199 protein-coding genes, 1 tRNA gene and 17 pseudogenes (2 of these 217 running past the window's edge) are annotated in these 230686 nt (G+C 54.6%); 68 read left to right on the top strand and 149 right to left on the bottom strand.

Annotation, left to right across the window (positions count from 1 at the left end; translation table 11 throughout):
- A protein-coding gene (locus CBE74_RS15665; protein WP_087453540.1) for a P-loop NTPase family protein crosses the window boundary here: on the top strand, positions 1 to 293 show its 3' portion. The gene continues 181 nt to the left of window position 1, outside the view; 293 of the gene's 474 nt are visible here — the last part of the coding sequence; its start codon lies off the left edge, out of view; the stop codon is at positions 291 to 293.
- A 37-nt stretch (positions 294 to 330) separates the two neighbouring features.
- Here CBE74_RS15665 and prfB read toward each other — a convergent pair whose 3' ends face one another.
- Complete coding sequence (gene prfB / locus CBE74_RS15660; protein WP_087453539.1) at positions 331 to 1434, bottom strand: peptide chain release factor 2; 1104 nt, start codon at positions 1432 to 1434, stop codon at positions 331 to 333.
- Between the two features lie 190 nt (positions 1435 to 1624).
- Here prfB and CBE74_RS15655 point away from each other — a divergent pair, with 190 nt between their 5' ends.
- Both CBE74_RS15655 and hisN read left to right on the top strand, forming a co-directional pair.
- Positions 1625 to 2509, top strand: a complete 885-nt coding sequence (locus tag CBE74_RS15655; RefSeq protein ID WP_087453538.1) for an inositol monophosphatase family protein — start codon at positions 1625 to 1627, stop codon at positions 2507 to 2509.
- A 44-nt stretch (positions 2510 to 2553) separates the two neighbouring features.
- Positions 2554 to 3360: a histidinol-phosphatase gene (gene hisN, locus CBE74_RS15650; protein WP_087453537.1), complete on the top strand. Its 807-nt coding sequence runs from the start codon at positions 2554 to 2556 to the stop codon at positions 3358 to 3360.
- Between the two features lie 74 nt (positions 3361 to 3434).
- Here the strand turns inward: hisN and CBE74_RS15645 are convergent, their stop codons facing one another.
- The 10 genes and pseudogenes from CBE74_RS15645 to CBE74_RS15595 form a co-directional block, all read right to left on the bottom strand.
- Positions 3435 to 4619, bottom strand: coding sequence for a S1 family peptidase (locus CBE74_RS15645; protein WP_087453536.1), 1185 nt, complete (start codon positions 4617 to 4619; stop codon positions 3435 to 3437).
- Positions 4620 to 4714: 95 nt separating this feature from the next.
- Complete coding sequence (locus CBE74_RS15640; protein WP_013911000.1) at positions 4715 to 5077, bottom strand: biotin/lipoyl-containing protein; 363 nt, start codon at positions 5075 to 5077, stop codon at positions 4715 to 4717.
- Between the two features lie 24 nt (positions 5078 to 5101).
- On the bottom strand, positions 5102 to 5365 hold the full coding sequence (locus CBE74_RS15635; RefSeq protein WP_087453535.1) for a hypothetical protein: 264 nt from the start codon (positions 5363 to 5365) through the stop codon (positions 5102 to 5104).
- 9 nt (positions 5366 to 5374) lie between these two features.
- On the bottom strand, positions 5375 to 6931 hold the full coding sequence (locus tag CBE74_RS15630; RefSeq protein WP_013910998.1) for an acyl-CoA carboxylase subunit beta: 1557 nt from the start codon (positions 6929 to 6931) through the stop codon (positions 5375 to 5377).
- A gap of 15 nt (positions 6932 to 6946) precedes the next feature.
- Positions 6947 to 8428, bottom strand: coding sequence for a methylmalonyl-CoA carboxytransferase subunit 5S (locus CBE74_RS15625; RefSeq protein WP_013910997.1), 1482 nt, complete (start codon positions 8426 to 8428; stop codon positions 6947 to 6949).
- A gap of 320 nt (positions 8429 to 8748) precedes the next feature.
- A pseudogene (locus CBE74_RS15620) lies at positions 8749 to 10171 on the bottom strand (amino acid permease).
- A gap of 421 nt (positions 10172 to 10592) precedes the next feature.
- Positions 10593 to 10811 carry a hypothetical protein gene (locus tag CBE74_RS15615; protein WP_225870253.1) on the bottom strand — a complete coding sequence of 73 codons (219 nt, stop codon included), beginning with the start codon at positions 10809 to 10811 and terminating at the stop codon, positions 10593 to 10595.
- A gap of 546 nt (positions 10812 to 11357) precedes the next feature.
- A pseudogene (locus CBE74_RS24550) lies at positions 11358 to 12803 on the bottom strand (DUF5979 domain-containing protein); the annotation flags it as partial.
- Positions 12716 to 13972, bottom strand: coding sequence for a DUF5979 domain-containing protein (locus tag CBE74_RS15600; RefSeq protein WP_225871180.1), 1257 nt, complete (start codon positions 13970 to 13972; stop codon positions 12716 to 12718). The pseudogene CBE74_RS24550 and the gene CBE74_RS15600, both read right to left, overlap by 88 nt.
- Positions 13950 to 15374, bottom strand: a complete 1425-nt coding sequence (locus CBE74_RS15595) for an Ig-like domain-containing protein (protein WP_241656039.1) — start codon at positions 15372 to 15374, stop codon at positions 13950 to 13952. Before CBE74_RS15595 ends, CBE74_RS15600 begins: the two co-directional genes overlap by 23 nt.
- A gap of 693 nt (positions 15375 to 16067) precedes the next feature.
- On the opposite strand from CBE74_RS15595, the gene CBE74_RS15590 reads away from it, so the two are divergent.
- The 4 genes from CBE74_RS15590 to CBE74_RS15575 all read left to right on the top strand — a co-directional run bounded on the left by CBE74_RS15590 (position 16068) and on the right by CBE74_RS15575 (position 23374).
- Positions 16068 to 20072 carry a Pls/PosA family non-ribosomal peptide synthetase gene (locus CBE74_RS15590; RefSeq protein ID WP_087453533.1) on the top strand — a complete coding sequence of 1335 codons (4005 nt, stop codon included), beginning with the start codon at positions 16068 to 16070 and terminating at the stop codon, positions 20070 to 20072.
- 33 nt (positions 20073 to 20105) lie between these two features.
- On the top strand, positions 20106 to 21473 hold the full coding sequence (locus CBE74_RS15585; RefSeq protein WP_087453532.1) for a heparan-alpha-glucosaminide N-acetyltransferase domain-containing protein: 1368 nt from the start codon (positions 20106 to 20108) through the stop codon (positions 21471 to 21473).
- Between the two features lie 17 nt (positions 21474 to 21490).
- Positions 21491 to 22333 (top strand): hypothetical protein, encoded by an 843-nt coding sequence (locus CBE74_RS15580; protein ID WP_225870254.1) that lies wholly within the window; start codon positions 21491 to 21493, stop codon positions 22331 to 22333.
- Positions 22334 to 22861: 528 nt separating this feature from the next.
- Positions 22862 to 23374, top strand: coding sequence for a hypothetical protein (locus CBE74_RS15575; RefSeq protein WP_087453531.1), 513 nt, complete (start codon positions 22862 to 22864; stop codon positions 23372 to 23374).
- A 307-nt stretch (positions 23375 to 23681) separates the two neighbouring features.
- Here the strand turns inward: CBE74_RS15575 and CBE74_RS15570 are convergent, their stop codons facing one another.
- The 3 genes from CBE74_RS15570 to CBE74_RS15560 form a co-directional block, all read right to left on the bottom strand.
- Positions 23682 to 24053, bottom strand: a complete 372-nt coding sequence (locus CBE74_RS15570) for a PH domain-containing protein (RefSeq protein ID WP_014525451.1) — start codon at positions 24051 to 24053, stop codon at positions 23682 to 23684.
- 293 nt (positions 24054 to 24346) lie between these two features.
- A tRNA-Met gene (locus tag CBE74_RS15565) sits at positions 24347 to 24420 on the bottom strand.
- Positions 24421 to 24546: 126 nt separating this feature from the next.
- Positions 24547 to 27513: a UPF0182 family protein gene (locus CBE74_RS15560; RefSeq protein WP_087453530.1), complete on the bottom strand. Its 2967-nt coding sequence runs from the start codon at positions 27511 to 27513 to the stop codon at positions 24547 to 24549.
- Between the two features lie 141 nt (positions 27514 to 27654).
- Here CBE74_RS15560 and CBE74_RS15555 point away from each other — a divergent pair, with 141 nt between their 5' ends.
- Together CBE74_RS15555 and CBE74_RS15550 are read left to right on the top strand one after the other, a co-directional pair.
- Entirely contained in the window at positions 27655 to 28158 is a 504-nt protein-coding gene (locus CBE74_RS15555) for a PPA1309 family protein (protein WP_087453529.1), read from the top strand.
- A 44-nt stretch (positions 28159 to 28202) separates the two neighbouring features.
- Positions 28203 to 28871, top strand: a complete 669-nt coding sequence (locus CBE74_RS15550) for a hypothetical protein (RefSeq protein WP_087453528.1) — start codon at positions 28203 to 28205, stop codon at positions 28869 to 28871.
- Positions 28872 to 28881: 10 nt separating this feature from the next.
- On the opposite strand, the gene CBE74_RS15545 is transcribed toward CBE74_RS15550, so the two are convergent.
- Positions 28882 to 29937, bottom strand: a complete 1056-nt coding sequence (locus CBE74_RS15545) for a YlbL family protein (RefSeq protein WP_087453527.1) — start codon at positions 29935 to 29937, stop codon at positions 28882 to 28884.
- 81 nt (positions 29938 to 30018) lie between these two features.
- Between CBE74_RS15545 and CBE74_RS15540 the strand changes: the two genes are divergently transcribed.
- Positions 30019 to 31407 (top strand): zinc-dependent metalloprotease, encoded by a 1389-nt coding sequence (locus tag CBE74_RS15540; protein ID WP_087453526.1) that lies wholly within the window; start codon positions 30019 to 30021, stop codon positions 31405 to 31407.
- 68 nt (positions 31408 to 31475) lie between these two features.
- Here CBE74_RS15540 and CBE74_RS15535 read toward each other — a convergent pair whose 3' ends face one another.
- A complete protein-coding gene (locus CBE74_RS15535) occupies positions 31476 to 31991 on the bottom strand; it encodes a M48 metallopeptidase family protein (protein WP_087453525.1) in 516 nt (171 codons plus the stop codon).
- Between CBE74_RS15535 and CBE74_RS24545 the strand changes: the two are divergent.
- A pseudogene (locus tag CBE74_RS24545) lies at positions 31990 to 32878 on the top strand (hypothetical protein). The gene CBE74_RS15535 and the pseudogene CBE74_RS24545 overlap by 2 nt on opposite strands.
- Positions 32879 to 32883: 5 nt before the next feature.
- Here the strand turns inward: CBE74_RS24545 and CBE74_RS15525 are convergent.
- The 8 genes from CBE74_RS15525 to CBE74_RS15490 are packed head-to-tail and all read right to left on the bottom strand — an operon-like array spanning position 32884 to position 45162.
- Positions 32884 to 34935: an ATP-dependent DNA helicase UvrD2 gene (locus CBE74_RS15525; protein WP_087453524.1), complete on the bottom strand. Its 2052-nt coding sequence runs from the start codon at positions 34933 to 34935 to the stop codon at positions 32884 to 32886.
- On the bottom strand, positions 34928 to 35587 hold the full coding sequence (locus tag CBE74_RS15520; protein ID WP_087454844.1) for an NAD(+) diphosphatase: 660 nt from the start codon (positions 35585 to 35587) through the stop codon (positions 34928 to 34930). The genes CBE74_RS15525 and CBE74_RS15520 overlap by 8 nt, the downstream gene beginning before the upstream one ends.
- Positions 35588 to 35642: 55 nt before the next feature.
- Entirely contained in the window at positions 35643 to 36722 is a 1080-nt protein-coding gene (locus CBE74_RS15515; protein ID WP_013910978.1) for a potassium channel family protein, read from the bottom strand.
- 36 nt (positions 36723 to 36758) lie between these two features.
- Complete coding sequence (locus CBE74_RS15510) at positions 36759 to 39983, bottom strand: ATP-dependent helicase (RefSeq protein WP_087453523.1); 3225 nt, start codon at positions 39981 to 39983, stop codon at positions 36759 to 36761.
- The gene (locus CBE74_RS15505) at positions 39980 to 43144 is read right to left on the bottom strand and encodes an ATP-dependent helicase (protein ID WP_087453522.1); all 3165 of its coding nucleotides are present in this window, start codon (positions 43142 to 43144) and stop codon (positions 39980 to 39982) included. The genes CBE74_RS15510 and CBE74_RS15505 overlap by 4 nt, the downstream gene beginning before the upstream one ends.
- Positions 43145 to 43147: 3 nt before the next feature.
- Entirely contained in the window at positions 43148 to 43987 is an 840-nt protein-coding gene (locus tag CBE74_RS15500; protein ID WP_087453521.1) for a TIGR02569 family protein, read from the bottom strand.
- A gap of 54 nt (positions 43988 to 44041) precedes the next feature.
- The gene (locus CBE74_RS15495) at positions 44042 to 44932 is read right to left on the bottom strand and encodes a DUF3152 domain-containing protein (RefSeq protein ID WP_087453520.1); all 891 of its coding nucleotides are present in this window, start codon (positions 44930 to 44932) and stop codon (positions 44042 to 44044) included.
- Positions 44933 to 44934: 2 nt separating this feature from the next.
- Positions 44935 to 45162: a DUF3107 domain-containing protein gene (locus CBE74_RS15490; RefSeq protein WP_087453519.1), complete on the bottom strand. Its 228-nt coding sequence runs from the start codon at positions 45160 to 45162 to the stop codon at positions 44935 to 44937.
- 286 nt (positions 45163 to 45448) lie between these two features.
- Between CBE74_RS15490 and CBE74_RS15485 the strand changes: the two genes are divergently transcribed.
- The 3 genes from CBE74_RS15485 (at position 45449) to CBE74_RS15475 (ending at position 48942) form a co-directional block, all read left to right on the top strand.
- Positions 45449 to 46774, top strand: a complete 1326-nt coding sequence (locus CBE74_RS15485) for a DEAD/DEAH box helicase (RefSeq protein WP_087453518.1) — start codon at positions 45449 to 45451, stop codon at positions 46772 to 46774.
- Positions 46771 to 47976 (top strand): Rv3212 family protein, encoded by a 1206-nt coding sequence (locus CBE74_RS15480; RefSeq protein WP_087453517.1) that lies wholly within the window; start codon positions 46771 to 46773, stop codon positions 47974 to 47976. The genes CBE74_RS15485 and CBE74_RS15480 overlap by 4 nt, the downstream gene beginning before the upstream one ends.
- 105 nt (positions 47977 to 48081) lie before the next feature.
- A complete protein-coding gene (locus tag CBE74_RS15475) occupies positions 48082 to 48942 on the top strand; it encodes a GDSL-type esterase/lipase family protein (protein WP_087453516.1) in 861 nt (286 codons plus the stop codon).
- Positions 48943 to 49008: 66 nt separating this feature from the next.
- Here CBE74_RS15475 and CBE74_RS15470 read toward each other — a convergent pair whose 3' ends face one another.
- On the bottom strand, positions 49009 to 49431 hold the full coding sequence (locus CBE74_RS15470; protein ID WP_087453515.1) for a hypothetical protein: 423 nt from the start codon (positions 49429 to 49431) through the stop codon (positions 49009 to 49011).
- Positions 49432 to 50049: 618 nt separating this feature from the next.
- Between CBE74_RS15470 and CBE74_RS15465 the strand changes: the two genes are divergently transcribed.
- Both CBE74_RS15465 and CBE74_RS24740 read left to right on the top strand, forming a co-directional pair.
- Positions 50050 to 50310: a WhiB family transcriptional regulator gene (locus CBE74_RS15465; RefSeq protein WP_087453514.1), complete on the top strand. Its 261-nt coding sequence runs from the start codon at positions 50050 to 50052 to the stop codon at positions 50308 to 50310.
- Positions 50311 to 50390: 80 nt separating this feature from the next.
- Positions 50391 to 50465, top strand: coding sequence for a 50S ribosomal protein bL37 (locus tag CBE74_RS24740; RefSeq protein ID WP_014300525.1), 75 nt, complete (start codon positions 50391 to 50393; stop codon positions 50463 to 50465).
- 72 nt (positions 50466 to 50537) lie between these two features.
- On the opposite strand, the gene rsrA is transcribed toward CBE74_RS24740, so the two are convergent.
- Complete coding sequence (gene rsrA, locus CBE74_RS15460; RefSeq protein ID WP_087453513.1) at positions 50538 to 50819, bottom strand: mycothiol system anti-sigma-R factor; 282 nt, start codon at positions 50817 to 50819, stop codon at positions 50538 to 50540.
- The gene (locus CBE74_RS15455) at positions 50819 to 51487 is read right to left on the bottom strand and encodes a sigma-70 family RNA polymerase sigma factor (RefSeq protein ID WP_087453512.1); all 669 of its coding nucleotides are present in this window, start codon (positions 51485 to 51487) and stop codon (positions 50819 to 50821) included. The genes rsrA and CBE74_RS15455 overlap by 1 nt, the downstream gene beginning before the upstream one ends.
- Before the next feature lie 47 nt (positions 51488 to 51534).
- Here CBE74_RS15455 and ybaK point away from each other — a divergent pair, with 47 nt between their 5' ends.
- The gene (gene ybaK / locus CBE74_RS15450) at positions 51535 to 52038 is read left to right on the top strand and encodes a Cys-tRNA(Pro) deacylase (protein WP_087453511.1); all 504 of its coding nucleotides are present in this window, start codon (positions 51535 to 51537) and stop codon (positions 52036 to 52038) included.
- Here the strand turns inward: ybaK and CBE74_RS15445 are convergent.
- Positions 51997 to 52664: pseudogene (locus tag CBE74_RS15445) on the bottom strand (SOS response-associated peptidase). The gene ybaK and the pseudogene CBE74_RS15445 overlap by 42 nt on opposite strands.
- A 20-nt stretch (positions 52665 to 52684) precedes the next feature.
- On the opposite strand from CBE74_RS15445, the gene aroA reads away from it, so the two are divergent.
- Both aroA and rsgA read left to right on the top strand, forming a co-directional pair.
- A complete protein-coding gene (gene aroA / locus CBE74_RS15440; RefSeq protein ID WP_087453510.1) occupies positions 52685 to 53959 on the top strand; it encodes a 3-phosphoshikimate 1-carboxyvinyltransferase in 1275 nt (424 codons plus the stop codon).
- Positions 53959 to 54975 carry a ribosome small subunit-dependent GTPase A gene (gene rsgA, locus CBE74_RS15435; protein ID WP_087453509.1) on the top strand — a complete coding sequence of 339 codons (1017 nt, stop codon included), beginning with the start codon at positions 53959 to 53961 and terminating at the stop codon, positions 54973 to 54975. The genes aroA and rsgA overlap by 1 nt, the downstream gene beginning before the upstream one ends.
- 9 nt (positions 54976 to 54984) lie before the next feature.
- Here rsgA and CBE74_RS15430 read toward each other — a convergent pair whose 3' ends face one another.
- The 15 genes and pseudogenes from CBE74_RS15430 to CBE74_RS15360 form a co-directional block, all read right to left on the bottom strand.
- Positions 54985 to 56259, bottom strand: coding sequence for a fatty acid desaturase family protein (locus CBE74_RS15430; RefSeq protein WP_087453508.1), 1275 nt, complete (start codon positions 56257 to 56259; stop codon positions 54985 to 54987).
- Between the two features lie 16 nt (positions 56260 to 56275).
- On the bottom strand, positions 56276 to 57334 hold the full coding sequence (locus CBE74_RS15425; RefSeq protein WP_087453507.1) for a ferredoxin reductase: 1059 nt from the start codon (positions 57332 to 57334) through the stop codon (positions 56276 to 56278).
- Between the two features lie 190 nt (positions 57335 to 57524).
- Positions 57525 to 58031: a DUF6912 family protein gene (locus tag CBE74_RS15420; protein WP_087453506.1), complete on the bottom strand. Its 507-nt coding sequence runs from the start codon at positions 58029 to 58031 to the stop codon at positions 57525 to 57527.
- Complete coding sequence (locus tag CBE74_RS15415) at positions 58031 to 58441, bottom strand: HAD-IA family hydrolase (protein ID WP_013241381.1); 411 nt, start codon at positions 58439 to 58441, stop codon at positions 58031 to 58033. The genes CBE74_RS15420 and CBE74_RS15415 overlap by 1 nt, the downstream gene beginning before the upstream one ends.
- Positions 58442 to 58649: 208 nt before the next feature.
- The gene (locus CBE74_RS15410) at positions 58650 to 58952 is read right to left on the bottom strand and encodes a hypothetical protein (protein ID WP_171483296.1); all 303 of its coding nucleotides are present in this window, start codon (positions 58950 to 58952) and stop codon (positions 58650 to 58652) included.
- Between the two features lie 88 nt (positions 58953 to 59040).
- Entirely contained in the window at positions 59041 to 61584 is a 2544-nt protein-coding gene (gene secA, locus CBE74_RS15405; RefSeq protein ID WP_087453505.1) for a preprotein translocase subunit SecA, read from the bottom strand.
- 155 nt (positions 61585 to 61739) lie between these two features.
- Positions 61740 to 62402 carry a ribosome hibernation-promoting factor, HPF/YfiA family gene (hpf, locus tag CBE74_RS15400; RefSeq protein ID WP_087453504.1) on the bottom strand — a complete coding sequence of 221 codons (663 nt, stop codon included), beginning with the start codon at positions 62400 to 62402 and terminating at the stop codon, positions 61740 to 61742.
- Positions 62403 to 62539: 137 nt separating this feature from the next.
- Positions 62540 to 63147: pseudogene (locus CBE74_RS15395) on the bottom strand (ComF family protein).
- An 18-nt stretch (positions 63148 to 63165) separates the two neighbouring features.
- Complete coding sequence (gene lpqB, locus CBE74_RS15390) at positions 63166 to 64902, bottom strand: MtrAB system accessory lipoprotein LpqB (RefSeq protein WP_087453502.1); 1737 nt, start codon at positions 64900 to 64902, stop codon at positions 63166 to 63168.
- A gap of 1 nt (position 64903) precedes the next feature.
- Positions 64904 to 66553 (bottom strand): MtrAB system histidine kinase MtrB, encoded by a 1650-nt coding sequence (gene mtrB, locus CBE74_RS15385; protein ID WP_180316380.1) that lies wholly within the window; start codon positions 66551 to 66553, stop codon positions 64904 to 64906.
- 29 nt (positions 66554 to 66582) lie between these two features.
- Positions 66583 to 67260, bottom strand: a complete 678-nt coding sequence (gene mtrA, locus CBE74_RS15380) for an MtrAB system response regulator MtrA (protein ID WP_087453501.1) — start codon at positions 67258 to 67260, stop codon at positions 66583 to 66585.
- 136 nt (positions 67261 to 67396) lie between these two features.
- Complete coding sequence (locus CBE74_RS15375) at positions 67397 to 68020, bottom strand: dTMP kinase (RefSeq protein ID WP_087453500.1); 624 nt, start codon at positions 68018 to 68020, stop codon at positions 67397 to 67399.
- Positions 68020 to 69459, bottom strand: coding sequence for an adenosylhomocysteinase (ahcY, locus tag CBE74_RS15370; protein ID WP_087453499.1), 1440 nt, complete (start codon positions 69457 to 69459; stop codon positions 68020 to 68022). The genes CBE74_RS15375 and ahcY overlap by 1 nt, the downstream gene beginning before the upstream one ends.
- Positions 69460 to 69651: 192 nt before the next feature.
- On the bottom strand, positions 69652 to 70005 hold the full coding sequence (locus CBE74_RS15365) for a DUF4259 domain-containing protein (RefSeq protein WP_087453498.1): 354 nt from the start codon (positions 70003 to 70005) through the stop codon (positions 69652 to 69654).
- A gap of 662 nt (positions 70006 to 70667) precedes the next feature.
- On the bottom strand, positions 70668 to 70838 hold the full coding sequence (locus tag CBE74_RS15360; protein WP_233426086.1) for a hypothetical protein: 171 nt from the start codon (positions 70836 to 70838) through the stop codon (positions 70668 to 70670).
- Between the two features lie 83 nt (positions 70839 to 70921).
- Here CBE74_RS15360 and CBE74_RS15355 point away from each other — a divergent pair, with 83 nt between their 5' ends.
- Positions 70922 to 71431 carry a hypothetical protein gene (locus CBE74_RS15355; RefSeq protein WP_233426085.1) on the top strand — a complete coding sequence of 170 codons (510 nt, stop codon included), beginning with the start codon at positions 70922 to 70924 and terminating at the stop codon, positions 71429 to 71431.
- A 71-nt stretch (positions 71432 to 71502) separates the two neighbouring features.
- Here CBE74_RS15355 and manA read toward each other — a convergent pair whose 3' ends face one another.
- The 4 genes from manA to CBE74_RS15335 form a co-directional block, all read right to left on the bottom strand.
- Positions 71503 to 72660: a mannose-6-phosphate isomerase, class I gene (gene manA / locus CBE74_RS15350; RefSeq protein ID WP_087453497.1), complete on the bottom strand. Its 1158-nt coding sequence runs from the start codon at positions 72658 to 72660 to the stop codon at positions 71503 to 71505.
- Positions 72661 to 72715: 55 nt separating this feature from the next.
- Positions 72716 to 73702 carry a hypothetical protein gene (locus tag CBE74_RS15345; protein ID WP_087453496.1) on the bottom strand — a complete coding sequence of 329 codons (987 nt, stop codon included), beginning with the start codon at positions 73700 to 73702 and terminating at the stop codon, positions 72716 to 72718.
- Between the two features lie 183 nt (positions 73703 to 73885).
- Positions 73886 to 75265, bottom strand: coding sequence for a phosphomannomutase/phosphoglucomutase (locus tag CBE74_RS15340; protein ID WP_087453495.1), 1380 nt, complete (start codon positions 75263 to 75265; stop codon positions 73886 to 73888).
- A gap of 132 nt (positions 75266 to 75397) precedes the next feature.
- The gene (locus tag CBE74_RS15335) at positions 75398 to 75799 is read right to left on the bottom strand and encodes a DUF3499 domain-containing protein (RefSeq protein WP_087453494.1); all 402 of its coding nucleotides are present in this window, start codon (positions 75797 to 75799) and stop codon (positions 75398 to 75400) included.
- 93 nt (positions 75800 to 75892) lie between these two features.
- On the opposite strand from CBE74_RS15335, the gene CBE74_RS15330 reads away from it, so the two are divergent.
- Positions 75893 to 76348 carry a metallopeptidase family protein gene (locus CBE74_RS15330; protein ID WP_087453493.1) on the top strand — a complete coding sequence of 152 codons (456 nt, stop codon included), beginning with the start codon at positions 75893 to 75895 and terminating at the stop codon, positions 76346 to 76348.
- Positions 76349 to 76492: 144 nt separating this feature from the next.
- On the opposite strand, the gene CBE74_RS15325 is transcribed toward CBE74_RS15330, so the two are convergent.
- The 3 genes from CBE74_RS15325 to CBE74_RS15315 all read right to left on the bottom strand — a co-directional run bounded on the left by CBE74_RS15325 (position 76493) and on the right by CBE74_RS15315 (position 79525).
- Complete coding sequence (locus tag CBE74_RS15325) at positions 76493 to 76792, bottom strand: WhiB family transcriptional regulator (protein ID WP_014300514.1); 300 nt, start codon at positions 76790 to 76792, stop codon at positions 76493 to 76495.
- A gap of 519 nt (positions 76793 to 77311) precedes the next feature.
- Positions 77312 to 78400 (bottom strand): mannose-1-phosphate guanylyltransferase, encoded by a 1089-nt coding sequence (manB, locus tag CBE74_RS15320; RefSeq protein ID WP_087453492.1) that lies wholly within the window; start codon positions 78398 to 78400, stop codon positions 77312 to 77314.
- A 174-nt stretch (positions 78401 to 78574) separates the two neighbouring features.
- Positions 78575 to 79525, bottom strand: a complete 951-nt coding sequence (locus CBE74_RS15315) for a glycosyltransferase family 2 protein (RefSeq protein WP_087453491.1) — start codon at positions 79523 to 79525, stop codon at positions 78575 to 78577.
- A gap of 117 nt (positions 79526 to 79642) precedes the next feature.
- Here CBE74_RS15315 and CBE74_RS15310 point away from each other — a divergent pair, with 117 nt between their 5' ends.
- The 9 genes and pseudogenes from CBE74_RS15310 to CBE74_RS15270 all read left to right on the top strand — a co-directional run.
- The gene (locus CBE74_RS15310; protein ID WP_087453490.1) at positions 79643 to 81211 is read left to right on the top strand and encodes an LCP family protein; all 1569 of its coding nucleotides are present in this window, start codon (positions 79643 to 79645) and stop codon (positions 81209 to 81211) included.
- Positions 81212 to 81322: 111 nt separating this feature from the next.
- Positions 81323 to 82000, top strand: a complete 678-nt coding sequence (locus CBE74_RS15305) for a TIGR03089 family protein (protein WP_087453489.1) — start codon at positions 81323 to 81325, stop codon at positions 81998 to 82000.
- 158 nt (positions 82001 to 82158) lie between these two features.
- Positions 82159 to 83418: an ABC transporter substrate-binding protein gene (locus CBE74_RS15300; RefSeq protein ID WP_087453488.1), complete on the top strand. Its 1260-nt coding sequence runs from the start codon at positions 82159 to 82161 to the stop codon at positions 83416 to 83418.
- 177 nt (positions 83419 to 83595) lie between these two features.
- Positions 83596 to 84678: a carbohydrate ABC transporter permease gene (locus CBE74_RS15295; protein WP_166741035.1), complete on the top strand. Its 1083-nt coding sequence runs from the start codon at positions 83596 to 83598 to the stop codon at positions 84676 to 84678.
- Positions 84675 to 85511, top strand: a complete 837-nt coding sequence (locus tag CBE74_RS15290; RefSeq protein WP_013910937.1) for a carbohydrate ABC transporter permease — start codon at positions 84675 to 84677, stop codon at positions 85509 to 85511. The genes CBE74_RS15295 and CBE74_RS15290 overlap by 4 nt, the downstream gene beginning before the upstream one ends.
- Positions 85512 to 85550: 39 nt before the next feature.
- Positions 85551 to 85754, top strand: a complete 204-nt coding sequence (locus tag CBE74_RS15285) for a hypothetical protein (RefSeq protein ID WP_014525420.1) — start codon at positions 85551 to 85553, stop codon at positions 85752 to 85754.
- A gap of 261 nt (positions 85755 to 86015) precedes the next feature.
- Positions 86016 to 86834: an MFS transporter gene (locus tag CBE74_RS15280; protein ID WP_139897073.1), complete on the top strand. Its 819-nt coding sequence runs from the start codon at positions 86016 to 86018 to the stop codon at positions 86832 to 86834.
- Positions 86827 to 87510 carry a hypothetical protein gene (locus CBE74_RS15275; protein WP_087453486.1) on the top strand — a complete coding sequence of 228 codons (684 nt, stop codon included), beginning with the start codon at positions 86827 to 86829 and terminating at the stop codon, positions 87508 to 87510. Before CBE74_RS15280 ends, CBE74_RS15275 begins: the two co-directional genes overlap by 8 nt.
- 26 nt (positions 87511 to 87536) lie before the next feature.
- Positions 87537 to 87842: pseudogene (locus tag CBE74_RS15270) on the top strand (hydrogenase formation protein HypD); the annotation flags it as partial.
- Positions 87843 to 87885: 43 nt separating this feature from the next.
- On the opposite strand, the gene CBE74_RS15265 reads toward CBE74_RS15270, so the two are convergent.
- The 7 genes from CBE74_RS15265 to CBE74_RS15235 all read right to left on the bottom strand — a co-directional run bounded on the left by CBE74_RS15265 (position 87886) and on the right by CBE74_RS15235 (position 94846).
- Positions 87886 to 89646: an iron chelate uptake ABC transporter family permease subunit gene (locus CBE74_RS15265; protein ID WP_225871182.1), complete on the bottom strand. Its 1761-nt coding sequence runs from the start codon at positions 89644 to 89646 to the stop codon at positions 87886 to 87888.
- Positions 89647 to 89660: 14 nt separating this feature from the next.
- The gene (locus CBE74_RS15260) at positions 89661 to 90626 is read right to left on the bottom strand and encodes an ABC transporter substrate-binding protein (RefSeq protein ID WP_233426083.1); all 966 of its coding nucleotides are present in this window, start codon (positions 90624 to 90626) and stop codon (positions 89661 to 89663) included.
- 502 nt (positions 90627 to 91128) lie between these two features.
- Complete coding sequence (locus CBE74_RS15255; RefSeq protein ID WP_087453484.1) at positions 91129 to 91596, bottom strand: YdcF family protein; 468 nt, start codon at positions 91594 to 91596, stop codon at positions 91129 to 91131.
- A 5-nt stretch (positions 91597 to 91601) separates the two neighbouring features.
- Positions 91602 to 92102 (bottom strand): 5-(carboxyamino)imidazole ribonucleotide mutase, encoded by a 501-nt coding sequence (gene purE, locus CBE74_RS15250; protein WP_087453483.1) that lies wholly within the window; start codon positions 92100 to 92102, stop codon positions 91602 to 91604.
- A 42-nt stretch (positions 92103 to 92144) separates the two neighbouring features.
- Complete coding sequence (locus CBE74_RS15245) at positions 92145 to 93350, bottom strand: 5-(carboxyamino)imidazole ribonucleotide synthase (protein WP_087453482.1); 1206 nt, start codon at positions 93348 to 93350, stop codon at positions 92145 to 92147.
- 146 nt (positions 93351 to 93496) lie between these two features.
- A complete protein-coding gene (locus CBE74_RS15240) occupies positions 93497 to 93967 on the bottom strand; it encodes a hypothetical protein (protein ID WP_087453481.1) in 471 nt (156 codons plus the stop codon).
- Entirely contained in the window at positions 93968 to 94846 is an 879-nt protein-coding gene (locus tag CBE74_RS15235; protein WP_087454840.1) for a biotin--[acetyl-CoA-carboxylase] ligase, read from the bottom strand.
- A 241-nt stretch (positions 94847 to 95087) separates the two neighbouring features.
- On the opposite strand from CBE74_RS15235, the gene CBE74_RS15230 reads away from it, so the two are divergent.
- The 7 genes from CBE74_RS15230 to CBE74_RS15200 all read left to right on the top strand — a co-directional run bounded on the left by CBE74_RS15230 (position 95088) and on the right by CBE74_RS15200 (position 102334).
- On the top strand, positions 95088 to 96719 hold the full coding sequence (locus CBE74_RS15230) for an acyl-CoA carboxylase subunit beta (protein WP_087453480.1): 1632 nt from the start codon (positions 95088 to 95090) through the stop codon (positions 96717 to 96719).
- Between the two features lie 231 nt (positions 96720 to 96950).
- The gene (locus CBE74_RS15225) at positions 96951 to 98582 is read left to right on the top strand and encodes an acyl-CoA carboxylase subunit beta (protein WP_087453479.1); all 1632 of its coding nucleotides are present in this window, start codon (positions 96951 to 96953) and stop codon (positions 98580 to 98582) included.
- Positions 98583 to 98679: 97 nt separating this feature from the next.
- Positions 98680 to 98928, top strand: a complete 249-nt coding sequence (locus tag CBE74_RS15220) for an acyl-CoA carboxylase subunit epsilon (RefSeq protein WP_087453478.1) — start codon at positions 98680 to 98682, stop codon at positions 98926 to 98928.
- 182 nt (positions 98929 to 99110) lie between these two features.
- The gene (locus CBE74_RS15215) at positions 99111 to 100145 is read left to right on the top strand and encodes a LacI family DNA-binding transcriptional regulator (protein WP_087453477.1); all 1035 of its coding nucleotides are present in this window, start codon (positions 99111 to 99113) and stop codon (positions 100143 to 100145) included.
- Positions 100146 to 100364: 219 nt separating this feature from the next.
- On the top strand, positions 100365 to 101267 hold the full coding sequence (locus CBE74_RS15210) for a ribokinase (RefSeq protein ID WP_134316229.1): 903 nt from the start codon (positions 100365 to 100367) through the stop codon (positions 101265 to 101267).
- A 19-nt stretch (positions 101268 to 101286) separates the two neighbouring features.
- Positions 101287 to 101913, top strand: a complete 627-nt coding sequence (locus CBE74_RS15205) for a Maf family protein (protein ID WP_087453475.1) — start codon at positions 101287 to 101289, stop codon at positions 101911 to 101913.
- 4 nt (positions 101914 to 101917) lie between these two features.
- Positions 101918 to 102334: a DUF3151 domain-containing protein gene (locus CBE74_RS15200; protein WP_087453474.1), complete on the top strand. Its 417-nt coding sequence runs from the start codon at positions 101918 to 101920 to the stop codon at positions 102332 to 102334.
- A 38-nt stretch (positions 102335 to 102372) separates the two neighbouring features.
- Here the strand turns inward: CBE74_RS15200 and CBE74_RS15195 are convergent, their stop codons facing one another.
- Together CBE74_RS15195 and CBE74_RS15190 are read right to left on the bottom strand one after the other, a co-directional pair.
- Positions 102373 to 104487 carry an acyltransferase family protein gene (locus tag CBE74_RS15195; protein ID WP_087453473.1) on the bottom strand — a complete coding sequence of 705 codons (2115 nt, stop codon included), beginning with the start codon at positions 104485 to 104487 and terminating at the stop codon, positions 102373 to 102375.
- A gap of 336 nt (positions 104488 to 104823) precedes the next feature.
- Entirely contained in the window at positions 104824 to 105846 is a 1023-nt protein-coding gene (locus tag CBE74_RS15190) for a Cj0069 family protein (RefSeq protein WP_087453472.1), read from the bottom strand.
- Between the two features lie 723 nt (positions 105847 to 106569).
- On the opposite strand from CBE74_RS15190, the gene CBE74_RS15185 reads away from it, so the two are divergent.
- The 4 genes and pseudogenes from CBE74_RS15185 (at position 106570) to CBE74_RS15170 (ending at position 111568) form a co-directional block, all read left to right on the top strand.
- Positions 106570 to 107448, top strand: a complete 879-nt coding sequence (locus CBE74_RS15185; RefSeq protein ID WP_087453471.1) for a sulfurtransferase — start codon at positions 106570 to 106572, stop codon at positions 107446 to 107448.
- A gap of 245 nt (positions 107449 to 107693) precedes the next feature.
- A complete protein-coding gene (locus tag CBE74_RS15180) occupies positions 107694 to 109469 on the top strand; it encodes an acetyl/propionyl/methylcrotonyl-CoA carboxylase subunit alpha (RefSeq protein ID WP_087453470.1) in 1776 nt (591 codons plus the stop codon).
- Between the two features lie 115 nt (positions 109470 to 109584).
- Positions 109585 to 109971: a hypothetical protein gene (locus CBE74_RS15175; RefSeq protein WP_087454839.1), complete on the top strand. Its 387-nt coding sequence runs from the start codon at positions 109585 to 109587 to the stop codon at positions 109969 to 109971.
- Between the two features lie 131 nt (positions 109972 to 110102).
- Positions 110103 to 111568 (top strand): annotated as a pseudogene (locus CBE74_RS15170) (MDR family MFS transporter).
- A gap of 72 nt (positions 111569 to 111640) precedes the next feature.
- On the opposite strand, the pseudogene CBE74_RS15165 reads toward CBE74_RS15170, so the two are convergent.
- From CBE74_RS15165 to CBE74_RS15155, 3 genes and pseudogenes are all read right to left on the bottom strand, one after another.
- Positions 111641 to 115064, bottom strand: a pseudogene (locus tag CBE74_RS15165) (pyruvate carboxylase).
- A 529-nt stretch (positions 115065 to 115593) separates the two neighbouring features.
- Positions 115594 to 117015 (bottom strand): NAD(P)H-quinone dehydrogenase, encoded by a 1422-nt coding sequence (locus CBE74_RS15160; protein ID WP_166741034.1) that lies wholly within the window; start codon positions 117013 to 117015, stop codon positions 115594 to 115596.
- A gap of 125 nt (positions 117016 to 117140) precedes the next feature.
- A complete protein-coding gene (locus CBE74_RS15155) occupies positions 117141 to 118337 on the bottom strand; it encodes an amidohydrolase (RefSeq protein ID WP_087453469.1) in 1197 nt (398 codons plus the stop codon).
- A gap of 321 nt (positions 118338 to 118658) precedes the next feature.
- Here CBE74_RS15155 and CBE74_RS15150 point away from each other — a divergent pair, with 321 nt between their 5' ends.
- On the top strand, positions 118659 to 120269 hold the full coding sequence (locus CBE74_RS15150) for a phospho-sugar mutase (protein WP_087453468.1): 1611 nt from the start codon (positions 118659 to 118661) through the stop codon (positions 120267 to 120269).
- Between the two features lie 45 nt (positions 120270 to 120314).
- Here the strand turns inward: CBE74_RS15150 and CBE74_RS15145 are convergent, their stop codons facing one another.
- Together CBE74_RS15145 and upp are read right to left on the bottom strand one after the other, a co-directional pair.
- On the bottom strand, positions 120315 to 120752 hold the full coding sequence (locus CBE74_RS15145) for a helix-turn-helix domain-containing protein (RefSeq protein WP_087454837.1): 438 nt from the start codon (positions 120750 to 120752) through the stop codon (positions 120315 to 120317).
- 201 nt (positions 120753 to 120953) lie between these two features.
- A complete protein-coding gene (upp, locus tag CBE74_RS15140) occupies positions 120954 to 121589 on the bottom strand; it encodes a uracil phosphoribosyltransferase (protein ID WP_087453467.1) in 636 nt (211 codons plus the stop codon).
- Positions 121590 to 121653: 64 nt separating this feature from the next.
- On the opposite strand from upp, the gene CBE74_RS15135 reads away from it, so the two are divergent.
- The 3 genes from CBE74_RS15135 to CBE74_RS15125 are packed head-to-tail and all read left to right on the top strand — an operon-like array spanning position 121654 to position 124042.
- Positions 121654 to 121923, top strand: coding sequence for a hypothetical protein (locus CBE74_RS15135; RefSeq protein ID WP_087453466.1), 270 nt, complete (start codon positions 121654 to 121656; stop codon positions 121921 to 121923).
- Entirely contained in the window at positions 121920 to 122786 is an 867-nt protein-coding gene (locus CBE74_RS15130) for a C40 family peptidase (RefSeq protein ID WP_087453465.1), read from the top strand. The genes CBE74_RS15135 and CBE74_RS15130 overlap by 4 nt, the downstream gene beginning before the upstream one ends.
- A 20-nt stretch (positions 122787 to 122806) precedes the next feature.
- Entirely contained in the window at positions 122807 to 124042 is a 1236-nt protein-coding gene (locus tag CBE74_RS15125) for a hypothetical protein (RefSeq protein WP_087453464.1), read from the top strand.
- Positions 124043 to 124107: 65 nt separating this feature from the next.
- Here the strand turns inward: CBE74_RS15125 and CBE74_RS15120 are convergent, their stop codons facing one another.
- Positions 124108 to 125031 (bottom strand): amidohydrolase family protein, encoded by a 924-nt coding sequence (locus CBE74_RS15120; RefSeq protein WP_087453463.1) that lies wholly within the window; start codon positions 125029 to 125031, stop codon positions 124108 to 124110.
- A 35-nt stretch (positions 125032 to 125066) separates the two neighbouring features.
- Between CBE74_RS15120 and CBE74_RS15115 the strand changes: the two genes are divergently transcribed.
- The gene (locus tag CBE74_RS15115; RefSeq protein WP_134316227.1) at positions 125067 to 126278 is read left to right on the top strand and encodes a D-alanyl-D-alanine carboxypeptidase family protein; all 1212 of its coding nucleotides are present in this window, start codon (positions 125067 to 125069) and stop codon (positions 126276 to 126278) included.
- A gap of 33 nt (positions 126279 to 126311) precedes the next feature.
- Here CBE74_RS15115 and CBE74_RS15110 read toward each other — a convergent pair whose 3' ends face one another.
- The 6 genes from CBE74_RS15110 to CBE74_RS15085 all read right to left on the bottom strand — a co-directional run bounded on the left by CBE74_RS15110 (position 126312) and on the right by CBE74_RS15085 (position 131275).
- Positions 126312 to 127397 (bottom strand): YhjD/YihY/BrkB family envelope integrity protein, encoded by a 1086-nt coding sequence (locus CBE74_RS15110; RefSeq protein WP_087453462.1) that lies wholly within the window; start codon positions 127395 to 127397, stop codon positions 126312 to 126314.
- A gap of 135 nt (positions 127398 to 127532) precedes the next feature.
- Entirely contained in the window at positions 127533 to 128561 is a 1029-nt protein-coding gene (trpS, locus tag CBE74_RS15105) for a tryptophan--tRNA ligase (protein WP_087454836.1), read from the bottom strand.
- 112 nt (positions 128562 to 128673) lie between these two features.
- The gene (locus CBE74_RS15100; protein WP_233426082.1) at positions 128674 to 129270 is read right to left on the bottom strand and encodes a trypsin-like serine protease; all 597 of its coding nucleotides are present in this window, start codon (positions 129268 to 129270) and stop codon (positions 128674 to 128676) included.
- A gap of 39 nt (positions 129271 to 129309) precedes the next feature.
- Positions 129310 to 129816 (bottom strand): trypsin-like serine protease, encoded by a 507-nt coding sequence (locus CBE74_RS15095; RefSeq protein ID WP_233426081.1) that lies wholly within the window; start codon positions 129814 to 129816, stop codon positions 129310 to 129312.
- Between the two features lie 293 nt (positions 129817 to 130109).
- On the bottom strand, positions 130110 to 130289 hold the full coding sequence (locus tag CBE74_RS15090; RefSeq protein ID WP_087453461.1) for a hypothetical protein: 180 nt from the start codon (positions 130287 to 130289) through the stop codon (positions 130110 to 130112).
- An 86-nt stretch (positions 130290 to 130375) separates the two neighbouring features.
- Positions 130376 to 131275, bottom strand: a complete 900-nt coding sequence (locus CBE74_RS15085; protein WP_087454835.1) for an exodeoxyribonuclease III — start codon at positions 131273 to 131275, stop codon at positions 130376 to 130378.
- Positions 131276 to 131343: 68 nt separating this feature from the next.
- Here CBE74_RS15085 and CBE74_RS15080 point away from each other — a divergent pair, with 68 nt between their 5' ends.
- Positions 131344 to 132114 (top strand): MerR family transcriptional regulator, encoded by a 771-nt coding sequence (locus CBE74_RS15080; RefSeq protein WP_087453460.1) that lies wholly within the window; start codon positions 131344 to 131346, stop codon positions 132112 to 132114.
- On the opposite strand, the gene CBE74_RS15075 is transcribed toward CBE74_RS15080, so the two are convergent.
- Positions 132111 to 133340: an MFS transporter gene (locus CBE74_RS15075; protein WP_087453459.1), complete on the bottom strand. Its 1230-nt coding sequence runs from the start codon at positions 133338 to 133340 to the stop codon at positions 132111 to 132113. The genes CBE74_RS15080 and CBE74_RS15075 overlap by 4 nt on opposite strands.
- Positions 133341 to 133592: 252 nt before the next feature.
- Here CBE74_RS15075 and CBE74_RS15070 point away from each other — a divergent pair, with 252 nt between their 5' ends.
- Positions 133593 to 135803, top strand: a complete 2211-nt coding sequence (locus CBE74_RS15070) for an NADP-dependent isocitrate dehydrogenase (protein ID WP_087453458.1) — start codon at positions 133593 to 133595, stop codon at positions 135801 to 135803.
- Between the two features lie 184 nt (positions 135804 to 135987).
- Positions 135988 to 137301 carry an O-acetylhomoserine/O-acetylserine sulfhydrylase gene (locus tag CBE74_RS15065; protein WP_166741033.1) on the top strand — a complete coding sequence of 438 codons (1314 nt, stop codon included), beginning with the start codon at positions 135988 to 135990 and terminating at the stop codon, positions 137299 to 137301.
- A gap of 85 nt (positions 137302 to 137386) precedes the next feature.
- On the opposite strand, the gene CBE74_RS15060 is transcribed toward CBE74_RS15065, so the two are convergent.
- The 5 genes from CBE74_RS15060 to CBE74_RS15040 all read right to left on the bottom strand — a co-directional run bounded on the left by CBE74_RS15060 (position 137387) and on the right by CBE74_RS15040 (position 143343).
- Entirely contained in the window at positions 137387 to 138295 is a 909-nt protein-coding gene (locus CBE74_RS15060; RefSeq protein WP_087453456.1) for an HtaA domain-containing protein, read from the bottom strand.
- Positions 138296 to 138438: 143 nt separating this feature from the next.
- Positions 138439 to 139281, bottom strand: a complete 843-nt coding sequence (locus tag CBE74_RS15055) for a heme ABC transporter ATP-binding protein (protein ID WP_087453455.1) — start codon at positions 139279 to 139281, stop codon at positions 138439 to 138441.
- A complete protein-coding gene (locus tag CBE74_RS15050) occupies positions 139278 to 140330 on the bottom strand; it encodes a FecCD family ABC transporter permease (protein ID WP_087453454.1) in 1053 nt (350 codons plus the stop codon). Before CBE74_RS15050 ends, CBE74_RS15055 begins: the two co-directional genes overlap by 4 nt.
- Entirely contained in the window at positions 140314 to 141369 is a 1056-nt protein-coding gene (locus CBE74_RS15045; protein ID WP_087453453.1) for a heme/hemin ABC transporter substrate-binding protein, read from the bottom strand. Before CBE74_RS15045 ends, CBE74_RS15050 begins: the two co-directional genes overlap by 17 nt.
- 126 nt (positions 141370 to 141495) lie before the next feature.
- Entirely contained in the window at positions 141496 to 143343 is a 1848-nt protein-coding gene (locus tag CBE74_RS15040) for an HtaA domain-containing protein (protein WP_087453452.1), read from the bottom strand.
- A 191-nt stretch (positions 143344 to 143534) separates the two neighbouring features.
- On the opposite strand from CBE74_RS15040, the gene CBE74_RS15035 reads away from it, so the two are divergent.
- From CBE74_RS15035 to CBE74_RS15025, 3 genes and pseudogenes are all read left to right on the top strand, one after another.
- Positions 143535 to 144008 (top strand): hemin receptor, encoded by a 474-nt coding sequence (locus tag CBE74_RS15035; RefSeq protein ID WP_087453451.1) that lies wholly within the window; start codon positions 143535 to 143537, stop codon positions 144006 to 144008.
- Between the two features lie 101 nt (positions 144009 to 144109).
- On the top strand, positions 144110 to 145207 hold the full coding sequence (gene metX, locus CBE74_RS15030) for a homoserine O-acetyltransferase MetX (protein WP_259484426.1): 1098 nt from the start codon (positions 144110 to 144112) through the stop codon (positions 145205 to 145207).
- Positions 145208 to 145459: 252 nt separating this feature from the next.
- Positions 145460 to 146541, top strand: a pseudogene (locus tag CBE74_RS15025) (HNH endonuclease signature motif containing protein).
- Between the two features lie 3 nt (positions 146542 to 146544).
- Here CBE74_RS15025 and CBE74_RS15020 read toward each other — a convergent pair.
- Together CBE74_RS15020 and CBE74_RS15015 are read right to left on the bottom strand one after the other, a co-directional pair.
- Positions 146545 to 146871 (bottom strand): DUF3017 domain-containing protein, encoded by a 327-nt coding sequence (locus tag CBE74_RS15020; RefSeq protein WP_087453448.1) that lies wholly within the window; start codon positions 146869 to 146871, stop codon positions 146545 to 146547.
- Positions 146864 to 147709 (bottom strand): bifunctional methylenetetrahydrofolate dehydrogenase/methenyltetrahydrofolate cyclohydrolase, encoded by an 846-nt coding sequence (locus tag CBE74_RS15015; protein WP_087453447.1) that lies wholly within the window; start codon positions 147707 to 147709, stop codon positions 146864 to 146866. The genes CBE74_RS15020 and CBE74_RS15015 overlap by 8 nt, the downstream gene beginning before the upstream one ends.
- A gap of 68 nt (positions 147710 to 147777) precedes the next feature.
- Between CBE74_RS15015 and CBE74_RS15010 the strand changes: the two genes are divergently transcribed.
- Positions 147778 to 148251 (top strand): tRNA (cytidine(34)-2'-O)-methyltransferase, encoded by a 474-nt coding sequence (locus tag CBE74_RS15010; RefSeq protein ID WP_166741032.1) that lies wholly within the window; start codon positions 147778 to 147780, stop codon positions 148249 to 148251.
- Between the two features lie 10 nt (positions 148252 to 148261).
- On the opposite strand, the gene CBE74_RS15005 is transcribed toward CBE74_RS15010, so the two are convergent.
- The 7 genes from CBE74_RS15005 to CBE74_RS14975 all read right to left on the bottom strand — a co-directional run bounded on the left by CBE74_RS15005 (position 148262) and on the right by CBE74_RS14975 (position 154151).
- Complete coding sequence (locus CBE74_RS15005; RefSeq protein WP_087453445.1) at positions 148262 to 148936, bottom strand: metal-dependent transcriptional regulator; 675 nt, start codon at positions 148934 to 148936, stop codon at positions 148262 to 148264.
- The gene (locus CBE74_RS15000) at positions 148894 to 149703 is read right to left on the bottom strand and encodes a metal ABC transporter permease (RefSeq protein ID WP_087453444.1); all 810 of its coding nucleotides are present in this window, start codon (positions 149701 to 149703) and stop codon (positions 148894 to 148896) included. The genes CBE74_RS15005 and CBE74_RS15000 overlap by 43 nt, the downstream gene beginning before the upstream one ends.
- Entirely contained in the window at positions 149697 to 150539 is an 843-nt protein-coding gene (locus CBE74_RS14995; RefSeq protein ID WP_087453443.1) for a metal ABC transporter permease, read from the bottom strand. The genes CBE74_RS15000 and CBE74_RS14995 overlap by 7 nt, the downstream gene beginning before the upstream one ends.
- Positions 150532 to 151290, bottom strand: a complete 759-nt coding sequence (locus tag CBE74_RS14990; RefSeq protein ID WP_087454834.1) for a metal ABC transporter ATP-binding protein — start codon at positions 151288 to 151290, stop codon at positions 150532 to 150534. Before CBE74_RS14990 ends, CBE74_RS14995 begins: the two co-directional genes overlap by 8 nt.
- Before the next feature lie 85 nt (positions 151291 to 151375).
- Positions 151376 to 152332, bottom strand: a complete 957-nt coding sequence (locus tag CBE74_RS14985; RefSeq protein WP_087453442.1) for a metal ABC transporter substrate-binding protein — start codon at positions 152330 to 152332, stop codon at positions 151376 to 151378.
- Between the two features lie 59 nt (positions 152333 to 152391).
- On the bottom strand, positions 152392 to 153639 hold the full coding sequence (locus tag CBE74_RS14980) for a PH domain-containing protein (RefSeq protein ID WP_087454833.1): 1248 nt from the start codon (positions 153637 to 153639) through the stop codon (positions 152392 to 152394).
- A 53-nt stretch (positions 153640 to 153692) separates the two neighbouring features.
- The gene (locus CBE74_RS14975) at positions 153693 to 154151 is read right to left on the bottom strand and encodes a PH domain-containing protein (RefSeq protein ID WP_171483310.1); all 459 of its coding nucleotides are present in this window, start codon (positions 154149 to 154151) and stop codon (positions 153693 to 153695) included.
- A gap of 512 nt (positions 154152 to 154663) precedes the next feature.
- Here CBE74_RS14975 and CBE74_RS14970 point away from each other — a divergent pair.
- The 4 genes from CBE74_RS14970 to CBE74_RS14955 all read left to right on the top strand — a co-directional run bounded on the left by CBE74_RS14970 (position 154664) and on the right by CBE74_RS14955 (position 158343).
- A complete protein-coding gene (locus CBE74_RS14970; RefSeq protein ID WP_134316402.1) occupies positions 154664 to 155530 on the top strand; it encodes a MetQ/NlpA family ABC transporter substrate-binding protein in 867 nt (288 codons plus the stop codon).
- Between the two features lie 228 nt (positions 155531 to 155758).
- On the top strand, positions 155759 to 156601 hold the full coding sequence (locus tag CBE74_RS14965; RefSeq protein ID WP_087453440.1) for a MetQ/NlpA family ABC transporter substrate-binding protein: 843 nt from the start codon (positions 155759 to 155761) through the stop codon (positions 156599 to 156601).
- A 45-nt stretch (positions 156602 to 156646) separates the two neighbouring features.
- Entirely contained in the window at positions 156647 to 157669 is a 1023-nt protein-coding gene (locus CBE74_RS14960) for a methionine ABC transporter ATP-binding protein (protein ID WP_087453439.1), read from the top strand.
- Positions 157666 to 158343 (top strand): methionine ABC transporter permease, encoded by a 678-nt coding sequence (locus tag CBE74_RS14955; protein ID WP_087453438.1) that lies wholly within the window; start codon positions 157666 to 157668, stop codon positions 158341 to 158343. Before CBE74_RS14960 ends, CBE74_RS14955 begins: the two co-directional genes overlap by 4 nt.
- Positions 158344 to 158522: 179 nt before the next feature.
- On the opposite strand, the gene CBE74_RS14950 is transcribed toward CBE74_RS14955, so the two are convergent.
- Positions 158523 to 159389, bottom strand: coding sequence for a sucrase ferredoxin (locus tag CBE74_RS14950; protein WP_166741031.1), 867 nt, complete (start codon positions 159387 to 159389; stop codon positions 158523 to 158525).
- Between the two features lie 183 nt (positions 159390 to 159572).
- Between CBE74_RS14950 and CBE74_RS14945 the strand changes: the two genes are divergently transcribed.
- The gene (locus CBE74_RS14945) at positions 159573 to 160205 is read left to right on the top strand and encodes an AMIN-like domain-containing (lipo)protein (RefSeq protein WP_087453436.1); all 633 of its coding nucleotides are present in this window, start codon (positions 159573 to 159575) and stop codon (positions 160203 to 160205) included.
- A gap of 4 nt (positions 160206 to 160209) precedes the next feature.
- Here CBE74_RS14945 and CBE74_RS14940 read toward each other — a convergent pair.
- A pseudogene (locus tag CBE74_RS14940) lies at positions 160210 to 160900 on the bottom strand (LuxR C-terminal-related transcriptional regulator).
- Positions 160901 to 160905: 5 nt separating this feature from the next.
- Positions 160906 to 161939: pseudogene (locus CBE74_RS14935) on the bottom strand (PspC domain-containing protein).
- 105 nt (positions 161940 to 162044) lie between these two features.
- Here CBE74_RS14935 and CBE74_RS14930 point away from each other — a divergent pair.
- A complete protein-coding gene (locus CBE74_RS14930; RefSeq protein WP_087453434.1) occupies positions 162045 to 163091 on the top strand; it encodes a PspC domain-containing protein in 1047 nt (348 codons plus the stop codon).
- Here the strand turns inward: CBE74_RS14930 and CBE74_RS14925 are convergent.
- The 5 genes and pseudogenes from CBE74_RS14925 to guaB all read right to left on the bottom strand — a co-directional run bounded on the left by CBE74_RS14925 (position 163088) and on the right by guaB (position 170016).
- Positions 163088 to 163536: pseudogene (locus tag CBE74_RS14925) on the bottom strand (imm68 putative immunity domain-containing protein). The gene CBE74_RS14930 and the pseudogene CBE74_RS14925 sit on opposite strands and share 4 nt — an antisense overlap.
- Positions 163537 to 163663: 127 nt before the next feature.
- Positions 163664 to 165238, bottom strand: a complete 1575-nt coding sequence (gene guaA / locus CBE74_RS14920) for a glutamine-hydrolyzing GMP synthase (RefSeq protein ID WP_087453433.1) — start codon at positions 165236 to 165238, stop codon at positions 163664 to 163666.
- Positions 165239 to 165305: 67 nt separating this feature from the next.
- The gene (locus tag CBE74_RS14915) at positions 165306 to 167165 is read right to left on the bottom strand and encodes an APC family permease (protein ID WP_087453432.1); all 1860 of its coding nucleotides are present in this window, start codon (positions 167163 to 167165) and stop codon (positions 165306 to 165308) included.
- A gap of 161 nt (positions 167166 to 167326) precedes the next feature.
- Positions 167327 to 168469 (bottom strand): GuaB3 family IMP dehydrogenase-related protein, encoded by a 1143-nt coding sequence (locus CBE74_RS14910; RefSeq protein ID WP_087453431.1) that lies wholly within the window; start codon positions 168467 to 168469, stop codon positions 167327 to 167329.
- Between the two features lie 26 nt (positions 168470 to 168495).
- On the bottom strand, positions 168496 to 170016 hold the full coding sequence (guaB, locus tag CBE74_RS14905; protein ID WP_087453430.1) for an IMP dehydrogenase: 1521 nt from the start codon (positions 170014 to 170016) through the stop codon (positions 168496 to 168498).
- A 139-nt stretch (positions 170017 to 170155) separates the two neighbouring features.
- Between guaB and CBE74_RS14900 the strand changes: the two genes are divergently transcribed.
- The gene (locus CBE74_RS14900; RefSeq protein ID WP_087453429.1) at positions 170156 to 170566 is read left to right on the top strand and encodes a DUF5319 domain-containing protein; all 411 of its coding nucleotides are present in this window, start codon (positions 170156 to 170158) and stop codon (positions 170564 to 170566) included.
- Positions 170567 to 170578: 12 nt separating this feature from the next.
- Here the strand turns inward: CBE74_RS14900 and CBE74_RS14895 are convergent, their stop codons facing one another.
- Together CBE74_RS14895 and CBE74_RS14890 are read right to left on the bottom strand one after the other, a co-directional pair.
- Positions 170579 to 171457 carry a hypothetical protein gene (locus CBE74_RS14895; RefSeq protein WP_171483303.1) on the bottom strand — a complete coding sequence of 293 codons (879 nt, stop codon included), beginning with the start codon at positions 171455 to 171457 and terminating at the stop codon, positions 170579 to 170581.
- A 2-nt stretch (positions 171458 to 171459) separates the two neighbouring features.
- A complete protein-coding gene (locus tag CBE74_RS14890; RefSeq protein ID WP_087454831.1) occupies positions 171460 to 172041 on the bottom strand; it encodes a sigma-70 family RNA polymerase sigma factor in 582 nt (193 codons plus the stop codon).
- A gap of 321 nt (positions 172042 to 172362) precedes the next feature.
- On the opposite strand from CBE74_RS14890, the gene CBE74_RS14885 reads away from it, so the two are divergent.
- On the top strand, positions 172363 to 172644 hold the full coding sequence (locus CBE74_RS14885; protein ID WP_087453428.1) for a WhiB family transcriptional regulator: 282 nt from the start codon (positions 172363 to 172365) through the stop codon (positions 172642 to 172644).
- A gap of 84 nt (positions 172645 to 172728) precedes the next feature.
- On the opposite strand, the gene groL is transcribed toward CBE74_RS14885, so the two are convergent.
- The 9 genes from groL to alr form a co-directional block, all read right to left on the bottom strand.
- A complete protein-coding gene (gene groL / locus CBE74_RS14880; RefSeq protein WP_087453427.1) occupies positions 172729 to 174351 on the bottom strand; it encodes a chaperonin GroEL in 1623 nt (540 codons plus the stop codon).
- 11 nt (positions 174352 to 174362) lie between these two features.
- A complete protein-coding gene (groES, locus tag CBE74_RS14875; RefSeq protein WP_004566891.1) occupies positions 174363 to 174659 on the bottom strand; it encodes a co-chaperone GroES in 297 nt (98 codons plus the stop codon).
- Between the two features lie 160 nt (positions 174660 to 174819).
- Complete coding sequence (gene tsaD, locus CBE74_RS14870; protein ID WP_087453426.1) at positions 174820 to 175875, bottom strand: tRNA (adenosine(37)-N6)-threonylcarbamoyltransferase complex transferase subunit TsaD; 1056 nt, start codon at positions 175873 to 175875, stop codon at positions 174820 to 174822.
- Between the two features lies 1 nt (position 175876).
- A complete protein-coding gene (gene rimI / locus CBE74_RS14865; RefSeq protein ID WP_087453425.1) occupies positions 175877 to 176368 on the bottom strand; it encodes a ribosomal protein S18-alanine N-acetyltransferase in 492 nt (163 codons plus the stop codon).
- Positions 176369 to 177043: a tRNA (adenosine(37)-N6)-threonylcarbamoyltransferase complex dimerization subunit type 1 TsaB gene (tsaB, locus tag CBE74_RS14860; protein ID WP_087453424.1), complete on the bottom strand. Its 675-nt coding sequence runs from the start codon at positions 177041 to 177043 to the stop codon at positions 176369 to 176371. It lies immediately after the preceding gene.
- 117 nt (positions 177044 to 177160) lie between these two features.
- Complete coding sequence (locus tag CBE74_RS14855) at positions 177161 to 177637, bottom strand: hypothetical protein (RefSeq protein WP_087453423.1); 477 nt, start codon at positions 177635 to 177637, stop codon at positions 177161 to 177163.
- A gap of 186 nt (positions 177638 to 177823) precedes the next feature.
- Positions 177824 to 179431, bottom strand: a complete 1608-nt coding sequence (locus CBE74_RS14850; protein ID WP_087453422.1) for an aspartate:alanine exchanger family transporter — start codon at positions 179429 to 179431, stop codon at positions 177824 to 177826.
- Positions 179432 to 179971: 540 nt separating this feature from the next.
- Positions 179972 to 180466, bottom strand: coding sequence for a tRNA (adenosine(37)-N6)-threonylcarbamoyltransferase complex ATPase subunit type 1 TsaE (gene tsaE, locus CBE74_RS14845; protein ID WP_087453421.1), 495 nt, complete (start codon positions 180464 to 180466; stop codon positions 179972 to 179974).
- Positions 180467 to 180628: 162 nt separating this feature from the next.
- Positions 180629 to 181741, bottom strand: coding sequence for an alanine racemase (alr, locus tag CBE74_RS14840; RefSeq protein ID WP_087453420.1), 1113 nt, complete (start codon positions 181739 to 181741; stop codon positions 180629 to 180631).
- 154 nt (positions 181742 to 181895) lie between these two features.
- Here alr and CBE74_RS14835 point away from each other — a divergent pair, with 154 nt between their 5' ends.
- Entirely contained in the window at positions 181896 to 182738 is an 843-nt protein-coding gene (locus tag CBE74_RS14835) for a dienelactone hydrolase family protein (protein WP_087453419.1), read from the top strand.
- A 48-nt stretch (positions 182739 to 182786) separates the two neighbouring features.
- Here the strand turns inward: CBE74_RS14835 and CBE74_RS24540 are convergent.
- The 10 genes and pseudogenes from CBE74_RS24540 to eccCa form a co-directional block, all read right to left on the bottom strand.
- A pseudogene (locus tag CBE74_RS24540) lies at positions 182787 to 183093 on the bottom strand (hypothetical protein).
- Positions 183087 to 184247, bottom strand: a pseudogene (locus tag CBE74_RS24535) (hypothetical protein). The pseudogenes CBE74_RS24540 and CBE74_RS24535 overlap by 7 nt, the downstream one beginning before the upstream one ends.
- A gap of 34 nt (positions 184248 to 184281) precedes the next feature.
- Entirely contained in the window at positions 184282 to 184584 is a 303-nt protein-coding gene (locus CBE74_RS14825) for a hypothetical protein (protein WP_087453418.1), read from the bottom strand.
- Between the two features lie 71 nt (positions 184585 to 184655).
- Positions 184656 to 185999 (bottom strand): phosphoglucosamine mutase, encoded by a 1344-nt coding sequence (gene glmM / locus CBE74_RS14820; RefSeq protein ID WP_087453417.1) that lies wholly within the window; start codon positions 185997 to 185999, stop codon positions 184656 to 184658.
- Positions 186000 to 186208: 209 nt separating this feature from the next.
- A complete protein-coding gene (gene rpsI, locus CBE74_RS14815; protein WP_087453416.1) occupies positions 186209 to 186742 on the bottom strand; it encodes a 30S ribosomal protein S9 in 534 nt (177 codons plus the stop codon).
- Positions 186739 to 187182, bottom strand: a complete 444-nt coding sequence (rplM, locus tag CBE74_RS14810; protein ID WP_013910839.1) for a 50S ribosomal protein L13 — start codon at positions 187180 to 187182, stop codon at positions 186739 to 186741. The genes rpsI and rplM overlap by 4 nt, the downstream gene beginning before the upstream one ends.
- A gap of 350 nt (positions 187183 to 187532) precedes the next feature.
- Positions 187533 to 187814, bottom strand: coding sequence for a WXG100 family type VII secretion target (locus tag CBE74_RS14805; protein ID WP_087453415.1), 282 nt, complete (start codon positions 187812 to 187814; stop codon positions 187533 to 187535).
- 46 nt (positions 187815 to 187860) lie between these two features.
- Complete coding sequence (locus CBE74_RS14800; protein WP_087453414.1) at positions 187861 to 188178, bottom strand: WXG100 family type VII secretion target; 318 nt, start codon at positions 188176 to 188178, stop codon at positions 187861 to 187863.
- A 157-nt stretch (positions 188179 to 188335) separates the two neighbouring features.
- Positions 188336 to 189379 carry a type VII secretion-associated protein gene (locus CBE74_RS14795; RefSeq protein WP_087453413.1) on the bottom strand — a complete coding sequence of 348 codons (1044 nt, stop codon included), beginning with the start codon at positions 189377 to 189379 and terminating at the stop codon, positions 188336 to 188338.
- A pseudogene (gene eccCa, locus CBE74_RS14790) lies at positions 189372 to 193222 on the bottom strand (type VII secretion protein EccCa). The gene CBE74_RS14795 and the pseudogene eccCa overlap by 8 nt, the downstream one beginning before the upstream one ends.
- Before the next feature lie 261 nt (positions 193223 to 193483).
- On the opposite strand from eccCa, the gene CBE74_RS14785 reads away from it, so the two are divergent.
- The 3 genes from CBE74_RS14785 to mycP are packed head-to-tail and all read left to right on the top strand — an operon-like array spanning position 193484 to position 195997.
- Complete coding sequence (locus CBE74_RS14785; protein WP_225870288.1) at positions 193484 to 194200, top strand: ubiquitin family protein; 717 nt, start codon at positions 193484 to 193486, stop codon at positions 194198 to 194200.
- Positions 194100 to 194798 carry a type VII secretion integral membrane protein EccD gene (gene eccD, locus CBE74_RS14780; protein ID WP_225870290.1) on the top strand — a complete coding sequence of 233 codons (699 nt, stop codon included), beginning with the start codon at positions 194100 to 194102 and terminating at the stop codon, positions 194796 to 194798. Before CBE74_RS14785 ends, eccD begins: the two co-directional genes overlap by 101 nt.
- Positions 194799 to 194800: 2 nt before the next feature.
- Positions 194801 to 195997: a type VII secretion-associated serine protease mycosin gene (gene mycP / locus CBE74_RS14775; RefSeq protein ID WP_087453412.1), complete on the top strand. Its 1197-nt coding sequence runs from the start codon at positions 194801 to 194803 to the stop codon at positions 195995 to 195997.
- Here the strand turns inward: mycP and CBE74_RS14770 are convergent.
- The 8 genes from CBE74_RS14770 to rpsM form a co-directional block, all read right to left on the bottom strand.
- Entirely contained in the window at positions 195994 to 196416 is a 423-nt protein-coding gene (locus tag CBE74_RS14770; protein ID WP_087453411.1) for a TIGR02611 family protein, read from the bottom strand. The two genes, mycP and CBE74_RS14770, sit on opposite strands and share 4 nt — an antisense overlap.
- A gap of 101 nt (positions 196417 to 196517) precedes the next feature.
- A complete protein-coding gene (gene eccB / locus CBE74_RS14765; protein WP_375167312.1) occupies positions 196518 to 197876 on the bottom strand; it encodes a type VII secretion protein EccB in 1359 nt (452 codons plus the stop codon).
- 59 nt (positions 197877 to 197935) lie between these two features.
- On the bottom strand, positions 197936 to 198811 hold the full coding sequence (truA, locus tag CBE74_RS14760) for a tRNA pseudouridine(38-40) synthase TruA (protein ID WP_087453409.1): 876 nt from the start codon (positions 198809 to 198811) through the stop codon (positions 197936 to 197938).
- Between the two features lie 203 nt (positions 198812 to 199014).
- Complete coding sequence (gene rplQ, locus CBE74_RS14755; RefSeq protein WP_013910828.1) at positions 199015 to 199500, bottom strand: 50S ribosomal protein L17; 486 nt, start codon at positions 199498 to 199500, stop codon at positions 199015 to 199017.
- A 75-nt stretch (positions 199501 to 199575) separates the two neighbouring features.
- Positions 199576 to 200592 carry a DNA-directed RNA polymerase subunit alpha gene (locus tag CBE74_RS14750; RefSeq protein ID WP_013910827.1) on the bottom strand — a complete coding sequence of 339 codons (1017 nt, stop codon included), beginning with the start codon at positions 200590 to 200592 and terminating at the stop codon, positions 199576 to 199578.
- A 145-nt stretch (positions 200593 to 200737) separates the two neighbouring features.
- Positions 200738 to 201343: a 30S ribosomal protein S4 gene (rpsD, locus tag CBE74_RS14745; protein WP_087453408.1), complete on the bottom strand. Its 606-nt coding sequence runs from the start codon at positions 201341 to 201343 to the stop codon at positions 200738 to 200740.
- A gap of 23 nt (positions 201344 to 201366) precedes the next feature.
- On the bottom strand, positions 201367 to 201771 hold the full coding sequence (rpsK, locus tag CBE74_RS14740) for a 30S ribosomal protein S11 (protein WP_013241247.1): 405 nt from the start codon (positions 201769 to 201771) through the stop codon (positions 201367 to 201369).
- Between the two features lie 3 nt (positions 201772 to 201774).
- Complete coding sequence (rpsM, locus tag CBE74_RS14735; protein ID WP_013910826.1) at positions 201775 to 202143, bottom strand: 30S ribosomal protein S13; 369 nt, start codon at positions 202141 to 202143, stop codon at positions 201775 to 201777.
- A gap of 39 nt (positions 202144 to 202182) precedes the next feature.
- On the opposite strand from rpsM, the gene CBE74_RS14730 reads away from it, so the two are divergent.
- A complete protein-coding gene (locus CBE74_RS14730) occupies positions 202183 to 202329 on the top strand; it encodes a hypothetical protein (protein WP_166741069.1) in 147 nt (48 codons plus the stop codon).
- Between the two features lie 6 nt (positions 202330 to 202335).
- On the opposite strand, the gene infA is transcribed toward CBE74_RS14730, so the two are convergent.
- From infA to secY, 6 genes are all read right to left on the bottom strand, one after another.
- A complete protein-coding gene (gene infA, locus CBE74_RS14725; RefSeq protein ID WP_013241245.1) occupies positions 202336 to 202554 on the bottom strand; it encodes a translation initiation factor IF-1 in 219 nt (72 codons plus the stop codon).
- 335 nt (positions 202555 to 202889) lie between these two features.
- Positions 202890 to 203612, bottom strand: a complete 723-nt coding sequence (locus CBE74_RS14720) for a L,D-transpeptidase (protein ID WP_087453407.1) — start codon at positions 203610 to 203612, stop codon at positions 202890 to 202892.
- Positions 203613 to 203781: 169 nt separating this feature from the next.
- Positions 203782 to 205848, bottom strand: coding sequence for a sialidase family protein (locus tag CBE74_RS14715; protein WP_087453406.1), 2067 nt, complete (start codon positions 205846 to 205848; stop codon positions 203782 to 203784).
- A gap of 388 nt (positions 205849 to 206236) precedes the next feature.
- Positions 206237 to 207031 carry a type I methionyl aminopeptidase gene (gene map, locus CBE74_RS14710; RefSeq protein ID WP_087454830.1) on the bottom strand — a complete coding sequence of 265 codons (795 nt, stop codon included), beginning with the start codon at positions 207029 to 207031 and terminating at the stop codon, positions 206237 to 206239.
- A gap of 163 nt (positions 207032 to 207194) precedes the next feature.
- Positions 207195 to 207740 (bottom strand): adenylate kinase, encoded by a 546-nt coding sequence (locus CBE74_RS14705; RefSeq protein ID WP_087453405.1) that lies wholly within the window; start codon positions 207738 to 207740, stop codon positions 207195 to 207197.
- Positions 207740 to 209062: a preprotein translocase subunit SecY gene (gene secY, locus CBE74_RS14700; protein ID WP_087453404.1), complete on the bottom strand. Its 1323-nt coding sequence runs from the start codon at positions 209060 to 209062 to the stop codon at positions 207740 to 207742. The genes CBE74_RS14705 and secY overlap by 1 nt, the downstream gene beginning before the upstream one ends.
- A 642-nt stretch (positions 209063 to 209704) precedes the next feature.
- On the opposite strand from secY, the gene CBE74_RS14695 reads away from it, so the two are divergent.
- A complete protein-coding gene (locus CBE74_RS14695; protein WP_087453403.1) occupies positions 209705 to 210841 on the top strand; it encodes an ABC transporter ATP-binding protein in 1137 nt (378 codons plus the stop codon).
- A gap of 46 nt (positions 210842 to 210887) precedes the next feature.
- Positions 210888 to 212205, top strand: a pseudogene (locus CBE74_RS14690) (DUF4032 domain-containing protein).
- A 27-nt stretch (positions 212206 to 212232) separates the two neighbouring features.
- On the opposite strand, the gene CBE74_RS14685 reads toward CBE74_RS14690, so the two are convergent.
- From CBE74_RS14685 to rplX, 20 genes and pseudogenes are all read right to left on the bottom strand, one after another.
- On the bottom strand, positions 212233 to 213030 hold the full coding sequence (locus CBE74_RS14685) for a formate/nitrite transporter family protein (protein WP_087453402.1): 798 nt from the start codon (positions 213028 to 213030) through the stop codon (positions 212233 to 212235).
- A gap of 212 nt (positions 213031 to 213242) precedes the next feature.
- Positions 213243 to 213986 carry a TraX family protein gene (locus CBE74_RS14680; RefSeq protein WP_087453401.1) on the bottom strand — a complete coding sequence of 248 codons (744 nt, stop codon included), beginning with the start codon at positions 213984 to 213986 and terminating at the stop codon, positions 213243 to 213245.
- Between the two features lie 167 nt (positions 213987 to 214153).
- Positions 214154 to 215032 (bottom strand): sugar ABC transporter permease, encoded by an 879-nt coding sequence (locus CBE74_RS14675; protein WP_087453400.1) that lies wholly within the window; start codon positions 215030 to 215032, stop codon positions 214154 to 214156.
- On the bottom strand, positions 215032 to 216438 hold the full coding sequence (locus CBE74_RS14670) for a carbohydrate ABC transporter permease (protein ID WP_087453399.1): 1407 nt from the start codon (positions 216436 to 216438) through the stop codon (positions 215032 to 215034). The genes CBE74_RS14675 and CBE74_RS14670 overlap by 1 nt, the downstream gene beginning before the upstream one ends.
- Positions 216439 to 216554: 116 nt before the next feature.
- Positions 216555 to 217802 carry an extracellular solute-binding protein gene (locus CBE74_RS14665; protein ID WP_087453398.1) on the bottom strand — a complete coding sequence of 416 codons (1248 nt, stop codon included), beginning with the start codon at positions 217800 to 217802 and terminating at the stop codon, positions 216555 to 216557.
- Between the two features lie 557 nt (positions 217803 to 218359).
- Complete coding sequence (locus tag CBE74_RS14660) at positions 218360 to 218818, bottom strand: hypothetical protein (RefSeq protein WP_087453397.1); 459 nt, start codon at positions 218816 to 218818, stop codon at positions 218360 to 218362.
- Between the two features lie 228 nt (positions 218819 to 219046).
- Positions 219047 to 219493, bottom strand: a complete 447-nt coding sequence (gene rplO / locus CBE74_RS14655) for a 50S ribosomal protein L15 (RefSeq protein WP_087453396.1) — start codon at positions 219491 to 219493, stop codon at positions 219047 to 219049.
- Positions 219494 to 219496: 3 nt separating this feature from the next.
- Positions 219497 to 219682 carry a 50S ribosomal protein L30 gene (gene rpmD / locus CBE74_RS14650; protein ID WP_013241229.1) on the bottom strand — a complete coding sequence of 62 codons (186 nt, stop codon included), beginning with the start codon at positions 219680 to 219682 and terminating at the stop codon, positions 219497 to 219499.
- Between the two features lie 2 nt (positions 219683 to 219684).
- Positions 219685 to 220311 (bottom strand): 30S ribosomal protein S5, encoded by a 627-nt coding sequence (rpsE, locus tag CBE74_RS14645; protein WP_013241228.1) that lies wholly within the window; start codon positions 220309 to 220311, stop codon positions 219685 to 219687.
- Positions 220312 to 220351: 40 nt separating this feature from the next.
- Entirely contained in the window at positions 220352 to 220759 is a 408-nt protein-coding gene (gene rplR / locus CBE74_RS14640; protein ID WP_013910812.1) for a 50S ribosomal protein L18, read from the bottom strand.
- A 3-nt stretch (positions 220760 to 220762) separates the two neighbouring features.
- Positions 220763 to 221299, bottom strand: coding sequence for a 50S ribosomal protein L6 (gene rplF, locus CBE74_RS14635; protein WP_087453395.1), 537 nt, complete (start codon positions 221297 to 221299; stop codon positions 220763 to 220765).
- 15 nt (positions 221300 to 221314) lie between these two features.
- Positions 221315 to 221713 carry a 30S ribosomal protein S8 gene (gene rpsH / locus CBE74_RS14630; RefSeq protein ID WP_013910810.1) on the bottom strand — a complete coding sequence of 133 codons (399 nt, stop codon included), beginning with the start codon at positions 221711 to 221713 and terminating at the stop codon, positions 221315 to 221317.
- A 291-nt stretch (positions 221714 to 222004) separates the two neighbouring features.
- Positions 222005 to 223228: pseudogene (locus CBE74_RS14625) on the bottom strand (acid phosphatase).
- A gap of 845 nt (positions 223229 to 224073) precedes the next feature.
- Positions 224074 to 224199, bottom strand: a complete 126-nt coding sequence (locus CBE74_RS14620) for a hypothetical protein (RefSeq protein ID WP_263059978.1) — start codon at positions 224197 to 224199, stop codon at positions 224074 to 224076.
- 182 nt (positions 224200 to 224381) lie between these two features.
- A complete protein-coding gene (locus tag CBE74_RS14615) occupies positions 224382 to 224633 on the bottom strand; it encodes a hypothetical protein (RefSeq protein ID WP_087453394.1) in 252 nt (83 codons plus the stop codon).
- A gap of 535 nt (positions 224634 to 225168) precedes the next feature.
- Positions 225169 to 226248 carry an asparaginase gene (locus CBE74_RS14610; protein ID WP_087453392.1) on the bottom strand — a complete coding sequence of 360 codons (1080 nt, stop codon included), beginning with the start codon at positions 226246 to 226248 and terminating at the stop codon, positions 225169 to 225171.
- Between the two features lie 210 nt (positions 226249 to 226458).
- The gene (locus CBE74_RS14605; RefSeq protein WP_087453391.1) at positions 226459 to 227835 is read right to left on the bottom strand and encodes an L-serine ammonia-lyase; all 1377 of its coding nucleotides are present in this window, start codon (positions 227833 to 227835) and stop codon (positions 226459 to 226461) included.
- A 51-nt stretch (positions 227836 to 227886) separates the two neighbouring features.
- Positions 227887 to 229230, bottom strand: a complete 1344-nt coding sequence (locus CBE74_RS14600) for a serine/threonine transporter (RefSeq protein WP_087453390.1) — start codon at positions 229228 to 229230, stop codon at positions 227887 to 227889.
- Positions 229231 to 229930: 700 nt separating this feature from the next.
- A complete protein-coding gene (gene rplE / locus CBE74_RS14595; RefSeq protein WP_013910805.1) occupies positions 229931 to 230494 on the bottom strand; it encodes a 50S ribosomal protein L5 in 564 nt (187 codons plus the stop codon).
- Positions 230495 to 230496: 2 nt separating this feature from the next.
- A protein-coding gene (rplX, locus tag CBE74_RS14590) for a 50S ribosomal protein L24 (protein WP_087453389.1) crosses the window boundary here: on the bottom strand, positions 230497 to 230686 show its 3' portion. 125 nt of this gene lie beyond the right edge of the window; the window shows 190 of its 315 coding nt (coding positions 126-315); its start codon lies beyond the right edge, outside the window — the gene reads right to left on this strand; its stop codon occupies positions 230497 to 230499.

Raw genomic sequence — 230686 nt, 5'->3', positions numbered from 1 at the left:
ATTGGATCATCGACGGCAATTACTCGCTTTTATCTGGGGAGCGTCGATTAGCTGAGGCTGATCGCATCATCGTGATTCTCGTGCCGCGCATGATCAGATTGTGGCGAATCATGCGTCGTTTAGCCTGCTATTACGGCACAACGCGACCAGACATGGCGGCGGGATGCCCAGAGAAAGTTGATTTTGCTTTCCTTAAATGGGTGCTGTGGGACTCGTGCACAAGGGCAAAACGCAAGTACTACCTGGAGATCGCGAAGAAATATCCGAGAAAAACTGAGATTCGCCGTCGATAACATAGCTTATCGACGCCCCTCTCCAAAGCTTCCCCCGTTATTGTTCCTGCTGCTGTGCCATACGCCAGCGGATGCCAGCTTCTAGCAAACCATCAATGTCTCCATCGAGCACCTTTTGCGGATCATTGATTTCATAATTAGTACGCAGATCTTTCACCATCTGATACGGGTGCAACACATAGGAACGCATTTGGTTTCCCCACGAGGCATTGCCACCAGCACCAAGGGCATCGAGTTCAGCTCGCTCTTCTTGGCGCTTTTTCTCCAGGAGTTTAGCTTGGAGAACTCGCAGAGCAGAGGCCTTGTTTTGGATCTGAGACTTCTCGTTTTGGCAGGTGACCACGATCCCGGTAGGAATATGCGTCAAACGCACAGCCGAGTCAGTGGTATTCACGGACTGCCCGCCGGGCCCGGAGGAACGATAGACGTCCACGCGTATTTCAGAATCTGGAATGTCGATGTGGTCCGTCTGCTCAACCACGGGGAGAACCTCTACCTCAGCGAATGAGGTCTGGCGGCGTCCTTGGTTATCAAACGGAGAAATTCTTACTAGCCGGTGTGCACCTTGCTCCACAGAAAGCTGTCCATACATGTATTCACCGTGGACAACGAACGTCGCTGATTTGATACCCGCTTCTTCTGCATAAGAGATGTCATAAATGTCGACCTTGCGGTCGTTCTTTTCCGCCCAGCGGACATACATGCGCATCAGCATCTCCGCCCAATCTGCAGCGTCAACGCCACCTGCTCCAGAGCGAATGTTGATCACAGCCTCACGGGAATCATACTCGCCAGATAACATGGTTTTCACTTCTAGAGATTCAATCTCTGCGGTGAGCTCGGCCAGCTCTTCGTCGGCAAGCTCGGTGCCGTCGCCCTCTTCTTCGGCGAGTTCGTACATCACCGGGATGTCGTCGATACGCTGCCGCAGGCCAGTAAGTTTCTTCAGCTGCGCTTGTACTGAAGACAGCTCCGTGGTCACCTTCTGAGCATGGTCAGGGTTATCCCACAACGTGGGGTCGGAGGCTTGTTGCTCCAGCTCACGGACGCGCGATGCTAATTCCTCGGGGTCCATGATCTTTTCGATCGTGGTCAAGGTTGCATCAAGTTCATTGAGAGCAGCGAGAATTTCCGGGCGCATGAAGAACTAGTTTAGCGGGATACATATCCATCTTCTGCTTTGCACCCGCTGTTCCGGCTACTTTTTAGCATACAAGCAGGCACTTTGCTGCGATGAACAGCGAGGAAGCCAGATCCAAGAACCTATTCCCCATGTTTTTGTGGGGCTGTTACTCCGCCATGGTTGGCAACTCTCCTGGGAAAAGGTGACAATGGTGGATATGGATCAACCTCGGGATACTGCATTACATTCCTCGTTAGCTGACATGATCGCAACGATCACCAAGACTTTTGTTATCGCCCACGATCAAGATTCTGATGAGCACCTAGCGCAAGCGCTGGTGTTCAATGCGGGCCGCTTGGCGTGGCGAATGCGCGAGCAGGGAGTATCTACGGACTTTAAGACATCCCTCTCCGACGTAGTCACGGATGCCGACCGTGCAGCCGAGCAATTTGTCACGGGCGTGATTAGTGCGCTTCGGCCGGAAGACGGCGTCCTCGGTGAAGAAGGCACCCACAAACCTGGAACCTCCGGGCGTACATGGGTCATCGACCCAGTTGATGGAACCTACAACTTTATTAGCGGTTCAGACTACTGGTGTTCCGCCCTTGCACTGGTAGAAGGCGATCCCGCGGATCCGGATAAGGTCTGTTTCGGCGCTGTACACAGGCCTGCGATGGGATACACCTGGTTTGGCGGCAAAGACATCCCTACGACCCGCGACGGCAAAGCCCTGCCGACGTTGGAAAATACATCCACTGAGCTCATCAGCATGGCCACGTATCTCAACCCTCCTTTCATCGCTGAACCGGCGCTGCTTAACGCATGGCTCTCCCTTGCGCAGGGCTTCCTCAGCTGGAGAATGATCGGGGCAGGTTCGGTGGACCTGGGCGGAGTCGCTGACGGCACTTTAGGCGCTTACGTCCAACACACTGTCCAGGACTGGGATTGGCTCCCCGGCCGTGCCCTCGTCGAAGGCGTAGGCGGCACCTGCATCAAAGTTGAAGCCGCGGGTGTGACCTGGTGTATTGCCGCAAACCCGCAGGCCGCTGATGAAATCGCAACGATTCTCCGCAACTTACCTCCTGCGAATTAATCCGACCCTAGTTTTTGCAACGCATCTCAGGAAAGCTGGTGTGTATGACTTCTTATAATTCTGATCTTGAATTCGCTCTATCACTTGCCGACGCCGCCGATGCAATAACTTTCGAGCGCTTCGACTCAAGCGACCTGGTTGTAAATTCCAAACCGGACATGACTCCCGTAAGCGATGCCGACCTCGCCTGCGAAAAGGCCCTCCGAGCGCTCATCACCGAACGCTATCCCGACGATGCCATCCTCGGGGAAGAATTCGGCGGTGACGTGGAGCTGAAGGGACGGCAGTGGATCATTGACCCCATTGACGCCACAAAGAACTTTGTGCGAGGGGTTCCTGCCTGGGCAACGCTTATCGCTTTGCTTGTCGACGGCACTCCGGTAGTCGGCGTGGTCACCGCGCCGGCTCTAGCGCGCCGTTGGTGGGCGGCTTCCGGTCAAGGCGCATGGCGCACCTTCAACGGCGGAACCCCCACAAAGATGTCGGTCTCTCGCGTTGCAGATCTAGACCATGCTTCCCTCTCGTTTTCTTCCTTTAGCGGTTGGCAAACCCTAGGTTTGGACCAGCGCTTTATTGATTTAACCGAGCGCACGTGGCGACTGCGCGGTTTTGGAGATTTTTGGTCTTATTGTCTCGTCGCAGAAGGCGCGGTAGACATCGCTGCAGAACCGGAGGTCTCACTATGGGACCTAGCTCCCTTAACCGTATTGGTAGAAGAGGCCGGTGGTACCTTCACCTCTCTCGCGGGTGAACGGGGACCGCACGGCGGCAGTGCGATTGCGTCCAACGGCTTACTCCACACCCCGGCACTAGACGTTTTGGGCACAAAGGCGCAAGAGCCACACACGTAATCCCCCGGGATTAAATCTTAAAAAGGCAGGTGCCCGCTGATTTTCTAGCGGACACCTGCCTTATGTTTTGGCTTCTATTTTACTAGTTTGAAACCAGCACCCACGCCATTCTTTGCGTTTATGTCTGCGAGAACCGCATCCATATTGGTGGAAATCGTCGGCATGAACATCGGGCCCTGCCATGGGGTATGGCAGGCAAGAGCTTGGTTGTTGATAGCCCCTCTCTTGATAATTCCCACGACGCGATCTCCCACGATCACTGGTGCGCCAGAGTCGCCCTGTCGAGCACAGATCTGCGACATTGAGGTTCGCGCGTCTTTAGTCCAGATATGGCCACAGGAGTGTCCGGTGGCTACGCCCTGCTTACAGGCTGTTTCTCCAGTGTTAGGGTTGTGGCCCCCCACCGAATTAACGCGAATCCCGTTGTACTCATTGGTTACCTGCGCATTAGAACCAAGCTCAATAACCGAATAGTCCAAATGTTCACCTCGAACGGCAACCGTTCCGCTTGGACCGATGCACCAAGAATCAGCAGATTCCACGCTTTGTCCCACTGCCCCACAGTGCCCCGCGGTAATAGCGACCGCGCGCCCCGCGGCATCGTGTCCCGTCGCAGCGACAGTGCACAGAGAATGCTTTCCCACATACACAGGGGTTCCTGGGCCATACAGGGACATTCCGCGTTGTTCTGCTGCTAAGGATTCAGCTGGGATATCCGGCGAGTTGAACCAGCTACCGGCTACCCGATTGAGAACTTTCCCGGGGTGCTGTGCCATGAACTGCGAAAGAAGATCCGTGCGCCAGTGATAGTTAGGGCCATCGATAATGGGTTCAAAGGTCTTTTCCCGTTGCACGACCTCAGGAATCGTCCGGCCCTGTGCATCTTTGTGCACTGGCTGGGTATCTGCACGCGGGGTCGGTGTCTGATGAATAGCTTGTGGCTTATGAGGCTGTAACGCTTGGCCTAGAGCCGCTTGCGCTTGCGCCCCTGCTGCTTGAACATTCGCGTTAAAAGCGTCCATGTCAGATTGCATACGAGCGACCGCTGCGTCTGCAGAGGCGACCGCTGCGGGATCTACTGGAGGGGCAACGATGCCCGCTCCGCGCAGCTGCTCAGCCACCTGATTCACCCACGTGGAAACCGGAGCCTGCTGCGGCATAATGTCAGAAGCCCCGGCACCTGGCGAACCGAAGACCGCCATCCCTGTGATTGCTGCTGTGATAAACAAACGGCGGGTATGGTGGTTGCGGTTTCGCATGTACCGAGGCTTCCTTTTCGCTATTCAGACGAGCATTTCCCACTCATATAACCATGTATTTGAGCGTACGCATAGCCCGCCACACCGACGCGAATTTAATCGATGGTAATCAGCGCCTGACCTCCCTGAACGGAATCACCGACGGCAACGCGAACGCTGCTGATGGTGCCCGCATTAGGAGCCGTAATCTCGGTCTCCATCTTCATTGCTTCGAGGATCAGGAGCACCTGGCCGGCCTCAATCTCTTCGCCTTCTTCAACCAAGATCTTGAAGACCGATCCGGCGAGCGGAGCGACGACAGCGTTTGCCGATACGCCGGAGACGCTCGCGTTGGCTGGTTCAGAGTGAGTTGCGCCTGAGCCGCCACCAAAGTAGATGGGAGCGATCTGACGCTTCTCCTCTTCCACCTCGACCTCGACAGAATAGGCGATCCCGTTGACTGTCACGTTAAGTTTCATGTTTTACCTTCTACCTTCGGATGCCTACAGCTGACCCGGAATGTGATGCTGGACCTTCTGACGTCCCTGCGCTGCCCACGTTCTCTCGCGGGAGTAGTGGACTGCCTTAATCGTGCCGCGATTACCCATAAAGGCTGACACCGCTGCAGAGATAGCAATGATGACGTCCTCTGGGATGGAAGCATCGGAACGCTTGCGCAGCTCCTTAAGCTCAGCTTCCGCCGCATCAAGCCGCGCTGAGAGTTTCGCGACTAATTGAGCAAGTTGCTCGCTGTTTAATTCGCTCACCGTTGCTCCTTATACCGGGCCTAGGCCGTGCTTCTTGGCAGGGCGAACGACTCGCTTGTTGGTCAAGACCTCAAGCGCGTCTGCAATATGCAGGCGGGTTTCTGCAGGATCGATGATGTCATCGACCAAGCCACGGGAGGCAGCCATATATGGAGTGGAGAAGGTCTCCTTGTACAAGCGGATGAGCTCATCGCGCTTGGCTTCCTTATCCTCTGCGGCCTCGATCTCCTTTCGGAAGACCACATTAACTGCACCTTCTGCGCCCATCACTGCGATTTCTGCAGTGGGCCATGCGAAGACGCGGTCGGCTCCCAGATCCTTTGAGCACATAGCTAGGTGCGCTCCGCCGTAAGATTTACGCAGCTCCACCGTGATCTTTGGCACGCTGGCTGCCGAGTATGCGTACAGCATCTTGGCGCCATGTCGAATGATGCCACCATGCTCCTGAGCAACACCCGGCATAAAGCCTGGAACGTCCACGAAAGTCACCAGCGGGATGTTAAAGGCGTTGCAGAAGCGGATGAACTGGCTTCCCTTATCCGAGGAGTTGATGTCCAGCACACCAGACATAACGTTTGGCTGGTTAGCCACAATGCCCACGGTACGGCCTACGATGCGGGCAAATCCCACGACGAGGTTTTGTGCATACCCAGCCTGTACTTCAAGGAAGTCGCCACGGTCCACAACACGCGAAATAATGTCGCGAACGTCATAACCACGTTTCCCGTCGACCGGAACGATCTCCCGCAACTCCTCATCGGGAGTAACGATTGGATCTGGTTCAACAACCGGAGGTTCTTCCGTATTGTTCTGCGGCAAGAAACTCAGGAGCTTCTGGGCGATGAGGATCGCCTGCTCATCATCATCAGCAATGAAGTGGATGTTTCCGGCCTTGGACATATGAGCGTCCGCGCCGCCTAGAGCGTCTGCGGTGACTTCTTCACCGGTGACCGACTTAATCACGCCAGGGCCAGTGATGAACATGTTGGCCTTGCGAGTCTGAATGATGAAGTCAGTCAAAGCAGGCGAATATGCAGCGCCTCCAGCGCATGGTCCCGAGATAATCGAAACCTGTGGGACGAGTCCTGAAAGGAGAACGTTCTGGTAGAACACCTTGCCGTAGCCCGAAAGGGAATCGATTCCCTCTTGTACGCGCGCTCCACCGGAGTCGTTGATGAAGATGAAAGGAGTTCCAGTGGTAGCAGAAGCTTCCATCATCGCTGCGACCTTGTTGGACTGCGTCTCGCCAGCTGATCCACCCATCACGGTGAAGTCCTGCGATGCTACGTGGACGGCACGACCAAAAATCGCTCCTGAGCCAGTGACAACGCCGTCTGCCGGCGCGACTGCTTTATCCATGCCGAAGTGAGTGGTGCGATGCTTGGCAAACATGCCGATTTCGCGGAATGTGCCTTCGTCGAGAAGCGCTGCGACGCGCTCACGAGCCGTTAGCTTGCCCTTTTCATGCTGCTTTTCGATTTTGGCTTCGCCGCCGCCTAGCTCGATCTCATGACGAGCCTTAGCGAGCTGGTCTAGGCGCTCAGACATAGTAGGTTCTTGAGACATGTCTTCGGTTCTCCTTTACTCGGCGGGCTCGACCTTGACGGTCTGGCTGCGACCGCCCACGGTGACCTTGTAGGTAATCGGTTCGAGAACGGCCTCATTCTCGCGGGTCTTGATCTTTGATGGGTCCTTGCCCACATTCTTTGGCCCTTCGGGGCGGTTCTTAAAGAACCCTGGAGCAACGCCTGGGAACAGAGCATTGGTAAGCACGTCTTCGTCTGTGCCATCGCAGCCTTCAAGCTTGTTAGCTTCTTCCACGAGGTGATCCCACTCTGGTTCAAGGAGATCAGCCGGACGCTCAGTAATGGCTTCCTTCTTGGTCTGAGCCTTTGCCTGTTCAACGATCTCAGGGTTACGCTCACCAATGCATTCGCCGTAGTAGCCAAGCATGAGGTCCGCAAACTCTGCAGTCATGACCTTGTAGCGTCCCATAAGGACGTTGAAGACAGCCTGGGTTCCCACGATCTGGGAAGACGGCGTGACCAACGGCGGATATCCGGCATCCTTACGGACGATTGGGACTTCACGCATCACTTCATCAATACGATCTCCGGCGCCTTGGGCGGTGAGCTGGCTTTCCATGTTAGAAAGCATGCCGCCAGGAATCTGGGAGAGGAAGATGTTAGTATCCACCAGCGTCTTGGACTCAAATTCCTTGTACTTCGGGCGAATTGCCTTGAAGTGATCGCGCACGTTGATCAGGCGATCCATGTCTAGGTCGGTGGTGTAGTCAGTGCCCTCAAGCATCTCTACGAGGGACTCGGTGGGGTTGTGGCCTGGGCCGAGGGAGAGCGAAGAAATGGCGGTATCCACGACGTCTGCGCCGGCTTCAATGGCCTTCATCAAGGTCACGAGTGTGACACCGGTTGTGGAGTGGCAGTGGACGTTAATCTGAGTCTCTTCGCCATAGGTTTCTTTAATCGCTCGGATAACGTCGTACGCCGGCTGAGGCTTCAAAAGCGCTGCCATGTCCTTCAGCGCGATGGAATCTGCCCCCATGTCTAGAAGCCGACCTGCAAGCTCAACATAGCCTTCGACAGTGTGCAGTGGTGAAACGGTGTAGCAGATGGTTCCCTGAGCGTGCCCATCGACCTTCTTCACCGCACGCATAGCGTGTTCTAGGTTGCGTGGGTCATTGAGGGCGTCAAAGACACGGAATACATCCATGCCGTTTTCCTTTGACTTCTCAACAAACTTGTCCACCACCAGGTCTTCATAGTGGCGGTATCCCAGAAGGTTCTGCCCACGGAGCAGCATCTGGAGCTTGGAATTTGGCATTAATTTACGGAAAGTGCGAAGTCTCTCCCAGGGATCCTCGTTAAGGAATCTGATGCACGCATCAAACGTTGCACCACCCCAGCACTCGACGCTCCAGAATCCTGCTTTATCTATGTCCTCGCATGCGTCGACCATGTCCTCCATGGCCATACGAGTTGCAAACAAACTCTGATGCGCATCGCGTAAAGCGACCTCAGTCACTCCAATTTTTCTTGGGCTCATAGTTCACAATCTATGCGGATTTGAGCTCGGTTGCACGGCAGATTCGCACGGAATAGATCACAAAACCAACAAAACCCAAATAAAAAACAGAAGGATTCCGTTGTTATCTCAGGTAAAACGGCTTTTTGCGCTCGAGAATGTCCGATCAAATATCCCGAAAATCACCTGTGAAGTTTTTCACTAAATTGAAAAAATCATAAACTTGTCACAATATTTCACTGAAGTGACTATGCTTATACAGATTGGGTCGCACAGCAGCATGGTGCTCCCGCGCGACCCGGTGGGCGTCGACAAGCTTAAACTTCTACGACGCTCTCTCGTCATGCCGCAATTTCCTGTGCATGCTCCGCGCGGCGCTTTTCTACCTGGCCGCGGGTCGCATACCACCCCACTATAAACAGCGGGACCATGCACACAGATGCTACAACAGTGAGGAATCCATCCCAGGAACCAGCAGCAATCAAGATAACAATCAACGCCAAGAAGCCCAAGGTTATCCAGTTGGTCACGGGAGCCCACGGCATCCGGAAAGCAGGGCGCTCCTCCACCGTTTTAATCATCCGCATATGGCAGACGATGGTGAAGGCCCAGTTAATGACCACGCAGATTGCCGTCATATTGAGGGCGATATCAAATGCCTTGCCCGGCACAAGGTAATTGATGACCACACCCACTAGTACCACTGCAGAGTTCAACGCGATGCCGCCAAAAGGCACGCCTCGCTTATTAAAGGCACCCAGCACTTCCGGAGCTGTTCCAGCGCGCGCCATGGTGCGCATAGTACGACCAGTGGAGTACAGACCAGCATTTAATGAAGACAAAGCCGCAGTAATAACGACCAGATTCATAATCGTGCCAGCAGAAGGAACGCCTATCGAGTCAAAGAAGGTCACAAATGGCGAGACGCCTGCAGAATATGCGGTATACGGGAGCACCAAAGCCAGCAGCATGACCGAGCCACAGTAGAACACAATGATGCGCCAAATAACGCTGTTTACAGCCTTAGGCATCTCTTTCTCAGCGTCCTTGGTCTCCCCTGCCGCAGTACCAATCAGCTCAATGCCAAAGTAAGCAAAGACCACACCGCTGATAACCACGATCAAAGGCAAAAATCCCATGGGGAAGACTCCACCATGTTCCAGAATATTGGCAAAGCCCGCCGGCTGATCCACCACGATGCGACCCGTTGCCACAAAAAAGATTGCAACGGCCATGAACAAGCAGATCGCCGCAATTTTGATCATGGCGAACCAAAAACCAAAACTCCATCTCACCGAACACCCGAACAGAGATGAGATTAAGAAGCAAAACAATAACCAACGCAGCTAACGCAAGCACCCATTGCGGGATATCCGAGAAAAGGTTCCAGAACTTCAGATAGATCGCGATATCCGTTGTATCCGCAATTCCGGTCAAAGCCCACATCATGAAGTAGACCCATCCCACTACAAATCCTGCTCGCTCCCCCATAAATTCGCGGGTCCACGACACCACAGCACCGGAAGAGGCGCGGTACAAAACAAGCTCACCGACGGCACGCAGAATAAAGAAAGCAAAAAAACCACAGATAAGATACGCCAAAACCAATGATGGCCCAGCAGTGGCCAAACGCCCCCCGGCCCCCATAAAGAGTCCCGTACCAATCGCGGAACCAAGCGCCATCATCTGGATATGACGTGAACTCAGTGTTGTTTTGTATCCCTCCTGATCCGCTGTAAGAAATGAGGAGTCTGTATGAGTCATAAAATCTGACCGACCTTTTCGGACAAAGCCCAGCACATTGTGCACTAAGCGATAAAGAGAAACTACACGGTGAAAGCTATCAAGTAATAGTTATCGGTAAAGCTTTTCGACGCCCTCACGCAACCCCGCACCACATTGCGCAGCTAAAGGCCACTTTCACCAAAACCCCATAGCAGCAACGCTGCAATGAAGATCACAATCGAACTAAAATTTTTATCGGCCCAATAAAAGCCAGTAAAGAAACCAAAATACGCCACTTTTTCGCAGTCTCACAATACGATCGCAGCAGAGCTTGCAGATGTCGCTCTTTGGCCTCCCGCGACGGCAAAACCCTTACGGCTCTTCCAGTTGGCGGTGAAAGAACCGTAAGGGTGTTGATGACAAGTAACGAAACAATAGCCAAAGCTACGAAAGTATGGTCTTAGCTACCCTTTTTCTGCTCAGCATAAAGAAGACGGCTAAGCGCCTTGGCAGCCTGACTCTCATAGGCCTCAGCATCCGCAATCTCCCCGCTCTTCCTCAGCTCGTGAGCGGCGTCCTTAGCCCAGTTGTAGTAGTTACAAAGGTCATGCTGACCATCACCAAAGGTTGTATGACACCACGCATGCGGGTGCCGTTCTGGCGAATGAGTACTTGCCACTTGCCTGTGCCGAAGTGATCGCCGCTGCTGCGCCTGCCAGCATGGTAGCGCCCGCAATAGTGAGGGTGATCTTACGAATCTTCAAGATAAAACTCTCCTTAGATAGAAGTGGAAATTAAAATGAATGCATCCGATCAGTGTACTTAGGAACTTAACACTTTTTCTAGCAAAACTAAAATAAAACTAAGAAAGACTCTGTAAAAACCTGAGTTTTTTGTCACCTTTTAGACCGTTCCTTTGAAACGTCATGGGTATTAAATTTTAAAAAAGGGGAATATCCACGCAGTTAGATCTATATTTTCGACACGCATTCCACCCGTTCACCATTTCGTACGAAATGGGGGTCATTTAATTAAGTGTGAAATACCACAGTTCATTATTTTTATAGTTTTCTACCCAAAAATAGTTATTTTTTGGCCACGTTTAACCCTGCTAATCGCTCTATATTTGAGCTTCTTTTCCCACAAGGTGACGCAGCATAAAATAACTGAAGCATGCCATTATGAGTGGCATGCTTCAGTTATTTCCGACTACTAGAAAGGTGGATTAATTTCCAGCCTCCTCGGTTCGTTCTTGTGACGTTATTGAGCTTCTCCGGTTACGGCGCACCAACAACAGCCCTATTCCGACTAGCAACACCGCAGCAAAAGCGATTCCCAACGTATTTGCGCCCGTCCTTGCCAACGAAGGCTTGTCACGCTTAGGAGCGGTCTTTTGCTCACGAGGTTTCTCGTTTGGAGGGTTCTTTATTATCGGCGCAACAGGCGTAATCACTGGCGGCTGCGGCGGCCCGACAATAAAAGGTATCAACGGGATGAGCGGTATCAATGGGAGAATCGAAAGGAAATTGGGTGATTCATAACCATTGACCACCGTTATCTGGTAGATCACGTTCGTACTAGAAATCTTGAACTTTCCATGCTCAGAGATAGTGTGCTTCCAACGCGTTCCACTGATCTTGGCATCTTGCTCCTCTATGCGACATTCGGCGCCCACAGGTAGGGCGTCGATAAGCTCGGAGCTTCCTTCACCTTTAATCTGCGTGGATGCTTTTCTTATTTCTTTGCCGTCCTTGGTACAGACGTAATTGAATGTAAACGTCTTATCGAGTGCTTTATCCCTAGCACCACCGATAATTTGTTTCTCGATGAGGAATGCGCCGGTCTCATGCTTATAGATGTTCTTCGCAGAGACCTGAACAATTTCTGACTGCTTTCCAATCGTGAAGCGTTGGTTCTTCCACTCAGTCACTAGCTCTGTTCCAGCAACCTTAGCGTCTTTTTCCGCCACTACACATGAAGTACCAACAGGGATCTCTTCAGAAACATCCACGGATCCCTTGCCATTTTTAACGGGTACTTTAACCTCACCGTTCACATTGCCGCATGTCCATGTGAAGTCAAACTCTTGCGGAGTCTTGATCCCCTCTTCCGCCGCGACGGTCTTCTCAATAGAGAATCCGCCCTTATATTGGGTGAAAGTGTTCTTTGCTTTCAGATTGACTGAGGGCTTATTGTGATCCGCAATCTTAAACCTTGCCTTGTTTCCCTCGGCTTCCACGCCTTCACCCGAAAGTTCAACCAACCAGTCGACGTTCGGGTAGACAGACTGAGTCTCCGTTACCTCACACTTGGAACCAACGAGTATGTCTTTAACAACAACGCTCTTTCCAGGAGTTGCGCTAATAGTGCCTTTAGCTTGCTGACCATTTGGTTGCTCACAAACATAGGTGAACTCGTACTGTTTCGATTTAAACGTACTCAGATCAGCAGCATCGCCGCCTACGGTCTTGAGGATTGAGAACCCGCCCTTTGAATACTCAAAAGTATTCTTGGCGTGGATATCAATAGTCTCGGATTCTTTAATGGTGAACTTTCCACCGTTAGGAAGCTTACCTACCCATGTCACACCGGCTGGGGCATCAACTTCCGATTCCGTAATAGTGCACTCCGTGTTAATAGGAATGTCGGTGGGACCATCAACGGTCTGGCCTTCCTTGACCTTGAGCGAGCCTGTTTTCTCGCCGCAGACATAATCGAACTTGTACTCAAGTCTTTTGCTAGCGAAGCCGCGGGGCCATCAACAAACTTGATGAGCTTAAAACCACCAACTTTCTGGGTGTACTTATTGATCAGGTCAACCTGAATGTTTACATTGTTGTCATTTGCCCCTGACCACGTGAAACCAGAAATTTCCGTACTGTTGGTGTGCTCTTCTATGTGACATGAAGTTTCTTCTGGGTATTCAGGAGAAACGAAAGGTTCCTTCACGGAAAACTCGAACTGAGTCCAGTCTTGAGTACCGCAGCGACACTGTCCCTTGAATTTACGATTCTGCACAGCCTCATCTGCAAGCAAAGCAGCTGGTCCCTCAAGCTTCTTGTTCACAGTGAATCGGCCTTTAGGAACCGGGGTGTACGTATTCGAGGCCACTACCTTTGCGGTGTGTTCCGCACCGATCTTGATCTTTCCGTCAGCAGGGGTAAGCGTATGAGTCCACTTTTGCCCTTTAACCTCAGTACCTGTAGCTTCTTCCTTCACCGTGCATTCGGTACCCAGGGGATACTGCTTTTGTGATTCAAACGGCTTATTCTTAGAGACCTTTGCCGTAGCTTCAGCATCGTTACCACACGTGTATTTGAAGGTAAATTCACGGTCTTCTAGCTGCTTAACGACATCATCCGCACCCACCAGCTGCTTCTCAATCCGGAAAGTTCCTGCAGTCTTTTCGTACTGGTTAACAGCTTCAAAACCGACCGCTTTATCGCCCTCAGAGTCTGTGATAGTCACTTCTGCCGGAGTGACCATCGTCTTTAACGAGTACCCCTCGATCTGCGCGCTGTCAGATTGTTCAGTGACTTTGCACTTTGCGCCAACAGGAATCTGCTGTGAGACGGACGTCTTTTGACCATTGCCTTTTACCTGGATTTCTCCCTTAATTTCGGCCTGTCCAGCAGCTTCACATTGGTAGTTAAACGTGAACTCTTTGCCTTTCGCTTTTTCCTCATCCCAGCCAGAAACTTTCTTGGTGATAGTGAAAGTTCCAGTTTTAGGAGTTGCATCATAGTTGTTAATTGCGATGAGGTCGATGGATTTCTCTTCCGGAGAGCGCGCTTCAAATTCAGCTTTGTCTGCGAGTTTACCATCTATTTCCCATGTCAAGCGTGGCTTCGGTGCTGCATCTTCTGGGGGAAACTTCCGTTACCTCACAGCGCATACCTTTTTCGATGTCTTTGACGTGGACAAAATCTCCGTTTGCAGGAACATCCGTCGTTCCGCTTTTTGTAATGGTCCCACTCGTACACCTATAGCTAAAGGTGAAAGAGGGCGGAGTTTGAACGCTTTCGCTTGCTTTAACAAGCTTGCGGATAGCGAATCCACCGAATTTTCCTGAACCGCTCCCCTCAGCACCAGGAATTTGTACTTCGCCAACATACGGTTTTCCATTGATATAAACAGTATTTTGCTGTCTACTAAATGGGATTGGAGGCACTTCTGTGTATGTATAAAAGCTCACAGCTGGACCAGACTGGGGTGAAATTCCATAAGGAAAAGTAACTATCAACTTTTCCGGAGTGCAAAATACTTCAAAATTGTATCCCCGTAATCCAGAGGTAGGCTGGTTCACTCCGTTGTACTGTCCTTGCCCATATCTCCCATATGCATCGTAAATAGCCCCCGGATATCGTTGACCTCTGTAGTAACTAAAGAGATCAACAACATCATAGCCACCATTATATTTCGAATCGCAGGCGAATTTATGCCCGGCCGGTGCAGTATCTTCTATCCGGAACCCGCCATCTGTGGTCTCAGTTCCTTTAGTATCGCTACCAATATAAGCTGCCCAGTGAGTTATATATACAAAGGTTCCATCAACGATGGTCTTTCCTATGTAGCTTCCGACTTTACTGGACTCGTGAGTACTACCAGCCGGGCCGTCTGCTGGATATTTCCCATCAAGGTCTCCTGTGCCGCATCCCCTAAATTGAAGCTTGCCGTCACGAGAACTATCGTAACCGTTCTGGATGTTTATGCTGCTACGATCCCATTCAAGCGAGATCTTGGCTTCACCCGAAACTTCATAATGGCGAGAAACATACTCGGACAATACAATGTTAAGAGTTTTTCCTGACCATGTTGCTACAGCCACTTCCTGATTTTGTGGATCATAGAGTTTGAACGAATGCTGAGTTCCAGAAGCAGGTTTAAGTTCTTTTGGAAGCGTAAAGCTAATAGTTTCGCCCGGCTGAGCACTATCAGGAATCGACCATGTGAACTCAGCTGTAGCAAACGTACTTGCGTTATCGTAACTGCCATTCTTTACACCATTGCCATCAACCCACTTCAGGTTTTCCCAAGTCCCTGCGCACTCATCATTCTGTGCATGAGCAGTTGGTGTTTCAGCTACAACGCTTACAACAGAAAACACCAGGGCAACAATTGCAGCTACACATATCCCCTGTGATATGTGTGCAGCTTTTATTAAACGCTTCAAAAGTGCTCGCCAGCTACGCGAGGCTTCCTTACACATTCTTATTCTCATTTCGCTAAAAAACCAGGTCACTAGCAATAAGCTGAGATCTTTCTCAATTTATTTTCTAAAATGACAAACAAGTAACTTTAACTTGACTGTGTGAAAGTATTCAAAAACTGGCCCTGAAACTTATTTATTTAAAAGTTCTAATATTTTCGCGCAGGGTTATTGATCCCCATAAGCCAAAAGCGCCCCTAACCCCTTAGCTCAAGCGCGGGTTCCTTTCAGAAAACGGCGACCCGAAAATAATCCCCCACACTGAATCTATAGCCCCAGAAATAATTCATTAGTGCCCCAAACCAACACCACCGCTTTCCTCACGGAAATTGCAAGAATCCGACAGAGCCGGATGCCCGCCGTACCTGAAATACGAGTATCCCTTTCAAAGTCGCAACGGCACTTTTCGCAGGACCCCCGCAAATGTGTCCAAACTCACATTATAGAATCTCGCAAAGCTCATATGTCCCAATAAATAAAAGTCCCTGCACAGCCCACATAAATAAGAAATTAATTATAGCAACCAATAAAAAGACCCAATTTTTACTAATTTGCACCTAAGCTGAAGATGTTATTAGATTGAGACCCGATCATTCTTATCACCCCATTGAGCACCAGTAATCATGCAAAGCATACAGATTACAACTGGGGTGAAAACGCACTGACATAAGGGTCTCCATAACGTTTTTGGAGGCATTCTCACACTATTTGAAAGGAACTCTTTCGGTGGGAAATCCATCCCCATCCGACGACCGCACCTACGCAATCTACGGCGTCGAGACAGTCCCCGAACCACGCACACTCGTTGACGTTTTCCGTGAGACTGTAACCAGCTATCCCCATGCCACAGCTCTCGTCGGCACAAACGAATCTCTGACTTATAGCCAGCTAGAGGGACGTGTCAACAATCAAGTAGAGCGCTTGGCTAAGCTCGGAGTCGGCCACGGAGCGCGTATCGGTATTCGGGTGCCCTCAGGTACCACCGATCTGTACATAGCGATCCTCGCGACGCTCTGTGCGGGGGCAGCGTATGTGCCTGTTGATTGGGATGACCCGGACTCTCGTGCAAACACAGTCTGGGAAGAAGCCAACGTCACCGCAGTCTATGGAGCGGAGCTTTCCCTCGATCTCCGAGGCAACGATCTTGCACCGGTCGAACCTTGCGAGCCAACGGTCGCAAGCGATGCATGGATCATCTTCACCTCCGGTTCCACCGGCAAACCCAAAGGCGTGGCAGTGAGCCACCGCTCTGCAGCAGCGCTTGTCGACGCAGAAGCACGCATGTACTTAGTCAACGACCCACTTGGTCCTCAAGATCGCGTCATGGCCGGTCTCTCCGTAGCTTTCGACGCTTCTTGTGAAGAAATGTGGCTGGCCTGGCGTTACGGAGCCGCCCTAGTTCCTGCGCCTCGCGATATTGTCCGTTCTGCGGATGCGCTCGGCGAATGGATTACAAAAAACAAAATCTCCGCCGTCTCCACGGTACCGACCCTCGCTTCGTTCTGGCCTACCGAATCTTTGGCCGCAGTGCGCCTATTGATCTTTGGTGGAGAGGCTCTTCCCGTAGAGCTTGTCAACCGACTCGCAGCCCCAGGGCGCGAGCTATGGAACACCTACGGTCCAACAGAAGCAACCATCATCTGCTCAGGCCATCTCATGGAACCAATGACGGATAAGGAACCCGTCCGAATCGGCCGACCAGTTCCCGGCTGGGAGTTAGCCATCGTAGATCCAGAAACCGGTGAACCCGTGCGTTGGGGAGAAACTGGCGAACTTCTTGTAACAGGTGTTGGCCTGGGGCGATACCTCGACCAAGAAAAAGATGCAGAGGCCTACGCACCTCTAGAGTCTTTAGGCTGGGAACGCGCCTACCGAACCGGCGACCTTGTTGTGGCAGATCAGGAGGGAATCATCTTCGCTGGCCGTGCCGACGATCAAATCAAATTCGGTGGTCGTCGCATGGAGCTCGGTGAAATCGATCGAGCCCTTGCATCCGTGCCTGGAGTGGCGGCTGCAGCAGCTGCTAAGCAAACAACGACAGCGGGGTCAGATGTGATTGTTGGCTATGTTGTCCCCGAAGAAGACAACGGCAAGCCCGGCACTATCGATCTGCACAAAGCCCGCACCCATCTGTCCACTGTTCTACCTGGTGGAATCGCACCCACGTTGTGCATTGTCGACGAGCTCCCCATGAAGACCTCCGGCAAAGTTGATCGCAAAGCTCTTCCTTGGCCGTTACCGGATTCCCGCGACTCTGTTGAAGCACTGCCTCAACACCTGCGTTGGCTTGCCGATAAATGGATCGATCAGCTTGGTCCTGTTCCAATCGAAGCGGACTCCAGCTTCTTCGACCTTGGCGGTTCATCCGTTGCTATCGCAAAATTAGCCATCGCGTTAAGGGAATCCCATCCCGCGCTGGATATCGGAGCCCTATACGATAATCCCACCTTATCCACTATGGCTGCCTATGTAGATACGCTCTATAACGACACCGAACAGCGACCGTTACCCCAGAAAATCCCGTGGTGGTCCGGTATCGTCCAGTTCCTGGTCGTCTGCAGTATCTACACCGTCAACGTTGCTCGTTATGTCGTCGGAACGATTTTCGTTGTCTGGGCACTCGGATTCTTCTTCTCTGCAGCATGGGTACCCACCGTTCCGTTCTGGCCGGTTTTCATCGGTATGATCGTGATCTTTTCCACTCCCGGAAAAATTCTGCAGGCTGCGCTTGTGGCTCGCGTCGCTACTTTCCGTATCCGGCCTGGCGACTATCCTCGTGGCGGGTGGACTCACCTGCGAATCTGGTCGGCCGAACGCTTCTTGGCCTATCTGCGTCTAGAACCACTCCTCGATACTCCATCAGCTCCGCTCTTGTTCCGTCTCTTTGGCTGCACAGTAGGTAAAGGAACCACGCTGGCAACGTTCCCGCCAGTCACCGGACTGGCAACAATCGGCGAGGGTTCAGTTTTAGAAAACGAAGTCGATATCAACGGACACTGGATCGATGGCGACACCTTTTATCTCAGGCCTATCACTATCGGTGACCGGGTGCGCGTTGGTATGCGAACATTCGTTTCCCCGGGATCAACTGTTGGCGACGACGTAGAAATCATCCCTGGATCCTGCGTCACCGGAGCAGTCGTCGAAGGCCGGTGCTACAGCGGAAATCCGCTCAGCGACAATGGGCCAAGCAGAACCAGTTGGCCGAGCCAAACACCCAAGGAAGCTATCACCGACGGCATGGTCACCGGGTTGGGATTCTTCTCCCACCATCTGCTGTATATCCTCGGATTGTCATTGTTGAACGTACTGCCTGTTCTCGCAGTGCTACCGGCGACCTTCCTCATCTTGCCCACGGTAATCAATAACTTCCAGTACCAAGAGGTCTTCCTGATCTTGGCGGCATGGACGCCAGTTTTCGCGATTCTCACCATCGTTTGTTGGCTAGCGTTGGTCATCATCTTGGTTCGTCTGTGTTCACTGTTAATCCGGCCAGGTTATTTCCCGATTCACTCCAGCACTGGCTGGGCTCTGTGGATGACGCACACTCTGCTACAGAAAACGCTCACTTCCACGTATTTCGTGTATGCCGGTTGGCTCACCCCTGCTTTCCTTAGGCTTTTAGGAGCTCGCGTTGGCAAGGACACTGAGATCTCTACAGTCGAGACGATTCCGCACTTGACGGCCATCGGCGACCGTTGCTTCCTTGCAGATCATTCCATGTGTACATCGGCACGCTATAACAACGGCTGGGTCCACGTCGGTACGACTGTCCTTGGCGATGGTTCATTCGTGGGCAATTCCGGGATCGTCGGTCCTGACCACGATCTCCCCGCTGAGTCTTTGGTTGCAGTCCTTTCTTCGACCCCCGAACGCCCTGGCAAAGGCACATCATGGCTTGGCAGGTCGACGAGACAAATCCCGCGCGCGCATATCGACGCCGACGTCGCACGCACCTTTAATCCATCTACCCGTCTCAAAGTAGCCCGGGCGTTCGTCGAATTATTCCGGCTGCTGCCGGTCATCGTCACTGCTTATCTGGATCTTCTCATCGTCTGGCTAGGCACACTGGCATACATGTCGGGCGGACGTGGGTGGGGAGGAATCCAAGCAGTTGTGCTTTGGGCTTTCCCCATCGTTCTCGGAGCCGGGATTATCGCCAGTGTTGTACCAATCGTGTTGAAATGGCTGCTCATAGGTCGTTTTACCGCAGGACATCGAACGCTGTTTTCCACCTTTGTTTGGCGCGGCGAGCTGATCGATAATATCGCTGAGCTTCTAGCTGTGCCTTCGCTAATCAGAATGTCGCTCGGCTCGCCACTCTATAACTGGTGGCTGCGCCTCATGGGTACACGCATTGGCCGCGACGTATGGTGCGAAACCTGGTGGCTTCCGGAATTCGATCTGATCACCCTTTCAGATAGGTCCACGGTTAACCGAGGCACTGTCCTTCAGACCCATTTGTTCCATGACCGCGTTATGGCTCTGGAGACAGTATCTCTGGGTACAGGTGCCACGCTTGGCCCCAACAGCTTCATTCTTCCTGGCTCGTCGATCGGCGATCGCGCCACCATCGGCCCGGGATCTTTGATCTTGCGCCAAGATGCCATTCCCAATGACAGCGTCTGGTCGGGAAACCCTGTTTCCTACGTCGAGGACCCCAAAACTATCACCGATTTTGATAACACCACTCCACGCACTCTCCCTAAAGAAGCCGTTCTCACCAGCTAGTGGATTGATTTCACCACATCCAAGGAATCGACAATGACATCACAGATCTCTACGCAGCCTCAAACATCGGATGCTGCAACCAGGCCACAACCAGGCCCAGCACGTGTCCGCCCCATCTGGGATGGCGAAGCCGAGGTAGTACCTCAGCCGTATAGCCCGCCACCAGAACCAGAGATTCGACCATCACGATGGAACAAAGAACTTGCCTTTGGTCCGTCGGCCGATCCACGTCGAATCACTGGTATCGATGCAGCCCGTGGATTCGCTTTAGTAGGAATGATCGCAATCCATGTGCTGCCGGCCTACAACAAATACACCGACCAGCCTACCTTGATCTGGCAGTTATTCGGTGGGCATTCTTCTGCTTTGTTTGCGCTACTCGCAGGAGTGACTATCGCACTTCTTACCGGTGGAAATATGCCCCACGTTGGTAGGGCGATTCAACGTGATCGGGTGTCGCTAGCGGTCCGCGCAGTTATCGTCTTTGTCCTGGGGCTAGCCCTCGACGAACTCAATCTGCCTGTATCCAACATTTTGCCTTACTACGGTCTGCTGTTTCTGTTGGCTGTCGGGCTTGTTTCCCTGCGGATTCGTACTCTGCTCATCCTCGCAGCGGGGTTCATCGTGGCCGGTCCCCTAGCGATTTTCGCGGTCAATTCCTGGGGCGGATATACCACCACGCTTAATCCCAGTTTCTCTTCATTGATCAGCCTGCCTGTTGACACCATCATCACGCTGTTTGTCGGTGGAACCTACCCGGTAGTCACCTGGATGGCGTACATCTGTGTGGGTATAGCTCTGGGGCGTATGAATCTGCAGTGGTTAATTACCCAAACTAGGCTCATCGCGCTCGGTGCGGTTGCCGCTATCACGGGGTTCCTTAGCTCGACTTTCCTTATTGATTACGCAGGTGGGTTCACCCAGCTGTACTACCACACCGATAATTACGATGTAGAGGATATTCTCCGGGTTATCGACTTCGGCCCGGAGATTCATATCCCCACGGATACATGGTGGTGGCTGGCAATTAATGGTCCCCACGTCAACACACCATTCTCTTTGCTTACATCTCTCGGGGCAGCGACCCTGGCGCTTGGTTCTTTCCTAGTAATCACCCGGATGCTTAAGAACCTCTTCATTCCGCTGATTTCCACCGGAGCAATGACGCTGACGCTGTATATCTCTCACATGCTCCTGATGGCGGCGCTCAAAGAATCTACTGAGGCGCTACCCACGCTGTGGTTCATTCTTCATGTCCTAGGCGCGTTGCTCTTTGGCACGGCATGGCGGCTTGCTAGAGGCCGCGGGCCTCTAGAGGAGATCGTGTCAAAAATCTCCAAACGGGTGAGCAAGATTCTCATCCCGGTTCGTCCCAAAACCGTCAGTGCTGCAGAAAACTAACTGAGAAAGAGAACAACATGTCAAAGTCTCACTGGGCTAGAACACACCGCTCGTTCGGAGCATCAGCTCTTAAGCTCTCTGCTGTCGCCACGCTTACCATGCTGATCGCAGCATGCGGAGCAGACGAGCGAGCCGGATTCCATCCCCATCCGTCCAACAAAGATAAGCCAAAGTTGGAGAAAAAGGTCACCGCCCACAGCCATAACGATATGGTAAGCAAGAAGGACCTTCCAGAACCTAACAAGGCAAACACTGAGCAGCCTTCCGAAGAGCTTTCTGAGCAAACGGTATTGCTCTACCCCAACGGTAAAGAAGTCAAAATGACTCCTTTGGGGGCCAAACTCAAATTCGGTGAACCCGCACATGTAGTCACTGAAGACACCGAAGGCCGCTATCTTGTCTGGGCTGTCACTGCTCACGACGGCGTTCGCCTACCATCAGAGCGGGTCAGCCTCCTCAACGCCAGTGAGACCGACGAGGTTTCACATTTCATGTGCTATGCCTACGACGTTGAATTCCTAGGAGCAATCCCCAAAGGTTCCGACGATCCTCTCGCACTCTCCGGGCTTGCCGACGCCGAGCACACGGCCGTCACCGCCCCTACCCTGATGCCAGCAACTGGATCGGGTGACAATGCCCTCCATCTCAACGGTGGTGCAGACAACGCTTGCGGCATCCCCGCGTCCAACCGCATACCGACATCGGAGTCACAGCTGAAGGTCAACCATGTCTATGCACGCGGAAGCATCGGAGTATTCCCTAAAAATCAAGACTCGGAGGACAACAAGCAAGCGCAGTCTGTCCGCTTTGACTGGGATCAGTCTGGCGAGAAATCTCGTGAATCGCTCTATTGGAGTTGATTGTCCCCGTGAACTGTCCCTCGGCCGCCGCTCCCGTCGGACAGTATGGAGACCAGGACATCGGCTTAGTGGTCCACCATCGTTACGGACGTCTGATGAGACACCTGGCTCGGATGAATACACTGCCGGTGAATACGAGTAGGACCGAGTCCTGACGCCCCTGCATGTACTCGCGCACGGTCGACTCTCGAAACACTCAGATTGTGGGATGCCTGTCGTTCTCCACCATGGTCTCTCCTATTGGTGGTTCAAGACGCTAATGCCTGTGTCTGTTATATTTCAGTATCAAACCTGCTAGCGTCATGGTCATCTGAGGGTAGAAAATCGCCTGAAATCGTTGAGGGGGAAGGCCGACCTCGTGACGATGAGTCGTCATTCCGTGCTAACTTGTTCATACCCGAAGCGGCAGTATCACTGCAGAGAGTGTGAGGATCAGATGGATCAGATCGATGCCACCGAGCCGCTGGTATTCCCCAACAATTCTGCAGGCACGGAGGGCTTCCGAGCCCTCCGGAGCGGTGACCTTACATGGTCGCTCTGCTACTAACGGTCGCCGCCATCCAGGGCCTCGTCATCGTGGCCGATGCGACTGGCGCTGACTCTGCAGGCTTCGTCATCACGGTAACTCTCATGGGGTTTGGCCTTGCTCTCTTCGTCGGCGAATCACTGGAGCGCCATATCCCATGCTCCCAGTGGGATCGTATTTCCCTCTCTCGTGAGTCCAGTCATCGATGGGGAGTGGACCTATTCAACGCCGTCCTCTCATGGATCGGGTGGAACAGACTCATCGTCGCCATGCGGGGAGATCGAGCATCCGGGACAGGTAAAGACTGGGACTCACGGCCTATGAGGGCAGCGGCAGCAGGTCATGCGTGGGCGTTCCTACTTCATACCGCCACTGCGTTCTGGGCAGGTGTGGCCAGAGGGTGGATGCTCCCTATAATTCTCTTGGTGGTCGGGGTCGTCGGCCACCTTTATCCGGTCCTACTGCAGATTCGTATACTGACCAGATTGAGAGAAGTGCAGGGCCGTCATCAGTAGCCCTCCATTGAATGAAGACGCCGGAGGCACTGGGCTGGATCAAACGTCCACAATGGCGTGTTCGTCGATTCGCGTGAGGCAAACCTGAGGGGAAGCTGTACTGGCACGTTCTCATTCCCAACAGGCGATTCATGTAACTACGCGATGTATTCTTCTCACACCACCTGCCCACATTGCTCAGGGCGCGGAATCAGTGTTGTGGGAGCAGCGGGTCGTTTTAACCCGAGGTGCTCGCAAGAAAGGGCGATTGGGGCTGCAAGGTACCGAGACAGTATCCCGTGATCCGGGGTCATCGTGAGCTCCAAAGTTAATTGGAGGCGAGCAAACACGTCGCTATGAGATGGTCAAGGCGCCGCACGTCAATCTTTTTATCAAGCTTAATTTTGAGATTTCCAGCTCTTGTCCATAGTTCAACCTCCGCGTTGAAGTCGAAGCGCCCCGCGTCCTCAGTCGACCACATCATGATCGAGGAATACGGGATCGAATAGATTTCCACTTTCTTGCCGGTAATTCCCTGAGCATCGCGAACGATCAGACGTTTGGACGTGAAAATCGCCGAGTCTCGCAGAGTTTTGTACGCCGCATAGGCCTGTTCCCCTTGTACAAGAACTCCGACAACGTCCTCGGGAATTGGGATTTCTTCGAAGAAGATCCACTCTGTGATCTTAGAAGTTTCCATAACAAGCCCCTTCACCTTTTATAACAACTGATAGCCCCATCATGTTCTCATGTGGTTGGTGCTCAAAGATGCAGACACGCTATGGCTGATGTCTATGCTGAAGCGAGGCTCACCTTTGAAGAGGAAACGGATTCATCGTACACTATCGCCGGCGTTAGCCGTGAGAAAAGTAGCTATTAGATTAGGCTAGCGACTCAGTACGGGATAGTTCTTTTGCGGGTCCACTTAGTCCAGACATTGGGCAAAAGAAAAACCTCCTGTTCTTTATTTCTAAAGAACAGGAGGGATACTAGTAGCGGGGGCAGGATTTGAACCTACGACCTCTGGGTTATGAGCCCAGCGAGCTACCGAGCTGCTCCACCCCGCGACGATTGCTTTAGAACAAGCTGTCCTGTGCAACGAGGAGTAACTATACATAGAACTGACCAAACAGGCAAATCCCCAGTACAGCGGCCATATAACCGAGTACTGGGGATCTTGTTAACTTCCCGGACTATCCGCCTGTGGTGTGGCGATAATCCTGGACAGCTTTATCCAACTGGTCGAGAGCACGACCGTACTCCTCATTGGACTTGCCCTTAGCGGCCTCCAGGCCCTTAAGTGCATCATTGATCTTCTGGATCGCATCTCCTGTTGCGCCGGCGCCAGAGGCGGGCGCTGATGGCTTAGGCGATTCCTTCTGATTCGATTGATCCTTGTTGGCGTCGTCCGCCTTTGGCACCTTGCCTAGGTTCCGGGCCTCGCCAAGATCCTGCGCAGCTTTGGGGTCAATTCCTACCTGCGATAGTGCCTCAGAAATGGTTGGGGCGTAGCCGACCTTTCCTTGGTAAGAAACAAGCACACGGAGGAGCTTGGGGAACGCCGAGGCTTGGTCTTTACGCTGGGAGTACAAAGGCTCCACGTAGAGGATCTCGCCGTCACCGACCGGAAGCGTCAGGAGGTTGCCGTTGAAGAGATCATTTGTATCCCGCCACAGTGTGCGGTCAGAGGCGATCTGATCTGAAGACATCATCGTGTCCTGAGCCTGCTTGGGGCCTTGGGTCAGGGTATCCGTGGGCAGGACGCGCACGGTGATCTTGCCGTAGTTGTCAGGGTCTGAGCTCACAGACATGTGTGCAGCTAGATACTCACGCTGAAGACCACGGAACGGGGTAATCAGCTGGAAGCTTGGCTTCTTGGTGTGCGGGTCTGCGGCCACCACGTAATACGGAGGCTGCGCTATGTTCTGCTGACCTTCGGACGCAGAAGGATCACTTGGCACTGACCAGAAGCGGTCGTTGGTAAAGAAGTCGCGAGCGTCATCGACGTGATAGCGAGCCAGCATCTTACGCTGCACCTTGAAGATGTCCTCCGGGTAGCGCAGGTGGTTCATCAGGGCTTCGGAGATCTCCGACTTTGGTTTCACGGAGTCTGGGAATACTCCTTTCCATGCCTTGAGCACGGGATCTTGCTCATCGAATTCGTAGAGATCCACGCTGCCGTCGTAAGCATCTACGACGGCTTTCACAGAGTTCCTGATGTATCCCACGTTGTCGGTGACAAGGCGTTGTGCGCTGTTGCCAACCTGTGCGGTGGTATCGGTGGTCGCCTCTGACATAGAGGTTCGCTCCGAATACGGCAGAGAGGAAAGCGTGGTGTATCCGTCCACGATCCACTTGATGCGTCCGTCGATTACTGCAGGATATGTCGCGGAGTCCGTCGTCAGCCACGGGGCCACGTTATGTACGCGCTCGCGGGGATCACGGTTGAAGAGGAGCTTCGAGTTTTTATTAACGCGATCCGACAGAACGAGGTTGAGTTCCTGGTAGCGGACAGCAAATGCCAAGCGGTTAAAGAGATTACCGATGTTAACTCCACCTTCACCCTTATACGTGTAGGTAGAAGAGTCGGTGTCATATTCCACAGGGTTGCCCTGGTCAGAACCCACCACTGCGTAATCTGCGCCGTCGCGAGCAGACGCGATCACCGGCCCGTAGTACGTGCGAGGTTCTTTGACCACAATGCCGAGTTCTTTTGCTTCAGCATCTGTAGACTGCAAATCTGACACTGTGTACACAGGATAGCCACCACGTGCGGATCCAACGTCGCGAGCTACCTCGTCCACCTGGTTAGCCTGGGCCGCAACGATGCCGTTTCCGTGGGTGTACACCGTGTGCCGGTTGATCCAGTCCTTCTGGTTTTCTTGAAGCGCATTCGGATCAAGTTCCCTGGCTGCGACAACAAAGTCGCGTAGTTCCCCGTCGATAACGTAGCGGTCCATCGCAAGTGACTTAGGGAAGCCATAGAAGTTTCGCAACTGCTGCTGCTGGGTAAAAGTCGGGGAAATAATCTCTGGATCCAGCAGTCGGATGTTGCTCACTGTCGCGGAATCCGACGCTACCTTCTCCGAGTTAGGTCCTTGGACACCCCAGTTATTCAAGTAACTTACCTGGTCATCAGTGATGCCATAGGCAAATCGAGTCGCCTGAATATTGCGGGAGATATATTCCGACTCTTTCTCCGCGCGGTTCGGGGACACGGAAAAACGCTCCACCATGAGCGGCCAGATACTTCCGATAGAAACCGCACTGACCACCATGAGAACGGTGGCCGCAGCCGGGATTCGGAGATCTTTAAGCACAACAACCAAAAAGAAGCAGAGCGCTACCACTGCAGCAATAACCAGCAGCACGATCTTGGCAGGGAGAACGGCGTTGATGTCCGTGTAGCTACCGCCGGTAAAGGTCTCATGGCGGTTATTGAGCAAGTCATAACGGTCCAACCAGTAAGAGGCCACCTTGAGAAGCATCCACAACCCTGCGGTCACGGAAAGCTGAACGCGAGCATAGGAGGAAATGTTTCCTCGGATCCCAGCCGCTTGGTTACCTACTCGGATGCTCCCCAGAAGGTAATGTCCAATCAAAGAGAGAAGGAACGCTACTGCAATAAGGATCGATAGTGTGCCCAATCCCAGACGCAGCGCCGGAAGCATGAAGGCGTAGAAGCCATAGTCCATTCCGAACTGGGGATCCGACACACCAAAACTTTGGCGGTTAAGGAACAGCTGAACAGTTTGCCAGCTCTGTTGCCCCAGGAAGCCTGCAACAAGAGCAATGACTATAGGAATAATGGTCAAGAAGCGTTTAACACTGCGTTCGACCACCGCGCGATACTGCGGGATGGGTCCCTCTAGGTCAAGAACATCGAGTTCGTCGGGGCGCCCACGGTAAGTGAGCCATCCGGCAATCCATGTAATGATTCCCGCAAACAGCGCAAACACCACGAACAGCACAATTCGAGTCAGTATGACCTTGTTAAACACCCCCCTAAAATTAACTTCACCAAACCACAGCCAATTGGTATACAGACCAATTGCTGTGGGGACCAGCGCACCCAAAATCACCAGAAGGACCACAATCCGGGTGAACAACTTAGGTGGACGACCGATCGAGGGGGACGGAGGCGTAAGGCCGTTCGCCAACTCGAACTCCTTTATTTCATTCTTTGTAGGGACACATTCGCGGAAATCAACGGGGATCCCATGCAAAAGTTTTCTACGATGGACAAGGTAATGTCCTAGTCTACGGCAGTTTCTTCACAGGTGAATGTAAAGGATTTTTTAATGAGCACTCCTGACTACCCCATCCAAGCGTTAAATAAGGCAATGCTTGAGGCAGTCGACTTCATTCACGCCGAAGGATGGGACGCCTCACCTACGCTATTTGCTCTGGTCCCAGCGGAATTAGTGGGTTCAGCAATCCCAGAAGACGACGACTCTCCCCTCGCCCTCGTGGTCCAAGACAATCTCCCGGAACATATACAACCGGGTTCAGAAGAACTTGGAGATTATATCTCCCGCATATCTTGGCCAAGCCAAGTGATAGGCGCTGTTTTGGCTCAAGAGATCATGTTTAGAGATTCCTCTGATCCCACCGCAGGCCCCCGCCCGGCGCGCCTTTTCTCCGGCGTTCTCCAGGGCGATCATGAGTTGACGCTTTTGCAGATGCGCCCCTTGGAAGAAGAGTTGGAAGCGCGCGGTCCTTTCGCCGCCGATGAGATCGAGCTTAGAGGCGGGCCGGGGGTCGCACCTGGCGTTATCGCCGCTCTTCGCATGACATTGGATTAGAATCGAGTTGTTTCCGCCCGACTTATGCCTCAGGAGCTGATTCTGTGCTTTCCTCCACTCTTCTCCGCATGCCGCTGAGTATTCGTGCTTTTCGACGCCCAGCATGTGCCCTCGCGCTGTGCGGTCTTCTAGGGGTGACGGCGTGTGGCAGCGATCAGGAGGCTCCGGCTCCTGGGGCATCAGAAGCGTCCTCGCAGTCTGCGACAGAGACTACGAGGACTGCTCTGCCTAGTGAGCACGAGACCAGCGGGGTGGCGTCGACAAGCTCGGAAAAGGCCAATAAGAATCCCAATCTGAAGAAGGCCCGCAAGCAATTTGGTGCACTAGCGCCTAAGGAGTTTTTTGATCAGTTTGACTCTTGCGATGCAAACGGGGTTCAAAATTCGATGGCTTGTTCTGGGGAAAAAATTGGCCAATTCCAATTTTTTAAGTCCGATTCCAAAGCCGCATCGACAACACAGCTGCTCACGGAGCTTAGGAGCTCACGGGTGGTAGAAGATACCGGGCGTCGCGTTGTGGGCTGGTCTACGCTGGGTAGCACCGCAGTTATCACGGTGGTAGACAACAATGAGGGCCTGGTTATGCAGCAAATGGTCTCTACCGATGACAAGGACCCAGCGGAACAGATCTATGCGCTGGGCTTAGCGCAGCGCCCTCAGACAGAGAGCTCCACTATGGAGACTCCGGCCGCTACAGAGCCTGCGAAAAGCTAAGCCCTAGCTGCTACTTTTTACACGCCGTGTACTCGCCGCCGGTATTATAGGCGTCCATTTGCTTGATGGCATCATCCAGAGAATCAACGCTCAAGACGGTCATGCCGTCGTGATCTCTGCTTACGGCCTCCGAGCAGTTCTTGGCAGGAGCAAGGAATAGCTCTGCGCCAGCATCTTTAGCCGCTTGAACTTTATGCGCGATTCCGCCGATAGGGCCCACGGTGCCGTCGTCGTCGATGGTTCCAGTACCGGCCACAAACTTTCCGCCGTTGAGATCACCCCCACTGAGTTTATCCACCACGGCCAGGGAAAACATGAGTCCAGCCGAGGGGCCACCAATGTCTTTAAGGTGATAATCGACCGTGATTCCGCCAGCAGGTTTAGCCGCCATGCTCACCCCTAAGAACGGAATTGTGGAGTCACTGGGATTCTTGCCCAGTTTCCCCGTGGCATCGTGTTTTTGTCCGTCGCGTTGATACGTGATGGTGACGCTATCGTCGACCTTTTTCTTCCGAACCGTCTCGCGGACTTGTTTGGGGCCACCAACAGCCGTGCCGTCGATGGCTACTATCACGTCGCCTTCTTGAAGAATCCCATGCGCCGCAGACTCCTCGACGATCCCCGCGACCTCCGTTTCCACCGGGCGACCTAGATGATTCATCGCAGCGATGGTCGCAGAGGCTTCCGAGGATGAGAAAGCAATCTGGTTTTCTTGATTAACCTGATCCGGAGTTTTGTTCTTGGGATAGATGCGTTCCAAAGGAATAAGCGTGTCATCCGTGAAGAGCCATCGGCTAAGCGCCTGAGCCAGGGTCATCCCGCTGCGGATAGATACCGTTGTCATGTTGAGGTTGCCGCGAGTCTTATCAACGTCTGCACCACCAATCTCCACAACATCTTGCCCATCGATCTGCCCGAGCGTGTTGAACGTAGGACCTGGGCCTTCCGCCGCATATGGCACGGTTAAATCAATATCAGTCCCGGGAACGTGATCGATGGTGACAAGAGTTCCCAAGACGACGATGGGAAGGGCTCCCAGTGTAAGAGTGCTTAGACGACGTTTCACGAGTCCTTAGGGTACATGTTCGCTCACAGCGTTGCCTCCAACATGGCACAAATAGCACAAGAATCGGTACGGTTATGAAGCATGAATACCAATGGATTCGGTTTTTCTTTCAACTTCGGCGGCAATGGCGATGATGATAACAACGGCCGCAACAACAACCCCTTTGGCGCCGGTGGTTTGGGAGACATGCTGAACCAATTCGGGCAAATGCTCTCTGGAATGGGTTCCACGATGAACTCTCCCGAGGGACAGGGCGCGGTGAACTATGCGCTCGCCGAGCGGATTGCACAGCAGCAGATCGGTTCCTCTACCGCTGTGTCGGCCAACGACACCACTGCGGTAGAAGAAGCCGTGCGCCTGGTGGAAATATGGCTTGACGACGCCACCATTTTGCCCGCATCCGGCAATACCGTGGCTGCATGGGATGCTTCTTTGTGGCTAGAGAAGACTCTTCCTATGTGGAAACGACTCGTCACCCCGGTAGCCGAGAACATGGCTCAGGCTCAGGTGGACTCGCTGCCCGAAGAGGCTCGCGAGATGGTGGGACCCATGATGCAGATCATGAATCAGATGTCCGGCATGAATTTTGGCATGCAGCTAGGCCACGCCCTAGGTGATCTTGCCACTCAGACTATTGCTGGCACAGATTTCGGCCTCCCGATCGCCCCGACAGGTGTCACCGCCGTACTACCCGCTAACCTGCGCAAAGAAACCTCTGGTCTAAAAATTGAGGACCGCGAGATCATGGTCTATCTCAGCGCACGTGAGGCTGTTCGTCAACGGTTGTTCAAGCACGTGCCGTGGCTGCGGGAGCGACTCGTCTCTTCCGTTGAGGAATACGCAGCAGGCCTCGTCATCGACACGTCTCATATCGAAGAAGCCATGCGTGATTTGAACCTAGAGTCCGGCGACCCCACCGCGATTCAAAACGCTATGGAGCAGCTCCAGGGACTGGATATGAGCCCTCGCATTACCTCGCGTAACTCCCACGCAGCGTCTCGGCTAGAGACTCTCCTCGCGCTGATCGAGGGCTGGGTGGAGATAGTGGTGACTGAGGCCATGGGAGACCGCATCCCGTCGACAGCCGCCCTGAACGAGGCATGGCGTCGTCGTCGCGCCACCGGTGGTTCTGCGGAGCAGGCATTCGCCAAAGTCGTAGGGATTGAGTTCGCTGCCCCCAAGGTCGCCGAGGCCCAAGAGCTGTGGCGCCGAGTGGGAGTCGCCGTGGGCACTGAGCGCCGCGACCACGTGTGGGATCACCCAGACTTCTTACCCACCGCCGAGGACCTTGAATCTTCCGCTGAGTTCATCGACGCGCTTCTCGACGACTCCGCTGGCACCGACTTTGATCCCATCGCAGAGATCACCAAGTTGGAGGAAATGCTCGCTTCTGAGGGCGAAAACCCCGAGAGCAAGGAAAACCCCAAGCCGGAAGACGATTCCGACGATCAAGATCCCAAGAAGCCTTAAACCACCACCACTAAACCCCCGAGCTAGCCTCCTAGACTGCCACGCTAGCTCGGGGGTTTCTTGTAGTTTTAACCGCTCACCCGCTGCATGGCCTCCAGGAATCCCTTGGCCCGCTCCGCATAGGGCGCGCGGTCTGCCCATTCCCAAAACTCTTTGCTGTGACCGTTGTGGATGAACGTGTGCACGAGCTCATGGATAATCACAGAATCTACAACGTAGTCGGGGACTTCTCGCAAGCGATGAGAAATTCGTATTTCTCCCGTGCTTTGTGAGCACGACCCCCAGCGCCGCCGTTGATTGGTAACCCATTTGATGGAGCTTAGGTTGGCTTTCCCATCCAGGTAGCGTCGGTTCAGATACTGAGCGCGCTGGAAGAGCGCATCATTCGATTCTGCGGTGGATTGGGTTTTTCGTTTCACTTTTGCAGACATCTCAGCGATAACGCGCTGCTCATCGCTTTTGCTCATTGACTCCGGGATTCGGATTTGCACGCGCCCGTCGATAAGCCGAGCAGAAACGGTGCGTACCCGACGCTTCGAGCGGATCACTTCCACAGGAAGCTCAGGGGTGTTTTTACGGGGCATGACAAAAATGGCTCTCTGTGCTGAAATTACCGTCATGAACACGGGGGGGGGGGGAAACGTAGTTCTCAGTCCCAGTCATCAAGTATTGGTGCGGGCTCAGGGGATTCAGTTTGGGCTCGACTCAACGCGTGCAGGAATTTTCCCAGCACCACGCGAGCTTATCGATGCACTAGTTCCGATACTTCGCAGCTTACGCGAGCCGCGGGCAAAAGGTCAGATAATTTTTGAACTTACGTCCGCAGGGCTTCATCCTGTCGCCGCGCGAGGACTCATGGAAGACCTCCTCGCCCACGGCGTCATCAGGGCACAGAGCAAACCCCGCACTAGTGCGGTTATCGGCGACGACCCACTGGCAGACGCTGTCTCCGACCTCCTAGAAAAAAGTGGGATGCGCGTAGTGCGGTCAACCAATTTTCCTAGCACAGAGGAGTTTATGGATCATATCCAACGCCGAACCCTCATCATCGTGTGCAATCCTCGCGGAATAGACTCCTGCGTCGAGGATCACGTGAGCACGCACGGGTTTTCTCCTCCCTGTGAGGCTTATCGACGCCCACGGGATCGTCGGCCCAGTCCGTTTAGAAGAAAGCGGTCCTTGTCTCGCCTGCGGCGATCTCTACCGCACTGATTCCGATCCAGAGTGGCCGGCGCTTCACACCCAATCGATGCTTTCTGGTCGCCCTTTTCCCGCACCCCCGCACCTCATCGCAGCCACCGCTGCGCACACCAGCTTTGTGGTTCAAAGCCTTCTCGCACAGCATGACAACGCCTACGCCGTTATCTCGCCATCACTTATGCCCGGCGACAGCCTCCAAGTTTCTGCTTATGCCACAGAAAAACTCCCTCGTCTTTCCGCTCGCCCTCAGTGCCCGTTCTGCTGGGAGTAAGAGAATCAGCGAAATTGAGCCAAAGTTTCCAGCAAGCTACTGCCGTACTTCTCCGCTTTCATCTGACCAATACCGGAAATTTTTAGTAGGTCATCTGTGGTCGTTGGGCAGGCCTCGGCAATGGCGTGCAGGGTCGCGTCTGTGAAGACTATGTAGGCAGGCACACCGTCTTCTTTGGCCATGTCCAGACGCCACGCTTTCAGAGTCTCAAACACCTCCTCGTCAACGCCCGACGGGCAATCGGCGCATCTTCTCATCACAATTTCTGAGGGGGAACCCAGGGGCGAACCGCACACGCGACAGCGCTGTGAGTGCTTGGCACGTGGCGGGACGGCGACGTCGATAGGCTCTGCCACGATGCCGTCAAAGAATCGGCTTCTCTTCCGAGTCGCACGGCCTCCTTCCTGCCGAGCTCTTGACCACGAGCACACAAGGTGCTCCCGGGCGCGGGTGACGCCGACGTAGAAAAGCCTGCGTTCCTCTTCAATGTGAGAGTCTCCCCCTTTGATGGCGTGGGTGATCGGGAGGGTGCCGTCGACAAGCCCTACAAGGAACACCGCATCCCACTCCAAGCCCTTAGCCGCATGTAAAGACGCTAATGTCACTCCTTGCATCGTCGGAGGATGCTTTGCGCTGGCACGCTGATTGAGTTGTTCCAGGAGCCCCTGGATGTCCAGATCCGGCGTAGCGTGCGTCAATTCCACGGTGAGCTCCGCAAGCGCTTCTAGGGACTGCCACCGTTCGCGAGCCTGAGTACCTTCCGGCTCTTCCGGGGTTAATCCCACAGGGGCTAGCGCCGAGCGCACCAAGGTCTCCAGGGCAGAACCGTGGATCGACTCCGTTCCTGCGCGCTGTGCGACACGAACCAGCTGAGACATTGCTTGACGAATCTCCGCGCGCTGGAAGAACTCACCGCCACCGCGCACCTGGTAAACAATCCCGGCATCCGCAAGAGCTTGTTCAAAAGCCGCCGACTGCGCGTTAATTCGATAAAGCACCGCGATTTCCGAGGCTGCGACTCCCTTGCTCAGGAGCTCTTTAATCCTGCTCGCTACGGCGCGTGCCTCAGCGGGTTCATCGTCGAAAGTGCAAAATTCTGGCTCCGGGCCAGGCGGGCGCATTCCCTCCAACGTTAATCGAGTACCAGCCACTCGGCCCCGTGCTTTCCCAATCACCGTATTGGCGAGGTCTGTTACCTGGGGGGTCGACCTATAATCTCGCTGTAGCTTGACCACCGTTGCGTGAGGGTACTTACGCGAAAACCCCAAAAGATAATTAGGAGTCGCTCCCGTAAAAGAGTAAATGGTCTGGTTAGCGTCTCCCACCACGGTGATGTCATCGCGCTCCCCCAGCCAAGCATCAAGCACTCGTTGCTGCAGCGGCGTAACGTCCTGGTATTCATCGACTACAAAAGTGCGATATTGCTCCCGAAATTCCTCTGCAATCGCAGTCGAGTTCTCAATGGCTCCCGCCGTGTGCAATAACAGGTCATCGAAGTCTAGGAGCATGCCCTCACTTGTTGTTTTAGCCTGCTCATATCTGCGGTATACCTCAGCGATTTTATCTGCGGCTGCAGGAATCTTACGATCCTTCACATGCGCCACATAACGATCAGGCGTTATCAACGTAGCCTTTGCCCACTCGATCTCGCCTAGAAGATCTCTCACGTTTTCCGTAGTCGTTTCTATTCCCACCGAGCGCGCAGCCTTGCCGACAAGCGGAAACTTGTTATCCAGCAATTTCCACGGCAGATTCCCTGCCACTTGCGGCCAAAAATACGACAACTGACGCATCGCAGCTGAGTGAAACGTCTGCGCCTGCACTCCCCCCACTCCCATGACTCCTAGCCGGTGCCGCATTTCCCCGGCAGCGCGACGTGTAAACGTCACCGCAAGCACGCGGTTAGGACTAGCCATGCCGCGATCAATGAGGTTGGCGATCCGATAGGTAATCGTTCGAGTCTTACCCGTTCCAGCACCCGCAAGAATGGCTACTGGCCCGCGAGGAGCACTAGCGGCGGCCCTTTGATCGCTGTCCAGATCGTTGAGATCAATCATCGTTTTTCTTTACCCAATCCCACATCATGTCATGCGCAATACTGCCCGGAGCTGGAAGCTGGATGGTGCCTCGAACAATATCTTTACGTGTTACCCAGCGAATTTCTGTGAGCTCACCATCGGGTTGTACCACAGCATCCATATCCGTTGTCCGTGCTGTCATCCCCACCATAATGGCCCCACTATAAGGCCACGATTGGCTCTTTACATAGGAAATATGAGAGATACGTCTTCCAGTTTCTTCCCACGCTTCTCGGGTCAGCGCTTGTTCAAACGTCTCCCCCATTCCCAGGTATCCGGCGATCAAGGAGAAATACCCGCGGCGGTGAGCGTTCTCCCCTACAAGCACATACTCATCAGACTCTGACGTAATCAGGCCAATCACCGCCGGATCAATGCGGGGAAATACCTCTTTTCCATCGGGCGTCCGGCCAATGGTGGGCGTGCTATATTCCAGTCGTTTCCCAGACGCTGGGTCATACACCATTAATTCGCGGTTGCGTAGAACAGCGAGAGCCGTTGCTACCCATGGGATATGAAGCCGCGCTGCTGTGCCTGTTATCGAGTCCACCACGTCAGGGGCGACTCGTTGCACTAGCAGCTGATCCGTCACGTGAAAGGCAGGTGTATCCGGACGAGGAGAAGACAGCACTGGATTACCCTTATGGACAGGAACCCGTCCAGCGAGATCAACCAGCAGGCACTTCTTAATCTGAAACATCCTCACTAAAAACTCGTCGGATATAGAGCAGACGATCGCCAGGTTCCACGGTCTCCGCCTCTGGAGAATCGATCCGATAGAGCTCACCAGAGCGCACAACGCCAAGGACAATATCTGCCAAGTGCCGAGGATTAGCGCCCACCTCATCTTCTCCCACCGGGCGTTCCGCAACGGAAAAACCCTCATCTGGGGACAACAGATCTTCCATCATCTCCACCACCGAAGGCGTCACCGTGGCCAAACCAAGCATGCGGCCTGCGGTCTCAGAAGAAATCACCACTGAGTCTGCGCCGGATTGCTCTAAGAGGTGCTGATTCTCGGATTCCCGCACACTAGCCACAACCCATGCGCTTGGTGCCAGCTCTCGCACAGAAAGCGTCACGAGCACCGCGGTATCGTCGATATTGGGTGCTACCACGACGGCCTTCGCCTTGGGCACACCGGCAAGTTTGAGCACCTCTGATTTAGTGGCAGAACCATTAACCGTCACAAGCCCCGCGGTATTCGCAGTCTCCAGCGCTACCGGATCGGTATCCACCACAACGATCTCTTTAGGAGACACACCGTCCGCCAGCAGTGCAGAAACTGCCGAACGTCCTTTAGTTCCATATCCAATGACCACGGTGTGGTTTCGCATGCGTTTCCTCCAGCGCTGGATTTTCCATGCTCGGCGCGATTCCTCTGTGAGCACCGACAACGTCGTGCCGACCAAGAGGATAACGAATGTCAACCGAAGCGGAGTGATAATGATGATGTTGAGAAGACGAGCCCCCTGAGTCACCGGCGTGATGTCGCCATAACCGGTGGTGGACAAGGAAACCGCCGAATAATAAAGAGCGTCAATGAAAGTCAGATGCTCGCTGTAGCCGCCTTTGTCAAAGTAAACAATCAAGGCCACAAGGAGAATCAGCACCAACGCATAGCCAAAACGCCGAGCAATCAACCGCACTGGGCTGATCAACGGGTTTCCGGGGATACGAATAACGTTGAGCAGGGTATGCTCTGGCAACTCGGTGAGTTCCTCATCCCCGAGGTATCGACCCGCATCGCGGTTGGTCAACGGCATTATGCTCCTAGGTTCTTCTCAAAGTGCTCATCAAGATTACATGTTCAACGTAAGCATGTGAGCTAACGACGCCTCATCCGGAAGCTCACTGGGTTGATAGCTAAAATTGCGCCCCACATAATGGAACAGCGCTTGTACCTCTGACGGATCAACGCCCTGCAATCGAGCCCACGCTAATCGATACACTGCCAGCTGCAGCGATACAGAACGACGCTCCGCGGCTTCTGTCGGAGGCTGTCCTGTCTTCCAGTCAACAACAATCCATTGTCCATCCGTGTTCTTAAACACAGCATCCATCCGACCTCGGACTATGTGCTCACCGATAGACACTTCAAACGGATGCTCCACATATTCAGGAGTTCGGTCCGCCCACTCGCTGTCCAAAAATCGGTTTTTCAGGGTCTCCAATTCTGTTCCATCCAGGGCATCATCGATACCAGGAAGTTCATCGGCATCCAACAGAGCCGTGGAACCAAAACGGTCTTCAAGCCACTGGTGGAAAGCGGTTCCACGCTTGGCATAGCTATTGGGTTTGAAAGGAACTGGCCGCCGGCGTCGTCTAGCAAAAGCTTGGGGATCCTGCGAAAGATTCACAATGTCTGAGGCCGTAAGCTCAAGCCCTAATTCCACAGGCACAATCGGAGTGCTCAGCTGCTGATGTTCCTCGATAAGCGCGGTGACCTCTTGTTCCCATCGCTCAAAAAGATCGCCGTCTTTTATCAACTCAGGAAGCTCCACCATGGCTTTCTTAACCGCATCTGCACCCTCGGGCCGCAGCTCTTGCGGGAAAACCCCGGTTTCTGGAAGAGGCGGCTCGAGGGCATCATCGGTATCACCGTCAAACCACTCCACAACGGAGTCCGGCACTTTAGTGCGCAACATATCAAGATGTGTGTAAGGCCCCGGAGGTGAAGCTTTGGTGGTATCAGTCGACGCAGTAACCAGAACGCGCTGCTCCGCGCGGGTCAAAGCCACGTAGAATAAGCGCGCATTCTCTTCCTCCTCCATAGCTCGAAATTCTGCTATGTGGGCGTCTCCCTGCTTTTTCAGGTCAGCTGGGGATTCTGGGGAATCGATATACCAAACGGGAGCTCCCACCAAAGAGTCGTCTTCTCGTGCATCCCCGCGAAGCGCCGATGGCACGGCGGACTCGTTACTCAGCCACGTCGACGTTCTTGTCTTATAGGTGCTGGAGTCTGCATGCGCAACGCTCACGATCTGCCACTCCAGGCCTTTCGCTTTATGCACAGTAAGAATCTGAACACGGTCAGAACGAACCTGCACCTCTCCTGGTTCTAAGCCATCCTCATGGCTTCTACTGAGCTCAAGGTAATCCAAAAACTGGCTCAGCGTGGCATGGGGAACCCGAGCAAAATCCGAGACAACCTCAGCAAAGCGATCAAGATGCGCAGTCCCAGGGGCCCCGTCGGCATATGGATCTTCTCGTTGTAGCACCTCGGTGCGAATTCCGAATACTCGCTCGATGTCTGCAAAAAGATCCGGCAACGAATGCCCCAAACTGTGGGTACGCAGATACCTCAGCTCGGATGCCAGCAAGCGCAGCCTCCGCAGTCCCTCATCGCTATAACGAGTTGAGCCGCCTTCTTCCCGAGGCGCGTCAAGGTCAGCGACGGCCTCTGCCAGTCCCACAACTGCTTCCGGTGCCTTAGGAAGGGTTTCGGCGATTATCTGTTCCAGACGCTCAAGTGGATCAGTCTTTTTCTCTTCTCTATCGTCTTTTCCGCGTCCCGCGAGGTTAGCCGCACGATTAGCCAGAGCCAGAATATCTGCTGCTCCCAGACCCACGTGCGGACCGGCTAAAATGCGCAGCGCAGATTGTGTGTCTTGGGGCCGGATGAGCATCGCCGCAACTGCGATCATGTCGGCCACCTCGGGGACGTCGATAAGCCCAGCTAAACCAACAATTTCCACGGGAACACCCCGCGATTGCAGCTCTAACGCTATGGGGGCAGAGTGCCGTTTTTTTCGGACCAATACAGCGGCGGTAAAGTTCTCGCCCCGGTTCTTATAAGCCTCCGCCAACTCGTCGGCTATAAATTCTCGCTCTCTTTCCGCACTAGGGAAAAATCCCAGGGTCACCTCCCCGTGCGGAGCCCCTTCACGGGAAGAGAGCGGCTGTACCGTTCGACGAGGATTATCCGGGGCACCAAGGACTTCCCTGGATACCTCATTGGCCAACTGAAGAACCTCGGGAGGATTACGGAAGCTCACTGTTAGCTCGCGCTTTTGAGCGAGGTCATCGCCTAAAGCAAAGTCCTCCCTGAAGCGCTCAAGATTGGCAGAAGTAGCTCCACGCCACCCGTAGATCGACTGCATCGGGTCACCCACTGCGGTGACTGCAGCGCCGCTGAAGAGACTGCGCAACAATACCCGCTGTGCGTGTCCGGTGTCCTGGTATTCATCCAGCATCACCACGGAATACCGATCTCGTTGGGAAGCTCCCACCTGCGGGTTTTCCTCAGCGAGCCTAGCCGCAAGCGACATCTGCTCCCCGAAGGTCATGAGATTATTCTGGGCTAGGTGTTGCTTGAGCATCGCAACCATGGGCAACATTTGCTTGCGGATTATCTGCCGTTGTTTCCATCCGACAAGGGTCTGGTTCAACCCGCGTTTCGACGCCGCCTCCACGTCATCCAGCACCGATAAAAATGCGTCCGTCTCTTCCACAATGTCCTGCGGCGAAACGATATGGTTGTCCATGTCAGACACCAAGGACAAGAGCTTTTCCGTCGCGCTCACCGGTTGGGTCTGCGCGTCTAGGGCTCCTGAATAGTTGATAACGATGTCATAGGCGATCTGGAAAAGCTCAGTCTCTGTGATTAACCGTGAGGAGGGCTCCACGGGCAAGAGCAAACCATATTCGCTGATCAAACTGCCGGCATAGGAATCGTATGTGGAGACCGTTGGGGCGATAGCCTCTAACTTATGAGACAGCTCCCCGCTTGGATCAATGTCTTTCAGCGCATCCATACCTGCAAGTTGTTCAAGCCTGCCTCGGATACGTTGAGAGAGTTGCTGGGCAGCTTTCCTGGTAAAGGTCAGCCCCAGAATGCGATCGGGGTCCACCATGTTATTGGCCACCAGCCATACCACGCGAGCAGCCATGGTTTCCGTCTTACCAGCACCCGCACCAGCTACCACCAACATAGGTCCGAGTTCAGCACCGATGACTGCCGCTTGCTGAGGCGTAGGAGGGAATTTCTGCTTGAGTAACCGCGATAGTTCAATCGGATCTATCATGCCGGGGTCATCCTTCCTTCGGGCTGCGCTGGGCATATATTTTTTATCGAGCACTGTGAGCACCCATCGTTAACAATTGCTACAAGGCTGGGGCCAGTCAGGCTCTGGACCAGCGGCGGCAACAAGTCTGCAAATTCCTGCAGTTCCTCTGCGGTTTTTGTCGCCTGCTCGCGGGTGCTGATCGTCTTTGTTTTCGAGCCTGGGTACACCAGTACCGCTTGATCGACTTTCAGCGATTCTTCACCGCTTCCGCTGATCACATCGCCATTATCGCTAAGCTTTCCGTTGCTCAATGCGAGCTGGTATGCCGTCAATTGCTTGTGATTTGAGACGTCCTTTGCGCTTGGGACGTTGGATCCCGTCTTATAGTCGATGATTCGATAAGCGCCGTCGCTCGTACGCTCTAATCTGTCTATGCGGCCTCTGATAGTGATGCCTTCTGCAATCCGCGTATTCACTAAGGTTTCCACCCCCACCAGCTCATACTTGGCTGCAGATTCCGTTATCCATTTTTCTAGCCGCTCAATTATGTGTGTCCACGCGGTCTCTTCCGATTCTTGCCGCCACGCAGGGGCATTAAGCAGCTGGAGGAAGGCCTCAGTGGTGAGTTTCTTCGCTGTCTCCGAGTCCACTCCCCGGGCTAGTGCTTCCGCGTATGCATGCGCCAAAGAACCTTTGAGCATCTGGAATGGCGTCTCTTCTTCCTCGACAACAGCATCGAGTCGGGCACGCAAAGGGCACGCCAGGCCCTTCTCTATCAGGGAAGGAGAAATAGACCGTTGGTCTAATGGTTGCTCCGTAGAGGGGCCTCCTTCACCCCACCATTCTTCAGGATGGGCCCCCGGAACTCCTGCCGCTGCCAGCCGTGCTAGCTGACGAGCAGCTTGGTCTCGACGCCGCTGCGGCGAGTCACTGTTGCGGACTTCTCGACGCAACTCCGCCACCATTGCCGGAACGCTCAAGAGCCGAATATAGTCTTCCAAGCCTGTGTCTTCAGGTGCCAAAGGTACAGAAAGATCAGCGTACGACGCTTCACTCTCCTGCACGTGTTGCTGGAAGCAAGAAGGATCAAGCTCGTTCATAAAACGCGATGGCTCGGCTACGTCGTTAGCTTCAGGTGCTTCTACAGCGGTGATATAAAGACGCTGCGTGGCCCGACTCTTAGCCACGTGAAAGAGGCGGCGTTCCTCGTCCAGACGCTCTTTAGAACGCATGACGATGGTATTAGGGTCGATGCCTGAATCAACGAGATCCGTCAGCTCTTCCTGACCAAAGAGCGTCCCGGTTTCACCAAGAGAAGGCCAACTCCCCTCTTGCACTCCCGCGACTATCACCGTATGCCATTGCTGCCCGAGCGCCGCATGAGCTGTAAGAAGCTGTACCGCCTGTGTGCGGACTTGCCGGCGGTCGCGCACACCTGTGGGCAACTCTTGTTCCGCTATGTGGCGCATAAAGGACACGATGCCTGCCGTGGGGCGTCGTTCCACCCAGTCACCCGCAGCGTCAAAAAGTGCCATCGCAGCATCAAGATCACGATCCGCCTGCGAACCTGCGGCACCGCCTCTTAGACTTACTGCTTGAAGGTGATTGGCCAAACCGGTCTCATGCCAGATCGCCCACAGGATTTCTTCGACGCTACCGGGTTGAGCACCCCGCGACAGCACGTTTCTGATTCTTTCCAGAATCTGCAGTTCTCTTTCAGAAAGAACCGCCTCAGCTTCCCCGGCTAGGGCAGCCTGTTCTTCTGAAGGGCGGGGGCTTATGAGGATTTTTAACAGTTCTATGGCACGCCGGCTACCGCCGCGTCTCATCTCGACTTTACGCAGTCCACGATAAAGCCGACGCAGAGTCACAGAGTCTGCGCCACCAATGGGTCCTAGAAGGAGGTCTTCCATGTCACGGTTGTTGAGCTCCCCGTATATCGCTCTCACGGCAAGAATCATTGAGGAAACAATGCGCTGCTCGCTCAAGATGATGTCCGTTGGATCAACCTGCACGGGAACCCCTGCGGCCAGAAGCGCCCGCCGAACAGGCGCGACCAGCCCCGTAGAACGCACGATCACTGCAATCTCATCCCACGGAACCTCATCAATCAGATGAGCCCTACGGATTGTGTCTGCAATGTATTCAAAGTGTTGCCCTTGGTTTTCAACAATCCGCGCCGTAGTCTCAGGTAGCCGCCGCGTCGTTTCCAAGACCAGCTGATGATCTGCAGGATACGTAGTCAGAAACTCTGGGGTTGCACCACGAAAATGAAACACCGATTGCTCTGGGTCTCCACCGATGATGCCAAATTCTGCGTAGCGTAACAGCTCGCTCATAAGTTGCGCGGATTTAGGGTCAAGGTGCTGGGCATCATCAACGATGATTGTCTTCCACCCTTGATCCGGGATCTGATACTCAAGCACAGTGCTCACGAGTTCAGAAGCACTCAGACTCTTCGCTCCGCCAAGGGCCATCGTTTGTTCATATTCCCGCAGGAAAGACCCGGCGGCGCTCCACATCGGCCGACGATATGTCTTCCCTAGTCTTTCCAGGTCTTCTGGGCTCAGTCCTCGTTCGACTGCGCGTAAGAGAAAATCTCGGAGACCACGAGCAAAGCCAACAAGGCCTAGCGCATCACGCGTCTCTTGTGGCCAGATGTGGGCTGCTTCTGGGTCCTCGCTGTGTCCTTGTAATAGCTCCCGAATCACCGCGTCTTGCTCGGCACCTGTAATAAGCCTCAGTTCTTCTCCACTTAGGCTTCGGAGCAAGGCAAAAGCAAGCGAGTGCACAGAGCGCACCATCGTGGTAGCCGCTGTATAGGACTCTCCCGAAAGACGCGCGGCAATCCCGGCGCGCAACCGAGTAGCGCTTTCCTTTGATGCTGCAATGACAAGAATGCTTGAGGGATCTACTCCGCGGCGCAGACGCTCTGCGACAGTATCCATGATCAGCGTAGACACGCCCGAACCGGCAGGACCTAGTAAGCGCCATATACCGGTTTGGTTCTTAAAGAGATCATTGTCCCAGTCGTGTGTCTCTACATGATGCTGCGCAGAAACGATGCGTACCTGCGGCGCAGGTGGCTGCCTAAAAGCTGCTCGTTGAGAATTCGGATAACCCGAGGTAGCCGCCGCTTCCGGTGCCAAAGGTGTTTCCGAGGTCGCTGAGAGGTTCATGCCTCATAGTGTGACAGATACCCTTGACATCACGGCCTTGGCTACCCACTCTAAGTTCGTTCCTGTATTCGATGTGGCATCTGGATGAAGCGCATGTACTGCTGTGCGATACGCCAACGCGCGTAAGAGTAGCTGGTCAAGGTGGGGAACATGGGAAAAGCGTCCAATAATGCCCTCGTCTACTGCGCCGACGCTGAGGGCGTCGATAATGCTGAGTGCAGCCGTATAACCATAGGGACGAGCTACCCCCATCACGTCTGTCACGGTGGGTGCCTGCACGCCGGCGTACAGCGTCGTGGCAAACATGTCAGCATGAACAACCTGGTTCGGAGCGTCTATGTCGCGTAACAACAGTTCGACTTTGGGCATGATGTTGATGGCCGTTAGGTGGCGCGGGATTGAATCTTTCAGATCAATCGCCGACGTCGGAGAGGCATGCCACGCTATATGGTCTGCAATGGAAAAAATGTCTGTGGCATCCACGTCTTTGAAGGAAGCAGGCACATCCACGGTGCTCAGTGCCAGGTCTAGGCGTAATGCGGCTGCCACGGTTTCGTCGACACGTCGGGTCAGTATCCCCGGCGCAAAACTCGATGCCCGCCATCCTGCGTTGATGAATCTACCGTCGGTAGATTTGATCGGGCGAACAATCCGCACGCCCTCTGGCTGCAGTTTTTCTCTAATCCGAGAGGACCAGGCCGCGCGCACGGGGTGTGCGACCTGTGAAAAAACCACTGATCCGACTTTCCAACCGTAATCCCACGCTGCGCCTATGGCGCGAGCGGGTTCATCCGGCGCGTGAAACACATTGCGGACGTGAGGGGGAAGAGCCGTGAAATCCATGAGTTGTAGCCTAATAGAATGCCGGGCCGACGAGGGCGTTATAGGGAATAACTCTTAACCAAAGGGGTAAGGCCAAGGGTTTGCGGCACACACTGCGCCGTCGTCTTTGTACACTTCCGTAGCGTCTATCTTGGATAGTTCTGTGTTGGACAGGCTTAATGTCTGCTGCATCATAATGGGGGCCAGTTGGCCGTTTCCCCCGCATGGTTCATGCGAGGCGTACCCGATGCCATGACCCACCTCATGGTTGATGAGGTACTGCCGGTATGCGCCTAGGTCTCCCTGGAAAGGAGTTGCACCCCGGATCCACCGAGACTCATTAATCACTACGCGGTTGCCGTCGGAATAAAAACAGCTGGTTTCCATAGCAATATTGTGTCCACACAGCCCATGAGTGGTGTCCACCGACGAGAGCTGGATTCTGAGATCCGGATGGGCATCCGGGGTATTCGCTATGTGCTCAAACGCGAATTTTTCATCGTGCGCCCAGCTCTTAGGATTGGTCAGCGTCGCGTCAACCATCGCGGCAAAGGCATCGTCACCGCCAAAGGTCTCCGATTTAATGCCGTTTTCGACCTCAACAACGTAGGTGAACTTTTTTTCTTTTCCTTGCCCAGCTTTCGCGCCTGGGGTGCCGACTACTCGATACGTTCCCTCGCCCTTTTGCGTGAACTCGGCTCCTGGAGGCAACTCAACTGCAGCAATCTTAGGCTGCTCTTGATCTGCTGGATTGGGGCCTTTGAGAGGTGGCTGTCCTGTTTCCGATGTCTGGGTGGTGGCCTCGGAAACTGGGTTTTCGAATGTTTTTTCGTCGCTGGGGTGCACTACGAAAACGTCGACAAGTACCCACACGGTGATTACGGCGAGTACGGGAATGGCATATGCTCTCCATCCGTAATCGCGAGCGAATCGGACAAAAAAGCTTTCCTCGTGTGGGGTGCTCAACTCTAGGCTCCAGAGAAACCTACGGTGCGGGTGTTTGAGGTCCCGACCTCTACATAGGAGATTCGAGAGTTACGTACCAAATAACGGTTGCCGTTCTCGTCGGTAAGCGTCAAAAGACCGGCGTCGTTAGCTAATGCCTCAGATACGCGTGCCACAACCTCGTCTTGGGTCTCACGGCTAGAGACGACGAGCTCGCGTGGCGAATCAGAGAACCCGATTTTAATGTCCATCTTCGCTCCTAAAAATTATTGTTCTGATGGTCCTGCCGTTTTTACGTTGGCTCTTGTGCCTGGAACACGAATTTCCGTGCTTCCTTGCACTAGTAAATACCAAAATCTCAACGGTGCCTAAATAGCTCCCCAAGCATACCTGTTGAGTGTTGCTTCACGGTGAATGTGGAGGCAATCGCTGTATCCTGCCGGTTTAGTCTCTTGCAGAACGTTCTTCTCCTCACACTTCACCCAGTATGAGGACCTCCTTGGCCTCTTTCTGCGCATTCCCGTTAGTATCGGAGGGGTGTCAGTTTCTACTCATAAACCCACGTTCGCCGAATTAGGTGTCGCTGCTGAGATCGTCGACGCGCTTTCTGAACAAGGAATCACACAGACGTTTGCAATTCAGGAGCTTACGCTTCCTATAGCTCTCGACGGCCGAGACATCATCGGCCAGGCACGCACCGGAATGGGCAAAACACTCGGTTTTGGTGTTCCACTTTTGGACAGAGTCTTCGACGCAGCGGACGTCGCTGAGCTCGACGGGACCCCACGTGCGCTCGTCGTCGTGCCTACTAGGGAACTGGCGCAACAGGTAGGCGAAGACTTAGAACGGGCAGCACGCCACACCCCAGTGAGGGTGGCCACGGTATACGGCGGACGACCCTATGAAGAGCAAATTCATGCTCTAGATAATGGCGTTGACGTTGTAGTGGGAACCCCCGGCCGGCTTATTGATCTACACCAGCAAGGCCCCCTAATCCTCGATCACGTGGCCGTCCTTGTGCTTGATGAGGCCGACGAGATGCTGGACTTAGGGTTTTTCCCTGATATTGAGAAGCTGCTGGGAGCACTGACGCACCAGCATCAGACTCTCTTATTTTCTGCGACAATGCCGGGACCCGTGCTTACTCTCGCCAGGACTTTTATGTCACGCCCACTCCATATTCGGGCGGAGGAAGTCAACGCATCCCAAACTCATGCGTCCATCGAGCAGGTGGTTTTCCAGGCCCACAGGATGGATAAGAGCGCGATTACCGCGCGTGCGCTCCAGGCAAAAGACCGCGGGAAAACCATTATTTTCACACGTACCAAGCGCACTGCGGCAGAACTTGCAGAGGACCTTGCTGGTCGAGGTTTCCGAGTGGCAGGTGTGCACGGCGACTTAGGCCAGGCGGCACGCGAATTATCGTTGGGTATGTTCCGCGATGGCCGCGTAGACATCTTGGTTGCCACCGATGTTGCTGCGCGCGGTCTTGACATCGACGATGTCACCCACGTGATCAATTATCAGACCCCTGATGACCCCATGACGTATGTACACCGCATTGGTAGGACAGGGCGCGCTGGACATACCGGCACAGCAATTACCCTCGTGGGATACGACGAGCTCACCAAGTGGAAGCTCATTAGCGATGAATTGGGGCTGGACAACCCCACCCCGCCACAATGGTTCTCCACTTCCCCAGAGCTTTTCGACGCCCTCTCGATCCCCGAAACCGCCGGGGAAACAGTCGGTCAGCCGCTTAAGGTCGCAGGAAGTAGCCGAAGCACCGCACCTAGCAGGCGCTCGGGCAGCCAGCGCTCCAACGATGCCGCATCAGCAACCCAAAGGCACCGCCGACGATGACTAAAAGTTTGCGCAAGACGCGGAAGGACCTGATCGCTGCCACGATTATTGCGGGGATCAGTATTACCGGTGTGAGTGTTGTCTGGGCTACTGCCCCGATTAACAATGTCACGTATTCCCCTGCTGAACAGCCCCTAAGGACTCCAGCGGTTCCGCCAGTTCCTGTGCATTCATTAACCCAGCAATGGGAAACGTCCGCCGATCAATTAACCACCAAACCCATTATCGCGGCAGGCTTAGCCATGTCTTACGACGGGCACAGTGTCAACGCCATCGATCCCACGACGGGCACTCCAGTATGGTCATACGCTCGCACAGAGCCGTTATGTTCATTAGGTCAAGCCTGGTCCAGTGTCGTTTTGACTTTCCATACCGGGCGAGGCTGCGGCGATGTTGTCTCTCTCGACGCAGCGTCTGGAACGTATAAAGCAACGAGAAGCGCCAGCGCTAGCGATGCTGTGGTTCCGATTTCCTCCAATGACAACGTGGGCACCGTGTCTTCTGAGCGGGTGGAGCTTTGGCGTTCCGACCTTGTGCGTACTGTGGAATACGGTGACGTCCCCATCAAACAAGAGGCGAACCAACAACCGCATGAGGACTGCGAAATCTCCTCAGCGCTTTCCCGAAAATCTTTGTTGGGAGTAACCGAAAAATGTGAGAAATCCTGGTGGCTGCGGTTTCAGAAAACAGTTCCGGAAGACTCTCGTGTCCCGGAGATTACCCACGATATTCGTATTTCTGGTGAAGATGCACGCATCATTGCCATCAGCCAAGAGTCCGCAGCTGTTTTTGTAGGTTCGCCGCACCCCCGCATCGATTCCTTTAACAACAGCGGAGAGCGCACTGCCTCTATCGAGGTTCCGCCAGTCGGTGACTCTGCGTGGGACCACGGGCCTTCCGTGGCAGATCTCCCGCATCACATCACCTGGTTTGATGGTGAACGCCTTTATCTGTTCAACCCATCATCCCTGCATGTTGAGCATGTCATCGATAATGTTCTTGGTACGGGCGTTGCCATTAACAACAAGCTTTACGTACCCGTGTTCAATGGAATCGCAGTAATTAACTGGGATACCGGGGAGACCGAATCTGTCTTTGACGTTGATCGAGGGACACACATCGGTACGGTTTCCCTCGGGCTCGCGGGCAGCCATATCGTGGAAAAGCGAGGCGATCACCTCGTCGGATTAGCGTTAAGCTAAGGCGATTTTATAGAGATTTCCCTCTTCTCGCATCCCTCACATCCAAAACCAGAAAACCTCTTTTATCCTAAAAGGATACTGATAGAAATTTTGTATACTGGTGAAATGAGACACAGACTGTTCAAAGCCGGGGCGGCGATTCTTTCACTCATCGCGACACTTCCCGCCGCCATCGCTCCAGCGTATGCACGTGCCCCCATCCACAACGCAGTCATTTTTGGGGATTCCGTTGTAGCCAACCCGGATCTTATCCGCTACGGCGCCACATGGTTAAAAATCCCCACAACACCGCCCGCTACCGAGCGAGGAGAGTGCCCCACGTCTCCCCATAGCTTTGGAATTATGGCCGCCGAACGGCTCAATCTTCGGGCAGATAATTACTCCTGCCCCGGTGCCGTAGCACTTGGCAATAAGTCACTTTTCTCCGCTAGCCGGCGTTCAGTATCACTCCAGATCGACCAGGCTGAGGCCCAACAAACACTCAACAAAAATACTAAGCGAGTATTCATCTCACTAGGGTTTAACGATACTTATTCACAACTCGTGCGCGGTCGCACCGATGAACACATCCGCCATGAGTTTGCCGCAAAGATCAGGCATGATGTTGCACGAATCCGCAAGCTAGCGCCTCATGCCCGCATTCAGCTCATCGGCTACCCGCAAATTACAGATAACAGCGCCGTATGTTTATTCCACGTTGGCAACAATCTTCATGACCGCACATTCGCACCAGAGATTGCCCATCTTGAGCAGCTCGCCCAGGACATGGGCCGAGACGCAGCGGCAGCCTCCGGAGCCGAGTTTGTCGATCTCAAAGGACCAACCAAGCACAACCACATGTGCGCTCCCGATAATCAACGCATGTGGTCAGGCATTATCGACGCCACCGCAGGCCACACGAATCTCCCCTTCCATCTCAACGACCGCGGGCACAAGTACGTAGCAAACATCCTCGCACAGCAGTAGCAGGTCTCATATAAGTGTGGTGCCGGCAAGTTTTCCGCTTGCCGGCACCACACTTATCTTTATTTTTTAATAATTACGTGCAGCCCAATCTACTGCGCGCGGGCTAAAGAGCATGACCAAAGCCACAATCGCGGTCAAACCTGTTACCCCGGAGAAGATAAACGCGCCACCGTTGAACATGTAATACGCAATGGGCAGCAGTAAAATTTGGAGCATAATCACAGGACCCCGCCCCCATCGTTTACCCCGGTTCATCATGATCGCCCCGACCAAAACAGCCCCAAAGACGATGATAAAGAACACCGCAGTCCCATACCCTGCCCATGTACGCGCATTGTCAGACTCATAGACGATCGACGCATCGTTGTAGCCTGCAGCTTCCCGTACAATAAGAAGGATCGCGTAGGCAATTCCGATGAGGGACTGAATGGCGGCAACCCAACCAGCGTAGAGAACTAGACGTGGAGGGAAATGGGTGTTCATGTTCACGGCGATTGAGTGTAGCCCAACACCGTGTTCAAATCATCAGTTTCTCCCCAGGGACCCCGATCCCCCGCACCGATAGGAAGCCTGCACTACTTCACTCTTTTAGCAAAGGAGCACTTTGCTAAATTAACAAATCACTCCTGGCACACAGAAAACATTCCCGCGCAAAGCATTGCACTTAGCCTTCGTTCAGATTTAGCCAGTCAACACCCAATAACTGTCAACCACCCCAATTTGACGCGGACCATTCCCCCACACTCCCACAAAAAACATAAAAACTGCAGGCAGAAGACACGTCAGACGTCTGCAAAGTTGCAAGAATCCAGAAATGAGACACGTCCACAATTGAAATTAAAGTGTGATCCTGTGCACATTTTGCCCTTAACCCCTAGCCAAGCGTGAGCGGACATGTCATTATTTGCAGGTACCTCAGGCGAGCGAGCAACGCATTCGCCAATACTTCGGGTTACCGCGAAGGAACCACACGTCCCCATTGAGGCTTGAGCAGCCACGCCCCCATGGCTTGCATAAAAGACGTGTCCCTATTTTTACCGCCAGCTTTATAGTGGGTTTTCTTTGCGCCCCGTTGTTCTTACACTTGTAGCACGTTAGGAGATCACCATGGATTGGCGCCACGAAGCCATTTGTCGCGACGAAGACCCCGAGCTCTTCTTCCCCGTAGGCAATTCCGGCCCAGCGCTAGCTCAGGTAGCAGCAGCTAAGGTTGTGTGCAACCGTTGTCCTGTCACATCTCAGTGCCTCGCATGGGCGTTAGACACCGGCCAGGACGCCGGTGTCTGGGGCGGCATGAGCGAAGACGAGCGTCGTGCACTCAAGCGTCGGAAAAACCGCGGACGTGGACGCGCTCGTATCTCTCTCTAATCCATCGATTTCCTGAGACCTACGGCCACCTACTAAAGTGGTCTTCTGTTATTCACAATTAGCTAGCGAAGGAGCACCACATGAGCAAGCGTGGACGTAAGCGCAAGGATCGCCGTAAGAACAAAGCAAACCACGGTAAACGACCCAACTCTTAAAGTTACGGTCTCTTACTAGTCAAGGGCGCTCACCTTAAGGTGAGCGCCCTTTGCTCTTGATCAAAACAGTAACTACTGCTCGCGTTGAGTAATAATGGTAGTCCGCTCGATCTGGATGGAATAGGAAATTCTTTCCCGCAAACTCGCGGGCGCTGGTCCGCAGCAGCACTTCTTGAGCAGCCGCCTTAAGCTTTCCTCCGCCGCAATCATTTCCGCGCATTCCGGACATTGAGCGATATGTGCATTAAGCCGCGCGCATTCAACCTCGGTGAGTTCCCGGTCTAAAAGCGCATACATGTGTACGTGCAGATCCTCACAGTTACAGCCGCAATCGAGCGAGTCCTTTTCCGACATTATGCCTTCGCCTTTCCAACTTTATGATTCCCAGCGGCTCTATCCATGGTTCCAGAACTGTCAGAAGCCGCCGAGGCTTCATTCGCAGACGCAGTTTCGCTCATGCCAATTCCGTGGTCACGTGCCACGTCTTTCAACGCTTCTCTGAGTTGTTTTCTTCCCCGATGCAATCGGCTCATGACGGTGCCGAGGGGAGTCTCCATAATGTCGGCGATCTCTTTATAAGCAAGGCCTTCCACGTCTGCGTAATAGACCACCATCCGGTAGTCTTCGCTCAATTCATTCATCGCTTGCGCAATGCGCTGGTTAGGAAGGTTTTTCAGCGCCTCCACCTCAGCGGATTCCAATCCTGTGGAGTCATGCGAAGCAGTAGCTAGGAGCTGATAGTCAGTCACATCTTCCGCAGAGGATTGCACCGGCTGGCGTTTCTTTTTGCGGTAGGAGTTGATATAGGTGTTCGTCATGATTCGATAGAGCCATGCCTTGAGATTGGTTCCCTCTTTAAAAGAAGCAAACGCTTGAAAGGCCTTGATATAGGTCTCTTGCACCAAATCTTCGGCGTCTGCGGGATTCCGTGTCATCCGCAGCGCACCGCCATAGAGCTGATCGAGGAGCGGAAGGGCCTCGGTTTCAAAGCGCTTCTCTAGCTCAGTTGTTTTCGTTGCCACTGATCTCCTTAGAATTGGACACTATCAAGTCTAGTAGGAGGTACCCCGTGAGTAAGAAGAAGCATTCGGCAGCAACCCCCGCGCTGGCGGTGCTGGCTTCATCCGGCGTGGACTATAAGGTCTCCAGTTTTGAAGGCGGGACCGAACATTTTGGGGATCATGCAGCAGCGGCTCTGGGGGTGGAGCCCGAGCGCATCTTTAAGACACTGGTCGTTGATCTCACCGCCGGGAAAGGACCCAAGCGCCAGTTGGCGGTGGCGTGTGTGCCCGTTACCTCCCACTTAAGTCTGAAGAAGGTCGCTGCAGCTCTGGATGCATCCAAGGCAACAATGGCAGATCCTCGTGACGCCTCAAAGTCGTCCGGGTATATCCCCGGAGGTATCTCCCCCATCGGACAAAAAACTGCGTTGCCTACCGTTATCGATGAAACCGCAATCCTCTTTGACACGATCTTTGTGTCCGCGGGACGACGCGGTATGGACGTAGAACTTAGCGCGGAATCGCTCGTGTCACTCGTCGATGGGCAGCTTGTCGACGTCCAAGCCGATTAGCTCCGGATAATCGTTTCTAATGTTGCCCACCGCTTTATCCGCGGGGCTAAGAGAAAACGCGCTGACCTCTCCCGGGGACAGCAAGCTAGCAGCTTGGTCTGGACTGCCCTGCAACCACACCATGAGTTCATCTGCAGCCAAGAAACGCGGCATTCGATGGTGTACGCGGTCTAACGGTGGGAGCGAGTCCGTAGTAATCATCGTGGCCATAGTTGTTGCGCCCCGGTGTCCCAGAGACCAGCTGCCCACACTACAGATCCGGTGGTAATCCAATAGGGTTGTTTGTTGCGCCACTCGTAGTAGCCGTCCAGGGGGATGAGGCAGCGTCGAGAAGCAAAAGCAGCGCGAAAACTCGGTTTTTCTGTCACTGTTTCTGCGCGCGCGTTAAAGAGTGGGGTCCCAGAATCGTCCTGCTTCCAGCCCGGAAGCAACCCCCATCGCGCGGGCTCTATCACGGCCTCCCCCGGCGCGTTCCCAGTTCTTATGATCGCGATCTTGTGAGTCGGGGCAGTGTTGTATCTGGGTGCTGGCAACCCCATGGGAGCATGCACCACGGCAAAGCCAGGCACCTGCAAAAGCTGTTCATCGGTGGTACACAATACGAATCGACCGCACATATACCTCATTATGGCCTTATGATGGTGGAATGTGTGTTTTGTGGGATGCTCCGACTGTTACGGGGCCGGTATCGGCAGTGGTAACAGTCCCAGGTTCTAAGTCGATGACCAACCGTGCCCTCGTGTTGGCAGCCCTAGCGGACTCATCCTCGCAGATAAAAGGCGCATTACGCAGCCGGGACACTGATTTAATGGCCCGCGCGCTGCAAGCTTTGGGTACGGATGTGCGTATCGACGCCCCCGACGCGTTCATTGTCGCCCCAGTTCCCCTTCACGGCGGCGCTATCGACTGCGGCCTCGCCGGGACCGTCATGCGCTTTGTTCCTCCCCTAGCTGCGCTTGCTCAAGGCACAGTGGAATTCGACGGCGATCCTCAAGCACGCACCCGTCCCATGAACCAAATACTGGATGCACTGCGCGGAATCGGTGTGGATGTCCATGGAGACTCGCTCCCCTTTAGCGTCTCTTCCACGGGTGTGCCCAGTGGTGGTGTCGTTGAGATCGACGCCTCTAGTTCTTCGCAGTTTGTCTCAGGGCTGCTCCTTGCCGCGCCTTGTTACCGTGACGGCCTCACCGTCCGGCACATAGGCGAAACACTTCCCAGCGCCCCGCACATCGAGATGACCGTGGACATGCTCAGAAGCGCAGGTGTGCAGGTCGACGACTCCGTGGATAGTCAGTGGACGGTTCATCCGGGACGTATCGCTGGCCGTACCTGGTATATCGAGCCAGATCTCTCCAACGCCACTCCATTCCTCGCCGCGGCAGCAGTCACAGGCGGCACTGTCACCATTCCAGGATGGCCTCAGCAGACCACCCAGGCGGGAGATGCAATCCGCTCTATCCTGAGCCGCATGGGCTGCGACATAGCCTTTACTTCCTATGAAGGTGCACCGGCTCTTCAGGTCACAGGTCCTTCCGGAGCACTTCACGGGCTCTGCCTCGATATGGCGGACATCGGCGAGCTAACCCCCACGGTCGCAGCACTTGCCGCTTTAGCTGCGACTCCTTCCGAGCTCAGGGGCATCGCGCACCTTCGCGGCCATGAAACTGACCGGCTCAAAGCACTATCCGATGAAATCAACCGAATCGGTGGACAGTGCGAGGAGCTTGCCGACGGCCTCCGCATCACTCCCCGTCCTCTCCATGGTGGAACCTGGCACTCATATGCTGACCACCGCATGGCCACAGCAGGAGCGATTATCGGGCTCGCAGTACCGGGCATACACGTAGAAGACATCGCAACGACGGCAAAAACACTGCCGGATTTTGACACTATGTGGTCTGAGATGGTGAGCAGCTAATGGCACGAAGGTCGTCAGCTCATCGCTGGGATGAATCCGACGTACGAGTCAGGCCAAGTAAAGGTTCTCGCCCCAGGACTAAAGACCGCCCGAGTCATGACGATGCCCTTTTTGGCATGGTTGTGACCAAAGACCGCGGCAGATGGGGTGTGGTGTTGGATTCCGCCGACCCCACGGCAGAACCCATTGTCTGCATGCGAGCCCGAGAAATGGGCCGTACTGCTGTGGAGGTGGGCGACCGCGTAGGAGTAGTGGGCGATACTTCTGGCAGGGCAGGTTCACTCGCACGGATTGTTAAGTTGGAAGAACGCACCAGCGTTCTGAGGCGCACGGCAGACGATACTGATCCTTATGAGCGCATCGTCGTCGCTAATGCGCATCGCTTGCTTATAGTGTGCGCCGTTGCCGACCCGCCACCGCGCGCCGGTTTTGTTGAGCGGGCGCTCGTCGCTGCTTTTGTGGGCAATCTTCAGCCGATTCTCTGTTTGACCAAGTCTGATCTTGCAGACCCCACCGAGTTCGCGGAAGAATTCAGCTACTTGAATGTTCCCGTGGTCATCTGCGGTATCGACGATCCGATCGCGCCAGTTCACGAGCTTGTTACCCAGTCGGTCACCGCAACCATCGGGCACTCTGGTGTGGGCAAATCCACGCTAGTCAATCGACTCGTCCCCGATGCTTTCCGCGAAACGGGCAGCGTATCAGGGGTTGGGAAAGGCCGCCACACATCAACCCAGGCAGTAGCTTTGCGGCTTCCCGACGGCGGCTGGATCGTAGACACCCCAGGTATCCGGTCCTTCGGCCTCGCGCATGTCGACGCAGACGCAGTGGTCAGGGTTTTTGAGGATCTTTCCGCAGCCACTGAACACTGCCCGCGCGGATGCACCCACGCAGGTCCTCCTGCCGACCCGGAATGTGCGCTCGACCAATTTGACGCAGATTCCCCCACGGGTCGGCGCGTGATCGCGGTGCGCAAGCTGTTAGCCTCGCTGCGCACCAACACCGAATGGGATTAGCGGTTTCTTCTACTTCCTTGCGGAACGGCCAGAATATGCCCGTATGATATCGCGGATGCCTGGACGAATCTGTTTGAGCAGCTTCAGACCAGTTTTCAGTCCCACTCGCTTGCCCGAACTGTCCACGCCTAGTTGTCTCTGGATATTAGGATTTTCCGTAAAGGCCCTGTTTGACCTCACTTCTGGGGCGTTGTCGGGGCTGGCCACCAGATATTTATTGGGGAGGGCCAGCTTGAGCAGAGTCTTTTGGACTTTGAACAATTGCACGGGGAAAGAGTCGATGTTGTAAGGAAGATCGTATTCTTCGCAGATCGCACGAACTTTCTTCCCCACCTCCGCGAGCCGGTTCGACGGCATATCCGGGAAGAGATGGTGCTCAATCTGATAGTTCAGGTTGCCTGACATGAGGGTCAATAGCTTCCCACCATGGAAGTTGGCCGACCCTAGCATCTGGCGTAGATACCACTGATTGCGGTCTTCGTTTTTGAATTGTTCCTTGGTAAACGTTTCAGTCTCATCGGGAAAATGTCCGCAGAAAATCACGGCATACGCCCACACTGACCTGGTGAAGTTGGCCAGGGCATTTGCAGCCACGGCGCGTGGGTAATTCCGACCTGCCAGTGCGGGGTAAAGGAGGTAGTCTCGCGATAGTTGTCGGGCAGCTTTAGAGGTGGTCTCCCAGAACTTTCCTTTGGTTTCATCCCAGTCGGCCCGCTTGGAAAAGAACTTTCCAAGCTCAACATCGTAGTACCCCACGGCCCACTGGAACATCGTGGCAAGCACCGGGTTGATCACGGGCTGGAAGGCGTGCAACGGTGTCCATTTTCGGTCACGGGTAACGCGAAGAACGCCGTATCCCACGTCATGGTCCATCCCTAGTACGTTGGTGTAGGTGTGATGGACATAGTTGTGCGAGTGCATCCACTGCGAGGAAGGACACACAATGTCCCATTCCCACGTCATAGAGTGGATCTCTGGATCATTCATCCAGTCCCACTGTCCGTGCAAGACATTGTGGCCTATCTCTAGGTTTTCCAAAATCTTTGCGGTGCTAAGAAAAGCGGTTCCGGCCCACCAACACTTCTTATTGCCGGCAAAGATAAGGCTTACGCGTCCGGCGACTTCCAGCGCTCGCTGTACCCGAATAAGCCTTCTAATGTAGGCGACGTCGCGTTCGCCTAAAGATTCGGTGACCTCTAGTTTGATCGCGTCGAGACGCTTTCCGATTTCCTCGATGTCTTCGTCGCTGAGATGCGAGTATGCCTGAATGTTATCAATCGCCACTGTGTCAAGACTCCTTTTATACGCCTATGGTGAGATCGCCAGCCGCTACGCATACGCATGTTCGTACGCGGCTGCCCGGCTCATGGGTTTCCCCTGTGACTAAGTTGTGAGCATGCCCCTCAATCAACGGTCTGACGCAGGTATGGCACACCCCCATGCGGCAGCCGAACGGAAGGTTAACCCCTGATTTTTCGCCAGCCTCCAAAAGGGTTGTCGCGCCATCTGCGTGAGTATTTCCTCGATCACCAAAAGTGATCACCCCGCCCTGTGCGTCACTGGCGCGGTCGATAGTAAACCTCTCCGAGGTGATGGTGACGCCGCGTTCTTCTGCCCACGCGTGGGCGTCGTCAAGCATGCGCGAAGGACCACAAGCAAAGATCGCGCGTGACGTGATGTCGGGTATAACGTGTTCATAATCCTGCGGGGTGAGGCGTCCCTCGCGAGCCGTAATCCGGCGAATGACCTGAAGCTGTGGATTTTCTTGTTCCAGTCGTGTGAGCTCCTGGTCAAAGAGAAGCTGGTCGGTGTCGTGGACGCAATACACCAAGACTGCATGGCACCGCTCTAGCTGTTTGCGCTCAGCCATCGTGCGCACCATAGAAATAATCGGGGTGATTCCAGTCCCGGCGGCCAAGAAAGCAATCTTGCTGGGAACCGGCTCACTCAGATGAAAGTCCCCTGCTGGAGCAAGCAGCCGAATCGTGGTGCCGGGGCGCACAGAACCCACCAAATGGTTGGAAAGCTTTCCCTTTTCTACAGCGCGAACAGTGATTTTCAGCGTGTGCGCATGAGGGCCTGGCGCGTTGGTCAAAGAGTAGCTGCGCCACACAAAGCGCCCATCAATTTCCACCCCGATCCCGATGTACTGGCCTGCGTGGAAATCTGTTTCCACTCCCCATCCCGGAATGATGGAGAGGTGAACAACATCGCGATCGCGGTGCACTTCCTGGATTTGTCCGCGTAGTTCGCGGGTACTCCACAAAGGATTGACCAGGACAGAGTAGTCATCGGGCAAAAGCGGTGTGGTGAATCTTTTGAGCACTCCCCGAAGAGATGCTAGGCGGTCACGTGCCATGGATAAACCTCAGATTGTTTCCCTAGAAAAAGTTACTTTGCAGTAGCTTACGTATCCGTAGGTTCATTGTCCACTGATCCATAAAAAAATAAAGAAAAACCGTTGTGTACAGCTCTTTTAAGGACCAACACAACGGTTGAAAAAACTAAAACCCGCTATATTCTCCGATATAACACGGTTTTCTCAGAAGTTAGAGCAGCTCAACCAGAGCACCCAACTCACTGGGGTCATACCACGCAAGGAAATTATCCAGCGCGTCCCCCACGATCAATTCAGCATCCTCTACGCCTAAATCAGCCTCATCGATGGCCTCGATAGCCTTAGCCGTAGCCTCCTCAGACGATTCAACGTCTACGTGGATCGCAGCTACCGAATCCAAAGACACAGCGGACGGAGACAGCTTGACCACGGACTCCCCTAGCTCTGGCTCTAAGGAGACGTTTTTATCCGCAATATCTGCAGAAATCACGACACGACGGTGCGGGAATTTTTCCTCATCCCCGACCGCGAGCAACCTGATGGAAGCCAAGGCCGCATCCTCGAACGCCGAATGAGCTATCTCGTCTTCATCGCCCGACGTATAAAATTCCCGAAGCGCAGGAGTCACCGCAAATCCGTACCCCGAGCGTGCAGAAATTTCCCCTTGCTCACTCAGTTCTTTGAGCAGAGAGAAAGTCGCAGGAACATAGACGCGCATCAGAAGTCACCGCTTAGGCCAAACAGCCCTGAAAGCTCAACGACGGTACGGTCAAATTGCTGGTAGAAGACTCCCACAAGGCCGCACTCTACTGCTGCACGGACGTTCAGAATCGAATCATCAACCATCACGCAGTCGCGCATAGGCAAACCAATTGCATCAGCAGCGGCCTGGAACGCAGCCTCTTCAGGCTTCTCTGCGCCGATCTCACCGCTGAGGATGACGGCATCGACGATTCCTTGCGTCTGAAGAACACGAATAGGGTCTGCACCAGGGCCGCCCGGATCATTCGACAGCACCGCAGTGCCGATCCCATTCGCCCGCGCAGCGGATAAGAGATTGCGCCAGCGTCGCTGGTCTTCTACCGGCCCATCAAGGACACCTACATAATCGACGATTAAGCCGCGCACAGCTTGCCTACACCTCACGTAATTATTTCTGGAAAAAAGAATTGACCTTGGCTATTGTTTCACATTAGTCAAAGGAAACGCACGCCCACGCGTCTTTTTTTGGCCGCAAAACACACAGAGCCTGCCTTGGAATCGTGTTCTCTTAAGGAAAGACTACATGCTTGTCCCGATTCCTGGACTCAGCTATCTCAAAACTTTCACAGTGGATTCATCGCAACATTCCAGCGAGTCTTCCTACGCGCCAACGGATTGTCAACGCCTGCAGCTGCCCGATTACGTGCACAAAGAATCCAAGTCCCTGCTTTTTATGGCCTTGAACGCCGCCTTTGGCATCCGCTCGATCACCCCACTGTGCCACGAGCAATTCGACGATCAAGTGCACCGGCTCATTGCCGCTCGTCGACGCTCGATGCCAGCCGTACGCGGGCGCCTCGTCATGGAAGCACTCCATCTGCGCCCGCGCGGGCAGCTTATCGACGCCCTCGGTTCCGCCAACATAGACAACAAGCACTCGGCTACCTCGCCCAGTTTTTGCCTCTCGACGCAACAACCCGCAGGCTGCGAATGCGAAGCCTGCGGGTTATCTAGAGTGTGGCTCGTTAAGCCTCTACGGTCTCATCTACGGCTGGCGCCTGGAACTGCTTGCGCAGCAAGAAGAGCTGGCGCACAGTCTCCTCTTTGATTCCGTCCTTCATGGCGTTGAACATATCGCCACCTTCTTTTTGGTATTCCACCAGAGGATCGCGCTGCGCCATGGCGCGCAAGCCGATACCTTCTTTGAGGTAGTCCATCTCATAAAGGTGCTCGCGCCACTTCTGGTCAATGACCGGGAGAATCACCATGCGCTCGATATTGCGCATCTGGGCCTCTCCACCGATGGCAGAAACGTTTTCTTCCAGCTCGGCATACTGCTTGTGTGCGTCCTCAAGGACAGCAGCGCGCAAGTCCGCCTCAGACAGCTCGCCCGCTGCACCGTACTCGGTGCCGTCGATAAGCTCCTGTGCCTGCATGGAAGGCCCATACAGCGACTCAAGTGCGTTCCAGAGTGCGTCAAGATCCCAGTCTTCAACGTAGCCCTGCGCGGTTGCGCCATCGACGTAAGCACCAATGGTGTCATCGATCATCTTTTGGATGTTGTCAGCGATGTCTGCGGACTCAAGGATCTCACGACGCTCGCTGTAGATAACCTTGCGCTGCTCGTTCATGACCTCGTCGTACTTCAAGACGTTCTTACGCATCTCAAAGTTCTGGTTCTCCACGGAAGCCTGGGCACCCTTGATGGAGTTGGTGACCATTTTTGCCTCAATGGGCACATCGTCTGGAACGCTGAGACGATTCATCATGTTTTCCATGGACTGCCCGACAAAGCGAACCATCAGTTCATCACGCATCGACAGGTAGAAACGGGTGGTGCCGGGGTCGCCCTGACGGCCCGCGCGTCCGCGCAACTGGTTGTCGATACGACGAGATTCATGGCGCTCAGTGCCTAGGACATACAGGCCACCAGCGTCGCGCACCTCTTCAGCCAATTTCTCGCCGCGGTTTTTCACCTTGGCCAGTTCTTCATCCCACGCAGCCTCGTACTCTTCCGGGGTCTCCACGGGGTCGAGCCCACGCTCACGCAGGTTAATATCCGCGATGATGTCTGGGTTACCACCCAGCACGATGTCCGTTCCACGTCCGGCCATGTTGGTAGCAACCGTGACAGCGCCCGGCAAGCCGGCTTGCGCCACAATCTGAGCTTCCTGCTCATGGAACTTGGCGTTGAGCACGCTGTGTCGCACGCCACGGCGCTGCAGCAGCTTGGAGAGGTATTCCGAGCGCTCAACAGACGTGGTACCTACGAGCACCGGCTGTCCCTTGGCAACGCGCTCTGCGATGTCATCCACAACGGCAGCAAACTTAGCTTCCTGGGTCTTATAGACCAGGTCTGTCATGTCTTCGCGCTGATTGTCGCGGTTAGTCGGGATCGGGATGACGTCCAGCTTATAAATCTGGTGCAGCTCAGAGGCTTCTGTCTCCGCAGTACCCGTCATTCCAGCGAGCTTTTCATACAGACGGAAGTAATTCTGCAGGGTGATCGTAGCAAGGGTCTGGTTCTCGTTTTTGATCTCCACGTTTTCTTTGGCCTCAATGGCCTGGTGCATGCCCTCGTTATAGCGGCGACCATCCAAGACGCGGCCGGTGAAGTCGTCCACGATAAGAACCTCGCCATTGCGAACGATGTAGTCCTTGTCGCGGGTAAACAACTCCTGCGCCTTGATAGCGTTGTTGAGGTAGCTCACCAGCTGCGAGTGCTCAGGCGCGTAAAGGTTGTCGATTCCCAGCTGATCCTCGACATACGCTACGCCTTCTTCTTTAATACCCACGGTGCGCTTACGCTCATCCACCTCAAAGTGAATGTCACGAGTCAAACGCGGGGTGATCTGAGCAAAGACGCTGTACCACTGCGAAGAACCATCGACCGGGCCGGAAATAATGAGGGGGGTACGAGCCTCATCGATAAGAATGGAGTCAACCTCATCCACGATCGCGTAATGATGTCCACGCTGCACCAACTCGTCAAGCGAGCGCACCATGTTGTCGCGAAGGTAATCAAAACCCAGCTCGTTGTTCGTGCCATACGTAATGTCTGCGTTATAAGCCGCACGACGCTCAGTAGGCTGCATATTCGCCAGGATGACGCCGACCTCAAGGCCTAGCCACCGGTGCACACGACCCATCCACTCAGCATCGCGCTTGGCCAAGTAATCGTTCACGGTAACAACGTGAACGCCCTTGCCTTCCAGGGCATTAAGGTACGCGGGGAGCACACAGGTAAGCGTCTTGCCCTCACCAGTGCGCATCTCGGCGACATTGCCAAAGTGCAGTGCCGCTCCACCCATAACCTGAACTAAATAGTGCTTCTGTCCCAGGACACGCCACGATGCCTCGCGCGCAACAGCGAACGCCTCGAGCAGGAGGTCGTCGACAGTTTCGCCCGCCGCGATTCGGTCCTGGAACTCTTTAGTCTTTGCCTTGAGCTCGTCGTCGGAAAGCTCAGAAAACTGAGGCTCGAGATCGATAACATCTTCAGCGATTTTCTTCAGCCGCTTAACAGCGCGCCCCTCGCCAACGCGGAGCATCTTGGAAAGTCCAAACACGTGCACTAAGTCCTTAGAAATGTTTTAAATATGTGGTTTATAGCTGTAACTTCGCCATTGTAATCACAGGCGAAACAAATTAAAGAACCCGGATCACCTTTATTAGAGGGAATCCGGGTTCTGCATTATCTCGTTTCCACAGGAAAAGCTAAGGTTTAGCTCTCTTTTGCCAAGGAGATAAGGCCGTAGTCAAAAGCGTGACGACGATAGACAACCGATGGGCGACCCGTCTCCTCATTAACAAACATGTAGAAGTCGTGGCCCACAAGTTCCATCTCGGAAAGAGCATCGTCGACGCTCATCGGGGTGGATGGGTGCTCCTTGTGACGAACAACTCGTCCTGGCAGTACTTCCTCTACTGAATCCGCATAAGGATCGTGGTCATATTGGGAATCAGCGCGAGCTGTCTCTGCTTCCTGCACCAATTCAGCAGCGACCTCTCCGGCTCCCTTAGGCGCACGGTGCCCCGACAGGGAGATGGAACGGCGAGCCTTCACCTTACGCAGGGAACGCTCCATCCGAGCCAGCGCTGTCTCCAGCGCGGCGTAGAAGCTATCTTCCTTAGCCTCAGCCCGAGCAATGTGCCCCTTGCCGGTAGCCGTGATCTGAATACGGTCAGACTGCTCAGAGCGACGTGGGTTGGGCTCGTGCTGCAGCTCGACGTGGAAGAAGGTGAGTGTTGGATCAAGACGAGCTATCTTAGCGAGTTTGGCATTAACACGTTCCGCAAAGTGCTCCGGAACTTCAACGTTGCGGCCAGTGATCGAAACCTGGACGTCAGGGCTCAGAGTCTCGTTGTTTCCAGCAGGCGTGGTCATAATCACGTACCTTCCTGTATCAGCCGCCCGGTTTTTGATGAGTGGGATTACTCAGCTTTCCCTTATATCGGCGGGTTTCAACTTCCAAGAACCAGAGTACATCTGGTCATAACCATTTTGCCACCGGTTTTGTCCTACTACACATTTGATAGCCCCAAGGCTCCCCTAATTTTTACGTTCGCACTGGTCAAAACCGCTACCGACTCCGCAAGGGTAGCACCCGTTGTGATCACATCGTCAACGATGAGTACCGCAGACGAGGGGACCCCGGTCAGAAAAACGTTTCCAGAAAGGTTGCTCCTACGCTGAGAAACATCTAATCCGACCGAATCTGACACAGCTGGCCGATGCCATAAGACACGCTCAGTGCGCAAGCCACTGGCGCGGCATATTAATTCAACTGGGTCGCCGCCGCGCTGTTGTGCGGAGCGCATACGAGTCGGGGCAGGAAGCAGCACAAAGTCTTCCTCCACTTCCCCTAAAGCCGCAAGATACTCAACCGCTACAGCCACCACCGGCCCAAGGTAACGCACCGCGTCTGTACGACCGCGCTCCTTGAGGTTAATGATCGTTCTACGCCGTACTCCGCCAAACTCGCCCAGAGACCACACAGGAACGTGCGGATCAGCCAGAGTGGTGACCCGCTGGGGAGCCCGTGACCACTCAGTTTTACACTCCCCACACATCCGTATCCCAGGTTTCCCGCACCCCACACAAGCCTGCGGAAAAGAAATTCCCACACCATATCCCCCTGCTTTAGTTTTTAACGCGGCACCACGATAACAGAACGCCCTCCCTCAAGGCCCTGAACCTCGCGCCAATACACCGTAGCTGAATCAGAGTTAGGGAGTTCTAGGGCCACGCGGGCATCAGTGATGTATCGAGTAGAGGAATTTGAGACGACCGAGACCACAGGCGCAACAATATTTCCAGCAGAAAGTTTGGTTGCGATAGAACCATCTTGTGCAATTACCCACACCGGGGCTTCAGAACTAGACGTCCCCACGATCAAAGAGCCATTGCTCTCCCAGTCAAGAGACACTGCCGTATCTTGGATCGCCGGCATGACTTCATGGATATTGGTGATCTTGCGTTCTCCAGCGTTGGGACGCGACACAATGCCGATATACACGCGCCCGCCGATAATCATCGCAGCGCGTACGCCACTGCGCGAGAGCTGCAACATTGATATGCCACTCGACGCCTCCGCAAGCCCGTCCATAGACACCTCGGTTTCCACGATGTCTCCACCTGAGGAAGAACGCGCAAGACGAATAATCTTGCGACCATCTTGTACCGTCCACAGCGACGATGCACCTGGCTCAAATGTCGGTTTGGTCATTGTCTTAGCCGACAAAACTTCGGAATAATTTCCACCCACAGTGCCCAGCAACAAACTAGATTTTTTCGTGTCTCCACTCCCCACGGCTCGCACCGCAGCAGTCACCTTGTCTTTGCTTGAGATCGCCACTGACTCAATATCGTGCACCGCCCCATAAGGACCGGCCACGGGCGCTGCTTGACCGCCCACGACGCTGCGCAAGCTGCCGTTAGTCAAAGCATAGGTTTCTGTGGACACCGACGCACCTGCTTGCGGGTTGTACTCTGCAAAGTCATCCACAGTGAGCTCTTCACTATCACGACGCTCAGATTTGATCGGAACCCCATCAAAGGCAAATTTGAACGGCCCTGCCGAACCCGAAAGCGCAAGCGTCCACACGAATTGTGCAGAAAGCCTCCGTATCTCGTCTTGACCCAAGCCGGACATGCCGGTGAATTGATAAAAGCCATTACTCAAACCCGCAAAAGCTGCCCCAGAAGGCACCTCATTAACCACGCCAGGGGTGAGATTGCGTGAAGGCCCGCCGATCATCAAGGTAAGTAGCGCGCTCTCTACGCTGTTGCGCGATGCACTCGAATCCTTGAATACCCAGCGCCGATCCGATACCAGCGTTGATCCGCTGGTATCAAAGAAATACAGCTGCTTTGGGTCATAGTGATTCCACAGCTCATTGCGCTGCACCACAATCTGGTCAGGAAGCTCAGCTATCCGCCACTCAGAATTAACCCTTTCCAAAGTGATGGTGGTGCTATAACTCTCATTTTTAGAAACGTACGATCCGCCTTCTTCAAGCGAACCCACAATGTTGCCACGCACATCAAATACCCGGCGCGACGCTGAGCTACTCGCAGAGGAATTAATATCGATCCCGTCCAGCACCAATACGCTTGTACTGGGAGACCACCGCTCAGAAGCAGCACCTGTGAGATAGCCTCTTGCGCGTTTATAGCGTTGGGAAGGGTTCGTGCTTGCCTCGTAGAAATCGCGCAACAACAAGTCCGGCTCTTGTCCCGCAACTGGCGCTTGCTGCTCAGTGGAGGTACTCACGTCAAAACCTCGGATAGCCTGGGGATCCGAACCGCTGGGCAGAGTTGTACAAGCGCTCACCAGAACACCGACGAGCCCGACCGATAGCCCTAAGCGAGCCACTCTAGCCATACTATTTCCCTAGCCTTTCCTCGGTGTCTTCGCCTTGCTGCACATTCTGGCTCAGAGGTTCTTCCGCTATCTCTTCTACTGCGGGTGCTTCAACGTCACCGGACGTTTCCGGTTCTTCGGACGTCAAAGAGCCCGGGGCTGCAAGTTCGATGGGGGCAGTCGTGATATCGGAGCGTGGGGTGAGCGGCAGCGTAAGCAAAAACATGGTGCCCTGCCCTGGCACACCCGCTGCTGCCAAAGTTCCGCCATGCAAGACCGCATCTTCACGGGAAATCGCCAGCCCTAGCCCCGTACCGCCGGAATGACGGACCCGGGATGGATCGGCGCGCCAGAACCGGTTAAACACCAGCTCTTCCTGACCAGATTTCAGCCCCACGCCATGGTCTACAACGGCCACTGCTACAGCGTCTTCGGTGACGGCGCAGTGAACGTCGACAGGCTTTCCATCCGCATGGTCAACGGCATTGGCCAGAAGATTACGCAGCACTCTTTCTATCCTGCGTGAATCGCCCACCAGGTTTACAGACTCGGCGGGGACGTCAAAACGCACGTCGATGCCCAACTCTTGTGCAAGGTGCTCGACCTGCTGCCACGCTGCGTTAATGCACGCGCGAATATCAAGGTTGCTCTCTGCGAGGTCTGCAACGCCTGCATCGTGGCGAGAAATCTCCAGCAGGTCTGCCAACAGCGCTTCAAAGCGATCGAGCTCTCGCACCATGAGTTCGGAGGCGCGCTTCGCACCGGGCGAGAGGTCGTCGGAACCGTCTGCGATCATGTCTGCGGCCATGCGGACCGTGGTAAGCGGGGTCCTTAGCTCGTGGGACACATCCGAGGTGAACTGGCGTTGTAGATTGCCGTACTCTTCCAGCTGCGCGATTTGTTTGGACAGGGACTCAGCCATGGAGTTAAAACTCATTGCCAGACGCGCCATCTCGTCTTCCCCATCAACTACCATGCGCTCGCGTAAATGGCCTGAGCTAAAGCGCTCCGCGATACGGCTGGCAGAACGCACCGGCGTGATCACCTGCTGTGTGAGCAGCCAGGTGATCCCCACAAGCAGCACTACCAAGACAATGGCCGCACCCGAGAACAAACCGCGCAAGAGCGCCAGGGTTGCCTCGTCGGATTCCATGGACATCACTAGATAGACTTGTGTGTTAGGAATATCGGAATTGGTGGGGGTTCCGATGATGAGGGCCTTGTAGGTTGTGCCGTTGGCGCGATCGATGGTGGCAAATTGATAGGAAACCTGCCGTTGATCCACAAAGCTCCGAAGCCGCTCTGGGATGCGGTATCCCTCCGGAGAGGCGATGACAGAACCATCGGGGTTGTTGACCAGGATGACTGGCTCATAGACCGCCTGGTCCTCTGCGGATGCCACCTTGTTGGCCAGCGCAGCCCGGGCAGAATTGAGACGAACCTGCACGCTACTGGAGGCACCAGTGGCCTTGATTTGTTGCTCCACGGACACGCATGCACGATCGATCTCCGAGTTTGCGATGTCTAACTTGGTGTTGATTAACCGCTGGGTGACAAAGCTGACCAATACAAAGGCCAAGATCATCATGACTACCAGCGATGCCGCGAAGATAGATCCGAGAACCTTGAATTGGAGCGAGGTGCGCCACAGCTCAACAAAGCGATGTCGCAACCGTTTCAGGCCATACGCAGAAATAGAACTTACTCCTGCCCAGTCTTATATCCGACGCCTCGGACGGTGAGCACAATCTGGGGATTTTCCGGATCCTTCTCAATTTTTGCGCGCAATCGCTGCACGTGGACGTTGACCAAGCGCGTATCCGACGCGTTCCGGTATCCCCACACTTTTTGCAGTAGTTCTTCACGGGTAAACACTTGGCCAGGCTTACTTGCCAGCTCAAGAAGCAAATCAAACTCCAGAGGAGTGAGCTGGATAATTTCCCGCCCGCGGCTTACCACGTGGCCGGGGACGTCGATAGCAAGGTCGCTGATCTCGATAACATCCGCGGGTGCGTCATCCGTACGGCGTAACCGTGCCCGCAGACGAGCAATAAGTTCCTTGGGTTTAAAAGGCTTGGTGATGTAATCATCAGCGCCGGTTTCCAGCCCCAACACCACATCAACTGTGTCCGTTTTGGCCGTGAGCATCACTATGGGCACCGTCGAGTTCTGGCGGATCAAGCGGCAAATATCGATGCCGTTCATCCCTGGAAGCATGAGATCCAGAAGAACGAGATCGGGTTCTTCCCTGTTAAAGGTGTCTACTGCTAGGGCACCATCGGTGACAGCCACGGTATTAAAATCTTCAGCTTCCAGCACGATCGTAAGCATCTCAGAGATCGCTGGATCGTCATCAACGACGAGAATCTTCTGGGGCATCTGCCTGAAGTCCTTCCTCAAACAAGCGCGGAATACCCACCGCCGTCGCCCCTATGTGCGAGCTTTGCTCACACAGGAGCGCCAGAAGAAGGTCACATCTTGCCTAGCGGGTTTCCATAATGATTTTAAAACTAACTCATTTCATCGTACCCAGGGTTTGGATAATCCTGAGTGCGACATCATCGACAGAGTCTCCCAACTGCGCCACAATCCAAAGAGAAAAACGCTCTTCCTCTGCTAATCTGGCGTACGCATCTGAGGTACGAACCTGCAGGCTGTCGTTGGTTTCATAGCAGTCGCGAGAACGCTCCTCGTCCTGTTCCTCCCGCTGTGCAGCACGCTGGGCCGCTACTTCCGGCGAGGTGTTCAGGAGCACTTGTATATCGGGGGTAGGAAGCCCAAACTCCCCAAACTCAAGGTCAGAAACCCACGTCACCAGATTCCAATCTTGTGCGCGGGCAGCCGAATAGGCAGCATTGGAGGCGACATACCTATCGAGCAAGATAATGTCTTTGCTTCCCTTATATGACTGAAGCTCCTCCGCTATCTCCCTACGATCCAGCGCAAAGAGCAGCGCCATGGCATAGATAGAATCGCTGACATCGCCCATTTCCTGGTACAGGGCCTTCTGTGCGAGATGGGCGTGAATGGAGTCGTGATAACGCGGAAACCCTAAAACTCGCGCATCAAGCTTTTCGACAAGGGCGCGGACCAGCGTATTCTTGCCCGCGCCGTCGATTCCTTCAATAGCAATAATCATTAGTAACGGTAGTGCTCCGGCTTATAAGGTCCCGCGACATCCACGCCTATGTATTCCGCTTGTTCTTTGGTCAGCTCAGTGATTTCCCCGCCCAAAGCCTCAACGTGGATCCGGGCTACCTTTTCGTCCAAGATCTTGGGCAGGCGGTAGACCTCATTGCGGTAACGGCCATCGTTGCGGAAAAGCTCTATCTGAGCGATGGTCTGGTCTGCAAAGGACGTGGACATCACAAAGCTGGGGTGTCCGGTGGCGTTGCCAAGATTCAAGAGGCGTCCTTCTGACAGCACGATGATTGCGTTGCCGTTGGGCAGCGTGAATTCATCGACCTGCGGCTTAATTGTCACGCGCGAGACGTCGTTGCGGTGCAACAGCGAAGCCATATCTATCTCATTATCAAAGTGACCGATGTTGCCAAGGACCGCATGGTCTTTCATCTTCAGCATGTGATCGAAGGAAATGATGCCCATATTCCCTGTCGCAGTGATCACGATATCCGCTTCAGAGATTGCCTGATCCACTGTGACCACAGAGAATCCGTCCATTAGTGCCTGAAGAGCATTAATTGGGTCGGCTTCTGTGACTTTTACGCGAGCGCCCTGCCCAGCCATTGCTTCTGCGCAGCCTTTGCCCACATCACCATAGCCACAAATCAAGACGTTCTTGCCGCCCATCAGCATGTCGGTGGCGCGATTGATGCCGTCGATAAGCGAATGGCGCGTGCCGTACTTGTTATCAAACTTGGACTTGGTCACGGCGTCGTTAACGTTCATTGCAGGGAAGGGCAGCACGCCTTCTTCCGCAAAGTGGTACAGCCTATGCACACCTGTCGTGGTTTCCTCAGTGACGCCTTTCACGGATGATGCGATAGCCGTCCACATGCCAGGATCTGATTCCAACGTTGCCCGCAGCATCTCCAAGAACGCCTGATATTCGTCGGAGTCCCCTTCCTCGCTCGGTGGCACAACGCCGGCTTGCTCATACTGGCGACCACGGATAACTGCCATGGTCGCGTCCCCACCATCATCCAGGATCATATTGGGAAGCTGTTCACCCGGCCATGCAAAAATTTTATGAACGCAATCCCAATACTCGTGGAGAGTCTCGCCCTTCCATGCAAAAACCGGAACACCCTGCGGGTTATCTACGGTCCCCTCGGGTCCAACGACAACCGCAGCTGCCGCCTCATCTTGGGTGGAGAAGATGTTGCACGATGCCCAGCGCACTTCCGCCCCCAGTGCCACGAGCGTCTCGATCAACACGGCAGTCTGAACCGTCATGTGGATCGAGCCGGTAATCCGAGCCCCGGCGAGTGGCTGCTCTTCGCGGTATTGTTCCCGCAGCTGCATCAAACCAGGCATCTCGTGCTCTGCGAGACGGATTTGGTGGCGGCCTGCTTCCGCGAGGCTTAAATCTTTCACCTTGAAATCAAAAGAGGTCATTTAAGTATTCCTTCTCACAAGTGCCGCGCACCTAATACATCGAAGCTCTATCAACGTATCCCGACGACAATCCCAGTGGTGTCTTCCTAGAAGTCTTTCATAACGCGTGTGCAGATGGGGGCGTTACGACGCCCCTCCCCCAACAACACTTCCTATAACCGCACGCTGGCCAAAAAGTGCCACCCCCCTGGATTAGCTCAAAGCCTCTAGGAAAGCCTCAAGGTCTTCTTCCGTATCGGCTTCTTCTAACAGCTTGCTCGCAGACTCGTGCAAAGCCTCATCGCCTTCCCCAATATATTCCCGGATAAAGGGATAGGCGCTTACCAAGTCGCCGTCGCTAAAAGGCGCTCCCGCCCAAATAGCCGCGATTGTCGCTGCGGCCAGGCCGTTAAGCTGCTCGTCTTCAGAAACCCGACCCGTTCCCGTTGCTAAAACGCAGGCATCGCGCACAGCTTCTACGATGTCATCGCCGTCTAGATCGTTCAGCTCGTCGAGGAAATCAACGTTAACTTCCTCAGAGAAAATCTCACTCTCCCAGGTGATCATGGGTTATTCCTTTCACTACTTTTATTTTAACCAAAATATTCGGCGCATCGACGGGCCATCGCTGAGCTAACTCTATTCAATGGACATTCGAGGTTTTAAACCGCCCCTCCTGTCAGATTTGGCACAGCTCCGCAGGAAAATACGCCGGAGGCGCCTAACGCCTATTCGCAAGGGACACCACAATCATTAAGGCGCCCCTCAATCAAGGATTCGACCGCAGCGCCGATCGCGTACGTACCTCTTTTATTACACCTCCGCGAAGACAGCCGCTACTGCCTTACAAAAACTTATTTTATGATTTTCCCTATAGAAATAACTGACACTCCTAATCATTACTGCGCTCATCAGACAACGATCAAAAAACTTATTTTCATCTGCGAGAAGAGTCCTCATCGTTTCCCATAACCTTCTTTTGTCGCAGCTCCCAACAGCGTGTTCTTTTTATTAAGAAACAGCGCCGTCGAGATCACGCTCAGGTTACAGAGCACTAAAAGGTATGCTACGGTCGTTTTTGTTATCAAATCGTGACTGGATTTCTCCCATCGTTCTCGAGCCGACTGGCGAAGAGCCGCTCCGCACCGAACGATAAAGAGGACCCACGCATCACGATGCCGACGTACGACATCCATTACGACGTTGAGAGGAGCCGACGTGGACAACACTTACACCCGCCGGTTTCTATTGTTCATTGCTGCCGGCACCACGCTAGCTATTGCCATCGGCATCTTGGTCTGGAAGCTCGGGAGCCCCCAGACCACTGCATCAAGCACAATCTCCGACGCTGGGCCACAAAAATTGGAAGAAGCCGCCGTGACTTCGTCCTCTAGCGCCACGCCTCAGCCGCCGAGCAGCAACCCCGGCCCCAGCAGCTTCATCGCCTCAAGGCGATTCCTACGCTGTTCATACGCCGTATCCAGTGGCCCCTCAGCGCGCTACTCCTCAGGTACGTCACGACCCCCTCATGCCGCCCAATGCGCATCTGGGAACCGGAAAAACGAATCCCCCAGTCACCACTGTCTCTGCTCCCCCAGCACCACAAGTGAAAACAACACTTGTGGTTCCGGAGACGGACTCGCCTGTTATCCATGATCCTGCAGAAGAAACGCCCCAAAACCAAAGCTCTCAGCCTAGTACCTCTACGATTCCGGTGACAGAGGGGGCTTCTGCCAACCCAGCCCAGTCTTCGGAGAAGCCAGACCAAAGCATGAGCAGCACCTCTATGGAGCCAAGCCCAGCCCCCACGGAAATCATCACAGAGCCCACCGCTCCTTTGGTGGACCCTTCCAGCGTGCGCAAAGCCTTGAGTTCCGCTGGAACTCTTCTTAACCCGCATGCGCAGCCTCGCGCTACTGCACCACAAGAAACTGAGCCTAAGCCTGCCGCACCAGCACAGCCCACAGAAAAATCACCGGTTCCGCAGCCTTAAAACAGATAAGTTTAAGAGGGGGCAGCTCCGACTCGCTGCCCCCTCTTATTTGTATCGTGCTAAAAATCAGGTCACACGGTAGCTACAAAGAGCTGGCCCTGTCCGCGCGCCTCTACCTCAGCATCAGCGGCAGAGAGCCACAATGCCTGAGTTGGGCTAAGGGGAACTCCATCGACTTCCACTGTTCCGGCCGTGCACAAAAGGATGGCAGGGCCGTCGTGAGCGATCTTCTCTGTGGTGTTATCAAGGTCGAATCGCTTAATAGCAAACTCGTTAATAGGCACTGGATAAACTCCAGATTCTGCCTCCACAATGGGGTCTTCTAAAGAGGAAAACTTCAGCACGCGCACGAGCTCCGGAACATCAACGTGTTTGGACGTCAACCCGCCACGAAGAACATTGTCGGAGTTTGCCATGATCTCAACACCAAGGCCCCGAACATAAGCGTGCAGGTTACCTGCGTCGAGGTAGATAGCCTCCCCCGGCTGGAGAACAACGTAATTGAGCAGGATTGCGCCCAATACTCCCACGTCTCCGGGATACTGCTCATTGAGCAACACGATGTTCTTCAGCGCAGCGCTCATCCACTCCGGGGCAGTGTCTGCTTTTTCTTTCGCAGAAGCCACTACCGCGGCAATGAGATCGCGTCGATGTGCAGTAGGAATCGTGATCCACGTAGTAAACAGCGCGCGCAGGTTATCGGATTCCTTGAGCGGATTATCCACCACCATTGCGATGTAGCGCTCTAATTCTTCGCAGTCGAGGAACCGCAGCATCTCCAAGGTCTTAGCCAATGGACGGAATCCTGCCATCGCATGGAACTCGGTCAAGGCGACCAGCAGCTCAGGCTTGTGGTTATCGTCCTTGTAGTTCCGGTTATGAGCTCCAAGCTGAATTCCCTGCTCGCTATCCCGAGCAAAACCTTCTTGAGCTTGTTCCAACGAAGGATGAGCTTGCAAAGACAACGGCTGATCAGCTGCCAGAATTTTCAGGAGGAATGGAAGCCTCTCTCCAAATTCACTGTGCACACGATGCCCAAGCTGTTGCTCAGGAGCTGCGGCGATATGCTCAGCGAGGGACTCATCACCAATCTGCGATGGTCCGCCCGGATGGGCACCATACCAAAGTTCAGCGATTGGGCTGGTTCCCTGCTCCTCGCCTCTGAGTTTTTGGATGAGTGTCCTAGAGCCCCAGGCATAGGCCTGCGCACTTGGGGACAGCAACTGCATGTCATTCCTCCCGATATTCCGTACCAGTCTTGGCACCGATGTAAGAGAATACTTGTTAACTCGATAGAAAGGCAGTCGCCGCGAAGCCACGAGCAATCATTCGCAGTGGAGTGCCCATGAACCCAGCGTCGACAAACTCTGTCCGCTCCCACACACCCTGATCAGGTTCACACCACGCAATCGTTGTTACGCTTTGTCCCGCGGGAGCTTTATCCAAGTCAGGATCAAAAAATATGTCTTTAGGTGCATACGAGAAACGTCCCAAGGCAGCCCCAAGTTCCTCGGAGGGAAGACTCGTCGATTCTTTCCCATAACTAGTCCATAACACAGCTATGAGATTGGCCACTGCCACAGCAGGGGTGGTAGCGCCAGTATGAATGACATGCTCGGTTATCTGAGCTAGCTGACGCGCCCTGTTGATGTCCTCATCGCACTCCGGCGAGCACTGCAGAATTTCCACGTCCACGTAAGAGGCGTAGTCCTCCAAAGCACGAGCAGTTCCTTCTGCATCCTGGTCAAGCAGCCCCAGCACCGCCATCACTACGGTGATAACGCGAAGAGGGCTTGGCCCCTGTGCCAGAGGAAGAACTGGCACAACTGCTGCGTCGTGACCGGCGTCGTCGTGAAGCATCCCCTCTGCAGCACTAGCAAGGATTACTGTGCAGCCTCGACGTATCGCAGTAGTGAGAGCTTGAGATAAGTGTTCCGAGGAAGAACGCTCAGTAGCAATGATCACGATATCCAAGGGCCCCACGTAGCGCGGCAATTCTGCGGTAACGATAACGGGAACCTTCAACGGAGCATGCAACGCTATAGCCGCCTGCGCCGAGTGCGTGGCAATTGCCTCTGTGGTGACTACAACGAGGCTTCGCGGTTGTGTTCCTTGCACAACATCAAGCCCGCCGGAGCGAACAAACTCCGCAACCACTCGTAGCTGCGCGCCTTCATGCGCTATATCGTAAAAAGCCACGACTTCTGGGGCATAGGAATGACTAGGCATAGCGGCAGCACCGCTCTCGCGGAAAATCTCCTGTGTATTCATTTCCTTCCAATTGTAGGCGCAAACCGGAAGGCCCATTCTGCTTAGTCTTTAGCACAATATGCAAAGGCTCCCAGGGACACCGCCATACATGGCTACATGTTCCCTGGGAGCCAGACACTCACAGTACAAAACTAACGTAAACGTTGCTGCTTAGAATCCTCTTGTTGGAGCCTATTGCGCGTTCTATTGTGCGCGAATAACCCCAAGGATTTCTGTAACTAGGGCATCTACTTCTTCTGAGGTAGGAGCTTCAACGTTTAGGCGCAGAAGCGGTTCCGTGTTGGAAGCACGAACGTTAAACCAGGCCTTGGTGTCTTTGAGCTCCACGGTGACGCCGTCGAGACGATCAACGCTCTCGGTGCGATCCGCAAAAGCATCAAGCACTGCTTGTGTGCGCTCGGCCTGTGCTTCAGCACTAGCCAAACGCGAGTTAATCTCGCCTGATGCCTCATATCGCGAATATTCTGCCATCAGCTCTGACAGCGGTTTGTCTTGTCCACCCAGCGCCGCCAGCACGTGCATTGCCGCAAGGATGCCAGAATCGGCGTTGAAGAATTCAGAGAAATAGTAGTGAGCGGAGTGTTCGCCGCCGAATGCCGCACCGTGCTCCGCCATCTGCGCTTTGATAAAGGAGTGTCCCACCCGCGTACGCACTGCGACACCGCCATTTTCTGCGATGACCTCAGGCACGGTCTTGGAGGTGATCAGGTTATGAATAATCGTGCTTCCTGGGCGCTGCGCGAGGTATCGTTCCGCGACAATAGCGCAAATAGCAGAGGGGCTCACAGGATCACCATTTTCATCAACCACAAAACAGCGGTCTGCGTCGCCGTCAAAGGCTAGACCGATGTCTGCTTTTACCTCTGGGGTGAACTTTTGCAGATCTACAAGGTTCTTGGGATCGAGCGGGTTGGCCTCATGGTTAGGGAACGTTCCGTCTAGTTCAAAGTAAAGAGGCTTCACGTCGAGTGGGAGTCCTGCAAAAACTTCAGGAACCGTGTGTCCACCCATTCCGTTTGCCGCGTCCACAGCAACAACGAGCGGTCGAATGCCGGAGAGGTCTACAAGGTCACGAAGGAAGGAACCGTAATCCGCGAGGGTATCTTTCTGCGTGATGGTGCCGGGTTCGCCGTCATAAGCAGGAACGCCTTCCACCAGCATGTCAATGATCGTGCCCAAGCCTGTTTCTTGCCCCACGGGACGCGCACCAGAGCGGCACATCTTGATGCCGTTATATTCGGCCGGGTTGTGGGACGCGGTGAACATCGCACCAGGGCAGCCCATAACGCCAGAAGCGTAGTACAGCTGGTCCGTTGAGGTGAGTCCCAACGCAATCACGTCAACGCCTTGCGCAGTAACCCCGTCTGCGAAAGCTTGAGTGAGTTCGGGTGACGATGGCCGCATGTCGTGGCCTACGGCGACTTTAGTAGCGCCCTCGTTACGCATCAGATGGCCAAAAGCCGAGCCTACCTCGCGGATGAAGTCAGCATCGATGTCAACGCCGACTACACCTCGCACGTCATAAGCCTTGATGACCTTGGTCACCGATTCACGGGTACGCATCTACCAAATCCCACCTTTCAGGGATGAACAAAAGTACTCCGAAGAGATTGTACTCTGATTCGTCCCATCCCCAGCAGTGTGGGCGTTGGATAATGCGTTATGTAAGCCGCCGCGGAGCCGCAATGAGTCGGTTTAGTAGTCGTCCTCCGGGTCAGGAACAACCGAGAGGTGGCCGCGTTTAGTGTTCTTTGACACCTGTTTACGTTGCGCGCGGTGAACTGGGTGATTAACTCCAAAATCTTGATTGGAATCGATCAACCCGCTTGTGGTTCTGCCGGCTTCCCGCACTGCCTCTGCAAGAGCTGTGAGGTCCTCGTCGTCGTCGTCAACTGCATCGACGCGCAGCAACTCCCATCCCAGCGGAGCTGTAATTTTGGACGCGTGGAATTCACACAGATCCCAGCTATGCGGATCACTGTTAGGTGCCAAAGGGCCAACCACAGCGGTTGAATGTGCGTACGCGTAAGTCAACGTAGCTACGGCAGGCTTACCGCAACCGGGGCGAGAACAACGACGAAACTGATTCACGTCCATAAAGTCTAGACTCCTAGTTGAGGTTTAGGTAGCCCAGGGGGACTTCGGCGCGTTCTACCGACCTAGAGCGCTCTTAGTTTTAGTGTTATCAGCATGGATTACCGCCTGAATCGAGACCGCCACGGCAGAGGGCTACGAGGCCCCGCGTTCCCCACCGCCGTTCCGCGCTACCGTTCACGGCGTTCGCTTTTCGACGCCGCAGTGCTTGAGGCATATGCGCCCATCCAACAAAGTTTTGCCCAGCAGCTTGCACATCTAGACATTGCGGTAGATACGGTTCCGCGTATGCGACTCAACGTCAATGCCGCGTTGTTGCCGGACGAAGTTGCTGCCGATGGGCCCGTCCCATTAGGCCGTGTGATCCCCGCAGGAATAGATCATCTAGGACATCCCACCCGCGCCAGAATCGTCCTTTTCCGCATGCCGATTGAGCAACGGACCAACTCAGCGCAAGAGCGCCAAGAGTTGCTCACCATGGTTCTTACTTCTCTTGTGGCCAATTATCTCAACGTGTCCCCCACGGATATTGACCCAGATTTTCAGTGGTAAAACCGGCATAAGGCATCACTAGCGACGGAACAGAGCTCGCACTAGAGTCCCAGCCCATGATTCCATGGCTAGGAACACACAGGTGTGCACAGATAAAGGACCTCCCAGGTGTCACGCCTAGCAGGTCCCTCGTACTACAAAGCCTTAACCGATATCCCGTTTGAGTCTCCGGCGCTCACGTTCAGAAAGACCGCCCCAGATACCAAAGCGTTCATCGTGTTCTAGCGCGTATTCCAGACACTCATCGCGCACAGCACACGCCTGACAGATGCGCTTTGCTTCACGGGTAGATCCGCCCTTCTCCGGGAAGAAGGCTTCTGGATCTGTCTGGGCACATAGGGCCTGCTCTTGCCACTCCTGCTCAACTGCACCAAACAGGTCATCTAGCGTCAGCTCTAGGGGCGTGCGAGTCCGAGGCGCGGCGTTACTGGCCATATCTTCCACGCCACTCTCCTCTCCTCGTTGATGTTCACATATGCGAGTTCTTACGCGAGGAAAACCCGCGCCAACTCACAACACACCACATAGATACACAGCACACTCACGCAGAATTAGCGGGATATGTAAAGCCATATAAGAAGACTATGCAGCGAATTACATACTTGAAATTCAACACTCCAACACAAGATGCCGTCAACCTGAGAGTGTATTTCCCCTTGAAAAAAATGAATTTCCCCAGCTCGCAAACTTCACGAGTCACATCTTTAACACAACGTATGCCACGGGGGCAGACGCCAGGGGTACTACATCTAGTAGTTCCAATCTAGCGCCGCCACTGGGGCCTCGATGGCCAGCGTGTCACTGCAGCCATCACATTCCCTCGTGCTATCGCACACAAAAGAAGTTTTACGTATACCCCGAGAGCCCTCCGACTTTTATTCAACCACTCTATTTTTTAGCAGCAAAATGCCTTCCAGAACGCACACACACGCCACTAAAATTGAGATGGTCGACACAGTTTATTTAGGCGTCAGAACTGAACCGGATTCCAGCAGTGGGGATCTCAACCCCTGGCCATACCCGTAGCCCGTTTAAAAGCTCACAGCGTGCACCAATCTGTGCACCCTCGCCAATAACGCAGCCCTTGATTCGAGCATTCGCGCCGATACGAACACCATGAGCAATGATGGAATCTTCGATGACTGCGCCCGGTTCGATGGTCACGCCATCAAAGACCACGGTGTCGTCGAGACGGCAACCCGCGCCGACTTCCGTACCCCGGCCGATAACGGTGCCGCCCAGTAAGAGCGCGCCATCTTTCACGCCGGCGGACTCGTCGATAAGCGATTCGCCTGTGCGCCCCTCAAGCAGCGGCGACGGCGCAATGCCACGAACCAAATCGGAAGAACCGCGAACAAAGTCCGCCGGTGTCCCCATATCGCGCCAGTATGCATTATCCACATATCCGAAGACACGACGCCCCTCTTCCAGCAACTTGGGGAAAGTCTCGCGCTCAACGGACACCACACGGTCAGCGGGAATCGACTCAATCAGTTCGCGGCGGAAAACATAACAGCCAGCGTTGATTTGGTCGGTAGGAGGATCCTCCGTCTTCTCCAGGAACGCCGAAACGCGCCCATCAGCGTCAGTAGGAACGCATCCAAAAGCCCGTGGCTCGGGGACTCGAACGAGGTGCATGGTCAAATCGGCCTGCTTCTCGTGATGCGCATCAAGAATTCCACCCAGATCCGTACCACCAAGCACGTCTCCGTTGAAAACCATGACGGTATCTGCGCGAAGTTTCTCATAAACGTTCCGGATACCGCCGCCAGTGCCTAGCGGCTTATCCTCAACAACGTATTCGATCTCCAAGCCAAGGTCTTCACCATTGCCAAAGTACTCTTCAAAGACCTCTGCCTTGAAAGATGTACCTAGCACAACGTGCTTAATACCGGCAGCTTTGATTCGTGCAAGGAGATGCGATAAGAACGGCACACCCGCAGTCGGCAGCATCGGCTTCGGAGTCGACACCGTCAGCGGACGAAGGCGCGTGCCTTTGCCACCAACCAGGATCACGGCATCTGTGTTACCGCGCAGCGTCGTTGTGGTCATTTTTGATGTCCTTACTTTTCTTGCTTGTCACGCACGCCTAGACGTGCACCTCCGGATTGACTCAATCAGACTACCCTGACAGAACCCGAAGTTTATGCTTCCACGCAGAATACCCAGCGACACGGACCGCTATTCCAAGCACAGGAACTCGGCCCATGCCTCCCGACCCAGAGGTTATTTTTTCAGTTTCGCCGACGCTACCGCCACAAAAGCGCGAGCTTGGAGTCCCAGTTTTAAAACAATACGGATGGGCAGCTGCCACGCATGGGGATGACGATCCGCCTGGAAGCGATACGCCGACTCGTGATGCGCGGGCAGCATCTTTTCCGGATGCTTTCCTGCCGCGTGTCCCACAGCATGAGTAATAAAAGAGGAAGGACAAAAGACGTTATCAAAGCCTGCGCGGCCAAACCGGTCGCCCAGATCCACGTCTTCCATATACATAAAGTACCGCTCGTCAAAACCACCTATGGCATCAAACGCATCCCATCGAACCAACAAGCACGAGCCAGATACCCACCCGGCGGTGCGCTCAGTACCCATGTCAGCATCGTCCTTATACGCCTTTGTCCATGGATTATGCGGCCATATCGCACCAAATAACGCGTGTCCGATGCCGTTGCTTAGCGTAGGAATAGCACGCGCCGACGGATACGCAGACCCATCGCTTTGCCGAATATAGGGACCGATTGCGCCAGCATGCGGCCAACGTTGCGCGCATTCGAGCATGACGTCGATCGAGCCTTTATCAAAGACCACATCGGGATTGGCTAAGACGAAGAACTCCGGTTCTATGCCACCATTTGCCCGTTTGTCCTTGAGGTGGCGAGCCGCTGCATTAATTGCAGAGCCGTAGCCAATGTTGCCGCCGGTAGCAAAAAACTCCACGCCGTCCCGTTCTTTCGCGGCAGCCTGAGGAGTTCCATCTGTGGATCCGTTGTCTGCGAGGACGGTATACGCACCCCGCACGGTCGCTTCGCGTACAGAATCCAGGAATGCTGCAAGGTGATCACCGGGAGAGAAAGTAACCGTAATCACGGCTATCGGCTTGGCATCTGTTGTAGTCACCCGCTTGAGCTTAGTCGGGCGTATCTGGGAATCGAGATCTGCCACGCTTTTATTCATCGTTGGGAATCCGAACACACAATAAAAACAATTTCGCAGAAAAACTACGGCTTTTAGCCCTACTTCACCTAGACTTTTACCTGTTTCTACTCCTTTCTTCATGGAGATCCAACACATATGACCGACAAATACCGTCGTAACCGCGACATTCAGGCGCCGCCTTCAGCGATGCCCGATACCAAACAAATGGGTCCTCGACCCGTTAAGATCTTCCTCGCGTTGATCTCGTCGATAGTGCTGGTCATATCTGGCGCCGGTTACTTCACCATTGGAAAATTAGGTAGCACAGTTGCTTCTGCCGGCAACCTTTCCCTAGGCGGCGACAAAGGGATGAAGGAAGCTGCCGACGGCGCAACTGACGTCCTGCTCGTCGGCTCCGATTCGCGTACCGACGCCCAGGGCAATCCACTTAGCCCGCAGGAGATCGAACTGCTGCACGCCGGCGATGAGGAAAACGATAATACTGACACCATCATGGTGATTCGTATCCCCAACGACGGTTCCTCGGCAACCGCTATCTCTATTCCTCGCGATACGTATGTGCACGACAACAACTTGGGGAATCTCAAAATCAACGGCGTGTACAAAAACTATAAAGATAAGGAAGCCACCAAACTCCTATCGGAGGGAATCAGCGATCAGAAGACTCTCGACGAGCGTTCCAAGCAAGCCGGACGCCAGGCTCTCATCGGTGCGGTGTCCGATCTCACCGGAATTACTGTCGATCACTACGCAGAGGTTGGCCTCCTCGGCTTTGTTCTTTTGACAGAAGCCGTGGGCGGCGTCGAAGTCTGTTTGAACAACAGCGTCAAAGACGAGTACTCCGGCGCTGATTTCGGAGCCGGACGTCAAACGCTTAAGGGTGGGCAGGCGCTTGCCTTTGTCCGCCAGCGGCATGGACTTCCCCGTGGCGACCTGGATCGTATTGTTCGTCAGCAAGCGTTTATGGCCTCACTGGTCAATAAGGTGCTGTCCTCTGGAACCCTAACTAATCCGCAGAAGCTATCAGACATGGGTAAGGCCGTGGAGCGTTCCGTTGTTATCGACCAGAACTGGGATGTGATGAGCTTTGCCAACCAGCTGCAGAATCTTGCTGGCGGCAATGTTCGATTCAATACCATCCCGGTTACTTCGATCGACGGCACCGGAGATTACGGCGAATCCGTTGTTACCGTGGATGTGCAGCAGGTGCATAAGTTCTTTGACCAGCTGCTTAATGGCGGGCCAAAGGAAGGACCTTCAAGCCAGACGTCTCCTGAACCCGCCGATCACACCGCGCATCCCAACACTACTGTGGATGTTCTTAATGCCACCACCACGTCGGGGCTCGCCGCCGAGGTCGCCGGGCATCTGAAGACCAAGGGGTATACCATCGCAGAAACCGGCAATGCTCCCGAGGGATTGTACTCTCATAGCCAGATCTTGGCTGCAGACCCTGAAACCGATGATGCCAAGCACCTTTCCCAGGAGCTCGGTGGCATCCCAGTCGTGCAGCATAGCGGTCTCGATCCACATTCCTATGTAGTAGTTGCCGCCGGCGATTACTCAGGACCGAAGAGCGCCGAGTCGACGACGAGCACGTCAAGCGCAACGTCTGTGGTGGGTCAGCCTGGAGCAGACGAAGGACAAGCAATCGTCTCCCCAGAAATTGATGCCGGTGGAAACGGGCCACGGTGCGTCAACTAGTACTCACTCTGTAGTTTCTATTGACTGGGGGCATCGACTTTCTCTATCTGTCGATGCCCCTCAGCCATTGCTGTACACAGTAGATTCTTATTTCCCCTACGATAGATTCTCATGGAACTTCTGCGCACCATACTCTCCTCAGATTCTGCTACCCCACGGTTGACGGTATACAACGAGTCGACTGGGGCCCGGCTCGATTTCTCGGCCCAAACGCTGGATAACTGGGCAGCGAAGGTGGCAAACATGCTGCGCGAGGAACTAGATCTTGAGCAAGACTCACTCATCAGTCTGGATCTTCCAGCAAGCTGGCAATGCGTAGCCATAGTTTTAGGCGCAATGGCAGCAGGAATCGACGTTGAGTTCTGCCCCATCGAGCACGCTCATGGGGCAGTGGCTTTTATGGATTCCGAGCGTATCGACGCTTCCCCGGCCTTCACCGGAGACGTTGTACTTGTCACACAAGATCCTTTTGGACGCGGCGTTGTGGAATGCGGGGGCACAGTTCCCGATGGAATGATCGATTTTGGCCCGACGGTGCGCTTCTACGGTGACCAGTTCTTTGAGCCAGGTACGAAGATTGAGGAGAGCGTCGATACGCAAGCCCTTGCCGAGGTCGACCCTGGTGCGCGCGCCCTGAGCACCGATTGGACCACGTTGACAGAAATGGAACGCACCGTACTAGCGCCGCTTGCGGCAGGCGGATCGGCTGTCGTTGTTACGGGAGTGGCCAGTGATCAGCGACTTGATGCCATCGGACGTGCAGAAAAGATCACGGTTCGATTGTCCTGACCCCCTCTCGCGCATATGGGGTCAATAGTCGGAGATCGACAACGATGTTCATTCATATTTAGTACCCTCTTTACGGGGTGATAAGGGCCATAAGTCCTTTACTTCCGTCGGAGGATCACTACCTTAGTGAGGGAACTCAACGGAAAGGTGATCCCTCGATGAACGTCTCAAAGACCGGCGCGTCGCTTGCAGCCACAGCGCTTTTTGCTTCGGTAGCCCTCGCAGGCTGCTCCTCCGATTCCTCAGCGCCAGCACCGCAGAACACTGACGGTCGCGGCCCCATCACCTTTGCCATGGGCAAAAACGACACGGATAAAGTTATTCCAATTATTGAAAAATGGAATAGCGCGCACCCCGATGAAAAGGTCACGCTCAAAGAACTCGCCGGCGAGGCCGACGATCAACGTGAGACCCTGGTGCAGTCGCTTCAGGCTGGCAACTCTGACTATGACGTGATGGCACTCGATGTGGTCTGGACCGCCGACTTTGCTGCTAACCAGTGGCTGGCCCCCCTCAAAGACGATCTCAAGGTAGACACCTCCGGGCTGCTCAAAGCAACTGTTGAGTCTGCTACCTATAACGGAACTCTCTACGCTCTGCCGCAAAACACCAACGGTCAGCTGCTGTTCCGCAACACCGAAATCGTGCCAGAAGCACCAGCCACGTGGAAAGATCTCACCGCTAGCTGTGAAGCCGCAAAAGCCAAGCACGTGGATTGCCTCACCACTCAGCTCAAGCAGTACGAGGGCCTCACGGTCAACACCGCAGGCTTCATCGAAGGCTGGGGCGGACACATCCTAGATGACTCCGGCGCACCCGCCGTAGATTCCGAAGACTCCAAGGCCGGCGTTCAGGCGCTCGTGGACGGTTACAAGGACGGGTCCATCTCCAAGAACTCCATCTCCGCTACAGAAGAAGAAACCAACCTATCCTTTGTAGCAGGAGAAACCGCTTACGCCATCAACTGGCCGTACATGTACACCAATGCCGCCGAGAGCACCTCTGCGGTCAAGGGCAAGTTTGAGGTCTCCCCACTCGTTGGCAAAGACGGCGTGGGCGTCTCCACCCTGGGTGGCTACAACAATGGCATCAACGTGAACTCCAAGAACAAAGCTACGGCTCTGGACTTTATGAAGTTCATCGTGAACGAGGACAACCAAAAGTCCTTTGCCGATAACTCTTTCCCACCAGTACTCGCATCCATCTACGACGATGAGTCCCTCGTGGCCAAGTACCCCTATCTCCCGGCGCTGAAGAAGTCCCTGGAAAATGCGGCACCTCGCCCAGTCAGCCCCTTCTACCCAGCTATCTCCAAGGCTATTCAAGACAACGCCTACGCTGCTCTCAAGGGAGACAAGAGCGTAGAAGACGCTACCAAGGACATGCGTGCTGCAATCCAGAACGCATCCAAGAAGTAGTCTCAGCTCCACTGAGTTCATACGCTCATAACCGCATATACGGTTCGCACTAAGCTCCAATATCTTTATCAAGGAAGCCTGCACCGGTAAGCTCATGCTCCACGAACATGTTCTTACCGCGGGCTTCCTTTAGTGCTTTAAGGTTGAAGCGGACCAGCATCAGACAAAGGAGGTACCGTGGACACAACGCGCCCAGCGCGAAAAGTTCCTTCTCGGGAAGGAATCGTCGAAGCGCGCCGGAAACAACACCGCAACGCTGCGTTGTTGATCGCCCCCACGCTCATCGTCCTAGCGATCGTTATTGGCTATCCCATCGTCAGGGCCATCTATCTCTCTTTTCAGGAAGACAAAGGCCTTGACCCAGTCACTGGGCTTTTCACCCAAGGTGGTTTCGCTGGGTTAGAGCATTATGCCTACTGGCTAACGCAGCGCTGCGGGACTTCGTCCGGAAGTGCCATCGCGTGCCCACCCGGAGTCATATCCACTGATTTTTGGCCAGCGGTAGGAAATACGCTCTTTTTCACCGTGGTCACGGTAGCCCTAGAAATCGTTCTAGGTGTTGGCATGGCGCTGGTCATGAACAGGGAGTTTCGCGGTAGGGCGCTAGTTCGAGCCGCAGTGCTCATTCCGTGGGCAATCCCTACGGCAGTGACTGCAAAATTGTGGCAGTTTATCTTTGCGGATAAGGGCATCGTCAACTCGCTCCTGCATACCCCAATCCAATGGACTACCGACCCATGGGCTGCACGCTTTGCCGTCATCATTGCCGACGTATGGAAGACCACTCCCTTTATGGCTCTTCTGATTCTCGCGGGCTTACAGATGATCCCCAAAGACGTATACGAGGCAGCTCGTGTCGACGGCGCCAGCACCTGGCAGCAATTCACACAGATCACGCTCCCACTAGTCAAACCCGCTCTCATGGTCGCTGTTCTTTTCAGAACGCTCGATGCCCTGCGTATGTACGACCTTCCGGTCATCTTGATCTCATCGTCGTCAAACTCCCCCACGGCTACGATCTCCCAGCTCGTGGTCGAAGACGTACGTCAGAATCACTTCAACTCGGCTTCTGCACTCTCCACGCTGATTTTCCTCCTTATTTTCGCCGTCGCTTTCCTGATGATCCGTGTCCTTGGCGCAGACATCACGGGCCGTGGTGACGCCCCCAAGCCGCACCGGCAGCGTCGTCAGCGTCGTGGAAAGCATCAGAAGCTAGATAACTCCACGACTTCCAAAGAAAGGACAGCTACCGCACCATGAATCACAAAATTCGTGCAGCACTAGCCAACTATATCGGTGTGGTCTTTATCCTGATCTGGGGTCTGGCGCCGTTCTATTGGATGCTGATCACCGCACTGCGAAACAAGGATTACACCTTTGAAACCACGCCGTGGCCAACGCATGTAACCCTAGAGAATTTCCGCGACGCGTTGTCCACCGACAAAGGAAACGATTTCCTCGGCGCAATCGTCAACTCTTTGCTGGTAGGCCTTGCCACCACCCTCCTCGCAGTCCTCGTCGGAGTCTTCACCGCATATGCGCTGGCTCGCATCGAGTTTCGAGGGAAAGGAATAGTCACGGGCGTTGTGCTTGCCGCCTCGATGTTCCCCGGCATCGCCCTTGTGACCCCACTTTTCCAGCTCTTTGGCGACCTCGGCTGGATAGGCACCTACCGCGCACTCATCATCCCCAACATTTCCTTTGCGTTGCCGCTGACTATTTACACGCTCGTGTCCTTCTTCCGGCAGCTTCCGTGGGAATTAGAGGAGGCAGCGCTTGTCGACGGCGCCACCCGCAGCCAGGCCTTCCGCCACGTACTGCTGCCCCTTGCGGCACCTGCGTTGTTTACCACCGCCATCTTGGCTTTTATTGCTACGTGGAACGAGTTCATGCTTGCGCGTCAGCTCTCCACAACAGCAACCGAACCTGTCACCGTAGCCATCGCCCGTTTCTCTGGGCCAAGCGCCTTTGAGTTCCCCTACGCAGCCATTATGGCGGCGGGATCCCTGGTGACCATCCCCCTTATTATCATGGTGCTTGCTTTCCAACGCCGTATCGTCTCCGGCCTAACTGCAGGTGGAGTGAAAGCATAATTACCGCTTTCGGGTACTAGGCGCAGTACAATCATTCGCATGAAACCGCGCGATCCTCAGCCCCAAGAGACTAGGAAGAAACTCGTACGCGACTCCATCCTAGGCTTTGTGGGGTTTTTCGCGTTTCTTGCCCTGGTTCAGGCCGTAGTGAATCTGTTTCAGCCACAGCCCTCACTCTGGCCGGCGTTCCTTGCTCTCATTTTGGTCATCGCGACTATCGCCCTGTGGCGAGCGTGGCGTTAACGCCACCTGAGTAATCAGGTCGTATTCCTGAATAGTAGCGAGCGCTTCTAACGCAGAGGGTTCGTCGAGAAGCTCGGGTATACGGCTGCAATAAACGTTCCTTCATTTGCCGTGTAAAAAGAAACGACGCCGAGCAGGTCACAACCGGCACTCCCCCTACGGATTCTGCGCACACAAAACTATGCAAATTCCATTACACACGGTGGTTGTAGCTAAGGCACAAATATAAAGGACGCTTCCCCCCCCCTTGCTATTTGCATAGTGTGGCATGCACATGTGCTGGATACACATACATATCATGAAGCATACGACCACATCTTCGATTACTACTTACATCATAATCCTCACTTTGGCGGAAATTTTTCCGAAAACATGCACGCCTCAACGTCGCATTTGAAAAGATGTTGTCACGATATACAAAACATTTGGGAAGGATCTATAGGAAAGCAGCGGGTAACTGAGATGTTTGAAATCTTCTCTCGATACTGGCGTGTCGTACTACCCGCTAGCGGCTCCTTGCTTCTGGCAAGCCTTACTGGCGGACTATCAGGTGATTTATTTAATCTCCTGATAACAAGAGAGCTCGGATGGGAAAGCAGCAAACTCTCGATAATCTATTTCTTAATGCTGCTTAGCGTTCCCATCCAAATGCTTGGTCCAAGTCTCGCTCGCCAGGCTGGATACAGAAAAATGATGAGCACCGGCGTGACAGTTATGCTCATTTGCCTTGTGATAATGCTCTTTGCCGTTTGGTATCCCGCCTCAAAGTTCCACCAATTGTTCCTACTTGGAATGTGTGCAGTTGTCGTGGAAATAGCCTATTCCCTGTCGTTCGGCACAGTATGGAGCGCCTGGATAAGTGAGATTGTTTCTCGTGAAAAACGCCCGGGAGTTATGGCAATAACCAGCATCATCTCTCAGTGCTCAATGATCGATCACCGCATTTGCCATACAGACAGTTATTTTTCACGGGCAGGTATCGAAAACTTTTTACTCTGCATTAGCCATAGCCACTATCGCATACACAATAAGTGCACTCATCGCGATCAGGGGACTGCCAACGGTAGAAGAGATGCGTAAGGAGTCCATCAGCTTATCGTCCATCTTTTCCAGCATATTTCGAGATACAAAAATACTGTATGCACATCCTCAGTACCGCACGTTAACTCTGGATGCATCTCTACAGCTTTTTGTTGGCGTTCCCCTGATTGCGGTGTTCATCTCTCAGCTCATCGGAACTGACCCTAAATTTGTTGCTCTAGCTTTACTTTTAAAGCCAGTCACATCCATATTTGTTATGTTCTTCATTGCGCGGCGAGGAGATCGAATAGAACCGATAAGGTCGATTCTCATTTCCGGTTCTGTTGTCGCTGTCACATTAGTTGGGTGGCTGCTTCTAACATTATGCACTTCCGGCAATCTTAACCAAGCGGTTAGAAATACTGTTCCCATCTTATTAGTGCCGCTCATGTTTGGGGCCAAGGCAATTTATTCGGTTATGGTCTCGCATATCACTGTAGACATCATGCGTAAAGAGCATCGTCTAGCGTTTTATACGCTTACCGACATACTTTCATCATCATCAATCCAAATCGCCAATAGCCTAGGAGGCTTAGCAATCACCGCTTCAACCGCCTCACACTATCAGTTTTACGGGATTCCGATTCCTGTGACAGCCTGGATAATAATTGGATTGTTCATCCTCTTGTATCTCTTATCCCGCTACAAGTCAATGGGCAAAGCGGTGTTGATTTAGAAAGACAGAACACGCACACCTTCGCCTTTGAATGGCGCGGTCTCGGCTGGATTCCACAATCTTGTCTTGGTATTTCCGCAGAGTTCTCGGCCTGGGACGCCGAGAAAATTTTCTCTATCCCAGGTAAACGCATCCCCGACCCTGTCACATGCGAATGTGGTTCCATGCTCACAGGAAAAATAAAACCTTGGCAATGCCGTGTCTTCGGCACTGCGTGCACACCACAAACCCCCATAGGAACATGCATGGTATCGCCTGAGGGGGCCTGTGCCGCTTACTATAATTTCGGTCGACTCAACCGTAAAGCAGCTAGCAATCTGGCAGACGTGTAACGATCCGTCTTATCTGGAAGAACACTCCCCTGCATCGAAAAATCTAACTATCTACAGTGTTCATCCACGGCAACATGGCTGGCCCACGCTGGGTAGTAATGAACTCCGCTTGCAATGAATACATGGTACGAATCGTCTCTGCGTGAACAATGTCCGAGGGCGCTCCCGAACTGATCAGACTCGTACGCGAATCATCCTCACTCAGACGCCGTAGCGTCACAGCATGATCCGCAAGTGCTAGAGCATGATTCGGGTCATGCAGTGTCGCTAGCAAAGTGATGCCTTGTCCGCGCAGCATGTCCATGACCTCCAACACGCGTTGCTGATTATAAAGATCCAAATAGGTCGTCGGCTCATCCAGCAATAAAATATCTGGTTCTTGTGCCAACGCTCGTGCGATCATCACCATCTGGCGTTCGCCGCCGCTTAACGTTGTGTATTGCCGACGCGCCAGATGCCCCACGCCCAACATGTCCAAGGCACTGTGCGCGGCATCGACGTCCTTGGGAGCTGGGGAAGAAAACGCCCTGATAAACCGCACGCGCCCTGTCAAAACAACATCTACTACGTCAAAAGGAAAAGACATTGCGTGTGCTTGGGTCACAAATCCCAAGACTGCGTTTGGGGTATCAACGGTAATAGCGCCGCTGTGCACCGGAGTAAGGCCAGCGATCGCCGAGAGTAACGTCGATTTGCCGCAACCATTAGCACCTAAAAGCGCTGTAATTTTCCCGGCAGGGAAGGTATCCGTCACATCACGAATCACTAAGCGTTGGCCATAGCCGATACTCACTGATTCCATACTCATTCCTACTGCCATTGACCTGCCTTTGTTGAGCGCAGCAACAACCAAAAAAACCGGTGCACCTACGAGCGTGGTAATGATACTGACGGGGATCTCAAAACCCGTAGCTGTCCGAGCTACAGTATCGATGACCTCCATCAGCGCCGCCCCCAACGCAGCAGAAACCGGGATAAGTACTCGGTGGTCAGGTCCTAGAAGCATCCTCACGATATGCGGGACAATAAGCCCCAAAAGCGCCACCACTCCCACCATAGAAACAGACAAAGCTGACACCAACGCGGATAAGACGATAAAGAGAACACGGTATCTCTCCACGTGCATCCCCGACACTTTTGCTTCGGTCTCTCCCATGGTTAAAACATTGAGCCGCCAGCGCAAACCAATCATGAAAAAGCAACCAAGAAGAATCAGTAACCATGTGGGCTTAAGAGTTGACCACGTCACCCCGTTGAAGCTTCCCATGGTCCATAACACGATGGCTTGCAACGACTTCTCATGCGATGTTATTTGAACGATCGAGAGCAAAGCAGTAAATACCGCTGAGGTGATGACACCCGACAGAACCAAGTTCACTATTGGAACCGAGTTCTTTGTTCGCGCCATGAAATAGGTCATGGCTAAAGCCACAAGCGCAAACACAAAAGCACTGATGGGAACGGGTATCCAGCGCCATACTGCGATAGCTAAAGCCGCACCAAAAGCTGCCCCCGAAGACAAGCCCAAAATATACGGATCCACCAGCGGGTTACGCAGCACTCCCTGCAGCGTCGCTCCGGACATGGCTAGAGCCATGCCTACCAGTAAAGAGGTCACTACCCGGGGGAGTCGAATATCGGCTATCACAACGGAGACAGTTTCTTGGCTACCGCATAACCGCGCGACGAGAGCCGCAAGCGCCTCACTTGGGTTGGCTCCATAACTACCGAGCATCATAGACACAAAGAATGCCACGAGTGGAGAAAGAAGCAGCCCGACAATAAGGAGTTTGCGGCTTCTCATTAAGCGTTGTGAATTCACTGAGCTGGCTTGAATCCTGGGTAATGCACGCCGTACATATCTACAAAATACTGATCAGTTTCTGCAGAATTATCCCAGCCCTTGAATGCCTCAGGGTTGATGTCTTGTGCGACCTTGGCAGTTGCCATTGCTAGACGCCCAGTCATCATGTCATAAAGGAACGGATCATCAAGCTCAAAGACCTGCTTGTTCTTCACTGCATCGAGGTTCTTCCACGCAGAGAAATCAACTCCGCCTACGTTCTTGCCCTCAATAACATCTGAAGGGTCGATCTCCGAGTTGTACCACATGTAGATCGCATCAGGATTGAGCTTGGCCAGGGTTTCCAGGGAAACAACCGGATGCTCGGAAGCCTTGGCAGAGTTATCCCACTTGGCAATCACGTTGGTTCCACCGGCAGCCTCAATCAGGTCATTAGCACTGGGCTTTGTGCCAGCGGTACCGTAAGCGTCGCCCCACATCCAGAACACAGAGGGTTTCTTTTCGATCGTGCTCGTCTTCTCAGCGATCTTGTCCATCTGTTTCTTCAAAAGTGCGTTGACTGTAGCACCACGCTCAGGGGTTCCATTGACATTAGCCATATCGACGGCCAACTTGTCCAGGTCTGCAAAGGAAGTCAGGAATACCGCATACACCGGCACCTTCAAGGTCTCCTCGATGGCAGCAATCGCTTTATCATCGGCAGACTCTGCCCACAGAACCACAAAATCGGGTTTCAAAGCGGCAAGCGCCTCCAAGTCATAGCTACCGTCTTGAGAAGCGATAACCGGCAACTTGGAAAAGCCCGGGTGAACTGCCTCAAGGAAGTCCTTCTTAAACGTAGGCTCCCAGACTTCGCCCGTTCCCACGATCTTCTTGCTACCACCCACAGCCATCATGGTGTTCATCGCGTTTTCTACTAGGAACACAGAGCGCTCAGAGGCCTTGGGAAGTTTTACCTGACGGCCATGAAAGTCAGTCACAGTGATACCAGCCGCTTGGGTTTTTTCTTGTGAAGCTTTTCTGGAGCTGTGCTGCATCCCGATAAAGCCAACGCCACTACCGCGAACATCGCGGTCCAGAGCGCAAATATTTTCTTCATAGTCCCTCTCGATTCCAAAATCTCACATTCAACGTAACAATGGAATGTTGAGGGCCCTATTTTTGTTGCGATAAACACAAAGACCGAACAACGCTTACTACCTGCTGAGATGCTCCGCTCAAGAAACCTGCTCCCCACTCCCCGGCCCATCTCAAAGAGCATTCTTTATAGCATCATCGCTACATCAAAGTGGCCACTATCAGCAGGTTTGCTGCTGGAAGGCTTCTAGACGCATCTGCAATCAAAATAATCAACAAAAGTTAATTACAGCGATACATCCGCGCTATGAACTAAATCGGTGGGGCTAAATCAAGGGGTGGCAGTAAAGGGGCCTGACATGCTCCGGCCAACACACTTCGCGGGTTTGTCGTGGTGTCGCAAAGCTAAGCTACTCGACGCCACGCTATCCGCAGCAGCGAATGCGGCAACGCAAAGATCTCGCGAACAAAATTCCGCACTCTAAAGGGCGGCTTGGTCACTGCGGAACTTACCGTTATGGGGATTCCTAGGTGCCGCGCCCACGCGAGGGTGCGAAGTTTATGAAAATCGCTCGTTACCACGATCCATGTGCGGGTTTCGGGTAGGAGGGCGTGCGCATTTTCCAAGTTCTCGTTGGTGCTGGTCGCTTCGGGTTCAATTATCAAGCGTTGTGAATCCAATCCGTGGCGCACCAACCAGTCCCCCATCACAGCAGCTTCGCCTTTTCCAGAGACTACAACAGGGCCTGACGTTTGTTGCGACAACTCCAAGGCATGCTGGAGACGCCACAACAACACATGTCCGGGTTCGGCACCGCGAACTTTAGAGCCGAGGGTAAGAATCGTCGATTCTTTCCAGAAATCAGCCGACAAAAGTCTTACTCGCCCATCAATGTGCGCTTGAGGTTAGCGTCTTTCTGCTCGACTTCCTTACGCATTGTGTCTTGATACGCAACCATTTTTTCTGTCAGGGCCGGGTCACCCGCAGAAAGGATGCGTACAGCAAGGAGTCCCGCATTCTTTGCCCCGCCGATGGAAACCGTGGCAACGGGAACGCCTCCCGGCATCTGCACGATAGAAAGCAAAGAGTCCATACCATCGAGGTCTTTGAGCGCACGCGGAATACCGATCACGGGCAGTGGCGTAGCCGCGGCAACCATACCTGGCAGATGAGCTGCGCCCCCGGCACAAGCGATAATCGCTTTCAGCCCTCTCGTGTGAGCCGACTTGGCATAGGCCAGCATCTTTTCGGGAGTGCGGTGTGCGGAAACCACACCGACTTCAAAGGGGATGCCAAACTCAGCCAGAGTTTCTGCTGCTGGTTGCACTGTGGGCCAGTCGGAATCGGAGCCCATAATAAGGCCGACGAGAGGGGACATGTTTTCTCCTAGTTTTGGTAAAAAGCCGGCAAAGAACCGAGATTAGTCCCACGTTGCGTGGACTAGATACTGTGCGGCGAGGCGGGCGTCGGCACGCGTTGTCTCAACGTCAGTACCAGTGAGATTGACGTGTCCTATCTTACGGCCAGCTCGATAGGCTTTCCCGTACAGGTGAACCTTTGCGTTAGGAAAACGACGCATAACTTCTGCAACGCGCTCCCCCATCGGCTGAGCAGGATCGGTTGCCGCCCCAAGAATATTCGCCATCACAGTAACCGGCGCGGTGAGATCGGTAGCGCCGAGCGGATAATCCAATACTGCACGAATGTGCTGCTCAAATTGGCTGGTCACGCATCCGTCTTGTGTCCAGTGCCCAGTGTTGTGCGGACGCATGGCTAGCTCGTTGACAAAAATCTCTGGCTGTCCGTCCTCACCGCGAGTCTCAAAGAGCTCCACGGCAAGCGCTCCCGTGACGCCGAGCTCAGTGGCAATGCGGATGGAAAGCTCGCGGCACTGGTTTTCTAATGCCTCGCCCAAACCCGGCGCGGGTGCAAGCGCTTCCGTACAAATCCCGTCAGTTTGTACCGATTCCACCACGGGCCAGCTTTTCGCCTCACCGCTGGGGATACGCGCTACCATGGCGGAGAGTTCGCGAACAAGCTGGACTTTTTTCTCGCCCATCAGCGAAGTTCCGTTGCTAAGAAGCTTGTCGACGAGCTCTTCTAACTCCGTCACCGAATCCGGGAACCACACCCCATGCCCGTCATAGCCACCCCGGCACGCCTTCACGCACACCTGACCATCCACCGATTCCCAGAAAGCGCGCGCGTCTTCCACACTGCTGATCGGGGCAAATGGCGGGACTGGCGCGCCCATTTCTTTAAGGCGCGTACGCATTACGAGTTTGTCTTGGGCGTTGAGCAAAGCATCGGGCTGGGGCTGCACGTTGTAGCCCTCAGCGATAAGTGTGCGCAGGTGTTCAGATGGCACATGCTCATGATCAAAAGTCACGGCATTCGACCCGGCCACAACGCGACGCAGATCGTCGAGGTTTGCGTAATCGCCGATGATCACGTCAGCGGCTACTTGAGCGGCGGAAGAATCATGAGAGCTTGCCAGAACCCGAATTGATTGCCCCAGTTCAATGGCCTCTGTGTGCATCATTCGTGCCAATTGTCCGTCGCCAATCACACACAGAATTGGCATGTCTGGTGCGTGTGCTGCTGGATTACCGCTGCTGTGAGTCACGGGTAACAACTATAGCTTGTGAGCAGAAGAGAAAGGGTGTTCTGCATTGGTTGCAAGAAAACACCGCCTGTCCGCTTCAGTGCCCTCTCCCCGTTAGCGGGCAAAAAAGAAGAGACATTATCTAATATGCGTCTCCTTCTAGAACTCTATCCCCAATGCCCGCGCCCTTGATTCATGCCTTCCTCAATGGACGCAACCACGTGCTTGGCTTTTGCTACGTTAGCCAGCATGATGGGACGTTGGTACCCAGAGACGGCCAAAGAAATATTCTTGCGCTTACGTCCCACATGGCGCACCGCACGCAGCGGGATTGATTCACTAGCCCCCATGATGCCTTGAGCACGCAGAATCACTCGTTGATCGGTAACAATCACACGTTCTTTGCGGGCACGCAGCACGGGCAGGGCAAATCGCCAGAGTGCCAGCGCTGCCCATAGCCCTACCACGGCGTTGCGTAGTTGGATGGAGTCCTGGGGGTCACGATCCAGGTATCCGATGAGCATCCAGCACACGCCTGTGATGAGTAGGAGCTCGCAGACGGGATAGATTAGGGAGACAAGTGAGCGGGTGACGTCGACACGCACAATTTCGTCGGGTAGAACTCGGACTCGTGCCACTTATTTATCCTGGAGTCGCAAATGGGTCACGTCTCCGGCCATGAGCTCGTGGAGCTCCCCTTGTGAGTCGCGAACGCAGATAAGCCCGGCGTCGGAGACCGATTCCGCTACGCCGAGGAGTTCCTCGTTTTCCGATAGGACTACTCGAACGTCAGCGCCTATAGAGGTGCACACCTGGCGGTATTCTGCCATCAGGGCGGGGTCGTTGTCCTCCCATTGGCGCAGTCGTCGGTGCAGCGCTGTCAGTACTCGAACTGCTAGTTCGTTGCGCTCGTAAGGTATTCCTTCTAATTCCAGGCTTGTGGCATGCGGCACCGGAAGTTCCTCACGCGTGAGCGAGGTGTTAAGCCCAAGGCCTATAACCACAGCGGGTTCTTCTCCTAGGCTCACGGCCTCAGCAAGGATGCCGCACAACTTACGCCCCTCGCAGAGCAGGTCATTGGGCCACTTGAGGCCGACTCCTTCTGCACCTTTGAGGGCGTCGATAAGCGCTAATCCAGTAGCTAATGGCATCGTGCCGAGCCGGAAAACCGATTCCCGCGGCGGCCGGATAAGTACGGAAAGGGTGAGCTGCGCACCCGCTGGCGCCTCATAGCGCCTCCCCATGCGCCCGCGACCCAGGCTTTGATGTTCTGTGAGAATGACAGTCCACGCAGGTGCTCCCTCATGCGCGGCGGCGACCAGATCCGTGTTAGTGGATCCCGTCGTTGATGAATGCAGAATGCGCGCGAAAGGGCCGTCATCTATTAACTGCTCGCGCAACCACCCGACGTTGAGAGGGGTCCGCGAGTCACGGCTACCGCCGTCACCTTCTACGCGAGCGCTTTGTGTTGCGTCCTTATCCACCGTTTCTCCTGACCCTATGCTCATTCGCATCATTTTAGCCGTTTGCCTCCCAACTCGTTGAGTCCTCATTACTGGTGCAATCTTGGGCTTGAATGCCGGAATGGATGCCGGAATGTGGGAGGGATGAGCCCTTATAGGGCCCACTAGGAGACATGCGGAAAAAATTTTTTTGTGCGCAAAATAACCAGCGTGCGGTGGGAAAACGCACTTTTCCGGGAAAAAATTTAACGTTTTGCCCTGGAAACTGTCGCGATACCAGTCTATGCTGCCAAACATGACACTTTCCTCACCTTTTGTTGATGTTGCCGCGCTCAAAGACATGACCACCACAGCTGGCAAGATCGCGGACTTCAAAGCGCGACGCGCTGAAGCAGGTCAGCCTATGGGCGCAAAAGCTCTGGATAAAGTTAAACAAGCCGGCAGGCTCACGGCTCGCGAACGACTCGACTACCTTCTAGACGAGGGTTCTTTCATTGAAACCGATCAGCTCGCGCGCCACCGCACCTTTGACTTTGGCATGCACAAAAAACGCCCCGTCACCGACGGAATCGTAACCGGCTGGGGCACTATCGACGGCCGCGAAGTATGCATCTTCTCCCAAGACGGAACCGTTTTCGGCGGCGCGCTCGGCGAGGTATACGGCGAAAAAATGATCAAGATTATGGAACTTGCCGTTGCCACCGGACGCCCTCTCATCGGCCTCTACGAGGGCGCAGGCGCCCGCATTCAAGACGGCGCGGTCTCCCTAGATCTCATCGCGCAGACTTTTTATCACAACATCAATTCTTCCGGAGTAGTTCCCCAGATCTCCGTCATCATGGGAAGTTGCGCGGGCGGAAACGCCTACTCCCCCGCCCTCACCGATTTCGTGGTGATGGTGGACCGAACCTCCAAGATGTTTGTCACCGGACCGGATGTTATTAAAACAGTAACCGGAGAAATCATCTCCCAAGAGGAACTCGGCGGGGCCAATGCTCATATGACTGCAGCTGGCAACAGCCACTTCACCGCAGCAGACGATGAGGAAGCCCTCGATTTTGTCCAAGACCTTGTCAGGTTCCTCCCCTCGAACAATCGCAGCGTCGCCCCGCGCGAGGACTACGACCAAGAAGAGGGAAGCATAGAGGACAACCTCACCCCAGATGACCTGCGACTGGACCACATCATCCCAGATTCTCCGTCAATTCCTTATGATGTCCGCAGCGTCATCGAATCAATCACCGACGACGGCGGCTACCTGGAGATCCAGGCAGATCGCGCAGAAAATGTTGTCATAGCGTTCGGCCGCATCGAAGGCGAATCGGTAGGTTTTGTTGCCAATCAGCCCACCCAGCTTGCCGGCTGCCTCGACATTGACGCTTCGGAGAAGGCAGCACGATTTATCCGCACATGCGACGCATTCAATATTCCTATCGTGATGCTTGTCGACGTCCCCGGCTTTCTACCCGGCGCAGGGCAAGAACATAACGGCATCCTGCGCCGTGGCGCTAAATTACTGTATGCCTACGGCGAGGCCACGGTTCCAAAGATCACCGTCATCATGCGGAAAGCCTATGGCGGAGCGTATTGCGTCATGGGATCTAAGGGACTAGGAGCTGACGTCAACCTCGCCTGGCCAACCGCTCAAATCGCCGTGATGGGCGCGGCAGGGGCCGTCGGATTCTTGCACCGACGCGAACTCATCGCAGCGGCCGAGAATGGCGACGACGTTGTAGCTCTCAGCGAAGCCCTAGAGCGGGAGTATGAGGATCACATGCTCAACCCCTATCTAGCTGCCGAGCGTGGGCTTATCGACGCAGTCATTTTGCCCAGCGAGACCCGCGGACACATTTCGCGCAACCTCCGGCTCCTCAAGAACAAGCATGTTCAGCGCCCGGCACGCAAGCACGGAAACATCCCGCTATAGGCGGCATCAACCTCGCTTCCGAAGAGTTTTTCGCAGCAGCACTTTCCCCTACTACCCCCATATATCTGTAGAAAACTTCAAAGCACACACCCCCAAAGAGGGAAATTTTTGCAGGTCAAGAGTCTTAATTTCCATTGTGACTCCATATAGCAGAAAAATCCTTCAGGAACATACCGAAGTTTTTTTGAAACGTCTCACAATTTTTGGGTACTACCTTTACACTATTGAGTCATGACTGCCGCAACGATCAACGATCAGGGAACTCCAGCTCCCGATCTCACCACCACTGCCGGAAAGCTCGCGGATCTTCGCGCCCGCCTCGCTGAGACCGTGGCCCCCATGGGCCCGGCCTCGATTGAAAAGGTACATGCAGCGGGGAAAAAGACCGCTCGCGAGCGTATTGAATATCTCCTCGACGACAATTCCTTTGTCGAGGTCGACGCACTAGCGCGCCATCGTTCCAAGAATTTTGGACTTGACGCCAAGCGCCCCGTCACCGACGGCGTGGTTACCGGCTACGGCACCATTGAGGGACGCAAGGTCTGTGTCTTCTCCCAAGACGGTGCGGTCTTTGGCGGCGCTTTGGGTGAGGTCTATGGCGAGAAGATCGTCAAGATCATGGATCTGGCCATTAAGACCGGCGTCCCACTCATCGGCATTAATGAAGGCGCTGGCGCTCGTATCCAAGAGGGCGTTGTCTCCCTTGGTCTTTATTCCAAGATTTTCTACCGCAACACCTTGGCGTCTGGCGTTATCCCGCAGATCTCCCTCATCATGGGTGCTTGCGCCGGCGGTCACGTTTACTCCCCTGCGCTCACCGACTTCATCATCATGGTGGATAAGACCTCCAAGATGTTCATCACCGGCCCTGACGTAATCAAGACCGTCACTGGCGAGGAAGTCACCCAAGAGGAATTGGGTGGCGCACACACCCACATGTCCACCTCCGGTACCTCCCACTACACCGCGTCTGATGATGCAGATGCATTGGATTGGGTTCGCGATCTAGTGGGATTCCTACCGTCCAACAACCGCGCAGAAGCTCCTCGGGAAGCTACCGAGCTTATGGTCGGATCGATTCAGGAGAACATCACCGAGTCTGACCTTGAACTAGACACGCTGATCCCCGATTCCCCGAACCAGCCATATGACATGAAGGACGTCATCTCCCGCATCGTTGATGACGGAGACTTCTTTGAGGTTCAGGAACACTACGCCGGCAATATCATTATCGGTTTTGGCCGGGTAGAGGGCAGAAGCGTAGGAATCGTTGCCAACCAGCCCACCGAGTTCGCCGGCTGTTTGGATATCAAGGCATCAGAGAAGGCAGCTCGTTTTATTCGCACCTGCGATGCCTTTAACGTTCCGATCATCGAGTTCGTGGATGTTCCAGGCTTCCTGCCCGGAACCAACCAAGAATACGATGGCATTATCCGTCGTGGCGCTAAGCTGCTGTACGCATATTCCGAGGCGAGCGTTGGCAAGATCACTGTGATCACCCGTAAGTCCTATGGCGGGGCCTACTGCGTGATGGGTTCAAAGGACATGGGCGCGGACATCGTACTCGCATGGCCTACTGCACAGATCGCTGTCATGGGCGCCTCGGGCGCAGTGGGATTCATCTACCGCAAGGAGCTGAAGAACGCCGCAGCCAATGGCCAAGATGTTGTTGCACTGGCCAAGGAATATGAAAAGGAATACGAGGAAACTCTCGTTAACCCTTATATGGCAGCAGAGCGCGGCTACGTAGATGCCGTCATCCCTCCGAGCGAGACCCGCGGCCAGATCATCGAAGGTTTGCGCTTGCTTGATCGCAAGGTCGTTAATATGCCGGCTAAGAAGCACGGTAACATCCCGCTGTAATATTCGAATATGTCATTTAGGGGCTTGGTGCTACTAGCCGCTGTCTCAGTGCACCACGTTCTTATCCTGTTCATCCAATGACAAGAAGGTATTTTCTATGTCTGACACGTCCACCACGACCGAAGAAGCCACCTCGGCCAAGAAGCCTTTTCTTACCGTGGTAAAAGGCAATCCGGACAATGTCCAAGTGGCTGCAATCACCACCGTGATTGCGTCCCTTGCTCAAGACGCAGAGAAAGCCGCCGCTAAAGACCGTGATCGTAACCTCTGGGGCAGCGTTGAAGAGCGGCTACAACGCCCCACTACGTACAATCCCACAGCCTTTAGGAATGTAAGTTTCTATTAAGAAAACTTAGAAAATCTCAGTAGTTAAACCCCCTTCTTTGTGTGCTATTCCACACCGAAAGAGAAGGGGGTTTACGTGTGAATAACAGCTATTTTCTTCCATTTCCCCATTTGACCATTACGCTGGTGTAAGTTAATTTTAGTTAAGTTCAGATTGCAAACGTTTGCACCAAAGCAGGTTTTATGGAAACTCCTCGTACTCCCGTCACGTCTTATCCGCGCCGTCGCCGCCAATCGACAACACTCAAAGACATTGCCGCTGAGACAGGCTTTTCTATCAGCACAGTGTCCCGCGCCCTCGCGCATAACCCGGTAATCCCAGAGTCCACACGTACCATCGTTGCGGAAACCGCCAAGCGGCTCAATTACCGTCCCAACGCCCAAGCGAAAGCACTCCGTAACCAAAAAACAAACCTCATCGGCGTTCTACTGCCCAACATCTGCAACCCATATTTCAATACTCTTGCCTTTGAGATCCAACAGGCCGCGCGCGCCAAGGGCTACAGCACGATTCTCTCCAACACAGATGAATCCCCGATCGTCCTCAATAGCGCACTCGAAACGATGAACAGCCAGCAAGTCGACGGCATCATCGTTGTCCCTCACATTCAATCCGCAGAGAAAATCACAGAGCTTGCCGACGCCGGAGTCCCCATCGTCGCAGCAGACCGAAGCGTTCTTGGGGGTTCCGTCCCCTCAGTAACCTCGGATCCGCTTCCGGCCATGAAAGAAGCTATCCGGCTTCTCAGTCTGAACAGCCAAGCAAAGATCGGTTACCTCGCAGGCCCCCAGGACACTTCCACCGGCAGGGTAAGGCTTGAGGCGATTACGTCCATCAAGGAAGACCTACGTATCCCCTCCCCCGATGTCTATTTCGGTGGATACCACTATGATGCCGGACGCGCAGGAACTCTTGAGCTCTTAGATCGAGGAGTCAACAGCATCCTCACAGGTGACATGATGATGGCAGTTGGTGCCCTCAGTGCTATCTATTCCCGCAAGCTGAAAATTGGTAAAGATGTAGCACTCATTGGCTTTGATAACGCCGCCGTGTTCACGCTTCAAGAATCACCACTTACCGTCATTGACCAGCAAGTGGAAGCCATCGGCCAGAAAGCCTTTGAGCTGTTGTACTCCATCATGAAAACCGACGCAACGCCTGAATCTGTTGTCATCCCCACGGTGCTCAAAGTCAGAGATTCCCACACGCTAACCTAAAAAAGCATTCCTACAATAGAATTACATAACGAGCATTTTTACACTGTATCCCTATGTTTTTATTTACATTTTTCACGGGAAACATAAAGTTCTCGGATTTTTGATTGCTCGGAACATCCGCAGGACGGTGTGTTAATCACTGAACTACATGTGACCTGGTTTGTGCCAGTCGTGATAAATAAAGATGCGGTGTCCGCCCACCAGTTAGGAGTAACCACCATGCCACAGACTGTTGCCGTCGTAGGCTCCATCAACGCAGATTTGAGCGTGCGTGTCCAGCGGCATCCCACCCCGGGAGAGACCGTCCTCGGCATGGATAGCTCTGTTTCTCCCGGTGGCAAGGGTGCTAACCAAGCAGTAGCAGCAGCGCTCCAAGGGGCAAAGGTGATCTTTGTCGGTGCTGTGGGCAAAGATGCCTACGCCGAACCAGCTCTGGAGTTGCTGCGTACTTCCAACGTATGTCTAGACCACATCTCGGAGGTCGAAGGCCCCACGGGCACCGCAGTGATCACGGTTTCTGAAGATGGGGAAAACTCCATCATCGTGATCCCTGGCGCGAATGCTACTGTCGACGCCGCCTACGTCGCCACGCATGCAGAGGCTATTGCACACGCAGACATCGTGCTGCTTCAGGGAGAGATCCCCGCCGATGGATTCCGCGAAGCCATCAATGCAGCAACGGGTCGCGTTGTGGTCAATCTTGCCCCCGTTATCCCTGTGGACCGCGAAGCATTGCTCAAGGCAGACCCCATCATGGCTAACGAGCACGAGGCCAACCTCATCCTGGAGCAGCTCGGCAGCGGCATCAACAGCGACGATCCGCACGAGCTCGCTCAAGAATTATTGGCCCAGGGTTTCGCCTCGGTTGTCCTCACGCTAGGAAGCAAGGGTGCACTTGTGGCAGACCCTGCGTCCAGCGTCATGGTGCCGTCACCAAAGGTAACGGCAGTGGATACGACTGGGGCAGGCGATGCCTTTGCCGGTGACTTTGTCGCACAACTGCTCAGTGGGGCGTCACCTGTAGAGGCCGCACAACACGCCGTCCGTGTCGGCGCCTACGCCGTACAATACCGAGGCGCCCAAGCCTCCTACCCACACGCAGACGCTGAACTCCCCCGCTAGCCCGAATAAGATGTAAGGAATGAGAATCGTCCTTGCATCTGCTTCGCCCTCCCGACGCGCAATCCTCCGTTCTGCCGGCGTGGATCCCATCATCGACCCCGCTGATATTGACGAGGACAGCCTCATCGAGCAGTACAAGGGACAGCAACCAGAGGAGATCGTCGCACAGCTCGCCACGGCAAAGGCACATGCCGTGGCTGGCAAGCATCCCGACCACGTTGTGATCGGCGGGGATTCCATGCTGCTCCTCGACGGAAAACTACAAGGAAAACCACACACCATCGAGCGCACGATTCAACGATGGAGAGAACAGCGCGGCCGCACCGCCCACCTCATTACCGGGCACTGCATTGTGCACGGTGCCGCCGGAACGTCGACAAGCTATCAGCATGTGGAGACGTCCGTTACCAAGATTCGCTTTGCACAGGCAACCGACCGCGACATCGAAGCCTACGCCCGGACCGGTGAGCCATTGCACTGCGCCGGGGCGTTTACCCTCGAAGCGCTTGGCGGCTGGTTTATCGACGCCATCGACGGAGACCCTTCCAGCGTCATTGGCTTGTCTCTGCCTGTGGTCCGCCGAGCCCTCTATTCCTTTGGACTTAACGTTTCGGATTTCTGGAATATGCAGATTCTGGAAGAATAACGGCATGACCCAATTCAACGACATGCTCGCTCCCCCGCCCGTCATGCTCCCCGCAGACGAGGCTGCCGCGGAGCCAGAAATCACCGCAGCAGTTGCTCTCCGACACCCCGCGAGTCCCCTAGCATGGGCGCTCCTAGCGGAAGCTCAACTCGACGCCGTCGCAACAACTGACGCAGACGCTCTCGCGGCCGCTTATGCCTATGCGCGGACCGGATACCACCGCAGCCTTGACCGGCTGCGCGCGCACGGTTGGAAGGGCTGGGGTCCTGTGCCCTATTCTCACGAACCTAACCGAGGTGTCCTGCGCGCCATCGCCGCTCTGGCACGAGCTTCCCAACTCATTGGCGATCAAGCCGAATACGACCGCTGCCGGCAAATGCTTTCCGACGCCGACCCCGAGTCAGTGGCCACGCTGCTGTAAAAACTGCTGTTTTTTAGGAAAGAATCGTCGATTCTTTCCTAAATCTTGCTCACAAACGTGCCGATTTGCGCCCAGAGAAGCGGCACTAAGGACAACGCGTAGGCGTCGGAAATGTGGTTTCCGTCGCGATAGACGTAAATGTTTCCTATGACTGCTGGACAGAAATCGTCGGGACAGAACCAGTCTGCGGTATCCACGGACAGCATCGAATCTGCAGTGAAAAACTTCTGCGAAGGATCGGTATCCGCGTACACGTGCGAACGCGGCAACCCGCAGTCTTCAATGCTTCCGCCAGTTTCCACGCATTGGGAGACCATCCAGCCTTCGCCCTCGGCTAGGACGAACCACGGATTATCCCTTAGCGCGATAAACGGAATCTTTTCCTTCTTCAGAAAGTCCCAGAACGTGGGATAACTCTGGGGGACTTCATCGCGGCTATGGCCTTTTTCTAGAAGTGGTCGGGTGGAATTACTGATCACAAAATCAGGACGGTCCTCTTTAATCCGCTCAATAACTTTTTGGTTAAAAGTGGTGCACTCCTGCGAGAAGACGTCGTCCTTCTCTTCCTTATACATAGGGCATCCCTGGCGCACGAAGGGGACAATTTTTATCCCATGTTGCTTGCCAATCTCATCCCATGCGGCCATCCATTGCTCTGCATGGGAGCCGCCTACCAGGTACGCCACTTTCTTAGCTTGGGTGTCACCGTATAGGCAGTGATCGGGTCCAAGGTTATCGTTGGCAATGACCTCGGGATCGTCGCCAAGCAAAGAGATGCAGCCGTCAGTCCACGCCGGTGAAAGGGTATTCGCAAGGACAAACGGATCCGGTTCAAAAGGAACATTGGGGACTCGAACGCCCTTGAGTGCAGCGGCCCCCGGGTACAGCATCGGGTTGAGCTGCGTTCCACTCACGCGGTCGACTTCCTCTTGCCACACGGAAGGAATCCACACTGCTGTCCAGCACAGCAACGCCACGCACAACGCTGCGACGGCGCGCATGCCGCCGGTGGGAGTGGAAAGAGAAGCCACTGCCGCCCGGCTCCGGCCTTCCAAAGAAACCGGACGCTTTGCGTGTTGTCTGAAAGGTTCCTCGATTACTACGTGCGTGAGTTGTGCCAAAAGGATTGAGACCACAACCACGCCAAGTCCCAATGCCACGCTGGGGCGTTTCTCCCCAAGGTAGGCGGTGGAGACAATCAGGATGGGCCAGTGCCAGAGGTACAGCGGGTAAGCGATCTTCCCCAGCCACAGCATAAAGCAGCTACTGAGCCAGGATGCACCTTGTCCACCGCCGAGGATCACCAGGGCAGCACCACCGAGTGGGAAGAGTGCGGCGGGGCCGGGGAAGAGCGCTGCGCCGTCGAAAAGCAGCCCGGTAGAGACCACCATCAACAAACCCAGATAGGTAAAGACAACGCTCAGTCGCTGCGATACCCTTAGTTTCTCCGCATATAAAACGAGAACAGCGCCGAGGGTGAGCTCCCACAAGCGTGACCATGTGGAGTAATAGTTGAGTGATTGGTCTGCCGAATGCAGGTACACCGCATAACCGAATGAGCCTATGGTTATCAGTATCAGCGGGATGCCTGCCGATATGCGCAGCGTGGTAACGATCTTCCGGCGACGACGCATCAGCTTCGCACCAATAGCCAGCAACCAAGCAAAGGCAATGGCCATGAGGTAAAACTGCCCCTGAACTGCCATCGACCATAGATGCTGTAGCGGGCTAGTCGTGCTTGACGCCGCGCCATAGGCAGCGCCCTGGGTGGCAAGCTCCCAGTTTTGGACATAGCTAATACATGCCAGTAGCTGGTCCGATAGGTTGGTGGTTCGTAGCTCTGGTATCCACAGGTGCACGGTCAAGATCGTGGACATCAGCGTGACCAGTAGTGCTGGGAAGAGTCGACGAATCGTCCGCCAGATCGGCCACCAGGGGTTCAGGCTTGCGTTTGGTTTGGTTGCATACCGCAGCTGCGAGCCGAGAAAAAAGTAGCCGGACAATAAAAGGAAGACGTCAACGCCGCCGGAAACACGGCCGACAAAAACGTGGAATACGACGACAAAAGCGATGGCGATACCCCGCAGGCCGTCAAGATCAAACCTGTATTTGGTAGCTTTCGCTTGCGATTGTTGAGTTGTCCCAGCGGCCATTGATACCTGAGCTTTAAATTATCCCGATTGTGGTGCCTAAAAGTCCTTATATTTCTTACCAAATCGGCACCGCTTTACCTATTCCGCATACGGTTGCATGGCCCACGCGCAGGAACTTCTTGCTACTTTGCGCTAAATACCCGCTAAACACCATTGTCACGAGCAACTCCCACCCCTCCCCTGGTTGGGGGTAAGGTGGGAGTTGTGGATATAAACCCGTGAGCGGGCGCGAAAAAGCGCACCAGAACACGCGTTAAAATACGCCCTTTACGTCGAAAAAGAGACCGCTAGGCCGTTGTCTTGTTCTGCTTTCTTTTCCACGCGTTGGATTGCTTCTTAGGCCACGAGTTCCTGGATTCCCATGTCCAATTCGGAAGTAAAACCAACGCAGGAGCAGTTGATTTCCCCCAGAACGTAGGTGTCTTCGCCGTCGGTGCCGTCGGCAAGCATGAAATCGGCAGTCCAGATCAGCGGGATGTTATCTCCGCCGAGCTTCTCCGCGATCACGGGACGAGCATCGGCAAACATATCCACGAGCGACTGCCATGCCTCTGGTTTGTCATAGGTGTACTTTGCGCCGGAGAAGAGGGTCGCGGAGAAGTTGTCTCCGCCTGCAGCCGGTTTCTTGTGAACAACAAAGACTGGATGTGGGCCGACGAGAAGAATGCGGATCTCGCCTTCCACGATGCGTGGCATAAAGCGCATGTCTACCAGCATGCCGTTGCCGCCAATGATGTATTGGTCACAGAAGTCCATGAACTCACCGAGCTCGCGAATCTCCGTGTGGTTATCCACGGCCTCGGTGCAGCGCAGCTTGGTATCGAGTGGCAGTGCGGTTCCTGGAGCGACAGAAGCTGCAAGCTCTTTATCTTCCAGCTGCACGCGCCAAATGCCGGAGCCGGTGGAGCCGCGGTTTTGTTTGAGTACACGCTCCCCATAAGACAGAGACGTGGGGAAAGTGCTGTGGAAGGACTCAACGTCGTAATACGCGGCGGTATCCGAGGGAACTAGATCTGTGTCGTTGAGCTTAACCAGGGCGTCCTTTGCGCCGTAGGCCATCATCTCCGCGGGGGTGGACATGCCCACGAGGCCGGCGTCGGAAAGCTTAGTAAGCAGCTCAAAGTAGCCTTTTTCACCGCCCGGAATGTTGCCTGGGTTAACGCGGGAAATGTAGCCGTCAAAGTTCTGCGATACGTAGTCAAACAGCTGTTCAGACCACTCGGGGCGGTAGAAAACCACCTCGGAATGCCACCCTTTTTCTTTGATCGCGTCAACGATGGGCAGCGTATCTTTGCGGTGACCGTTGAACTGCTTGTCACTTCCGCCTTCTACTTCGAATACAACGATGCTCTTGTGCATGTATATAACCTTTCGGGGATCTGCGGAGGTCTTCCGGACCTACGCATGCTCGCGATGCCTGACAAAAGCACCTCGAACTATTGAACGAGACAACTGCTACCCAGTCGCCTAGAGAGGATCAGCGATCAACAGGACACAACAATGCACATAACGTGGCACTACTTTTTCAAATCCACCCCCACGACACACCACCGTTAACTGCTGTTGCCGTTGCAAGCTTTACGAGGCCAACGGCAACCAGCCCACAAACTAAAATTTCTGAGACTTCAGTTGCACAGGACTAGCCATGTTATTGCTGGCGTGACGCGCGGATTCGTAGTCTCGTGTCACACACCTCACTTTCATCGTATTAGATCTCCAGCCCTGGGGGATCACAACAAAGACCGCAGTAATGAAAAACACATCTACTATTTCTGGTGACGTAGAACCCTTAAATTGCATAAGCTAGAAGTGTCTCGGTTGTAAAAGTTCAGGCCCTGGCGTCACAGTGCAGGAGGTGGGAAATTACATAAAAAGGGATGCACCAGACGACAGCGTCGAAGGCTCCTCAATGTCCGTTCCCTACCACTACAACATGATCAAAAATGGTTACAGTGGTCGCATCGTGGCGATTAAGGCACTGACCTCTCTCCACCGAGTGGTTTAAGATTTTTGATATCTATCAAGAAATGCCTCCACGTTTCATTAATCATCCGTATTTCATGTAAGCGCAAAGGTCGTCCAATGCCCGCACCCTACGATCCCCATCCCCTGTTTCAGGACTACGCACATCCCGAGAAACTCGTCTCCGCCTCGTGGCTCAGTGCTCGATTGGGCACGAAGGGACTCCGAGTAGTGGAGTCTGATGAGGACTCCCTGCTCTACGACATCGGACATATCCCCGGCGCCGTACGCATCGACTGGGCAAAAGACCTGAACAATAAGACAATTCGCGACTACATCACCGGCGAAGACTTTGCTGCGCTCATGAGCGCTAAGGGCATCGCACGGGATGACACGGTGGTTATCTACGGGGATAAGTCCAACTGGTGGGCAGCCTTTACCCTGTGGATTTTCGAACTCTTTGGCCACGAGGACGTACGCATCCTCAACGGCGGCCGCGACGCCTGGATGGCAGAAGAGCGCGACACCTCCTACGCCGTACCGGAATACCCCGCCACCGATTACCCGGTGGTCAAGCGCGCCGATCATCCAGACCGCATTTACGTTCAGGAACTCCTAGAAAAACTCGGCGCGCCAAAGCTTATCGACGTCCGCAGCGCCGCAGAATACAACGGCACCGTCGACGCCGGCTCCCCCTCTTCTGGGGTCCTAAGGCGGGGGCATATACCCACCGCGGTGAATATTCCTTGGGAAAAATCTGTACACCCCAATAGCCGTTTCCGTTCCGCCGAAGAGCTCGCCGCCCTCTACTCAGAGGTTCCCAAAGACTCCGAAACGATCGTTTACTGCCAAGTGGGAGACCGCGCTGCCCATACATGGTTCGTACTAAAGCACCTGCTTGGATACGATTTTGTTCGGAATTATGACGGCTCCTGGGCAGAGTGGGGCAACATGGTCAAGATGCCTATCGCCACCGGAGATGAGCCGGGCCAGGCTTAGGAGTCTATAATTACTTTCGGCAGCAAAAGCTCATGCAGCTAAATCTCTAGGAGTTTTTGCTTTGAAAAAGTGCCGAATGTGCAACAATATGTGATGCACAACGCATCGATATTCAACGGCCTGCTGAAAAATTCGGTAGGCCACTCTGCATAATCGATACCCGTTCAGACTTATGCGATTAACGTGGCTACGAAGGCCATCGTCACATTGGTCACCATACTTTCACAAGAACTAGGAGAGCTTCAGTGTCTGTGGAACAGAAGAAGATCACGAAGGTTCTCGTTGCTAACCGCGGCGAGATTGCCATTCGAGTCATTCGCGCCGCGCGCGACGCCGGCATCCCAAGCGTTGCTGTATACGCAGAGCCAGACGCCGAGGCCCCTTTCGTGTCCCTGGCAGACGAGGCATTTGCGCTCGGCGGACAGACTTCCGCTGAGTCCTACCTCGTTGTAGAAAAAATTCTCGACGCAGCCCGCAAATCCGGCGCCAACGCTATTCACCCCGGATACGGCTTCCTCTCCGAAAACGGTGACTTTGCCGAAGCAGTCATCGACGCAGGACTGATCTGGATCGGCCCATCCCCGCAATCCATCCGCGACCTGGGAGACAAAGTTACGGCTCGCCATATCGCTCTTAAGGCTGATGCGCCAATGGCCCCCGGCACCAAAGAACCGGTCAAGGATGCAGCTGAGGTTGTGGCTTTCGCGGAAGAGCACGGTCTCCCCATCGCTATTAAGGCAGCCTTTGGCGGCGGCGGACGCGGCATGAAGGTCGCGTACACCATGGACGAGGTCGCAGACCTCTACGAGTCCGCTACCCGTGAAGCCGTTTCCGCATTCGGCCGCGGTGAGTGCTTTGTGGAGCGTTATCTGGACAAAGCCCGCCACGTTGAGTGCCAGGTAATTGCAGACCAGCATGGAAACGTCGTCGTTGCCGGCACCCGCGATTGCTCCTTGCAGCGTCGATTCCAGAAGCTTGTCGAAGAAGCCCCGGCACCGTTCCTCACCGACCAACAGCGCACGTCCCTTCACGAGTCTGCAAAGCGGATTTGTCGTGAAGCTGGATACTATGGCGCTGGCACCGTGGAATACCTCGTGGGCGCCGATGGCCTCATCTCTTTCCTTGAGGTCAACACCCGACTCCAGGTGGAACACCCAGTCACAGAGGTAACCACCGGACTCGATCTTGTCCGCGAACAATTCCGCATCGCTGAGGGACAAGAACTCCACATCAAAGAAGACCCCACACCACGCGGCCACGCCTTTGAGTTCCGTATCAATGGCGAGGACGCAGGCTCCAACTTCATGCCAGCCCCAGGCAAGGTCACTAAGTACGTTGAGCCTTCCGGCCCCGGCGTGCGCATGGACTCCGGCATCGTTGAGGGATCTGTCATTGGCGGACAATTTGACTCTATGCTGGCAAAGCTCATCGTCTACGGAGAGACCCGCGATGAAGCCCTCCAGCGCGCGCGTCGTTCCCTCGGCGAGTACGTCGTAGAGGGCATGCCAACTGTCCTCCCCTTCCACCGCCACATCGTTGAAAACCCTGCTTTTGTTGGCAACGGCACCGGCTTTGACGTGTACACCAAGTGGATCGAGGAAGAATGGGATAACCCGATCCCTGCTTACGTCGATCCCGCGGACATCGCCGAAGACGAGGAAGCAACCCCAAGCCAAAAGGTCGTCGTGGAAATCGACGGCCGCCGCGTGGAGATCGCACTACCTGGCGACCTCGCACTTGGAGGCTCCGGCGCCGTCAAGAAGAAAGCCAAGAAGCGCCGTGCCGGAGGATCCAAAGCAGCCGTTTCCGGTGACGCAGTGGCAGCACCGATGCAGGGCACCGTTATCAAGGTCAACGTAGAAGAAGGCGCTGAAGTTGCCGAAGGCGACACCGTTGTGGTGCTCGAAGCTATGAAGATGGAAAACCCCGTCAAGGCTCACAAGTCTGGCACCGTCACCGGCCTTGTCGCCGCAGCAGGCGAAGGCGTGACCAAGGGACAGGTTCTGCTCGAAATTAAGTAGCAAGCCACACGAGCTCTATCAACTTGAAGGCCGCATGCTCATCGATGTTTCGTCGAAAAGCATGCGGCCTTTGTGCACCTGCGCGATCATTGAACAACGTTCTAGAATGTTTGCTATGGAACCAACCGATATCAACGGCGGACGCTTCTATGCACGCCCCCTGCATAACGACGACCGAATCGACGACACCCCCGTCATCCAGCTGATCGACGCCCACTTTGATGTCGAGGAAGCCCACCACCGTTGGCACGACAATTCCATGTATTCCTGGGCAGTATGCGAACAGACAAACATCGATATGATTGCTCTCGCGGTTCTCCATCTGACCAGCACAGAACACGGCCTGAGCGGGATACTTGATATCGCGCCCGCGGGAGACCCCGCACGGGAACTGCCCAACGATCCCATCCTCGATCAAAAAACGGTCGGCGACGGGGTTCATGAGATCCGGGGGCCCATTGAGCGGTGGTGCGCTGCGCACGGGATAACCCTGACTAGGTGATGTTTGTGGGAAAGAATCGACGTTTCTTTCCCAAACTCCCCGCCGCCGCGTAAGCTGTCATGCTTTGTGGCGGCTTATACTTTTCCCCCTCGTGCCGCAGAAGAGTAATCAAACAAAGATAGGACCTCCCCGTGGCGACTTCACCGCAACGTATCCCCGAGCCTGCTCAGGGAACCGCAGCATCTTCGGAACCACGGGTGGGATTAATCCTTGGCGTTGTCGTTGTCGCGGCGATGATCATGATTCTGAATGAAACAGTTCTGTCGGTGGAGCTTCCGTCAATCATGGCCGATTTTGGAGTTACCGCCGACGTCGTTCAGTGGTTAGCCACTGGGTTTCTGCTCACCATGTCCATCGTCATTCCGGCAACCGGCTTCCTGCTGCAACGGTTTACTACCTGAATGAACTTTTTAGCCGCTGTGGGTCTGTACATCCTAGGGACGCTGATGTGCGCCATAGCGCCCGCCTTCTGGGTGCTGGTCGCAGGGCGAATTGTCCAGGCAATGGGTACTGCCATAGTGCTGCCGCTGCTGATGACCACATGACGATCACGCTGGTGGAACCAGCCAAGCGCGGTACGATGATGGGTATCAACTCAGTCGTGATATCGGTGGCTCCGGCCTTTGGCCCCACCCTCTCGGGATTCATTTTGAATTCTTTGTCGTGGCACTGGCTGTTCTGGGCGGTGATCCCGATTGCCGTGGCCGTCTTCGTTCTGGGGTTTGTCGTAGTAACCAATGTCCAAGAAGTCTCTCGCGTGCCTTTCGACATAATCTCACTACTTCTCTCAGCCCTAGCCTTCGGAGGTCTCATCTATGGCCTTTCCACCATGCGCGAGCTTGTCGACGGCCACTGGCTGCCCGCCGCAGTCTTCTTCGCGGGTCTAGGGGCTTTAGCGATCTTCGTGCGCCGACAGCTACGGTTGGCACAATCAGGCCGCGCGCTTTTGGAGATGTCCCCCTTTGCTATCAGAAACTTCGTCTTGTCAGCGATAGTCCTCATGCTGGGTCTCACCGCACTCTTGGGCATGGTGAACGTGATTCCGATTTATTTGCAGGAAGGAATCGGCGTTTCTGCCCTCACCACCGGCCTAGTGCTATTGCCCGGCGGATTATTCCAAGGCCTGGTTTCGCCGTTTATTGGCCGCTTCTATGATCGCGCAGGCCCCCGCCCCTTGGTGATTCCCGGCGCGATCTTGATGTTCGGGTCAATGCTGACGGCGGCTCTCATGTTCACTGCTGAGGCTTCGGTGCTGATCGTGGTCGCTGTTCATTGCCTTTTCTGTGTGGGGCTTGCTTTGGTGATGACCCCTTTGATGACGGTCTCTTTGTCTTCTCTCCCCACTCGTCTCTATGGGCATGGGTCGGCGATTGTGAACACGCTTCAGCAGCTAGGTGGCGCTATGGGCACGGCGGTGATGATCGGGATTATGACTATCGTCGCAACGCGTTCTACAGCAGCCCCTGCGGTAGCGCAGGCGCAGGGCACGACCTCCGCATTCGTGGCGGGCACCGTTTTCGCTGGGCTGATTTTAGTGGCTTCACTGTTTATCACGCCCGTTGCCGCAGTCAAGGTCCGTTCCGCTAAGCCTGAGTGATAATTGTGCGTATCGACGCCTAAGGGCGAGCACTCAGAATACGAGTGGTCGCCCTTTTACCTTGCGTATGCTTTAGGCAATAACCAGTAGCAGGTCTCCGCCTTCGACCTTGGTGGGTTGCGTCATTACGATGCGCTCGACGGTTCCGTCTGTGGTGGCCGAGATGGTGGCTTCCATCTTCATGGCTTCAATCACTGCGACGGGATCGCCTGCTGTAACCTTCGCGCCTGGCTCCACGGTCACGGTAACCACACCAGAGAACGGTGCTGCAACGTGTCCAACGTTGGACGCGTCCGCCTTTTCAGCGGATGCCGTGATGGATTCGACGTTTCGATCCCGGACAAGGATCGGACGAATTTGCCCGTTGACGTTGCATACGACATTCCGCATGCCCTTCTCGTCGGGTTCGCCCACCGCGTCGAGCCTTACGATCATAGGAACGTTGCTGCCCGCGGTATGGATGACGGTTTCTTTGCCCTCCACCAGTCCATACAGGAATTCTGCGTCGCCCAGCTTTGTGGTGTCACCGAACTGACGACGGTGCTCCGAAAACTCCTGTGCCGGCTTGGGGAACAGCAAGCGGTCCAAAGTCCCGCGAACGGTAGCCTGGTCGGCCAGCGCCGCAGCGTCCTCAGCAGGAAGCTCAGCGAGGGTGTCCTTTGACTCTTTGCGTCCGGCGAGGGCCTTGTTGCGCAGCTCTTCTGGCCAGCCACCGGGAGGAGTTCCCAATTCTCCCCGGAGGAAAGCGATCACGGAGTCAGGGATGTCGTACTTTTGTGGGTCGGCCGCAAAGTCCTTGGGGTCGACTCCCGCGCCCACGAGGTAAAGGGCTAAGTCGCCAACGACCTTGGATGACGGGGTGACTTTAGTGGGGCGGCCGAGCATCTCGTTAACAGCAGCATAGGTGTCTTCGATGAGCTCAAAGCGATCAGCCAAGCCCAGCGCTATGGCTTGTGCCCGTAGGTTGGAAAGCTGACCACCAGGGATTTCGTGGAGGTAGACGCGTCCGGTTGGCCCGGGAGTTCCGGATTCAAACGGCGCATACAGCTTGCGAACAGCCTCCCAGTACGGCTCCAGGGATCCGACGGCGTCAAGGGAAAGCCCCGTCGAGCGGTAGGTGTTATCAAAGGCCGCCACGATAGCGGAGAGCGACGGCTGCGACGTGGTACCCGACAGCGGTGCGGAAGCGCCATCCACAGCGTCTGCGCCGGCAGCTGCTGCAGCCCAGTACGTGGCCAGCTGGCCGCCTGCTGTGTCGTGAGTGTGGACGTGCACTGGCAGATCAAAGTTCTTGCGCAGCTCAGAAACCAGCTTGGTGGCAGCGGCGGGCTTCATCAGTCCAGCCATGTCTTTGACCGCCAGGATGTGAGCGCCCGAGTCAACGATTTGTTCTGCAAGCTTGAGGTAGTAGTCCAGCGTGTAGAGCTTCTCGTTCGGGTCAGTGAGATCACCAGAGTAGGCCATTGCGACTTCGGCGATGGTTGTGCCGGTGTTGAGGACTGCGTCGATAGCTGGGCGCATCTGGGAGACGTCGTTGAGTGCGTCAAAGATACGGAAGATGTCTACGCCTGAGCGTGCTGCCTCGTTGACAAAAGCGGCACACACGGAATCTGGGTAGGGGGTGTAACCCACGGTATTGCGTCCACAGCAGCATCTGGATGTTGATGTTGGGCATGGCCTCGCGCAGGTGGTCTAGGCGCTCCCATGGGTCCTCGTGGAGGAATCGCATGGCAACGTCGTAGGTTGCGCCGCCCCACGCTTCAATGGAGAGGAGCTCGGGGGTGAGGCGTGCGACGTGGCGGGCGGCGCCGATAAGCGTGTTAGAGCGGACGCGTGTAGCCAGCAGCGACTGATGAGCGTCGCGGAACGTGGTGTCGGTGACTGCGAGTGCGTCTTGCTTGCGCAGGGCACGCGCGAATTCCACCGGCCCTAACTGGAGAAGTCGATCGCGGGAGCCCCTAGGAAGTTCCTCTTTGGATTCCGCAGGCAGCTTCTCCACCGGATTGACCACAGCGGGGCGAACACCGTGTGGTTTATTCACGGTCACATCTGCAAGGTAATCCAGGATTCTGCCCTGCTCGTCATCTGCGGGAGGTGCCTGGAGCAGCCACGGGTGATCAGCGATGAAGCCGGTGGCTATGCGCTTGGACTGGAAATCTTCTTCGCGCAGCAACGCACGCAAAAAACCAATGTTGGTAGCCACACCAGAAACCACGAATTCCGCCAACGCACGCTGCGCACGGGCAACTGCCGTTTCAAAATCCGCGCCACGGCAGGTCATCTTTACCAGCATGGAGTCAAAGTTCGGGCTGATCTCTCCGCCGAGCATGGCGGCGCCGTCGAGACGCACACCGGCGCCCCCTGGTGAGCGATACACCGTGATAGTTCCGGTGTCTGGGCGGAAACCGTTATTGGGGTCTTCCGTGGTGATACGGCACTGCAGAGCAGCGCCTTCAGTGTGGATGTCCTCCTGGCGCAGCCCCAATTGCTCTAGCGTCGCGCCAGCAGCAATCATGATCTGCGACTTAACCAAGTCCACCTGGGTGACTTCTTCAGTCACCGTGTGCTCCACCTGGATGCGGGGGTTCATCTCGATGAAGACGTGGTTTCCGTCCTCATCAACCAAAAATTCCACGGTTCCTGCGCCCATGTAGCCGATGTGGCGGGCAAAAGCCACGGCGTCCGCACAGATCTTGTCGCGCAAGTCAGGATCGAGGTGCTGTGCCGGCGCGATCTCCACGACCTTCTGATGCCGGCGTTGCAACGAGCAATCGCGCTCATAGAGGTGAACGATATTACCCTCGGCGTCGCCCAGAATCTGAACCTCGATGTGCTGTGGGTTAATCACAGCGCGTTCAGCGTAGACGCGGCCATCGCCGAATGCAGCCGCAGCCTCGCGAGAAGCCTCCGCCGCAAGTTTTTCCAGATCCTCCGGCTTCTCAACGAAACGCATCCCTCGGCCGCCGCCGCCTGCGACGGCTTTAACAAAGAGCGGATAGACCTGGTCTTTGGAAAGAATCGCCAATTCTTTCGGATCATCTGTGGGCTCGGTCTCAGTAAGAGTAGGAAGACCCGCCTCACGAGCTGCGGCTACGGCCGCGGACTTATCGCCTGTCAGGTCGAGCACCGAGGGGGGCGGCCCAATGAACGTGAGCCCGTTTTCTGCGCATTCCCTGGCCAATTGGGCGTTTTCTGAAAGGAATCCATAGCCTGGGTAGACGGCGTCGGCACCCGTTTGTTTGGCTGCGCGAATGACCTCATCGATGTCGAGATACGCCTTAACTGCCGACCCGCCCTCACCGATGAGAACAGCCTCAGAGGCAAATGACCGGTGGAAAGAGTTCCGGTCTTCCATGGGGTAGACAGCTACCGTTGAAGCCCCAGTCTCAAATGCAGCACGGAAAGCACGAACTGCAATCTCGCCGCGATTAGCGACCAAAATCTTGGAAAACGACGTCGGGTGGTGCGTCGCGGTTTTCTGCGTGGAGTGATGCACGGCTAAAGAGTCCTTGTGTTTTAACGAGACACGTAACCCGTGCCCGCAAGACCTAGTTTTATCCTCAAGAACGACCCCATAATGGTGTTTCCTCAGGCAAAAACCCCGGCTTGTGAGCAGAGTTACAACGACAGTTGTTGAGTCTACTCACCCGCAACAAAAGAATCAGCATAGGTTTCCGGTTAGCGGTATATTTCACGCTTTTACTACACCTGTTATGCAAAATTTGCCGAGATTTTTCCACCTGAGATAAACAGCACATGTAAGCGCTTAAATGGAGTTTTCTTGCGACCATACAAGAGCTTTCCCCATAAAAACGTCTCTCCCCCACCCCTATTTTGTTCGATTCGTCGAGGATGCCCCTACAACGGGGAGAGTCGCGACGCCCCCTTCCAGCCACTGTGGCTCATGCACACCTCAAGAGGTCCCCACACGAGCCACGCTCATTCGCGCCGCCCAACCTGCACTTTCGACCTATGCAGGGTCGAGAAGGCAGAAAGGGCGGTGGAAAGGCCTTCAACCAAAAGTTTTACTCCAAGTCGTCGTGGCTCACAAGCTGCCTCGCAGCCTCTGTGATGGAGCCGGACAACGAAGGATACACAGCAAAGCTTTCTGCAAGGTCAGACACCGTGAGCTGGTTGGTTACAGCCACTGCGATCGGAAGAATCAATTCAGACGCAGTAGGCGCTACAACAACGCCGCCGATAATAATGCCCGAGTGCCCACGGCAGAACATCTTGACAAAACCATGGCGCAAGGAACGCATCTTCGCCCGCGGGTTAGTTTCGAGAGGAAGAATCACCGTACGGGCGTTAACGTCGCCAGACTCAATCTGATGCTGAGTCACACCAACCGCCGCGATTTCAGGGCGGGTAAACACTGCCGTGGAAACAGTTTTTAAGCGAAGCGGCTTCACGCCCTCGCCCAGCGCATGGTACATGGCGATGCGCCCCTGCATGGCGGCAACAGAAGCCAACGGGAAAAGGTCAGTGCAGTCGCCGCCGGCGTAGACACCGGGAACGTTGGTGCGGGAGACACGATCCACGTGGATATGGCCCGACCTGGTCATCTCTACGCCGATTTTCTCCAACCCCAGATCCTTGGTGTTGGGGATCGAACCCACAGTCATCAATGCATGCGAGCCAAAGATTTCACGACCGTCGGCAGTGCGCACGCACACGCCGCCGTCTTCAGTGCGGGAGACAGAATCCACGCGGGCGTGCTTCTCCAGGGAGACGCCCCGCTCAGCAAGTACAGCCTCAAGCGTATCGGCTGCGTCGGCATCGTCGTGAGGCAAAATACGGTCGCGGGAGGCCACCATCGTCACCTTGACGCCTAGTTCTGCAAACGCTGACACAAATTCTGCGCCCGTCACACCTGAGCCGACCACGATAAGGTGCTCGGGCAGATCCTTAAGATCATAGACCTGTCGCCAGGTGAGGATGCGCTCCCCGTCCGGTTGTGCACCGGGAAGGATCCGCGGGGTGGCACCTGTGGCTACGAGGACCAGATCGCACTCAATGGTCTCTACAGTGCCGTCGTTTAGTTCGGCCTTTATGTAATGGAGAGTCTGCTTTGGGTTGTAATCGTCGAAAGATCCCCGCCCGTCGAGCACTCGCACCCCATGATTAATCATGGAGCGGCGAATATCTCCAGACTGTTCTCCCGCCAAGGCCTGCACGCGGGCATTCAGCGCGTCCAGAAGGAGGTTGGCCTCGCCGATACCCTTGTTCAGTCCCATGTCATCTGCACGGCGCAAGTCAGTCTTAATGTTGGCGCCCGCGATAAAGGATTTTGATGGCACGCAATCATTGATAACGGCCGCCCCACCCAAGCCGCGATCCTCAATAATAGTGATCTGGGCACCATATTTAGCGCCAGCAAGTGCGGCCTCGTATCCAGCAGGGCCGCCGCCGATAATGACGATTCGAGTCAAAATTCCTCCAGACATGGGTGGGCTGGTTTAGTTCATCCGCACATAGTCTAACGCAGCACACGGCCTATCTTGTGACATACGACAAGTCCGCGGGTAAAACAGGGGCAGCTCAGCCTTGAGCTTCTCGACGCCACCCCCTCTTACAACGAAGGCTTTGAAAAGAGTTCAGCGTTGTGGTTATACCTATCCGCGACTGCGCCGAATAATTTAACCCCGACAGCAATACAGCGCTCATCTATAAGAATGTCCGCCTGATGCAGGTCACCGGGTTCTCCTACTCCGTCCCAGCATCCCAGGCGTGCCATCGACCCCGGCACGTGTTCGAGATACCACGAAAAGTCTTCGCCGCCCGATGACTGCGGTGCCTGCACGACTGCGTTGGGATCTATGCTGCGGGCGGCGTCGGCAAGCACTGCCGTAGCTACATCATCATTGAGCACCGGAGGGACCCCCTTGTGATGCACGATGGATACCTCGCACCCTGTAGGCGCGAGGATCTGAGGAATAAGCTCGCGCAGAAGCTCTCCCATCTTCCGCCATACAGTAATGTCCGCGGTCCGTATCGTACCGGTCACCGAACCCGATTCCGGGATGGCATTAGGCGCATATCCTGCGTTAATGGAACCAAAAACTAATACTGTGCCGGTACGGGGATCCACACGCCGAGAAAGTAACCCGGGCAAGTCGAGCACCAACTTGGAAAGCGCATATACGATGTCCACCGTGAGATGCGGACGCGAGCTATGCCCACCCGGCCCCGCGACATGAACCTCAACGACATCAGATGCGCTGGTAATGGCACCGGCACGCCCCCCTACATAACCGACCTTGAGCTTGGGCTCGGCGTGGATTGCAAAGATATTGGCTATTCCCTCCAGCGCCCCATACCTAATCACATCCGGCGCGCCGCCGTCCATGACTTCCTCTGCCGGCTGAAAAATCACGCGAACACCAATGCTCAGCTCAGCCGATGCGAGTGCGCAGGCAGTGGCTAAGGCTATCGTCGTGTGAATATCGTGCCCACACGCATGCATAACCCCGGCGTTGGCGGAGGCGAAGTCAAGTCCGTTCTGCTCGCTAATGGGTAGCGCATCGATGTCTGCACGGAAGGCCAACTTTTCTTCCGTCTCTGGTCCGACATCCACCATCAAGCCAGTCGTGGGAAACCTTTGCGGGTTCAGACCATAAGAAATGAGGGTCTCAGCGATGAAGTCAGTGGTAGCAAACTCCATATGGGATAGTTCAGGATGACGATGCAGGTGCCTGCGCCACCCGATCACCTCCTCTTGATGATCCGCGATCCAAGCGTTCACATGCCCGGAAATCGAAGTAGCCACGACCAACCCCTTTCATTCTCGACTGCTCATCCTAGAGGGTCGACCACGGAAAGCCACCCATATGGTGGCCAAACTATCATCGGGTAGCACATGTACTGCCTTAGCGTTGTCCTGGCGCTGCTTCCTGGTAGCAGCCACGGCGAGGCCGGAGCCACGGGCCAGAATCACGGATCGCTGCCACAGATCACAGCGCGCCAGGAAAGAAATCTCTAAACTTATAAATTTAGGTTAGCGACACCTCTCTCGACGCTTCCGTGACCTCACTGAGGTCATCTGTTCCACTACTGCACCGATCAGTTCACGTGTGAAAAGAGGCAAAACATGTCCTTAAGATTTGGCACAGCAGGCGTCCGCGCTCCCGTGGGCCCAGCCTCCAACCAGATGAACGTAGGAAACGTCACCAAGTTCACCTCGGCGGTGGCCATGTGGCTAGCGGAGCAAGCCGCAGCTTCCCCCACCCACCACGCGAGAACCTATCCGCAAGACCTGGTCAAGGGAATCGGCGACGTCTTCCATGACGATGCTGCCCCGCTGCGTGTTGCCGTGGGATACGACGCCCGCTACGGTTCACACGCCTTTGCCACCGCGACAGCAGAAGTATTTGCCGGCGCAGGCTTCGAGGTCTTTCTCATGCCCATGCCTGCCCCCACCCAACTCATCCCCTGGCTCATCCGCACATGGGATCTCGATGGCGGTGTCCAAATCACTGCATCCCACAACCCGGCCGCAGACAACGGTTACAAGGTTTATTGCCACAGCGGCAGGCAGCTTATCGACGCCAGCGCGCGCCGCATCGAGGCTATTTACGACGGAATCGACGATTCTTTCCAGATACCCCGCGTCTCCGTGCGGCCAAGCTCGGATCTCCTGCGCCACTACATTGATGATGCCGTCTCCACGATCATCCCCGCTCAAGCAGACCTCTTACGCGTCAATTCCGACCGAGCTAATCTCCGTGTCGCTTTTACCGCCATGCACGGCGTGGGTGGCCGCACTCTACAGGTGTGCCTCCAGGCTGCAGGCTTTGCGCACGTCTTTCCCGTCTATTCTCAGCTCTACCCCGACCCTACTTTCCCCACGGTAGATTTTCCCAACCCAGAGGAACCGGCCGCAGTGGCGGCATTACTTGAGCATGGAGAGGCTGTCGACGCCGACGTTCTCATCGCTCTAGACCCGGATGCCGATCGCTGCGCTGTGGGGATCCGCACCGAAGACGGCACCCTCCGCATGCTCAGGGGTGACGAGTTAGGCCCCTTACTAGCGGCTCGCCTTGTCCCTAACTGGACTGATAAAACCGATAAAGAGGCTAAGCCACAACCAGTCGTGGCTACTACTATCGTCTCATCCCAGCTACTCAGCGTGATGGCTAAAGATCGCGGATGGCTGTATCGAGAGACCCCCACTGGCTTCAAAAACCTGGCAGCTGCAGCAGCCTCCGTGGCGCATGATGGTGGAGTGGCCTATGCCTGTGAGGAAGCCAATGGTGTGGCCCCTGATTTGCATCGAGTAGGAGATAAAGACGGCGTGGTCACGGCCCTTGTGGCGTGTGCATGGGCCGCCGAGCTTAAGGGGTTAGGACTCGGACTGCATAGCGCGTTGCATGACCTGTATCGCCAATACGGCTATTTCACCGGCACCCAGATCGCGGTCAGAACTATCGACCCAGCAGAGCTTGTTTCCGATTGGATCGCCAATCCACCGAAGCACCTTGCCGGCATCACAGTCACAGCTACGCAGCTGCCGGAGCTTCGCGGTCTCAAGCTCAGCGGCAGCAACGAGGACGCATCCATCAGGGCTATCGTTCGGGCATCCGGCACTGAGTCCAAGGTCAAAATGTACTTGGAGGTGTCGCAAGCTACCAGTGTTGAACAAGCCGAGGAGCTTCTTGCCCAATTGTGCAACGAGGTGCGAAATCGGGCGCTGCGCTTTTAGCCGCTTTCGCGGTTTTTAGCGCAGTTGCTGAAGCAGCCGCAAAAATCAGCCGGCGGTGTCCCCAGGTGGTGCTTGAGGACCCGAGGGATCAACGAATCGTGGATTCTCCCCCATACGCAGCCCATAGAGATGCTGAATATCAAAGGCCAAGGTATCTTCTGGGTCTGCGGGCCACACGAGGTCCACGCCGAGATCAGCAGCATTGTCTTTGCAGATATCCTGCACGATGTCTGTTGCTGCGGGCAGGAGCACCGCAGGAGGTACGTGCAGAGCGCGAGCCAGACGATAGACCGTGGACATCGTCGGATCAGCTGATTTGGTGGCGCTGTTCTCGTTGCGCTCAAGGTTGGAGATTTGGTTACGGCTCACATCCGAAAGTTCTGCAAGCCGGTCCTGGCTTAGGCCGCGCATCTTGCGGAGCGTGCGCAACCGCACGCTCAACGCGTGACCGAAACTCGGCCACTGCTGCCAACCATTCACCATGCCACACACACTGCCCACCGCAATGGGCAAAGTCCGCATAATATATTGGGCAAGGCCTTGACTGTCACGGCCAGATCCCTGTCGGGAAATATTCCCTAATCCTAATACGGCTCGCAGTGAATTGATAATTTACGTGTTATATGCAGTGGCAGGCGCCATGGAGGCCTGAGAAGACGCGACGTGGCGCGTCGAAGCTCAGTGCTAGAGATCGATGTTTCGTGGCCCGTAGAGGCGGTCGCCGGCATCGCCGAGCCCCGGCACGATATATGCGTTCTCGTTGAGCTCAGGATCGATCGTTGCAGTGACCAATCGGCACGGCAGCCCTGACTGGGCAAGGGCGTCGACTCCAGCTTGAGCAGACACCATGCACACCGCAGTAATGTCTGTCGCGCCACGATCTGCCAGCAATTTAATCGCGTGCAGCAACGAGCCGCCCGTGGCCAACATAGGGTCCACGCAGAACACTGTGCGTCCAGAGAGATCCGCCGGGAGTGCCTCCAAGTACGGCACCGGCTCATGGGTTTCTTCGTCTCGAGCTAGCCCCAGGAAGCCCACCTGAGCATCAGGGATCATCGACAAGGCCGGGTCTACCATGCCCAGACCTGCACGAATGATGGGAACAATGATCGGCGGATCTTGCAGCCTAATCCCCTGAGTCTCAGCCACAGGGGTGCTCATCGGAAAGTTTTCCACCTCCAAACCTCGGGAAGCCTCATAGATCAGCATTGCTCCAAGGTCAGCCAACGCTGCACGGAAGCCAGCGTTATTGGTGCGCTTATCTCGCATAATACTTAGTCGGGACGCTGCAAGGGGGTGGTCAACGATCGTAATCTCCATGCCCTACATCGTAGCCTCCTTACAACAGGGAACCAGAACTGCACTCGCAAACGTCTAAGTGTTCATGAGGATCGACCCAGACCACGCGCGCACGCTCATTGCCCAGCTTTCCGACGACGCCACCACCCCTGCCCCCATCGCACGCAGCGCCGGTGCAAGCCTTCCTGAGCTCGGCAGTTTCTTCGCTGCCTATAACAGCTGCGTCGACGCGTTTATGGCACGGGCCGCAGAGCAATATTCCCGTGCAGAAAGCCTCGCGGCCACGGCGCTACGCAACCTCGAAGCTGTGGAGAACACGGACTCTTCCCTTGCAGCCTCGCTGGATGCACTGTGATCAACCTCGCAGCAGTCGTCTCCATGCTGAGCGCTCTCGCGCCGCCGCCACAACTGCTCACGCTGCCCTGCGTACCGCTCTTCCGCGCGGCTCTGCCCTTAGCCGCGGCTTTCGGCGCACACCCCAAGCTTGTCGACGACGCCCGCAGACTAGCCACCGACATAGAACACGCGCATCGCTTACTTCCCCGGGCGCACACCGAAATCGACGCAGTCCGTGCAGAACTGGGCCATATGGCTGCCGATTTTCTTAAAAAATCGGCGATCCTCCTACCCCGAGTTTTTAGCCCGATTCCAGCCATCTCAGCGCCTGCCTTGGTAGAGATCACGGCGCTGCCAGACACATACGTGCAGCTTGCCTACGCGCGCCTGCACACGGCGTCTATCAAGCTTTCCGACGTCACCACCGAATTGAACCGGCTAGCCAGCATCGAGACAGACAACGGTGGGCTAGCTACCGGCGATCCTGATTCACAGAAACCCGACATGCCTTCTACCAGCGGAAGCACCAACATGCATCAAACGCCCGGTGCGCTAGCAGTCACCGCAGCTAAAAGGGCTTTGGGAACCCCCTACCAATGGGGTGGAACTTCCATCGCCGGATTCGATTGCTCCGGTCTCACGCAGTGGGCTTGGCGGCAAGCCGGTATCGAGCTTCCCCGCCTCGCGGAGCAACAAATAGTGGGTGCACAGGTCACCCACGATCAGCTTCTCCCCGGCGACCTCGTGGTCTGGGATGGGCATGTGGCCATGTACGCCGGGGACGGAACTATCATTGAGGCCGGGAATCCCGTCCAAATCAATCCATTGCGCACAACGAATATGGGAATGGCTTTTAAGGGTTACTTCCGACCAACGGGCTAAACCCGCTAGGATACGTAGCCATGGCTAATAAAGGAATCGTTCCCGTCAAACTGTCGCTGACTGAGGGCGACTTCTACACTCTCTGGGCGCCCGAGTGGCGCGAACACGGCGCAGAATGGCAAGCATTCCTAGGTAAGGGAGACGATCTTTACGTCTTCACTTCCCCCGAAGAAGTCCTGCTTTTCCTCGAATCCGGCACAAAGCACGACCTTAGCGACCACCCCAAATGGAATTCTTTTAACGCAGGAGCCGCCAACCGCGTTGTTCCCACTGCACGCCAAGAATTCGACATCGTCGGCACGCCTCAGTTGCTTGCCGAGCGCCCTTCCTATGACAATGTCTCCGCAGTGGCCCGCAACTTCAAGATTGCGCGCAGCCTTGGCGACGTCACCGGCACCACCGATATCCTCGTCTTCTTCTCCTCCCACTCCATCCTGAGCAACCCCGAGCGCGGCGTCGATCATTTCGCAGGCGAAAACGGCCTTGGGGAATGGAGCGCCATCGGACGCGTGGTCCTGAGCAACTGGAACGCTGTCGTCGATAGCCTAGACAATCTGATCACGGTCAAAGACCTCACAGCTGATTCCGCTGCCATCGACGATGCCGCTTCTCGCATCGCAGCCGCGGAAGAAGCCGCTCGCGTCGCACGCGAAAAAGCAGAAGAACAGAAGAAAGCCGACGCTGAAAAAGTCGATCCCTACGACACCACCCCATGGGCAGCATCCGGCATCGACCCCATCAAGGTCTCCATCGACGGCTGCACCCTTTACACTCTGCGCACCTACGTTGAGGCGCAGCCGGTCTTCCTCGGAAAATTTGGCGAAATTTTCACTTTCTCCTCGTCCAAAGCGCTCTTGCGCTGGCTCGTCGAACACGACGATCACGACCTTGCCAAAGTCTCCACCTGGGAAGACCTCATGGTGCCGCTGAACGCCGGAGAGCTCGACGTCACCGTGCACTCCGATAACGTCTACTCCTTCAACGGCCTGGCCCGCGACATCAACTCCAGCGTCGAGGCAGTAGACACCGCACAGATGGCCCGCGCCTACGAATTGCTTGCCGACGCCGCCGACTGGGCCGCAGACGACTCCCTCAACTCCTACTTCCTGGCTAACCCCCACATGCAGGACTACATCTCCTACATGCTCGGATCCAGCGAAATCTCGGGCTACACCCCGACCCCGCCTTTCGACGATCACGCAGAAGGATGGAAAGAACTCGAAACAATGCTGACCAAGCGTTTTAGTAAGTTCTAAAGAATCGGAAAGAATCGTCGATTCTTTCCAGCCCTACGCTACGCGTAGGGCTTTTTCTCTGGGAGCTATTCCTTGAGCCCGAGATCTTTGAGATCGATGCCCATCTCCGCAATGAGTTCTAGTGGCGGTTCGGAAAGAATCGACGATTCTTTCCGATTCTTCTCAAGATCTTCACTATCCTCAATATCTTCCGCAAGATCTTCTGCTCCGCCGTTGTCATCGTCGCTCAGCATGGCGAAGAAAGGGCTAATGGTTGATTCGATGAGTTTGACCCGGGCGGGCTCTGGCAAGTAGGAGACGGCGACCGCCGTCATGGTTAGTGCGTAGAGGTCTTCGATCGAGTAGTCAAAGTGCTCGACAAGTTCGAGCATGCGATCACTACTCAGCAGCGCTGGGGCGGCGTGGAAGCCTAGCTTGTGCATGAGGGGCAGCGGATGATCTGAGAGGTCGTCGAGGTCTCCGGATTCGAGGTCTTCGAAGGGGTTGGTCAGCACGGGGATGCGCCGATCCAGAACCCATGCGGAAAGGTGTCCGGGTTTGAGGTCGCCGTCGGTGACGCAGAAGTCGTCGAAAAGCTCTATCCCGTGGGTGATGCGGGTGGCGCCGGCATGTATTTGTTGCTCAAGCGGGCCGGTGAAGTCATAGGCGATTAAATTTTCTCGCAGGACACGCGCGGTATGGTCGTCGGAGGTCACGCAGGCCAGAACTGCCGGGTGTGTGAGGTCGTCGAGCGGGGCTGGTTGATCGCCAAGGTCGAGCACTATGCCCACGGGGAAGGGTGCGGCCTCCACGGCTGCGATGGCGGCGGCAGCGGCGTCGAGAGGCACTGTGCATTCGTAATAAGCAACGGTGTCATCGCCCAGTTCCCGAATCCGGGCGATGAGGTAAGCTGCGTCACCGGCGTCGCCAAGAATGACCTTTGGCATTGCGTGAAGCAACTCCGGTTTTAGGATCTTAAACTCTGTTCGAAAATCTGGGGTGTCGTACATGCATATAACATTAAGGCACAGGCACGATCATTGATATGAAAGTGTCATCAACGATCGCAGCGTTAACTGCATCATCTTTTACCTTAGCGTTTGTTTTTACCCCCGCGGCGCTAGCCGACCCTACCCCGCGATCATCGGCACCTAACACCAACAACTGCGAGTACGCACTTACTCCACCGCCTGCAGAAACCACTTCTGAACAGTTAAAACCGGGTCAGGTTTCTCCCACTCCCCTACCTACGGTTATCAACGAATACCAAGGTGGCTGTGGCGTGACCAAAGTCAAGGGGTTCAACGAACCCGCCAACACCGCCTCTGCGTGGATGGTTTTTGACTTAGACAGTGGCGACGTCATCGCCACAAAAGACCCGCACGGACGATACCGACCAGCGTCCGTTATCAAAGCACTACTCGCACTTGTTGCGCTCGATGAACTCAACCTGAAAGCAAAAGTAAAAATCACCGCCGAGGACGCCAACCAGGAAGGCTCTGCGGTGGGATACGTAGACGGTGTGGAATACACCAACGAGCAACTCCTCTACGGTTTGCTCCTTAACAGCGGAAACGACGCCGCGCACGCCCTCGCGCAGCGGCTCGGCGGCGATGACAAAACCCTGGAAAAGGTCAACGCCCTCGCACAGTCCTTGGGAACCGTGGACACCTATGCCGCCAGCTATTCCGGTCTCGACGCCCCCGGCATGTCCACCTCCGCGCACGACTTAGCGCTCATCTACAGCCATGCCTGGAAGAACCCAACATTTGCAAAAATGGTGGCCACAGAACACATAGAGCTCCCCGGCAACGCCGCCACTCCCACGTTCCAGGTATGGAACGACAACGGACTCTTCCTCAACGACGAACACGGCATCGGCGGGAAAACCGGTTACACCGACGACGCCCACCACACCTTTGTCGGTGCAAAAGACATCGACGGCCGCCGCCTCGCCGCAGTGATCTTAGATACCACCGTGGAACAAGGCCGCCCGTGGCAGCAGGCGCAAAAGCTTATCGACGCCGCCTATGCTGTTCCGCGAGGCGAAAAGGTGGGGAATCTGAAAGAAACGTCGATTCTTTCCCAACCTTCCCCATCAGAACTGCCCACTCCGCCGACCCCTGCCGAGGGCGACGCACCCAGCCGCGACCGAAACCACGCCCCGGCCCTCGTGATCGGAGGTGCGATCGTGGGCCTACTAGTGTTGGGAACGCTGACCTGGTTCCTGGGCCGGAAGAGGCACAAGCAGTCATAAACAAAGGGGAGCTCCACGAGCTCCCCTGCTTTGTTATTTCTTTCTTAAAGCTGCGACTAGTGCGGCGGCGGCAGCGCCGGCGGCCACTCCAATCCCGATTCCTTTGCCCTTATCATTGCTGACCCGGATCTCTTCACGGACTCGAATCACTGCAGGCGCTGGCACGTCGAGTTTAGCGATAGCCAAGGACTCTTCTGTTGTAGCCGCCCAGGCAGAGCAGTACATCAGGATTCGCCAGACAAAGTAGAACAAAACCATCACACCGATGATCGGCCCGAAAGTAGCGCCCGCGGGGTTGTTCAGACCATTCGAGAAGAACTGTGCGGCCAGCTGCTTGAACACCTCAAAAAGCACCGCTCCGATGATGGCCGCACGCACCGCCGATTTCATAGGGACCTCCCCACGTGGGAGGTACTTCAGCATCCACAGAAAAACAAAGAAGTTAGCGACGAGACCAAGCAGGATCGATACGGCGAAGGTGAGGAGGAAGATGCCGGGGACGTCGGCAAGCGAAACTGCAACGAGCAAACGTTCTGTGAGACCCGAAGAACCAATCGCGGTCACGCCAAAAGCGACCATGAACGCAAAAATAAGGCCCACGAGTCCGAGCAGATCCTGCAGTTTTGCTTTAAAGAAGTTCTCTCCGGTGACGGAATAACACCACATTTTGGATGCGCCATAGCGCAGGTTAGCCATCCATCCGAGTCCCGACCACAGCGCCGTCAAGCCACCGATGCCGAACATGGCGCCACGCTGGGCAATAGCGGTATCCAGGATCTTGGTAAGGGTCTCAGCAATTGAACCGTCAACAGAAGCGACGATTTTCTCCTGAATCTGTGCGAGCAAGTCAGGACGCTGCGCCAGCATTGATGCCGCAATTGCCATGATGAGCATCAATAAGGGGAACATGGACAGCACTGAGAAGTACGTAATACCAGCGGAGTACTGGTTGCCACCTTCTTTGCTGTACCGCTCGTTCATCCGCATAATGTGATCGAACCAGGGCCACTTATCACGATACTTATCCACAATTCCTGGCTCATCGGCATTGGATCGCTCAATCCCGTATTCGTCAGTTTTGTGTTTATCTTGGCGAGTTGAGGTGGTTGTTGTGGACATGAGGGATTCCTTTTGACAAAAGTTTTCTTGTTAGCTTCTTCCACGATAGAGACGACAAACAAAAACCGGCCCGAGATTTTAGGTATCTGGGCCGGATCGTTGTCAACTTGTTAGATGTTTTCTGGAAAGAATCGTCTATTCTTTCCCAACCTTCAGGAAACCGATGCGCTCATACGCATCCGCCAGCGTGCGGGAAGCTACCTCGCGCGCCTTGGAAGCTCCAAGTGCAAGCACCCGTTCAAGCTCTGCTCGGTCAGACATGTACATGTCGTATTTGGCTTTGAGCGGCGTCACAAAAGTTTCAAGAGCATCAGCCGTGTCGGTCTTGAGGGCGCCATAGCCTTGGCCTTGGTATCCGGCCACGAGTTCGTCGATGGTTTTACCTGTTAGTGCCGCTTGGATAACGAGCAGGTTGGAAACGCCTGGCTTGTTGACTTTGTCGTAGCGGATGTCACCATCGTTATCGGTGACAGCAGATTTGATGCGTTTCGCAGATACTTTGGGGTCGTCGAGAAGATTGATGAGTCCCTTCGGGTTCGATCCCGACTTACTCATCTTGGACGTCGGATCCTGCAGGTCGTAAATCTTGGCCGCACCTTCCGGAATGATTCCTTCTGGAACAACAAAGGTCTTTTTAAAACGCGAGTTAAAGCGTTCTGCAAGTGTACGAGTCAGCTCCAGGTGTTGACGCTGGTCTTCGCCAACTGGAACGAGCTGAGGCCGGTACAGGAGAATATCCGCGGCCATCAGCATGGGATATGTGAATAAGCCCGCAGACGTCCGGTCGGCACCGCACTTTGTGGATTTGTCCTTAAACTGCGTCATGCGGCTTGCCTCACCAAAACCTGTAAGGCACGTCATGACCCAGCCCAATTCAGCGTGTTCTGGAACATGAGACTGGACAAACAACGTCGACTTTTCCGGGTCAATGCCCAGCGCCAAAAGCTGCGCGGCTCCTGCAATGGTGCGCTGGCGTAGCTCTTTAGGGTCTTGATCTACGGTGATGGCATGAAGATCGGGGATGAAATAGAACGCATCGTATCCATCCTGGAGATCAATCCACTGCTTCAAAGCACCGAGGTAGTTACCTAGATGGTAGGAATCAGCTGTCGGCTGGATTCCCGAGAGCACTCGTTGCTTTTTTACAGCTTTCGGTTCAGTCATGATTGCCATTCTAGTATTCCGCTTCGCACAGTCCACGGTCCCCTCGCATAATCGCGTGGTACGCCGTTGCTTTTCGACGCACCACGCTGAGCACGGGGCCACGCGCAGCCGGTTAGATCAGACCTTTCATGTAATTAATCAGGAAAGCAATAAGCGCACCGAAGCCACCAAGGCCTGCGAGTACCCCTAGAATTATGCCAGCGATTCCTTTTGTTTCCTGCCTCGGCGGCGTGTGGCCTTCACCAGCGTCGATGGATCTGTCTGTAGGGGCAGGCACGGTTAACTCAGTCTCTGGTTTCTCGATTTCCGCCTCCGCGTTCAGCAGATCTTCTTCACGAATCTCCGGCACAGAGCTCTGCTCTGTCGTTTCTTCGGCATCTGCTAAAAATTCGGGGCTTTCACTGGGATCCACATCTTCCATCTCCCGTGTGGATTCATTCCATTGCTGCTCACGCGGCCCCTGATCAGTCTCAGAACCTACTGCGGTATTTTTTATTTGAGTTATCTCGTTTTCCAGGCCATAGAGCTGTGAATAATTGACCCACGGAACTTGGTAGCTCACTGCTTTGTGAGAAGCAACGCCGACCACCTTGCTATTCACAAACAATGGCCCACCAGAATCACCAGCCTGGGTATTGCTTCCATCTGTGTGATAAGCCTCAATCGCAGGACCGCGATGCGTAGTTTTTCCTATCGATTTGACGGCCAACTCGCCCCGTTTCAACAGCCCCGCAGTGCCCCTACCCCATCATCCGTAGCCTGTGCCCTGTGTCCCAGGTGTCAGCGGGCTATAATCCAGCTCCGCATAACGAGGTAGTTTCATGTCTTGGATTGTGTGCAGCAATGCCACATCGGAGTTCGGAATAAAGAATGTCTTATCCGCTTCTACAAAGCGATCAATGACCGTTTTATTTTCTTCCGTCGCCCGCTTAATACCTAAGTGAACATAGCGCTTTCCTGTTTCGTCCCTAAAACAGTGTTTTGCGGTCAACACCCAATGCGGAGCAATTGCTGTACCTGTGCAAGACTGAACCCGTATAACCATCTGCGCTAATTGATAATCACTACTTACCTCTGCACCCCCATCCATTGCCTGAGCTGGAGCAACAAGACAAGCCAACGCGGTTATTCCGGCGGTACATAAAGCAGCAATCTTACGAATTAGCATTTTCCCACGTTCTGTTAAATAATTCCTGAAACAAAACGTAATAAAAATACTTAATTGTTTCAGCCTTACAGAAAAAGCGTCACCCAACCGAACATCAACGGAAACTGGCGACCGAAAAATAACGCTACCTTTTCCCGCAACTTCACAATCAATTCAGTAAAAATACCCCCTTAGGGGTTTAATAAAATAAAAATAACATGTTAGTGTTTTAAATTATTAAATGAATATAAACTCACAGCCCTTTAGTTTAAGAAAATGAAGCACTCTGCTTAGAGATATTTTTGGCTAGCGGGGAGCGTCGCAAAGCTTATACATAAACAAAAAGGCCTGCCGTTATACAACGACAGGCCTTAGTCCGAAGACTACGCAAACATATTTTGTTATTGCTTCCGAGGCTCTTTACAGAGAACTCCCACTAGTCCACCGATCGCCAACGCTCCACCGATTCCCATAATGATGGATCCAAGCATCGAGTTCACATCGTGTGCGCCGAGCATGAAGTGAGACCCAACGAACAAAACAAGACCAACGGCAATCGCAATGAGACTCTTAACGCGCATGAAAGCTCCTCGAAAATAACGTACACAGGAATGACAACCCGGTGTATCCTACTCGAAAACTCCGCAAGTGCCGAAGCCCACACCTTTTAATGGTAGATAACGCTCAAAGGCGAGTGATCCGACCATCGCAGATCATAAGCCCCGGCTTTATCCACCCATGTCTTTTCTGCGCGGTCTAGCATCGCCTGCGTTGCAGCCTGATAGTCGATACGCCATCCCGCATTCGTATCAAAAGCTTGGCCACGGTATGTCCACCAGGTATAGGGAGCATCCTGAGGCTGCAAACGACGCGCCACGTCAAACCACTGAGGATTCAACGCCGGCTTACGCTTTGCATCCGACGCATACTCCACCGCGCCAGCCCACTCCCCGGCATCCTCCACCTGAGAAGCTGCGTCAGGAAACGTACCAAACACCGAGTCCATAAAGGCACGCTCGTCTGGAAGGAATCCAGACTTCTTTCTATTGGTCTTCCAATTCTTCAGGTCCTCACGCCGATGGCAGATGTTCCAGTCCCCGCCTACCACCATGTATTTATGATCCTTGGCCGCTTGCTCGAGGAAAGGCTCAAAGACATCCAAAAAGCGGTACTTCTCATCCTGCTTCTCCGTCTGGGCGGAACCAGAAGGTAGATACAGCGAGGCGACTGTCACATCATCGGTTCCGTCGCGAAGCGTTGCCTGAATGTACCGGCCAGAATCTTCGAATCCTTCGATGCCCACGTGGACGTCGAAAAGCTCAGAACGGCTCAAAATTCCCACACCAGCACGGCCCTTGGCAGCTGCCGGGCCCCCCACATAATGCCAGCCAGCATCGAGCGCCGGGGCAAGCGCTGCCAAGGTGTCTTTTTCAGAAGCCCGGACCTCCTGCAAGAGCACGACGTCGGAACCGGCGCTCTCCAACCATGGGAGCATGCCCAGATTCGTTTCACTGCGCTCTTTCACGGCTGCGCGGACGCCATTAACGTTGACCGTCGTAATCTGCATGATGTTCATCCTAACTTTAATTTTCCACTTCTTGACCTTGCCCCAGCGTCAAGCGCCACAATAGGAGCATGAACGAACTCACCATAGGTGAAGCCGCCGAATTCCTCGGCATAACCACACGAGCACTGCAACACTGGGACGCCATCGGTTTATTGGAACCACAATGGCGCAACCACAGCGACTACCGGCTCTACACCGAAGAAGACCTCACAAAGGCCTTCACTATCTTGGTGTACCGAGAAGCAGGGCTGAGTCTCAAAGCCATCCAGAACATTTTGGAAGAACCATCAACGGAAAAAGAGCACCTTCAGCGGCAGCTGAGGTTGCTTAAACAAGAGATTTTCCGGAAAGAATCGTCGATTCTTTCCGTCGAAAAACTACTTCGAGGAGAAACCCCCATGACCCCACAAGGCTTTGCCGATACTTTTTCCCATGACTGGAGCGAGAACTACGTCGAATATCAGAATGAGGCGGAGTCTCGTTGGGGCGATTCGGAGGAGTGGGCGGCGTCGCAAAGCACAATGCGTTCGATGTCTGCGAGCGACTGGCAGCAGGCTAAGGCCTCGGATGCGGCTTTTGTGTCCGAGCTGCATCGCGCATGGCAAGCGGGCGTGCGCCCGGGCACCGCGGCCGCGGACCGCATTGTTGAGCTACATCGCGAGCAAATCGCCCAGTGGTATGAGTCGTCGCTTTCAAAACAGCTCATTTTGGCGAACATGTATGTGAACGACGAGCGCTTTGCCGCCCACTACCAGGGGCTTGCGCCTTATCTTTTAGAGCTTGTCCGTGATGCGGCGCGACGCGGGGGCGTTGATGTGGATAATCCGTCGTGGACTTAGCTTGTCGACGCCACAGGCGCCTGCTCAGATCGCATGCGGAAAATATGCGCCGGAATCCACAGCATGATGGCTGCGATTCCTAGCGCGGCGCCAGCGAGTGCGGGGGCGGAATAGCCGTAGCCGGCAGCGATCACGAGTCCTCCGAATTGTGCTCCTGCCGCGTTAGCGATGTTCAAAGCCGACTGATTGAGGGCTGCAGCTAACGTCTGTGCCCGACCGGCAACGTCCATCAGACGAATCTGCAGGGAGGGAATAAGCAGTGAGCCGGATAGCCCGATGAGCCCAAAGTTGATCGTTGCCAGGACAGCGTTATGGCTGGTAAAGAAGAACCCGGCCAGAGTGACCACGATGGCGATCAATGCCCAGAAAATTCCGTATTCCACACTCCAATCAGACAAGCGACCACCGAGCCAGTTTCCGGCGATCATTCCGATTCCATAAGCCATGAGCACGAGCCACATACGGTTTTCTTGCAGACCAGCCTGTTGCGTCATAGTCCAAGAGATATAGGTGTAGACGGCGAACATGCCGCCAAATCCCACAGAGCCAATGAGCAGCGACGCCCAGACCTGCCCGCGGGCTAGGGCCCCCAATTCCGTCAAGGGACTCGTTGGCTTCATCTTTGTCATGTGAGGCATAAGGAACCAGAGCAAGCCGAGCGTGACCAGCCCCACGACAGTAACCAGCAAATATGCGGCGTGCCAGCTTGTGGCATGTCCTAGAGCCTGGGTGGCTGGCACACCAAGAACGGTGGCAATGGGAAGGCCCATTCCTACAAACGCAAGCGAACGGCCGCGCTGGCCTTCAGGCGCCATCGACGCAACGGCCAGGCTTGCGACGGAGAAGAACGCGCCTTGAGGAAGACCTGCGATCACACGCGCCACGATAAGCACGGAGAAGCTGGAGGCAAAGAAAGTCAATGCGTTTCCGGCGACAAAGGCGAGCGTGAGGATGAGGAGGAGTCTGCGGCGCGGGATCATGCCGGTTAATGCGGTAATGAGAGGCGCGCCAATCATCACGCCTAGGGCATAGGCAGCGATGACGTGGCCTGCGGTGTCCTCGCTGACGTTAAAATCCGCAGCGATCTGATTGAGCAGCCCCATCGTGACAAACTCGGTTATTCCCAGACCGAATGTTCCAAGAGCCAAGGCGATCATGGTGGCGAGCCGACGTTGCTCGGAAATTTCAGTTTGTCGGGGAATTGGACGACGCATCATTTTTTGCACATCGGACTACCTTACAGCTAGCGACCCTGATTTTATGCAAGAGGGATGAACTCTCCTCTGCCGGTTCACCACAAGCGGACATTTAACACAGCCACCTCGCCTGATAAACAGGACGGTTGTACTGTTTTTACCCCCGGCCCCCCAACAACTATCCCCAGCATATGGCCATATTCATCCCATCAGGGAGGCATTTATGCTGTACAACAGGTATTCTTTTTGTTTGTACAACGAGCCCGATTAAAGAGGAGACTCATGGCAAAGATCATCTACACCCGCACCGACGAAGCACCGCTTCTGGCCACTTACTCTCTCAAGCCGGTCGTTGAGGCGTTCGCCTCCACCGCAGGCATCGAGGTGGAGACCCGCGATATCTCCCTCGCAGGCCGCATCCTCTCACAATTCCCCGAGTTTCTTACAGACGATCAAAAGGTCGACGACGCACTGGCAGAACTCGGCGAGCTCGCCAAGACTCCGGAAGCAAACATCATCAAGCTGCCCAACATCTCAGCTTCCGTCCCCCAGCTCAAAGCAGCAGTCGCCGAGCTGCAGTCCCAAGGCTACAAGCTCCCGGATTACCCAGACGCCCCCTCCACTGACGAGGAAAAAGACATCCGCGCCCGCTATGACGCGGTCAAGGGTTCAGCCGTCAACCCGGTGCTCCGCGAGGGCAACTCCGATCGTCGTGCGCCTATCGCAGTGAAGAACTTTGCCAAGAAGCACCCTCATCGCATGGGCGCATGGTCTGCGGACTCCAAGACCAACGTGGTCACCATGGAAAGCAATGACTTCCGCCATAACGAGAAGTCCGTCATCATGCCTGCCGACGACACCCTCACCATTAAATTGGTGACCGACAACGGGGAAAAGGTCCTTAAAGACGGCCTTAAGGTTCTCAAAGGCGAGGTCGTAGACGGCACCTTCATCTCCGCCCGCGCGCTCGATGAGTTCCTGGCAGCACAGGTCAAGCGTGCAAAAGATGAAGGCGTCCTCTTCTCTGCACACCTCAAGGCCACCATGATGAAGGTTTCCGACCCCATCATCTTTGGGCACGTCGTCCGCGCCTACTTTGCAGACGTATTCGCAACATACGGCGAGCAGCTAGAGGCAGCTGGATTAAATGGCGAGAACGGTCTCGCCGCGATTTACTCCGGCCTAGAGTCCCTCCCCAATGGCGCCGACATCAAAGCGGCTTTCGACGCAGCCCTCGAATCAGGTGCTGATATCGCCATGGTCAACTCCGCCAAAGGCATCACCAACCTCCACGTCCCCTCCGACGTCATCATTGACGCCTCCATGCCAGCCATGATCCGAACCTCTGGACACATGTGGAACAAGAACGATGAAGAGCAGGACACCCTGGCCGTCATCCCTGATTCCTCCTACGCAGGCGTCTATCAAACCGTTATTGCAGACTGCAAGAAGAATGGCGCATTCGATCCAACCACCATGGGCACCGTCCCCAACGTGGGCCTGATGGCACAAAAGGCCGAGGAGTACGGCTCACACGATAAGACGTTCAAGATCGAAGCCAACGGCACCGTACAGGTTGTTAACTCCGCTGGCGAAGTCCTGATCGAGCACAACGTAGAGGCCGGCGACATTTGGCGCGCCTGCCAGGCCAAGAATGCCCCTATCCAGGACTGGGTCAAGCTGGCGGTCACTCGTTCGCGACTGTCCGGCATGCCGGCAGTCTTCTGGCTCGACCCTGAGCGCGCGCACGACCGCAACCTCACGACTCTCGTGGAAAAGTATCTCGCCGACCACGACACCGAGGGACTCGACATCCGCATCATGAGCCCTGTCGACGCCACCCAGTTCTCCATCGACCGCATCCGCCGCGGCGAGGACACTATCTCGGTTACCGGCAACGTGCTCCGTGACTACAACACGGACCTCTTCCCCATCCTTGAGCTTGGCACCTCCGCAAAGATGCTCTCCGTGGTTCCGCTTATGGCAGGTGGCGGACTCTTTGAGACAGGCGCCGGCGGATCCGCTCCAAAGCATGTCCAACAGCTTGTCGAGGAAAACCACCTCCGTTGGGACTCCCTTGGCGAGTTCCTCGCCCTAGCGGAATCCCTACGCCACTTTGCTAACACCGAAGGCAATACCAAGGCCGGAGTGCTTGCCGACGCCCTCGACCGAGCCACCGAAACCCTTCTCAACGAGGGCTATTCTCCATCGCGCAAGGCGGGCGAAATCGACAACCGCGGCTCGCACTTCTTCCTTACCAAGTTCTGGGCGAAGGAATTGTCGATTCAGTCCGAAGATGCCGACCTCGCCGCCGCGTTCGCACCTGTCGCAGAGGTACTAGAGGCGAACTCCGAGGAGATCGCTGACGCACTGCTCGCAGTTCAAGGCGCCCCTGCAGATCTTGGCGGCTACTACCAGCCCGATGACGCTAAGACCACCGCGATCATGCGTCCCATCGCTAGCTACAACGACATCATTAGCTCCATAAAGTAACCCGCTCAAAAGCCGCATCCATGTTCACACATGGATGCGGCTTTTCGCTTTTCTAAAACCACTTAGTCTATATTTTAATTCACCATCTACCTGCATATTCTTTAAAAAATAGACCAAGCTGTTTATTTTTCATTCGATGCGGTCTAGCGTTCTTGCCAATGCACGTTATTCAGAAAGGCAAGAAATGACTAAGTACGACAACTCCCAATCCGATCAATGGAACTTTGATACCCGAGCCATCCACGCCGGCCAAACCGTCGACGCAGGCACCGGCGCAAGGAATCTCCCCATTTATTTCACATCCTCCTACGTTTTCAACGACGCAGAACACGCAGCGAATCGCTTCAACCTTTCCGACGCAGGTCCGGTATATTCCCGACTCACCAACCCAACAGTCAATGCGGTCGAAGAAAGACTCGCTTCTCTGGAAGGAGGTGTCCATTCCGTCCTATTTTCCTCCGGAATGGCTGCCGAAACCGCGGCGATTCTCAATATCGCCCGCGCTGGTTCCCACATCGTTTCCTCCCCGAGAATCTACGGCGGCACGGAAACCCTTTTCACAGCGACTCTTGCGCGCCTCAGAATAGAAACAACTTTCGTGGACAACCCCGACGACCCCACCTCGTGGGAGAGCGCTATCCAGGACAATACTGTCGCCCTATACGGCGAAACCTTTGCCAATCCCCAAGCCGACATCCTTGATATTCCCGCAATCGCAGACGTCGCGCATAGAAACAGCGTGCCATTGATCGTCGATAACACCCTTGCCACCGCAGCACTCGTTCGCCCGCTGGAGCTCGGCGCCGACGTCGTTGTCGCGTCCCTCACAAAGTTTTACACCGGCAACGGTTCAGGGCTCGGAGGAGTGCTTATCGACGGCGGACGCTTCGACTGGAGCGTCGAAAAGCACGGAAAGCCCCTCTTCCCCGATTTCGTAACCCCCGACCCCGCCTACCACGGCCTCAAGTACATAGACCTCGGGCCAGCAGCCTTCGGACTCAAGGCACGCGTCGGATTGCTTCGCGACACCGGCGCCGCCCCATCCCCCTTCAACGCCTGGGTAACCGCACAAGGCCTGGACACGCTCTCACTACGCGTTCAGCGTCATAACGAAAATGCCCAAGCCGTCGCAGAGTTCCTTACAAAGCACCCCAAAGTATCCAAAGTCAACTACGCCGGACTCCCCGACTCCCCGTGGTTTGTTACGAAAGAAAAGCTCAATCTTTCCCACACAGGCTCAGTCTTGTCCTTTGATGTCAACGGAGGACAAGAAGAAGCATGGCGCTTTATCGACGCCCTCAAGCTCCACTCGAACCTGGCCAACATCGGAGATGTTCGGTCACTGGTAGCACATCCAGCCACCACCACACACTCCCAATCCGATGAGGCTTCGCTCAAAGCCGCCGGCATTACGCCCGCCACAGTGCGACTTTCAGTCGGAATCGAGTCAATCGAAGACATAATCGCCGACCTACAAGCAGGGCTTAACGCTATCTAATAAGACAAAGCACGTGATGCGAGAAACAAAAGTCTCACATCACGTGCTTTATTTAGCCCGCCCCACCCAAACTCTATTGAACAGTCTACACGTTCATGAACGGAAGATTCCGCAAAACGCCGGACTTCATCGCAACTTGGAACAAAACAGCCACCGTGGCCACCAGTCCAGCGACTCCCAAAACAATGCTCCAAATCTTAGGGAAATTGCCGAGTGAAAGGTCTTTCGGGGACTGGGGCTTTTCAGCCTCAGGAACTCGGCCATTTTTGAGACCGCAGTTGTTCTTAACGGTTAGCTCGATGTTTACGTCGTCGACTTCGGGCTTGTATTCATCGTTATATATACCCATAAAGAGTATATCGATTCCATCGATAATATTTTTCTTACCATCAGTAAGAGGCTTGGGAGTATACCTCATATTTTTACCTGCAAAACTTAAGTTTTCACTGTTAAGTTTCCACCCTTCAAGTTGACCTGAAGCAAAAGTGTCCGTACCAGTCTTTTTATTAGCATCAGTACGATCGGCCGCCTCATATTTAGTCATCTCCTTGCCTTCGACGTAATACCCTTCATAAGATGCCCCGGCCTTTACATCCTGTCCATTAACCGACACATAAGGGCTCTTCATTACCGACCGGAGAGAATCACCATGCCCAGTAAAAGTAAGAGAAGACATTTTTGTCTTGATCTCTGCCGAACTAACCTTTCCGCGGGAATCTAGAACCACCTTAGAAGTTTGAGGGTCTACCTCAAATGTAAAAGCAAAGCCCGCGCTACTCTTCCCACCGCTACCCTCGGAGACAGAACCTGCAGTTTCCCATTTACCCTTTGCAATAGGCCCCTGCACATAACTCCGCCACGATTGCTTGATCCCCCAATTCAGCGTTCCGCTTACAACTTCGATCGAGCATTTTTCAGATGCCACAGCCTGAGGGACGGCAATACCGGCAGCAATCATAGTGGCTGCCACAGGGACAGCAAGTCGCTTAAACACGCGAGGGATCCTATCTTTCGAGATTTTTAAAGGCAAGGCATACCTTATTAAAAGATGGCGTGCCTTACCTAACTTAAAAACTAAAGACTTACCCCGAATACCCCTGCTTCCCTACCCCGCACAACGACCGCAGTTGTGCTTTGCTAGGAAGTCACTGCCTCTGCCTCGCGCACCAGGGAAACGAAGTCTGACTCTTGTTTACCGCCCTGATCACGTGCAGGATGAACAAAAAGAGAACCGTCATCACGCTTTTCTACATGAATCGGCCATCCGTATACCGTGGACAGATTCTCGTCTGTGTAGACGGAATCGACGTTTCCTTCCTTCGCCACGCAGCCATTAGCCAAGCAAACTATTCGATCGCAGTATGCAGCGGCCGCGTTGAGGTCGTGAAGCACAACAATCACCGCGACGTTCGTCTCACGAGCAATCATGCGCATAAGTCCCAATACCTGTTCTTGATGGCGAATGTCGAGCGCAGCCGTTGGCTCATCAAGCATCACGACAGGCGTCTGCTGAGCCAGCACCCTAGACAAGGCCACACGCGCGCGTTCGCCTCCAGACAGAGTAATCACATCGCGTCCAGCTAGGTGAGCAGTGTCTGTGGCGGCGAGGGCAGCGTCGATGAGGTGGTCGTCGAAAAGCTGTTTTTCCGTGCCTTCCCAAGGACGTCGCCCCATCGCGACCACATCACGCACAAGAAATTCAAAAGAGACACTCACGTCTTGCATCATGACGGCACGGACCCGCGACAAATCTTTCGGGGAGCTGGTCGCTGGGTCGTGGCCCAGGATGTCGATGGTGCCTCTTGTTCGCTCAAGGTCGCCGCTGATTGCGGAAAGAATCGTCGATTTCCCCGCACCATTCGGACCTATCAGACCGGTGATTTCGCCCCGGCGGGCTTCAAAAGTGACCTTGTCCAGCAGAACTTTCTCGCCGACGGCGACGGTAAGATCGCTTACGACGACTGCAGGCTGTCTACTCAATGGACCGAACCTTTCTTGAGCATACGGCGGAGCAAAACAAAAAATGTTGGCCCGCCAACTATTGCGGTGAAGATGCCAATGGGCAGGTCGGCAAACGGAATCAACGTGCGAGCCGCGACATCGGCAAACGCAATGAGCACCGCGCCCGTGAGCGCAGAGGCCGGCAGAAGAATCTTGTTTTCTGGCCCAACGAGACTACGCAATAAATGCGGAACGATAAGGCCAACGAATCCAATCAGGCCGGCAAAGGAAACCGCACCGGCGGTAAGAATCGTCGATGCCGCAATAGCGATAATCCGTAATCGTGAAACGTGAATGCCCGTGTGGACGGCCGCTCGTTCGCCTAGCGCAAGAACATCCAGCTGGCGGCCTAAGCGAATTGCGATGAGCACACCGGCTATCGCTATCGGCAAGACCACCCAGACATGCTTCCACTGCGATCCATTAAGCGAGCCCATTTGCCAAAAGACAATCTGTTCTCGATTTGCTGTCGGCGCCAGATAAACCAGGAAAGAAATCAACGCGTTGCACACGGCATTGATCGCAATGCCCGTAAGAATAAGGTTGACCACCGCAACTTTTCCCTGATGGCGCGCCAACTGATAAATAATCACGGTTACCAAAACTGCGCTCATGAATGCAGCAACGGGAACCGTAAAAGTCCCTAGGAAACCGATATTAAACACGATGACAGCAGCAGCCCCCACGCCAGCACCTGAGGTCACGCCGATGATAGACGGCTCAGCAAGCGGGTTGGCAAACACTGCTTGCATCAGTGTGCCGGCCACGCCCAAACAGGCACCCACCAAAAAACCTAAAACAATACGTGGCAGACGAATCTCCCACACCACGCTAGTGGTGAGGCTTTCATCGCCACGATTGAACAGGATAAAAGGCAGGTCTTGCAGCGGGACATAGTATTGGCCTAGCGCAAGAGACGTTACAAACGCTAGAAACGCCAAACCGGCGAGGACAATAAAAAGTATTGTCCTGCGCCTAGCTCGGTGTTCAAAAACATCCTGGACCAAAGTACTACGTTTGCGGAGCATACAGAGCCTGTGCGGTTCGGAGAAGGGTCTGACCGGTTAGCGGTCCGAATGCCAAAGACTGACCGTCGGGAAGCGTAATCACTCGCTTGTTTTTACCCGCAGTCGTTTGGGCAACGCCAGGACGAGACAACAAACCATCGATGCCGCCCGTAGACTCCAAGCCCCCCGACATCATGATAATTGCTTCAGGATTAATCTTGGCCAGCGCTTCCGCATTGGCAGGTTCTGCATAAGAAAGCTTGTGCTCAGCAGCAAGATCAACAGCGCTTAACCCCTCAATGAGATCCTTGGCGCCGGTCCCATCGCCCATGATAAAAAAGACTCCACCGTTGCCACGCGCATAAAGGAATGCCATCTTCATGGGGTCCTTGGGCGCAATGTTCTTAATCGCTTCCCGCGCAGAGTTAATCTCTTGGATGCTGCGTTCCGCCAGCTTCGTGGCTTCGTCGTTAAGCCCAACGACGCCGCCGAGATTTTTAATGTCCTCAGATACCGAATCAATAGTGCGCGTTGGTTCCATGACTACAGTGGTGACGCCGGCAGCGCGCATCTGATCAATGGCGTCCCGCGGACCAATAGAATGGTCCACGATAACCAACGAAGGGCGAAGATTCAGCACGGCCTCCACGTTAATGGTGTGGCCGCCTTCTGTAACTACAGGAAGGTCCTTCAACGCATTCTCCGTCGAAGACACCGTACGACCCACGATGTTTTTTGTCAGGCCTAGCCCTTCAAGTGTTTTTGTATAGGTGCCGTAGATGTCTAAAGCTAAAATTCGCGAGACATCCGTGACCTCGACCTCATGCCCATCAGCGTCGGTCAACTGCACAGGCAGCTTTGGGGAAACCGAGTCTGCAACCGGTTGAACGTCGTCAAAGTTCTTTACCTCTGACACGCCTTTAAAGCTCCGAGGATCCTTCACATCCGTAGGAAGAGACTCGCGCAACTCCTTAGTAGAATCATACGACCCTTGGACGCCGCAGCTTATCAACGACAACGCACACACCACTGATGCAGCTACGCGCACAAACTTATTCATCAAAATCCTATTCTCGGCGCTATCGAGTGTGACGCCACAGCCTAGTGGAAACTATTCCACGAACTATGGCTGACTCGACAACGTTGATCACAAACAAACCAACACTAAGTAACGGAAAACCTGCATCTACGACGGATTATTAAGCACCAAACGCCCCATACTACCTCCGGCGATCACAAAACCCGCGACGATGAGCAACAGATACATGTTGGGATCGATGCCTTCCTTATCATCAGCGGCCGGACGGAATTTAAAGTTCTTTGCGCCATTCTTGTAACCAGACCCATTCGGATCCTGATCATCCGCAGCTGCTGCGCCACTATCGTCGTTGGCTTCTTTATCAGCTCCGGACGCCGCAGCGCTGGCTACTTTCTTGCCGTTCTTTGCTCCGCTCGCTTTAGCGGCACCAGAGGCACAATCCGCAGCACCGCCCAAAGCTGCATCAAAATCTAAAGAATCTAGCTCTGCTCCCGCTTCATAGAAACCAGCAAAAGCACCAGAACCTTCTTTAGTTAACGTCGCCGCAGCTCTACCCGAAACCTTAGAGTCTGACAGATCCAACGAACCAAAGTTCAGATTAGCTAGCGGTATATGTCCATAATCATTCTTGTTGCCTTGCAAATCAGACGAACGAACATCGGCATACAGCACGCCGCTGCGCCCGTTAAAGCCAATTTCAATATTGGAGATACTTAAGTCCAGCACCCCATTGTGTCCGCTAAAGTTCACTCCGCCCACAAATGCAATTTTCCCCGAGCGCTTTGGCACATCCACAGCTCCAGAATTACCCGAGAATACGAACTGTCCTCCGCTGTGAGTCGCCTGATCCAAAGTCCACTTTCCCTTTGCTATCGAACCAGTGATGTAAGACTGAAACGACTTCTTTACTCCCCAGCGAGCCGAAGCACTCTGGACTCCTGAGCCAGCAGCGCATGTTTGAGGGTTAGGGGTGGTGCTTCCAGCTGTGTTTTGGGAGGGTTGGGATGGGGTTTGATTGTCTGTTTTGGGAAGGAATTGACGATTCTTTCCAGAATCTTGACCGTTTGATGTGGCAGCATTACCCGCTCGGGCGCTTCTCGCGTTCGAATTAGTTTTTCCAGCGCTGGCCCCAGTTCCACGAGTTTCAAAGTCTTTCAACGAATCGAGAAAGTGCCCTGCATTGTCCATGAAAATTGTGGTGGCGTTCATGGTGTCATTGGTCTCTGACAAAATAGCCATGGCTTCTTTATTGAAGCCCGTGAAGTTTCCTTTGATCGAAGACAACGCACGTTTTTTACCGCCCGTTGATCCGCCTGATCCGTTACCGCCCTCTATCGATGGAGAGCAGCGCCCATCAAGACGGATGTTTCCGTGGGTGTCATCCATTGAATCGCCGGCTTGATAAGCGAGGAAGAGTTTGGCGCCTTCGCTCGTCAATGTTGTTGTGCCACTTAAGTCAACGGAACCACTTGAAGGGTCTGCAAAGTTTGTGAGGTTAATCGTTGCGATGGTTACGTCGTCGCCGGTGATCTGAGGGCCTCGCTCATGAGTATTGCTCATATCCGATTCATAGGAGACATAATCGACTTTGATTTCTGCAGAAGAACCGTTTGTAACAACTTTCCAATCGCTAAGGGTCATATCTAATAGGTAAACGCCATTGCCATGATCGTGGCCTTTGAAATGAATGAGGCCGCCGAATGGGATGGTGGCGGTGGAACCGTCGACAAGCGCTTTGCTTGGCGTGAAGTTAAAGGCGCCGTCGTGTCCGGTGTCGCTGCCAGAAAAGCCGATTCCTTCCGTAGCCCACTGCCCTCCGGTTTGTCCTGCTGCCCCTTTAAGCATGTAGTACCTAAAGGTTTGCTTGATGCCCCAGTCAAACGAGCATTGTCCTTCGGCAGCTTGCGCATGCGGGGCAAAAATAACGGATAGTGGCGCAGCCGCAAGAGCCGCGACGCTCATCAGCCCTAAGACCAGTCGGCGGGGTTTCAGCATGAGTGGATAGCTCCTAGAAGAGGGAGGGAATCGTCAATTCTTTCCTAAAAACAGCGCCAAAGAAACCACAGCGTAGTTCTTTCGGAAGCCGAGTCGAGGTGACGAAGGGAAGTGTTACCTAACAGAAAACATGTATAGGCTACACTTACCTAATCTTCTAGTCCATCCCTTGGTATCGCGAAGGATTTTGCATGAATACCTCCACTACCTCAGCTTTTAAGAATCTCTATCCAGACGTCGATCCCACCCAAGGTTTACCCCTCAACTGGTCCGAACGGTTGTCTATTACTTTTTCTTGCGCAACGCTCGCTTTCGGAGCAGTGTTTGGCGACCTCATCATCGTCGGCGCAGGCCTTGCCTTCATCCTTTTTTCCACCACCGCACCAGCACAAAAAACAGCCCGCCGAATCAGAACAGAAGCAAAAAACCGCTTCCCTGCACAGCCCTGGGCAGAAAACACCAAAGGCTCCGGACGTCAACACATTATTTTCATCCTGCTGTTTTGGGTGGCGATAGCTGCCGTGTGCATCGGATTGTTTTTAGCTACGCCACAGATTAGCCGATTCCTTGCAGCCACCATCGCCGCGGCAGTAGCAGGAATCCTCACATGGTTTATGCCCGGGATGAGCCCGGTATGGCGCAGGGGTGCGGGAGGGCGTCGATAAGCTCGAAAGCGGCGATAGCGCGAGCGTAAAAGATAGACTAGACAGAGCTGTCCATGTAGCATGTACGCGATCCTCACTGCGAACAGCCAAGGAGCCCCGACATGCTCAAAACCACAGGAGAACTCACGCTTGTTCCCATAGGGGACTTTCACACGGAAGCCGGTGTCACGATCCCCGACGTCGTCATCGCGTATCAAGCATGGGGCACGTTTCGTGGCGACAATCTTGTGCTCGTCGAGCATGCTCTCACCGGCGATTCCAACGCGATAAGCTGGTGGAACGGACTTATTGGGGATGGTCTGGCGCTCGACACGCGCCGCTACTGCGTCCTCTGTACTAATGCTCTCGGCGGATGCATGGGTTCTACTGGCCCTAGCACTTTGCATCACGACGCCCGCCCCTGGGGATCCCGTTTCCCCGCCCTTTCCATCCGCGACCTCGTGCACTGCGAAAAACGATTCCTCGACGCACTCAACATCAATAAAATTCATGCAATCATCGGTGGGTCGATGGGTGGTGCGCGCACGATGGAATGGTCGATTCTTTACCCAGATATGCTGCGAGCTGCTTTAGTGATCGCAGTGTCTGCGAGAGCGAGCGCCTGGCAAATCGGCATTCAGTCCGCTCAAATCAGCGCAATCGAGCGTGACCCCAACTGGAACAATGGCGACTACTATGCCGCCGATTACCCGCTCGATGACCTTGCCGCCGCGCGCAGAATAGCCCACCTCACCTATCGAGGGGAGCTTGAGATTGATGAAAGATTCGGCACTTCTGCCCAGCACGAGGAAAATCCTTTGGGGCCTTACAGAGACGCGTCGCAACGCTTTGCCGTAGAAAGTTACCTGCAGCATCAAGGGCGCAAACTGGCAGAGCGTTTCGATGCCGGCAGCTACGTAGCACTCACCGAAGCCCTTAATCGTCACGATATCGGACGAGGGCGAGGCGGCTTGAACAAAGCACTCGCATCCATCAACGTTCCAACGATAGTTGCTGGCGTAGACACCGACATCCTTTACCCCTACCACCAGCAGGAACACATCTCACGAAACGTCAAAAATCTATTGGGCATGGCAAAAATTAGCTCGCCCATAGGCCATGATGCTTTCCTAACAGAAACCCGGCAGATGGACCGGATCATCAGGAATGTGTGGGAAAGAATCGACGATTCTTTAGAACAAAAACGCCTTAGCGATTGAAACACTCAGGCCACCCGCACAGGAGGCTGGGCACTACACAAGATCAAAAGAAAATACAATTGTTTGATACTCAACGGACAAAATGTGGATAACTAACGCCATATCGCTATTTCTTCCATACTCAGAGTTTCTGCCTGTGAATAACTTTTATTCGAGCTCATTGAGGTCTTGGTTCAGGTCTAGGCTAATCCTGAAATATTGGCTGGCTTCGCCTTCAGGTGAGCGTCGGAAAGCTTTAAGCAGGGAGTTTTCATGATTGGGTTTAGGCACGCTGATACGAATAACTCGGTATCTGCGTTTCAGATGAGCATTAATCGCCAACTTATTACGTTTTGGCTGCATCAGGTTCCTGAGACTGAAGAGGACTTTCATACTCAGATAGATGCCCTGAGCGTTTCCATGAATATTTCCCGAAATGATGCGAAAAATGGACTACGCGTAGGCGTTATGCTGAGAAATTTTCCAAAATTACTGTCTTGTTTACAGGCTCACTGGCACCTTGACATGCCACGCCTTGTGGTCTTGGAGAAGCATCTCATGGCCATAAGTAAAGACTTATTGCCACAGTTAGACAACTATCTATGTGATTATTTCACCTCGCAAGTATCGGGTCAGGTCATACCTCAGAAAGCGACGCTGTCCAAGCATATTCGAAACCACATTGAGAGTATCGATCCTCCAGCAGCACAAAAACCGCAGGATCAACAACAACGAGCAGCGTCTTTCAAACGGGGACTCGACGGATACACGCGCCTTAGCATAACCATGACCGATACCGAAGCTTGCATATTGCAACAAGATCTCAAGATACAACCAGGCGAAGAGCTCATCGATTCCTTTATGGCTTTGATTAATAGCCAAATAACAACGAAAGTTATTCTCAATGTTTTTAAAGGCACTGATGGTCTCATGCGTATGGCCGGCGGAGGAATCGTCGATTCCTCCGCTATCGATGCTGACGCATATACTGCGGCGTACCAACCTACCGATGAAATCCGAACAGCTGTGCAGCTACTCGACGGCTCCTGCCGCTACCCCAACTGCACCGTCAGCGCGCAGCATTGCGATATCGATCATGTCATTAATCACGATGAAAATGGCCCGACGACGCCAGATAATCTGGCCTGCCTCTGCCGGTTTCACCATAATTTTAAAACCGAGCACCGCGTCCATTATTCAATCGACGAAAATCGGATAGCTACGTGGTATTTCCCCAACGGTGTCATTAAAAAATCGCAGCCGGGAGGGGTTAAGCGGCCGCCGCGTTTTGGCCAGTCTTGGAAAAACATGAGGAACAGCGCATAAGAGCGCGTCGGCAGGCAAATCACGGCTAGCTGCTACGAACCCAACGAATCGATCGAGTAAGAAAGAAAGACCATCGCGCCGCCAACTGCCGACGCATACACCACATCAAATGTCCTGGAACGTATAGAGAGAACCCCCAGTACTTTCGAATCGCAAGTCAACCTCAAAACCGCCAACCACAACAAAGCTGTCCCAAGGACAAAAGTGGCACGACGCCAGTGCTCAGTAAGTGAATAGACGCCTGAGGTGGCGACAGCGATCACGAAGAGGGCTAGCCCGATGTATTGGATTCCGGAAGGAATCTTCGATTCTTTCCGGCCAATGTCGTGTGGGTTATCAAGAGGAGAAATTTTAACCAAGTTCCGCGCGCTCCACCACGTTACGAATCAAAAATGCACGGGTAAGCGGACCCACGCCACCTGGATTCGGTGAAATTGCCCCTGCGATATTCCAAACATCTGGGTGTACATCGCCCAGAAGCTTTCCATCTTTGCGGGAAACTCCCACGTCCAAGATAGCCGTACCTGGTTTCACCATATCTGATGTCAGCATATGAGGTTGCCCTGCAGCCGCAACAATAATATCCGCTTGAAGTGTTTCCGCAGCAAGATCCTTCGTTCCGGTATGGCATAGCACTACCGTCGCGTTCTCGCTTCTACGCGTCAGCATCAAGCCAATCGGTCTACCTACGGTCACTCCCCGGCCGATTACTACAACTTTTTTACCTGCGATTTCGATACCGAAACGCTTTAATAGGTGTATCGCTCCATTCGGCGTACAGGGTAACGGGGCGTCTTCATTGAGCACGAGCTTGCCCAAATTAACTGGATGCAAACCATCAGCATCTTTATCAGGGTTAATACGCTCCAAAACCGCATTCTCATCCAAGTGCTTCGGCAGAGGGAGCTGGACAATATAGCCAGTGCATACGGGGGCATTGTTCAGTTCATCAATAACGCTAAGTAGTTCTTCTTGAGAAATATCAGCCGGGAGATCCCGACGAATGGAGCGTATACCGATCTGTTCGCAGTCACTGTGCTTCATTTTGACATAAGAGTGACTTGCGGGATCATCACCCACCAAAACTGTTGCCAGACCGGGAACAATTCCCTTTTCTTTCAAAGATTGAACGCGGACCTCTAAGTCAGCAAAGATCTCGTCTCGGTACAGTTTTCCGTCTAATTTAATAGCAGTCACAGTACGAATTATTGCACTTTCTGGAACGAATCGTCGATTCCTTCCAGAACAGCTCTAAGATTATTCCCATGTCTGCATTCGCTCATATCATTTTCGACCAGCCTGCAATACCTCCAAACACAGGGAATGCGATAAGAATGTGCGCGGGTACCGGTGCCCATTTACACCTTGCAGGCCCTCTAGGTTTCAATCTTGAAGAGAAAAATCTGCGCCGAGCTGGACTCGATTACCACGACCTTGCTGAGGTCAGTGTCCATGAGAGCTTGGAAAGCTGCTTCGATTCTCTCCCGCATACTCGCATCTTTGCTTTTACCACGCATGGGGAAACTCACCACTCGGATGTCATGTGGCAGCCCGGTGATGCGCTCCTTTTTGGCACCGAACCGACTGGTTTAGCAGAAGAAACTTTGGCGCATCCTCGCGTTACCCAGCTGGTTCGCATCCCGATGCTCCCGGGAAGGCGTTCCATGAACCTCTCAAACGCCGCTGCCGTGGCAGCCTATGAAGTATGGCGTCAACTAGGCTACCGAGGTGGAGTTTAAGAGCGATCGCTTAGCTTTTCGACGTCCCCGTCACGTTAATCGCCCACAGGCTGGCGTCGGCAAGCGGAACATCTTTTCCTGCTACCGAAATAAGGCTCATCCCTGGGTATGCGGGTTGTTTGATTGTTACGGATACGCCTGGCAGTACGCCATGCTCTGCAAGGTACCGCAACAAGTCCGGATCACGGTCATGGATTCGTTCCACGATCACAGTTTCGCCGATTTCAAACTCGCCGAGCTCTCGTGTTGGGACGGAATCGACGATTCCTTCCTGAGAAGGAATCGGATCGCCGTGCGGATCTCGTGTTGGGTGGCCTAGGTGGGCGTCGATACGCTCAAGCAATCTGTCGGAAAGCGCATGCTCTAAGATTTCTGCCTCTTCATGAACTTCGTCCCATGTATAGCCAAGCGTGTCAAACAGGAACATCTCAATAAGCCGGTGCCGGCGAACAACTTGGGTAGCTAGAGCATTCCCGGCGTCTGTAAGCAAAATGCCCCCATAGCGCTCATGGTCAAGGAAACCCCGTGCGACGAGCTTCTTTACTGCTTCAGACGCCGTCGACGTTTTCTCAGACATTCTAGCTGCGAGTTCGCCCAGTGGAACGGGCTTTCCGGTGGCTTCGTGTAGATCCCACACGTTTTTCAAGTAGTCCTGGGACTTTTGAGGGAGCTCAGAGACATGCATACTCCGTAGAATACACCGGCCACCACCGCGATCGTTCCACCGGCCGACAGGTTGAAGGCTACAGCGATCCCCAAACCAACAAGCCCTATACTTACGCCCACCATAGGGGCAAGCCATAACAATTTGGTGGGGCTGGAGACGAGGAAGTGCAAGCCTGCCGTAGGCGCAGCGATAAGCGCGATAGACAAAATCGTTCCAATGGCTGGGATAACGCATACGACCGTTGCCACAATCATGGCGAGGATCAGGGACTCAGCTAACTTCACGTTTCCGCCTGCCGCGCGGAATCCCATCTCATCGAAGCTGTAATAGACGAGGTGTTTCTGGAAAGAATTGACGATTCCTACAGAAACAACTAACACAACCCCCGCTACCACAACATCAAAAACCCTTACCGTGAGCACCGATCCCGCTAAAAATCCCTCGATTCTGATGGGCAACGGGGCGAACCATTTGTTGAGGAAGTAGCCAAGCGCAAAACTCACTGTGAGGATGATCCCGGCAGAGGCCTGCGATGACTGCCCGTGAATTCGGGTGAGCCATCTCATTGCTACGGCCATGAGAATGCACATAATGAGTGCTCCGAGGTAAAGGCCGTCACGCCCCAGGATCACGACGCCCAGAATAGCCCCGGGGAATGTGGCGTGGGTGACGGATTCGGTAAAGAATACGCGTTGCTTCAACACTGTGAATACGCCGACAAGCCCGCAGAGAGCGCCTACGATGATGAGTTCTAGGATGGGGAGGGTGAGGACGTCGATTAGCATGGTGCTTCACTCTTTCCTGCTCGACGCCCAAGCCTGGCTAGGCCTAGCGCTAGGAAGTACATAGCAACCACAGAGAGCGCAACGGCCGCCTGCGGGGAGATCCGTGCAGAGACTCCGGTGATCCATAGTCCGATATAGCCACCGATGAGCCCGACCGCCATGGCGATGGGGACCATGTGTCGGATGCGGGTGCTCACGAGGCGAGCAGCGGCGCCGGGGATCACTAGATAGCCGATAACAAGAAGCGTTCCGATGGCTGTCGATGCAGAGACCACGACCGCTGCAATTGCGACATTGATGGCGGCGTCGTAAAGCACAACGTTCACGCCTGAAGCTTTCGCGCCTGGGCGGTCAAAAGCGACAAAAATCTGGTTTCGCCATGTAATCGCCATGATGAGGACCGCGACCGCGCAGACAACAAGCGCCTCACCTAAACGCTTGTCGGTCGATTCAAGCAATCGTCCAAACATCAACGCCTCAAGTTGCCCTGATAAGTCGCCCTTCTTCAGAGATAAGACAACGCCCGCGGAGAAAAACGAAGTAAGCACGATGGCGGTTCCGGCCTCCGAGCGGCGCGACGCGAAAGTGAGGACCACCGCCACCACTACCGCGACCACGGAGGCGTAAGGAATGATCGATTCTCTCCCACCAAACACCGCCCCAGCCACTATCCCAGGGAAAACCGCATGCACCACGGCCTCCGCATTAAACTCCAGTTTGCGAAGGTTAACGATCACCCCTACCAATCCCGACACAATGCCAAGGACGGTAAGAAGGATGATTGGGCGCAGGAGGTAGGGCGGGATGTTCAGAAGCTGCGATAACTCGTTAACCACGGGGCCCTCCATAGGCACGAGCGATGAGGTCGGGGATCATCACATCATCGATCGCGCCGAAAGCAATTTGCCGGCCGGCCAAAAGCAGCGCTTTATCGCAGGTTTCTTCGGCTAGCAGCAGGTCGTGGGTGGACACGACGACTGCCACGCCTTCGCGTTTAGCGGCATCAATGATGCGGAGTAGCTCTTTGCGATTTGGCTCGTCCAGCCCGTTGAAAGGTTCGTCGAGAAGCACTAATCGAGGCGTCGCCACAAGGGCGCGGGCGATCAGTACGCGCTGACGCTGCCCGCCCGAGAGCTCACCAAAGCGTTTCGACGCCCGATCCAACAGCCCAACCCTCGTCAGCGCAGCGTCCACCCTCGGATCCTTCGCTGGGTTTTTTCGCAAGAACGTGGGTTTCCATCCCGACTCGTTGTACAACCCCATCGCCACAACGTCCCGTGCTGTCACCGGAAAGGTCAGGTCCAAATCCGCGGATTGGGGGACGTATCCGATGGAATTGTTGGTGCCGCGATCGACGATTGTTTGGAAAGAATCGACGATTCCTACAATCCCCTTAAGCAACGTCGTCTTCCCCGCCCCATTCGGCCCGATCAATGCGAGTGCCTCACCGGGATATAGCTTGCCTGTCACTCCTTGCAACGCAACATTCCTGTTGGGGCCTTTTCCATAAGCAAAACTCGCGTTATCAAACTGAAGAACTGGGCTGTTCACATCTAGCTTCCGTGTTGTGGTGTTATCAGTATTCATGGGTTTCATTCATGGGTTTTCTCTCGAAAGACAGGTGAGGACCTTCATAGGAAGGCCTTCATGACGCGTTTGGTGAAGAGTCGGATTATCCCAGCGAGGCTGGCTTTTCTGCGAGTTTGCCGCCCCATCCTTCTACCAAGGCCTCCACATTGTGGACGATTGATTGAATGTAGGTGACGTCAGGGCCTAGGGAGTCTCCGTAGAGTTCTCCACCGAGTTTCACCCCGGCGGCCTTTGCCACGGCTTCGATGGAACGCGAACTGTTGGAGTTTTCCGCGAAGAGCACCTTGGCACCGGATTCGCGCACCTGGGCGGCGGCTGAATTGATGTGATCCGCGGTGGCGTCTTGCTGAGAGTTGAAGTCGGAGAGCGCGGCCCCGATGAACTTCACGCTGTAGTCCCGTGAGAAGTAGCCGAAAGCATCATGCGAGGTAAAGAGGATGCGTTCCGTCTCTGGGACGGATGCCAGGGAATCAGAGATCCACTTGTCAAGGTCTACAAGCTTTTCGACGTACCCATCCACCCGTTTCTTGTACTCAGCCGCATGATCTGGGTCGGCCTTTTCCAATGCTTTTCCAATGTTTTCCACTTGGATTTTCGCGTTGCGTGGGCTTGTCCAAATATGCGGATCGTGGGTGAATTCAGGCTGGCTTTCGCCTTCTTCTGGAGGGAATGGCCACTTCGCTATAGAGACGCCTTCAGAAGTATCCACAGTAGTCCCGGAGAATCCCGAGGACGTGACAGCATTGTCAAGGAAGTGTTCGAGGTCGATGCCGTTTTTCAGGAGCAGATCGGCTTTAGGCAACGCGTCCATTTGTTCACGAGTCATCTCATGTTCGTGCGCTGAAGCGTTGGGGGCTAGCAGGCACGTGAGGTTAACGTCGGCGTCGATGTTTTTCATGTAATCGCAGATTTGGGTGGTGGTCGCCACAACTCCGAGTTTGCTATGGCCCTTATCTTTATTGTTGCCGGCACTTGAGCATCCGACGAGAACAAGGGAAACAACCATTCCTGCGGCCAAACCGCGGGCAAGTTTAGACATGAAATGCTCCTGTTTGAAAAATATTCCAAAACAGAAGCTAACACCACATTTCACCTATATCAAGACGCGTCATTCAACGCGTTGAACTTTCTACCCCTTAAAGAGTTCACCAGTTCCTGTGCCTGCACCTCACCAAGATCACGCCCCTGCATTAACACCGGCCCCGCCACAAGGTCTAAACGCACGGTCTGTAATCGCAGCAATCTCTGAATAGGCCCTTGGACCACGCTAAGTTCCTGAATATGCGCCGTTTCCACCACAGCCGCGCGCCGACGAAGCCACCCAAACCGCGTCACCGCATAGCCGTCGAAAAGCTTTACTGTCTGATTACTCACATCCAACGGGGAAATCCACCGCGCCCGGCGCGGGCTTCTCAAAGTGGGATCGCTCTCTCGCCGTGGATCGAGGGAAATTCCGGTGATCTCACGTACCAAATCCATTGCTTGATCACATGTGCCTACCGGAAGCAACGTCGTCGTCCCCGCTTTTTTGTCCTTAACCCCATAGCCCACGACCGAGACCCGCACTCGCCACCAACCGACAAAGCGCCACAACGCGGGTTGCGAAATTTCCACCGCATGAATCCGCGACAAAGGAATGGATTGCTTCCGACGATCAGCCAGACCATAGGACACGTGAATGCTCGGCCCCTCCGCGTCACTTACAAAGCTGGACTGGAACTGCCACCCTTTATCGATCACTCCCCAGGCGGAAGGGACGATTCCCACCACAAAAGGCACCGCCGCGGTAGCTCCGCCAGGAACCAGAAACAGCAGCCCCACGCAACACAACCACGTGCCGTGCGTCAACGCAGTGCCCAGCAAGATTCTGAAAACTCGAATATGCTCCCCTGATTGTTCGACAGGCTCCCCCAGCAACTCACGTCGAACGGCTTCCCCTTCTTCACGCGTCAGATAGCCAATCGTCAGTACGGAATCCCTGCCGCCTGCAGTCTCTACGCGCACCTCCACCACGCGAAATAGTCGCGCAATCACCGACTCCACGATGTCCACAGCTTGAATGCGATCACGCCTGGCGGAACGCAGCTTCGCGTTAAGAACTCCGCGCGCAACGGTGACGTCTTGTTCCGTGATGTCAAAGCCTTCCGACCTCCACCAGAACCCCGACACCGCCCACACCACAAGCACACTCAGCAGCACCGCCCCCACGGCATAAAACACATAATCCTGATGCTCAACAACAAAACGAATCTCGTCCCGATCAATATTGACCACCAGCAAAGACACAAGCGCCACGATCCCGCTCCAAAAGCGAAGCAAGGGAGTCAGCCGATGCACCCTGCGCATGCCAGCTACCCGCTCCCCCCTAGATAACACACGCTCGCCCTGAGCCTCCGAGGTCATAGCCCGCTCATCCTCTCCCGAGCCTTTTCCGATAACCTCCGCCTAAGCTCATGAGCCTGATCAACCTCCAGGCCAGGGATCGCCGAATCACTCGTGGAAGAGGCAGTATGCAGCTCAACGCGGGCAAGACCAAAGCGCGAAGCGATAGGCCCCTCGGTGACATCGACAAATTGGATCCTGCCGTAAGGCACCACGGTGAGTGTCCGCCACATCTTTCCCTTAGTAATCAGCAATTCATCATCACGCTCTTCCCAGCCAAGGTTTCGCACCTGCAAAGGAATAAGCCACGCCACCCACAACGCAGCCACGAGCGTAACGACACCCCCCGCCCACAACCAAGGACTCCACACATACGCAGAGATAGCAAAACCAACAAAAGCGACCACGAAGCAAGGCATCAACGCAATAAGGCGAGCCGCGACGAGTTTGGAGGAAACCGGGTTCACAACGACCATTTTGGCAAAGGTGGGAAAGAATCGTCGATTCTTTCCCACACATCTTCCCCATCTGCTCTTCGCCTCACCCCTGAATGAATTTATTCAAATATAAAGTCGATAAATTTAACAACACGATTACACAGACTGAAAAATATATGGCTTACAGGCATTTTCTACCGCCGAGCCTATCCAAGCGGCACCCTATTAGAACTTTTAATCTACAAAAATAAGATCAATTACTAGACAAAGCTGTACATTTTGACCGACCTCAACTACTGTCCCAGTGATAACCGCATAAACCTAGAGGATTTCCATCTTCGCCTGAACAAAAATAGGCACTGAACAGTGCTAACCACACTGCCCTCCAGATCCTATATGTACGATTCAGTCGTCACGATCATCCTCATAGAGTCCAATCGGTTAACCGAGCTGTCTATAGATAAGTGACCTTCGGCTGGCGTCGAAAAGCTTTCTTGCTCACCCTTTTATCTTCATAACACCCGAACAAAATCTCGCTAAAGGACTCCACAATGAAACTGCTCCGCAGCCTCGCCGTTATCGCCGCATCCACGCTTGCCGCAACGGGTTTAGTCGCGTGCTCCTCCGATGCCAAGGACGGAACCACCATTAAAATCGGCACAACGGATTCCACAAAGAAGGCTTGGAGCGCCTTCGAGGACAAGGCCAAGGAAGCCGGAATCAAACTCGATATCGTCGACTTCTCTGATTACTCCACCCCCAACGACGCTCTGAATCAGAACCAAATCGACGTTAACCTCTTCCAGCACCTCAAATTCCTCGCAGAGTACAACACCGGAAAAGGCGCCGACCTCACCCCTGTCGGAGCCACCGAGATCGTCCCTCTAGCGTTGTTCTGGAAGGGTCACGACTCTTTAGACGGTATCGACGGCGAATCCATCGCCATCCCTAACGATTCCTCGAACCAGGGCCGCGCGATCAACGTGCTTGTCCAAGCCGGACTGCTCAAGCTCAAGCACGATGGCCTAGTCACGCCAGCGCCCGCAGACATCGATGAAGGTGCTTCCAAAGTCAAGGTCACCCCCATCGACGCAGCCCAGACGACCGCCGCCTACGGCGAAGGCAAACCAGCTATCATCAACAACTCATTCCTGGACCGAGCTGGCATTGATCCGAAGCTCGCTGTTTTCCAAGACAACCCAGAGTCCCAAGAAGCCGAGCCTTATATCAACGCTTTCGTCACCAAGGCCGACAAGAAGGATGACCCGAACATCGCCAAGCTAGTCGAGCTGTGGCACTCCACCGAAGTCCAAGAGGGTGTCAAGGAAGATTCCAAGGGCACTTCCGTTGAGGTAAAGCGCTCCCCCGAGGAACTGCAAAAGATCCTCAAGCGCCTCGAAGAGATCCAAGGTAAATAACGGCTTTTCGCTTATCGACGCCCCACCCCGGCCATATCGCCGGGGACAGGGCGTTTATGCCTTGTAGGCCATCAGCACCCCGACCTAACTCAGCACCGAATAGACCAAGCTGTACAAAATAAGTTCGCTCGACTACTCTGCCAGCGATAACAAAAATTCAACTGATTTTCATAAAGCAGCAAAAGCATACGTGCCGAGCACCTGCCAAAAGGAAGAAAACACGCGTCCATGAATATTCGTCACAGCATCGCGGCCATCGCAGGCACAGGGCTTGTCGCTTGTTCTTCGGAAAGAATCGACGATTCTGTCCGAATCGGCACCACTGACTCCACGAAAAAGGCATGGACAGTCTGGACAGACAAAGCGGCAGAAGCGGGAATCACGCTCGATGTCGTCGAATTTTCGGACTTCTCCACTCCTAACCAAGCTCTCAGCCAGAACCAGCTGGATGTGAATTTGTTCCAGCATTTGAAGTTCCTTGCCGAATATAACGTCAAGTCTGGCTCTGATTTGGTGCCTGTCGGTTCGACGGAGATTATCCCTCTGGCACTGTTTTGGAAGGGCCATGATTCGCTCGACGGAATTGAGGGAAACTCCGTAGCAATTCCTAATGACCCGACAAACCAAGCTCGCGCATTGAATGTGTTGGTGGCGGCGGGTTTGCTCAAACTTAAAGATGGCAGCCCCGATCTACCGGCACCGGCAGACATCGATAAGGAACAGTCCAAGGTCTCCGTCACCCCGGTTGAGGCGGCTTCAGCGCCGGCGGCTTATGGCGAGGGCAAACCTGCGGTCATCAATAACACTTTCCTCGATCGCGCAGGGATCGATGCCAAAACCACGATTTTCCAAGACGATCCTTCTTCTGCTGAGGCAGAGCCTTATATCAATGTGTTAGTGGCTAAGAAGGAGAATAAGGACGACCCGAGGTGGCAGAAGCTTATCGAGTTGTGGCACACCTCCGAGGTGCAGGCCGCACTGGCAGAGGATTCAAAGGGGACCTCCGTGGAAGTCAAGCGCTCGCCTGAGGAGCTACAGCAGATTCTCGATCGACTTCAAAAGCAATCCTAAAGTTTGGCCCACGTTTTACGCGTTTAACAGCAGAAGGCATTCCCTATGAACGGAACCCGTATTGAGTTTGAAGACATCACCAAAGTCTTCAGCTCAGGTAAGAAAAATATCACCGCTCTCGATGGCGTCAGCTTGACCGTCGAGCCGGGCGAAATTCTTGGCGTCATTGGTTATTCTGGCGCCGGAAAATCAACACTTGTCCGCATGATTAACGGCCTAGACTTCCCTACCTCGGGGCATCTGCGTCTAGACGGCACTGACATCGTGGGCATGCCAGAGAAGAAGCTCCGCAGCATTCGTGCTGGCATTGGGATGATCTTTCAGCAATTCAACCTGTTTACCTCTCGCACGACTGCCGGAAATATTGAGTATCCGTTGAAGCTGGCGGGCGTCGATAAGCAGGAGCGCAAGCGGCGTGTCGACGAGCTCCTCGCATTCGTGGGGCTCTCCGATCGCGGCGGCAATTACCCTGAAGAACTATCGGGCGGACAAAAGCAGCGCGTCGGCATTGCCCGTGCGCTCGCCAACAACCCGGCGCTTTTGCTTGCCGACGAAGCCACCTCAGCGCTGGACCCAGAAACCACGCATGAAGTCCTCGACCTTTTGCGTAAGGTCAATCGCGAGTTGGGAATTACCATCGTCGTGATTACTCATGAGATGGATGTTATCCGCTCTATCGCCGACAAAGTTGCTGTCATGGAAAACGGAAAAGTGGTCGAATACGGCAGCGTCTACGAAGTCTTTTCGCATCCTCAGACGCGCGTGGCCCAGCGCTTCGTTGCTACGTCGTTACGCAATACTCCCGACGCCATTGAATCGGAAGATCTTCTGGCGCACGAGGGCCGACTCTTTACGATCACACTCTCTGAGGACTCAGGATTTTTCACCGCAGCGGCGCAGGCCAAGGACGCAGGAGCCGGAATCGGAATCGTGCACGGCGGCATCACTACGTTGCAGAAACATTCCTTTGGCAAAGTCACTGTCCGCCTCACCGGCCCCGACAGCGTCATTGACAACTTCTTCGCTTACCTTTCCACCACCACCGACATCCAGGAGATCCAGCGATGACCACTCAGATCCTCGCCGCCAACTGGTCCCGTCTTGGCGACACCTTCACCTCCGCCATCGTGGACACCCTCATCATGGTGTCGGTCACTCTCGTCGTCGGTGGCCTGCTTGGTCTTGCCCTCGGCGTCCTGCTGTATACCACCCGCGCCGGCGGAATTCTCCAGAACAAATTCATCTACACCGTTATTAATATCTTGGTGAATTTTGTTCGACCTATCCCATTTATCATCATGATTACGGCATTCGGCCCCCTCACACTGGCAGTAGTGGGCACGACCATTGGTCGCGAAGCCGCCATGTTCATCATGTCCATCGCCGCAACCTTCGCCGTTGCGCGCATCGTGGAGCAAAACCTTGTCACAATTGATCCCGGTGTCATCGAGGCTGCTCGTTCCATGGGAGCAAGCCCCTGGAAAATCATCACGTCGGTGATTGTCCCCGAGGCTCTAGGACCGCTAGTCCTCGGCTACACCTTTATCTTTATCGCCATCGTGGATATGTCTGCCATGGCCGGCTATATCGGCGGCGGCGGTCTGGGAGACTTTGCCATCGTCTACGGCTACCGTGCCTACGATTGGGAGGTCACCTACGTAGCGACCTTCGTGATCATCCTCATCGTCCAGATTGCGCAGCTCTTTGGTAACTGGCTATCAAAGAAAATCATGCGACGATAGAAAGAATCGTCGATTCTTTCCGGTGGGCGTCATACTTTTCTTGTATGGCGCCCACTTTCTTATCTTCATAGCATGCCCGCTTAGTACCCCCGGCATAGTTGGCATAGTTTCCCCGGCGCGACTGGTGATCGCGCTATAAACACTTCACCGCTAGTAATTCGCTGCCGTGATCTTGTGGTCTACGGCTGCCGTCTCACTACTGAATCAACAAACCAGGCTTTTCCTGTTGTCGGAGGATTCCCACACGACGCCACAACGCCTTCCACTTCAGCCTCATGCATAGTCACGACCCAAGACCGATCGCCCGATGCCTCGGTGATCAGGGAAGAATCGTCGATTCTTTCCCACACAAACTGCCCAAGTTGTGGTTTTTCGCCATTATTCGCCACGTGCTCTGCCACCGCGATCTCCGCTACTTGTCCCTCGGGCGCCCACAGCCCTCGGCCTCGGCACCCTGGGAGGAACAGTTCGCCGCGTCGTGCGGTGCGATAGAGCTCTTGCGATGCGACTTCGTTGAGCCGGCCCCAGGCGTATCCCCACGGCATCAGAACCATAGAAGGCGCAAAGCGATGCCCTTTGGTATGGCTGCATTCCCAAATAGGAGCTTCTGGGAAGGCCCGGCACAGCGATGCCGCGATCGGGCGTCCTTTGATCGCGCAGCAGGCGTCTCGCTTGGCATGGGTGCAAATAAGAAGGATTGGGTCTACAACCCGTGTTGCCCCGTTTTTCCCCGGCCCCGAAAGGTCCAAGGAACAAATGTCTTCGGCGTTTTCTACTGTTAGAGTTTCCGCGATTCCCGCGGATCCGAACACTAAGTACACCGTTTTGAGTGGCTTATCGACGTGCCCAGCTCGCCCCGGCTTCCGAATCAGGTAGAGTCCCACGCCCAACGCTTTAAGCCTCGAGGACACTTCTGCGGTAAATGTATTTCCGTCAAGAATGTCATGGCTCCATGCCCCGGTGTGCTCTAGCAACACATAGGTATCGCCCACTTTGGAAGTTCCGGGTAAAGGCTCGATGTGAACGTCAGAGCACAGGTCAGTCATGACGATTAGCGTATCGTGTAATTAAATAAGGTGCAGCTAAGCCTCATCTATGCGATCAATGCGGGAAATCACCCACGCATTAAGAGGCAGCACATCTGATGCGTATCTCAATTTCACAACGATTGCCTGGAATATCGCCTCTAAGCTTCATTAGAAGTCGCCTGACACGTTACGGTAGGACACATGAATGAACACCCAGTTGGCAGTCCCTCCCGTTGGAAGCTGCCCGCTGCTGCGCTTGCAGCTGCCCTAAGTGTGACGGGACTAGCCGCTTGTTCTACGGATAAAGCCTCCGCACCAAAGGATGCTGTTACTTCCGCATCTACACACTCGGAGTTGCCTTCGGCGCCTGCATCCTCATCTAATGCAGGACTCGTCCCTCTGGGCGATGCCAACAAGGAAGCGAAAACACAGCGTCCCGAGAAGTCCGAATCCATCGTCACAGGTGTCCGAGTTGGGCATCACGAGACCTTTGATCGCGTGGTCTTTGATATCGAAGGAACTGGAACGCCCGGCTGGTTTGTGGACTACACGTCGTCCCCGACGCAACAGGCAAGCGGTAATCCCATCCAGGTTCGCGGTAAGGCAGCGCTCAACGTCAACATTGACGGCACACTGCTTCCCTTTGAGCTAGGTAAGCAGGATCCGCAGATCGGCACTGTACAGGGCGTTGGAAACATCACCGAGGTCAAATCTGCTGGCACCGTAGAAGGCCGTTCACAATTTGTAATCGGTTTGGATTCCGAGCACCCTTACTCCGTGCAGATCGTCCCCAACCCCACGCGCGTTGTGATCGACATCCGTTCGCAGTCCTAGCACCCTAAGCTAAGTCGCGGGAGTGTGCCCAGCGGGTAAGCGCATGCCTATTCGACTGCTGGGTCTTCCGCAGAATGTTCGAAGCATGCGTTTCGACGGTTTTGACCGATATGAAAAGCTGCGCCCCAATTTCTTTATACGTGTACCCGCGGGCTAGTAGGCGCAGCACTTCCAATTCCCTCCGGGTCAGCGCGTCCACTATCGGGTCAGAAACCTGTTTACCCTCCTCTACTTCCCTGTCCGACTCCGGAGAATCGACAACCCCGGCCCCCATGGGATCGGGACGGGCGAAGGCATCGAGGACAAAACCCGCTAGTCGTGGCGAAAACACGGCGTCGCCGTCGTGCACCCGCGTGATGGCGTCGACAAGCTCTGTGCCCGAAATCGTTTTTGTCACATAACCCCTGGCCCCCGCGCGAATCACTGAGATCACGTCCTCAGCGGCATCGGAAACGCTCAAAGCCAAAAAGCGCGCAGGCGTTTCGACCCCACGCAACACTGCTACCCCGCCGCCGTCGGGCATGTGGACGTCGAGAAGCACCACATCGGGTTGCGAAGCATCAATGACTGCCACGGCCTCGCTGACAGTCCCAGCTTCCCCCTCCCCCCCCCCCACGATCTCCACTTCACCCCCAATCTCAGCGCTAACGCCCGCACGGAACACAGAATGGATCGTCAACGAGAAAAATCTTCATGCCTCCTATTGTTTCTTGAAAGGCATGCGAATGGCTACCTCAGTTCCCGCCGAATTATGAATCTGCACGTCACCGCCAGCACGCTTCACCCGACCCAGGATAGAATCGCGAACTCCATGCCGACTCTCATCCACAGTCTCAAGGTCAAACCCCGGCCCACGATCCCGCACAAAAATAGCCAACTCCTCAAAACACTCCGCATACACATCCGCAGAGTTCTCCCCCGAATGCTTCGCCGCATTCACCATCGCCTCACGCGCAGCCAACACCGCGGACTTCATCGACGCATCCAACGGCCGATCCTCCCCCACAATCACAGGCGAAATCGTTATGGCAAACATGTCTTCCACCTCGCCACAGGCCCGCTCGATCGCCTTAAAAACCGTGGCATCCTCCCGTGGGGAAACCAGCCACTGCCGCAATCTCCGCCCGCTCATCAGCCGCGGCCTTTTCCGCGCGCCCCACGCTCAGCCGCTGCAACACCCGCACCACAAACGGCACCACTAACGCCGCCACACCAGCCAAAGTAAGAACCACCGTAATCACAGCCGAACCAAAAAACTGACGATCCTGCCATTGGACCGCCGCAAACAACACTCCCACAAACACTAACGACGCCCCCACCCCAATCATGACCACCGCATAATCAGAAGTAATCCGGTCATAAGCGAGCCATGCCAACAACACGCCAACACCAATGACCCCAAAAGCCGCCACAACTCCCGAAGAAATGCCCGCTGCTTTCCACAAAAATCCCGAGACACCGAACGCCCCGCCTAGCGCGGCGACCGCTAGAAGCCAGTTTGTTGACTGCGTCCACGCCAATGTTTCAGAAGTCTTTCCGGAAAGACTTTGACGTCGTGAAGATCCACAAGGCCGTATAAACCATCACCCCTACCCCGTTGAATAAAGCCAACGCGGCAAGCCCTATCCGAACCCGCACCACACTAAAACCAAAATATCTGGCTAAACCCGCGGCGACGCCTCCGATGACGTTGTTATCACGGTCTCGATAGAAAGGAGGATAGGCCTGTTGCATGCATGCTATTTTCCCATAGCGTTTCTGATTACCCCATCAGGTGAAACCCTGATTTTTACTAATTCAGGGTCTTCCCCGATGTGTATTTCCGTATAAGCGTTCACAATGGAAAGCATGAACGAGACACTTCATCAGATGTGGGACACTCGCCCGGTGCGTTTACCTCGCGAGCAAGGCAGCGAGGCGAAACTCTTAGGCGTGTGTGAGGGCATTGGGGTTCGTTACCAAATCGACCCGACGTTGGTACGCATCTTTTTTGTTATCTTCGGTTTCCTGGGTGGCGGTATTTCCTTATACCTCATCGCTTGGTTTCTGATGCCAAAGTATTCGCTTGTAAAAGCACCTGTTGATTTGTTGCGTCAAGACGCGTCCGTCAAAGACAGCAAAATCTTACGTAGCGAACGAAACACCGGATGGACACTCATTCTGGTGATCTTGGTGATAGCTCTTTCATCCGGAAGCTCAGATACAGTACTGTTTGGGGTAGGTCATTTTGGCGCATTCATCGTGTTCTTCCTCGCATGGTACCTATTGCACCAACGCACGCCTGAACCTCCAATGGGATTGCTGCAACAGCACCCGGACGCCGCAGGCCCGCACGTAGACTTAAGCTCTTATAGTCCGGTGGAAGGATTCACTGCACCGTTTACTGCACAGCAGCCACCAGCGTGGGATCCTCTAGGGACCGCCCCTTTTGCTTGGGATCTTCCGGAACCCGGCCCAGCGCCACAACCTAAGAAACGTCGTAACCCGTGGATCAGAGGGCTGATGTGGTTTGCTAGTGGCATTGTCATCGTTGCTGCGATGCTTGGTCCTCGGGAAGGAATCGACGATTCTTTCGGAGACATCAACGCACGGCCTGCCACCGCCACACAGCTTGCAGACTCCTACACTCTCCGAGCCGGCGACATTAGTCTCGACCTCAGCCGTATCGAGTCTTTGGATAAGCCTCGTCAGGTCCAGGTTCAGACAAAGGTCGGCGACGTGCATGTCCTGTTACCAGAAAAGGTACGAGTGGAGGTCAGCTGTGGGACGCGAATCGGCGATAAGCACTGCACCGAGGGAGTACATAACCCTGACGCGCAGGGAGAAACGTTGAAGCTGCGGGTGACCAGTGGCATTGGCGATGTCACGGTGCAGCCGACGGGTTAAGAATCCAGTTGGGCTCGGACCTCTTCGCAGAGGTTTCCGAGCTCGTACCAGTCGGATTCGTCGATACGCTCAAGGCGATAGTCCTCGGGGCTGAGGGCATAATGTTTGAGGGCTATGGCCAGGGGAAGGATGCGCTCGGAGGTGGCGTCGATGCGCATCATACGATCGTGGGGGCCGCCGATGCGCGCAAGGTTAAACGCCCCACTTTCTTGGATTCTAGGATCAATACCGAGAGGTCTAGGACCAACTGGAATGCTGAATCGAAGTGGAAACCGGCTCCGTCGAGGGAAGCCTCGGTGTAGTTTCCGTGGAGCTCGTCGAGGTGAAAGTCTTGGAAGATTTCCTCGATCGTGAGCACTTCGCTTTTGGAGTCAAGGTACTGCGTCAGGGTGCGGCTATCGGCGGAATCGCCGAAGAATTTCCCCCAGTAGGTATCGATAATCATCGCAGTATCCTTCCTCGTGCGTTTACTGCAACCAGAGTTTAGACCCAATTATGCGCAGTTGCATCCGCGAAACACACTAATAAAAACGCTAATGGCTACCGACAACTCGGTAGCCATTAGTCAGCGATTACTCCCACTCGATGGTTCCTGGGGGCTTGGACGTGCAGTCGAGAACCACGCGGTTGACGTCTGGCACCTCGTTGGTGATGCGCGTAGAGATCTTCTCCAAGACCTCATAAGGCAAGCGCGTCCAGTCCGCAGTCATCGCGTCTTCGGAGGACACTGGGCGCAGCACAATCGGGTGACCGTACGTGCGACCATCGCCTTGAACGCCCACGGAGCGGACGTCGGCAAGCAACACCACAGGGCACTGCCAGATCTGGTCGTCCAAACCGGCAGCCGTGAGCTCGGTGCGGGCGATAAGGTCAGCGGCGCGCAAGGTCTCTAGGCGATCCTCGGTGACCTCGCCGATGATGCGGATGCCGAGGCCAGGACCTGGGAAGGGCTGGCGATTCACGATCTCCTCGGGCAGGCCTAGTTCCCGACCAACCGCGCGAACCTCGTCTTTGAAAAGCAGACCCAGCGGCTCAACGAGCTTAAACTCCACGTCATCGGGAAGTCCGCCGACGTTGTGGTGGCTCTTGATATTCGCGGTGCCCGCGCCGCCACCAGATTCAACAACATCCGGGTACAAAGTTCCTTGGACAAGGAAATCTACGCTCGCTCCCGGAGCACTTTCCAGCACACCGGCGACAGCACGCTCGAAGGAACGGATAAACTCCGCACCGATGGCCTTGCGCTTTGCCTCTGGCTCGGTGACACCAGCCAGCTTATCCAGGAAAGCTGCCCGCTCGTCAACCGTCACCAACTTAGCGCCTGTCGACGCCACAAAGTCCTTCTGCACCTGCTCTCGCTCACCGGCACGCAGCAGACCATGATCCACAAAGACGCACGTGAGACGATCACCGATGGCGCGCTGCACCAACGCTCCCGCCACCGCAGAATCGACGCCACCGGAAAGACCACAAATCGCACGGCCTTCAGGACCAACCTGATCCCGAACCGCCTGGATAAGCTCTTCAGCGATATTTGCCGCCGTCCAATTCTGCTCCAGCCCTGCGATCTCTGTGAGGAAGCGAACCAGAACCTCTTGGCCGTGCGGCGAGTGCAGCACCTCGGGGTGATACTGCACGCCCGCCATGCGCTTTTCGACGCACTCAAACGCCGCAACCGGAGCACCCTCCGAGTGGGCAGAAACGACGAATCCTTCCGGAGCTTGAGACACAGCATCGCCGTGACTCATCCAAACCTTATGGGCCTTTTCTAATCCGTCGTGCAGTATGCCGCCCTCGACGACCAACTCGGTACGTCCGTATTCGCGGTTGCCGGTGTTGGCGACGGTTCCCCCAAGCGCATGGGTCATCGCCTGGAATCCATAGCAAATACCGAAGACAGGGATTCCTAATTCCAGCAACGCTGGGTCAAGAGACGGCGCCCCGGTCTCATAAACAGACGAGGGGCCACCCGACAAGACTAGCGCCGCAGGATTTTTGGCTTTAATTTCTTCAACGGTCGCGGTATGTGGAACCACTTCCGAGTAGATCTTTGCTTCGCGGACGCGCCGGGCAATGAGCTGCGCATACTGAGCGCCGAAGTCGACGACTAGTACCGGATTATGTTTTTGGGGAGTTTGCTGTGTCACGCTGCATACACTACCGCATGGGCTAGGACCCTAGATACCGGGGCTTAGCGACGAGCGTCGAGAAGCTTTATCCCAAGTGGACATGCGGATGCGGTTTTCCGTCCTTATTAGCGCGCCAAATTATCTCGTGGACTACAACCGCGTTTTGTCCTTTACCGATAGCCAGATAGCGCAGCATATCGCGCACAGGAGAACCTGGCGACCAAGAAAAGTACACGTCCACATTCCCGCGGTGATGCATATCCACTGCGAGCGCCGCGATGGTATTCGGGATGGCTGCAGATTCTGTGCGAAGAATCGTGTGTCCCCCGCACACATGCCCTGTGACCACAAGCGCTGAGCTAAATTCGCTGGCGTCTCGTATCCCTACCTCCAAAAAGATGACGGGCTGAGAATCTGGAATGTGATTGCGGGCCCGGACCTCGTGTTCTTTGAGCTCATATTCGGCTGGGTCATCGGAGCCTATGGAATGCGCAATGATCGCAAAGGGGCCACAGGTGGAATCGATGATGCGCAGCGCCTTCTCGTCATAAGAAATAATGGGGCTGCGCAGTTCAAAAGCTCTGCCCACGCGGGAAACCATAGATACCACGATGATCGCCACGATAAACCAAAAAGCCACTTTGAGTCCCTCGGGGCGCTCAACCATGTTGGTGATTGTGGTGTAACCCAGAACCAACGTCACCAGGCCATAAGCGAATGGCTTCCAATGCGGGCCGCGTTTGCGCCGAACGTCCACAGCAGACGAGAGCGTGACCGCTAACGCCCCGGAGAGCAAAAGAACTAGGACACCCGTGGCATAGGCCCCAGATTGCTTATCCACGTTTGCCCTAAAAATTATGGCTACGGCAAAAGTAATAGCGGCCACCACTTTCACCATCGGGCGTGTCTTAGCCACCCACGCGGGGGCCATGCCATAACGCGGTAGATAACGTGGAATCAGGTTAATCATGCCGGCCATGGCTGAAGCACCAGCGAACCACAGGATCACCACGGTGACCAGGTCATAAGCACCGCCAAAGAACGGGCCAAATTGCTCGTGGGCGAGGTATGCGAGGGCGCGGCCGTTGGCAGGGCCGCCGTCGATAAGCGAATCTGCAGGAACAAGTAGGGTGACCACGATCGACGAGGCAATGAGGAACACGCTCATGATAGACGCAGCCACAAGCAGTAGCTTCCGCCCGGCGCGCACCTTCCCCGCGCGGCCTTCTGCGCCGCCGTCGATCTGCGGTATGACTGCCACTCCCGTTTCAAAGCCGGAGAGGCCCAATGCGAGTTTGGGGAAAACCAGCAGCGCCACGAGGACGATGCCCAGTGGCTGCGGGTGCGCGACGATCACAGACTGCCACCAGTCCCCCACCATGGAGGGGTGCAGGCCGATTCGAATGAGCCCTGTGGTCACGATGATGGCGGTCAGAACCAAATAGACGCTGACTAGGACCACCGATACCCTAATTGCCTCAGTGAATCCCCGGTAGAACACCAACGCCAGCGACGCCAGCATAGCGATCGTCAGCGGAATCGTCCATGGGCTGGACGTCGTGTGTAGCAGATGAGCCGTGGCGTCTGAAGCCGACAGCGTCATGGTGATGGTGAAGTCCGTTGCAGCAAACCCGAGCAGTACAAGGATCAGGAATTTCCTTTTCCAACCATGCACAAAATGGGACAGCACTGCGATGGATCCCTGACCGTCTGGCGACTCGCGCGCAATACGCCGATAGACGGGCACTGCGCCCAGCATCGTCACAGCCACAAGCACCAGCGTGGCAATAGGCACCAGCGCTCCTGCAGCAACGACTGCGATGCCAGGCTGGTAACCGAGCGTGGAATAGTAGTCCACACCAGTCAGGCACATGACCTTCCACCAAGGGTGCTTGGTGGCTGGGGACTCCTGTAACCGGCGATCCCTCTTGACCAGATGCGTCATGGAAGACAGTTCTACGCCTAGGCGGCCCCAAGACCAATAGCTCTCACTGTGCAATAAATCAGTACGTTGCGGCTCCTAGGTTCATTGCTTATCGACGCCATCACAAAACGCCGGCCCCCATGACAGGGATACCGGCGTTGTGTGGGAAAGAATCGACGATTCTATCGGATCGTCAACTCAACTTTTTGGAAGCTCTTCAAATCCGTGTAGCCGCACTTAGCCAGAGCGCGCTTGAGTCCGCCGACAAAATTTTCTTCGCCGAACACGTTTGCAGATGGCCCATGCAAGACGACCTCGAGGCTGACGCGCTCCGTGGTGGGAATAATCCCAACGGTTCCCACGATGCCTCGCGGGAAACGCGGATGCGCTGCAGCTGATGGCCAGAAAAGTCCTTTGCCTGCGGCTTCGGTGGCCCTGGCAAGGGGTTCCCCAAGGATGACTGCGTCCGCACCGCATGCGATAGCTTTGACAGCTTGTCCAGAGTTATTGATGTTCCCGTCGGCGATCACGTGGACATAGCGTCCTCCGGTCTCGTCGAGGTAATCGCGACGTGCTGCGGCCACGCCTGCGATAGCGGTGGCCAAGGAGTCGTCGATGCCTAAGGCTAGGTCGTTGGTGTTTGAGCCACCACCGGCGATGATGCCAACTGCACCTGCGCGCATGAGGTGAAGCGCAGTGGTGTAATCGCTGACGCCGCCAGCGATTACTGGCACATCAATCGATCCGATGAATTCTTTGAGGTTGAGCGGCTCGCCGCTTGTTTCTACGTATTCAGCGGAAATGATGGTGCCTTGGATGATGAGCAGATCGGCGCCTGCTTTGATCAGCAAAGGAGCAAGCTCGCGGCACTTTTGTGGCGATACGCGTACTGCCACAACGGCTCCCGAGCCGCGTACCTGGGCAATCCGCTCGGTGAGCAGATCTTTATCCAGTTCTGCGGCATGCAGTTCCTGCAGTTTCTTGGTAGCTCGGCCAAGCGAGGCTAGATCAAGTTCATCTTGGCCATGTGCCTCTACGATCTCGTTGATTGCCGCGTCCAAGTCCGCATGACGGCCCCACAGGCCTTCCGCGTTGATTACGCCGAGTCCACCTTGTTTATCCATCTCGATGACAAATTCGGGGCTTGCCAGCGCATCGGTGGGATGGGACATAAATGGCACTTTGAAGGTATAGGCGTCAATGTGCCACGTAGTATCCACGTCTTTGGAGGACCGTGTGCGACGCGCTGGTACGACCGCGATGTCATCTAGGTAGTAAGTGCGGCGAGCCTCACGGCCAATTCCGATTTCGACGTAATCACGCATGATGAAAAGGAACCTTCCCGATTTTATTAGTGGTAGTTAGGTGCTTCGACTGTCTGCTGAATGTGGTGCGGGTGTGATTCGCGAAGCCCAGCAGAAGTAATTTGGACGAAGCGAGCGTTCCACAAATCATTTATCGTAGCCGATCCGGTGTACCCCATGGATGCCCGCAGACCACCTACCAGCTGATGCGTGATGGCCTCGATGGAACCACGGAATGGGACGCGTCCTTCGATTCCTTCCGGAACAAGCTTGTCTTCGCTCTTAACATCCGATTGGAAATACCGGTCTTTGGAGTAAGAGCGCTTCTCGCCGCTGAGCCCTCGGCCCTGCATTGCACCCATGGAGCCCATGCCGCGGTAGCGCTTGTACTGTTTTCCGCCCACGACGACGATCTCACCGGGTGATTCGGTGGTGCCTGCCAGCATGGAGCCAAGCATGACAGAGGAGGCTCCGGCTGCCAGTGCTTTTGCTAGATCGCCGGAGAATTGCATGCCGCCGTCTGCGATAATTGGGACGCCTGCTGCGTGAGCTGGGACGGAGGCTTCCATAATCGCGGTGATTTGGGGCGCACCCACACCTGCGACAACGCGGGTTGTACATATCGAGCCAGGGCCAATACCAACTTTGATAGCGTCGGCTCCTGCTTCGATCATGGCTTTTGCTGCCGAGCGAGTGGCGAGGTTTCCGCCGATCACATCGACGCGGTCTCCCCATTCCTTCTTGACCCGGGAAACCATGTCCAAAACACCACTGGAGTGCGCATGCGCGGAATCGACGACGAGCACGTCCACGCCGGCGTCGACAAGCGCTCCGGCGCGAGTCCAGGATTCCTCCCCTACTCCAATGCCTGCGCCGACCAGCAGTCGGCCAGTGCTGTCCTTGGAGGCATGCGGGTACTGCTCGGTCTTCACAAAGTCTTTCACCGTGATCAGTCCGACAAGCTTTCCTTGCTTATCGACGATCGGCAGCTTCTCCACCTTGTTAGCGCTAAGCAGGTTCAGCGCCTGCTGCTTTGTCACGCCTTCTTCTGCCACAACAAGCGGCATCTGAGTCATAATCTCCGAGACTTTGATGCTGAAGTCCTGCTCAAAACGCATATCGCGGTTAGTGCAGATTCCCAAGAGGGTTCCATTGTCATCGACTACCGGCAATCCGGAGATTCGGAAGCGGGCGCACAGTGCATCTACTTCCGCGATGCTCATGTCGGGGGAACACGTAACTGGGTCTGTCACCATGCCGGATTCAGAGCGCTTGACTGTCTCTACGTGTTGGGCTTGTTCCTCTATGGAAAGGTTACGGTGCAAAACCCCCATGCCGCCTTCGCGGGCCATCGCAATCGCCATACGCGACTCTGTAACCGTATCCATGGCTGCAGAGATGATCGGAATATTGAGCGATATGTTGCGGGTAAGCTGCGTAGATGTAGACACTTCACTCGGGATGACGTCAGATGCGTCGGGGAGAAGGAGAACATCATCAAATGTCAGGCCAACGAGAGCCACTTTGTCTGGGTTGTCGCCACCAGTAGATACGCGCTGCTGCGTCATCTATGTACTCCTACCAAAGGTAAATATGTGACCGCTGTGGGTGCATGCATTCGGAAAATGGGCGTTTTCACGCTCTACCTAGACTAACCCCTACCAGCATTTTGCAGGAATCCACAGGTGGAATCGCAGATGCTTGCCCATGCTGAGACGGACCAATATGGTTAAGCACGTGAACTTTGACTGGCAAATGCCCCGCGACCCCTTCGCTGATGATCCGAACGATCCCGCGTCGTTCTTAGATGAAGACGAGCCCTTGCCACCACTCAGCGAGGCTGAGAAAAAGCACATCGAAGAAGACCTACGACTGGTCCAACGGTTCAAAAAAGTCCTACAGCCCCGTGGCATCAACGGAATTTTCTTCCTCTGCGAAGACTGCAACGAGGAACATTATTACGACTGGGACATCATGCTGGAAAACATCCGAGCCACCCTCAATGGCGAGCTCAGCCCAGTCCACGAGCCCAGCCTCAACCCCAACACCCAAGCCTATGTTCCTTGGGATTATTGCCTAGGATACCTCGACGGACTCGAGGCACCCCGCTTCTTCTAACGGCCGCAGCCCCTAGTGGACTTGGAAATGGTCCGGCTGCGGCAGCTCAAGTACGGGGGTAGGCGCAGGCGTCGAAACAACAGCTGAGCTGCTTGGGGCTGTGGAACGATCAACGCTTGGAGCCACAGACGTAGAATGCGCCGGGGCAGGCTCCACGGTGACAGTCTCCGTCACCGTAGTGGTCACGGTAGTAACTACCGTTTCAGAAGAGGCTTCTGGCTCAGCCGGTGGAGGTACCGGGGCTACTGTGCTGCCGCGTTCGGCCTCTTTGATTCGTTCTTCGGCTTGCGCGCGATCGCATGCGTTGAGCATATTGACCAGCTCTCGGGCCTGCTCAAGTAGTTGGCGCGCGCCTTCCTTATCGCCTTTGGCGTTGAGATCATTCGCTTGGTCCAGCTTTGAGGCAAGGGCTACTACGGCCTCAGTATTTGTTGTTTGTCCAAAGAACTTTTGATTCAACGCATATAACGCGGAGCCTTCACCTGCGTTATAAATAGCGGTGCCGCCACCAGCAATGATGAGCGTTGCTGCTGCTGCACCAACCAAGGCATGAGCAACGGCGTTGCTCCACCTACGGCGAGGAAGCTCGATAACCTCGGCCACGGGGGCGTCGATAAGCGGGGCAGACTCCGAGGAGTCCTCTACCGGGGCTAATTCTCCCGTGGGAAACTCCTCCACTGAGCCAAGACCCAGCATTGCCAACGTGGGAGCCTGCGGAACATCAGCCTGAATCTCAGCGCGAGCATCCAAGAACAACCGAGCCAACGGGTCCTGCCCATCGGTCGGGTCAACGCCCTGAGACAGGTGCGTTAGAAACTGGTCGTCTGCCTGCAACTGCTCAACAGATTGCGTGGCCTCGACCCCGTCTCTCGCCCAACGGCGTTCTGTCATCCTTAGTTCTCCTGCTCTAATGCCTTGCGCAATGTGGCAAGTGCCCGATGCTGCGCTACACGCACCGCACCTGGCGCGCTACCAACGATCTCCGCTGTTTCTTCAGCCGAGAGCCCCACAAAAACTCGAAGAGTAATAATCTCGCGAGGCTTATCACCTAGTAAATCGAGAAGTTCCCTCACTCTGTTACTACCGGCCGCTACCAGCGCAAACGATTCCGGCGTTTCGAGTTCCACCTCAGTTTCTGGAACATCCTCCGTGGGATTGGCCACATCACGGGAATACGCCCGGTGAGCATCAGCGACTTTGTTGGACGCAATACCGTACACAAAAGCCATAAAAGGCTTCCCCTGGTCCACAAATTTGCCTATCGACGTAGCCACCGCCAAGCAAATCTCCTGAGCCACGTCCTCCGGGGTCGGATGCCGACCGCTGTTTAAGCGAATGCGCGCATAGCTCAGCACCTTCGGGTAAATGATGGAGATAACCCGTTGCAGCGACCGAGAATCACCCCCGGCAGCGCGCGGTACGAGACTTGAGAGCTCAGTCTCTGTTTCGGCCACTGCTAGCCCTTTCTCTTCCATCATTCATGTGCAGAACCGAGCTCGTCTAAGCTCGGTTATCGGCGGTGCTTCTAGTCCATATAAGAACCACCGCATTATCTAACGATACAAAAAGTAAATAATACCTGGGACATAGCCTCAGTTATCAACTCTAGTCGTAGCGAGGATTCTGGAAAGAATCGTCGATTCTTTCCAGAATTTTCTCCCTCTTTCCTCCGCGTCCATGCCTTGTTTACTTCACACCCCCACAATCGAGAACGCAGCTTTCCCTCATATTTAGAGTCTGCCCCAGCCCACTGGCATGTCTACTGGCATGCCTCTGACATAAGGACCACCCTTCATATGCACAACACCGACCTATTACCGGCTCCGCAAGCCCAGTTATGGGATTGGCAATTGCACGGAGCGTGTAGGGGAACCCAATCGGAAATTTTTTATCACCCCGAGGGCGAGCGAGGCCTTGCCAGGCGGTCTCGCGAACGCAAGGCGAAAGAAATTTGCGCTTTGTGTCCGGTGATGAGGAATTGCAGGCAGCATGCGCTCCAATACGCTGAGCCTTATGGGATCTGGGTAGGACTCTCCGAATCGGAGCGGGCGTCAATGCTGGCGCAGCGACACGCCTAGTTCTCAATTCAATAACAAAAATACCGAGCGTGGTAGGAAACCAACGCTCGGGATTTTTACACCGTTGTTCTAGTGGTAGCGATTCTAGTGGTGGTGATGGTGGTGATGCCCACCGGCTTGTGGTTTAGCCTCAACGGGTTTTTCCACAACAGATGCCTCGGTGGTTAGGACCATGCGAGCAACAGACGTTGCGTTGACCACTGCAGAGTGGGTGACCTTGACGGGGTCGATGATGCCCTGTTCGATCAGGTTCCCGTATTCCAGGGTTGCAGCGTTGACGCCTTCCCCGTTGGGCAGCTCAGCGATCTTGGAGACCACAACAGCGCCGTCGAGACCTGCGTTGTCAGCAATCCAATAAGCGGGCTTGCTCAAAGCGTTAGCCAAAGCGTTGACGCCGACCTTAGCGTCGCCATCGAACTCCTCAGCGTATACGCGCAGTTCCTTCGCGATCTGTACAAGCGCGGAGCCACCGCCAGCGATAACGCCCTCTTGCGCTGCCGCACGAGCAGCGTTGATAGCGTCTTCGACTCGCAGTTTGCGCTCGGAGACCTCAGTTTCCGTAGCTGCGCCGACCTTGATCACTGCGACGCCACCAGAGAGCTTAGCCAGGCGCTCTTCAGCTTTTTCACGATCCCAACTGGAATCTGTGTTTTCGATCTCGCGACGGATTTGTTGGCGACGATTCTCCACTGCGTCGGAGGTTCCCGCCCCATCGACGATGATGGTCTCATCCTTGGTCACGGTCACACGGCGAGCGGTACCAAATACCTCAACGCCAGCCTCATTCAGGTTAATGCCGACCTCTGGGTCAACCACGGTGGCACTCGTGACGACCGCAAGGTCATCCATGAATGCTTTACGACGCTCACTAAAATACGGAGACTTCACAGCCACAGCGCGCAGCGTCTTCCGGATGGAGTTCACCACGAGAGTCTGCAGAGGCTCGCCCTCTACGTCTTCCGCGATGATAAGAACCGGCTTGTTTGCTTCGACTGTCTTTTCCAGCAGCGGCAGGAAGTCCGGCAGCGAGGAGATCTTGTTCCGCACAAGAAGGATGTACGGGTCATCGAGCTCAGCGCGTTGGGAATCGGTGTCGGTGATGAAGTACGGCGACAAGTAGCCCTTGTCAAAGGACACACCTTCGGTCACATCAAGGTAGGACTCGATGGACTGGGACTCTTCGACTGTTACTACGCCGTCCTTGCCCACCTTTTCCATCGCTGCAGCAACCATGTCGCCAATCTCAGCGTCACGGGAGGACACGGTAGCTACGTTGGCGATGTCCGCAGCGGAAGCTACTTCTGCTGCACGCTCACGAAGCTTCTCCACGGCCTTATCAGCCGCCGCGAGGATGCCACGGTTCAGCTCGACTGGATTAGCTCCAGCGGCAACATTGCGCAAGCCTTCTGTGATAACAGCCTGTGCCAGTAGCGTTGCGGTGGTGGTGCCGTCGCCAGCGATGTCGTTGGTCTTTACCGCCACCGATTTCACGAGCTGAGCACCGAGGTTCTCAAAGGGATCCTCGACGTCGATTTCGCGGGCGATGGTCACGCCATCGTTGGTCACCGTCGGGCTACCAAAAGCCTTTTCCAGCACCACGTTGCGGCCACAGGGACCAAGCGTTACTTTCACCGCATTAGCCAGCGTGTCCACACCCTTCAGGATGCCTTCACGGGCTTCCTGGTTGAATGCAATCAGCTTTGCCATAGATAGTCGCCTTACTTCTCAATGATCGCGAGAACGTCGCGAGCGTTGAGCAGGAGGTATTCTTCACCGTTGTACTTCAGCTCGGTTCCGCCATACTTGGAGAACACAACGGTGTCGCCCTCTTTGATGTCCATAGGAACACGGTCGTCACCGTCAAAACGGCCAGGACCTGCTGCAACAACCACACCCTCTTGTGGCTTTTCCTTAGCGGAGTCTGGGATAACCAGGCCAGAAGCAGTGGTGGTCTCAGCTTCGCTGATCTGGACGAGGACGCGGTCCTCAAGGGGCTTAATGTTGACGTTAGCCACGATATACCTTCCGTACAATGAAGTTTCTCTTGTGCCGGTTGCGGGAATTCCAGCACAGCCGTCGTCGCGGGTGAACAACTGTGTGAGTACAACCTACTGGCACTCTACCCCTGCAAGTGCCAGCACTCAACAAAGTTATCTGCCAGCGAACTCCCCTGTTTTACATATCTGCATACACAAGCGGAATTTCCACTTCCAACGAGGTATCAGTGCCAATGCTCAACCCCGACTGCGGTGCGCCTTCGTGAATGAGCTGCGCCGCCACGGCAGCGATCATGACCCCGTTATCCGTGCACAGCTTGAAGCGCGGGACGCGAAGCTCAATACCAGCTGTCTGGCATCGCGCCGCCGCCAGCTCCCTAAGTCGTGAATTAGCCGCCACCCCGCCGCCCAGGAGCAAGACTTTGGCGCCGGTGTCTTGGCAGGCAAGAATCGCCTTGTGTGTCAACACATCACACACAGCTTCCTGAAAGGAGGCGCACACGTCTTCAACGCTAATCACGGTCTGCTCGCGTTCCGCTTTTTCCACGTAGCGCGCCACGGATGTTTTTAGGCCAGAGAAAGAAAAGTTGTAGCGGTGCTCACCGCGCAGATCGTCGGCACGCGAAAGTCCCCGAGGAAAGCGGATAGCCTTGCGGTTTCCCCGCGCGGCGAGCTTATCGATCACCGGGCCGCCTGGATATCCCAGGCCGAGCAGCCGTGCAACCTTGTCGTAGGCTTCCCCAGCGGCGTCGTCAAGCGTGGATCCCAGCTCTTTCATTGGTTTACCCACGGCCTGAACTTCCAGCAGCTGCGAATGCCCGCCCGACACCAAAAGTGCGATGGCATGAAGCAGCTCCTCGCCCTCCAGATTGGCCACTGCGACGTGCCCACCCAGATGATTCACACCGTAAAAAGGCACATCCCACGCCGCCGCATAGGCCTTGGCCGCGGAAGCCCCCACCAGCAAGGCACCGGCAAGTCCAGGCCCTACGGTCGCAGCCACCGCATCAGGCTTATCGACGCCCGCCTCATCCAATGCCCGCCGCATCACCGGAACCATCGCCTCAAGGTGCGCCCTAGAAGCAATCTCGGGGACCACGCCACCAAAGCGCGCGTGCTCCTCCATCGAGGAGGCCACTGCGTCGGCGAGGATCCGCATGCTTCCATCGGGCGAAAGTTCAATAATGCCCACGCCGGTCTCGTCGCACGACGATTCGATGCCAAGGACAATCATGTTATTTTTCACTCTCTTCATTGCTTTCCACAGCCGATGGCATCCGCACCATCACATAGGCATCCGCACCTGAGGGCTGATAGTAGTTTTTCCGGACCCCTTGGCGCTCAAAACCATACGACTCATACAAACGTATAGCGGGCTCATTGGTTGTCCGCACCTCTAGGAACACCGGCCCCGCAGCACGATCCGCCACAAACATCATGTTGTCCATCATCAAACGAGCCGCCCCACGACGCTGAAACTCAGGATCCACCCCGATGGTATGGATCTCAAACTCTGGGTCATCAGCCGGGCCCAACATAGCCAAGCCCGCGTATCCGAGTATCTGGCCGTGATCCAGCGAATCCACAACCGCAATATACAGCGTGTGCGGATGGTTCATCGCCACGCACAAATCCTCTACCGACCACGGATTTTCCTCTGCAAAAAGCAGCGTCTCCAATTCCGCGCATCGTGGCGCATCAGCAGCAGTTAGTTCTCGGAGAAACATCTAGAGTTCTACCTCCGGGATCGCCGAGGACCTCGGCTTTGGCTCTGGCTCTTTCGCATCAGGGCGACGCAAATACAGCGGTTCCAAAGGCTCAGGCGTCTCCGAGAAATCGGCTACAGCGACGAGGAATTCCGGCAAGGGGTGCATATGCACCTGGGGCACATCTGCCACGGATTCGGGAAGAAGCTGCCCTAGCTTTTCCGGGATCGAGACTGTGGAGATTCTGGAAGGAATCGACAATTCTGTCGGAGAAACAATGCTCGGTCCCATCGTCCGCACGCCCTTAGAGTAGAGCGACCAACAGATCTCCTTGCGTCGCGCATCCGTGGCAACGAGGGCTTGCCCGCCCAGTTGCGCGGCAATCGCATCATGGGTGCAGACGCCATGCACGGGAATACCGAGTGCATCACCAAAGGCTGCCGCGGTGACCATCCCTACCCGGAGTCCGGTGAAAGGCCCTGGCCCGCAGCCGACCACAATCCGGTCAACATCGGCGAATTTTTGTCCTGATTCTTCCAGGATCTCCACGACGGTAGGAGTCAGCAGCTCATTATGCTGCCGGCTGTCCGTAAAAATCCGTTGCGCGATAACAGTCCCGGTGGCTGTATCGGCGGGAACTCGGACGAGTCCGACTATGAGGTCAGGGGTGGCGGTATCCAGAGCAAGAACAAGCACGCTTAAGAAGAGTAGTCGCTTCTTAAGCGTGCTTGTTATCAGGACCCAATTCTTTCTCGGAATAAACCGAACATCAGGCCCACCCTGAGCTGCTAGGTCTGGCGGATGAAGGAATTTTTAGTGGCTGGTTCCGATCTTCCACACGCCGTCTTGCTTGATAAATGGGATCAGGGAGGATGTCTCAAAACCACCCTGTGGGCCGACGGAACATACATCAACCTGGTTACGGTTGAGCTGTTCAAAGCGGATGTCTCCATCGCCGCTCGCCATCACGAGGTAGTTCACGTCCTCGGGGACTTTGCCACCGTTGAGGTGTAGGTCAGTGGTATCGATGCCATAGTTCTGGGCGATGCTCTGCTCAGTAGCACCGGGGCAGATCATTGCGCCGGCCACCCACTCCGGGCCATAGAGGTCGCTCAGCGATAGCGCAGTGGCGTGGACGCCGGAACTACCAATTTTACGGAGGGTGCTTTCCAAAGCGCCTTCTTTGTTGGTGGTCCCGCTCCGGCCATGTGCCATGGCGATCATCGCGATGATAACAACGAGAAAGGCAACGATAATAGCGGCAAGTAGGCCACGGGCAAGTTTGTTCATGGGCTCGTAATGCTCCTGGATTGCACAATAGGGGTGGGTCAACCGTTATGGAAGCCTCTTGAGCTAAAACCGTACTACGTCGAGAGCATAGAGTGCTGCACCGACTGAGTTTTCTCTAAGAGTACGCAGCACCCCGTATCCTCTGCGTTAGTGCACGGATGCGGGGTGGCGTCGATAAGCTTGTACCTAGAGCAGCAGAAGCAAAAGCATCTGGCTAGCCACAATCTTTCCGATCATGGCTGTGGGGTACACCGTGGCATAGCCGCGCGTGGCCAATTCAGTGCCGGTCTGCCCGTTCAGATAAGAAATAATCGCCGGGTTTATGGTTACACCAGCAGCCACCCCCATGGCCTCATCCCACTTCAGCTTGAGCAATGGCATGCACACTGCTGCAGTAATCAGCGCAGAAGCCAACGTGACCACAAAACCTGCCGCAATAAGTTTCAGCGAAGAAGGGTCCGTCAGGGCATGGCTGAAGCCAACGCCTGCCGACGTTCCCACGCCAGCGAGGAAAATCGACAAACCAAAAGCACTGATTGTATGGTTCGCGTGATACGGCAGCGGCCAATGAATCGGGCCCGTGCGGTGCACAGCCCCCAGAATCAAACCGACTACGATCGACCCGCCGCCGAATCCCAAGGACAAGGTGTTCCCGCAGGGCAGCGGAATCGGAATAGCACCGACGAGCAGGCCCAAAGACAAGCCGATGGCGAAGGGAAGCAGGTCGACGTCGGCAAGCTGTCGCTCCGAATCGCCGAGGAAACGACGCACCTCGTTCATCCGATTCTTCGGCGCAATCACGCGTACGCGATCGGAATAGTGCAAAACATCGTCGGCTTCAGGAACAACTTCAGCGTCGCCGCGACGCAACCTAGCGATGATAAACCCAGAGCGCACAGTATCTAGCTCAGAGATTTTCCGCCCCACGACGTGCTTGCTAGAAACCGTCACTCGCAGATACTCAAGGTCGGTGTCTTCAATTTTTAGGTCCACAGGCGCGCCAAGCTTGGCGATCGCCCGCTCTAATGCCTCAGTCGTGCCGTTAATCACCAGCACCATGCCTTCAAAAAGTCGGTCGCTGGGGGCAGCAAGCGAGTGGAAGCTATCGGAATGCACCACACGGGTAGCGATGATCTCTTCACCAGCTATCGACGGAAGCTGGGCAATAGTTCCCGTGATCCTCGGGCCGATGCGCACGCCAGTCCACTCCAGAGGATCCATCACCAGGCCCTCTTCTTCCGCGTCCTTAGCGTGGTTAACTTTCAACGCACGCGCTCCAATCGCAGCGACCAAGATGGACCCAATGACGGCACCGGGATAGGCCAACGAATACCCCACCACGGGTTCTGCTACGAGAGAATCGTCGATTCCTTCCAGAATCGCCATCATTGCGGCCATGCCGGGAGTAGAAGAAATAGCTCCCGCGAACATACCTGCGCCCGCGGCGCGCGAGCCAAGATCGAATGAGGTGATAAGCGCGTAAGAGATGCCCATCAGCACCATCAAAAGACCGATCACGTACAGCGTGAGTTTCCAGCCGCGGTGTCGGAACTCAGCAAAGAAAGCAGCACCGGCGTTCAAGCCGATGGCATACACGAACATCGCAAGCCCCAGCTGAAAAATCAGCGGAGGCAGCTGCAAAGCTGGATGAATAGTAGAAAGGGCGAGTGCGACGAAGAGAACGGCCGCAGCGCCGAGAGAAATGCCGAATAGGCGGATCTTCCCCAGAGCTAGTCCCAACGCGAGGATGAGGACCAGAGTGATAAGGGGTTGCGTCGCAAGATAATCGAGCACGGCGCTTCGAGACTCCAATCTGAAAGTACAAGGACGTGTTCAGGCAGAAGCCGGATGCGGTCGACGCGTAACGACGCCCACCACTTCCCCACGGGCGTTCATCCCCAGCGCGCACAACAACTGACATAGTTTTCAGGCAGCACAAGAATTTAAGGGATCGTGGGGAAGCCAAAAATTCAAGGGGTCGCTCAAAGCGAGGGCGGTTACCTAAAGGTCAACCATAAGAGGGTTGACCTGCAACGTCAGTGTTCTTGTGCGCGGGGATTCACGCGGATCCGTCATGCCTTGCCAGGCCTCGGATCCTTTCCATGTGCATGGTTTCTGCTCGTGAACAGACAACATTCTTATATGGGTTATCTAAAAACACAATTCCGTCACACTACTTGTCAGCTGCGGCCAGTCGCCTCGGCCTTGCCATAGCTATGGCAACCGGTCAGGTCCTCCCGCTGCGCCGGCACTAAGAATCCAGAAAAATCCGCGTACCTAAAGAAATACCCACACTGAGCTTGCGATACACAGATTAGACAACGGCTGAGTCGATTAGGAAACCACTTTTTCCCATCGGATGATACGAGCCTCCGACTTAGTATTTTCCCGATGCGCGGTGGTGCGGTCGATGGATATCCGCAGGTAGGAATCAGAAATCTGTTCCACAAGCTCGCCGCCCCACTCTGCGACCACCACTGCGTCTTCGAGTTCTGTTTCTAAATCCAGCGAGTCCAATGCGCCGATGGGGTCGGGCGCCCCGGCGGTTTCGTCGATAAGCCTGTACGCATCAACGTGAATGAGCGCGGGGCCTCCCACAAGCGACTTATGTTCGCGCGCGATAACAAAAGTAGGCGAGGTAATACGCCCCTTGACCTGCAATCCTTTGGCTAGACCTTGGGTGAAGGTGGTCTTGCCGGCGCCAAGAGGGCCGTCCAGGATAAGCACATCTCCGGCTTCCAGAGCGGCGCCCAGTTGCTCCGCTAAGGCCTGAGTGTCGGCAGGCAGTTCAAGGCGACGCTCGCCGCTGGAGGGGAAGGAATCTCTCATACTTAGTGTGTCTCCTCTGACAACTAGGAAAACCGACGTGTTTTTCATCCTATATTGCTCACAATCCCAGTTTTAGGGTGGTTTTTGGGGGATTCCGCAGCACTATCATCACAATTTTATTGCACCGTTTCCGCCGCGTTCATCACCGCACTAGTCGCTGGGTCAGTCCCTGTGCTCAAACACTCGCACGGTACGACCGCAAGGACGACAAACCAGTTCATAGTTAATTGTCCCCATCGCCGTGGCAAGCTCCGTTGCCGTCATCCCCGTGGGCCCGAGGATCACTGCCTCATCTCCCTGGGCCACACCGTGGGGATTTTCTCCCAGACTCACCACAATCTGATCCATACACACGCGGCCCACTTGCGGATACCGTCGACCACCAATCGTGACCTCCAAGTGGCCCTGCGCCGAGCGCGGCAAACCATCGGCGTAACCCACCGGCACAACGCAGAGATACCCGCTGTGTTCCGCACGCCACGTGAGATTATAGCTTGTCCCCTCCCCCTCGGCGATTGGCTTTACCACCGTGACCCGTCCAACCCAGGACATTGCCTCACGTAAACCATGAGCTTCCCCCGGAATCGGCTCGTGTCCGTAAAGAGCCAGACCGGGACGAACCATATCAAAATACAAGTCTGGCCGGTTCAGCGTCGCCGGCGAATTAGCAATGTGATTGACGGGCAGCTCCAACCCTAGCGAACGCCCAAGCTCAATCGCCGCAAGAAAAGCCGCCACTTGTTGTTCCGTCTCAGGGGAATCCGACTCATCCGCGCTGGAAAAATGGCTGAACACCCCCGTGACCTGAATGTTCTCCGCATCCCGCAGGGCGCAGAAGGCTTCTTCCCAGTCCTGCTTATCCACGCCAGAGCGGTGCAGCCCGGTATCTACTTTCACGGTCACACGCACCGGCTTCTCGCCATAGCTTTCCGACGCCCGCACCAAGGCCTTAACATGCGCAAGCGAGATGGCAGCCAGATCGATTCTTGCATCAATCGCCGCCCCGAGGTCTTGCTCCGGCGACCAAATCCAGGAAAGAATCGACGATTCTATCCCACCTTCCCTTAGAGCAAGGGCCTCCCTGATGGTCGCTACGCCAAATTGATCCGCACCATTGTCTTCCATAACAGTGGCTACTTCCACCGCGCCATGGTTATACCCATCGGCTTTGACCACGCACATCAACTGCGCACCTTGTGCCGCAGCTTTGTCTTTAATCAGACGCGTGTTGTGTGCGATGGCATCCAAATCGATACGGGCCTCGAGCAAGTTCATGGTGAATCATTGTGCCACTGTTATTTTCCCCACGAATAACGACCACTACTTTTCAGGGATTTTCTCAGCAAGCTCCCCCAAAATGCCTCATCGCAATCTACTGGCGACTCTTCTCACCCATAACACGTACTAATTTCCACTATCCTTGGACAATGTGGCTGATAAATTCTCAAAACATCTAGCAACCCTATCCAAGCGCGGCCGGCATCGCGTTCTCGTTGGCGACCTCGATTACGCAGGTTTACCGGGGAAAATCTACACTCCGGCTGAGGGCAACGGACTTCCCGCCGTTGTGTTTGCCCACGATTGGTTGAAGGATATACCCGTTTACCACGCAACGCTGAGGCATCTTGCCAGCTGGGGTTTTGTCGTAGCAGCACCGAACACGGAAAAGGGTTTCTCACCAAACCACCGTGGTTTTGCTGCGGATATAGAAACAAGCTTGCAGATCCTCACCGGGGTGAAACTCGGGAGCGGCAACATCACGGTAGCTCCTGGCCGCCTCGGATTTGTCGGCCATGGAATGGGAGCAGGTGCGGCTGTTTTGGCGGCAGCCAACCGACCACAGCTGGCTGCAGTGGCAGCCCTGTACCCCTCACAAACCACCCCCTCTGCTGAGGTGGCGGCTCGTGGTGTCGAGGCACCCGGTCTGATCGTGGGGACTGAAGACAACGCGCTCTTCGATTACGGCAACGCGGCTAAACTCGCGGCGCAGTGGAAGGGAGACGTCGCTTATCGCGAAATCGACGGGGCCTCTCATAACACGATCACTGAAGACACCCTGTTTAAACTCGTCACCGGCCAGGGTCGCTCTAAGGCCGCCTCACGTGAAAAAATCCGTGGTCTTGTCACCGGCTTCTTGCTCCACCGCCTTACGCATGAGAACAAGTACTCGGCGTTCTCCCAACCTGAGGCAGAATCCAAGAAGATCACGTCTTATTGGGGTGACGCACTAGAAAAGCGTACTCTTATCTCCGCCGATCCAGAAACAATCTAAAGCCACACTCTGTACATGCAAGAAGCCTCTCATCTAAGAGGCTTCTTTTCATATTCTGCACAGTACGCTTTTCACGCGACCACGCCTTCCTCGGCGAGGAACCTGATCCCGTGGTGAACTCACGGTATCCATCCGATCACTCCGGAATTTTTCCGCCGCACGGGTCTCCCCACGCTGTCTGACTTTCTCCGCAACCTCCTGCGACTTCTTCAATTCGCGTTCAAATTCTTCCATTCGTTTTGCCACGGTTGCGCGAAATTCCTTGGCAAACTCCGCATAATTTATTGACAGTAACCTGTCGCTGCCTTTCCGCATTCTCAACGCGTCGTTGAAATTCCTCTTCAGCGTTCACCATGCCCCGGCTTTCTTAATCCCGACTCCCTTATTCCCCTGCGTCACACATTCTTGTTGCTTGGCTATAAATTTCTGCTTATCCACGCCCCTCGGTTCTTCCGCAACAGGCGGAGGCACCTTCGATACTTTCGGCTCTTCCACCTGCGGTCGTGGCGCAGGTTCTGGTACCGGCTCTTCGGTTCTCACTGGAACCGCCTTTTCACCCGCTTCACAAGGAATGCTGTCCAGCCACCCGCAGGCCGCCTCAACCAGCAAGCTCAGTCCTATAAGCGCAACGCCCACCCCAAGTGCCCCTAAAACGCCACACATCCCCTCATGATTTTCCCCACGATCAGGATGCGGTGCTGGTGCCGCTACGTCCAACGCCTGTTCCACGTTTTTCTGTTGCACAAAAGACTGTGGCGCCGTTGGCTCCCGTGGGCATTCTTCCGCAGCCGATGTAGTACCTGTAGCCCCCGCGGTTCCCGCCAGGATGCACTCCGCCTGCGCTATCACCGTTATAGCCTGCCCTCTAGCTGCACCGGCAACCTCCCGAGTGTCTTGCCTTCCGTATTCTTTGCTTAACGACGCCCCCAGCCGCGAGTAGCACGACTCGATAGCTTTGTCCCGGTCTTTGCAAGTTATGGCTATCACCTTGGCGGCGGAGTCTATGCAGTCGGCTCCGGCTTGAACGCAGTAAAGAAAACCGTGTGGGTCTTCCTTTTTGTCTATTGCGGCTATCTGCCCAGCCAGCTTTTCGATGGCCACGGTCAACTAGGACAACACGGTAGCTAGCTATGGTCTTATTCGCATGCGCGTCGACGTCGTCGATAGCGTCCCCAGCGTGGTGAGCCTCCTTTGCGAGATTCTTAGCCCCGCTCAGCCCTCCCAGCCACGTTGAGGCAAGATCCATAATCCCGCTAGCGATGAGTGTCATAGCACATTGCTTCACCACATTGAACAGCACAGACCATAATTTATTCTTGGCAGAAAGTTAGTTTTACCCACGGACTCAGCGGCTGCTTCGCGCAGGACCTTAGTGTTAAGCCCCTCTGTGCTCGACGCCGCTTTTTCCATCTCTGAGCTGCTCAACGCTGGCCCAGAATAGGTTCCCTCTGAAACCATTCGCAGCAGGTTAATTGCTCGTTCATACTGCCTAAGATCGGGTTTAGCCATCAGCCCTCCCCTAATATGCGCAAGAATCCCATTGCTATGCCCCGCTGGACTTGAGGCTTGCAGAATGTGTGAGGTCGGCGTCGATAAGCTTCTGCATATCAGACAGCGCTTTAGCGGCTCCCGCATGAAGCCGCTGCAGCCGCATTCCGTTACCGCGATGGAGATTCAGCCGCAACGCCTCAGAAATCTTTTCTCCGTGGTGTGCAAAGGCCTTTCCTAGCGCCTCTGGCTCAAGCTCTGGAGGCTTTCCATGCTTATGCTCTTGGTGATCAAGTTCCCTAATAAACTTTTTAATGATCCCCACTGCGATAGTCGGCTCAATGAACACATCAAACACAAAATCCCCCTCCAAACGTCATCGTGCTTATAAGGCTTAGACCTATGAAAGGGGGTCTGCGGTTCCAACTATTAAATTTTTGACACCAATGCCGCTAATTCACCAGCTATTCGACGCGCCGTCTCTTCCTCAGCAGCTTCCACCATGACGCGGAAAAGCTCTTCCGTGCCTGAGGGGCGCAACAATACGCGCCCGGTCTCCCCGAGTTCGTCGGTAGCACGCTCTAGTGCCGCCGCCACTTCTGGATGTTCACTGATTATGGCTTTGTCAGAAACCGGCACGTTAATGAGTACCTGTGGCAAAACTGCCATTGCCTCGGCAAGCACTTTCAGAGATAGGCCGGTCTCAGCCATACGAGCCATGAGCGCCAACCCGGTCAGCGTACCATCGCCAGTCGTGCCATGATCTGGCAACACGATATGGCCTGATTGTTCGCCGCCCAGGCTATAGCCGCCAGCATTGAGCTCTTCAAGGACATAGCGGTCGCCAACTTGCGTAGTCATGAGGGTGATGCCGGCTTCTTTCATCGCCAGGCGCAGCCCAAGGTTGCTCATCACGGTAGCCACGAGCGTGGATTTACGCAGCTCACCATTCTCTTTCATCGCAAGCGCGAGAATCGCCATAATCTGATCGCCATCCACAACATTGCCCTCTGCATCAACGGCCAGGCACCGGTCAGCGTCGCCGTCGTGAGCAAGCCCCAGATCCGCGCCACGCTCCCGCACTGCTGCGATGACCTGATCTATGTGGGTAGAACCGCAGTTATCGTTGATGTTATAGGCATTGGGATGGTTGTGGATAGCAATGACCTTGGCACCCGCTGCGGAGTAAGCCAGCGGTGCTACCTCGCTTGCTGCACCATTGGCGCAGTCCACTACTACTGTGATGCCCTCAAGAGATTGCGGGATCGCCCCTTTCAGATGTTTCAGGTAGCTTTCCTGCGCATCCACGGCTTCTTCTATAACGCGACCGATGCCATGCCCGGTGGGGCCACCATCTGAGATGGTCCCCATAACCGTCTCGATCTCGTCTTCCACCGAATCCGGAAGCTTATGTCCGCCTTTGGAAAAGAATTTTATGCCGTTATCCGGCATAGGATTATGGCTGGCAGAGATGACAACGCCCATGTCTGCACCATAAAAATCTGTCAGGTACGCAACTGCTGGGGTCGGCAAGACACCTACCCTCAACACGTCCACTCCCCGGCTCGCCATCCCGGCGGACAACGCTGCCGCCAGCATCTCGCCAGACACACGAGGATCGCGTCCCACCACAGCGACCGGGCGTCGGCTGGTGCTGCGGTTATCTTTGGTCAATACCTCGGCAGCTGCAGCCCCCAATTTCAACGCTAGAGAAGCCGTAAGCTTTTTATTGGCAAGGCCGCGGACACCATCAGTTCCAAAGAGTCGAGTCATGCGTTCTATTATGCACGCCTAGCATTATGTTCTTATAGTCGGCTCCCTGAGCACTGCACAGCGTTTTATGTGGCGTCCCTACTGGCTGCTTAGCCACTTCAATCTATGGCTAGCTGCGCTCCTAGGGCGCGGTGCTGGGGGCAGACACCCGGAAACGGCGAAAGCCGCCCCACCAAACGGTGAAGCGGCTTGAACCAGCGAAAAAAAGATTAACGCTTGGAGTACTGCGGGGCACGACGTGCCTTGTGCAGACCAGCCTTCTTACGCTCGACGGCACGTGCGTCACGGGTCAGGAAGCCAGCCTTCTTCAGGGCTGCGCGATCTGCCGGGTTGTAGACGTTGAGTGCACGAGCGATAGCCAAACGGAATGCACCCGCCTGGCCGGTCGGGCCGCCACCGGTGAGGGTAGCCTGGATATCAAACTGACCGTCGCGATCAATGAGAACGAGAGGAGCCTTGATCAGCTGCTGGTGCAGCTTATTCGGGAAGTACTCCTCCAAGGTGCGGCCGTTGCAGGTGAACTGGCCGGAGCCCTCAACCATGCGGACACGGACGATGGCGCGCTTACGACGACCAACAGTCTGGATCGGGCCTTCGTGCAGAACTGGAGCTGCGGTCTCGACCTCAGCCTCAGGTGCAACGACGTCACCAATGGTGTTGGTGAACTCTTCAGAAGCTGCAACTGCTGCGGCGATATTCGCTGCGTCTGCCTCGAAGTTCTCGGTTACGTTCTGATCACTCACTGGGCCACCTGCTTGATCTCGTAGGTCTCGGGCTTCTGAGCAGCGTATGGGTGCTCGGAACCTGCAAACACGTGAAGCTTCTTTGCAGAAGCACGGGAAAGACGGTTGTGCGGCATCATGCCACGGATGGATTCCTCGATCACGCGCTCTGGGTGAACCTCAAGGGAGCGTCCCAGCGTCATGGTCTTCAGACCACCCGGGTAACCGGAGTGACGGTAGCGCATCTCGCGCTCGCGCTTGTTGGAGGAAATGTGAACTTTGTCAGCGTTGATAACGATAACGTGATCGCCGCAGTCAACGTTCGGTGCGAACTGAGGCTTGCCCTTGCCACGCAACAAATCAGCTGCGTGTGTAGCAAGACGACCCAAGACCACGTCAGTGGCGTCGATGACGTACCACTTACGGGTGATGTCACCGCTCTTCGGGTGGTAAGTAGACACTGATGACTCCTTTTAAGTCTGTCTAGAACTGCCAGCCAGGTGTTATTCAAGAGGAAATCACGAACGGCGGCCGGTGGTGACCCGATCGTGGACTGCTGCACCGCGTTAACGGAGCTCTGAACACACAGGCGCTTAACGTTACGCGAACTGTGAGCGTTAGACAACTTTATTACGTCATAGAAAAAAGGGGGCATACGACGGTCGCATAGTGTCGTATGCCCCCAGCTCAACAATGGCGGGGAGAAGCGCCCATTCTTCCAACCCCTACTCGTCACAGCCTGCCTTGGTTTTCTTTGTGACCAGCTACGGGCTCCGCCATCGACGCTTAATCGCGGATTATCTCCACCGGACTATCCCCACGAAGCAGCTGCGGCTCTATTTACTTCGCTCATTCTCTCATTTCCAGCTCGAACTGTCTGCGAAATCGTAGACAAAATTGCGTTGAGTTCATACGCCGCCTGACCCCATTGGGATTGGGCCTCTTGATATGCCAAAGCGGAATCGCCTTCCCATGTGCTTACCATCGGACGAATACCGGTCTTGAGGTCTTCAAGTAACGAGCTAATCCGGCCCGACGTAGATTGGATATCCCCCGCTGCGCCTTCAATGGCAGCAAATCCATACTTAATCATGTATATCGTTTCCTTGTTTCAGGGTTTCAGCAGATAACTAAGCGTTTTATAGAGCAAGCCCCTGCGCCCCCACGGAGGCAAAAGCTGCTTTGTTATCGGTCTCTGTTTGATCGAACGAAGCCGCATTACTACGAATGTTGTCTGAAATAGATTGCAGCGCCATACGCAGCTTGCCTGCCGACGCGTCCCACCTCTGCATTAAGTTGTCAAAACTTACCTGAGCAGACCCTGCCCAAGAACCCCGGATCCCATCGATGATTTCACGCAGTCGAGCAAGCTCCGATTGCACCTCGGCATTAGTGTTATCGACGCGACCGGCAGTAGCCATCATCACGTCAGCTTCCGTTCTAAACTGACCGGACATAATCCCTCCCCCATAAATTGTGTGTATTTTCTTCCCCTAAGCGGGGTCCCTATCGGCTGCTATGTCAGCCTTGATCTTTAGACGTAACGTCACGCCTTTTTGGTTCCCGCTGTTCCCTTTTTCTTCTGTGCCTCAGCTTCTCTCCCTCACCCCAGCGTCAGGAGCTACGCACTGACACGCTTTCTACTGCCTTACGGCATACTGCGCGCTGAGGAATAGTGGACGACATCCGCTTACTGTGGCACCCAACGGAATACACATGTCCGTTATCTACCCAAGACCACCAATGCGCATAGGATCCATCCCCGGGACGTTCTTCATAGGAGACCAGGCGGGTTGGCTTAGTTATTCCCAGAGTTTGCCCATTAGTCAGCGTGGGATCGTGAGTGATCATTGCATCTAGCTCCGCATAGACAGCCTCCACGTCGGTTGAGCCCACGGGGTCTATAGACAAGAGGATCCGAAGTTCCGGGTCATCACCGGTCGCTATAACCATTCCGCTCGTTCCTTCTTTTTCCGCCAAATGGTAGCTACTAGGTAAAAGCACTTGGATACGAGCATGGTGCAAAACCACATCATTGTTGAGAGATGCAGCGACACTCGTCGTTGGCGCTGGTCTCGCCTCAGAATGGGCATCCGGTGCGTTCCTCAGCTCTTGGTCCCCCACGCTTTGCACCGGTGCTACTCCAATAGATGGAGTTGTAAGCCCTTTTCCCATCGCCCACCACGAAACCCCAGCCACGGCTATAACAAGCACCACGAGTAGACCGTGAAAAGGATGCAGCTTCTCCGCGAGTGCGATGCGACTAAAGGACGAGGTTTTCGCCCGGATAGCTTTTCTCCGCACATCGCGTACTTCGTTGTCCGGTTGAGGTTCCCACGCACGCTCACTGTGATCGCTTTTTGTGGGCTCAGTTTTTGTATAAGAAACCTCCCTAGCCGATGCTGCTTCCACCGATACTCCGTGTTCCAACAACTGCTCGGTAAGAATCTCTTTTACCGTTGTTTCCGCAATAATGTGGATTGTTACTGCAGGCCACTGAGGCAACAACTGCTCAGCTGCTTGTTCGATGATTTTGTCAAGAGCCCATCCCTCTACAATCCCGGCACTCGTGAGGTCGTAACGGAACGCATCTTCTGTCCCCTCAAAGACCGTTGCTGTGTCCAAGACAGTGATCACCAGATCATATGGCTTATTCATGGTCTTCTCCTCCGGAGTCACCCACCACTGCGCATTCAGCTTCCTGTGGGCTGTCTTCCTGAGCAGTCAAGCGAGTGTCTGCAACAGCTACCTGGAAAATTCCCTTATTGCTACCGCGTTCCACCAAAATTCCGCGGCCCGGAGGCTGCTGGCTAGGGCGTATCCCCCATAGAGGTCCGTCGTCTCTGTCGCCGTCGAGGATGAGAACCGTAGGTTGTTGATCCCTTATTTCCGCGAAAAATGGCTGATACAGGGCGCGCTGCATACCCCCAATTTTTCTGCAGGCCACCACGTGCAAACCAATGTCTTTTGAGTGCGGAAGAAGCTCAACCAGCGGGTACAGGCAACCGTCGGGAAGGATGTCGAGATCGTCGATAAGCAAAAATATGTCCGGACCGCACCACCAGGAACGGTTTTTTAGTTGCTCCGCAGTCACATCCGAACCGGGCAGACGCGAACGAAGAGTCACAATCACATCGCCGATCATGCTTTCTGTGGTCTGGGATGTCGCAGAATACGCTGCAAGCATGTCCTCTTGTACCGCCCCAAGGTGGGCCCGACGGTGATCAATCATCACAATACGAGCGTTGTCCGCCCCCATAGCTTCGATGCCTTTGACGATCGTGTGTATCACTGTGCTCTTCCCACAGCCTTGACTTCCTACGCACAGCAGATGGCTCGAATGCTGGGGATTCCACGTCAGTGGAGTGAGCTTCTTACCTCCTAGACCAAAAGGAATTTCCTGCTTTTCGACGCCCACCGTCAGCTCCGAAACTCCTACCCAGGAGGGGAGCATCTTGAGTGTGGGTACGGCGCTATCTCCCCTATCTGTGCAGGTGGATGCTGCTTGTTCTAGGTCTGCCGGTGTGGATAGAGCAAAGAGTATGTGCTCCTTATCTGTATTCAGGCCCCGGCCTGCAGCAAGTGGAAGTTTGCTCTGTGCTTTTCTATCGATGAGCGAATCCAAAGGCTCTGCCAACTTGAACTCAATTCTCTGCGATATCAGGTCCCGGATCTCCGGGCGCAGCGCAGTCCACCGCGGGGTTGAGATCACCAGATGGACATGTGCGGCTAGCCCGTCGGAGGCGATACGAGCAAGAGGTTCAAGCAGATCGTCAAAGGCTTGTCCCATCACACGCCATCCATCGACGATAAGAAAGGTTTGGCGTTCTTCAGGAGAATCCATGAAGGATACGACCTCATCTACGATTCTTCGCACTTTTTCTGCCTCGGTACGGTGCGCAACCCCAGCTACGTGCGGCAATGCTGACGTTGAAGCAAGGCCCGTCCCAGCGAGGTCCAAGACATAAAACCGAAGGGTGCGCGTCGAATGCGAGATAGCCAGCGATGCCATGATCGTGCGCAACGCACTACTTTTCCCGGTCTGCGGCCCACCACATAGTGCGGCATGTCCGCTTTGCCCAAGGAAATTCATGATCAACGGGTCTTGACGTTGCAGATATGGACGATCGACAATGCCGACCGATGCAACTAAAAAGTCCTGGTTGTACTCCAAAGGATTGAGGCTTATGGATTTTGGGAGTGGTGGGAGCCATATGTGATGCGCTTGTAATTGTTCCTGCGCTGCAGCTTGCACACTGGCCGAGACGATGGCGTCGACAAGCGTTTTCTCTTGCGAGTCAGATTTCTGTTCTGCTTGTCCTGATTGTTGTCCGGAATCTTCCCACCCAGTCCACAGTCGCACTGAAGGTCCCCTAGTGTGTTCGACGTTAAGGTTCTGCATGGGGCCTGACACATAGGATGCCCTGAAGCGTTGCAGCGAGCCCGCACCAGTAGAAAGGAACCCCACACCTGGTTGATTGGGTAGCTCGTAGGCATCAGGAACTCCCAATATCTGGCGGGATTCTGCAGCAGAAAATGTCTTGAGGCCGATGCGGTAACTCAGAGGTGAATCCAGTCCGCGTAACCTTCCCTCGTCAAGCCGTTGACTAGCGAGCAGGAGGTGTATATGCAAAGAACGTCCCAGGCGTCCCACTGCCACAAAAAGGTCGGCAAAGTCGGGGTGCTGACCCAGTAGTTCCGAGAACTCATCGACGATGATGAGCAGCGCTGGCATGGGAGCTAACTCTGGTCGATGTTGCCTCGCTGCAGTGTATTCACTGACGTTGCTAAAGTTTCCGGCTTGTCGCAGCACCTCTTGGCGTCGATTCATCTCCCCCGAGATCGCATCATGCATACGTTCCACAAGCACAGTTTCCTGAGCCAAGTTAGTGATTACTGCAGAGGTGTGCGGTAATCGGTCTAGTCCTAAAAAGGTGGCACCACCTTTAAAATCCACAAGCACAAAATTAAGATCTTCCGGGCTATGGGTTGCGGCAAGGCCCACGACCAGCGTCCTCAAGAGCTCTGATTTTCCGCTACCTGTGGATCCCAGGCACAGGCCATGAGGCCCCATTCCACCGTGCGCAGATTCCTTAATATCAAGCACCACGGGTTTCCCCGATGCGTTGAGGCCAAAAGGAATACTCAGCCGCCCATTCTTTAGCCCTCCGGTTTCCGACGTCTCCACAAAGAGCCCACATCAAGCTGTCCGGCGGCACCGCGAAGTCCCAAGAGCGCACGCAAGTCAGAGGAAGCCGTACTTTCGGACTCCGCCCGTCTATATCTGGTCAGGAGTCTTGCAAGGAGCAACGCCGCGCTACTGCTCAAGGTTTCAGGAATACCGATCTCCTCGACACCCATTTCTGTGATTACTCCGAGGCTCGAACCTGCCTGCAGCACGATTCCTTCTTCTTCAGCTCGCAGACCTAGATCTGAATCTGGGTCTGCACCGATAGCAATAATCACGTCCCAGCGGCTAACATCAGGTGCGCCTATTTCGTGGCTCCCCTTACCCATGCAATCCACAATGGCGATCCGATGCTGCGCGCTTTGTGGTGTTCGGCAATGCGGAAACCATTTAATGAAAGTCCAATCGTCATCAGAACCCGAGCCACCCTTCACTGCGGTATTCCCTACGATGAGATCTATGCCCACGGCTTCCGGACCATGGTGAAAGCACAGCTGCGCGACGATAGCACGGGCTAAACCGCGCGCATCCTCTCCTAGAATATTGATAACCCGAAACGCCTGTAGCTGCATAATCAGTGGCATATCGTGGACAGAGCTCAAAGCCTGAACCGTCGAGCGTAGCGATACCGCACATACCGGATCCAAATCTTCTGCCGCACCCGAATCCGGCACCTCAAACGGAGTGCATAACGCGGTGCTTCCTGCGCCAATGCGCACTTCTAAAGCATCTGAGGCGTCCCCTAACCGCTCCCACATCCGCTCGGTTCCTGCCATCGGCCACAGCTCATGTGACGAAGGATGCCGGTATAGCTCATGTGCGCGCTGTGCATCAGCATTTTCCACTGCTTTTTCACGCAAAGCCACCAGGTATCGTAGATATGTCCTGAGCATCTCCGCTGTGTCTTCTCCCGGCGCGGGAGAAAACGTCATGAGCAAAGACATCCCCATCATGAGCGGCAGCGTGAGCATCATTGGCTTTAATGCGCCACCTGAAATCACCAGTAGTCCGACCATCGCGATGACCGCAACCACCATTGCTAGCGGCATGAGCATCTTGAGCAACGGCACAGGTTGTGCACGCGCGGCTTCTGGAACAGCCTCCGGGTTTAGGTTTCCTACTGGAAGCGGTGGCGCGGGTAGCCGTTCATCTGCACTGAGCTGTGGAATTATCCCGTGATCAACCTGTTTGCTGAACGCATTCTCCTGCGGTAATGCAGGCGCACAAGAGGATTCTTCCTTGGCCAAAACCTGCTGTTCAACGATGTGTACACCATCGTTTTCCTGGATAGTCGATACAGCGGTACGCACCATTTCCCCCCCTTGTGTGCTCGCGGAAAAGTCACTTCCCCGATTCCCCTTTTGCGGCCCCACCCGAAGTTCCCCCTTGGACTAGACACTGAAGCGATCATAAGTCAGGATGGACGGTACTTGGTAGGGGGTACCAACAAAGAGAGGGGATTTCTTTTGATAGATTAAGATATTCGGCTTCATTTCCGCATTGCGACGTCTGGATATAGCACGCCAGCTGTTTCCTGCGTTAACGTAGATATTTCTGTCCCGCGGTCTTCTGCGTTGGTAGAGGTCATCCCGGATATTTTGTCGCTCGCAGGAGTAGATGCTGGGACTACGCCGTGGCAATCCATCACGGCTTCTGGAGTGCGTATCGACGCCTCCACGCCCCTTCACGCTACGAGCCTTCCCGATGGTGCTGTTGTACTTCTGCGCCCGCACCGAGCGTCGAAAGCCCCTGTTGTGCGTGATTCTGCGGAAACCCTCGCACAGAGCAGCAAAGACTCTATTCCTCCACGCGGTATCGCTATCGCCACAGAGGCCTTGGGGATGATGGGTTGTGCTTTTCTCATCATGCGCATGGATGCACTCGGCCCACCCGAATTCCGCTGGTTGATCCTATGCGGTCTAGCCATGCTTGCTTATGTATGGACCCGCAACGCCTTGGTGTTAACAGCATTCGCCAGTTTTTGTGCCTGCGCGGCAGGTTCTTTTGTTGTGTCTTTCTCAGTGTCGGAGGCGAGCGCATCTGACATTGCGGCAGCGGTCTTAGCAGCCGATGTAGCTCTTATAACTGGTTCGCTCTCGCTGCATGTGCTTGCTTCTCGACGCCCCTCCCACACCGCCACGACCTCAGACGAAAAGCCGACCAACCGCTTACGTCCGTCCACTCAGCGCGATCATTTCTTTTGCGCTATCGACTTCTCCCATAGCTGCTGCTGGCTGGCTCTACCAATTTCCAGAATCACAACCACACGGTTGGTTTTTAGGCGCAGCTAGCGCAGTAGTTGCCTGTGCACTTACTGCGATAATCCTGGCACCAACTGTGGCAGTCAAGTTAGCTGGCGTTGAAGTCCCACGCCTTCCTAGCGCTGGTGAAGACCTGAGCATCGCAGATTCGCAGGCTTCATCTCTCCGACTGGAATACCAGGCCAGAAAGTCCCTGTTGTTGCTGGAAGGCATAGTGATGGGAGCGTCGGCAAGCGCTACCCCAGCGCTATTGACTATTGGTTATTTAGCGCACGGCAACGGATTCGCCTTCCTATTCTGCGTGTGCGTCATTGTCATTATCTGCACAGCAGCGCATTCGCATCGCCATGCGACCGGTGTGTCGGTGTGGATGCTGTGGATGATCTCTCTCGGCGGAATTATCGGATTGTCTCTAGCTACGGATGTTTCCATTCAGTGGCTGGTGATCGTTCCTTTATCCATCTCACTGTGTGCTCTCACGGCTTCCATCTGGGCCAAACTGCTGCCCCGTTTTACACCTGTTACTGCATTATGGATCGGCAGATGCGAAGCTTTGGCCCTTGCCGCGGTGTTTCCGTTATCGTGCCAACTCATGGGGGTCTTTTCCCTGATCCGGGGGTTGGGATAACTATGCACACGCTTCGGTTTCCCAGGTTTGTTTTCGCCCTGGTGCTCATTGTTCTTTGCATCGTTTTCTGCCCGCTGGCTTACGGTCAAGAGCGATCGTGTGCCCAAGCCGCTCACGCTTCGACAGAAAATGTCCAAAGGCAAGCAGCCGCCTCTCAGAAGTTTCGCCGGGCCCACCGTCACGCCACCGGCGCTGGCATTCGAGTCGCGATAATCGATACCGGTGTCGCTCCCCATTCGCGTCTTGGTCTGGTAGAAGACGCGGGTAGCTTTGTCAACGACGGCACACGTCGCGGCGGCCTTTATGACTGCGACGCCCACGGCACAACTGTTGCTGGAATCATTGCGGCCCGCGACGGCCCCGACGGCGTGGTAGGGGTAGCTCCTGCTGCAACGATCATCTCTATCAAGCAGACCAGTGCGTGGCAGGAATACTCGGCTCGCGCAGTTCCTGCGGGAAATCTCTCTACGCTGGCCCAAAGCATCCATGCGGCCATCGACCACGGCGCACACGTGATTAACATCTCCGTGGTGTCGTGTGTGCGTCACGGCACCCTCGTAGAACTTTCTGAGCTCCACGCGGCCCTCGACCGCGCTGAAAAGTCAAACGTCGTTGTGGTTTCCGCCGCCGGTAATGCCGGTTCTTCCTCATGTGAACCCGGCGATCACGTCTACCCGACCCATGTGGATACGGTTCTGGCTGTTTCTGCGCTCAACAGCGATGGACTTCCTACGCAGTATTCCTTGCCTGCTCCGCATCCGATGCTCAGCGCCCCGGGTAATGTCGCAGCAGCGTTATCGCACGAGGGTGCTGCGCTATCCCAGGGGACGCACAAAGATAGAAATATTGTGCCATTTGAGGGAACAAGCTTTGCTGCTCCTATTGTTGCGGGCACCGCCGCGTTGCTTCGGGAACGCTACCCACAAGCCACTGCTGCCGATATTAGGGCATTGCTGTATCACAGCGTTGATCCCATGACCGGAGCTGTCGATCCTGAGCTAGCTCTTACTCAGGTTTTTCCACGGCCTCCGCCACAGCCGCACCCATCGCTCGTGACAGTGTCACAGCCAAGCCGATACGGAGCACACGGGCGGATGATCGCTGCCGTGGTGACGTCGTTACTGCTTATAACGCTTACTGCCACAATGCTGTTGCTTTCGGGTACGCATCCGCATTCTGAGCAAGATTCAGCAAATTAGCCGAGCAGCATACGCACTATGGGGTCTAAAAATGGCACGAACCCCAATTTCCATAGCAACAGAACAATTGCAATTCCGGCGACCCAAGCAGCCGCAATAGTGCCGGCGATCAGGGAGTAGCGCGTCTTTTTAGGCTGCACGTGGTACCAGGAGAAGAAGCGATCATAAAGCCTCACTCCCCACGCCAAAAGACCGCTTGCCCAGTGGAGCTCCAGAGACAAGATCCCGATTCCCACAAACACCGTAAGCCATCCAGGCCCAGGGAATGGGATGGTAATAATCCCCACAATGACAACCAGCCATCCCAGGATGAGAACGGTCGGACGTACAAGGAATCCCAAACGGTGGCGTTTGAGGTTCTCATGGTGTTGATTGATTTGAGCAAGCTTGTCCGCAACTGCGTCACGCATCGAGCTCATGCGCGTTCCTTTCCTCTTGCGGGCATGGTGATAAAAAAGACGTGTGCGTGGTCCTCCGAAGTTCTTCGAGATTCTTCAGACTCGAAGAGAAAGTCTACACACTAGTAGAGCGGTGTTAATGCCGCTTCCTTGCTCAGCTCAGTTCCTGATGGCAGCAAGCGAAGCAGAAACCATGACGCACGCCATACCTTATGAATACCCACATGGTCTAAAACTGCATTATGCGCCAGCTGATGTCTCAGCCCATGTTCGGAAATCAGATGCACTCCCGCACCTGTTTCTACAGCTACAGTCCCTCCGCTGCCCGCAAAGTGAGTCGCCACAGATTCTCCGGAAAGCTCGACTGCAGATGCAGACGCCGTAGCGGAACTGGCGAGGCCCACGGATGTGCTCGATTCCATATCTGCGTGGGCAAAGGACACCGATATGCACGTGTCTGCCTTACGCGGATCTTGCCAACGCAATGGCTTTTCGGGCAGCGCTACCTGAAGGTCTATGTCGGGCAGTGCTGTCATCTCTGTTCGCGGGACAGCTTTGAGCCCCCAACCCATATCTGTGAGAACGTCCTTTTGTAAAGGACTAATGTGCACAACCCCCGAGTCGTTCTTCAGCCAGTATTCGCCGTCGGCTACAAAAAGTTCCAGATTCCCCACGGGGAGGTGGAACTGGGGTGACTCTGGAACAATCGCCAACACATCTGCCGCAGGATTCCACCGTGGCGTCGTAAAGTCGATGCCGAGTCTCCGTCGGATGCTCCTGCCCTCGGGCGACTCAGCTGGGGGCAGGAGCCTCCTGGTTGTAGCGGTGACCACCACGCCACCTGCCAGGCTCGTGGTCAAAAGGGCTTCGTTGTCCCCTAGCTGTGGTACTTGGTCGAAAGTTGTGTCGTGGTTGATCAGGAATGTCGTCCGTGGGGAATTCGGCTCGGCGGGTGCTCCCATGGAGGTACAAACTTGCCAGAGAGGTTCTTCCTTGGGGGCTTCGCTGAAGATGCTGGGTGCATCTGCGATTCCGATGGGAACTGCTATGCGTTTCGTTCTTAGTACAGAGTCGCCAACTTTTACCGGCGTGGATGCTTCCTCCACGGCAAGCTGGGCGGAGGTCAGATTAGTCACCGGGTGGAGTTGTTCTCCGACACGCACAAAGAGGTCTCCTCGTTGCGAGGAGAGGATGCGTGCGTCACCGGGATCAGGATTCGGGCTAAAGAGTGCTAAAGCACCTGCACCTAGTGAGACAAGGCTAACCGCGCTGAGGCCAAAGGCCAGGGCGCGGCGCAGTCTTCCTAGCGGGTCGTGGATCATGCGGACGTCGCCAAGCAAAAGCCCTAGCTCTATGCGTCGAACAAGGAACCTATGGCCTGAGACTTGCGCCTTTGTCGCAGGGGCGATGCCTCTGCGTTGGGCTGCGTTCTCGTGGGGAATTCCTGTTGTTGTATCCATGGCATCCGTCCTCATGCGCATAGGGAATTGGCTCGACAGCCCCGTGGAAAGGGCCATCTAGTTAGACGGATGCGGGTGGCTTAGCGGTTCCCTGATATGTCGTCAGCGGTGCGCACTGCACGGGTGATGTCTGCGCGGGCCAGCAATTCGCTGTCTGCGGGGTAATCCACGCCCACCAGGCTTAGCCCTTTGGCTGGCGCAACGGGGACGCGGGAGGAACGGGAGGTTTCAGTGAGCAAAGAATCAGCGAATCCTTCCGGCCGTTTCCCCTCTCCGATGACTAGACAGCTACCAACGAGCGACCTGACCATGGACCAACAAAAGGCGTCCGCCGTAACGTGGGCTTCATAGAGTTGTGGTTCCAGCGGAGTGGAGACGTCGTGCCATGTGAATTCTTGCAGGTCACGAATCGTCGTTGCGCCTTCTCGGAACTTGCAAAAGGCCGCGAAGTCATGCAGGCCGATAAGGACGTCTGCGGCTGCTTGCATCGCATTCATGTCGATCTGTTTCGGCCAGTGCGCTGTGTCTGTTGCGCGAGTAGGAAGAGCACCTCGCGGATGGGTGGTCAGTCGGTAGACGTAGTGGCGTCGTAAAGCAGAAAAGCGCGCGTCGAATCCTTCCGGGGCTCGCGTACACGCATGGACTCGCACGTCCTCGGGCAGCAGGCGCGCTAGGCGTCGTACCAGGTTGCGCGGGTCGCCGTCGATGCTGCGAGTGTCCAGCGCGGCCTCCGGAACATCAAAGTGCGCCACTTGCCCCGCAGCATGGACTCCGGCATCAGTGCGGCCAGCCACCGTCAGTTGAATCGGATGTCTCAGAATAAGCTCAAGCGAATCCTCAAGCACTCGTTGCACCGTGCGCAGCTGGGAGGTTCCCTGACGAGCCCACCCATGAAAATGGGTGCCGTCATAAGCCAGATCGAGGCGAATACGCACAGTTGGCTGGTTGGTCTCCATATTTGTTCTTCCTCCACGAAGCAGCGCTGGATTGCTTTTCGACGCCCACCTCAACCCCACACGCTCTCTCAGCGCGAGGTCAAGCGCATTCTAATGTAACAAAGGGCACGCCTACGACTTCTATGCCCTATAGCAAAACGTCCCCCATCTGCTCTTATCAGCGATGAGGGACGTTTTATGTCCAGGCGTTAAAACCTTAAAGACTACTTCTCTTCTGCAGCCTCGTCGGTGGAGGTCTCTGCAGCGGTCTCCTCGACTGCTGGCTCCTCTACCTTCTCAGCTTCCTTGGAAGCAGCTGCGCGGGTTGCGCGGCTTGCCTCTGCAGAAACAGTCTCCTCAAGAACGAGGGAGATCTGGCTCATAGGAGCGTTGTCACCCTTGCGGTTCTCGAGCTTGATGATGCGGGTGTAGCCACCCTCGCGGTTCTCGAACTTCGGAGCCAACTCGTTGAACAGATGTGCAACGACGTCCTTGTTCGGAACGAGCTTGAGCACGTTGCGACGATCCGCAACAGAGCCGCTCTTAGCCTTGGTGATCAGCTTCTCTGCGTAAGGACGCAGGAGCTTAGCCTTAGCATCGGTGGTCTTGATAGCGCCGTGCTCGAAAAGCTGTGCCGCAAGGTTCGACAGAATGTGCTTCTGGTGGCTTGCGGAACCGCCGAGACGGGCGCCCTTCTTAGGGGTAGGCATTGTGTACTCCTCGTGTACAAGTTTTATTGAGCGCTTGGGACCGTGGTCGCAATGACCAGGCCCCTAATGGGCTTCTTACTCGGAATCTTCCAGATCCGTGTCCACGTAGTCGCCGGTAGCGGCGTCGTAGCCCTCGAGTTGGGTGGGATCAAAGTCCTCAGGAGAGTCCTTCAGGAACAGGCCCAAGCCAGCGAGCTTGATCTTGACTTCGTTGATCGACTTCTGACCAAAGTTACGGATATCCAGCAAGTCCGACTCGGTGCACTCTGCGAGCTCACCAACGGTGTGGATCTCCTGACGCTTCAGGCAGTTGTAGGAACGAACGGAGAAGTTCAGGTCCTCGATCGGCATGCTGTAAGCAGCGATGTACTCGGTCTCTTGCGGAGAAGGACCGATCTCGATGCCCTCAGCGGCGGTGTTCAGCTCGCGTGCGAGGCCGAACAGCTCAACCAAAGTCTTGCCAGCAGACGCAAGAGCGTCACTCGGAGCAATAGAGTTCTTGGTCTCAACATCGATGATGAGCTTGTCAAAGTCGGTGCGCTGCTCAACACGAGTAGCTTCGACCTTGTAGCTCACCTTGAGCACCGGGGAGTAGATCTGGTCAACAGGGATGCGACCAATCTCGTTGGTGCCTGCGTAGAGAGAAGCCGGGACGTAGCCGCGACCGCGCTCGACGATCATCTCGATATCAAGACGGCCCTGCTCATTCAGAGTAGCAATGTGCAGATCCGGGTTGTGGATCTCCACACCTGCTGGTGGCTCAATGTCGCCAGCGGATACAACGCCAGCGCCTTCCTTGCGGAGGTACATGACAACCGGCTCGTCAGAGTCGGAAGACAGAACCAGACCCTTGATGTTCAGGATGATGTCAGAGACATCTTCTTTCACACCGTTGATCGTGGTGAACTCGTGAAGAACACCATCGATCTTCACGCTGGTCACTGCAGCGCCCGGGATGGACGAAAGCAGGGTACGACGCAGCGAGTTACCAAGGGTGTAACCGAAACCCGGCTCAAGCGGTTCGATAACGAAGCGCGAACGAGCGGAATCAACGTATTCCTCGGTGAGGGTGGGGCGCTGAGAAATGAGCATTTAAGAACTCTCCTGTGAGTGACGACCGCTATTTGACGTCTATAGGCGGAAAGGATGAAAGGACTTAAAGAAGATTCCAGATTCCTGTCGCGTCTTGCCCCGCGGCCTCCACAGCATGGAAGCCACAAAGCAGGAGAACAGAAAATTACTTCGAGTAGAACTCGACGATGAGCTGCTCTTGCAGCGGAACGTCGATCTGAGCGCGCTCTGGCAACTGGTGCACGAGAATGCGCAGGGTGGACGGAACGACCTGCAGCCATGCTGGCACAACTGCGTCGAGGAGGTTCTCCTGAGCCTCTTCGAACCAGATCATCTTACGAGACTTCTCGCGAGCATCGATGATGTCGTACTGAGAAACCTTGTAGGAAGGAACGTTAATCTTCTTGCCGTTCACAGTGAAGTGTCCGTGGGAAACGAGCTGACGTGCCTGGCGGCGCGTACGTGCGAGACCTGCGCGGTACACAACGTTGTCGAGGCGAGCCTCAAGCAGGATGACCAGGTTGTCACCGGTCTTGCCTGGGAGACGGTTAGCCTCTGCGTAGTAGCGACGGAACTGCTTCTCCATAACACCGTAGGTGAAGCGAGCCTTCTGCTTCTCCTGCAGCTGAAGCAGGTACTCAGACTCTTTGATGCGTGCGCGGCCAGCCTGTCCCGGAGGGTAGGGGCGACGCTCGAATGCCATGTCTCCGCCGACGAGGTCGACGCGGAGGCGGCGGGACTTACGGGTTGCTGGGCCGGTATAACGAGCCATTGTAAGTTACCTTTCCTTTCCTATTAAACGCGACGACGCTTCGGTGGGCGGCAGCCGTTGAACGGCTGAGGGGTGACGTCGGAGATGGAGGTCACCTCAAGGCCGGCAGCCTGAAGAGAGCGGATAGCGGTTTCGCGGCCCGAACCTGGGCCCTTGACGAATACATCAACCTTCTTCATGCCGTGGTCCATTGCCTTACGAGCAGCGTTCTCAGCAGCAAGCTGAGCTGCGAACGGAGTGGACTTACGGGAACCCTTGAATCCGACGTGGCCGGAGGATGCCCATGCGATGACAGCACCGGACGGATCCGTGATGGAAACGATGGTGTTGTTGAAGGTGGACTTGATGTATGCGTGGCCCTGAGCCACGTTCTTTTTAACTACACGACGACCAGTGCGGCGAGCCGTGCTGCGAGTCTTAGGAGGCATGAATTACTTCTTCTTTCCGGCGATCGTCTTCTTCGGACCCTTACGCGTACGTGCGTTGGTCTTGGTGCGCTGGCCACGGACGGGCAGGCCACGACGGTGGCGCAGACCCTGGTAGCAGCCGATTTCGATCTTGCGACGAATGTCGGCCTGAACCTGGCGGCGGAGGTCACCCTCAACCTTCCAAGTTGCTTCAATGACGTCACGAAGAGCAGAAACCTGCTCGTCAGTAAGGTTGTCAGTGCGCAGGTCCGGGGAGATGCCGGTCTCCTTGAGCAGCTGGGCGGCACGGGCAGGGCCGATACCGTAGATGTAAGTGAGTGCAACCTCCATGCGCTTGTTGCGCGGAAGGTCAACTCCAGCTAGACGTGCCATAAGGGCAGTACCTTTCCGGTTGTTACGGTGGTTTTCTCCATGCTCGTCCTTACCAAACATCGCTTTGCCCGGACGGATGCCGGACGATGGGATGAGATGCGCAAGGCTTTAGCCACCGCGGCCAAAGGTGTGGGTGATGCCAAGGCATCAGTGAAGCATGGAGGCTTCAAAGAAATAACTGACTAAGTCGAATTATTTGTAGCGGTAAACGATGCGACCACGGTTCAAGTCGTAAGGAGAAAGCTCCACGACTACGCGGTCCTCAGGGAGGATACGGATATAGTGCTGGCGCATTTTGCCACTGATATGTGCAAGCACTTTGTGTCCGTTATCGAGTTCGACGCGGAACATTGCGTTGGGCAAAGGCTCGATAATACGACCCTCAACCTCGATTGCGCCTTCCTTAGCCATAGCCTCCACATTCCTGACATCAGTACTGAATTTTGGTTGAATATCCCAACCGATTCATCACTACGATGCCGCATAATCACTGCTTATTACAGGTGTTTCACCTTTTGGCAATACACCAACGAGCAACGATACAGTGCCCCGCCCGAAAAGCCAAGTTTTTCTAGGCTCTTTATCAGCCCCAGTACTCGCCGCAGGTTATGACTTATAGCTTCTCGACGCCCACCCCTCACCATCACCCCCGTTATCCCCAGGTACTACCTCATAAAGAAAAGGCCACGAGCATCTCCTCAGGATGCCGCAGCCAGTTCCTCTAAGTCATCAAACCTACGGTGTGATTAGTACACGTAGACGACGTCCCCAACCTGCAGTTGATTAAAGAAGGTCACCGCATCTTTGTGGTTGAGGTGGATGCAACCATGCGAAGCCACCTGTGGGCTTCCCTCGTGGAACGCAATGCCGTTATTGGTGAAGTACACAGAAAATGGCATGGGAGCGTTGTTGAATTCTCGGGAGATTTCATCCTTAATCTTACGATTAACGTGGAAAATTCCCTTGGGAGTCTCATAGCCCACACGCCCACTGGAGATTGGCACCGCACCATAAGAAACCTGACCATTGTTTTGCAGCCACGAGCGCTGCCCTGCCAGGTCAATGCATGCGCGGGCGAATGCTGGACAAGAGCCAGTGTCAAAAGCCGGGAGGGCAGGGGCCGGCATGACTGGCAGTGCGGTCCGCTCTTGGATGAGGCCAGGGAATGCAAAGTTAACAGCGTTGTCGATGGATTGCTTCACCATAGTGGCGGCGTCGACAGGCAAACCTGCATCGGCTTGCGCGCGCAAGTTATTTCGCAGATCCCAAGCTCCGTCACGAGTCTGCCGACCAAGGTTCTGTAGCTGCCGATCAATAGAGCTACTGAGGTTGCTCGATCCGAAGTCCTGTGCGGAAGAAGTGGCAGCCTGGCTCACCAGAAGAGCTGCGGAAGTTGCTGCAGTTCCAACCATCGCCACGATACGGCGACGGGCCACGGACTGCTTCGCGTGACGGGGCTTATAAGACATGCTGACCACTATATCCCGACTGAACAAAAACTTAGGAAACTAAGCGAGCCTCCCCCGGCGTGTCGCACGTAACAATTTGGCAACTTTTGACACGAAATGGGCAAAGGGACGCGCCGCGTTTTCCGCTCTGCACGCCCCTTTTTAGCAATCAGATTACTCCGATTTTTCTTTAGGCTTTAAACCCAAACAGCTTTTGTATGCTGTCCCATGCTGACATGAAGAAACTGAAAATGGGTGCAAATCCCGGCAAAATCTGTAGAAGACCTTGCCAAAAACCCTTGTTTTCAGTGTTATCTGCGTCTTTGCCTGTTTGGTTCTTCTCTTTCTCCAGCTTAAGGGCCTCTTCCGCCGCCTTTTGAGCGATCTCGGCGGCCTCTTTAGCCTCAGCGAGAACCTTTGCTTGATCTTGGGATTTTGCTAGCTCCGCCTCGACCCTGGCCAGTTGCTCAGCAAGTGCCTTAGCTTCGTTCTCTGCCTTCGCAGCGGCTTCTTCGGCCTTAGCCGTGGCATTCTCAGCAGCCTTGACCCGCGCATTAGCATCCTCGGCAGCGGCAATAGCCTTCTGAGCAGCTTCCTTGGCCTCAATCAGGGCTTCCGTAAGCTCGTCATTCTCGAGCTCGGCTTCTTCCAGCTCTTTGGTGAGCTTTACGACGTTCGCCGTAGCCTCCTCAGCCTTAGCCGTCGCAGCCTTCGCGTCTTCAATAGCCTTAGCCAAAGCAGGATCCGGCAGATCGGTAATGCCCAGGGCCTTATTGCTCAGGCAGTCGGCACCCAACCATGCCATGTTGAACTTGGCGAACTTGAGGGTCATGCCTCGTGTTTTGTCACCAGATTCATAAACCATGCCGATATTTCCGTCAGCCATGGGAGTCATGACCGAATACTGGAAACGGCCAAACTCAACCTGTTTACCGTATTTCCATGTCTGCCCATCGTCACAGGAAGCCATAACCCAGCCATTATTACGGCCATCCGTATGGTATTCATGCCCACTCCTCAGATCAATTGGGGCAGAGTACAAAAGCACACGTGCAGCAGCACTGCCTTCTGGAGCATTAGGGTAAGCCCGAATAAGCGATACGTTAATACCTTTATTTCGCTTATCCGGATGCTGCGGAGGGGCGATAACAGTCCGCACCGGAGCTGACCAATGTTCCCCCTGGTCTGAAGAATACGATGTCCATCGATCTTTATCATTGTCTTTGGAGTTCATCATAATGCGCCCATCCGACAATTCAACAAGCTTGTTCTCATCGCCTCCGAAGGCATCGTCCCCGGCGATGCCTTCCCCGACTTGCCAAGTAAGACCGTGGTCATCAGAGTATATCGCTAAGTTTACGACCTTATTTTGCCCATACCTTTTAGTATTAACAGCGATCGGAACCAACAGACGTCCCTTATTAAGGCCATACCTTAATTGCATTCCTGCCCCAGAAGTTACAAACCTGCCGTAGCCTGCAACTTCTTCCCCTGGGCGGGACTTAACCCGAATTTTTTCAGTTAGTCCGCTTATAACCCGTAAATTTTCCCAGGTCCTACCGTTGTCATTAGATTCAATTACTACAGTATCTTGGACATCCCGGCGTTCAATCAGCGCATCAGATGCTTCCGAATTGATTCCCTGTCGTGCATCAAAAAATCGATAGTCATATCCTCGTACAAAAAAAGCAAATACTTTATCCGTCTCACGATCTACAACAATTGCTGGGTCGGTATAAGAGAGACGACGAGGGTCTGCCGTACCCTTTGCGATAAAATTACCAGTCTCGAAATTTTCTCCAGAATCGTCAGAACGATAAATTTCAATATCTGTCTGCCACTTCTGATCATTCCATTTCATATTCTCATAAGGTGCATCTCGACACCAGGTTTTACTCTGTTCCCCCGGCCCATACCGATTATCAAAAGCCACCAAAAGCGTTCCATCAGCCGCCGTAGCAATAGCAGGAATACGGAAGCACCGCTGACCTTCAGGATCTACGTCTCGAATAACCTTCGATTCAAAAACTTCACTGGTCACAGGCTCAGGAAGCTGCCCTTCCCCTACTGCACCACGCGCTACGGGTGCGGGCGGAGCGGCGTCGAAAAGCCCATTGTTATCGAGGGGAGCAGTTGCGGGGCTAGGGGCCTCTTCGGCAAAAGTCATAGGGACCGCAAGTCCTTGAGCGGTGAGCGCGAGCGCTGCTGTGAGGGTTATCAGCGCTTTGCGAGTTCCACGGCGGCGTGAATCCGTCATTGGAAACTTCCTTCCTTGAGATGGATGAAACATACAAAAATGAGACAGCCAACACATCAGACGTCCGACCTCCTATAGTGACACATGCCCCACGGTTCAAAAGGGATAAGGGACACGTATCACGTTCACAGTAATTGGTGACAGAACATACAGATGGTGTTAGTAAGGAGACTAGCAACCACAAAGGAGCGCTTAAAAACCTTTGCTTCAAATGTGTCCTTCTCCACTAATGGAGGTAATGCACACAAGATTACGCCAAAGTCACGAAATAATAAAGTATTTATAACAAGAAAAATGGTCCTTATTCAGCGCAAAGAACGCAAAAAGTGGTCCGGCGGCACTACAAAAATGTAGGACGTCAGACCACTTTTTGATCAAAAACGTGTAACTACTTACGGGGGGTAAGAATTCGGGGACCCTCGTTGGTTGCTGCCACGGTGTGCTCCCAATGGGAAGACCATGAGTCGTCATCCGTGACCACAGTCCACTCATCATCCAACACAAGAGAATCCACAGACCCGAGCGTCAGCATCGGCTCAATCGCCAGAACCGAACCCTCTTGAATCATCGGGCCTCTACCGGGCTTCCCTTCGTTAGCCAAATACGGCTCCTCGTGCATCGTCTGCCCGATTCCGTGTCCGCCATAGCCATCCACGATCCCCAGCTTCACGCCAAAGCGCTTTTCCGCCTGGCGCGTTGCTTTTTCCAAGGCGTGGGAGACATCTGTAAGCCGGTTTCCCGGCACCATTGCCTTCATACCTTCCATGAGCACCCACTCGGTGGCGTCGTTAAGCGCTTGCACGTCAGCAGCAAGCTTACCTATGCCAAAAGTCCAGGCAGAGTCCCCTACCCAGCCCTCAAAGGTCGCCCCGCAATCGATAGACACCAGGTCACCTTCCCGCAAGATTGTCTCCGCATTCGGGATTCCGTGAACGATCACTTCATTCACCGATGCACAGATCGAACCGGGGAAGCCTTCATAGCCCTTAAACGTGGGAATAGCGCCACAAGACCGAATGGTCTCTTCTGCAACCGCGTCGAGGTCAAGGGTGCTCACCCCTGGCCCTGCAGCGGCCTTAACGGCCTGTAGTGCCTTACCCACAATTTCACCTGCAGCTTGCATCGCATCAAGTTCGGCAGGTGTTTTCGCTGGAATTACTTTGCGTTTGGATCGAAAACCCATCATCACATCACTTTCATGCCTTTGTCAGGGCGAATTCTTCCGTTTCGCCAGCCGCAACAAACGAATATCTTTATGAGCTAAAAATGCAAAAACCGAGCACTGACAAACACTCTGCACCAGATGCATAGCCACGCGTCAGACTCGGTTCGCAGTCAATCAGGTTTTATTTTCCTAGGGCCTCAAGGGTCCGGGAATTAATATCTTCAACGGTACCCTCAGCGGTGATAGCAATAATCCGCTCACCGTAGTGGTCAATCAATGGCGCGGTTTCATCGCGGTACACCTGCAGACGGGTACGAATCGTATCCTCGTTGTCATCTGCACGACCACGGGCCAACATACGCTCTACGACAACGTCCTCAGAGACCTGGTAGTTGATCACACCGTCAAGCTTGGTGCCAAACTCTTCCAAGAAACCTTCGAGGATTTCTGCCTGCTCCACGGTGCGCGGAAAGCCATCGAGGAGGAAACCATCTTTGGCATCGTCCTCTTCCAAGCGAGACTTCACCATGCGAGCGGTGACGTCCGTAGGAACTAGCTTGCCGTTATCGATGTACTGCTTGGCTTCGATCCCCAGCGGGGTGCCCTCACCAATATTGGCCCGGAACAAGTCACCCGTAGAGATGTGCGGGATGCCAAGCTTCTCGGAGAGAATCGCAGCCTGAGTGCCCTTGCCGGCACCGGGGGGTCCAAGGAGTACAAGACGCATTATTTGAGGAGTCCTTCGTAGTTACTTTGTAGAAGCTGAGATTCGATCTGCTTAACCGTAGTCAGTGCGACCGAGACCATAATCAGAATAGCCGTGCCACCAAACGGTGTGGAGCCTGCAGAGCTTGCCCCTACCCCCAGATCGAGGGCGATGTTAGGAAGAACAGCAATGATACCAAGGTAGAGAGCGCCCACGAACAGCAGGCGGTTCATAACAAAGCCAAGGTACTCAGCGGTGGGGCGACCAGGGCGAATGCCCGGAATGAATCCGCCGTACTTCTTCATGTTTTCTGCCTGCTCGTTCGGGTCATACTGAACCGAAACGTAGAAGTAAGAGAAGAAAATGATCAGGACAAAGTACAGCACGATGTACTGCCATGACGACGGGGTCTGTAGGTACTGGATAACGTTGCGCTGCCACCAGTTATCAGAGACTTCGTGGGAACCCGAATTGATGATCTGCGTGATCAGCACAGGCATGTAGATGAGAGAGGACGCAAAGATCACGGGGATCACGCCAGCCTGGTTCACCTTCAAAGGCAAGTACGTGGAGGAACCGCCGTACTGACGACGCCCCACCATGCGCTTTGCGTACTGCACCGGAATACGTCGCTGTCCCTGCTCCACAAACACAACGCCGACCACGAGAATCATCACGGCTACCAACACAACGGCAAAGACCACGCCGCCGGAGGAATTCAAAATGTTTGCGCCGTCGGAAGGAAGACGAGTCGCAATACCGGCAAAGATGAGCAGAGACATACCGTTGCCCACGCCGCGCTCAGTGATGATCTCACCCAGCCACATAACCAGCATCGCACCGGCTGACATGACGAGCACCAGCATGATGAGGGTCCACAGACCCGCATTAGGCATCAGAACCTGGACACCAGAGCCCAAAAGCTGCTTACGGTCTGCCAGAGCAACAATGCCGGAAGACTGCAGCAGAGCTAGGCCCAACGTGAGGTAGCGGGTGTACTGGTCCATCTTTGCTTGACCAGACTGTCCCTCTTTCTTCAGTTCCTCGAACTTAGGGATCACTACGGTCAGCAGCTGCACGATAATCGAGGCCGTAATGTACGGCATAACGCCGATCGCAAAAATCGACAGCTGCAGCAGCGCCCCACCCGAGAACAGGTTGATGAGCGAGTAGACGCTTGAGGAGTCTGAGGTCAGCTCACGAAGACGCCCACTGATAGACGCGTAATCTACTCCGGGTGACGGAATTTGTGCACCAATCCGGTAAAGGATGATCAGCGCAAGGGTGATCAAAATCTTCTTGCGCAGATCCGCGTCCCGGAATGCCTGAAAAATGGCGGACACTTAGCCTCCTGGCTTCACATACCCCCACGATGAGGCCACAACGATAAATCAGTTCAACACTGACCACGCTTCTGCCTTCACCACAAAGGATGGAAGGTTTAAATAAAACTCGTTCGCTCTAACCGTTGAACAATGCAATCTTCTTTTCAGTGACGCCCCGCAGAAAACTCAATCGCAGAAAAAGCTAACTTCAACTGCTCTTTTAGGAGACTCCCCTGTTATAGGATTCTCTCCCTTTTCTCCTGCTAGGCCCCTTGCGGAAGCTCGCATTCCATCAAAAGTTGAGGTTGGACATGATTGACCGCTTTACTCTACCACCGCACCCCACCAACTACACAGTTAAGGTTATTTTTAGCTTTAGGGCCCCCTAAGCTACTGTACTTGCGTGCCGACGCGCGCCAGCCGGGCGCAGCCTCCCGCACAGCCCCACGCCCCCTCCACACGAGATGAGTCATACATCTCAACTTTTTTCATTGTGTGTCCACATCACGTACTTTCCCCGTACAATAATCATGTCTATGCCTTAATTACTGCGCATAGGTAGTACCCGAGGTTTTTAGCCCTCAGGCACGCTTCCACGCGATTCTTTACTACGGACCGTTCGGCACGTACCTGCCGATGAAGAAATGGAGTTGCCCCACTATGGCATCAGTGACCTTTGAAAAAGCATCCCGCGTTTATCCCGGCGCGAATAAACCAGCCGTCGATGAATTTGACCTTCATATTGAGGACGGCGAGTTCCTGGTCCTCGTGGGACCGTCAGGCTGCGGTAAATCTACTACCTTGCGCATGTTGGCAGGCCTTGAAGACGTCAACTCTGGCCGCATCTCAATCGGTGATCGTGATGTAACGGATATGCCTCCGCGTGATCGCGATATCGCCATGGTCTTCCAGAACTATGCGCTGTATCCCCACATGACTGTCCGTGAGAACATGGGGTTTGCGCTCAAGATTGATAAGAAACCCAAGGAAGAAATCAACCGTCGCGTTGAAGAGGCTGCCCGCACCCTTGACCTCACCGAGTATCTTGATCGCAAGCCAAAGGCGCTTTCCGGTGGTCAGCGCCAGCGTGTGGCTATGGGTCGCGCCATCGTCCGCAAGCCTGAGGTCTTCCTCATGGATGAGCCGCTCTCCAACCTGGATGCGAAGCTTCGCGTCCAGACCCGCACCCAAATCGCTGCTCTTCAGCGCGAACTTGGTGTTACCACCTTGTATGTGACCCACGACCAGACTGAGGCTCTGACCATGGGCGACCGTATCGCGGTGCTTAAGTTCGGTGTGCTGCAGCAGGTGGGCACGCCTCGTGAGCTCTACGATTTCCCTGCAAACGAGTTTGTGGCTGGCTTTATCGGTTCCCCAGCCATGAACTTGGGAACCTTCACGATCGAAGGCGACCATGCCGTTTTGGGCAAGGCACGGGTTCCGCTGAGCCCAGCAACCCGTGCAGCTATTACGCCTGCTGATAACGGCAAGATTATTATCGGCTTCCGCCCCGAGGCGCTTGAGGTTGTTTCTGAAAACGACCCGAACACCATTCCGGTGAAGCTACACCTAGTCGAGGAGCTCGGCTCCGATGCCTACATGTACGGCAAGCTGGAAGGTGGCGGATCGCTCGGCTCTGGCACGGACGCTAACCCCGATGACGAGTCCACCGATGAAATCATCATTCGCACTGCTCCGCATGCAGCGCCTCCCATTGGCTCCATCGTCCATGTTCGTATCCGTGAGGGCGCTCAGCACAACTTCTCCAAGTCCACGGGCGTGCGACTTCCAGAATAAGCACGTCTAGCTCTTACCGCCGCTGCCCACACGGGATCTTCCCCGCGTGGGCTTTCGCGCAATTAGCCTCGGCATTGTCCCCTGTCTCCTCGAAGCTTCCGTGAAAGAGTCCTCATGCCTGCTACCCCCCTCTATGCAGATAACCAACGGCACTATCGCCCCAGCATTGCTACAGCTGCCCTGGTCGCTTCCGCTAGAAGACTTGGCCAGAAGAGTATTTGGCGTCGCTCCCACGGGGCATTTCGCGCCATGTGGTGCGCTTTGTGGGGATCGACGGCAGGGTTTTTGCGATCAAAGAGATCGGGCAAAAGGTTGCCTACAATGAGTACAAAACGCTGCGGGATCTCAATCGCTTAGGGGCGCCGTCGGTACGCCCTCTTGCTGTGATCACCGGGCGTGTCGACGCCACCGGGGAACCCCTCACAGCGGCGCTGGTCACGGAACATCTGGAGTTTTCACTGCCCTACCGCGCGGTTTTTTCTCAGTCCATGCGCTCGGAAACAGCCACCCGGCTTATCGACTCACTCGCCGTCCTCTTAGTCCACCTCCACCTGCTGAATTTCTTCTGGGGTGACGTCAGCCTCTCCAACATGCTGTTTCGTCGAGACGCAGACTCTTTTTCCGGGTACCTTGTCGACGCAGAAACCGGCGAGCTACAGCCTAAACTCAGCGATCAACGCAGGCTTTACGACGTCGACATCGCACGGGTAAACATCATCGGTGAACTTATGGATCTGCAAAGCGGCAAACTCCTTTCCCCAGACGTCGATGCCATAGAAATAGGCAACCGCATCGTGGAAAAGTACACCCTGCTGTGGGAGGAACTGACCGCCGAGCAAACCATTAGGCCAGATGAGCACTGGAAAGTGCAGCAGCGTATAGACAAGCTCAACGCATTGGGCTTTGACGTAGGAGAGCTCAAGCTCACGAGTTCCGATGAAGGACAGTCTGTGCATATTAGGCCTAGGGTGGTCGACGCAGGGCATCATCATCGTGCGCTCATGCGTCTCACCGGCCTCGACGTGCAAGAAAACCAGGCCCGACGCATACTCAATGCCATTGAGACCTACCGAGCCATCCACTCAGATAGTCACCGGCCGATGAGCACTATCGCCCATGAATGGTTGACTCATATTTTTGAGCCCACGCTAGCGGCTATCCCACAGGAGTATTCGGCACGGCTGCAGCCCGCGCAGATATTCCATGAGGTTCTCGAACATCAGTGGTATCTCTCAGAGAACGCAGGGCATGAGGTGCCGCTGGATACTGCAGCGGCAGACTACGCAAAAACCATCCTGTCGCACCGACCAGATGAGGAGCGGATGCTGGATCAAGATCCCCACGACGAGCTATCGGAGGATTAGGAAGGTGCGGGGGTGTCGATAAGCTTTTTAGTCGCGGTACTTGTCGTTTCCCCGGTTAAGCCAGGCGTACACGGCGCCCATGCACACGCCTCCGCCTAGCAGGTTGCCGACAAAGACGACCGCCCAGTTGTGGGCAATATGCGCAGCATCAAAATGGGCTGGGAGCGTCTCGGCGCTAAACCCAACCAAAGAGACAAGACCAAAGTTTGCGATAACGTGCTCAAGCCCCATCACAGTAAACATGCTGATGATAAACGCCAGGGTAAGAAGCTTACCGGAGAATTCCTTCATCATGGCCACACCAATGATGCCCATATTAACCACGACGTTAGCCAGAATTCCCTCAATGAGGAGACCCAAAGAGGCCTTGGCCAATTTAGTTTCCGTGATAGTAGAGACCAGGCTCTCTGCATCCACGTGAGAGAACGCGACTGCTCTGCTCAGCAAAAAGGCCACGAGTGCAGAACCCACAAGGTTGAAAAAGGTGCAGACCAGAAGCACGAGGGTGGCCTTGGACAAAGACACCTTTTTATTAACAACCTCGAATCCGAGGTACATCATGTTGCTGGTAGCAAGCTCTGCGTTGAGCAACACTATGGTGTACAGGCCGACAAAGAACATTAATCCAAAGACCGGGTAGCCCACGCCGGGAACGATATGATCGAGCTTTTGTCCGAGGGTAACGGCGAAAGCTGTTCCAAGGGTGAGGTAAACACCAGCGAAGATACAGCGGACAGAATACCGCCAGAAGTCAGTGTCAAAGAGGGCGACTTTCTTTGCTACTGCTGAGGAGACTTTATCGTTGAGAGATGCGGGCGCGGTCAACGTGCACGACCTTTCCTAAATCGAGATGAGTCCGCGCTGCGCCCCCGCGAAGGGGTGGTCTCGGTTCGCGCGAACGTAACAGATCGATGTTAGAGCATCTCTTCTTTATTTGAGGAGAGTGAGAAACTATTCACATTCTCAGCTTCCCGCATGCGCGCCCAGCGTGAGCAGCCCTATGCCTGTACACAATCAAGGACGGCTTTGCTACCTTTTTACATCAGCACCGTGGCGATAAGTCCCGCACACAGGAGAACCGCAGGGTAAGCCCACGGAATCCAGGCGGCCGGCAAGGAACCTTCCTCGTCCAGCAGCGGCTGACGGTAATGCAAAAATACTGTTCCTAGCGCCGGCGAAATAAACATCGCTGCACCAAAAGCTCCAGCGGAATACATCATGCGATTCTCGGATCCCCAGAGGAGATAAAAAATCATGATGAATCCGAGTAAGGCGATCCCCATGGGGATGATTCCAAAACGCGTTCCCAAGGAAAGCGCCACAATCCAAAACACTGCGGCAAGAGTGACCCCCAGCATCGCTGCCCATCTCGCAGCGGTAGACAGCTGCGCCGTAATATCGATAGCTGCCAGCACCACGAGAGCTATCAGCAGAACCCACACAGGATTCTGCGACTCCGTGCTCCACACCCGTCGTTCCGAGGCCAGATCATAAGGAACCTCGCTCACCGCAGCAATAAGGAACGTCCACGCGGCAAGACGCCATCGGTTCACTCCGCGTTTGATTGCCAGCGTGTAGAGCCAGGCGACGAGTGGGATTGCGCACCAAGAGATGACCTCCATCACGATTCCCACAGTCAGCAAGCCCAAGCCTGCATCCGCATACCCCGAGCCCGTGGGGCGAACCAGAAGAGAGCCCAACGAGGACGCAATGATGAAAAACCCTGCTAGGCCAGCCAGCTTATGAGCGCTAAAACCTCTCTGACGTCGCTGAACATCCATTCATTTCCTCGCTTCTGCTTGCGTGTACAGCGCCTCAGGTTTGCATGCGGTGCTGTACGTGGCTCTCGGTGGTCTTTGTTGATTGTGCCCATTGCAGCGGGATGCCCTCGTGTTCCTTTGGTCTATGACCAACACGAGGGTACTTGTTGTACGAACAACGAGCTTTACTATCCCTTAACGGAACCAGCCATCGACTCCTGATAGTAACGCTGCATCACGATGAACAAAATCGTGATGGGGATAGAGATGCACACGGCACCTGCGGCAAAGCGTGCAAACCAATCGTAGATATATTCTTTCTCCAGCATCTTCCATAGGCCAAGAGAAACCGTGTAGTTTTCCTGCGTTCGAGCGATTGCTTTTGCAAGCACAAAGTCCAGCCAAGGGGTCAAGAATCCCACAATCGCTTGATACACAATCATCGGTTTAGAAATCGGAAGAATGATCTTGGTAAAGACCTGCCACCTTGTGCAGCCGTCGAGAAGCGCTGCCTCATCCAGTGAAATCGGGATCGTATCCATGAATCCCTTCATCACGTAAAAGCCCATGCCCGTTCCGGCGGAATACACGATGATCAACGCCAACGTGGTGGTCCAGCCTTGGGTAAGGCCAATCGCTTTAAGGATGAAGTAGATAGCCACCACCGACATGATGCCGGGGAACATTCCCAAGATCAGCGCGGTATTCATATAGACCTTGCGGAACCGGAAACGCAGACGGCTCAGGGAATAGGAGACAAAGAGCACGAAGACAACGCTGATCGCGCAGGTAAAACAGGCGATGATCAGGGTGTTCAAGAACATCTTGGGGAAGTTCAGCACTGAGTGGTCGGTAAAGAGCTGAACATAGTTGTCCACGCTGTATTCCGTGGGGAAAAAGGTGCTCGTGTACGGAGCGGTGTTCTTGTTAAAGCTTTCTGCCACAACCCAGACGATGGGGACCACCCAAATGATCGCCAGGACGGTGAGAAAGAGATGAACGAGGAAATCGACAAGCTGTCGCGTACGACGCTGGCTTCCACGGATCCCTACTTGTTTGGTGCTCATCACTGGAATCCTTCCTCGTTGCGATAAGAGCCGCTTCGTCGATACGTAATCAGTGCCACGGTAGAGAGAACAATGAAGGTCAAGATACCGATCACCGCACCCACGTTGTAGTCACCACGGTCAACCGTGAGTTTGTACAGCCACGTAATCAGGAGATCTGTTTTACCAGCCGAGGCGCCAATCGGTGTTGGGTCGCCTTTGGAGAGCATGTAGATCACGTTGAAGTTGTTCACGTTCGCAGTAAATGTGGTGATCAGGTACGGCGTCATCACAAAGAACATGTACGGCAACGTCACATTGCGGTAAGTCTGCCACCAGCTGGCGCCGTCGAGACGCGCAGCCTCGTAGAGCTCGCCCGGAATATTCTGCAGAATGCCCGTGACCTGCATGATTGTGTACGGAATACCGATCCATAGGTTAACGATGATCACCGTCACGCGCGCCCACGTTGCATCCGTGAAGAACGGCAGGCTGCTATCAATCCAGCCCCAATCCAGCAGCAGGCGGTTCACGATGCCCTCTGGCTGCAACATACTGCGCAGCACGAGGAGCGTAACAAACTGCGGAACAGCCACAGATAGGGAGAAAATCGCTCGCCAGAACGCCTTTCCACGGGTGGTCTTGCGCTGAATAATCATGGCCAAGAACATGCCCAGGAAGTAATTGAGGAATGTGGCAAAGAACGCCCACACCAGAGTCCAGGTGAGCACGCCAACAAAGATCTGCAGATTAACTTCACCACCGGTGTTAGAGAACACCTTGCCAAAGTTCTCTAGCCCCACCCAGTCAAACTTCTGAACATTCCGAGAATCATAGCTGGTAAATGCCATGCTGATCATAAAAATCAGCGGCAAAACTGTGAAGATCAAAATGCCGGCCGTAGGAAGCGACATCAGCATAATCGGCGCGTCTTCATCAGTTAACGCATGCAAGTCTTCTTTCAGCGTACGCGCGCGTCCTTGCTTCTCGACGAACGTCTGTGCCTTGTACGCACTGCGCAACGCGATTGTAGCTAGCCACAGGAAGACGATAAGAAGAAAGATCGTGGCCACGCCTTCAAGCAACAAAACAACCGACGGGTCGCTGTTTTTATAAACCCAGAATCCGTCTACTTTGACGCGACCTTGTTCGCCAGTACCAAGACCTGGCAACTCTTGAAGCGCCTTAATTCCTTTGCTCATAAACAGTGCAATAGCGGCTATCTCTATGCCAAGGAACACTGCTCCTTTGAGAAACTGTTTACGCACTAGGTTGCCAAGACCAAAGACAACAAGCGAGGCCTTTGTAATGGCGTCTCCGTTAGCCCACGCGTTAGACAGCGAATAGAGACTCGGCTCATCGTTGCGTTTTTGCGTCTTTGGCTTCGGTTTGGTTCGCAGGCCACCGCGGTGGGCTCCAGCTTTCATGAGTCCGCACTCCCCTTCCTGTGGCTTTTAAAAGTGTGTTCTTTTGAAAAACTGCTCATGCACACGTTGAGCCCAGCACGCAGACTGGGCTCAACATACGCACGCATATTCAGGGACTACTTTTTGCTAAAGCTAGAGGTCCAAGCGTCGGTCTTAGTCACCGCATTCTCGGGGTTGACCTCGCCGTTAACCAGGGCCTTGCCGAAGGTGGTTGCAGGATCCCAGAAGTCAGACATTGGCTTCAGGGTTGGCTGCAGGATCGAAGCATTGGCAACGGTCTCAAACAGTGCGACTGCCACAGGGTCAGCTGCGATAGCAGCATCCTTGGCCAGCGTCTTATCTGCTGGGATAACACCGTTCTTGTCAAAGTGCGACTTCTGAGACTCAGTGGAAGCGAGAAAAGCTGCGAACTCAGAAGCAACCTTTGGGTTCTTGGTGTTGGGGTTGTAAGCAATTGCCTTGGAACCGGAGAAGGACTTCATCTGAACATCCTGGCCATCGAGCTTGAAGGTCGGGAGGCTTGCGACACCATAGTTATCGCCCAGAGCCTTCTTGATGTTCTTGGCATCCCAGGAACCGGAGAACACAACATCTACAGAGCCATTAGCTAGGCCGCCGATGCCGGAGCCTTCAGCGTCGTTGACAAAGTTGGGGTTCTTCACAACGTTTGTCAGGTACTTGGTTACTTCACCGGCCTTGTCGCCAAGCTTGATGCCAGCGGCCTCATCCAAGCCATCCTTGCCAAAGAAGGAAGCGCCTGCACCAGCATAAAACGCTGGGTAGTACCAGGAGTTAGACATAGGGAAAGAGACCTTAGCCTTAGACAGCATGGTGTCAAAGGACTTAATGTCTTCCTGGTTCAGCTTTGACTTGTTGTAGTACATGAACCAGGTGTTCGGCTCGATCGGAAGGCCATAAGCCTTGCCGTCTTGTCCCTTCACACTGGCGGCGATGGTGTCCTCGGCTTGCTCGCTGAGCTGCTTCATGCCGGCGTCGGAAAGCTCACCAACAGCACCCGAATCCAACAACGAGCCTAGGCGGTCATTAGCGTAGACATAGACATCAGCTGCTGCCGAAGGATCCTGGTTTACGGTCGTTGCAGCCTGATCAGCGCCAACCACCGAGTTCTTCCATGTGATGTCATAGTCCGGATGTGTCTCTTCAAACTTCTTTTCAACGGACTGCAACCATCCGCCTGAGCCATCTTGGTCTTCCTGAGAGCTCCACACGCTCAGAGTGATCTTGCCGCCCTTAGAGTCACCCGAAGCACTCGACCCCTTGGAGTCCTTTTCGCTGGAGCAACCGGCAAGAACGAGGGTTGAAATGGCCAATACGCTGAGGGCCTTCTTTGCGCGGATCTTCATCCACTTCACCGCCTTTAGAGATTAGGGGGATAAGTTGGGGGACGACTACCTCTTTTACTCATGCCCGGATAAAGCATTCTTAAAGTGGTAATCACCTGTCAAGCACTTAGCTTAACCGCCTGTGACACTTTCGAGTAACCCGAAAGTTTATGCACTAACTCACAGACCCCCATACTCGCAGCCCACCCACCCCCTTTGCAACCCCCACCTGCATTAACCGGCCAACATTGCCGCTTTTTGAGGAAAAACCAATAAGAGAAAAAGTGTCAATAAAGTGGCTTCTAGCTGGCGATTGGTCGGACATCACACCTCCTTTGAACACAAAGGAGACCCCCGCAAAGATCACCCCAAACGGAACCGGTAATAACCAACATCGGACAGAGTGAGATCTTGCACACGATAACCAATAACTGTGCAAATATATGAAAATAGCCCATTTTGATCGGGGTTTATCAAAGAGAGCTAAGCCAGCCGAACAATGGCTACAGATATTCAAAGGCCCCCAGAAAAGGAGAGATCCCCTAGATGCTTGTTCACATCTAGGGGATTGAATGAGATTAGCGGCCGGTTCGGCTCGGGCCAGAAAGGCGAGATTTTAGCCTTTCGACCTTCTGCTTGACTGAAGAATCACCATTCTGAGTCAAATCATCAAGCAACTCAGATTGCTCCTCGCTCAGTTTCTTATAGTGATCACGCAATTCAGCAGCGTTCATTAAATCAGCCTCAAGAATCCGGGGATCCTGCCCATTCCAGGAGCGCAGCTTCTCATAGGCGCGACCAAGTTCAGGAACAGTGCAAGGACCCTGGGAAATTAAAGGATACGACTGGTCGCCACCAGTAATCCAGGATTCTCGCTTACATGTCCAGGTGTCACCCTGCTTCTCCACGGTCTCGCGAACGTCAGTCTCCTGCGCGCCATTGTCGGTAAGCAAAACCTGCGAAGCCCCTGCCACGGAACCGCCTAGCGCTAGGCAGCACACCGCGCCGGCAATAAGTGAGAGTTTGATTTTTTGCATGAGTGATCCCCTTTTAAGAGTTGAGAAAAATACACACCATAGGGATAAGTTATAAAAACACCCGGCGTGTTAGGTTATTTTCATGTTAACGTTGAATAAGCTTTTGGTCAATTTTTAATAGCCTCAAACATAAAAACCAGAAATTAAAATAAGAAAAAGCCGTACCCACCACCGCAAATGCGGAGTAGGTACGGCTTTTTAGTGAGAAACTTCTCAGTTACCTGAGAATTAAGCCTCAGCGATCGAGCCGCCAGCGGCTTCGATCTTTTCCTTAGCAGACTTGGAGAACTTGACGCCGGAAACGGTCAGCTTAACGCTGATTTCGCCCTCGCCAAGAACCTTAACAGGCTGCTTTGCACGAACGAGGCCAGCAGCTGCGATGTCTACAGCTGCGATCTCGCCGCCATTCGGGAAGGCCTTCTCCAGGTCAGCAACGTTGACAACCTGGTAGTAAACCTTGGAAGGGTTCTTGAAGCCCTTCAGCTTTGGCAGACGCATGTGGATCGGCATCTGGCCACCCTCGAAAGCAACCGAAAGTTGCTTACGAGCCTTGGTGCCCTTGGTACCGCGACCAGCGGTCTTACCCTTGGAAGCCTCACCGCGGCCAACGCGGGTCTTTGGCTTGTTTGCACCCTTTGCAGGACGCAGATCGTGGAGCTTAATTGGTTCGCTCATGTTTTACTCCCCTGCCACTTCTTCGACAGACACCATGTGGCGGACCACATTGATCATGCCGCGCACTGCGGGGGTGTCCTCGTGTACGACGGAGTGGTTGATGCGCTTGAGACCAAGAGCAGCCATGTTCTTGCGCTGCTTCGGGTTTGCACCAACCAGACCCTTATGCTGAGTAATCTTCAGGGCCATGGTTACGCCTCCTGTCCTGCGCGTGCGCGCAGCATACGAGCCGGAGCAACTTCTTCCAAGGTCTTGCCACGACGAGCAGCGACCTCTTCAGGACGGTTGAGCTGCTTCAGGCCAGCAACGGTAGCGTGAACTACGTTGATGGCGTTGTCGGTGCCAAGAGACTTGCAGAGGATGTCCTGAACGCCAGCGCACTCAAGCACTGGACGAGCTGCGCCACCGGCGATAACACCGGTACCAGGTGCAGCCGGACGCATCATAACGATGCCTGCTGCTGCCTCACCCTGAACTGGGTGAGTGATGGTGCCGGCAACCATTGGAACGCGGAAGAAGTTCTTGCGAGCTTCCTCAGCACCCTTTTGGATTGCAGCTGGAACTTCCTTGGCCTTGCCGTAGCCAACGCCGACCATTCCCTTGCCGTCGCCGACGATCACGAGAGCGGTGAAGCTGAAGCGACGACCACCCTTCACGACCTTGGAGACGCGGTTGATGGTAACAACGCGCTCGATGTACTGAGAGCGCTCGTCCTGCTGCTGGTTACGACGATCATCGCGGCGTCCGCCACGGCGATCGTTCTTCTTCTGGTTGTCGTCGGCGGAGCGTCCGCCGTCACGCCGTTCACGTCCCGGCATTACGCAATCCTTCCGTTGATGTTCATGGAGATAGCGGTCATTAGAACTTCAGACCACCTTCACGAGCTGCGTCGGCCAGTGCAGCAACACGGCCATGGTACTTGTAGCCAGCACGGTCGAAAACGATCGACTCAATGCCAGCAGCCTTAGCGCGCTCGGCGATCAGCTGACCGACCTTAGCGCCCTTAGCTTTCTTGTCACCCTCGATTGCACGAACTTCTGCTTCCAAGGTGGATGCAGCAGCCAAGGTGTGGCCAGCGAAGTCGTCGATGACCTGAACGTGCATGTGGCGAGAGGTGCGGTGGACGACGAGACGTGGGGTCTCGGCGGTACCACGCAGGTTCTTGCGGATGCGGTTGTGACGGCGTGCGCGAGCGATGCGACGGCGGGTGGAAATGTCCTTGCCCACAGGCAGACGCTTGCCGTTGTTGTTCTCGTTGTTGCTCATTGCTTACTTACCCGTCTTTCCGACCTTGCGACGGATCTGCTCGCCCTCATAACGAATACCCTTGCCCTTGTAAGGATCATCCTTACGGAGGCGACGGATGATGGCGGCGATCTGTCCGACCTTTTGCTTGTCGATACCGGAGACAGACAACTTGGTGTTGCCGTCAACAGCGAACGTGATGCCTTCCGGAGCCTCGATCAGGACCGGGTGGGAGTAACCAAGGGAGAACTCAAGGTTCTGGCCCTTAAGAGCAACACGGTAGCCAACACCGAAGATTTCCATCTTGATGGTGTAGCCCTCGGTCACGCCAACAACCATGTTGTTAACGAGTGAACGAGACAAACCGTGCAGCGAACGGTTCTTGCGGTGATCATCCGGGCGGACCACGGTGATCTGTCCGTCTTCAAGAGAAGCGCGGATTGGTTCTGGAAGCTCGAAGCTCAGGGTTCCCTTAGGACCTTTAACCTCAACGAGCTGGCCGTCAATCTTGGTCTCAACGCTGGATGGAACAGCGATAGGTGCCTTACCTACACGTGACATATTTCGTCTCCTCCCTTACCAGACGTAGGCGAGAACTTCTCCGCCTACACCCTTCTCGGTAGCCTGACGATCGGTCAGCAGACCCTGAGACGTGGAAATGATAGCCACGCCCAGGCCGCCAAGGACCTTCGGCAAGTTGGTGGACTTTGCGTACACGCGCAGACCTGGCTTGGAAACGCGACGAACGCCCTCGATGGAGCGCTGACGGTTCGGGCCGTACTTCAGGTTCAGGGTAAGGGTCTTGCCAACCTTTACTTCCTCAACCTTGTAGTCAGCGATGTAACCTTCTTGCTTCAGGATCTCAGCAATGTTTGCCTTGAGCTTGGAAGAAGGCATCGACACAACGTCGTGGTGCGCGTGGTTTGCGTTGCGCACGCGCGACAGCATGTCGGCGATAGGATCTGTCATGGTCATAAAAGTGACCTGGCGCCTTTCTCGTTGCGGTTCCTACCCACCTTTAAACGTGCGTTACCGCGTGCTCTCGGGCCACTTACGCTCCCCAAACTCAGTAGCTTGGGGCGCTCGCTGCCACATGTCCACACGGTCGCATAAGGCGAGGGGCCTACAACAAAGTAGGTATGAAAATTTGTACAGTGGTCTCGGCAGCACCTTGATAAGGGCGCACGAGTCCGAGTGGCCAGCTTACTCTACGCGGTTCTTCTTGCCAACTTTTTTACAAACTTTTTTCGACGCCCCTTGCACTAGCTAATCGACGCTCACCGCACCGCGCTCATCCACCGTTACGGTTGCAGCCATAGCGCGTGCCAAATTAATCCGTTGCCAGGACCCTCGCGGGCTCTGATCATCTAATGGATAACCCGCCTCGGACGCGGTTTGACGCAGTACTTCAGCACGCTGATCCCATGTCAGATGCGGGAAAGCAGATGACAAGAGCACAGGAGCTGCCTGTGGCACCACCATCGGCGATTCGGTGGCGTACACACGGGGCTTCATCCCATAGTTCATGCGCTCTGTGTATGCGTGCACCGCCTGCAGCTTTGCTCCTATGTCTGCGGCGCACTCCGACAAGTTCTTCCCGCAGCGCCATTCCAACTCCGCACGTAATTCTGCCCCGGCAGCGTCCAATGCTGCCCGCATCTTCGGGTCATTAAGACGGTCTGCCGCAGCCGCGTTCCCTGTCATCCGCCCACCGATCACATCCAGCGGATAGTGGACTCCAAGTACTACCCGGTTAACCCTGCTTCCGATCCCCTATCCAATAGCTGAGCGGAAAATTCGGGCAGCATATAAGCCCACAGGGCAGTCGTCCACGCTGCTTGATTCGTGTGTCCCGAGGGGAAAGAACCCGATGTTGGATACAGATCATGATGCGCGACTGGGTATTGGCGAATCGCATCGGGGTGTGCAATGTATGGGCGTGGATTTCTAAAAATGTTCTTTTCCACAAAAGTGGAACTTGCTGGCCCCCCGGCGCGCGCCGTCCATCCCCCAAGAAGCATCTGCAGCTTAGGCAGCCGATTCTCTGCGAGTGCGGTACGCAGATAACCTCCAAGCGTGGGGCCTAGGGCATCCGAAAATGCCATGAGCACGCCGTCACGTTCGGTGAGGGCGTCGCGTGCTGCGCCCGGGCCACGGTCTCCGAGGTGGCCTCATTATTAATGCGTATCGACGTCGCCGAGTTTTCTTCTAGCGCTTTCGGATGATTCCGGCGCAGGTCTTCAAAGTTAGACACCACGTCGTAGTAAGTTCCGCCGCTGTAAGAACTGATATCGGAGATATACCCCACGTAATCCGCAGGGCAAACGGTTGTGGAGTAGGAGCACCAGGATGCAGAACAGGCGGAGGAGCCAGGGACGATCCCGCCTGTGATGCCGGAGGCAGGGGAAGGGACGACTGTGCGTTTACTGGTGTGGTTACAGCAAACATAAAAGCCGTAACACACAGCGAACTCAGTAACCGGCGATTCATCTTGGACAAGGTTTCTCCTTCATAGGTCAGCCGCAGCCTTCGCTTTTCACCGCTGCGCTTCTCAGACGCGCGAACCATCGTGTCTCTGCTGTCCAAGCGCTCAACGTAATTTCACTTATACCAAGATATGAATCGTGTAAGCGGGTTCCCGAGAGTTGGGTCTTTTAACGGGCGCGATCAATCAGCGACAAGAAGCTCTTCCTGGATCACATCCTTGTTTCTTGACTGCCCCCACTGAGAAACGCACATCCTGCATTTTTGTTCCGACTCCCTCATCCCCCTTAAGACGCATTTCATAACTCTTCCCTGTCTTGTGATTCCGCAATAAAAGATCCGCTATGAAATGCATCTCGTTTTCATTTCTAAAGCGGTGTTATGTGCGGTGCATGTCCCCCTGAGCGCTGCAGTGTTCGGTGAAAGCATGACTGGTCGTGATCAGCTTGGAAAGCAACACCATCAAAGGACCTGCATTCCCAGTAAGCCATGTCTATAACTTCGATAAACTGCCTGACGCACTTCCTTCGTCAGGACGCCTTCACTATGCGACGCATAATGTAGCCCTTGCGTCTCCTGTCTTTCATCGCTCTGCCCACAAACTTGTGGTTAACAGGATAAAACTTTGTCTGAGCTTTGAATTCCACAGTGATTCTCTTCACTCCACAACAAGCATCGAATTCTTCGAAGATATCTATCTATATCTCTGCGGCTAAGAATTCATCATCACAGGTCCTGCCGTTACGACGATCACTGTCGTTTATAATGGAACGTCCTGTCCACGCCGAGGAACTAGCACATCCGTTTGATCGAGTGCCCGATGCAATGGGCATCAACAAATGGGAAGCGGATCACCAGTTGGTCTCTGCCGCGAAATATTTCATGAACTTTTGCAAGATCTCTCGTTCTTCGCAGAGTTTCCCAACTTCCTTTTCCAGCTCTCGTCTGCGCTGTGCGTCATAGCGTTCACCCGCCATAGCGGCATACTAGTTTTCTCCGCAACCTGACTGGGCTGAGATTGTGCATCTGACAAACGGAATCAGATCCGTTCGAGGCCTCCTGGAGGAAAGTGAAAAAACACACCTCAGATAATTTGTTGGAGTGCTTGACGAAAACAGAGATTCTAAATCAAGTTCAGAACCCTAAAAAATCGAGTGCATTACCTTGAGGATTTCTCTCGATACCGTGCAGCGAAAATTGGAGTAACAAGCGCACCTAATCCACCCCCGGCCATCAGGAAATATGCAACGACATTAGCAGCAAATCCACTGAAAACTGTGAAACCCAATATAAGAAGAACCGCCCCAGCTACCATGCTAAGGACGCTCATTGCAGTTGCTAATTTGAAACGCCAATTCCAGCTAGAGAAACTCCCTTGATCTCCAGAGTCAAATTTTTTTGGATCTACCATAACTTGTTTCCTTTACTAGTGATCACATTTCAAATAAACCAAAAGCTCATTGCCACATCTTTACCTATGACTTGCTGTATAACGCAATCTGAAATCACAAAATCTTACCCTTGCTCGTCACGAGATACTTAGAAGATTGTTTGTGAAAGCTCGGCTGGTCGGCCCACAGAGAAAGCCAGACCATTCTTCATCTCACGGTGACTATGACAGACAAGGGCTGTTACAATGGAGAAGCTGTCAGAACATGTTACCAACTACAACGGATTCGCAGAAGCACACAGCATTCAGAAATATCTTTACATAGACAGCATCGATGCTTCTTTACACACGATTCGTAAGATAATGACGGAGAAAGACTTAGTTACTAAGTACGGTTTTGTTGTCAGCATAGCGTCCATCGCCATTGCATTTTAGTCGCAGCAAGCATCGTTTTCGTCGCAGGAATTTCACAAAAAGCCCCAACGAACTAAAATAGCGCACATCACAAGCCGGCTGGCACACCCCGAGCACGCCTCAGCCGGCTTGCGCTCTTTGGTTAACTCTCGTTAAAGAGCACCTTGGGATCCGTTCCGGTGGCCAGAGCGGCTGCAAGCACAATGCGCGATTGTCCCGCCCGCAAGTAATTCGAGCCAATCACGCCTTTTTGTGCAAGGGTAGCTCCGCCGCCTGCGCCACCATAGGTGCCTTCCACTAGCCCAGCATCCACACGCGTGGTCATAACTATCGGGATATTTTTCTCTGCGGCAGCCACGATTCCCTCTGCGATATCGCCGCCGACGTTTCCTGCGCCCATCCCCTCAATGACTAGGGCCTGCGCTCCGGTGGCGATGGCGGCGTCGACAAGCGCACGAGGTGCACCCGGATAGGCCGCGATAATGTCTACCCGGTATGACTCCAACGGCTTAAAATCTAGCGGCTTAGGCCGAACCAGATCGTCGCCGGCGTTAGTGCGAAAACCATCTTTTTCAGAGGTATGGGATTTGTATGCGCCGCGTGCCCGGATCAGCGTGCCGCCAAAAGCGATAAAAGTGCCTTTCCCTTGATTTTTAGTATCTGTTGCTGCGGTGACAGCCAAAGTGAGGTTGTCGGGACCGTCAGTGTGAGGATCGTCGAAAGGCAGCATCGAACCGGTAAAGACCACAGGCTTATCACCGCTGAGGAACGTGTCCACGGCGATGGCCGATTCTTCCATCGAATCAGTACCGTGCGTAACTATCACGCCTGTGACGTTGTCTTCCTTCACCGTCTTAAGCACTTCACGGATAATGGTATCTGTATCCTTCAACGTCATTGCAGAAGAATCCAGCTGGCTTACCTGACGAACCTCGATCGTGAGTTTGTCTTGAGAAAACTTTTTATACACAGGCGTTACAAGCTCTTCACCGCTTACCGTGGGGACCAGCGCCCCGGCAACATTGGTACTAGCGATAGTTCCACCGGTAGATAAAACGACTACATGCCCAGAGATCGCTGAATAATCTATCTCCTCAGCGTGGTTGGTGGCGCCACTGGGTTGAGAACCTTCTTGTGCACACGCAGTAAGCACTCCAATACCGCCAGCCGTAGCTAGAGCAGTGGCCCCGAGAAAGCGGCGGCGAGAGAACAACTGAGTCATACGATCCTACCTTCCTTCTTGCTACTCAATGCGGCCAATGATTCCATTCACCGCAACGCTTATAAGTGTTATCGCGCGAATGCCAAAAGCACCTTTGCAGGGATACAACGCCCGTGAAAACTAATGTCACGATCATTTTTATCCATGCAAAGGTGTTCTTTTGTCTGTTCACCAACATGCGCTAGGCATGGACTAGACAGTGATTGAAAACTAGCTACACGGCATCAACTTAGGAAGCACGACCTTAGCCAAACCGCCAAGGGAGGTTTCGCGGTACTTGGAGTCCATGTCCTTGCCAGTCTGATACATCGTCGTGATGATCTGGTCTAGTGATACCGTCGGGTTCGACTCACGCTGCAAAGCCATGTTTGCGGCGTTGACGGCCTCCACAGCAGCCACGGCGTTACGCTCGATGCAAGGAACCTGTACCTGGCCACACACGGGGTCACAGGTAAGGCCCAAGTTGTGCTCCATTGCAATCTCAGCTGCGATGAAGACCTGCTGCGGGGTTCCGCCCATAAGTTGCGCAACACCGGCCGCCGCCATCGAACAAGCGACGCCCACCTCTCCCTGGCAACCGACCTCAGCACCAGAAATAGAAGCGTTCATCTTGTAGAGCGCACCGACAACCTTGCAGGTGAGGAAGTAATCGGTGTACATCTTCTCATCCACAGGCGCCACCAACTTGTCCCAATAAGACAGGACAGCGGGCAGAACGCCACAAGCGCCATTTGTAGGAGACGTAACAACGCGACCACCAGCAGCGTTTTCCTCATTGACGGCAAGGGCAAACATATTAAGCCAGCTCATCATGCGCAATGGCTCATTCTCGCTCGTGTTTTCCAAGCGAGTCCGCAGTGCCTTTGCACGACGCGGGACCCGAAGCTCACCGGGGAGAATTCCCTCAGCGCTCGAACCACGTTCGATGCCAGTACGCATCACGTTCCAGACCTTGGCCAGGTGATCACGCACGTCCTCTTCAGAGGCAGCTGATGTCTCATTGCGCCACTCTAGCTCCGGGATGCTGAGCCCTTCAATGTCGCACATCGTGAGAAACTCTTCTGCGCTGCGGTAAGCAAACGGAACGGAAGAAGTATCCTCATCGGCTGCCCCGAAGTGCTCTTCATCCACGATGAATCCACCGCCGATAGAGAAATACGTCTTATGTAGAAGCACTTCTTCTTCAGAGAACGCAGTGATGGTCATGCCGTTCTCATGCAGCTGCAGGCAGGTGTTGTGGAAAACGATGTCCTTCCCGCGTGGGAAGTTCACTAGTTTCTTTCCACCAGACAATGGCAGGCGTTGAAGAGAGGCTACCTCTTCCAAGAAACTTGGCATCGCATCGATGTCCACGGACTCTGGCTCAAAACCAGCAAGACCCATGATGATGGCTTTATCGGTTGCGTGTCCGATACCGGTGAGGGACAAAGAGCCATAGACATCTGCTTGTACACGGACGGTGGCGTCGAGAAGCCCTCGTGCCTCAAGCTCGTCGGCAAAGGCCTTTCCTGCCTTCATCGGGCCGAGCGTGTGTGAGCTCGAAGGACCGATGCCGATCTTGAACATGTCGAAACTACTGATAAACATTCTTGCTCCTAGGGAACAGTGCGAGGTTATCGCGGGAAACTATGGGGTGTTTTAGATTGCTTGAACGATGTTGTAGAAGATCGTGCCAAAGGCAACAAGACCCATGAAGAAGATGAAGTAGTTCGAGAGATGTCCACGGTACTTCTGCAGAGCAGGAACCTTGTGGATGGCGTACATCGGCATCAGGAAGAGGAGGATGGCGATGGTAGGACCGCAGAGAGTCTCAATCATTCCGAGGATAGAAGGATTCAACCAGCCGACGAGCCATGCGGTGACCAGCATGAAGGACAGCGTGATCAGAGCAAGCTTGCGATCGCCCTTGGCCTCAGCGGATGCCTCCGCACCCTTCTTGGAGATCAAGCCCTGGAAGCCTTCTGCAGCGCCGAGGTAGTGGCCCAAGAAGGATTTAGCCACAGCGATCATGGCGATGATAGGAGCAGCCCACTGGATGACGGGGTTATCAAAGTGGTTAGCCAAGTAGGACAGGATGGTGATGTTCTGCGACTTTGCCTCAGCAAGGTCTTGTGGGGAAAGGCTTAGTGCACAGGAGAAGACAAAGAACATAACCACGCAGACCATGAGGATCTGAGCAACCTTCAGGACCTTACCGGTCTTCTCATCAGCATGGATGCCGTACTCTTCGCGCTTTTCTACCGCAAAGGAAGAAATAATTGGCGAGTGGTTAAAGGAGAACACCATAACGGGGACCAAGAGCAACAGGGTGACCCAGATGCTGTGACCGGTCGCTGCCGAGGCGGATTCCAGGGAGAAGGTTCCAAACAAGGATGTGTTCCACTTAGGCACCAAGTACAGGGACAGCAGAACCAGGATGCCGATGAATGGGAAGACCAACACGCTCATAGCCTTGACGATCACGTCGCGTCCCAGGCTCACCACAAAGATCAAACCGCCGACAAGGATAAGGGACATGAGCCAACGTGGCCATGGGGCCACTCCGAGCTGGTGCTCCAGGAACGAGTTAACGGTGTTGGTGATGGTAACCGAGTACACCAGAAGAATCGGGTACACAGAGAGGAAGTAAAGAATGGTCATGAAGGCGCCTGCCTTCCGACCGAAATGCTCCTCGACGGCGTCCGTGAGGTCTCCGCCTTCTTTAGAAGAAGAAAGAACGAAACGCGTCAGGCCACGGTGAGCCCAGTAGGTCATCGGGAAGACAACGATCGTCATCACGATCAGCGGAATGATGCCGCCAATGCCTGCGTTAATAGGAAGGAAAAGGACACCGGCACCGATGGCGGTTCCGAAAAGGCTCAGGGCCCAAACGGTGTCACTTTTACGCCACTTCGGTGCCGATGTCGAGTGAGACGGCGACGAGTCTGACGATGATGAATCGGCCGAGCCTGAGTTTGCTGGCACGGAAATTGTCTGCGACATGGGTTCTCCAAAAATTCTCGCGAATTCCAAACCAAAGAATTCAGGAAGTCCTTGTCACTCTTATCCATCTCCTCACCTATTCCAGCCCCATCACGATGGGCCTCGGTATAAGTACTAGGAAACAAGAATGGGAGCTCATGACGACGTGTGACGCCAGTTACGATTAACATCCTTCTGTCTTTGGTGTTACACCTGGACAATAACCACGGAACTAGGCAGGTTAAAAATATTAACCGGCTATTTTGGTGTAATTAATATCTCCCCAACAGACCCTTGTCTACCCGAAAACCAATTGTTCACTAGGTATCACATGAGATATCCCCCGTTTGCGCAGCTCAACAAAACGGGCATCGCTTACCCCACCGCATAAACTGACGCGTATTTTTTCTTTTTATAATTCGACAGACTTCTCAAAGAATGGGATTTTTATCACTATAGAAGGTATGCTACTCCAACATAATCCACAGTTTTCACGATTTTCAGAAGAAAACAAAAATGTCCGATTACTGCTTTTTCTTCCCGCTCTACTCCTAACCGGACAGTTTTTAGAAATATTTCTCCGAGCCCACTCCGAAAAACCAAGAGCAGAAGCGCTAAAAGACACAAAAAAACAAAGTCACCCACTACCAATTAGTGGGTGACTTTGTTTTAAGCCTTACGCTACGTTTACCTAGCTAAGACCCAATCGGGATAAGAACTCTTAGTTCTCAGCCTTCTTGAAAGGGAAGCCGAGTTCACGCAAAAGCGCACGGCCTTCCTCATTGTTGGTTGCAGTGGTAACAACGGTGATGTCCATACCGCGAGGACGGTCAACCTTGTCTACGTCGATTTCGTAGAACATGGTCTGCTCAGCGAGACCGAAAGTGTAGTTGCCGTGTCCGTCGAACTGCTGGTCAGAAAGACCACGGAAGTCACGAATACGAGGCAGAGCAACAGTCAGCAGACGGTCCAGGAACTCCCACATGCGGTCGCCACGAAGGGTAACGCGTGCGCCAATCGGCATGCCCTCACGGAGCTTGAAGTTAGCGATGGACTTCTTCGCACGCCGCAGCTCAGGCTTCTGACCGGTAATAAGGGTCAGATCCTCAAGCGCACCGTTGATCAGCTTGGAGTCACGTGCAGCGTCGCCGACGCCCATGTTGACAACAACCTTGGTCACACCAGGAATCTGCATGACGTTCTCAAAGGAGAACTCTTCATTCAGCGCGGTGCGGATTTCTTCACGGTAGCGGGTCTTCAGACGCGGGGTGTAGTTCTCGCTCATGATTAGATGTCCTTCCCGTTACGACGCGAGATACGGACCTTCTTGCCGTTCTCATCGAAGCGGTAACCGATACGGGTCGGGTTACCGTCGGAGTCTAGAACCATAACGTTAGAGACGTGGATTGGAGCTTCCTGGGTGACAATTCCGCCAGACTCAGCGCCGCGCTCTGGAGCAGAGTTAGCAACGTGCTTC

Origin of the sequence: Corynebacterium silvaticum, assembly GCF_002162115.2 — a bacterium.
GTDB lineage: Bacteria > Actinomycetota > Actinomycetes > Mycobacteriales > Mycobacteriaceae > Corynebacterium > Corynebacterium silvaticum.
Note: the sequence above shows the minus strand (reverse complement) of the source record. Positions and strands in the feature narration are given on the sequence as shown.

Coding starts and splice junctions, on each gene's coding strand:
- CBE74_RS14970 (WP_134316402.1), top strand. CDS start 154,664: ATGAAACTGCTCCGCAGCCTCGCCGTTATCGCCGCATCCACGCTTGCC.
- CBE74_RS14805 (WP_087453415.1), bottom strand. CDS start 187,814: ATGATTAAGTATGGATTTGCTGCCATTGAAGGCGCAGCGGGGGATATC.
- CBE74_RS14960 (WP_087453439.1), top strand. CDS start 156,647: ATGAACGGAACCCGTATTGAGTTTGAAGACATCACCAAAGTCTTCAGC.
- rplR (WP_013910812.1), bottom strand. CDS start 220,759: ATGAGCAACAACGAGAACAACAACGGCAAGCGTCTGCCTGTGGGCAAG.
- CBE74_RS14855 (WP_087453423.1), bottom strand. CDS start 177,637: ATGAACAAACTTGCCCGTGGCCTACTTGCCGCTATTATCGTTGCCTTT.
- CBE74_RS15330 (WP_087453493.1), top strand. CDS start 75,893: ATGGATTACCGCCTGAATCGAGACCGCCACGGCAGAGGGCTACGAGGC.
- CBE74_RS14915 (WP_087453432.1), bottom strand. CDS start 167,165: ATGACGCATCTGGTCAAGAGGGATCGCCGGTTACAGGAGTCCCCAGCC.
- CBE74_RS15515 (WP_013910978.1), bottom strand. CDS start 36,722: ATGCCGTTGACCAACCGCGATGCGGGTCGATACCTCGGGGATGAGGAA.
- CBE74_RS15375 (WP_087453500.1), bottom strand. CDS start 68,020: ATGATTATTGCTATTGAAGGAATCGACGGCGCGGGCAAGAATACGCTG.
- CBE74_RS15585 (WP_087453532.1), top strand. CDS start 20,106: ATGACATCACAGATCTCTACGCAGCCTCAAACATCGGATGCTGCAACC.
- CBE74_RS14695 (WP_087453403.1), top strand. CDS start 209,705: ATGGCATCAGTGACCTTTGAAAAAGCATCCCGCGTTTATCCCGGCGCG.
- CBE74_RS14610 (WP_087453392.1), bottom strand. CDS start 226,248: ATGACTCAGTTGTTCTCTCGCCGCCGCTTTCTCGGGGCCACTGCTCTA.
- CBE74_RS15425 (WP_087453507.1), bottom strand. CDS start 57,334: ATGGCACGTGACCGCCTAGCATCTCTTCGGGGAGTGCTCAAAAGATTC.
- CBE74_RS15235 (WP_087454840.1), bottom strand. CDS start 94,846: ATGATGCGAATGAGCATAGGGTCAGGAGAAACGGTGGATAAGGACGCA.
- CBE74_RS15655 (WP_087453538.1), top strand. CDS start 1,625: ATGGTGGATATGGATCAACCTCGGGATACTGCATTACATTCCTCGTTA.
- CBE74_RS15070 (WP_087453458.1), top strand. CDS start 133,593: ATGGCAAAGATCATCTACACCCGCACCGACGAAGCACCGCTTCTGGCC.
- CBE74_RS15200 (WP_087453474.1), top strand. CDS start 101,918: ATGACCCAATTCAACGACATGCTCGCTCCCCCGCCCGTCATGCTCCCC.
- CBE74_RS15000 (WP_087453444.1), bottom strand. CDS start 149,703: ATGCTAATCGACGTCCTCACCCTCCCCATCCTAGAACTCATCATCGTA.
- CBE74_RS15490 (WP_087453519.1), bottom strand. CDS start 45,162: ATGGACATTAAAATCGGGTTCTCTGATTCGCCACGCGAGCTCGTCGTC.
- CBE74_RS15190 (WP_087453472.1), bottom strand. CDS start 105,846: ATGCACAAGAGCATCGTTGTATTCGAAGTAGAAGGCGGAAGTGACAAG.
- ahcY (WP_087453499.1), bottom strand. CDS start 69,459: ATGACCTCTTTTGATTTCAAGGTGAAAGATTTAAGCCTCGCGGAAGCA.
- manB (WP_087453492.1), bottom strand. CDS start 78,400: ATGACCACAACGACGCTGCGCGGTAACACAGATGCCGTGATCCTGGTT.
- CBE74_RS15555 (WP_087453529.1), top strand. CDS start 27,655: ATGAGCACTCCTGACTACCCCATCCAAGCGTTAAATAAGGCAATGCTT.
- CBE74_RS15540 (WP_087453526.1), top strand. CDS start 30,019: ATGAATACCAATGGATTCGGTTTTTCTTTCAACTTCGGCGGCAATGGC.
- truA (WP_087453409.1), bottom strand. CDS start 198,811: ATGGAGACCAACCAGCCAACTGTGCGTATTCGCCTCGATCTGGCTTAT.
- CBE74_RS14980 (WP_087454833.1), bottom strand. CDS start 153,639: ATGCGCAGGGTGCATCGGCTGACTCCCTTGCTTCGCTTTTGGAGCGGG.
- CBE74_RS14890 (WP_087454831.1), bottom strand. CDS start 172,041: ATGGAAGAGAAAGGGCTAGCAGTGGCCGAAACAGAGACTGAGCTCTCA.
- CBE74_RS15340 (WP_087453495.1), bottom strand. CDS start 75,265: ATGCGTACCCGTGAATCGGTGACCAAGGTCATCAAGGCTTATGACGTG.
- glmM (WP_087453417.1), bottom strand. CDS start 185,999: ATGACTCGACTCTTTGGAACTGATGGTGTCCGCGGCCTTGCCAATAAA.
- CBE74_RS14705 (WP_087453405.1), bottom strand. CDS start 207,740: ATGCGTCTTGTACTCCTTGGACCCCCCGGTGCCGGCAAGGGCACTCAG.
- CBE74_RS15135 (WP_087453466.1), top strand. CDS start 121,654: ATGAGGATCGACCCAGACCACGCGCGCACGCTCATTGCCCAGCTTTCC.
- CBE74_RS14730 (WP_166741069.1), top strand. CDS start 202,183: ATGCTCGTCCTTACCAAACATCGCTTTGCCCGGACGGATGCCGGACGA.
- CBE74_RS15010 (WP_166741032.1), top strand. CDS start 147,778: ATGTCTGCATTCGCTCATATCATTTTCGACCAGCCTGCAATACCTCCA.
- CBE74_RS15275 (WP_087453486.1), top strand. CDS start 86,827: ATGCGTAAGGAGTCCATCAGCTTATCGTCCATCTTTTCCAGCATATTT.
- CBE74_RS15420 (WP_087453506.1), bottom strand. CDS start 58,031: ATGCGCGTCTATGTTCCTGCGACTTTCTCTCTGCTCAAAGAACTGAGT.
- rplQ (WP_013910828.1), bottom strand. CDS start 199,500: ATGCCTACCCCTAAGAAGGGCGCCCGTCTCGGCGGTTCCGCAAGCCAC.
- rplF (WP_087453395.1), bottom strand. CDS start 221,299: ATGTCACGTGTAGGTAAGGCACCTATCGCTGTTCCATCCAGCGTTGAG.
- rsgA (WP_087453509.1), top strand. CDS start 53,959: ATGGCACGAAGGTCGTCAGCTCATCGCTGGGATGAATCCGACGTACGA.
- CBE74_RS15580 (WP_225870254.1), top strand. CDS start 21,491: ATGTCAAAGTCTCACTGGGCTAGAACACACCGCTCGTTCGGAGCATCA.
- CBE74_RS14895 (WP_171483303.1), bottom strand. CDS start 171,457: ATGACAGAACGCCGTTGGGCGAGAGACGGGGTCGAGGCCACGCAATCT.
- rpsM (WP_013910826.1), bottom strand. CDS start 202,143: ATGGCACGTCTAGCTGGAGTTGACCTTCCGCGCAACAAGCGCATGGAG.
- CBE74_RS14675 (WP_087453400.1), bottom strand. CDS start 215,032: ATGAGCACCAAACAAGTAGGGATCCGTGGAAGCCAGCGTCGTACGCGA.
- CBE74_RS15640 (WP_013911000.1), bottom strand. CDS start 5,077: ATGAAACTTAACGTGACAGTCAACGGGATCGCCTATTCTGTCGAGGTC.
- CBE74_RS14720 (WP_087453407.1), bottom strand. CDS start 203,612: ATGTCTTATAAGCCCCGTCACGCGAAGCAGTCCGTGGCCCGTCGCCGT.
- CBE74_RS15510 (WP_087453523.1), bottom strand. CDS start 39,983: ATGATAGATCCGATTGAACTATCGCGGTTACTCAAGCAGAAATTCCCT.
- guaB (WP_087453430.1), bottom strand. CDS start 170,016: ATGACGCAGCAGCGCGTATCTACTGGTGGCGACAACCCAGACAAAGTG.
- tsaD (WP_087453426.1), bottom strand. CDS start 175,875: ATGATTGTCCTTGGCATCGAATCGTCGTGCGACGAGACCGGCGTGGGC.
- CBE74_RS15005 (WP_087453445.1), bottom strand. CDS start 148,936: ATGCATGTCTCTGAGCTCCCTCAAAAGTCCCAGGACTACTTGAAAAAC.
- CBE74_RS14930 (WP_087453434.1), top strand. CDS start 162,045: ATGGAAAGCATGAACGAGACACTTCATCAGATGTGGGACACTCGCCCG.
- CBE74_RS14620 (WP_263059978.1), bottom strand. CDS start 224,199: ATGGCGGGTGAACGCTATGACGCACAGCGCAGACGAGAGCTGGAAAAG.
- CBE74_RS15535 (WP_087453525.1), bottom strand. CDS start 31,991: ATGCCCCGTAAAAACACCCCTGAGCTTCCTGTGGAAGTGATCCGCTCG.
- alr (WP_087453420.1), bottom strand. CDS start 181,741: ATGAACTTGCTCGAGGCCCGTATCGATTTGGATGCCATCGCACACAAC.
- CBE74_RS14990 (WP_087454834.1), bottom strand. CDS start 151,290: ATGAATACTGATAACACCACAACACGGAAGCTAGATGTGAACAGCCCA.
- CBE74_RS15090 (WP_087453461.1), bottom strand. CDS start 130,289: ATGCGCGTTAAGAGTCTCATTGCGATTGCCGTTGGTCTTGTTTTGTTC.
- CBE74_RS15630 (WP_013910998.1), bottom strand. CDS start 6,931: ATGTCTCAAGAACCTACTATGTCTGAGCGCCTAGACCAGCTCGCTAAG.
- CBE74_RS14715 (WP_087453406.1), bottom strand. CDS start 205,848: ATGACGGATTCACGCCGCCGTGGAACTCGCAAAGCGCTGATAACCCTC.
- CBE74_RS15465 (WP_087453514.1), top strand. CDS start 50,050: ATGGATTGGCGCCACGAAGCCATTTGTCGCGACGAAGACCCCGAGCTC.
- CBE74_RS15220 (WP_087453478.1), top strand. CDS start 98,680: ATGTCTGACACGTCCACCACGACCGAAGAAGCCACCTCGGCCAAGAAG.
- CBE74_RS15080 (WP_087453460.1), top strand. CDS start 131,344: ATGAACGAACTCACCATAGGTGAAGCCGCCGAATTCCTCGGCATAACC.
- CBE74_RS14955 (WP_087453438.1), top strand. CDS start 157,666: ATGACCACTCAGATCCTCGCCGCCAACTGGTCCCGTCTTGGCGACACC.
- CBE74_RS15040 (WP_087453452.1), bottom strand. CDS start 143,343: ATGCTGAAACCCCGCCGACTGGTCTTAGGGCTGATGAGCGTCGCGGCT.
- CBE74_RS15150 (WP_087453468.1), top strand. CDS start 118,659: ATGTCCTTAAGATTTGGCACAGCAGGCGTCCGCGCTCCCGTGGGCCCA.
- CBE74_RS14600 (WP_087453390.1), bottom strand. CDS start 229,230: ATGTCGCAGACAATTTCCGTGCCAGCAAACTCAGGCTCGGCCGATTCA.
- groL (WP_087453427.1), bottom strand. CDS start 174,351: ATGGCAAAGCTGATTGCATTCAACCAGGAAGCCCGTGAAGGCATCCTG.
- rpsD (WP_087453408.1), bottom strand. CDS start 201,343: ATGGCTCGTTATACCGGCCCAGCAACCCGTAAGTCCCGCCGCCTCCGC.
- CBE74_RS15185 (WP_087453471.1), top strand. CDS start 106,570: ATGCCCGCACCCTACGATCCCCATCCCCTGTTTCAGGACTACGCACAT.
- CBE74_RS15575 (WP_087453531.1), top strand. CDS start 22,862: ATGGTCGCTCTGCTACTAACGGTCGCCGCCATCCAGGGCCTCGTCATC.
- CBE74_RS15475 (WP_087453516.1), top strand. CDS start 48,082: ATGAGACACAGACTGTTCAAAGCCGGGGCGGCGATTCTTTCACTCATC.
- CBE74_RS15115 (WP_134316227.1), top strand. CDS start 125,067: ATGAAAGTGTCATCAACGATCGCAGCGTTAACTGCATCATCTTTTACC.
- CBE74_RS14945 (WP_087453436.1), top strand. CDS start 159,573: ATGAATGAACACCCAGTTGGCAGTCCCTCCCGTTGGAAGCTGCCCGCT.
- rimI (WP_087453425.1), bottom strand. CDS start 176,368: ATGTTTCTCCGAGAACTAACTGCTGCTGATGCGCCACGATGCGCGGAA.
- tsaE (WP_087453421.1), bottom strand. CDS start 180,466: ATGAGAGATTCCTTCCCCTCCAGCGGCGAGCGTCGCCTTGAACTGCCT.
- metX (WP_259484426.1), top strand. CDS start 144,110: ATGCTCAAAACCACAGGAGAACTCACGCTTGTTCCCATAGGGGACTTT.
- CBE74_RS15315 (WP_087453491.1), bottom strand. CDS start 79,525: ATGAATAAAAGCGTGGCAGATCTCGATTCCCAGATACGCCCGACTAAG.
- CBE74_RS15125 (WP_087453464.1), top strand. CDS start 122,807: ATGGCTAATAAAGGAATCGTTCCCGTCAAACTGTCGCTGACTGAGGGC.
- CBE74_RS15120 (WP_087453463.1), bottom strand. CDS start 125,031: ATGTACGACACCCCAGATTTTCGAACAGAGTTTAAGATCCTAAAACCG.
- CBE74_RS14950 (WP_166741031.1), bottom strand. CDS start 159,389: ATGACTGACCTGTGCTCTGACGTTCACATCGAGCCTTTACCCGGAACT.
- CBE74_RS14615 (WP_087453394.1), bottom strand. CDS start 224,633: ATGGTAGATCCAAAAAAATTTGACTCTGGAGATCAAGGGAGTTTCTCT.
- lpqB (WP_087453502.1), bottom strand. CDS start 64,902: ATGGCTAGAGTGGCTCGCTTAGGGCTATCGGTCGGGCTCGTCGGTGTT.
- CBE74_RS15500 (WP_087453521.1), bottom strand. CDS start 43,987: ATGGATTTCACGGCTCTTCCCCCTCACGTCCGCAATGTGTTTCACGCG.
- CBE74_RS14975 (WP_171483310.1), bottom strand. CDS start 154,151: ATGGTCGTTGTGAACCCGGTTTCCTCCAAACTCGTCGCGGCTCGCCTT.
- aroA (WP_087453510.1), top strand. CDS start 52,685: ATGTGTGTTTTGTGGGATGCTCCGACTGTTACGGGGCCGGTATCGGCA.
- CBE74_RS15300 (WP_087453488.1), top strand. CDS start 82,159: ATGAACGTCTCAAAGACCGGCGCGTCGCTTGCAGCCACAGCGCTTTTT.
- purE (WP_087453483.1), bottom strand. CDS start 92,102: ATGTCCCCTCTCGTCGGCCTTATTATGGGCTCCGATTCCGACTGGCCC.
- infA (WP_013241245.1), bottom strand. CDS start 202,554: ATGGCTAAGGAAGGCGCAATCGAGGTTGAGGGTCGTATTATCGAGCCT.
- CBE74_RS15345 (WP_087453496.1), bottom strand. CDS start 73,702: ATGAATACACAGGAGATTTTCCGCGAGAGCGGTGCTGCCGCTATGCCT.
- eccB (WP_375167312.1), bottom strand. CDS start 197,876: ATGCGCATGAGGACGGATGCCATGGATACAACAACAGGAATTCCCCAC.
- CBE74_RS14900 (WP_087453429.1), top strand. CDS start 170,156: ATGCTGAGACGGACCAATATGGTTAAGCACGTGAACTTTGACTGGCAA.
- CBE74_RS14665 (WP_087453398.1), bottom strand. CDS start 217,802: ATGAAGATCCGCGCAAAGAAGGCCCTCAGCGTATTGGCCATTTCAACC.
- map (WP_087454830.1), bottom strand. CDS start 207,031: ATGGGTTTTCGATCCAAACGCAAAGTAATTCCAGCGAAAACACCTGCC.
- CBE74_RS15230 (WP_087453480.1), top strand. CDS start 95,088: ATGACACTTTCCTCACCTTTTGTTGATGTTGCCGCGCTCAAAGACATG.
- rpsK (WP_013241247.1), bottom strand. CDS start 201,771: ATGCCTCCTAAGACTCGCAGCACGGCTCGCCGCACTGGTCGTCGTGTA.
- upp (WP_087453467.1), bottom strand. CDS start 121,589: ATGGAGATTACGATCGTTGACCACCCCCTTGCAGCGTCCCGACTAAGT.
- CBE74_RS15205 (WP_087453475.1), top strand. CDS start 101,287: ATGAGAATCGTCCTTGCATCTGCTTCGCCCTCCCGACGCGCAATCCTC.
- CBE74_RS15505 (WP_087453522.1), bottom strand. CDS start 43,144: ATGAACCTCTCAGCGACCTCGGAAACACCTTTGGCACCGGAAGCGGCG.
- CBE74_RS15175 (WP_087454839.1), top strand. CDS start 109,585: ATGGAACCAACCGATATCAACGGCGGACGCTTCTATGCACGCCCCCTG.
- mtrA (WP_087453501.1), bottom strand. CDS start 67,260: ATGCCCCAGAAGATTCTCGTCGTTGATGACGATCCAGCGATCTCTGAG.
- prfB (WP_087453539.1), bottom strand. CDS start 1,434: ATGCGCCCGGAAATTCTCGCTGCTCTCAATGAACTTGATGCAACCTTG.
- CBE74_RS15335 (WP_087453494.1), bottom strand. CDS start 75,799: ATGGACGTGAATCAGTTTCGTCGTTGTTCTCGCCCCGGTTGCGGTAAG.
- CBE74_RS15625 (WP_013910997.1), bottom strand. CDS start 8,428: ATGAGCCCAAGAAAAATTGGAGTGACTGAGGTCGCTTTACGCGATGCG.
- mycP (WP_087453412.1), top strand. CDS start 194,801: ATGCACACGCTTCGGTTTCCCAGGTTTGTTTTCGCCCTGGTGCTCATT.
- rpsH (WP_013910810.1), bottom strand. CDS start 221,713: ATGACCATGACAGATCCTATCGCCGACATGCTGTCGCGCGTGCGCAAC.
- CBE74_RS15085 (WP_087454835.1), bottom strand. CDS start 131,275: ATGCAGATTACGACGGTCAACGTTAATGGCGTCCGCGCAGCCGTGAAA.
- CBE74_RS15215 (WP_087453477.1), top strand. CDS start 99,111: ATGGAAACTCCTCGTACTCCCGTCACGTCTTATCCGCGCCGTCGCCGC.
- manA (WP_087453497.1), bottom strand. CDS start 72,660: ATGCAGTTGCTGTCCCCAAGTGCGCAGGCCTATGCCTGGGGCTCTAGG.
- trpS (WP_087454836.1), bottom strand. CDS start 128,561: ATGACTGAACCGAAAGCTGTAAAAAAGCAACGAGTGCTCTCGGGAATC.
- CBE74_RS14670 (WP_087453399.1), bottom strand. CDS start 216,438: ATGAAAGCTGGAGCCCACCGCGGTGGCCTGCGAACCAAACCGAAGCCA.
- CBE74_RS14605 (WP_087453391.1), bottom strand. CDS start 227,835: ATGTTTATCAGTAGTTTCGACATGTTCAAGATCGGCATCGGTCCTTCG.
- CBE74_RS15265 (WP_225871182.1), bottom strand. CDS start 89,646: ATGAGAAGCCGCAAACTCCTTATTGTCGGGCTGCTTCTTTCTCCACTC.
- rpsE (WP_013241228.1), bottom strand. CDS start 220,311: ATGCCGGGACGTGAACGGCGTGACGGCGGACGCTCCGCCGACGACAAC.
- CBE74_RS14910 (WP_087453431.1), bottom strand. CDS start 168,469: ATGCGTGATTACGTCGAAATCGGAATTGGCCGTGAGGCTCGCCGCACT.
- CBE74_RS14680 (WP_087453401.1), bottom strand. CDS start 213,986: ATGGATGTTCAGCGACGTCAGAGAGGTTTTAGCGCTCATAAGCTGGCT.
- CBE74_RS15305 (WP_087453489.1), top strand. CDS start 81,323: ATGGAACTTCTGCGCACCATACTCTCCTCAGATTCTGCTACCCCACGG.
- CBE74_RS15525 (WP_087453524.1), bottom strand. CDS start 34,935: ATGATTGATCTCAACGATCTGGACAGCGATCAAAGGGCCGCCGCTAGT.
- CBE74_RS15045 (WP_087453453.1), bottom strand. CDS start 141,369: ATGAATAAGTTTGTGCGCGTAGCTGCATCAGTGGTGTGTGCGTTGTCG.
- CBE74_RS14985 (WP_087453442.1), bottom strand. CDS start 152,332: ATGTCTAAACTTGCCCGCGGTTTGGCCGCAGGAATGGTTGTTTCCCTT.
- CBE74_RS14800 (WP_087453414.1), bottom strand. CDS start 188,178: ATGTCCGGTCAGTTTAGAACGGAAGCTGACGTGATGATGGCTACTGCC.
- CBE74_RS14885 (WP_087453428.1), top strand. CDS start 172,363: ATGCACAACACCGACCTATTACCGGCTCCGCAAGCCCAGTTATGGGAT.
- CBE74_RS15050 (WP_087453454.1), bottom strand. CDS start 140,330: ATGCTCCGCAAACGTAGTACTTTGGTCCAGGATGTTTTTGAACACCGA.
- rpmD (WP_013241229.1), bottom strand. CDS start 219,682: ATGGCCCTGAAGATTACTCAGCATAAGGGTCTGGTTGGTGCAAACCCG.
- hisN (WP_087453537.1), top strand. CDS start 2,554: ATGACTTCTTATAATTCTGATCTTGAATTCGCTCTATCACTTGCCGAC.
- CBE74_RS15285 (WP_014525420.1), top strand. CDS start 85,551: ATGAAACCGCGCGATCCTCAGCCCCAAGAGACTAGGAAGAAACTCGTA.
- CBE74_RS14770 (WP_087453411.1), bottom strand. CDS start 196,416: ATGAGCTCGATGCGTGACGCAGTTGCGGACAAGCTTGCTCAAATCAAT.
- CBE74_RS15065 (WP_166741033.1), top strand. CDS start 135,988: ATGACTAAGTACGACAACTCCCAATCCGATCAATGGAACTTTGATACC.
- CBE74_RS14965 (WP_087453440.1), top strand. CDS start 155,759: ATGAATATTCGTCACAGCATCGCGGCCATCGCAGGCACAGGGCTTGTC.
- CBE74_RS15195 (WP_087453473.1), bottom strand. CDS start 104,487: ATGGCCGCTGGGACAACTCAACAATCGCAAGCGAAAGCTACCAAATAC.
- CBE74_RS15290 (WP_013910937.1), top strand. CDS start 84,675: ATGAATCACAAAATTCGTGCAGCACTAGCCAACTATATCGGTGTGGTC.
- rplO (WP_087453396.1), bottom strand. CDS start 219,493: ATGAGCGAACCAATTAAGCTCCACGATCTGCGTCCTGCAAAGGGTGCA.
- CBE74_RS15480 (WP_087453517.1), top strand. CDS start 46,771: ATGACTAAAAGTTTGCGCAAGACGCGGAAGGACCTGATCGCTGCCACG.
- rsrA (WP_087453513.1), bottom strand. CDS start 50,819: ATGTCGGAAAAGGACTCGCTCGATTGCGGCTGTAACTGTGAGGATCTG.
- CBE74_RS15645 (WP_087453536.1), bottom strand. CDS start 4,619: ATGCGAAACCGCAACCACCATACCCGCCGTTTGTTTATCACAGCAGCA.
- CBE74_RS15225 (WP_087453479.1), top strand. CDS start 96,951: ATGACTGCCGCAACGATCAACGATCAGGGAACTCCAGCTCCCGATCTC.
- CBE74_RS15145 (WP_087454837.1), bottom strand. CDS start 120,752: ATGGTGAATGGTTGGCAGCAGTGGCCGAGTTTCGGTCACGCGTTGAGC.
- CBE74_RS15310 (WP_087453490.1), top strand. CDS start 79,643: ATGACCGACAAATACCGTCGTAACCGCGACATTCAGGCGCCGCCTTCA.
- CBE74_RS15570 (WP_014525451.1), bottom strand. CDS start 24,053: ATGGAAACTTCTAAGATCACAGAGTGGATCTTCTTCGAAGAAATCCCA.
- CBE74_RS15160 (WP_166741034.1), bottom strand. CDS start 117,015: ATGTCTGGAGGAATTTTGACTCGAATCGTCATTATCGGCGGCGGCCCT.
- CBE74_RS15035 (WP_087453451.1), top strand. CDS start 143,535: ATGAATACCTCCACTACCTCAGCTTTTAAGAATCTCTATCCAGACGTC.
- CBE74_RS15110 (WP_087453462.1), bottom strand. CDS start 127,397: ATGTCCACAACAACCACCTCAACTCGCCAAGATAAACACAAAACTGAC.
- CBE74_RS14660 (WP_087453397.1), bottom strand. CDS start 218,818: ATGCAAAAAATCAAACTCTCACTTATTGCCGGCGCGGTGTGCTGCCTA.
- hpf (WP_087453504.1), bottom strand. CDS start 62,402: ATGACCACGCCTGCTGGAAACAACGAGACTCTGAGCCCTGACGTCCAG.
- CBE74_RS15365 (WP_087453498.1), bottom strand. CDS start 70,005: ATGATCACCTGGGAGAGTGAGATTTTCTCTGAGGAAGTTAACGTTGAT.
- CBE74_RS14795 (WP_087453413.1), bottom strand. CDS start 189,379: ATGAATAAGCCATATGATCTGGTGATCACTGTCTTGGACACAGCAACG.
- rplE (WP_013910805.1), bottom strand. CDS start 230,494: ATGAGCGAGAACTACACCCCGCGTCTGAAGACCCGCTACCGTGAAGAA.
- CBE74_RS15210 (WP_134316229.1), top strand. CDS start 100,365: ATGCCACAGACTGTTGCCGTCGTAGGCTCCATCAACGCAGATTTGAGC.
- CBE74_RS14750 (WP_013910827.1), bottom strand. CDS start 200,592: ATGCTCATTTCTCAGCGCCCCACCCTCACCGAGGAATACGTTGATTCC.